The organism is Novosphingobium sp. NDB2Meth1 (assembly GCF_900117425.1).
GTDB lineage: Bacteria > Pseudomonadota > Alphaproteobacteria > Sphingomonadales > Sphingomonadaceae > Novosphingobium.
In genome coordinates this window covers 114646-345331 of the sequence record NZ_FPEH01000012.1, presented here as the reverse complement: position 1 = coordinate 345331, position 230686 = coordinate 114646, and the positions used below count along the sequence as shown (strand labels likewise).

Annotated in this window: 182 protein-coding genes, 3 tRNA genes and 1 pseudogene (2 of these 186 running past the window's edge); 111 read left to right on the top strand and 75 right to left on the bottom strand. The window is 66.2% G+C overall.

The window, feature by feature from the left end; genetic code table 11:
• The 4 genes from NDB2M1_RS06265 to NDB2M1_RS06250 all read right to left on the bottom strand — a co-directional run.
• A protein-coding gene (locus tag NDB2M1_RS06265; RefSeq protein ID WP_072380568.1) for an ROK family transcriptional regulator crosses the window boundary here: on the bottom strand, positions 1 to 834 show its 5' portion. 333 nt of this gene lie to the left of the window's left edge; only the first 834 of its 1167 coding nucleotides appear in the window; the start codon lies at positions 832 to 834; its stop codon lies beyond the left edge, outside the window.
• Complete coding sequence (locus NDB2M1_RS06260) at positions 831 to 1703, bottom strand: ROK family protein (RefSeq protein WP_072380829.1); 873 nt, start codon at positions 1701 to 1703, stop codon at positions 831 to 833. The genes NDB2M1_RS06265 and NDB2M1_RS06260 overlap by 4 nt, the downstream gene beginning before the upstream one ends.
• Complete coding sequence (locus tag NDB2M1_RS06255) at positions 1700 to 3247, bottom strand: tryptophan halogenase family protein (protein ID WP_143146649.1); 1548 nt, start codon at positions 3245 to 3247, stop codon at positions 1700 to 1702. The genes NDB2M1_RS06260 and NDB2M1_RS06255 overlap by 4 nt, the downstream gene beginning before the upstream one ends.
• A gap of 113 nt (positions 3248 to 3360) precedes the next feature.
• Positions 3361 to 6318: a TonB-dependent receptor gene (locus NDB2M1_RS06250; protein WP_072380566.1), complete on the bottom strand. Its 2958-nt coding sequence runs from the start codon at positions 6316 to 6318 to the stop codon at positions 3361 to 3363.
• 469 nt (positions 6319 to 6787) lie between these two features.
• Here NDB2M1_RS06250 and NDB2M1_RS06245 point away from each other — a divergent pair, with 469 nt between their 5' ends.
• Positions 6788 to 9151: a glycoside hydrolase family 3 protein gene (locus tag NDB2M1_RS06245; RefSeq protein ID WP_253185787.1), complete on the top strand. Its 2364-nt coding sequence runs from the start codon at positions 6788 to 6790 to the stop codon at positions 9149 to 9151.
• 102 nt (positions 9152 to 9253) lie between these two features.
• Positions 9254 to 12655, top strand: coding sequence for a glycosyl hydrolase 2 galactose-binding domain-containing protein (locus tag NDB2M1_RS06240; RefSeq protein ID WP_072380562.1), 3402 nt, complete (start codon positions 9254 to 9256; stop codon positions 12653 to 12655).
• Positions 12656 to 12762: 107 nt separating this feature from the next.
• On the opposite strand, the gene NDB2M1_RS06235 is transcribed toward NDB2M1_RS06240, so the two are convergent.
• Positions 12763 to 14952 carry a xanthine dehydrogenase family protein molybdopterin-binding subunit gene (locus tag NDB2M1_RS06235; RefSeq protein WP_253185786.1) on the bottom strand — a complete coding sequence of 730 codons (2190 nt, stop codon included), beginning with the start codon at positions 14950 to 14952 and terminating at the stop codon, positions 12763 to 12765.
• A 17-nt stretch (positions 14953 to 14969) separates the two neighbouring features.
• Positions 14970 to 15452, bottom strand: coding sequence for a (2Fe-2S)-binding protein (locus NDB2M1_RS06230; RefSeq protein ID WP_305778329.1), 483 nt, complete (start codon positions 15450 to 15452; stop codon positions 14970 to 14972).
• Between the two features lie 180 nt (positions 15453 to 15632).
• Here NDB2M1_RS06230 and NDB2M1_RS06225 point away from each other — a divergent pair, with 180 nt between their 5' ends.
• From NDB2M1_RS06225 to NDB2M1_RS06215, 3 genes are read left to right on the top strand one after another with little or no spacing between them, the layout of a single operon-like run.
• The gene (locus NDB2M1_RS06225; protein WP_072380558.1) at positions 15633 to 16820 is read left to right on the top strand and encodes an efflux RND transporter periplasmic adaptor subunit; all 1188 of its coding nucleotides are present in this window, start codon (positions 15633 to 15635) and stop codon (positions 16818 to 16820) included.
• Entirely contained in the window at positions 16820 to 20002 is a 3183-nt protein-coding gene (locus NDB2M1_RS06220) for an efflux RND transporter permease subunit (protein ID WP_072380556.1), read from the top strand. Before NDB2M1_RS06225 ends, NDB2M1_RS06220 begins: the two co-directional genes overlap by 1 nt.
• On the top strand, positions 19999 to 21420 hold the full coding sequence (locus NDB2M1_RS06215) for an efflux transporter outer membrane subunit (protein ID WP_072380554.1): 1422 nt from the start codon (positions 19999 to 20001) through the stop codon (positions 21418 to 21420). Before NDB2M1_RS06220 ends, NDB2M1_RS06215 begins: the two co-directional genes overlap by 4 nt.
• On the opposite strand, the gene NDB2M1_RS06210 is transcribed toward NDB2M1_RS06215, so the two are convergent.
• The gene (locus NDB2M1_RS06210; protein WP_072380552.1) at positions 21417 to 22328 is read right to left on the bottom strand and encodes a LysR family transcriptional regulator; all 912 of its coding nucleotides are present in this window, start codon (positions 22326 to 22328) and stop codon (positions 21417 to 21419) included. The genes NDB2M1_RS06215 and NDB2M1_RS06210 overlap by 4 nt on opposite strands.
• A 117-nt stretch (positions 22329 to 22445) precedes the next feature.
• Here NDB2M1_RS06210 and NDB2M1_RS06205 point away from each other — a divergent pair, with 117 nt between their 5' ends.
• The 3 genes from NDB2M1_RS06205 to NDB2M1_RS06195 are packed head-to-tail and all read left to right on the top strand — an operon-like array spanning position 22446 to position 26636.
• A complete protein-coding gene (locus NDB2M1_RS06205; RefSeq protein ID WP_072380550.1) occupies positions 22446 to 24143 on the top strand; it encodes an ATP-binding cassette domain-containing protein in 1698 nt (565 codons plus the stop codon).
• A complete protein-coding gene (locus NDB2M1_RS06200) occupies positions 24127 to 25236 on the top strand; it encodes an efflux RND transporter periplasmic adaptor subunit (protein WP_171955332.1) in 1110 nt (369 codons plus the stop codon). Before NDB2M1_RS06205 ends, NDB2M1_RS06200 begins: the two co-directional genes overlap by 17 nt.
• Entirely contained in the window at positions 25233 to 26636 is a 1404-nt protein-coding gene (locus tag NDB2M1_RS06195) for a TolC family protein (protein ID WP_054120160.1), read from the top strand. The genes NDB2M1_RS06200 and NDB2M1_RS06195 overlap by 4 nt, the downstream gene beginning before the upstream one ends.
• A 145-nt stretch (positions 26637 to 26781) precedes the next feature.
• Here NDB2M1_RS06195 and NDB2M1_RS06190 read toward each other — a convergent pair whose 3' ends face one another.
• On the bottom strand, positions 26782 to 27837 hold the full coding sequence (locus NDB2M1_RS06190; RefSeq protein WP_083554691.1) for a fatty acid desaturase: 1056 nt from the start codon (positions 27835 to 27837) through the stop codon (positions 26782 to 26784).
• A 186-nt stretch (positions 27838 to 28023) separates the two neighbouring features.
• Here NDB2M1_RS06190 and NDB2M1_RS06185 point away from each other — a divergent pair, with 186 nt between their 5' ends.
• Entirely contained in the window at positions 28024 to 29283 is a 1260-nt protein-coding gene (locus NDB2M1_RS06185) for a metal-dependent hydrolase family protein (protein WP_072380548.1), read from the top strand.
• A gap of 119 nt (positions 29284 to 29402) precedes the next feature.
• On the opposite strand, the gene NDB2M1_RS06180 is transcribed toward NDB2M1_RS06185, so the two are convergent.
• A complete protein-coding gene (locus tag NDB2M1_RS06180; protein WP_072380546.1) occupies positions 29403 to 30206 on the bottom strand; it encodes an acetoacetate decarboxylase family protein in 804 nt (267 codons plus the stop codon).
• Between the two features lie 129 nt (positions 30207 to 30335).
• Between NDB2M1_RS06180 and NDB2M1_RS06175 the strand changes: the two genes are divergently transcribed.
• Complete coding sequence (locus NDB2M1_RS06175) at positions 30336 to 31223, top strand: fumarylacetoacetate hydrolase family protein (protein ID WP_072380544.1); 888 nt, start codon at positions 30336 to 30338, stop codon at positions 31221 to 31223.
• A gap of 31 nt (positions 31224 to 31254) precedes the next feature.
• Positions 31255 to 32259, top strand: a complete 1005-nt coding sequence (locus tag NDB2M1_RS06170) for an AraC family transcriptional regulator (RefSeq protein WP_072380542.1) — start codon at positions 31255 to 31257, stop codon at positions 32257 to 32259.
• 168 nt (positions 32260 to 32427) lie between these two features.
• On the opposite strand, the gene gabT is transcribed toward NDB2M1_RS06170, so the two are convergent.
• The 3 genes from gabT to NDB2M1_RS06155 are packed head-to-tail and all read right to left on the bottom strand — an operon-like array spanning position 32428 to position 36341.
• Positions 32428 to 33735: a 4-aminobutyrate--2-oxoglutarate transaminase gene (gene gabT, locus NDB2M1_RS06165; RefSeq protein ID WP_253185785.1), complete on the bottom strand. Its 1308-nt coding sequence runs from the start codon at positions 33733 to 33735 to the stop codon at positions 32428 to 32430.
• Positions 33732 to 35141 (bottom strand): NAD-dependent succinate-semialdehyde dehydrogenase, encoded by a 1410-nt coding sequence (locus NDB2M1_RS06160; protein ID WP_072380540.1) that lies wholly within the window; start codon positions 35139 to 35141, stop codon positions 33732 to 33734. The genes gabT and NDB2M1_RS06160 overlap by 4 nt, the downstream gene beginning before the upstream one ends.
• Positions 35142 to 35165: 24 nt before the next feature.
• On the bottom strand, positions 35166 to 36341 hold the full coding sequence (locus tag NDB2M1_RS06155; protein WP_083554690.1) for an MFS transporter: 1176 nt from the start codon (positions 36339 to 36341) through the stop codon (positions 35166 to 35168).
• Between the two features lie 213 nt (positions 36342 to 36554).
• Between NDB2M1_RS06155 and NDB2M1_RS06150 the strand changes: the two genes are divergently transcribed.
• Positions 36555 to 37541, top strand: coding sequence for an AraC-like transcriptional regulator QhpR (locus NDB2M1_RS06150; protein ID WP_083554689.1), 987 nt, complete (start codon positions 36555 to 36557; stop codon positions 37539 to 37541).
• Between the two features lie 15 nt (positions 37542 to 37556).
• Positions 37557 to 38396 (top strand): type 1 glutamine amidotransferase, encoded by an 840-nt coding sequence (locus NDB2M1_RS06145; RefSeq protein ID WP_072380536.1) that lies wholly within the window; start codon positions 37557 to 37559, stop codon positions 38394 to 38396.
• A gap of 612 nt (positions 38397 to 39008) precedes the next feature.
• Here the strand turns inward: NDB2M1_RS06145 and NDB2M1_RS06140 are convergent.
• Complete coding sequence (locus NDB2M1_RS06140; RefSeq protein ID WP_072380534.1) at positions 39009 to 39863, bottom strand: 3,4-dihydroxyphenylacetate 2,3-dioxygenase; 855 nt, start codon at positions 39861 to 39863, stop codon at positions 39009 to 39011.
• A 151-nt stretch (positions 39864 to 40014) separates the two neighbouring features.
• Between NDB2M1_RS06140 and NDB2M1_RS06135 the strand changes: the two genes are divergently transcribed.
• The 3 genes from NDB2M1_RS06135 to NDB2M1_RS06125 are packed head-to-tail and all read left to right on the top strand — an operon-like array spanning position 40015 to position 44101.
• The gene (locus tag NDB2M1_RS06135) at positions 40015 to 41280 is read left to right on the top strand and encodes a cytochrome P450 (RefSeq protein WP_072380532.1); all 1266 of its coding nucleotides are present in this window, start codon (positions 40015 to 40017) and stop codon (positions 41278 to 41280) included.
• 11 nt (positions 41281 to 41291) lie between these two features.
• On the top strand, positions 41292 to 42632 hold the full coding sequence (locus tag NDB2M1_RS06130) for a type I glutamate--ammonia ligase (RefSeq protein WP_083554688.1): 1341 nt from the start codon (positions 41292 to 41294) through the stop codon (positions 42630 to 42632).
• An 8-nt stretch (positions 42633 to 42640) separates the two neighbouring features.
• On the top strand, positions 42641 to 44101 hold the full coding sequence (locus tag NDB2M1_RS06125; RefSeq protein ID WP_072380530.1) for an aldehyde dehydrogenase family protein: 1461 nt from the start codon (positions 42641 to 42643) through the stop codon (positions 44099 to 44101).
• Here the strand turns inward: NDB2M1_RS06125 and NDB2M1_RS06120 are convergent.
• Positions 44098 to 44727 (bottom strand): TetR/AcrR family transcriptional regulator, encoded by a 630-nt coding sequence (locus tag NDB2M1_RS06120; protein ID WP_253185784.1) that lies wholly within the window; start codon positions 44725 to 44727, stop codon positions 44098 to 44100. The two genes, NDB2M1_RS06125 and NDB2M1_RS06120, sit on opposite strands and share 4 nt — an antisense overlap.
• Before the next feature lie 176 nt (positions 44728 to 44903).
• On the opposite strand from NDB2M1_RS06120, the gene NDB2M1_RS06115 reads away from it, so the two are divergent.
• The 13 genes and pseudogenes from NDB2M1_RS06115 (at position 44904) to NDB2M1_RS06060 (ending at position 63716) form a co-directional block, all read left to right on the top strand.
• On the top strand, positions 44904 to 46082 hold the full coding sequence (locus NDB2M1_RS06115) for an amine dehydrogenase large subunit (protein ID WP_072380528.1): 1179 nt from the start codon (positions 44904 to 44906) through the stop codon (positions 46080 to 46082).
• On the top strand, positions 46082 to 46585 hold the full coding sequence (locus NDB2M1_RS06110) for a MauE/DoxX family redox-associated membrane protein (RefSeq protein WP_072380525.1): 504 nt from the start codon (positions 46082 to 46084) through the stop codon (positions 46583 to 46585). Before NDB2M1_RS06115 ends, NDB2M1_RS06110 begins: the two co-directional genes overlap by 1 nt.
• Positions 46582 to 47184, top strand: a complete 603-nt coding sequence (locus NDB2M1_RS06105; protein WP_072380523.1) for a thioredoxin domain-containing protein — start codon at positions 46582 to 46584, stop codon at positions 47182 to 47184. Before NDB2M1_RS06110 ends, NDB2M1_RS06105 begins: the two co-directional genes overlap by 4 nt.
• 3 nt (positions 47185 to 47187) lie before the next feature.
• Positions 47188 to 47766, top strand: a complete 579-nt coding sequence (locus NDB2M1_RS06100) for a methylamine dehydrogenase light chain (protein WP_054122805.1) — start codon at positions 47188 to 47190, stop codon at positions 47764 to 47766.
• Complete coding sequence (locus NDB2M1_RS06095; protein WP_072380521.1) at positions 47766 to 48233, top strand: c-type cytochrome; 468 nt, start codon at positions 47766 to 47768, stop codon at positions 48231 to 48233. The genes NDB2M1_RS06100 and NDB2M1_RS06095 overlap by 1 nt, the downstream gene beginning before the upstream one ends.
• Positions 48230 to 48691 (top strand): cytochrome c family protein, encoded by a 462-nt coding sequence (locus tag NDB2M1_RS06090; protein ID WP_072380519.1) that lies wholly within the window; start codon positions 48230 to 48232, stop codon positions 48689 to 48691. The genes NDB2M1_RS06095 and NDB2M1_RS06090 overlap by 4 nt, the downstream gene beginning before the upstream one ends.
• Before the next feature lie 40 nt (positions 48692 to 48731).
• A pseudogene (locus NDB2M1_RS23070) lies at positions 48732 to 49157 on the top strand (TonB-dependent receptor plug domain-containing protein); the annotation flags it as partial.
• Between the two features lie 295 nt (positions 49158 to 49452).
• Entirely contained in the window at positions 49453 to 50940 is a 1488-nt protein-coding gene (locus NDB2M1_RS23065; RefSeq protein ID WP_371328189.1) for a TonB-dependent receptor, read from the top strand.
• A 58-nt stretch (positions 50941 to 50998) separates the two neighbouring features.
• A complete protein-coding gene (locus tag NDB2M1_RS06080; RefSeq protein WP_072380517.1) occupies positions 50999 to 52636 on the top strand; it encodes an AMP-binding protein in 1638 nt (545 codons plus the stop codon).
• Positions 52637 to 53086: 450 nt separating this feature from the next.
• On the top strand, positions 53087 to 58579 hold the full coding sequence (locus NDB2M1_RS06075; protein WP_171955331.1) for an AMP-binding protein: 5493 nt from the start codon (positions 53087 to 53089) through the stop codon (positions 58577 to 58579).
• Between the two features lie 107 nt (positions 58580 to 58686).
• On the top strand, positions 58687 to 62385 hold the full coding sequence (locus tag NDB2M1_RS06070) for an SDR family oxidoreductase (protein WP_072380515.1): 3699 nt from the start codon (positions 58687 to 58689) through the stop codon (positions 62383 to 62385).
• A 9-nt stretch (positions 62386 to 62394) separates the two neighbouring features.
• The gene (locus NDB2M1_RS06065; protein WP_253185783.1) at positions 62395 to 63327 is read left to right on the top strand and encodes an acetyl-CoA carboxylase carboxyltransferase subunit alpha; all 933 of its coding nucleotides are present in this window, start codon (positions 62395 to 62397) and stop codon (positions 63325 to 63327) included.
• A 2-nt stretch (positions 63328 to 63329) separates the two neighbouring features.
• Positions 63330 to 63716: a cupin domain-containing protein gene (locus tag NDB2M1_RS06060; protein WP_072380512.1), complete on the top strand. Its 387-nt coding sequence runs from the start codon at positions 63330 to 63332 to the stop codon at positions 63714 to 63716.
• Here NDB2M1_RS06060 and NDB2M1_RS06055 read toward each other — a convergent pair.
• The gene (locus NDB2M1_RS06055; protein WP_072380510.1) at positions 63713 to 64339 is read right to left on the bottom strand and encodes a TetR/AcrR family transcriptional regulator; all 627 of its coding nucleotides are present in this window, start codon (positions 64337 to 64339) and stop codon (positions 63713 to 63715) included. The genes NDB2M1_RS06060 and NDB2M1_RS06055 overlap by 4 nt on opposite strands.
• A gap of 101 nt (positions 64340 to 64440) precedes the next feature.
• Here NDB2M1_RS06055 and NDB2M1_RS06050 point away from each other — a divergent pair, with 101 nt between their 5' ends.
• From NDB2M1_RS06050 to NDB2M1_RS06035, 4 genes are read left to right on the top strand one after another with little or no spacing between them, the layout of a single operon-like run.
• Positions 64441 to 65460, top strand: coding sequence for a VOC family protein (locus tag NDB2M1_RS06050; protein ID WP_072380508.1), 1020 nt, complete (start codon positions 64441 to 64443; stop codon positions 65458 to 65460).
• Positions 65457 to 66296, top strand: a complete 840-nt coding sequence (locus NDB2M1_RS06045) for a fumarylacetoacetate hydrolase family protein (RefSeq protein WP_072380506.1) — start codon at positions 65457 to 65459, stop codon at positions 66294 to 66296. Before NDB2M1_RS06050 ends, NDB2M1_RS06045 begins: the two co-directional genes overlap by 4 nt.
• Positions 66297 to 66302: 6 nt before the next feature.
• Complete coding sequence (locus NDB2M1_RS06040; protein WP_072380505.1) at positions 66303 to 67760, top strand: bifunctional 3-(3-hydroxy-phenyl)propionate/3-hydroxycinnamic acid hydroxylase MhpA; 1458 nt, start codon at positions 66303 to 66305, stop codon at positions 67758 to 67760.
• 41 nt (positions 67761 to 67801) lie between these two features.
• A complete protein-coding gene (locus tag NDB2M1_RS06035; RefSeq protein WP_083554687.1) occupies positions 67802 to 68869 on the top strand; it encodes a PLP-dependent cysteine synthase family protein in 1068 nt (355 codons plus the stop codon).
• 3 nt (positions 68870 to 68872) lie between these two features.
• Here NDB2M1_RS06035 and NDB2M1_RS06030 read toward each other — a convergent pair whose 3' ends face one another.
• Both NDB2M1_RS06030 and mdlC read right to left on the bottom strand, forming a co-directional pair.
• A complete protein-coding gene (locus tag NDB2M1_RS06030) occupies positions 68873 to 69397 on the bottom strand; it encodes a VOC family protein (RefSeq protein WP_072380502.1) in 525 nt (174 codons plus the stop codon).
• A 14-nt stretch (positions 69398 to 69411) separates the two neighbouring features.
• Complete coding sequence (gene mdlC / locus NDB2M1_RS06025; protein WP_072380500.1) at positions 69412 to 70968, bottom strand: benzoylformate decarboxylase; 1557 nt, start codon at positions 70966 to 70968, stop codon at positions 69412 to 69414.
• A gap of 164 nt (positions 70969 to 71132) precedes the next feature.
• Here mdlC and NDB2M1_RS06020 point away from each other — a divergent pair, with 164 nt between their 5' ends.
• The 9 genes from NDB2M1_RS06020 to NDB2M1_RS05980 all read left to right on the top strand — a co-directional run bounded on the left by NDB2M1_RS06020 (position 71133) and on the right by NDB2M1_RS05980 (position 81954).
• A complete protein-coding gene (locus NDB2M1_RS06020; RefSeq protein WP_072380498.1) occupies positions 71133 to 72077 on the top strand; it encodes an alpha/beta hydrolase in 945 nt (314 codons plus the stop codon).
• Between the two features lie 120 nt (positions 72078 to 72197).
• Positions 72198 to 73088: a beta-keto acid cleavage family enzyme gene (locus NDB2M1_RS06015; protein WP_072380496.1), complete on the top strand. Its 891-nt coding sequence runs from the start codon at positions 72198 to 72200 to the stop codon at positions 73086 to 73088.
• A 197-nt stretch (positions 73089 to 73285) separates the two neighbouring features.
• Complete coding sequence (locus NDB2M1_RS06010; protein WP_072380494.1) at positions 73286 to 74785, top strand: carnitine 3-dehydrogenase; 1500 nt, start codon at positions 73286 to 73288, stop codon at positions 74783 to 74785.
• Positions 74786 to 74967: 182 nt separating this feature from the next.
• Positions 74968 to 76374 (top strand): purine-cytosine permease family protein, encoded by a 1407-nt coding sequence (locus NDB2M1_RS06005; protein ID WP_072380492.1) that lies wholly within the window; start codon positions 74968 to 74970, stop codon positions 76372 to 76374.
• Positions 76371 to 77420: an alpha/beta fold hydrolase gene (locus NDB2M1_RS06000; RefSeq protein WP_143146648.1), complete on the top strand. Its 1050-nt coding sequence runs from the start codon at positions 76371 to 76373 to the stop codon at positions 77418 to 77420. Before NDB2M1_RS06005 ends, NDB2M1_RS06000 begins: the two co-directional genes overlap by 4 nt.
• Positions 77407 to 77964 (top strand): thioesterase family protein, encoded by a 558-nt coding sequence (locus tag NDB2M1_RS05995; protein ID WP_072380490.1) that lies wholly within the window; start codon positions 77407 to 77409, stop codon positions 77962 to 77964. The genes NDB2M1_RS06000 and NDB2M1_RS05995 overlap by 14 nt, the downstream gene beginning before the upstream one ends.
• Positions 77964 to 79112, top strand: coding sequence for an acyl-CoA dehydrogenase family protein (locus NDB2M1_RS05990; protein WP_072380488.1), 1149 nt, complete (start codon positions 77964 to 77966; stop codon positions 79110 to 79112). The genes NDB2M1_RS05995 and NDB2M1_RS05990 overlap by 1 nt, the downstream gene beginning before the upstream one ends.
• Positions 79109 to 81178, top strand: a complete 2070-nt coding sequence (locus tag NDB2M1_RS05985; RefSeq protein ID WP_072380486.1) for an acetate--CoA ligase family protein — start codon at positions 79109 to 79111, stop codon at positions 81176 to 81178. Before NDB2M1_RS05990 ends, NDB2M1_RS05985 begins: the two co-directional genes overlap by 4 nt.
• Positions 81175 to 81954, top strand: a complete 780-nt coding sequence (locus NDB2M1_RS05980) for an enoyl-CoA hydratase-related protein (protein ID WP_072380484.1) — start codon at positions 81175 to 81177, stop codon at positions 81952 to 81954. The genes NDB2M1_RS05985 and NDB2M1_RS05980 overlap by 4 nt, the downstream gene beginning before the upstream one ends.
• A gap of 257 nt (positions 81955 to 82211) precedes the next feature.
• Here NDB2M1_RS05980 and NDB2M1_RS05975 read toward each other — a convergent pair whose 3' ends face one another.
• The 8 genes from NDB2M1_RS05975 to NDB2M1_RS05940 form a co-directional block, all read right to left on the bottom strand.
• Positions 82212 to 83447, bottom strand: coding sequence for an MFS transporter (locus NDB2M1_RS05975; RefSeq protein ID WP_072380481.1), 1236 nt, complete (start codon positions 83445 to 83447; stop codon positions 82212 to 82214).
• Positions 83437 to 84177: an aldolase gene (locus NDB2M1_RS05970; RefSeq protein WP_072380479.1), complete on the bottom strand. Its 741-nt coding sequence runs from the start codon at positions 84175 to 84177 to the stop codon at positions 83437 to 83439. The genes NDB2M1_RS05975 and NDB2M1_RS05970 overlap by 11 nt, the downstream gene beginning before the upstream one ends.
• On the bottom strand, positions 84177 to 85541 hold the full coding sequence (locus NDB2M1_RS05965; RefSeq protein ID WP_072380478.1) for a peptide MFS transporter: 1365 nt from the start codon (positions 85539 to 85541) through the stop codon (positions 84177 to 84179). Before NDB2M1_RS05965 ends, NDB2M1_RS05970 begins: the two co-directional genes overlap by 1 nt.
• Before the next feature lie 104 nt (positions 85542 to 85645).
• Positions 85646 to 86629 carry an NADPH:quinone reductase gene (locus NDB2M1_RS05960; RefSeq protein ID WP_072380476.1) on the bottom strand — a complete coding sequence of 328 codons (984 nt, stop codon included), beginning with the start codon at positions 86627 to 86629 and terminating at the stop codon, positions 85646 to 85648.
• The gene (locus NDB2M1_RS05955) at positions 86629 to 87423 is read right to left on the bottom strand and encodes an SDR family oxidoreductase (protein ID WP_072380474.1); all 795 of its coding nucleotides are present in this window, start codon (positions 87421 to 87423) and stop codon (positions 86629 to 86631) included. The genes NDB2M1_RS05960 and NDB2M1_RS05955 overlap by 1 nt, the downstream gene beginning before the upstream one ends.
• A 3-nt stretch (positions 87424 to 87426) precedes the next feature.
• On the bottom strand, positions 87427 to 87543 hold the full coding sequence (gene cydX, locus NDB2M1_RS05950) for a cytochrome bd-I oxidase subunit CydX (RefSeq protein WP_072380472.1): 117 nt from the start codon (positions 87541 to 87543) through the stop codon (positions 87427 to 87429).
• A 15-nt stretch (positions 87544 to 87558) separates the two neighbouring features.
• On the bottom strand, positions 87559 to 88707 hold the full coding sequence (gene cydB / locus NDB2M1_RS05945) for a cytochrome d ubiquinol oxidase subunit II (RefSeq protein WP_072380470.1): 1149 nt from the start codon (positions 88705 to 88707) through the stop codon (positions 87559 to 87561).
• A gap of 12 nt (positions 88708 to 88719) precedes the next feature.
• The gene (locus tag NDB2M1_RS05940; RefSeq protein ID WP_072380468.1) at positions 88720 to 90309 is read right to left on the bottom strand and encodes a cytochrome ubiquinol oxidase subunit I; all 1590 of its coding nucleotides are present in this window, start codon (positions 90307 to 90309) and stop codon (positions 88720 to 88722) included.
• Positions 90310 to 90393: 84 nt separating this feature from the next.
• Between NDB2M1_RS05940 and NDB2M1_RS05935 the strand changes: the two genes are divergently transcribed.
• The 3 genes from NDB2M1_RS05935 to NDB2M1_RS05925 all read left to right on the top strand — a co-directional run bounded on the left by NDB2M1_RS05935 (position 90394) and on the right by NDB2M1_RS05925 (position 93946).
• Positions 90394 to 91920, top strand: a complete 1527-nt coding sequence (locus tag NDB2M1_RS05935) for an ABC transporter ATP-binding protein/permease (protein ID WP_072380466.1) — start codon at positions 90394 to 90396, stop codon at positions 91918 to 91920.
• Entirely contained in the window at positions 91917 to 93509 is a 1593-nt protein-coding gene (locus NDB2M1_RS05930; RefSeq protein WP_072380464.1) for an ATP-binding cassette domain-containing protein, read from the top strand. Before NDB2M1_RS05935 ends, NDB2M1_RS05930 begins: the two co-directional genes overlap by 4 nt.
• Positions 93510 to 93574: 65 nt before the next feature.
• Entirely contained in the window at positions 93575 to 93946 is a 372-nt protein-coding gene (locus tag NDB2M1_RS05925; protein WP_072380462.1) for an EthD domain-containing protein, read from the top strand.
• On the opposite strand, the gene NDB2M1_RS05920 is transcribed toward NDB2M1_RS05925, so the two are convergent.
• Together NDB2M1_RS05920 and NDB2M1_RS05915 are read right to left on the bottom strand one after the other, a co-directional pair.
• Positions 93922 to 94629, bottom strand: a complete 708-nt coding sequence (locus NDB2M1_RS05920) for a TetR/AcrR family transcriptional regulator (RefSeq protein WP_072380460.1) — start codon at positions 94627 to 94629, stop codon at positions 93922 to 93924. The two genes, NDB2M1_RS05925 and NDB2M1_RS05920, sit on opposite strands and share 25 nt — an antisense overlap.
• Positions 94630 to 94675: 46 nt before the next feature.
• A complete protein-coding gene (locus NDB2M1_RS05915) occupies positions 94676 to 95521 on the bottom strand; it encodes a helix-turn-helix transcriptional regulator (protein ID WP_072380458.1) in 846 nt (281 codons plus the stop codon).
• Between the two features lie 110 nt (positions 95522 to 95631).
• Between NDB2M1_RS05915 and NDB2M1_RS05910 the strand changes: the two genes are divergently transcribed.
• Genes NDB2M1_RS05910 through NDB2M1_RS05900 form a run of 3 tightly spaced genes read left to right on the top strand, consistent with a single transcriptional unit; the run spans position 95632 to position 100123 of the window.
• Positions 95632 to 96423, top strand: a complete 792-nt coding sequence (locus tag NDB2M1_RS05910) for a phytanoyl-CoA dioxygenase family protein (protein ID WP_072380455.1) — start codon at positions 95632 to 95634, stop codon at positions 96421 to 96423.
• The gene (locus NDB2M1_RS05905) at positions 96420 to 97952 is read left to right on the top strand and encodes an alpha-amylase family glycosyl hydrolase (RefSeq protein WP_143146647.1); all 1533 of its coding nucleotides are present in this window, start codon (positions 96420 to 96422) and stop codon (positions 97950 to 97952) included. The genes NDB2M1_RS05910 and NDB2M1_RS05905 overlap by 4 nt, the downstream gene beginning before the upstream one ends.
• The gene (locus NDB2M1_RS05900) at positions 97949 to 100123 is read left to right on the top strand and encodes a GH92 family glycosyl hydrolase (protein ID WP_072380452.1); all 2175 of its coding nucleotides are present in this window, start codon (positions 97949 to 97951) and stop codon (positions 100121 to 100123) included. Before NDB2M1_RS05905 ends, NDB2M1_RS05900 begins: the two co-directional genes overlap by 4 nt.
• On the opposite strand, the gene NDB2M1_RS05895 is transcribed toward NDB2M1_RS05900, so the two are convergent.
• Positions 100120 to 100980, bottom strand: a complete 861-nt coding sequence (locus NDB2M1_RS05895) for an enoyl-CoA hydratase (protein WP_083554686.1) — start codon at positions 100978 to 100980, stop codon at positions 100120 to 100122. The genes NDB2M1_RS05900 and NDB2M1_RS05895 overlap by 4 nt on opposite strands.
• 202 nt (positions 100981 to 101182) lie before the next feature.
• Between NDB2M1_RS05895 and NDB2M1_RS05890 the strand changes: the two genes are divergently transcribed.
• Both NDB2M1_RS05890 and NDB2M1_RS05885 read left to right on the top strand, forming a co-directional pair.
• Entirely contained in the window at positions 101183 to 102103 is a 921-nt protein-coding gene (locus NDB2M1_RS05890) for an NAD-dependent epimerase/dehydratase family protein (protein ID WP_072380806.1), read from the top strand.
• A gap of 80 nt (positions 102104 to 102183) precedes the next feature.
• Positions 102184 to 102972: an SDR family oxidoreductase gene (locus NDB2M1_RS05885; RefSeq protein WP_072380450.1), complete on the top strand. Its 789-nt coding sequence runs from the start codon at positions 102184 to 102186 to the stop codon at positions 102970 to 102972.
• On the opposite strand, the gene NDB2M1_RS05880 is transcribed toward NDB2M1_RS05885, so the two are convergent.
• The 3 genes from NDB2M1_RS05880 to NDB2M1_RS05870 all read right to left on the bottom strand — a co-directional run bounded on the left by NDB2M1_RS05880 (position 102969) and on the right by NDB2M1_RS05870 (position 106749).
• A complete protein-coding gene (locus tag NDB2M1_RS05880) occupies positions 102969 to 104690 on the bottom strand; it encodes an N-acyl-D-amino-acid deacylase family protein (RefSeq protein WP_072380448.1) in 1722 nt (573 codons plus the stop codon). The genes NDB2M1_RS05885 and NDB2M1_RS05880 overlap by 4 nt on opposite strands.
• A 4-nt stretch (positions 104691 to 104694) precedes the next feature.
• Positions 104695 to 105099, bottom strand: coding sequence for an MAPEG family protein (locus NDB2M1_RS05875; RefSeq protein ID WP_054122845.1), 405 nt, complete (start codon positions 105097 to 105099; stop codon positions 104695 to 104697).
• A 90-nt stretch (positions 105100 to 105189) separates the two neighbouring features.
• Positions 105190 to 106749: an acyl-CoA synthetase gene (locus NDB2M1_RS05870; protein ID WP_072380446.1), complete on the bottom strand. Its 1560-nt coding sequence runs from the start codon at positions 106747 to 106749 to the stop codon at positions 105190 to 105192.
• Between the two features lie 145 nt (positions 106750 to 106894).
• Between NDB2M1_RS05870 and NDB2M1_RS05865 the strand changes: the two genes are divergently transcribed.
• From NDB2M1_RS05865 to NDB2M1_RS05840, 6 genes are all read left to right on the top strand, one after another.
• A complete protein-coding gene (locus tag NDB2M1_RS05865; protein WP_072380444.1) occupies positions 106895 to 108343 on the top strand; it encodes a helicase HerA domain-containing protein in 1449 nt (482 codons plus the stop codon).
• A 63-nt stretch (positions 108344 to 108406) separates the two neighbouring features.
• Complete coding sequence (locus NDB2M1_RS05860) at positions 108407 to 109081, top strand: response regulator (protein WP_072380442.1); 675 nt, start codon at positions 108407 to 108409, stop codon at positions 109079 to 109081.
• Positions 109078 to 110103 (top strand): sensor histidine kinase, encoded by a 1026-nt coding sequence (locus tag NDB2M1_RS05855; RefSeq protein WP_072380440.1) that lies wholly within the window; start codon positions 109078 to 109080, stop codon positions 110101 to 110103. The genes NDB2M1_RS05860 and NDB2M1_RS05855 overlap by 4 nt, the downstream gene beginning before the upstream one ends.
• 29 nt (positions 110104 to 110132) lie before the next feature.
• Entirely contained in the window at positions 110133 to 111245 is a 1113-nt protein-coding gene (locus tag NDB2M1_RS05850) for an efflux RND transporter periplasmic adaptor subunit (RefSeq protein WP_072380438.1), read from the top strand.
• Positions 111246 to 111258: 13 nt separating this feature from the next.
• Entirely contained in the window at positions 111259 to 114333 is a 3075-nt protein-coding gene (locus NDB2M1_RS05845; RefSeq protein WP_072380436.1) for an efflux RND transporter permease subunit, read from the top strand.
• Positions 114326 to 115612, top strand: coding sequence for a TolC family protein (locus NDB2M1_RS05840; RefSeq protein ID WP_083554685.1), 1287 nt, complete (start codon positions 114326 to 114328; stop codon positions 115610 to 115612). Before NDB2M1_RS05845 ends, NDB2M1_RS05840 begins: the two co-directional genes overlap by 8 nt.
• Before the next feature lie 28 nt (positions 115613 to 115640).
• Here NDB2M1_RS05840 and NDB2M1_RS05835 read toward each other — a convergent pair whose 3' ends face one another.
• Positions 115641 to 117164: an acyl-CoA carboxylase subunit beta gene (locus NDB2M1_RS05835; protein WP_072380434.1), complete on the bottom strand. Its 1524-nt coding sequence runs from the start codon at positions 117162 to 117164 to the stop codon at positions 115641 to 115643.
• 107 nt (positions 117165 to 117271) lie between these two features.
• Between NDB2M1_RS05835 and NDB2M1_RS05830 the strand changes: the two genes are divergently transcribed.
• From NDB2M1_RS05830 to NDB2M1_RS22855, 7 genes are all read left to right on the top strand, one after another.
• Positions 117272 to 118357, top strand: a complete 1086-nt coding sequence (locus NDB2M1_RS05830; RefSeq protein ID WP_072380802.1) for an NAD(P)H-dependent flavin oxidoreductase — start codon at positions 117272 to 117274, stop codon at positions 118355 to 118357.
• 369 nt (positions 118358 to 118726) lie between these two features.
• Positions 118727 to 119479, top strand: coding sequence for a hypothetical protein (locus NDB2M1_RS05825; protein WP_072380432.1), 753 nt, complete (start codon positions 118727 to 118729; stop codon positions 119477 to 119479).
• 30 nt (positions 119480 to 119509) lie between these two features.
• Entirely contained in the window at positions 119510 to 120655 is a 1146-nt protein-coding gene (locus NDB2M1_RS05820) for a trypsin-like peptidase domain-containing protein (protein WP_083554684.1), read from the top strand.
• Between the two features lie 4 nt (positions 120656 to 120659).
• The gene (locus tag NDB2M1_RS05815) at positions 120660 to 122024 is read left to right on the top strand and encodes a hypothetical protein (RefSeq protein ID WP_072380428.1); all 1365 of its coding nucleotides are present in this window, start codon (positions 120660 to 120662) and stop codon (positions 122022 to 122024) included.
• On the top strand, positions 122021 to 123778 hold the full coding sequence (locus NDB2M1_RS05810; RefSeq protein ID WP_072380426.1) for an nSTAND1 domain-containing NTPase: 1758 nt from the start codon (positions 122021 to 122023) through the stop codon (positions 123776 to 123778). Before NDB2M1_RS05815 ends, NDB2M1_RS05810 begins: the two co-directional genes overlap by 4 nt.
• Before the next feature lie 55 nt (positions 123779 to 123833).
• Positions 123834 to 125171 carry a hypothetical protein gene (locus NDB2M1_RS05805; protein ID WP_216233958.1) on the top strand — a complete coding sequence of 446 codons (1338 nt, stop codon included), beginning with the start codon at positions 123834 to 123836 and terminating at the stop codon, positions 125169 to 125171.
• 41 nt (positions 125172 to 125212) lie between these two features.
• Positions 125213 to 127207, top strand: coding sequence for a DNA/RNA non-specific endonuclease (locus tag NDB2M1_RS22855; RefSeq protein ID WP_216233957.1), 1995 nt, complete (start codon positions 125213 to 125215; stop codon positions 127205 to 127207).
• A gap of 27 nt (positions 127208 to 127234) precedes the next feature.
• Here the strand turns inward: NDB2M1_RS22855 and NDB2M1_RS05795 are convergent, their stop codons facing one another.
• The 5 genes from NDB2M1_RS05795 to NDB2M1_RS05775 form a co-directional block, all read right to left on the bottom strand.
• Positions 127235 to 128083, bottom strand: a complete 849-nt coding sequence (locus NDB2M1_RS05795; protein ID WP_072380424.1) for an enoyl-CoA hydratase/isomerase family protein — start codon at positions 128081 to 128083, stop codon at positions 127235 to 127237.
• 19 nt (positions 128084 to 128102) lie between these two features.
• Positions 128103 to 128882 carry an SDR family NAD(P)-dependent oxidoreductase gene (locus tag NDB2M1_RS05790; protein WP_072380422.1) on the bottom strand — a complete coding sequence of 260 codons (780 nt, stop codon included), beginning with the start codon at positions 128880 to 128882 and terminating at the stop codon, positions 128103 to 128105.
• A 311-nt stretch (positions 128883 to 129193) separates the two neighbouring features.
• Complete coding sequence (locus NDB2M1_RS05785; protein ID WP_143146646.1) at positions 129194 to 129418, bottom strand: TetR family transcriptional regulator C-terminal domain-containing protein; 225 nt, start codon at positions 129416 to 129418, stop codon at positions 129194 to 129196.
• Positions 129419 to 129447: 29 nt separating this feature from the next.
• The gene (locus tag NDB2M1_RS05780; RefSeq protein ID WP_256374884.1) at positions 129448 to 130233 is read right to left on the bottom strand and encodes an IS6 family transposase; all 786 of its coding nucleotides are present in this window, start codon (positions 130231 to 130233) and stop codon (positions 129448 to 129450) included.
• 106 nt (positions 130234 to 130339) lie between these two features.
• Positions 130340 to 130430 (bottom strand) — tRNA-Ser (locus tag NDB2M1_RS05775).
• Between the two features lie 79 nt (positions 130431 to 130509).
• On the opposite strand from NDB2M1_RS05775, the gene NDB2M1_RS05770 reads away from it, so the two are divergent.
• Complete coding sequence (locus NDB2M1_RS05770; RefSeq protein ID WP_083554682.1) at positions 130510 to 131613, top strand: peptidylprolyl isomerase; 1104 nt, start codon at positions 130510 to 130512, stop codon at positions 131611 to 131613.
• 123 nt (positions 131614 to 131736) lie between these two features.
• Here NDB2M1_RS05770 and NDB2M1_RS05765 read toward each other — a convergent pair whose 3' ends face one another.
• The 3 genes from NDB2M1_RS05765 to eno form a co-directional block, all read right to left on the bottom strand.
• Positions 131737 to 132801, bottom strand: a complete 1065-nt coding sequence (locus tag NDB2M1_RS05765) for an Rv3169 family protein (protein WP_072380418.1) — start codon at positions 132799 to 132801, stop codon at positions 131737 to 131739.
• Entirely contained in the window at positions 132795 to 133889 is a 1095-nt protein-coding gene (locus NDB2M1_RS05760) for a phosphotransferase family protein (protein WP_072380416.1), read from the bottom strand. Before NDB2M1_RS05760 ends, NDB2M1_RS05765 begins: the two co-directional genes overlap by 7 nt.
• A gap of 197 nt (positions 133890 to 134086) precedes the next feature.
• Positions 134087 to 135370 (bottom strand): phosphopyruvate hydratase, encoded by a 1284-nt coding sequence (eno, locus tag NDB2M1_RS05755; protein WP_054122862.1) that lies wholly within the window; start codon positions 135368 to 135370, stop codon positions 134087 to 134089.
• 202 nt (positions 135371 to 135572) lie between these two features.
• On the opposite strand from eno, the gene NDB2M1_RS05750 reads away from it, so the two are divergent.
• From NDB2M1_RS05750 to NDB2M1_RS05730, 5 genes are all read left to right on the top strand, one after another.
• Entirely contained in the window at positions 135573 to 136238 is a 666-nt protein-coding gene (locus tag NDB2M1_RS05750) for a hypothetical protein (protein ID WP_054122863.1), read from the top strand.
• A 9-nt stretch (positions 136239 to 136247) separates the two neighbouring features.
• On the top strand, positions 136248 to 136628 hold the full coding sequence (locus tag NDB2M1_RS05745) for a phage holin family protein (RefSeq protein WP_072380414.1): 381 nt from the start codon (positions 136248 to 136250) through the stop codon (positions 136626 to 136628).
• Positions 136625 to 136927, top strand: coding sequence for a hypothetical protein (locus NDB2M1_RS05740; RefSeq protein ID WP_072380412.1), 303 nt, complete (start codon positions 136625 to 136627; stop codon positions 136925 to 136927). The genes NDB2M1_RS05745 and NDB2M1_RS05740 overlap by 4 nt, the downstream gene beginning before the upstream one ends.
• Complete coding sequence (locus tag NDB2M1_RS05735) at positions 136924 to 137361, top strand: hypothetical protein (protein WP_072380410.1); 438 nt, start codon at positions 136924 to 136926, stop codon at positions 137359 to 137361. The genes NDB2M1_RS05740 and NDB2M1_RS05735 overlap by 4 nt, the downstream gene beginning before the upstream one ends.
• A gap of 88 nt (positions 137362 to 137449) precedes the next feature.
• Positions 137450 to 137674, top strand: coding sequence for a DUF4170 domain-containing protein (locus tag NDB2M1_RS05730; protein ID WP_072380408.1), 225 nt, complete (start codon positions 137450 to 137452; stop codon positions 137672 to 137674).
• Between the two features lie 104 nt (positions 137675 to 137778).
• On the opposite strand, the gene greA is transcribed toward NDB2M1_RS05730, so the two are convergent.
• The 4 genes from greA to carA all read right to left on the bottom strand — a co-directional run bounded on the left by greA (position 137779) and on the right by carA (position 143126).
• A complete protein-coding gene (gene greA, locus NDB2M1_RS05725; protein ID WP_072380406.1) occupies positions 137779 to 138255 on the bottom strand; it encodes a transcription elongation factor GreA in 477 nt (158 codons plus the stop codon).
• A gap of 111 nt (positions 138256 to 138366) precedes the next feature.
• Positions 138367 to 141726 carry a carbamoyl-phosphate synthase large subunit gene (gene carB / locus NDB2M1_RS05720; protein ID WP_072380404.1) on the bottom strand — a complete coding sequence of 1120 codons (3360 nt, stop codon included), beginning with the start codon at positions 141724 to 141726 and terminating at the stop codon, positions 138367 to 138369.
• Positions 141726 to 141950 carry a hypothetical protein gene (locus tag NDB2M1_RS05715; RefSeq protein ID WP_072380402.1) on the bottom strand — a complete coding sequence of 75 codons (225 nt, stop codon included), beginning with the start codon at positions 141948 to 141950 and terminating at the stop codon, positions 141726 to 141728. Before NDB2M1_RS05715 ends, carB begins: the two co-directional genes overlap by 1 nt.
• A gap of 3 nt (positions 141951 to 141953) precedes the next feature.
• Positions 141954 to 143126: a glutamine-hydrolyzing carbamoyl-phosphate synthase small subunit gene (carA, locus tag NDB2M1_RS05710; protein ID WP_072380400.1), complete on the bottom strand. Its 1173-nt coding sequence runs from the start codon at positions 143124 to 143126 to the stop codon at positions 141954 to 141956.
• A 160-nt stretch (positions 143127 to 143286) separates the two neighbouring features.
• Between carA and NDB2M1_RS05705 the strand changes: the two genes are divergently transcribed.
• The 4 genes from NDB2M1_RS05705 to NDB2M1_RS05690 all read left to right on the top strand — a co-directional run bounded on the left by NDB2M1_RS05705 (position 143287) and on the right by NDB2M1_RS05690 (position 148606).
• A complete protein-coding gene (locus NDB2M1_RS05705) occupies positions 143287 to 143739 on the top strand; it encodes a GatB/YqeY domain-containing protein (protein ID WP_072380398.1) in 453 nt (150 codons plus the stop codon).
• A gap of 136 nt (positions 143740 to 143875) precedes the next feature.
• Entirely contained in the window at positions 143876 to 145741 is a 1866-nt protein-coding gene (dnaG, locus tag NDB2M1_RS05700; protein ID WP_072380396.1) for a DNA primase, read from the top strand.
• A gap of 46 nt (positions 145742 to 145787) precedes the next feature.
• Positions 145788 to 147794 (top strand): RNA polymerase sigma factor RpoD, encoded by a 2007-nt coding sequence (gene rpoD / locus NDB2M1_RS05695; protein ID WP_072380394.1) that lies wholly within the window; start codon positions 145788 to 145790, stop codon positions 147792 to 147794.
• A gap of 167 nt (positions 147795 to 147961) precedes the next feature.
• Positions 147962 to 148606 carry a transposase gene (locus NDB2M1_RS05690; protein WP_072380392.1) on the top strand — a complete coding sequence of 215 codons (645 nt, stop codon included), beginning with the start codon at positions 147962 to 147964 and terminating at the stop codon, positions 148604 to 148606.
• Between the two features lie 24 nt (positions 148607 to 148630).
• Here the strand turns inward: NDB2M1_RS05690 and NDB2M1_RS05685 are convergent, their stop codons facing one another.
• Entirely contained in the window at positions 148631 to 149086 is a 456-nt protein-coding gene (locus NDB2M1_RS05685) for a DUF3237 domain-containing protein (RefSeq protein WP_072380390.1), read from the bottom strand.
• Entirely contained in the window at positions 149083 to 150363 is a 1281-nt protein-coding gene (locus NDB2M1_RS05680; RefSeq protein ID WP_072380388.1) for a flavin-dependent oxidoreductase, read from the bottom strand. Before NDB2M1_RS05680 ends, NDB2M1_RS05685 begins: the two co-directional genes overlap by 4 nt.
• A 266-nt stretch (positions 150364 to 150629) precedes the next feature.
• Here NDB2M1_RS05680 and rpiB point away from each other — a divergent pair, with 266 nt between their 5' ends.
• The 6 genes from rpiB (at position 150630) to rpsD (ending at position 155187) form a co-directional block, all read left to right on the top strand.
• Positions 150630 to 151070 carry a ribose 5-phosphate isomerase B gene (gene rpiB, locus NDB2M1_RS05675; protein WP_072380386.1) on the top strand — a complete coding sequence of 147 codons (441 nt, stop codon included), beginning with the start codon at positions 150630 to 150632 and terminating at the stop codon, positions 151068 to 151070.
• A gap of 12 nt (positions 151071 to 151082) precedes the next feature.
• On the top strand, positions 151083 to 152405 hold the full coding sequence (gene glyA, locus NDB2M1_RS05670; protein WP_072380384.1) for a serine hydroxymethyltransferase: 1323 nt from the start codon (positions 151083 to 151085) through the stop codon (positions 152403 to 152405).
• A 3-nt stretch (positions 152406 to 152408) separates the two neighbouring features.
• On the top strand, positions 152409 to 152612 hold the full coding sequence (locus tag NDB2M1_RS05665) for a hypothetical protein (protein ID WP_054123675.1): 204 nt from the start codon (positions 152409 to 152411) through the stop codon (positions 152610 to 152612).
• 9 nt (positions 152613 to 152621) lie between these two features.
• Positions 152622 to 153092, top strand: coding sequence for a transcriptional regulator NrdR (gene nrdR, locus NDB2M1_RS05660; protein WP_072380382.1), 471 nt, complete (start codon positions 152622 to 152624; stop codon positions 153090 to 153092).
• Between the two features lie 82 nt (positions 153093 to 153174).
• Positions 153175 to 154329 (top strand): TrmH family RNA methyltransferase, encoded by a 1155-nt coding sequence (locus NDB2M1_RS05655; protein WP_072380380.1) that lies wholly within the window; start codon positions 153175 to 153177, stop codon positions 154327 to 154329.
• A gap of 246 nt (positions 154330 to 154575) precedes the next feature.
• Complete coding sequence (gene rpsD / locus NDB2M1_RS05650; protein WP_072380378.1) at positions 154576 to 155187, top strand: 30S ribosomal protein S4; 612 nt, start codon at positions 154576 to 154578, stop codon at positions 155185 to 155187.
• 57 nt (positions 155188 to 155244) lie between these two features.
• On the opposite strand, the gene NDB2M1_RS05645 is transcribed toward rpsD, so the two are convergent.
• The gene (locus NDB2M1_RS05645; RefSeq protein ID WP_072380376.1) at positions 155245 to 155688 is read right to left on the bottom strand and encodes an Lrp/AsnC family transcriptional regulator; all 444 of its coding nucleotides are present in this window, start codon (positions 155686 to 155688) and stop codon (positions 155245 to 155247) included.
• 103 nt (positions 155689 to 155791) lie between these two features.
• On the opposite strand from NDB2M1_RS05645, the gene NDB2M1_RS05640 reads away from it, so the two are divergent.
• The gene (locus NDB2M1_RS05640) at positions 155792 to 156967 is read left to right on the top strand and encodes a PrnB family protein (protein ID WP_072380374.1); all 1176 of its coding nucleotides are present in this window, start codon (positions 155792 to 155794) and stop codon (positions 156965 to 156967) included.
• A 12-nt stretch (positions 156968 to 156979) separates the two neighbouring features.
• Here NDB2M1_RS05640 and NDB2M1_RS05635 read toward each other — a convergent pair whose 3' ends face one another.
• The 3 genes from NDB2M1_RS05635 to NDB2M1_RS05625 form a co-directional block, all read right to left on the bottom strand.
• Positions 156980 to 158959: an alpha/beta hydrolase family protein gene (locus tag NDB2M1_RS05635; RefSeq protein ID WP_143146645.1), complete on the bottom strand. Its 1980-nt coding sequence runs from the start codon at positions 158957 to 158959 to the stop codon at positions 156980 to 156982.
• An 88-nt stretch (positions 158960 to 159047) separates the two neighbouring features.
• A complete protein-coding gene (gene tgt / locus NDB2M1_RS05630) occupies positions 159048 to 160175 on the bottom strand; it encodes a tRNA guanosine(34) transglycosylase Tgt (RefSeq protein WP_072380372.1) in 1128 nt (375 codons plus the stop codon).
• A 133-nt stretch (positions 160176 to 160308) separates the two neighbouring features.
• A complete protein-coding gene (locus NDB2M1_RS05625) occupies positions 160309 to 161130 on the bottom strand; it encodes an FkbM family methyltransferase (RefSeq protein ID WP_171955330.1) in 822 nt (273 codons plus the stop codon).
• A gap of 182 nt (positions 161131 to 161312) precedes the next feature.
• On the opposite strand from NDB2M1_RS05625, the gene NDB2M1_RS05620 reads away from it, so the two are divergent.
• The gene (locus NDB2M1_RS05620) at positions 161313 to 161549 is read left to right on the top strand and encodes a YdcH family protein (protein ID WP_072380368.1); all 237 of its coding nucleotides are present in this window, start codon (positions 161313 to 161315) and stop codon (positions 161547 to 161549) included.
• Here the strand turns inward: NDB2M1_RS05620 and queA are convergent.
• From queA to NDB2M1_RS05595, 5 genes are all read right to left on the bottom strand, one after another.
• Entirely contained in the window at positions 161546 to 162574 is a 1029-nt protein-coding gene (gene queA / locus NDB2M1_RS05615; protein ID WP_072380366.1) for a tRNA preQ1(34) S-adenosylmethionine ribosyltransferase-isomerase QueA, read from the bottom strand. The genes NDB2M1_RS05620 and queA overlap by 4 nt on opposite strands.
• A 61-nt stretch (positions 162575 to 162635) precedes the next feature.
• Entirely contained in the window at positions 162636 to 163355 is a 720-nt protein-coding gene (locus NDB2M1_RS05610; RefSeq protein WP_072380364.1) for a peptidylprolyl isomerase, read from the bottom strand.
• 102 nt (positions 163356 to 163457) lie between these two features.
• Positions 163458 to 163979 carry a pantetheine-phosphate adenylyltransferase gene (gene coaD / locus NDB2M1_RS05605; RefSeq protein ID WP_054121253.1) on the bottom strand — a complete coding sequence of 174 codons (522 nt, stop codon included), beginning with the start codon at positions 163977 to 163979 and terminating at the stop codon, positions 163458 to 163460.
• A gap of 3 nt (positions 163980 to 163982) precedes the next feature.
• Positions 163983 to 164891 (bottom strand): polyprenyl synthetase family protein, encoded by a 909-nt coding sequence (locus NDB2M1_RS05600; protein WP_371328188.1) that lies wholly within the window; start codon positions 164889 to 164891, stop codon positions 163983 to 163985.
• A 5-nt stretch (positions 164892 to 164896) separates the two neighbouring features.
• Positions 164897 to 165166 (bottom strand): exodeoxyribonuclease VII small subunit, encoded by a 270-nt coding sequence (locus NDB2M1_RS05595; protein ID WP_054121255.1) that lies wholly within the window; start codon positions 165164 to 165166, stop codon positions 164897 to 164899.
• A 67-nt stretch (positions 165167 to 165233) separates the two neighbouring features.
• Between NDB2M1_RS05595 and NDB2M1_RS05590 the strand changes: the two genes are divergently transcribed.
• Genes NDB2M1_RS05590 through purL form a run of 3 tightly spaced genes read left to right on the top strand, consistent with a single transcriptional unit; the run spans position 165234 to position 168542 of the window.
• Positions 165234 to 165626: a DUF2177 family protein gene (locus NDB2M1_RS05590; RefSeq protein WP_371328187.1), complete on the top strand. Its 393-nt coding sequence runs from the start codon at positions 165234 to 165236 to the stop codon at positions 165624 to 165626.
• A gap of 3 nt (positions 165627 to 165629) precedes the next feature.
• The gene (locus NDB2M1_RS05585) at positions 165630 to 166304 is read left to right on the top strand and encodes a hypothetical protein (protein WP_072380358.1); all 675 of its coding nucleotides are present in this window, start codon (positions 165630 to 165632) and stop codon (positions 166302 to 166304) included.
• Positions 166305 to 166343: 39 nt separating this feature from the next.
• Entirely contained in the window at positions 166344 to 168542 is a 2199-nt protein-coding gene (gene purL / locus NDB2M1_RS05580) for a phosphoribosylformylglycinamidine synthase subunit PurL (RefSeq protein WP_072380356.1), read from the top strand.
• A gap of 93 nt (positions 168543 to 168635) precedes the next feature.
• Here purL and NDB2M1_RS05575 read toward each other — a convergent pair whose 3' ends face one another.
• Together NDB2M1_RS05575 and serB are read right to left on the bottom strand one after the other, a co-directional pair.
• Entirely contained in the window at positions 168636 to 169463 is an 828-nt protein-coding gene (locus NDB2M1_RS05575) for a Coq4 family protein (protein ID WP_253185781.1), read from the bottom strand.
• A 59-nt stretch (positions 169464 to 169522) separates the two neighbouring features.
• Entirely contained in the window at positions 169523 to 170431 is a 909-nt protein-coding gene (gene serB / locus NDB2M1_RS05570; RefSeq protein WP_072380353.1) for a phosphoserine phosphatase SerB, read from the bottom strand.
• On the opposite strand from serB, the gene miaA reads away from it, so the two are divergent.
• The 6 genes from miaA (at position 170424) to NDB2M1_RS05540 (ending at position 176386) form a co-directional block, all read left to right on the top strand.
• Entirely contained in the window at positions 170424 to 171371 is a 948-nt protein-coding gene (gene miaA / locus NDB2M1_RS05565) for a tRNA (adenosine(37)-N6)-dimethylallyltransferase MiaA (RefSeq protein WP_072380351.1), read from the top strand. The two genes, serB and miaA, sit on opposite strands and share 8 nt — an antisense overlap.
• Before the next feature lie 255 nt (positions 171372 to 171626).
• Positions 171627 to 173375, top strand: coding sequence for an acetolactate synthase 3 large subunit (locus NDB2M1_RS05560; RefSeq protein WP_072380349.1), 1749 nt, complete (start codon positions 171627 to 171629; stop codon positions 173373 to 173375).
• Positions 173376 to 173493: 118 nt separating this feature from the next.
• Positions 173494 to 174015 (top strand): acetolactate synthase small subunit, encoded by a 522-nt coding sequence (gene ilvN, locus NDB2M1_RS05555; RefSeq protein WP_072380347.1) that lies wholly within the window; start codon positions 173494 to 173496, stop codon positions 174013 to 174015.
• A 198-nt stretch (positions 174016 to 174213) separates the two neighbouring features.
• The gene (gene ilvC / locus NDB2M1_RS05550) at positions 174214 to 175233 is read left to right on the top strand and encodes a ketol-acid reductoisomerase (RefSeq protein ID WP_072380345.1); all 1020 of its coding nucleotides are present in this window, start codon (positions 174214 to 174216) and stop codon (positions 175231 to 175233) included.
• Positions 175234 to 175362: 129 nt separating this feature from the next.
• A complete protein-coding gene (locus NDB2M1_RS05545; RefSeq protein WP_054120564.1) occupies positions 175363 to 175662 on the top strand; it encodes an I78 family peptidase inhibitor in 300 nt (99 codons plus the stop codon).
• Between the two features lie 70 nt (positions 175663 to 175732).
• Positions 175733 to 176386 (top strand): YceI family protein, encoded by a 654-nt coding sequence (locus tag NDB2M1_RS05540; RefSeq protein ID WP_072380343.1) that lies wholly within the window; start codon positions 175733 to 175735, stop codon positions 176384 to 176386.
• Positions 176387 to 176459: 73 nt separating this feature from the next.
• On the opposite strand, the gene NDB2M1_RS05535 is transcribed toward NDB2M1_RS05540, so the two are convergent.
• A complete protein-coding gene (locus NDB2M1_RS05535; RefSeq protein WP_072380341.1) occupies positions 176460 to 177599 on the bottom strand; it encodes an epoxide hydrolase family protein in 1140 nt (379 codons plus the stop codon).
• A 195-nt stretch (positions 177600 to 177794) separates the two neighbouring features.
• Between NDB2M1_RS05535 and leuA the strand changes: the two genes are divergently transcribed.
• The 5 genes from leuA to NDB2M1_RS05510 all read left to right on the top strand — a co-directional run bounded on the left by leuA (position 177795) and on the right by NDB2M1_RS05510 (position 184321).
• Positions 177795 to 179465 carry a 2-isopropylmalate synthase gene (gene leuA / locus NDB2M1_RS05530; RefSeq protein ID WP_072380339.1) on the top strand — a complete coding sequence of 557 codons (1671 nt, stop codon included), beginning with the start codon at positions 177795 to 177797 and terminating at the stop codon, positions 179463 to 179465.
• A gap of 349 nt (positions 179466 to 179814) precedes the next feature.
• Positions 179815 to 181404 (top strand): SulP family inorganic anion transporter, encoded by a 1590-nt coding sequence (locus NDB2M1_RS05525; protein WP_072380337.1) that lies wholly within the window; start codon positions 179815 to 179817, stop codon positions 181402 to 181404.
• Between the two features lie 27 nt (positions 181405 to 181431).
• The gene (locus tag NDB2M1_RS05520) at positions 181432 to 182070 is read left to right on the top strand and encodes a carbonic anhydrase (RefSeq protein ID WP_072380336.1); all 639 of its coding nucleotides are present in this window, start codon (positions 181432 to 181434) and stop codon (positions 182068 to 182070) included.
• Positions 182071 to 182207: 137 nt separating this feature from the next.
• A complete protein-coding gene (locus NDB2M1_RS05515; protein ID WP_072380334.1) occupies positions 182208 to 183254 on the top strand; it encodes an amidohydrolase family protein in 1047 nt (348 codons plus the stop codon).
• A gap of 89 nt (positions 183255 to 183343) precedes the next feature.
• Positions 183344 to 184321, top strand: a complete 978-nt coding sequence (locus NDB2M1_RS05510; protein ID WP_072380332.1) for an NAD(P)H-dependent flavin oxidoreductase — start codon at positions 183344 to 183346, stop codon at positions 184319 to 184321.
• 17 nt (positions 184322 to 184338) lie between these two features.
• Here NDB2M1_RS05510 and NDB2M1_RS05505 read toward each other — a convergent pair whose 3' ends face one another.
• The 4 genes from NDB2M1_RS05505 to NDB2M1_RS05490 form a co-directional block, all read right to left on the bottom strand.
• Positions 184339 to 184815 (bottom strand): AHH domain-containing protein, encoded by a 477-nt coding sequence (locus NDB2M1_RS05505; protein WP_253185780.1) that lies wholly within the window; start codon positions 184813 to 184815, stop codon positions 184339 to 184341.
• A gap of 124 nt (positions 184816 to 184939) precedes the next feature.
• Positions 184940 to 185677 carry a hypothetical protein gene (locus tag NDB2M1_RS05500; RefSeq protein WP_143146644.1) on the bottom strand — a complete coding sequence of 246 codons (738 nt, stop codon included), beginning with the start codon at positions 185675 to 185677 and terminating at the stop codon, positions 184940 to 184942.
• 110 nt (positions 185678 to 185787) lie between these two features.
• Positions 185788 to 186267, bottom strand: a complete 480-nt coding sequence (locus NDB2M1_RS05495; RefSeq protein ID WP_054123039.1) for a flavodoxin family protein — start codon at positions 186265 to 186267, stop codon at positions 185788 to 185790.
• Between the two features lie 7 nt (positions 186268 to 186274).
• On the bottom strand, positions 186275 to 187573 hold the full coding sequence (locus NDB2M1_RS05490; RefSeq protein ID WP_253185779.1) for a hypothetical protein: 1299 nt from the start codon (positions 187571 to 187573) through the stop codon (positions 186275 to 186277).
• Between the two features lie 237 nt (positions 187574 to 187810).
• Here NDB2M1_RS05490 and recJ point away from each other — a divergent pair, with 237 nt between their 5' ends.
• From recJ to NDB2M1_RS05475, 3 genes are all read left to right on the top strand, one after another.
• Positions 187811 to 189586, top strand: coding sequence for a single-stranded-DNA-specific exonuclease RecJ (gene recJ, locus NDB2M1_RS05485; RefSeq protein WP_072380326.1), 1776 nt, complete (start codon positions 187811 to 187813; stop codon positions 189584 to 189586).
• Between the two features lie 103 nt (positions 189587 to 189689).
• A tRNA-Glu gene (locus NDB2M1_RS05480) sits at positions 189690 to 189764 on the top strand.
• Positions 189765 to 189837: 73 nt separating this feature from the next.
• Positions 189838 to 189912 (top strand) — tRNA-Glu (locus NDB2M1_RS05475).
• 116 nt (positions 189913 to 190028) lie between these two features.
• On the opposite strand, the gene NDB2M1_RS05470 is transcribed toward NDB2M1_RS05475, so the two are convergent.
• From NDB2M1_RS05470 to NDB2M1_RS05435, 8 genes are all read right to left on the bottom strand, one after another.
• Positions 190029 to 203318, bottom strand: a complete 13290-nt coding sequence (locus NDB2M1_RS05470; RefSeq protein WP_072380324.1) for a filamentous haemagglutinin family protein — start codon at positions 203316 to 203318, stop codon at positions 190029 to 190031.
• Positions 203319 to 203320: 2 nt separating this feature from the next.
• Positions 203321 to 203797 carry a hypothetical protein gene (locus NDB2M1_RS05465; RefSeq protein WP_072380322.1) on the bottom strand — a complete coding sequence of 159 codons (477 nt, stop codon included), beginning with the start codon at positions 203795 to 203797 and terminating at the stop codon, positions 203321 to 203323.
• Complete coding sequence (locus NDB2M1_RS05460; RefSeq protein WP_171955329.1) at positions 203797 to 205602, bottom strand: putative porin; 1806 nt, start codon at positions 205600 to 205602, stop codon at positions 203797 to 203799. Before NDB2M1_RS05460 ends, NDB2M1_RS05465 begins: the two co-directional genes overlap by 1 nt.
• 76 nt (positions 205603 to 205678) lie before the next feature.
• Positions 205679 to 206377 carry a TonB C-terminal domain-containing protein gene (locus NDB2M1_RS21950; RefSeq protein ID WP_072380318.1) on the bottom strand — a complete coding sequence of 233 codons (699 nt, stop codon included), beginning with the start codon at positions 206375 to 206377 and terminating at the stop codon, positions 205679 to 205681.
• Positions 206378 to 206408: 31 nt separating this feature from the next.
• A complete protein-coding gene (locus NDB2M1_RS05450; protein WP_054120827.1) occupies positions 206409 to 206816 on the bottom strand; it encodes an ExbD/TolR family protein in 408 nt (135 codons plus the stop codon).
• A gap of 12 nt (positions 206817 to 206828) precedes the next feature.
• Positions 206829 to 208628: a DUF2341 domain-containing protein gene (locus tag NDB2M1_RS05445; protein WP_054120828.1), complete on the bottom strand. Its 1800-nt coding sequence runs from the start codon at positions 208626 to 208628 to the stop codon at positions 206829 to 206831.
• A complete protein-coding gene (locus NDB2M1_RS05440; RefSeq protein WP_054120829.1) occupies positions 208629 to 210284 on the bottom strand; it encodes a ShlB/FhaC/HecB family hemolysin secretion/activation protein in 1656 nt (551 codons plus the stop codon). It abuts the gene before it with no gap.
• A gap of 212 nt (positions 210285 to 210496) precedes the next feature.
• Positions 210497 to 212617 (bottom strand): substrate-binding domain-containing protein, encoded by a 2121-nt coding sequence (locus NDB2M1_RS05435; protein WP_072380314.1) that lies wholly within the window; start codon positions 212615 to 212617, stop codon positions 210497 to 210499.
• Positions 212618 to 213221: 604 nt separating this feature from the next.
• On the opposite strand from NDB2M1_RS05435, the gene NDB2M1_RS05430 reads away from it, so the two are divergent.
• Genes NDB2M1_RS05430 through NDB2M1_RS05380 form a run of 11 tightly spaced genes read left to right on the top strand, consistent with a single transcriptional unit; the run spans position 213222 to position 223220 of the window.
• Complete coding sequence (locus NDB2M1_RS05430; RefSeq protein ID WP_253185778.1) at positions 213222 to 215018, top strand: GspE/PulE family protein; 1797 nt, start codon at positions 213222 to 213224, stop codon at positions 215016 to 215018.
• Between the two features lie 29 nt (positions 215019 to 215047).
• Positions 215048 to 216238 carry a type II secretion system F family protein gene (locus tag NDB2M1_RS05425; RefSeq protein WP_253185777.1) on the top strand — a complete coding sequence of 397 codons (1191 nt, stop codon included), beginning with the start codon at positions 215048 to 215050 and terminating at the stop codon, positions 216236 to 216238.
• Positions 216238 to 216660: a type II secretion system major pseudopilin GspG gene (gene gspG / locus NDB2M1_RS05420; RefSeq protein WP_054120832.1), complete on the top strand. Its 423-nt coding sequence runs from the start codon at positions 216238 to 216240 to the stop codon at positions 216658 to 216660. The genes NDB2M1_RS05425 and gspG overlap by 1 nt, the downstream gene beginning before the upstream one ends.
• A complete protein-coding gene (locus NDB2M1_RS05415) occupies positions 216644 to 217084 on the top strand; it encodes a prepilin-type N-terminal cleavage/methylation domain-containing protein (RefSeq protein ID WP_171955328.1) in 441 nt (146 codons plus the stop codon). Before gspG ends, NDB2M1_RS05415 begins: the two co-directional genes overlap by 17 nt.
• Positions 217081 to 217467 (top strand): type II secretion system protein, encoded by a 387-nt coding sequence (locus NDB2M1_RS05410; protein ID WP_054120834.1) that lies wholly within the window; start codon positions 217081 to 217083, stop codon positions 217465 to 217467. Before NDB2M1_RS05415 ends, NDB2M1_RS05410 begins: the two co-directional genes overlap by 4 nt.
• Positions 217464 to 218147: a prepilin-type N-terminal cleavage/methylation domain-containing protein gene (locus NDB2M1_RS05405; protein ID WP_054120835.1), complete on the top strand. Its 684-nt coding sequence runs from the start codon at positions 217464 to 217466 to the stop codon at positions 218145 to 218147. Before NDB2M1_RS05410 ends, NDB2M1_RS05405 begins: the two co-directional genes overlap by 4 nt.
• Positions 218144 to 219190, top strand: coding sequence for a hypothetical protein (locus NDB2M1_RS05400; protein WP_072380308.1), 1047 nt, complete (start codon positions 218144 to 218146; stop codon positions 219188 to 219190). The genes NDB2M1_RS05405 and NDB2M1_RS05400 overlap by 4 nt, the downstream gene beginning before the upstream one ends.
• A complete protein-coding gene (gene gspM, locus NDB2M1_RS05395) occupies positions 219187 to 219747 on the top strand; it encodes a type II secretion system protein GspM (protein WP_072380306.1) in 561 nt (186 codons plus the stop codon). Before NDB2M1_RS05400 ends, gspM begins: the two co-directional genes overlap by 4 nt.
• Positions 219707 to 220225 carry a hypothetical protein gene (locus tag NDB2M1_RS05390; RefSeq protein ID WP_143146643.1) on the top strand — a complete coding sequence of 173 codons (519 nt, stop codon included), beginning with the start codon at positions 219707 to 219709 and terminating at the stop codon, positions 220223 to 220225. Before gspM ends, NDB2M1_RS05390 begins: the two co-directional genes overlap by 41 nt.
• Entirely contained in the window at positions 220222 to 222369 is a 2148-nt protein-coding gene (gene gspD, locus NDB2M1_RS05385; protein WP_083554678.1) for a type II secretion system secretin GspD, read from the top strand. The genes NDB2M1_RS05390 and gspD overlap by 4 nt, the downstream gene beginning before the upstream one ends.
• Entirely contained in the window at positions 222366 to 223220 is an 855-nt protein-coding gene (locus NDB2M1_RS05380; RefSeq protein WP_072380299.1) for a type II secretion system minor pseudopilin, read from the top strand. Before gspD ends, NDB2M1_RS05380 begins: the two co-directional genes overlap by 4 nt.
• Positions 223221 to 223255: 35 nt before the next feature.
• On the opposite strand, the gene NDB2M1_RS05375 is transcribed toward NDB2M1_RS05380, so the two are convergent.
• The gene (locus tag NDB2M1_RS05375) at positions 223256 to 224089 is read right to left on the bottom strand and encodes a cell wall hydrolase (protein WP_054120841.1); all 834 of its coding nucleotides are present in this window, start codon (positions 224087 to 224089) and stop codon (positions 223256 to 223258) included.
• A gap of 159 nt (positions 224090 to 224248) precedes the next feature.
• On the opposite strand from NDB2M1_RS05375, the gene NDB2M1_RS05370 reads away from it, so the two are divergent.
• Both NDB2M1_RS05370 and NDB2M1_RS05365 read left to right on the top strand, forming a co-directional pair.
• Complete coding sequence (locus NDB2M1_RS05370) at positions 224249 to 224848, top strand: hypothetical protein (protein ID WP_054120842.1); 600 nt, start codon at positions 224249 to 224251, stop codon at positions 224846 to 224848.
• 46 nt (positions 224849 to 224894) lie between these two features.
• A complete protein-coding gene (locus tag NDB2M1_RS05365; protein WP_072380297.1) occupies positions 224895 to 225944 on the top strand; it encodes a hypothetical protein in 1050 nt (349 codons plus the stop codon).
• A gap of 12 nt (positions 225945 to 225956) precedes the next feature.
• On the opposite strand, the gene NDB2M1_RS05360 is transcribed toward NDB2M1_RS05365, so the two are convergent.
• The 4 genes from NDB2M1_RS05360 to NDB2M1_RS05345 all read right to left on the bottom strand — a co-directional run.
• Positions 225957 to 227549: a GSCFA domain-containing protein gene (locus NDB2M1_RS05360; protein ID WP_054120844.1), complete on the bottom strand. Its 1593-nt coding sequence runs from the start codon at positions 227547 to 227549 to the stop codon at positions 225957 to 225959.
• 71 nt (positions 227550 to 227620) lie between these two features.
• A complete protein-coding gene (locus tag NDB2M1_RS05355; RefSeq protein WP_143146642.1) occupies positions 227621 to 228649 on the bottom strand; it encodes a class I SAM-dependent methyltransferase in 1029 nt (342 codons plus the stop codon).
• A gap of 215 nt (positions 228650 to 228864) precedes the next feature.
• Complete coding sequence (locus NDB2M1_RS05350) at positions 228865 to 230049, bottom strand: polysaccharide biosynthesis/export family protein (RefSeq protein ID WP_171955327.1); 1185 nt, start codon at positions 230047 to 230049, stop codon at positions 228865 to 228867.
• Positions 230050 to 230135: 86 nt separating this feature from the next.
• Positions 230136 to 230686 carry the 3' portion of a P-loop NTPase family protein gene (locus NDB2M1_RS05345; RefSeq protein ID WP_072380295.1) on the bottom strand. The gene runs 202 nt beyond the window's last position, so 551 of the gene's 753 nt are visible here — the last part of the coding sequence; the start codon falls outside the window, past its right edge — the gene reads right to left on this strand; it ends in the stop codon at positions 230136 to 230138.

Sequence of the window (230686 nt, the reverse complement as noted above, 5' to 3'; positions counted from 1 at the left end):
CTGCGCCAGTCGCCGGTTCAGCCCCGCAATCGAGACGATCGACTGCAGCGGCACCGGCGCGCCGCCTTCACCCATCACAGGCATGAAGCCGATCTCGCCGCTGCGCCCGTCCGCGCCGCGATCATAATGCCCGCCGACGACCAGCCCGCCGCCGAGGCCATAGCTGATCAGCACATAGAAAAAGCTCTGCTCGCGCTGCCCCCGCCCGAACTGCATTTCCCCGATCGCCGCCGCCGCCGCGTCGTTCTCGATGAAGATCGGCTTCCCAAGTGGCTCGGCAAACAGCGCCTCGAGGTTGGTCGCCGACCACTGCGCATAGTCCCCCGGCATGCCCGGCAAATCGACCTCGCCAAGCCCATCGGGCAGCGCGAGGCCAATCCCGGTGATCGCCTCCGCTTCGACCCCGGCTATCGCCAGCAGCTTGTCGAGATTGCGGCGGTAGAAGCTGCGCACCTGCTCGGGCAGCGCGAACGCCACCTCGCTATCGAGCCGGGCCTTCACCGTGCCGGCAAAGTCCGCCAGCACCATCGTGATATGATCGCGGTCGACATTGAGGCCGATGGCATGCGCGCCTTCCGCATTGATCACCAGCCGCGTCGCCGGCTGCCCGCGCCCGCCGCGCTGCATGCCGGCAGTGCGCAGCAACCCGCGCTCCATCAGGCGCCGCGTGATGTTGGTCACGGTGGGATGAGCAAGGCCCGTCTGGCGCGCGAGTTCCGCCTTGGTCAGCGTGCCCTGCGCCCGGATCGCCCGCAGCACCATGCGCGTATTGTGCGCCCCCGCATCCTCGATTGTCGCGCCGCGATAGCCGCTGCGCGTCAGCCCCAGGTTCACGCTTCCGCACCCTCCAGCACATCGAGTGCGATTGCCAGCGCGCCCATCGGCCCGGCCTGATCGCCCAGCACCGGTGCACCGACCGTAAACGAAGCTTGCGCATAGCCGCCCAGACTTTCGCGCGCCGCCGCCTCGACCCGCGCCACCAGCCCGGGCCGGTTCGCCAGCACGCCGCCACCCAGCGCGACCCGTTCGGATGCTCCGGTCAACACGATGGTATGGACGAGCCGTGCAAGCACATGGACAAACGGATTCCATACTGGATGCATTTCGTCCAGAGCCTCACCGCTCCGACCCGTTCGGGCAGCCAGCGCGGGTCCGGCTATGAGTCCTTCCACACAGCCCCCGTGAAACGGGCAAATCCCCGGCGCATCGTCACCCGGCGCCCGGTCCACGAATATGTGGCCCATTTCACTGTGTGCACGCCCCGCCATAGTCCGCCCGCCGACCACGAGGCCGACGCCTACTCCGGTGCCGACGGTGATATAGGCATGGTTCGCCATCCCCTGCGCCCCGCCCCAGCGCCCTTCCGCCAGCGCCGCGCCGTTCACATCGCTGTCGAGCCCGACCGGGAGGTCATAGCGCTCCTGGAGATGCGCCGCGAGCCCGAACCCCTGCCACCCCGGCTTGGGCGTCGCGAGGAACGTGCCGAAATCCGCCGCACTGCGGTCGGTCTGGATCGGCCCGAAGGCGGCGACCCCGATGGCTTCGATGGGATAAGCCGCACACCAGATATCGAGGATCGCCGTCAGATCACTTACCGTCGCAGGCGCATCGCGCGTCGGCACCCGGCGCTGGTCGATCACCTCGCGCCCCTCGGCGAGCGTTGCGACGCATTTGGTCCCGCCAAGCTCTAGTCCGGCGATCATGCGCCGCCCCACGTCTGTTTGAAGTTGGGCCGCCCCTTCAGCGCCGGATCGAGCAGCCGCGCCAGCATCGCCAGATGCGTCGGCGCCGCCGCACGGTAGCGGCCCATCACCTCGCGGATCTGCCCGATCACCCGCCGCACTTCGCCGAAATCCGCCGCATCGGCCAGCGGATCAAGCGCCTCGGGCACGATTCCCATGCCAGCCGCGACAAAAAACCAGCTGATATCGGCAAACAGCTCCCGCCGCCGCGACACAATCCGTCCCGTCCGCCGGAACAACTCCAGCTTGGCCGCCAGACTGTCCGGCAGAGGGTTCGCCCTGATCTCGTCCCAGAACGGCTCGCCATGCCGCCGGTTGGGCACATAGTGGAGCAGCAGGAAATCGCGGATATGCGCATATTCGTCCGCCGCCTCGCGGTTGTAGGCCGCCGCCAACGCCGGATCGCAGTGCCGGTCCGGGAAGTAGTCCAGCAGCCGGTTCAGCGCGGTGTGGATGAGGTGAATGCTCGTCGATTCCAGCGGTTCCAGAAATCCGCTCGAAAGCCCGACCGCGAGGCAGTTCTTCACCCACATCGCCTTGCGGTGCCCGGCGGTGAAGCGCAGGAAGCGCGGCTCTGCCAGCGGCTCTCCTGCCGCCGCCTCGCGCAATGTCTCCGCCGCCTGCTCGTCGCTCACATGGCGGCTCGAATAGACATAGCCATTGCCCACCCGCGACTGCAGCGGAATCCGCCAGCGCCACCCCGCCTCGTGCGCGGCGGAAATCGTGTAAGGCGCGGGCGGCCCCACTGTTGCCGTCGGCATCGCCACCGCCCGGTCGCACGGCAGCCACGAGGTCCAATCCTCATATCCCGCGTGCAGCGCTTCCTCGATCAGCAGCCCGCGAAAGCCCGAGCAGTCGATAAAGAAATCCGCCTCGATCCGCCGCCCATCGGTCAGCCGGACCGCTGCAATCGCGCCATCATCCGCCAGTTCGGCCCCGACAATCCGCGCATCCACATGCGTCACGCCGCGCGCCGTCGCATGCTTCCTCAGGTATTCCGCCACCAGCCCCGCATCGAAATGCAGCGCATAGTTGAGCGCCCCGCCCGGATAGCTGCCATCCGGCGGCGGAAACGCGAACTTGCCGTCCTGCGCCAGCGCAATCGCCGGGCACAGATCGGCAAATGTCTCGTCATGCCCCGCCGCCTTGTTCTTCCACCAATAATGGTGAAACGGCCGCTGGTTGATCGTGACGCCCAGATTGCCGAACGGGTGCCAATAGGAATGGCCGCGTTCCAGCCAGTCGTCAAAGCGGATCGCCAGTTTGAAGGTCGCCTGACAATGGCGAATGAAATCAATCTCATCGACGCCGCAGTTGCTGAGGAACTCGAACACCGGCGGGATCGTCGCCTCGCCCACGCCGACGGTGGGCACATCGCTCGATTCAATCAGCGTGATCTTGCAACCGCTCGGCGCCAGCACAGCCGAAAGCAGCGCCGCCGCCGACCAACCGGCCGTGCCGCCACCCACAATCAGGATCGAGCGCAAGGGATCAGGTGTCATCATCGGTCCGGTTCGATGCTGGCCGTCATCCGGCTACAAGACAAGGCCTCACAAGAAAGGGGGGAAGGCCTAAGCCCTCCCCCCAGAAGAGGCTCCGAGGGAGGTGGAGCAAGCGTTCAGAAGTTGAACTTCACACCGGCGAAGATCCGGCGCGAACCCGATTCAAACCGGAACGGCAGTTCGGGGAATTGCAGGTAGGTCTTGGTGTTTTCCTTGTTGAGGTTGATGCCCTCGACGAACACGTTGAAATTCGGCGTCAGCTGGTAGGAAATCTGCCCGTCGAGCTGGCCATAAGGCTTCTGGTAGATACCCAGCGTGCGCGTCACCCCGCCATCGCCGAAGCCGAAGTTCCCGAGGTAGCTCTTCGAACGCCACGAGTAGGACGCGCGCGCCGCGAACCCGCTTTTCTCGAAGTAGATCTGTCCGTTGAACGAGTGCTTCGACACACCCGGCAGCGGCAGGCCCGTCTCGAAATCGTTCCTGAACTCGGTGCTCGTGTCGGAGAACGTGTAGTTCGCGGTGAAGCCGAGCCCGAACGGGAAGGCATATTGCGCCGCCAGTTCGAAGCCCTTGACCCGGCCGCCATTGCCGTTGACCGGCTGCGAGACCGGACCGATCCGTCCGCCCGCCTGGTCGTTGACGAAGACCGGCACCGTCTGCGTCACGACGAAGCTGTCGACTTCCTTCCAGAACACGCCCGCCGAAAGCAGGCCCTGCCGTCCGAAGTAGTACTCGACGCCAAGGTCGAACTGATAGGCGCGGAACGGATCGAGGCTGGCATTGCCCCGGTTGCCGCTGGTGAACAGGAACCGGTCCGTCGCCGCATCGCGGGTGAAATCGGTGGCGAAACCGCGGCCCAGATCGAACAGCGGCTGGCGCGACGTCACGCGGGCGGCCGAGGCACGCACCTTGATCTCCTGCGTGGCATCGACGACCACGTTCACGCTCGGCAGGAAATCGGTGTAGGACCGCTGGACGCTGGTGGTGTCGAAGTCCTTGACCACGCCGTTCCAGCTGTCGGTGCCGTAGTAGGTCGGGTTCGCCGTGCCCTGGTTCTGGTCCACCTTCAGCTGGGTATTGACGATGCGCAGGCCCACGTTGACGTGGAAGCTGTCATCCTTGCCGCCGATATCGGCCATCACATAGCCGGTCTTGGTCTCTTCCTTGACGAAGAAGGTCTGCAGCGGATCCTCGTAGAAGCCGAAGGGCGTCGAGGGATAGAGGTTCTGGATCCATTTCAGCGCATTGACCATCTGCGCGCGGTTCTGGATCAGCAGCTTGCCGCCCGGAACGTTGGGATTGACCAGCGTCTCGACCCGGCCCGCATTGCTGGTGAACGTGTCGTAAGGCGTGATCAGCGCGGGCGAATTGCCGAAGCGGCTGCAGCCTTTGAACGCCGCCGGCTTGTTGGCCTCGGGCAAGTCGCAGATCTTGTAGCCGATCGCGCCGTCCTGGAAGTAGCCGAGCGGTGTGTAGTTGTAGTTGAAGCCAGGCACGCGCTCTGCCGCCGGGATCTTGGTCGCGTCGATTTCGCCCTTGCCCGAATAGTCGGCCAGATAGCGGCCCGAGGTGAAGTCCACCGTGCGCTGGCCATAGCGGAAGCCGGCGCTCACCGTGATCTTGCCCTTCTCGGACGGATCGACATCCCACGCCACGTCGGTGCGGATCGAGTGCCCCTTGATCTTCGAACGGTCCCCGAAGGCCCAGTGCGACTTGAAGAAGCCGTAGGCCGGATTGCTGAACAAGTCCTGCGGGCTGTTCTGCGCGATGCCGAACCTGGGCAGATCGCCGTTGCTGTAGGTGAAGTCGAACGTCGCCGGGGCCGCGCTGTTGAGCGCCACGCCGTTCTGCAGCGGCCCGCCGACAGCGCCCTGCCGTACCGTGTACTTGGTGAAGCGCACGTCGTTGTTGGCGACATCGCGGAACAGGCTGCCGTTCGAGTAGGTCGCCTCGACGTTGGCGCGGAAGTTGGAGCCATTGTCGTACTTGGCGCCGAACTGCACGTTGTCCGAACGGATGCTCGATTCATCCACCACCGAGATCGCCTCGGCCGATTGTGCGCGGACCGTGCCGCTCGTCAGCACGCCGTTGCTGTTGATCTGATAGCCGGGCAGCAGGCCCAGGGATTCGCCCTGGCCGAACGGGAACTTCACCGACCCTTCGCGCGTGTCCACCTTGAGGTCGGAGTGGAAGTACTGCAGGTCGAGGCTCAGCGTATCCGTCGGACGGAACGCGAGGCCTGCCGAAACGCCCCAGCGCGTGCGGTACTGGTCGCGGTCGGTGAGGTAGCGGTATTCGGGCGCGTAGTAGTTGGTCGGCACCGTCGCCGTGTCGCGGCGGCCCGCGCCGAAGGCCCAGTTGCCGCGGTTCTCGCCGCCCAGAATGTCGAAGTGGGCGTTGGTCTTGCTGTAGCTGCCCGAAACGATGATGCCGATCTTGTCGTTGAAGTTGTAGCTCGCGACCACCGCGCCTGTCGGCTTCCACCCGCCGATGCCGTTGGCCTTGTTGAGCCGCGCGTTGCCCGCCACGGTCAGGCCGTTCTTGAGATCGAGCGGATTGCGCGTCTTGAGGTTGACGATACCGCCGAGGCCGCCTTCGAGCAGCGAGGCGTTGGGCGACTTGTAGACTTCGACGCCGCCGATCAGTTCGGACGGCACGCTTTCAAGGCTGTCGGTGCGGGTGAAGTTGCCCTCGCCCACCTTGAACACTTCCTGGCCGGTCACGAACAGCTCGTTGTTCAGCACGGTGAGGTTCTGCTCGAGACCGCGGATGCGCACCTTGGTGCCCTGGCCGTTCTCGCGGTCGATCTGGATGCCGGGCAGGCGCTGCAGCGATTCCGTGATGTTCTGGTCGGGGAACTTGCCGATATCCTCGGCGCTGACCGATTCGAGGATCAGGTTCGAATTGCGCTTGGCATCGAGCGCGGCGGCCAGCGACTGGCGGAAGCCGGTGACGACGATCGGCGCATTGCCCTCATCGCCCGCGGCGGCATCGGCCTGTGCAGCCTGCTGCGGTGCGCCCTGCGCGGCGGCATTGCCCGCCACCAGCAGCGCCATGATCGACGCGGCGCCCATCAGCCCGTTTCTCGAAAGCCCGGTTTTCAAATACACGGCCCTGGGACGTGCGGTGCGATCAGACATGGTCTCTCCCCTTGCAAGTTGAGCGACACCCTCCGTTTTATTCGGGGTGATGCCGCCTTTCTGGTTGTCCGGCGCCCCTTGGAAGGGAGTTGACCGGACTGTGTGGCACGGTTGCAATACGATGATCTTGTCCGTATTGTCAACGTTGTCATTCAATTTATATCATCATCATGCATTAAAAGGGGAACCCGGTACGCTTAGCCAGCCGGGAACCGGAGAGGAAAACCAAGGAATGAAGCGGATTTCTCGCCAGACCGGGTCACTCAGAACAATGGCCTTCGCGATGGTCCTCGCAGGCACTTTTACAACTGCGATGGCCCAGGCCACACCGCCCGCCGCTAAGGCCGAGTCGGCTGCGAACGTTCACCCTGAGCAATGGCCGCGAATCGCCTGGCCGAAAGTTGTGACGGACGCCGACGAGGCCAAAATCGCCCAGCTTCTCAAGCAGATGGACCCCGCCTGCAAAGTCGGACAGGTCATCCAGGGCGATATCGCCAGCCTCACGCCCGAGGATGTCGCGAAGTACAATCTCGGCTCCGTCCTCAACGGCGGCAATTCCGGTCCCGGCGGCAACGACCTTGCCCCTGCCAGGGAATGGCTGCGCTACGCCGACCTGTTCTACGCCGCTTCGATGCGCGGCCGCCCCGGCTGCCCGGGCATTCCGATGATCTGGGGCACCGACGCTGTCCACGGCCACAGCAACATCATCGGTGCCACCCTGTTCCCGCACAACGTCGGCCTCGGCGCCATGCGCGATCCCGATCTCATCGAGAAGATCGGCGCCGCCACCGCCGTGGAGATCCGCGTCACCGGGCAGGAATGGACCTTTGCCCCCACCGTCACTGTCCCGCAGGACTACCGCTGGGGCCGCGCCTATGAAGGCTATTCCTCCGATCCCGCGCTGGTCGCCAGCTATGTCGGGCGCATGGTGCGCGGTTTGCAGGGTCCACCCTCCACCGACCGCGTCCTCGCCGGCCCGCACGTCATCGCCAGCACCAAGCACTTTCTCGCCGACGGCGGCACCACCGACGGCCACGACCAAGGCAACGCACAGATCGACGAGACCACGCTGCGCCTCGTCCACGGCGCGCCCTATCTCCCCGCGATCGAGAACGGCGTCGCCACCGTCATGACCAGCTTCTCCAGCTGGAACGGCGTCAAGATCGCCGGCAACAAGGGCCTCGTCACCGACATCCTGAAAGACCGCCTCGGCTTCGGCGGCCTCGTCGTCACCGACTGGAACGCCCACGGCCAGATCGCCGGCTGCACCAATGCCAGCTGTCCGCAGGCCCTCCTCGCCGGGATCGACATGGTCATGGCGCCCGACAGCTGGAAACCGCTCTACACCAGCCTGCTGGGGCAAGTGCAGGACGGCACTGTCCCGATGTCCCGCCTCGACGATGCCGTCACCCGCATCTTGCGCGTCAAGGCCCGCCTCGGCCTGTTCGAAATGGGCGCGCCCTCCACGCGTCCACTGTCAGGCCAGTGGAACCTCCTCGGCAGCCCCGAGCACCGCGCCGTCGCCCGCGAAGCCGTGCGCAAGTCGCTGGTCCTGCTCAAGAACACCGGCGTCCTGCCGCTGAAACAGGGCGCCCGCCTGCTCGTCGCGGGTGACGGCGCGGATGACGTTGCCCGCCAGTCCGGCGGCTGGACGATCACTTGGCAAGGCACCGGCCTCACCCGCGACCAGTTCCCCGGCGCCACCACGCTGTGGGAGGGCCTCAAGTCCGCCGCCGAAGCCTCCGGCGGCAGCGCCGAATATGCACCCGACGGCCAGTTCCAGCAAAAGCCCGATGCCGCCGTGGTCGTCTTCGGCGAAACCCCCTATGCCGAGTTTCAGGGCGACATCCGCTCGCTCCAGCTGCGCAACGATCTCACCGGCCCGCTCGCCACGATGAAGGCACTCAAGGCCAAGGGCATCCCCGTCGTGGCCGTCATGCTCACCGGCCGCCCCTTGTTCGTGAACCCCGAACTCAACGCCGCCGACGCCTTCGTGGTCGCGTGGCTGCCCGGCTCCGAAGGCGCAGGCGTCGCCGACGTGCTCTACGCCAAGGACGGCGCGGACTTCACCGGGCGCCTCCCCACCGCATGGCCGCGCACCGCCCGCCACGGCGATGATCCGCTCTACGCCTATGGCTACGGCCTCTCGATGAAGCAGGGCGCGGCGCCGTGGACCGCCCTCCCCGAAGACCCCGGCGTCGCCGCCGAAGCGGTCCCCGGCGTCTACCTCCAGCGCGGACAGGCGCAGACCGGCTGGTCGCTCGTCCTTACCGATCCCTACGCCGCGCCCCATGTCGTCGGCCCCGTCCCCGCCGCCACGCCCGGCGGCCGCATCGCCATCACCGCCATCGACAAGGACGTGCAGGAAGGCGCGCGCCGCATCGTCGTCGGCAAGGGACCCGAACCCGCCACCATCGCACTCGAAGCCGCCAGCCCCCGCGACCTGTCGCGCGAGACCAACGGCGATGTGCTGCTGCTGCTGAATCTCAAGCTCGATGCCAAACCCGGCGCCCCCGTCACCATCTCGGCCCGCTGCGGCAGCGGCGCTTGCGGCGCACCTGTCGCGCTGCCCGAGCTTGCCGCCCTGGCCCTCGGCGAATGGAAAACCCTTGCGGTTCCGCTCAAGTGCCTGCTGCCCGCCGGCTCCACCAGCAACGCCGTCTCCAGCCCGCTCGTCCTCGCCACGCGCGGCCCGCTCTCGTTCGGCCTTGCCAGCGTGACGCTCGGCACGAAGGGCGATATCCTCGCAGGGTGTTCGAACAAATAATGCATTTATTTTATATTTTTATTTGACTATGGTAACGCCACTTGATTGCGTTGTCAGCCGATCCGGGCCTAACACACCGGGAGGCGAGGGGAGAGACCGGAAATGCCTACAATTGCGCGCCATCTGGCGCCGCTCCTCCCTGTCGCCGGTGCTATTGCCGCCAGCGCGCTCAACGCCGCGCCGGTCCATGCCGAAGTGCCCGACGGCGGCGGCCCCTACAACGTCCGCATCCTCGAAGGCGGCATCGGGATCGAGCGCGAAATCCCGGCTGCCGCGGCCAACGCGCCCTTCACGCTCTCGACATGGATCAATCCTGACCGCATCCAGCCCGGCGAAGTCACCCTGATCCAGCAAGGCCGCGCGCTCGTCCTCATGGACGGCCGCCCCGCCCTGCGCCTGGGGCAGACGCTGATCACCGCCGCCACCCCACTCACCGCCGGACGCTGGACCCACCTCGCCGCCACATTCGACGGCAAAACGGCCCACCTGTTCATCGATGGCAAGCTCGCCGCGCAGCAGCCCGCAACCGGCCCGGCAAGCGAACCCCGCATCGCCATCGCCCCGCCGCTCCCCGGCAAGCCCCACTTCGCCGGTTCCCTCGCCGAAGCCACGCTCGACAACACCGTCCGCGACCCCGCCACCCTCTTCGCCCAGCGCCCCGATTTCACCGTCGTCCAGTTCCGCGATGTCGGCGTCGGCTGGCCCTTCCAGCGCAAGGCAAACATAGGCCTCACCGAACAGCAGGACGCCTGGCTCCTCCCGCACGCCAACACCCCGCCCAGCGCCCCCCGTGCCATCCCGGTCAAGGCCCAGCCCGCGCCCCCCCCCGCCACTCCGGGCGAGTGGCAAATGAATGGCTGGAGGCTGATCCCCGCCCCCGATCTCGGCCCCGCTGATGGCGCCGCCCTCTCCCGCCCCGGCGTCGACACCGCCAGGTGGCTCGCCGCGCGCGTCCCCGGCACGGTCCTCGCCACCATGGTCGACCGCGGCATCTACCCGGATCCGTACTACGGCCTCAACAACCTCGCGATTCCCGAAAGCCTCGCCCGGCAGGACTACTGGTACCGCACCAGCTTCACCCTCCCCGCCGAAGCCGCCGGAAAATCCCTCGCCCTGCGCTTCGACGGGATCAACTACGCCGCCGAAGTCTGGATCAACGGCATCCGCGCCGGCACCATGAAAGGCGCCTTCGCCCGCGGCCGCTTCGCCTTCGCGCCCTTGGCCGGCGAAAACGTGGTCGCCGTCAAAGTCAGTCCTCCTCCGCACCCCGGCATCCCGCACGAGCAATCGATCAAGGGCGGCGTCGGCGAAAACGGCGGCCAGCTTGCCATCGACGGGCCCACCTTCGTCGCCACCGAGGGCTGGGACTGGATCCCCGGCATCCGCGATCGCAACACCGGCCTCTGGCAAGGCGTCGCGCTCGAAGCGACCGGCCCCGTCCGCCTTGGCGATCCGCACGTCGTCACCGACCTGCCGCTCCCGAAAACCGACAGCGCCGATATCACCATCACGGTCCCGCTCACCAACCCCGCCGCGCAGCCAATCCCCGTCACCGTAACCGCAAAGATCGGCGACATCACCCTTACCCGCACCGTCACCGCCGCCCCCGGCGAAACCACCGTCGCCTTCTCACCGACGACCGACCCCGCGCTCCACATCGCCAACCCCCGCCTCTGGTGGCCCAACGGTTACGGCGACCCGGCCCTCTACACCCTCACCCTCTCCGCCGCCGCCAATGGCCAGCCCTCCGACACCCGATCCTTGCGCTTCGGCATTCGCGAAGTCAGCTACGAGCTCGCGCTGTTCGACCACGCAGGCCGTTTGAACCGCGTCGAAGTCGATCCCACCGACGCCAGACCCGGCGAACTACCCCTGATCGACGTCCGCCACAGCGCCATCAAGCAGACCCCGCTCGGCTGGGCACAAAGCCTGACCCCCGCAGGCGAAAAATCCCCCGCCGTGCGCCCCGTCCCGCCGTCGACCCAGCTCCCCCACCTCACCTTGCGCGTCAACGGCGTGCGCATCGCCGCGCGCGGCGGCAGCTGGGGCATGGACGATGCGATGAAGCGCTTCGGCCGCGCCGAGCTCGAACCCTATTTCCGGCTCGAGCGCGAAGCCCACATGAACGTCATCCGCAACTGGATGGGCAACAACACGCAAGCCGCGTTCTACGACCTTGCCGACGAGAATGGCATGATGATCCTCAACGATTTCTGGCAGTCCACGCAGGATTTCCAGATCGAGCCCGAGGACCCGCAGCTCTTCCTCGCCAATGCGGCAGACACCATCGCGCGCTACCGCAATCACCCCTCGATCGTGGTCTGGTTCGGCCGCAACGAAGGCGTCCCCTATCCCGCGCTCAACGAAGGCCTCGATGCGCTCGTGCAGCGGCTCGATGGCACCCGCTGGTACACTGGCTCCTCCAACGTCGTGAACCTGCAAGGGAGCGGCCCCTACAATTACCGCCCGCCAGAAGGCTATTTCACCGATCTTGCCAGCGGCTTCTCGGTCGAAACCGGCACCCCCAGCCTCGCCACCCGCGAAGCCATCGAAGCCAGCGTGCCTGCCGCCGACCGCTGGCCGCTCGGCGATACCATGGCCTACCATGACTGGCACTTCAGCGGGAACGGCGACACGCGCACCTTCATGGACACGCTGGCCGCCATGTTCGGCCCCGCGACCAGCCTCGCGGACTTCGAGCGCAAGGCACAGATGATGAACCTCGAGACGCACAAGGCGATGATGGAAGGCTTCCTCGGCCACTTGTGGACGAAAAACTCCGGCCGCCTGTTCTGGATGACCCACCCCTCGTGGCCTTCCAACGCCTGGCAGCTCTACAGCTCGGACATGGACACCCACGCCGCCTACTACGGCGCCCGCGCCGGAGCGGAACCAGTGCACATCCAGCTCAACCTGCCGGACAACCAGCTCATGGTGATCAACACCACGCGCGGGGATATCCCGGCGCTGACGGCCAAGGTGCGCGTGACGGATCTGGCGGGACGTACACTCCTCCAGCAGGAAATGCCGCTGAACGCTCCGGCCAACACGGCAACGCCGGCAGGAACAGTCGATCTCGCCCCGCTCATGACGAATGGCGCGATGGTCCTCGTCGCGCTCGATCTCGTCGATACCAAGGGCGCGCTGCTCAGCCGCAATTTCTACTGGCGCGGCCGCGACACCGCCGCCTACCGCGACCTGAACACGATGCCCGCCGCCGCGATCAGCCTCACAGCCAAGGCCGGGGCGCCGCAGGGCAGCGACCGCCCGCTCATCCTCAGCCTCGCCAACACCGGCAAAACCCCCGCACTCGCGATCAAGCTCACCGTCCTCGACAAGGCAGGCGCCCGCGTCCTCCCCGTCTTCTACGAAGACAACTACATCTCACTGATGCCGGGCGAGGCGCGCACCCTCACCGTGCGTGTCCCCCCCAGCGCCAAGCCCGCCAGCATCGCGATCCGCGGCTGGAATGTGCCGGAAAGCGCGACAGGTCTGGCTCCGTAACCGATCATTCCCCACCCTCGTCATTCCCGCGAAGGCGGGAATGACGAAAGGAGAAGGCAGCAGTCCGAAACCCCGGACTCGATCCGGAGTCCCGCAACCCCTCGAAATCAAGCCTTCGCCTGATCCTTGATCGGCAGCGAGCGCACCCGCTTGCCCGTCAGCGCGAACAGCGCGTTTGCCAAGGCTGGCGTCGCCGGTGGCAGGCCCGGTTCGCCGATCCCGCCCATTTCCGCCCCGCTGTTGATGAAGTGCACGTCGACCGTCGGCGCGTTCGCCAGCTTGAGCACTTCATAGTCGCTGAAATTGCTCTGCTGCACCGCGCCCTTGTCGAGCGTGATCGCCTCGCCGATGCCCGACGAAAGCCCCATCACCAGCCCGCCGAGGATCTGCCCCTCGGCCGCCGTCGGGTTCACCACCGTGCCGCAATCGACCACCGCCCAGGCCTTGTGCACCTTGGGCATGCCGGCCTCGTCGAGCGAAGCCTCGATCACCTGCCCGACGATCGTGTTGAAGCATTCGACCACGGCCACGCCGCGCGCATGGCCCGGCTCCATCGGCGAGCCCCACCCGCTGCGCTTCGCCACCTCCTCCAGCACCGTGCGGTGCCGCCCGGGCTTCAGGTGCTTGAGGCGGAACTCGACCGGATCGACGCCCGCCGTATGCGCGAGCTCGTCCATGAAGCTCTCGGTCGTGAACCCATGCTGCGTCGCATTGACCGAACGCCACGCGCCGACCGTCTGGTTCGAGACCTGCTTGAAATGCCGCCGCGCCACGGCGGGCACATCGTAGAAGAACGGCACTTCGCGCAGGCCATCCTCCGGCTGCGCGAAATCGTTGCGCCACGCGGTGATCTTGCCGTCCGCCGAGAGCGCCGCCGTCAGCTTGGCCGAGCTCTGCGGACGGTACGCGCCTTGCGAGACTTCCTCCTCGCGCGACCAGATCAGCTTGACCGGATAAGGCACCTGCATCGCCACCCGCGCGACCTGGTCGACGATCTCCATGTACATCGGCAGGCGGCGACCGAAGCTGCCGCCGATCAGCATCGGGTGGAACGTCACCTTGTCCGCGCCAAGGCCCGCCGCGCTCGCCGCCGCGGCCTTGGCGCCGAGCGGGTCCTGCATGCCGCCCCACACGTCGAGGTGCCCGTCCTTGTAATGCGCGGTGAGCGCAAACGGCTCCATCATCGCGTGGTGGAGGAACGGCATGCGGTAGTCCGCCTCGATCACCTTGACGCCATTGGCCTTGAGCGCGGCATCGACATCGCCCTCGCCCATGGTCTTGGTCGGCTTGCCTTCGCTCCGCAGCTTGTCCTGCTCGGCGAAGTTCGTCGCGGTCGACAGCAGGCTGTGCCCACCATCGGTGAACTTCGGCGCCAACGCCCGCGCGCCCTTGAGCGCCTGCCAATAGCCCTTGGCGATCACCACCACCGCGGCATCGAGGCTGATCACCTTCTCGACGCCCGCCACGGCCAGCGCGGGCTTGGGATCCACCGATTCCAGCTTGCCCCCGCGCACCGGCGCCGCGATCACCGTCGCCACCCGCATGCCGGGTTTCATCACGTCCATGCCGTATTGCGCGGTGCCGTTGACCTTGGCCGGAATGTCGAAGCGGGGAACGGATTTCCCCATGTGCTTGAAGTCCTTGGGCTCCTTCAGGGCCACCTTGGTCGAAAGACTGCGCGTCGCCGCTTCCGCCGCGAGTTCGCCGTAGCGCAGCGACTTGCCCGACTTGGCATGGACAACCTTGCCGTCCGCTGTCGCCAGTTCGCCCGCCGGAACGCCCATGCGCCCCGCCGCCGTCTCGATCAGCGCCTGACGCGTGCCTGCGCCCAGCACCCGCAGCCCGTGCTGCCCGGTGAAGCGAAGTGCCGAAGAACCGCCGGTGATCTGCAGGTTGAGCTGCCGCGCGATCGTTCCCAGCAGCGACATCGGCATCGCCCCGATGATGCCCGGATAGCCGCTCATTTCCGAAAGGAAGCCCTTGCCCAGCACCACGTTGGCAAACGCGGACTCAGCGGGCGCCGAAACGACCGAAAGCTTGCTCCAGTCGGCGTCCAGCTCTTCGGCCAGCATCTGCGCGAGGCCGGTGTTCGAACCCTGCCCGATATCGGTGTGCGGCGAATAGAGCGTGACGGTGTCGTCCTCGCCGATGCGCAGCCAGGTGCCGAAATTGTGTCCGTCCTTGCCGTCGGTCAGCTTGGCCGCCTGCGACCTGGCCGAGCTGTCGCCATACTGGACCGCGAAAATGCCGCCGCCGACCAGTGCCGCGCCGCCGATGAGGAAGGTTCTGCGGATCATGCCCATCTGCGTTCTCCTCAGGCCGGGTTGGTGGCGGGAGTGGCGGCAGTGCCGGCCACATCATGGATCGCGGCGCGGATGCGCGGATAAGTCCCGCAGCGGCAGATATTGGTCATCGCCGCGTCGATATCGGCGTCGGTCGGCTTGGGCGTCTTCGCCAGCAAGGCCGCCGCGGCCATGATCTGGCCCGACTGGCAATAGCCGCACTGCGGCACCTGATGCGCGATCCATGCTTGTTGCAACGCGGTCAACGTTCCATCAGCGGCGGCGAGGCCTTCGATCGTGGTGATCGACTTGCCGGCCACGTCGCTGATCGGCACGCTGCACGAGCGCGTGATCTCGCCGTCGATATGCACGCTGCAGGCCCCGCAGGCCGCGATCCCGCAGCCGAACTTGGTGCCGGTCATCCCCAGCTCTTCGCGGATCGCCCAGAGCAGCGGGGTATCCGGTTCCCCTGCGAAGCTCACCGGCTTGCCATTCACCTTTGCCTCGATTGCCACGCGTTTTACTCCCCACCGGCATCCATTTGCGTTGCTTGTAGCAACTGATCACGCCCTGCGCCACTGCCAAGACGGGAGTGCGCGGTGAAGGTCCGGGGGGATGATCTTCACCCTGTCGGGTCACCTCGCTGCACCGCAGCAGGCGTTGCACTTTGAAACTAGGACACTTACGAGAGTTAAGTGCGTCGAATCATTTCTCTCCCCCTCCTCGCCGCAGCGGCCCTCGCCGCTTGCTCCCCGTCAGCACCCCCGCCACCCCCCAAGCCGCATGTCTCCGCCGCCGTTCCGCTGAAGCGGCAGGTGGTCGATTGGGACGACTACGTCGGCCGGTTCGAAGCCGTGCAGGACGTCGAGATTCGCCCGCGCATCTCCGGCACGGTCGAAAGCGTGAACTTCCGCGAAGGCGTCGAAGTGGCGAAGGGCCAGGTCCTCTTCACCATCGATCCGCGCCCCTATCGCGCCGCCGCCGAACAGGCCCGCGCCGATCTCGCCAAGGCCCAGGCGGCCCTGACCAATGCCCGTACCGAGCTGGCCCGCGCGCAGAAGCTTGTCGATGCGCAGGCCGTCAGCCGCGAGGAGTTCGAGACCAAGGAAGCCAACTTGCGCAGCGCCGTCGCAGCCGCCGACGCAGCCAGGGCAAACCTCGAAGCCAAGTCGCTCGATCTTTCCTTCACTACGGTCCGCTCCCCGATCAGCGGGCGCGTCTCGGACAAGCGCGTCTCGATCGGCACTTATGTAGCCGCCGGGCAGACGGTGCTCACCCGCATCGTCACCGTCAATCCGATCCGCTTCGCCTTCGAAGGCGCGGAAACCTTCTACCTCAAATATGTCCGCCAGGCGCAGGCGGGCGAGCGCGAATCCTCGCGCTATGCCCCCAATCCGGTCGACATCAAGCTGGCGGACGAGACAAGCTACCGCTGGCACGGCCTGATGAAGTTCGTCGACAACGCGATCGACCGCAATTCCGGCACGATCCGCGCTTTCGCTGAAGTCAGCAACCCGAATGGCTTCCTCGTCCCCGGCATGTTCGGCCGCGCCCGCCTGCTCGGCTCGGGCACCTACAGCGCACTGCTTGTCCCCGATGAAGCCATTGTCACCGACCAGACCCGCCGCTTCGTCTACGTCGTCGACAAGGACGGCAAGAGCCTCCAGCGCAATGTCGAGACCGGCCCGCTCGTCGAAGGCCTGCGCGTGATCAAGACCGGCCTCACGCCGACCGAAAAGGTCATTCTCGATGGCCTCGCGCGGCTCCAGCCCGGCATGCCGGTCGATGCCAAGCTCATCACGATGAAGCCCCGCGCGGCAGCGGATTCCCCTGCCTCGAACGCCATCGCGGCGCCCGCAGCGGCAGAAGCCACGGCCAAGTAATGCGCCTGCCGCATTTCTTCATCGACCGTCCGATCTTCGCGGCGGTGCTGTCGATCCTGATCGTCATCATCGGGGCGATTGCCTACCCGTCGCTGCCCGTCGGCCAGTATCCGGAAATCGCCCCGCCCACGGTGGTCGTCTCGGCGAACTACCCCGGCGCGACCGCTGAAACGCTGGCTGAAACCATTGCCGCCCCGCTCGAGGAATCGATCAACGGCGTCGAGAACATGATCTACATGCAGTCGTCCTCCACCGGCGACGGCAACGTGGCGATCACCGTCACCTTCAAGGCGGGCACCAATGTCGATCAGGCGCAGGTGCTCGTGCAGAACCGCGTCGCCACGGCGGAACCGCGCCTGCCCGAGGAAGTGCGCCAGATCGGCGTGACGGTGCGCAAGAACTCGCCCGACCTGCTGATGGTCGCCAATCTCTATTCGCCCGACAAGTCGCTCAGCCAGCAGTACATATCCAACTATGCAACGCTGCAGGTGATCGACCGGCTGAGCCGCATTCCCGGCGTGGGCGGCGTGCGCATCATCGGCGGGCGCGACTACAACATGCGCGTCTGGATCGATCCGGATGCCGCCGCAAGCCGCAACCTCACGGTGGACGAGATCATCGCCGCGATCCGCGCCCAGAACGCGCAAGTCGCCGCCGGCTCGGTCGGGCAGCCGCCGTTCAACCAGGGCGGCACCGCCTTCCAGCTCGGCATCCAGACCGCGGGGCGCCTCACCTCGACCGACGAGTTTGGCGATATCATCATCAAGCGCGACGAGGAGGGCCGCCTCACCCGCCTGCGCGATATCGCCCGCCTCGAGCTGGGCGCGCAGGACTATGGCACCAACGCCTATCGCGACGGCTACCCCTCCTTCGGTCTGGCCGTTACCCAGCTTCCAGGCTCCAACGCGCTGAAAACCGCCGCGGCGGTCGATGCCGAGCTGGAGGCCCTGTCGAAATCGTTCCCGCCGGGCCTCGTCTATTCGGTCCCGTTCCACCCGACCGAATACATCAGCGCCTCGATCGAAGCCGTCCAGCACACCCTGCTTGAGGCGATCGTGCTTGTCGCGCTCGTCGTGCTGGTGTTCCTGCAGAGCTGGCGCGCCTCGATCATCCCGATCCTCGCGATCCCGGTCTCGCTGATCGGCAGCTTCGCCGCGATGGCCGCCTTCGGCTTCAGCCTCAACAACCTCTCGCTGTTCGGCCTCGTGCTCGCCATCGGCATCGTCGTCGACGACGCCATCGTCGTGGTCGAGAACATCGAGCGCCTGATGGAAGAGGAAGGCCTCACCCCGCGCGAGGCTGCGCACAAGACGATGGACGAAGTCTCCGGCGCGCTCATCGCCATCGCGCTGGTGCTGTGCGGCGTGTTCATCCCGACCGCGTTCATCCCCGGCATCTCGGGCGCGTTCTACAAGCAGTTCGCGCTCACCATCGTCAGCGCCACCGCGATCTCGGCCTTCGTCTCGCTGACCCTTTCGCCCGCGCTCGCCGCGCTGATCCTGAAGCCGCGCGACCACGAGGAGACGCCCTGCCCCACTGGCTGGCGCGGCCTCCCAGTACGCTTCGCGCGCGGCTTCAACCAGCGCTTCGAAACCCTGTCGCAGCGCTATGGCCGCCTCACCGCGCGGCTGGTGCGCTCACTAGGCATGATCGGCGTCGCGTATGTCCTGCTCCTCGTCATCGCCGGCTGGCGCTTCTATGAAACGCCGACCGGTTTCATCCCCGCGCAGGACCAGAGCTACCTGATCGGCGTCGTCCAGCTTCCGCCGGGCAGCTCGCTCCAGCGCACCGACGAGATCGTGCAGGCCGCCGCCAAGATCGCGCGCGAAAATCCTGCCGTGAAGGCCACCATCGCCTTCGCCGGGTTCGACGGCGCGACCTTCACCACTGCCCCCAATGCAGGCGCGATTTTCATCACGCTCAAGGACTTCGCCCACCGCAAGGCCTCGGCGGATCAGGTCGCCAACGAACTGCGCAAGTCCTATGGCAGCATCACCGCCGGCAACGTCCTCGTCGTGCCGCCGCCGCCCGTGCGCGGCATCGGCACCGGCGGCGGCTTCAAGATGATGATCGAGGACCGCACCGGCGCCGGTTACGCGGCGCTCGAAGGCGCCGCGTTCAAGATGATGATGGCGGCCAACCAGCAGCCGGGACTCACCTCGGTCTTCACCACGTTCAACACCAAGACCCCGCGCCTCAAGGCCGATATCGACCGCGAGCGCGCCGAGCAGATCGGCGTGCCGGTCGAGCGCGTATTCGCCACGCTCGGCACCTATCTCGGCAGCACGTACGTCAACGATTTCAACTTCCTCGGCCGCACCTTCCGCGTGACCGCGCAGGCCGACGCGCCCTACCGCGACGATATCGGCGATATCCTCCGGCTCAAGACGCGCTCGGCTTCGGGCGCGATGGTCCCGCTCGCCGCGGTGATGACGCTCAAGAACGACAGCGGCCCCTACCGCGTCGTGCGCTTCAATCTCTATCCCGCCGCCGAACTGCAGGGCGATACCAAGCGCGGGTTCTCCTCGGGCCAGTCGCTGACCACGATGGACCAGCTCGCCAAGGCCAACCTCCCCGCCGGCTTCACCTACGAATGGACCGAGCTTGCCTACCAGCAGCAGCAGGCGGGCAACACCGGCATCCTCGTGTTCGGCCTCGCGGTGGTCTTCGTGTTCCTGCTCCTCGCGGCGCAATACGAAAGCCTCGTCCTCCCGCTCGCGGTGATCCTGATCGTCCCGATGTGTCTCCTCGCCGCCATCGTCGGCGTCGACATCATGGGCCGCGACAACAATATCCTTACCCAGATCGGTCTCGTCGTGCTGATCGGCCTCGCCGCCAAGAACGCGATCCTCATCGTCGAGTTCGCGCGGCAGGGCGAGGACGAGGGTCTGGAACCCCGCGCCGCCGCCGAACGCGCCGCGCACCAGCGCCTGCGCCCGATCGTGATGACCTCGATCGCCTTCATCCTCGGCACCCTGCCGCTCGTCATCGCCACCGGCCCCGGCGCGGAAATGCGCTCGGCGCTCGGCATCGCGGTGTTCTTCGGGATGATCGGCGTGACCGGCTTCGGCCTGCTCTTTACGCCCTCGTTCTACATCATCAGCCGCAATTTCGGCGAACGCGTCGGCCAATGGCTGCGCCGCAAGCCAAAGGCCCTCCCGGCGGCGGAGGGCGAAGCATGAACCGGGGCATCAAGCGTCTCGCCGCCCTCCTCCCCGCGCTGCTCCTGTCGGCCTGCGCCGTCGGCCCGGACTACAAGCGCCCCGCCGCGCTCCCGCCCGAGCAGGTCCGCCTCACCGAAGCGCTGGAAAACGGCGCCGTCACCCCTTCGCCGCTCCCGGCGCAGTGGTGGCAGCTGTTCAAGGACCCCGAGCTCGACCGGCTCGTCACGCAGGCCCTGACAAAGAACTCCGACCTGCGCGTCGCCGCCGCCAATCTCCAGCGCGCCCGCGCCGTGCTCTCCGAAGCCGGCGCCGCGCGCCTGCCGACCTCCGGTGCGACCGCGCAGTTCACCAACAGCCAGCAGGTGGTCCCCGCGCTCAGCCGCACCGTCTCGTTCGATTTCTTCTCTGTGGGCTATGATGCCTCCTACGAGGTCGATCTCTTCGGCGGGGTCAGCCGCTCGCTCGAAGCTGCCCGCGCCGATGCCGCCTCGGCACAAGCCGCCGTCGATGCCGCGCGCGTTGCGGTCGCCGCCGAGACCGCGCGCGCCTACGCCTCGGCCTGCGGCTTCGGGCAGCAGGCCGACGTCGCGCGCGAGACCGAGGAACTGCAGGCCCGCACGCTCGATCTCACACAGCGCCGCCTCGCCGCCGGGCGCGGCACGCAAAGCGAAGTCGATCAGGCCACCGTCCTTATCGAGCAGGCCCGCGCGCAGGTTCCGGTGTTCGAAGCCCAGCGCCGCTCCGCGCTCTACGCGCTCGCCGTCCTGATCGGCGATGCACCCGCCACGATCCTCGACAGCGCCGCCGCCAAGTGCCGCGCCGTGCCGATGGCCACCGAACCGCTCCCGGTCGGCGACGGCGAAGCGCTCCTCGCGCGCCGCCCCGATGTCCGCCAGGCCGAACGCGCGCTTGCCGCCGATACCGCGCGCATCGGCATCGCCACCGCCGCGCTCTATCCAAAGATCTCGCTCCTCGGCAGCACCTCGCTCGGCGCGACCCAGTTCAGCAATCTCGGCAGTGCCAATTCGTTCGGCTACTCGGTCGGCCCGCAGATCAAGTGGAACTTCCCCTTCAACGGCGCCGCCCGCGCGCGCGTCCGCGAAAGCAAGGCCGTCGCCGAAGGCTCGCTGGCAAAGTTCGACGCCGCCATCCTCAATGCGCTCAAGGAAGCCGAACAGTCACTCGCCCGCGCCGGCGGCGCCACCCAGCGCGAAGCCTCGCTGCGCCGCGCGATGACCGCCAGCAACGACGCCGCCCGCCTCTCGCGCATCCGCTTCGACTACGGCGCCGACAGCTTCCTGCAATTGCTTGACGCCGAACGCCAGCGCGCCCAGACCCGCGCCGCCCTCGCCCAGGCCGAAGCCGACCGCGCCGACGCCCAGATCAGCGTCTTCAAGGCCCTCGGCGGCGGCTGGGAAGCTCCGACAAAGCCCTAAGCCAACCCCTTCTCCAGCATCCGCCGCGCCGAGCGCTGCACGTGCTCGGCGATCGTGCGGAACGCCGCTTCCATGCTCGTCCCCCGCCGCCACGCCAGCGCCACCGAACGATGCGCCTTCCATCCCGCCACGTTGACCACGGCAATACCCGAAAGCCCGCCGACATCGCTTTGCAGATAGAGCCGCGGCAGCACCGTCAGCCCCAGACCTGATGCCGCCATCATGTGCAGGCTGTCGAGGCTGGTACCCTCATAGTCCGGGCTCAGCGCCATGTTATGCGCCTCGGCTATAAGCTGCGTTTCTCGGTGCAGGTGATGCCGCGTGTCGAGCGAGAGCAGCACCTGCCCCGCCAATGCCCCCGGATCGACCCGCCCTTCCGCCAGCGGGCTGTCCACCGCCACCACCAGATCGAGCGGCTCGCGGAACAAGGGCTCGATTTCCAGATCATCCCCCCGGATCGGCAGCGGCCCGAGCATCACGTCGAGCTCCCCGCGCGAGACCTGCAGCGCCTGCTCGTCCGGAATGCCCTCGCGCACATAGAGCCTCAGCCCCGGTGCCGCGCGGTGCAGATCGGCAATGATCGGCGAAAGCAGATAGGGCCCCAAAGTCGGCGTCGTCCCCATCCGCAGCGTCCCGGTCAGCCCCGTCGCCGCAGACTGCGCCAGCTCCTCGATGGCGCGTACTTCACCCAGAATGCCGCGCGCCTTGGATACGATGCTCCGCCCGATCGGCGTCAGGATCGCCCCCGTCGTCGAGCGCTCCAGCAGCCGCACCCCGAGCCGCTCCTCCAGCGCCTTGACCTGCTGGCTCAGCGCCGGCTGCGAGACATGGCTGATCCGCGCCGCTTCCGCGAACGAACCGGTATCGGCCAGCGCGACAAGGTAGTGGAGTTGGCGGATCGTGGTCATTCTTTGGTTATAACCATAGCCTATAGGGGCCAGACAAGAGATGTAATTGGCGCTGCGCTGCACAATGTCCTAAATGCACCGCACCGATACCGGAAATCAGAGCTCTCAGGGAACTTCATGGCTGCACCAACGCGGGTCGAACTGCGCGATGCAATACGCTGGATGGCCGAAATCATCGGGCCGGACGCGGGATATCTGCGCCTGGCGGCGGTCTATGGCATTGCCATAGGCCTGCTGTCGCTGGCCACACCCATTTCAGTCCAACTCCTCATCAACAGTGTGGCCTACACCGCGCTGCCCGCCCAGCTATGGACGCTGGCGGCGCTCCTTTTCACGCTGCTGTTCGTCGTGGCGATGCTCTCGGCGCTGCGCGTCTATGTGATGACGCTGTTCGAGCGGCGCCTGTTCGCCCGCATCGTCGCCGAAATCACCATCCGCGCCGTCCACGCGCGCGATCCGTTCTTCGGCGATGCGCGCCGGGCGGATCTTTTCAACCGCTTCTTCGACCTGACCGTCGTGCAAAAGGCGGTGCCCAGCCTCCTCATCGGCGGCTTCACCATCGTGCTGCAATCGGCGGTCGGCCTGATCGTCACCAGCTTCTATCACCCCTTCTTCCTCGCCTTCAACGTCACGCTGCTGCTCGCGCTGCTGGTCATCTGGCTGCTGTGGTCGCGGGGTTCGATGACCAATGCGGTCGCCCTCAGCCACGCCAAGCACGATACCGCGCGCTGGCTCGAAAGCGTCGGCAGCTCCAACGGCTTCTACAAGTCGAGCCGCCATGTCGGCTTCGCGATGGACCGGTCCGAGGCGATGACCGCGAACTACATCGCCAAGCACAAGGGCTATTTCCGCTACAGCTTCGCCCAGACGCTGGCGTTCTTCACGCTCTACGCCACCGCTTCGGCGGCGCTGCTGGCGCTGGGCGGCAATCTCATCCTCGCGGGCGAGCTCACCATCGGCCAGCTCGTCGGCGCCGAGCTTATCCTCTCCGGCGTGTTCTACGGCGTCAGCCAGCTCGGCTGGTACCTCGATTCGTTCTACGATCTCGTCGCCAGTTGCGAAGAACTCTCGCTCCTCTACGGCATCGCGCAGGAAAAGCTTCCCATCCCCAGCACGCAGGGCCCCCGCGACGGCGCGATTTCGCTGCGCGACGTCAAGCTCGGCGAGACGCATCTCAACTTCTCGCTTGCCGCGGGCGAACGCCTCGTCACTGTCCCCGAACCGGGCGTCGAGCGCACGCTCTCGATGCTGCTCAAGCGCCATGTCGCGCCCGACCACGGCCTCGTCACCGTTGGCGGCTCCGATCTTGGCGGGCTCAACATGTACCTGCTGCGCTCCGAGATCATCGTGCTCGACCGGCCAACGATCGTCGAAGTCACCATCCGCGAATACCTCAATCTCGCCATCTCTGACGCGACCTCGGAAAGCATCCTCGACGCCATCAATGCCGTGGGCCTCAGCGAACGCATCGCCAGCCTGCCCGAAGGACTGGATACGCCGCTCGCCTCCTCGGGCTGGCCGCTCACCGTGGGCGAAGTCATGGAACTCAAGCTCGCCAACGCGCTGCTGGCTTGCCCCAAGGTCCTCGTCCTCGCGCCGGTGTTCGATGTGATGCCGCCCGCGCAGCTGTTCGGCGTGCTCGAACGCCTCAAGGCCGCCGGCACCACCGTGCTCCTGTGCACTTCGCGCCCCGGCTCCTTCGCGCTCGATGGCTGGCTCTGGCTCGGCCGTCAGGAGCAGATCCGTTTCGCCTCCGCCGCCGAACTCGCGGCCCACGTAGCAGACAGGGAGGCAGCCCGTGACCTATCGTCTTGAGCATATCGATCACTTCCCCACGCTCGCGAAGATGAAGGCCCCGCGCGTGGTGGTCATCACCGCGTGGCTGGTCGCGCTCGGCATCACCGCCGCCGCGCTGGTCATGGCCTTCGTGCCCTGGGTCCAGACCGCGAACGGGGATGGCCTCGTCGTCGCGCTCAATCCCGATGACCGCGCCGCCGATGTCTCCAGCCTCGTCTCCGGGCGCATCAGCGAATGGTACGTCAAGGACGGCGAGCAGGTGAAGGCCGGCCAGCCCATCGCCCGCGTGATCGACCTCGACCCTGACTACCTCACCCGCCTCGCTGCCGAACGCGCGCAGATCGAGGCGGAAATCGCCGCGGTCACCCAGTCCCGCGCCACCGCGATGCTCGATGTCAACCGCGCCTCCGCGCTGCTGCGCGATGGCCTGATCGCCCGCCGCGACTACGAACTCGCGCAGATCAAGGTCGCCGAAGGCGGCGCCAAGCTCGCCGAATCGCGCGCCAAGCTCCAGCGCATCGACGTCCAGCTGGCGCGCCAGTCGAGCCAGGTCGTCCGCGCCCCCCGCGATGGCCGCATCCAGACCGTGAACGCCGCGCTCTCCGGCGGCGTCGTCTCCCCCGGCTCGGTCCTCGCCACCGTCGCGCCCGAAACTGCCGAACGCGCCGTCGCGCTCTACATCGATGGCCGCGACATCGCGCTCGTCCGCCCCGGCCAGCAGGTCCGCCTCGAATTCGAAGGCTGGCCCGCGATCCAGTTCTCCGGCTGGCCCTCGGTCGCGCAAGGCATCTTCGATGGTCGCGTCCGCGCGGTCGACCCCACTTCGAACGCGGGCGGCCTGTTCCGCGTCCTTGTCGAACCCGCCCCCGGCAAGCGCCCCTGGCCCGACCTGCGCTTCACCAAGCTCGGTGCCAAGGTCCGCGGCTGGATCCAGATGGAAACCGTCCGCGTCGGCTACGAACTCTGGCGCCAGCTCAACGACTTCCCGCTTGAATTCAGCAAGGACATCAAGGATTCGATCAACGCCAAGGCCGGCAAGAGCGCCGGCGACGACTACGGCGTTGCGAAGGACGACGACGCCACCGTGCGGAAAGCGGGCAAGCCGAAATGATCCGCCGCCTTCTGCTGGCTCTCGCGCTGCTGTGGCCCGTCGCCGCGGCAGCGCAGACCCCGCCCCTCACTTTGGCTGACGTGCTCGACAGCTCGGCCCGGCAGGCGCCGCAGATCGTCGAGGCGATGGCCCGCGTCCGCCAGGCCGAAGGCCGCGCCCTCTCGGCGGAAGGTGCGTTCGATACCGTGTTCGATGTCGATGTCGGCAGCCGCGTGCTCGGCTACTATTCGGGCAGCTATCTCGAAAGCAAGGCAACCCGCCCGCTCACCAATAACGGCGGCTCGATCTACGGCGGCTACCGCGTCAGCAGCGGCACCTTCCCCATCTACGAGGACAAGGCCTATACCGACCGCCTCGGCGAGTTGAAGATCGGCGGCCTGTTCGCCCTGCTTCGCGACAAGGCCATCGACGAGCGCCGCGGCCGCATCGCCATCGCCGCGCGCGATATCGATGCCGCCCGCCTCGAGCGCGAGATGGTCGCCATCGGCGTCCAGGCGCGCGCTGCCGCCACCTATCAGAACTGGGTCGCCGCCGGCCTGCGCCTCAAGGCCTATCAGGCGCTCCTCGACCTCGCCGAGCAGCGCCGCGCCGGCATCGCCCGGCAGGTCCAATTGGGCGCCCGCCCCGCGATCCTCCTCACCGAGGCGGACACCAACATCGTCCGCCGCCGCGCGCTCGTCGTCCGCTCCGAGCAGGAATTCGGCGCCGCCGCCAACGCGCTCTCGTTCTTCTACCGCGACGAGAACGGCGAACGCCTCGTGCCCACGCCCGATCGCCTGCCCGCCTCGCTCCCCGGCTTCCTGCCCTCGCGCCCCGGCCAAGCGGCGGACCGGCCCGACGTGCAGACTCTCAGCGCCCGCCTCGCCCAGTCCGAATTGAAGCTCGCGCTTGCCGAAAACGAACTCAAGCCCCGCCTCGATGTGCGCGGCGAGCTTTCCTACGACATCGGCAAGACCGGGCCCGGCGGCAAATCGCGCGACGGCGAGGAAGCCATTGTCGGCATCCGCCTCACCGTCCCGCTCCAGCGCCGCAGCGCCAAGGGCAAGATCGCCGAGGCCCGCGCCGAGATCGACGGCCTGCGCACTCGCCAACAGCTCGTGCGCGAACAGATCGCCGTCGAAGTCAAGGGCATCGCCATCGCCGTCGACGGCGCCGCCAAGACCGCCCGCCTCGCCGCCGACGAAGCCGCCCTCGCCGACGACCTCGCCTCCGCCGAACGCCGCCGCTTCGATCTCGGCGCCAGCGACTTCTTTCTGCTCAACATGCGCGAGGAAGCCGCCACCGACGCCCGCGTCCGCCTCCTCGATGCGCAAGCCCGCGCAGCCCTCGCCGGCATCGACCTCGCCGGCGCCACCGCAGACCGCGCCGCACTCGGCCTGCCGGACGGGCCGCTTCCCTAGAAATCAAAAGCCCCTCCCCGTTCGGGGAGGGGTTGGGGAGGGGTATCCCAAGCCCGCAGATCAACGATTGACCCCTGCTTCATAAGCCCCTCCCGCTCATCCTGAGCCCGTCGAAGGAGGGAGGGGTTTGGGGTGGGCCAGCGGCTCAAGCCAACCTTGCCGCCTCACGGAACGTCACCATCCCGCGCCGCTGCTCATCCCACAGCGCGAGGCGCAGCGTCCCGCAGGCCTGCACCACATTGAACCGGTTCAGTTCGCGCAAGACCGGATGCTGCTCCAGCACTTCGGGCAGCCGGTAGAACGGGATCTGGCTCGAAAGGTGATGGACATGGTGGATCCCGATATGCCCGGTAAACCACGCGAGAATGCGCGGCAGCTCAAGATACGAGCTCCCTTCGAGCGCGGCTTCGAAGAACGACCAGTCCCCGCGCTGCTCCCAGTAGGCATCCCGGAACTGGTGCTGCACATAGAACAGCCACACGCCCAGCGATGCCGCGCTCAGCACGACCGGCAGGAACACCAGCGCTGTCACGCCGAAACCGAAGACGTTGAGCGGCAGCGCGAACAGCAGCGCCGTCACCAGATTGGTGCCCAGCGCGCTCACCCAGTAAACCCAACCCGCCGTCATCAGCCCGATCGGCAACCGGTGGCGCAGCAGGAACAGATAGGCCGGCCCCAGCCCCAGCAGCACCGCCGGGTGGCGATAGAGCCGGTAACCAAGCCGTCTCAGCCAGGACAGTTCGCGATATTCGCGCACCGTCAGCATATCGACATCGCCATATCCGCGCGCCTCGAGATTGCCGGTGCCCGCATGATGCTGCGCGTGGGAATAGCGCCAGCAATCGTAAGGCGTCAGCGTGAACGCCCCCAGCAAGCGCCCGATCCAGTCATTCCCCGCGCGGCTGCGCAGAAATGCGCCGTGCCCGCAGTCATGCTGGATGATGAACAGCCGCAGCAGAAACAGCCCCGCCAGCGGCGTCGCCGCCAGCGCCAGCCAGTAGCCTGCCTTCACCGCCACCGCGATAGCCGCGAACAAGGCCACAAACGGCACCAGCGTGATCGCCAGTTCCCATGCACTCCGCACCGGCGAGGGATCACGAAACGCCTGCAAATCTCGCGCCAGCAACCGCGGATCGATCCGCGTGGCCAGGGCTGGTTCGGGTTCGGAAAGGGCGGGCGCTTTGCGTGCTGTAACGGTCACAAGTGGCTCGCTACAAACCTGCGCCGAATTTGTCACGCCGGTTCGCAAACGCTCCACAACTGGCAGAGGCAGATGTCTCCCGCCAACCGGAATACCACCCCGGTTTCCGTCGCCCCGTGCTTGACACGGGGCTTGGCTTTTCTTCCTGTACAGGCCTGACCTGCATTCAACCGGGGAGCGCGGCGCTTGAAGGCCCTTTTCATCATCGCACTAGCCATAGCCCTCTCGCTCCCGGCAACCGCGAACGCCCAGCCGCAGCGCACCCTGCTCCGCCCCGCAGCAGTCTTCGACGGCACCGACCCCGCCCCCCATCCCGGCTGGCAAGTGCTGGTCGAGGGCGACCGCATCGCCGCCGTCGGCCCGAACCTCTCCGTCCCCGCTGGCACGCAGACCATCGATCTGCCCGGCCAGACGCTCATGCCCGGCATGATCGAGGGCCACGGCCACTTGTTTCTCCACCCCTACAACGAAACGCCGTGGGACGATCAGGTCCTCCACGAACCGCTCGCTGTCCGCACCATCCGCGCCGCCAAGGCCGCCGAGATCACGCTGAAGGCCGGTTTCACCACGACACGCGACCTCGGCACCGAAGGCGCTGGTTATGCCGACGTCGGCCTGAAAAAAGCCATCGACAGCGGCCTGACCCCCGGCCCGCGCCTCCTCGTCGCCACCCGCGCCATCGTCGCGCAAGGCGCCTATGGCCCCAAGGGCTTCGAGCCCGGCGTCATCGTGCCCCAGGGCGCCGAGGAAGCGAGCGGCGTAGAGGGCATTGTCCGCGCGGTCCGGGGTCAGATCGCGGCGGGCGCCGATGTCGTGAAGCTCTACGCCGATTACCACTACCGCCCGGGCGAACCGAGCCTGCCCACATTCAGCCAGGCCGAACTGGACGCCGCCACCGCCGCCGCCCACGATGCCGGGCGCACCGTCGCGGTCCACGCGGTCACCGCCGAAGGCATGCGCCGCGCCATCGCCGCCGGGGTCGATACCATCGAGCACGGCGACGAAGGAACCCCCGCCGTCTTCAAGGCCATGGCCGCCAGGCACATCGCCTTCTGCCCCACGCTCGCCGCCTCCGAGGCGATCTCCCGCTATCGCGGCTGGACCGATCCCGAACACCCGCCCGCCGCCGTCGCCGAAAGCCGCACCGCCTTCAAGGCTGCCATGGCCGCCGGCGTGCCGATCTGCATGGGCGGCGATGTCGGTGTCTTCGCCCACGGCGACAACGCGAGCGAAATGCGCGCGATGGCCGCCGCCGGCATGGCCCCCGCGCAAGTCCTCATCGCCGCGACCTCGGGCAATGCTGCGGCGTTCCATCTGACCGATCGCGGCGCAGTCCGAACCGGCCTCCTCGCCGATCTCATCGCCATCGAAGGCGACCCGACCCGCGACCTGACCGCCCTCACCCGCATCAGACTGGTGATGAAAGGCGGCGCGGTAGTTCGTTGATAAAGTAAGCCTCGTCATTCCCGCGCAGGCGGGAATCCAGAGCCGCAACCGCAACGCCAGCCGCTCTGGCCCCCCGCCTGCGCGGGGGTGACGAAGTAGGGAGTAATGCGCCGACCCCGTTATGCCAGATTGTTCCGCGCCAGCGTGGTCCCCGCGCGCCACGAGACGCCGACTTCGTGCCAATAGCCCGCGATCTTCTCCTGCGGCGCAATATCCAGCAGTTCCTCGACCGGCGAATCGAAGTACGTGAGGTCGAAATCGCCCTTGAAGCAGCGCCCGAAATCGACGTCGTAGCTCGACATCGTCACCACTTCGTCGAGGCTCTGCGTCCCGTCGGTCTCGATCGCCGGCATCCAGCGGTTGTGCACCATCGGCAGGCCATTGACGAAGCCCGGCTTCTCCGCCGTCCCGGTAATCGTGAAGCGCCCCTCCGCCAGCCGCCGGTCGAACGCCGCGAGCGTCACGCCGAATGTCCCGCCCGGCTGCAGCCGCGGCCCCGCCTTGCCGACATAGACCGGGCGGCTCATCTGGATCGAGCCAAGCTTCTTGGGATAGCCCTGATGCTGGCCCCGCAGCATCGCGAATTCCTTGTCCACCCAGATATAGACGCAGCGCGACCAGGTCTTCCCTTGGAACTTGCAGCGCACGACGATGAACATCTCCTTGTACTGCACGCGCACCGGATCAAGGATCTGCGCCGGATCGTCCGAAGTCGATTGCCAGTCCGCCCAGATCGCCGCGACCGCGCCCGGATCCTCGTCCGCCAGCGAAAAGCCCTCCGGCAGCAGCGCCGCGATCTTGGCCGGGTCGGTGCGGTACTCCAACGTGATGAGTTCGCCCGAATAGTGCCATGGCACCGGCGGCACGATGCTCGCCTTGCCGCTCGGCGTGCGCGGATAGAACAGGCCCTTCAGGTCGCTCATGGATACCTCGTCAGAATGTCTCGCACCCGTATCTAGCGCTCCTGCCCCGCCAAGCTTGGCCGCAGCGGCCAATGCCTGTGGCGTCCGGCGCGGCTAAGGGATACCACAAATGGAAACGAGGGCCTCCTGATGACCACCGAATATCGCCGCATCCTGCTCGATGGCTACCCCATCCTCACCACCCGTCACGGCGACGAGCTCGTCACCAAGGATGGGCGCAGCATCGGTATCGACGAGGCGGTGCACCTCGCGCCGTGCAATCCCAGCAAGATCATCTGCGTCCATTTGAACTACGAAAGCCGCGTCAAGGAGTTCATCACCAAGCTCCCGCCCGCGCCGACCTACTTCCACAAGCCGATCACCGCGCTCAACACCCATAAGGGCGCCGTCGTCCGTCCTGAACGCTGCAAGTACCTCAACTACGAAGGCGAAATCGCCATCGTCATCGGCCGCTCCTGCCGCAACATTTCGCCGGAGGAAGCCGCCGACTACATCCTCGGCTACTCGGTCGCCAACGACTATGGCCTCCACGATTTCCGCGACACCGACGCGGGCTCGATGCTGCGCGTCAAGGGGTCTGACACGCTCTGCCCCATCGGCCCCGGCCTCGTCACCGGCTGGGATTTCCGGGGCAAGCAGATCCGCACGATCGTCAACGGCGAGGTCAAGCAGGACGGCAACACAGCCGAGATGGAGTGGGACATGCACTACCTCGTCGCCGATATCGCCCGCACGATCACGCTCGAACCCGGCGACGTGCTCCTCTCCGGCACCCCTGCGAACAGCCGCCCGGTCCAGCCCGGCGATGTCGTGGAGGTCGAAGTCGAAGGCCTCGGCAAGCTCACCAACACCATCGTCCACGGCCCCACCCCGATCCGCGACGATTGCGGCGCACAGCCCACTGAATCCGAGGAAGTGATCTCCACCGCGATGGGCGGCGACTGGGAATTCCGAGGGCTGCGCGCCGCCGGCGGCCAGGGCGCTGCGTTCTATGAGTCCGCGCTCGAGACGAAGTGACGGCAAGCGCGGCGACTGATAGGTTCGCCCCATGGCCGAACCTCAGATCGCCGCGCAATTCCTGCGCCACGTGGCCAATTGCGTCGAACTCACCGGCCATTCCGCCGCCAGCCTGCTCGCGCGCATCGGCGTCACCCGCGCCATGCTGGAAGACCCTGACGGCCTGATCCCGCTCGCAAACTTCATCGCCTTTTTCGAGGACGCGGCACAGCTCGTGCGCAATCCCCATTTCGGCCTCCACGTCGGCCGCCTGTCCGGCTCGGACAGTCTCGGCCCGCTGAGTTTCCTGTTCCTCAGCGCACCCGATCTCAGGACCGCCTTCACCAGCTTCACCCGCCACCTTGCCACCATGCAGCAGGCGAGCCGCCACCAGTTCGACGATGAAGGCCGCTGGGCCACGTTCTCCTACGGCGTGCTCGATCAATCGCTCACCCGGCGCCGGCAGGACGCGGAATATTCCATCGGCGCGATGTTCAGCCTCGCCCGGCAATTCACCGGCGGCGATATCGAATTCCGCGAAGTCCGCTTCGAGCACGAACGGGTCGGCGAATATGCCCGCTACCGCGATTTCTTCGGCTGCGACGTGTTCTTCGAGCAGGACTGCAACGCGATCACGATGGACGGACGCTACCTCGAAACCCGCGGCCGCGTGCTGAGCCCCAGCCTTCATCCGATCATCGAGGAACACCTCCAGCGCCTCGCCGGCCGCGGCTCCGACGCCTCGCTCACCGGCCAGGTCCGCGCCCTGATCGAAGCCGCCCCCCTCGATGCGCCGCCCAGCCTCGCCGAAGTGGCGTCACGGCTGGGCCTCTCGGTCCCCACCCTCAACCGCCGCCTCGCCGCCGAAGGCACCGGCTGGCGCGCACTCGTCAATGCCCAGCGCATGGAAGCCGCCGCCCGCCTGCTGCGCACAAGCCGCCGCAACGTGAGCGCCATCGCGCTCGACGTCGGCTTCGCCGAAAGCGCCAGCTTCACCCGTGCCTTCGCCCGCCACTTCGGCGTATCGCCAGGCCGCTACCGCAAGACCGAAAAATAGGGACAGTCCCCTTTTTCGCCACTTCAGGGCCTGTGGGGATTTGGCTCAGGGTGGAGCGAGAATGGCTGGCTTCCGCGACCCGGAGCGCAGCGTACTTCATGTACGTGAGCACCGGAAGCGCGGAAGGCGGCCGTTCGCAGCCCTCCCTGGGGCAAATACCCGCAGGCCCTAGCCCGCTCCCCGCCGCATCACGCCGGTGAGCCGGTCCATCGCTTCTCCCAGCAGCTCGTCCGGCATCGTCAGCGCCGGCAGGAAACGCACCACATTCCCGCGCATCCCGCACGACAGCAGCAGCAGCCCGTCCTTCGCGCCTTCGGTCACCACCGCCTTGGTCAGCTCCGGATTGGGCCGGTCCGGATCGCCATCGTGCACCAGTTCCATCGCCACCATCGCGCCGGGACCACGCACATCGCCGATCACGCGCATGCCGCCCTGCTGGAGCGCGCGCAGCGTGCCCTTGATCGTATTGCCGATATGGACCGCGCGCTCGCACAGCCCGTCGGATTCGATGATCTTGAGCACTTCAAGCCCCGCCACGCAGCCCAGCGGCGAGCCGCCATACGTGCCGCCCAGCCCGCCCGTCTCCGGCGCGTCCATCAGGTCCGCCCGGCCCATCACGCCCGAGATCGGGAAGCCGCCCGCCATGGCCTTGGCAATGGTCATGATGTCCGGCGTCACCCCGGTCGCCTCGCGCACCCAGTCCATCGCGAAGAGCTTGCCCGTCCGCGCAAAGCCCGATTGCACTTCGTCGGCGATCAGCAGGATGCCGTGCTTGTCGCAGATCTCGCGCAGCGCGCGGAAGAAGGCATAGCTCGCGGTGTAGAACCCGCCCTCGCCCAGCACCGGCTCGAGCACGATGGCGGCGACGGCACTCGGCTCGATGGTCGAGGCAAACAGCGCCTGCAGCGCCTCGACGGCCTGCTTCTCGTCAAACCCGTGATACGGGATCGGAAACCGCGTGTGGTGCACATCCCCCGGCAGCGGACCGAACCCGGCCTTGTACGGCAGCACCTTCCCCGTCATCGCCAGGGTCAGCAGCGTGCGCCCGTGATAGCCGCCCTGGAACGTCACGATCCCGCGCCGTCCGGTCGCCGAGCGCGCGATCTTCACTGCATTCTCCAGCGCCTCCGCCCCCGTCGTCAGGAACACTGTCTTGACCGGCCCCGCGATGGGCGCCGCCGCATTCAGCTGCTCGGCGAGCGCGATGTAACTCTCATACGGCGTCACCTGAAACGAACAGTGCGAAAACGCATCGAGCTGCCGCTTCACCGCCTCGACAATCCGCGGGTCCGAATGCCCGGTGTTGCACACCGCAATCCCGGTCGCGAAATCGATGTAGCGATTGCCTTCCGCGTCGAAGGCTTCCGCATTCACCCCGCGCTCGAAAAACCGCGTGTGGATCGATCCGACCCCGCGCGGCACGGCGGCTTCGCGGCGGGCCCAAAGCTCGGCATTGTTGGTCATCGGGCTGGTCATGCGCCTATTCCCCCCATCAGGCAGTATTTGAGTTCGAGATATTCATCGAGGCCGTGGCGCGATCCTTCGCGGCCAAGGCCGGATTGCTTGATGCCGCCAAACGGCGCGACTTCGGTCGAAAGGATGCCGTCGTTCACGCCGACCATCCCGTATTCAAGGCCCTCCATCACCCGCCACACGCGCCCCAGATCGCGCGCGTAGAAATAGGCGGCAAGGCCGTAGGGCGTGTCGTTGGCCAGCCGCACCGCCTCGGCTTCGTCGCTGAACCGGATCAGCGGCACCACCGGCCCGAATATCTCCGAAGTCGCGATTCCCATATCGCCGCGCACATCGGTCAGCACGGTCGGCTCGAAGAACCCCGGACCTGCGTTGGAACGACTGCCCCCCATCAGCGCGCTCGCACCGCCCGCCAGCGCATCGCGCACCAGGCTGTCGACCTTCTCCACCGCCGCTGCATTGATCAGCGGGCCGATGGTGGTCCCCGGCGCGGCGCCATCGCCGACCACCAGCGCCGCCACCTTCGCCCGCACCCGCTCGACAAACGCGTCATAGACCCCGTCCTGCACCAGCACGCGGTTCGCACAGACGCAGGTCTGCCCGGCATTGCGGAACTTGCTCGCCATCAGCCCATCCGCCGCCGCGTCGAGATCGGCATCGTCAAACACGATGAACGGCGCATTCCCGCCCAGCTCGAGGCTCAGCCGCGTCACGTTCTCAGCCGCCTGCGCCATCAGGATCTTGCCGACGCGGGTCGATCCGGTGAAGCTCAGCTTGCGCACTTTGGGATGGCGGCAGAACAAGCTGCCGACTCCCGCCGGATCGTTAGACGGCATAACGCGGAATACATCTTCCGGCACCCCCGCCTCGCGCGCCAAAGTCTCCAGCGCCAGCGCGGACAGCGGCGTCGCCTCGGCAGGCTTGACCACGATGGAACACCCCGCAGCAAGCGCCGGCCCCACCTTGCGGGTGATCATCGCTATCGGGAAATTCCACGGCGTGATCGCCGCGCACGTACCCACCGGCTGCTTGATCGTCAGCACGCGCTTGCCGTTCGCAAAGGTCGGCACCGTCTCGCCATAGGCGCGCTTGGCTTCCTCGGCGAACCATTCGATGAACGAGGCGCCATAAGCCACTTCGCCCCGCGCCTCGGCCAGCGGCTTGCCGCATTCGGCGGTGATCAGCGCGGCAAGCTCCTCCTGCCGCTCCATGATCAGCCCATACCAGCGCCGCAGCACGCCCGCACGCTCCTTGGCGGTCCGCGCCGCCCAGGCGGGCCGCGCCGCATCCGCCGAATCGATGATCGCGCTGATCTCGGCAGGCGCATAGTCGCGCACCGTCGCGATCAGCGCGCCGGTCGCAGGGTTATGGACAGCGAGGCCGGTTCCTTCCGGCACGGTTTCAAACACGCACGAACTCCTCTCGAAACAAGGTCAGGCAGGCAGCGCGGATAGCGCCTGATGCTTGCGGATGGGAACCAGCAGCAACGCATAGCTCACGATAAACAGCCCCACGCACAGCAGCTCCGCCGAAAGATAGCCGCTGCCATCGAGCAGCTGTCCCGCAATCAGCGGCCCGCCGCCGAGCCCGATCATCTGCATCATGATCGCGAACGACATCATCCGCCCGCTCTCGTCGAAATCGCACACGCGGCCCAGAATGAACGGCAGCACGAAGTTCCACAGCACGTTGAACCCGCAGACCCCCACCACGAACAGCGTCAGGCTAGGCTTCCCGATCAGCAGCGCAATGCTCGCCGCCCCCGCCAGAATGCCGAACGCAATCGCGCCGTTGCGGTTCACATGCCCCGCGAGGAAAACAGAGGCGAGCGCGCCGCCCACGGCCAGAATCTGCGAGAGGAACAGCGCATCCGCCACCGCCTGCTCGCCGAGCCCCGCGCCCACGCCGACTAGAAACAGCACCGCCCAGGCAATCCCCTGCGCCAGACTGTAGGCCAGCACCCCCGCCAGCGCGACCACCAGCAGCGGCGTCCCCAGCTGCCGCGCCTCCGGGTTGACCATTTCCTCCGCCGAATAGGCATGCGGCAGAAACGGCAGCGTCAGCAGCGACGCCAGCGAGAGCACCGCGAAGCCGATGAACATCGCATCCAGCCCATGGCTCCCCAGAAACCCCGGCAGATACCACAGCCCGAACGCGCCATAGGTCAGCAACAGCGTGAGATAGAGCGCCAGATTGCGCTCGGCGCGCACCGTCACGCCCACGAAGGTGAAGCTGATCGAAGTGATCGTTCCCTCGCCCAGCCCCGCGACAAACCGCGCGATCTCGAACCGCCCGCCCAGCGGCGCGCCAAGCGAGGCGAGGTCCCCCGCCGCGGCGATCAGCAGCCCGCCCGCGACGACCCAGCGCCAGTTGATCTGCGTCCCCCGCACCGCCATGAAAATCGTCGCCAGCGCCACGCCCAGCATCTCGACACCGGTGAGGTTCACCGCCGTCGCCTCATCCACCTTCAGCTGCGTGACATAGCCCTGCACCACGCCCGGCTGGATGATGAACGACAGCACGCCGATCGTGCCAAGGATCACCGCGCAGAGGATCGCCGGCCAGCCGTTCACATCGATATCGCGCCTTACCGGCCCAGCTGTCGCCATCTGCAAGGTATCTCCCGACTGTCATCGCCGCCCTTGCATGGCAGGGGCCGCCCCGCTTGGCAGGATCGGACATTCCGGACGCGGCGTCCATGCCCTCGCCAGTGAAATTTTCGATCATCTTTTGATGATTTAGATCAATATTCGTAGCCAGCGAATCGCTTAGCCTCGCATCATAAGAACACATCACAAGATTACAGGCCTCGGGGAGACAGCATGGCACCTGCGACCGTACGCGCCGCCGCAATGAACGGCTGGGAGAGCTTTCTGGAAGACACCGCCGCCGCGCCCATGCTGGGTGACGGCCCGCCGCCGGACTCGATGCCGCTGGCCGAATTCGTCCGCTTTTCCGAGAATGTCGTCACCCGCACCCGCGATGTCGCGATTCCCTGGCTCGCCGGCGGCACCTACGATCTCGCCGCGCTCGGCCCGCTCGGCGATGCCATCAACTCCGCCGGCCGCGTCGGTTCCGCGCTGCGCCGCCTCGTCGATTACTTCTCGCTCCTGCAGGACTGCACCGATATCCGCCTTGGCCTCGAGGACGACATGGCCTCGGTCAGCTACCGCATTCTCGATCCCGATATCTGGCCGCGCCATCATGATGCGATGTTCACCCTCGGCATCGTCAGCCAGATCCTCAAGCGCGGCACGCGTGGGCATTGGGACAAGATCGAGTTCGCGTTCGAAGCCGAGAGCCACGAAATGCGCGGCGATATCGGCAAGGTCGTCTGCGCGCCCTGCACGTTCGGCGCCGATACCAACCAGATCCGCTTCCCCGCCGTGCTGCTCGATCTCGCGCTGCCGACGGCCCAACCCGGTGCGGTCGACGTGCGCCAGCTCACCCGCTCGATCGTCACCAAGCGCCGCGAAACCCCGCTGGTCGATCGCCTCAGCCAGATGGTCCTGCGCGATCTCAATACTCAAGCGATCGAGCAGGAGCGTTTCGCCCGCGAAATGGGCATGTCGAGCCGCACCCTGCGCCGCAAGCTCACCGAGCAGGGCTCCTCGTTCCAGCAAGTGCTTGATGAATGCCGCATGCGGCAGGCGGTGTTCGAATTTCGCGTCCGCCCCGATTTGTCGATCGCGCAGATCGCGCTAAGGCTGGGCTATGCCGAACACAGCAATTTCACGCGCGCCTTCCACCGCTGGAGCGGCCAATCCCCGCAGGCCTACCGCGCACAGCTCGCCGGCACCGCACACTGATCTTCAGGACCACTCATGACCAGACTGCTGCTGCTCGAAGGCAACACCGCCCCCAAGCGCGCCCGCGCCCACGAACTCGGCGTGCGCACCTCGAGCGAAATCTACATCGAAGCCATCGCCGCGCACTATCCGGACATCGCGCTCGACGTCCTCAACGGCGCCGACGAGGGCGAGACGATCCCCGGCGGCCGCACCTGGTCCGACTACGCGGGCTTCGTCGTCACCGGCTCGGCGCTCCACGCCTACGACGCCGAATTCGCCGTCACCAACCAGATCGACCTGCTCAAGCAAGCCGCCGAAGCGGGCCTCCCCATCTTCGGCTCATGCTGGGGCCTCCAGATCGCCGCCGTCGCGGCAGGCGGCGAAGTCGCCTACAACCCCAAGGGCCGCGAAGTCGGCTTCGCCCGCAAGATCCTGCTCAATGACGCGGGCCGCGCGCATCCGATGTTCAAGGGCAAGGCCCCCGTATTCGACGCGCCCTGCATCCACTACGACGAAGTGATCCGCCTCCCCGAAAGCGCCACCCTGCTCGCCTCCAACGCGCACAGCGAGATTCAGGCGGCGGTGATCCCGCTGGCGAACAGCGAAGTCTGGGCCGTGCAGTACCACCCCGAATTCGACCTCGCCCAGCTCGTCCAGCTCTACACGCTCTATGCCGAGGACATGGTCACCCAGGGCTTCTTCGCCGACATGGCCGAACTCGCCCGCTACCGCGAAAAGCTCGAAGCCCTCGCCGCCGATCCCGCCAACGCGGGCCTCGCATGGCAGCTGGGCGTGGACGAAGACGTCCTCGACAACCGCACTCGCCGCGCCGAAATCCTCGCGTGGATCGAAGCCAAGGTGCTCTCGCGCTGAGGCAACCTGCCCCTCCCCCGGTCGGGGGAGGCCGGGTGGGGGCGCGCCGCGCTCACAGAGACACGTCACCCTTGACAAAACGAACCATATAGGTTATACGCCCCGCCCAGATCGGGAGCAGGCTAGGCCGGCCTCGCCCTCGCTCCTTTGGCGGTAACTCGCCAACGCGACCGGTGCGGGCTGCGGGTTCAAGGTGGGGCGGTCTCCCCCAAGTCCTTGGCCAGGCAATCTACCGCGCCAGCACGCAGATCATGGCTCCCATCGGCTTCGTCCCGGTGCGAGCAAAGACCGGCACGCATGCGAGCCGCTATCCCGGTCCCGGGCCATGATCTTCAGCAAAGGCTGCGCCGGATGTCTTCCGCAATCCGGCCACTCGCACCTGCGCGGAACACGACGCCCTCCCCGCAGCGCCAGTGCAGGCGCCGCACCGGTCGCGCGATCACTCCCCAATGCCCGAACACCGCAGCGCCGCGCCGCCAAATCCAACAGCTTCGGATATCAACCAAGTTCGTCATTCCCGCGAAGGCGGGAACCCAGAGCGGCAGGCGCGGCGTTTGCGGCTCTGGGTTCCCGCCTTCGCGGGAATGACGAAGGGATCGAGGTGGCGGTGCCTCACATATCAAACCAAACATGCACCTGGCTGGTCCCGGTCGCGTTCTCGTAGTCCGAAAACTGCCGCCCCTTCGCCGTCCACTCGCGCCCCCCGCAGGCCGCCGCCATCATCAGGTAATGCCCGAAGCGCGCCTCCGGCGCATGGCGCAGATAGTCCGGCATCGTGTCGATCACCGCCGCATGGTTGCCTTCCGCGAACCAGCGCAGCCGCTCCAGATCGGCCTCGCGCGCTTCGGGGCTGGAGATGTGGATCGGGTCCGAAGCCTCATGCTGCGCGATCTGGTCGAACGGCCAGAACCGGTGGCTCATCGAACCGCTGGCGATCAGCACCACGCGCTTGTCCGATTCGCGGATCGCCTGCCCGATCCCTGCGCCAACGCCGAGGAAGTTGTGCGGCTCGGCCGAATAGGCGTGGCTCACCGAAATCCACTGCTCTTCGCCCTGCAGGAAGGTCGAAAGGTTCACGGTGGGGTAGTGCATCGGCAGGTGCGGATCATCGATCGCATTGGTGCGCACGCCGTGCTCGGTCGCGCGCTGCGCCATCGCGAAGGCCAGTTCCGGACAGCCCGGAATGTCATAGGGGATCTGCTTCATCCCGCGCGGCAGCTCGTCCGAGGTATAAAGCCCCGTCCGCCGCGCCTGTGCTGCAATGCAGAACTCCACGATGGTGAACCAGTGCGTATCGAACAGCACGATCACATCGGGCTTCAGCACATCGAGCACTTCGCGCTTCAGCCGGTGCAGCCCCGGCACAAGGCTGATCTCCTTGCCCTCGTTGAGCGCATAGCGATCTTCCTCGGACATCATGATGGTCGGCGCATGCGCGACCAGTCCGGCTCCGATGATCTCACCCATATTGCGGCTCCTGCTTGCGGTAGGCCGCCTCAATAGGCCTCCCGGGCGCGCACAAGAAGGGGTACAAGGCGCCCCGGCCTCACTCTGTCCGCTTATGCCAAGTCCCCCCGCCCGCGCGCGCCTAACCCGATTAGCGAACAGGAGAGGTTCCATGTCCTTTGCATTCTCGCGCCAGACCGACCCCCATGTCGATCTGTCCTCGCTCGATGCCTTCAACGAAGGCGCGCCGTTCGAAACCTTTGCCCGCATGCGCCGCGAGGAGCCGATGGCCTGGTCGGAAATGACCAGCGGCGAGAAGGGCTTCTGGTCAGTCACCCGTCACGCCGACCTCCTTGAGCTCAACCGGCAGGCCGACCTCCTGTCCTCCGCGCGCGGTATCCGCATGGAAGACCAGAGCCCCGAGGAAGTCGAAGCGCGAAAGACCTTCCAGGAAACCGACGCGCCGCACCACCGCGGCTTCCGCGCGCTCGTTTCCAAGGCCTTCGCCAAGGGCACCGTGGCCCAGTTCGAGGACCAGATCCGCCAGATCGTCACCGAACTGCTCGACGTTGCGCTGGAGGAAGGCGAGTTCGACGCAGTCGACCGCATCGCCCGGCGCCTGCCCATGCAGATGCTCGCGCAGATCATGGGCGTGCCGCAGGAAGACGGCCCTTGGCTCGTGGAGAAGGGCGATGCGCTGATCTCCAACGCGGACCCGGACTACACCGATTTCGTTGTCGACCAGCTCGATAGCGATGCCTACCGCATGCTCCCGTTCCGTTCCCCCGCCGCGATCGAGTTGTTCGACTATGCGAACAAGCTGCTCGACCGCATGGAAGCCGGCGAGCAGATCGGCGTGCTCAACCTCGTGCGCGAAAAGACCAACAGCGGGACCCAGATGTCGCGCGACGAATTCCGCAACTTCTTCTGCCTGCTCGTCGCCGCCGGCAACGACACCACGCGCTATTCGATCTCGGCTACGATCCACGCGCTCGCCAACGATCCGTCGCTGCTCAAGCGCCTGCAGTCCGGCGATTTCCACAGCTGGGAAGGCGCAGCGGATGAAATGATCCGCTATGCCTCCCCCACCACCCACTTCCGCCGCACCGCCACGCGCGATTTCACTTTCCACGGCAAGCAGGTGCGCGAGGGCGACAAGGTCCTCCTGTGGTTCATCTCGGGCAACCGCGACGAGACCGCGATACCCGATCCCTACCGCATCGACTTGGGGCGCGAGCGCAATCCGTTCCTCTCGTTCGGCCAGGGCGGCCCGCATATCTGCCTCGGCATGTGGCTCGCCAAGCTCGAAGTCGCCATCGTCATGCAGGAACTGGCGAAGCGCCTCACCGGCATCGAGCAAGTCAGCGACCACGCCTTTTTGCGCAGCAACTTCATTCACGGCATAAAGCATCTGCCGGTACGCGTGAGCGCGCGTTGAAGGGGAGAGAAATGAACCGCATGTCCAAGATCGAGCCCGGTCAGGTGCGCGCCGAAGGCTTCGAACCCAAAGGTTTCGAAAGGTGCCGCATCCTCTTCGCCGACCAATTGAACCTCGCGCGCGGCAAATACGTGCCGATGAGCGAGGCGCACAAGGGCCACGCCCGCATGTGTGTCGGCACCTTCGCCGTCACTTACGACAAGCAGCTTGTCGCGGCCCCCGGGGGGGGCCTGCTCACCGGCCTGCCGGACATGGAAGTCACCTTCGACCCCGCCGACCTGCGCCCCTCATGGGAAGCAAACACGCAGATCGCGCTCGGTTCGCTGCGCTTCAAGAACGAGCCCTTCGCGCTGTGCGGTCGCTCCGCCCTTGCCCGTGCAATCGAAGCATGGCGCGCCAAAGGCCTCGATCCGATGGTCGGCATCGAGATGGAAGCCTATGTCTTCCAGCGCGGCGCAAATGGCGAATGGGTCCCCTATGACACCCCCGGCGGCTTCGTCTACGGCACCGGGCCCTTCGCCGATCCCGCCGGCCTGATCGAGGAAGTCTGGGCCACGGCAGCAGCTTGCGGCATTCCCATCGAATCGATCAACGCCGAGTTCGATGCCCCGCAGTTCGAACTCACCTTGCGCTTTGCCGATGCGATGAAGGCGGCGGACGATGCCTTCCTGTTCCGCCAGATGGCGCGCGAGGTGCTCTACAAGCGCGGCTACCTGCTTTCCTTCCTGCCCAAGCCTTTCGCCGACAAGAGCGGCAGCGGCCTCCATTTCAACCTCAGCTTCACCCAGTCCGACGGCAGCAATGTCTTCGCGAACGACGTCGCCAGCGGCCAGCTCTCCCCCACCATGCAGGGCGCCATCGCCGGCATGCTGCACCACCACGAAGCGCTGTCCGCGATCATGGCGCCGCTCACCCAGAGCTACGCCCGCCTCCAGCCCGCCAGCCTCTCGGGCTACTGGGCCAACTGGGGCATCGACCACCGCAGCGTCACGGTCCGCGTCTCCGCCGAAACCGGCTCCGCCGCGCGCATCGAACACCGCATGGCCGATTGCGCCGCCAGCCCCTACTTCGCGATGGCCGCCATGCTGCAGGCCGGCCTGCTCGGCCTCGAGAACGGCTACGAACTTCCGCCCGAAGAGCTGAACGACGGTCTCGAAACCATCAGCACCGATCGCCACACCCCGCACGATCTGGGCGCGGCACTCGATGCTTTGGAAGCCGACACGGTGCTCTCCGCCGCCATCGGGCAGGACCTCGTCGACAACTTCATCGCGATCAAGCGCGAGGAAGTGCGCATTCTCGACGGCAAGTCGGCGGAAGAGCAGACCGCCTACTACCTCCACTACATCTGAGAGCCACCATGCCGACCCGCATCGATATCGACGGCGTCTCCGTCTCGCCCGACCATTTCATCGGCGGCGAGCGGGTTTCTTCGCCCGAAACCTTCGAGACCCGCTGCCCCTTCGATTGGGACCGCAAGCTCGCCGATATCGCGCGCGGCAATGCCGAGACCGCCGCCCATGCTGCAGCCGCAGCCACCGCAGCATTTCCGGCATGGGCCGCCCTCACCGCAGCCAAACGCGGCGCCTATCTGCACCGGCTGGCGGACCTTATCGAGTCCAATGTCGAAAAGCTGGCCACGGTCGAATGCCTCGACATGGGCATGCTGCTCGAAAGCCTGCGCCTGCGCGTGATCCTGCGCGGCGCGGCCAATTTCCGCAACTATGCCGACCTTGCGACCCAGCACGAGGAACGCGTCTGGTCCTCGCGCGGCACCCTGAACCGCGTCATCCGCATGCCCGCCGGCCCTGCGCTGATCATCACGCCGTGGAACGCGCCCTTCATGCTCTCGACATGGAAATGCGCCCCCGCCCTCGCCGCCGGCAACACCGTGATCCTCAAGCCCGCCGACTGGTCCCCGCTCTCCGCCTCGGTCCTCGCCGATCTGATCGCCGAAGCCGGCTTCCCCACAGGCGTCTTCAATATCGTGCAGGGCCTCGGCGCCGAACTCGGCAACGCGCTCACCTCCGATCCGCGCATCAAGCGCATCAGCTTCACCGGCTCGGTCCCGACCGCCCGCATCATCGGCAAGGCGGCGGCGGAAAACATCGTGCCTTTCACCGCCGAGCTTGGCGGCAAGTCTCCCCTCCTCGTCTTTGCCGATGCCGATATCGATGCCGCCGCGAAGAAGGCCGCCGGCCAGTTCGACGACAGCGGCCAGGTCTGCATGGCCGGCACGCGCATCATCGTCGAGGAGAGCGTGAAGGACACCTTCCTCGCCAAGTTCCACGCCTATACCGACGCGCATGTCATGGGCGACAGCCGCGATCCCGCGACCACGATGTCCGCCCTGATCCACCCGGTCCACGCGGAGCGCGTCCTCGGTTTCATCGACCGGGCCCGTGCGGCAGGTGACACCATCGTGCGCGGCGGCAAGCGCTTCAAGGAAGGCGCCAACTGGGTCGAGCCGACGCTCATCATCCCGAAAGACAACCAGAGCGAAGTCGTCCAGAATGAGGTCTTCGGCCCGGTTCTCACGTTCCAGACGTTCAAGGATGAAGCCGAAGGCGTCGCCCTCGCCAACTCCACCGCCTATGGCCTCTCCGGCATCGTCTACACCGGCAGCGAAAGCCGCGCCAATCGTGTCGGACGGGCGGTGCGCGGCGGCACGGTCTGGGTTAACACCTTCCTCGTGCGCGATCTCACCGCACCGTTCGGCGGTATCGGCATATCGGGCATCGGGCGCGAGGGCGGCGACTATGCTCTCGATTTCCACTCGGATCTCAAGACGCTGCAGATCCTCGATGGAAGTGTCGCCTAAGCGGGCTGGAAGCTGCGCACGATATCGATGAACGAGCGGATCGCGATGTGCTCGACCGCCGGCAGCCGCTGCGCAAACGGCATCTCGTACCCGGCGAAGACCGTCAGCCCCTCCATCGAGGCCGAGATGAACAGCGCCACATCGAGCCGGTCCTGCTCCGGCAGATCGGGCCGCATTTCCGCGATGATCTCCACCAGCGGCGCCCGCGCCCGGTCATAAAGCTCATGCACCCGCTCGTAGACAAACGCGTCATGGTTCGCGAGCGCCCACAGTTCCGGAAACAGCCGCGTCGTCTTCTTGCTGCCGATGTCCTCGATGATCAGACTGCACAGCCGCGTCAGGCGTTCCTCCGGCTCGAGCCCCGGCGCCTGCACGATCGCGCCGAATTCGACTTCGTAGCTGCTGATCACCGCATTGAGCAGCTCGCGCACCAGATCCTCGCGCGTCGGATAGTGATAGGTAAGATTGCCGAGGCGCATCCCGCAGGCCGCAGCAATTCGCCGCATCGACATCGCCCGGTAGCCTTCCTCGATCAGGATATGCAGCGCGGTGCGCAAAATCAGTTCGCGCGTTTCATAGCCCTTGGCATAGCCGCCCTCACGCCCCGGCATGAGCAGGTCGGTCACCAGTTTCGGGATCGCATCCACACATTTCTCCCGCATTTCCGCGCGCAGCAAACCGCTGCCTACCGCAGAGCCAAATTATGTCCAACGTCCAAAATAGGACAGTTGACAATTTTATTAGGATTGGGCCACTTTGGCCACGGGAAAGCGGGGTCCATCCGCTTTGAAAGGGAAAGATAATGCGATCCATCGCACCCGTTCTTGCGTCGGCGCTCTATGCATTTGCCGCAATGACTTCGCCGGCCATCGCGGCTGACAAGTTCCCGCAGCCGCTTGCGGAAGAAAGCCTCCCGAGCGTCGCCAAGCTCCCCGCCACCTGGCCGCAGAGCTGGGTGACGATCCACGATTTTCACTTCGGCGCGATCCTCGATGGCCGCGTCGCCGTGGTCGACACCGCCGATCCGGTGCAGCCGCTCAAGGGCCTCGTCCGTGCGGCGCAGTTCGCCAACTTCCTCATCGCGAAGGACAGGGGCGAACTCTATACCACCGAGACTTTCTACAGCCGCCTCACCCGCGGCGAACGCACCGACGCGATCACCATCTGGGACTCCGCCACGCTCCAGCCCAAGGGTGAGATCGTGCTGCCCGGCGGCAAGCGCCAGCAGTCGGTGACCTACCCGCACTTGTTCCAGCTGACCAACGGCGGCAAGTGGGCGCTCGTCGCCAACTTCACCCCCGCACAGTCCGTCACGGTGGTCGATCTTGCCGCGCGCAAGGTGCTGAACGAGATCGACCTCCCCGGCTGCGCACAGATCTACCCCACCGGGACCAGCGGCTTCACCAGCCTCTGCGCCGATGGTTCGCTGTTCAGCGTCACGCTCGATGCGAACGGCGCGGCGGCCTCGTCGAAGTCGGTGCCCAAGGTGCAGGATATCGACAACCAGCCCCTGTTCAGCACACCAGCGATGGTGGGCACGACTGCATGGTTCGTCAGCTTCCACGGCATGGTGCAGGGCTTCGATCTTTCTGGCCCTGTCGCCAAGCCTCTCCCCGGCAGCTTCAGCGTCGGCACGGCAGACGGCGGCTCGCCCGAATGGCGTCCGGGCGGCTGGCAGGTGATCAACAGCGATGCCGCCGGCAAGCTCTATGTGCTGATGAGCCCCTACGGCAAGGAAGGCACCCACAAGGACGGCGGCACCGAAGTCTGGGTCGTCGACCCCATCAAGAAGGCCCGCACCTTGCGCATTGCGCTCAAGGGCCAGACGCTCGCCATCGCCGTCACCAAGGAAAGCACCCCGCACCTCGTGGCGGCGCAGGCCAGCGGCGCAATCGATATCTATGACGCGGCGACCGGCGCTTTCGTCCGCTCGCTCGGCGCGACGGTCGCGGCCAATCCGATCCTGATCCAGGTGCCGTGATGGCCGCTCTGGCCCTTTTCTGCGCGGCATTGCTGGCGGCCTCGGCGCTGCACAAAGTGCTGGCGCGGGCGCGCATGATCGAGGCGACCGCGCGGCTCACCGGCGTCAGTCCGGTTCCGGCGCAGCTGCTGCTGATCCACGCGGGCACGCTGGAACTCGTAGCCGCAGGCTGCCTGCTCGTCCCGCCGCTGCGCACCGCGGGCGCCGTCGTCGCCGCGCTGGTCTGGGCTGCCTATGCGCTTGCCCTCCTGCGCCGCCGGGGTGAGACGCTCGACTGCGGCTGCGACCTTGCCGCGCGCAGCAAGCCGGTCACCACCGCGCTCGTGCTGCGCGCAGCCGGCCTTGCGGTGCTCGCAGCATTGGTCGCGGTCCTGCCCGATGCCCCCTTCACGCTCGACGCGCCCTTTGCCGCCGCCGGGCTCCTCGCACTCTACCTCGGCGCGAGCGAACTGCTCGCCATCCCCGCCCCGCATTGGAAACCCTCATTGGGGAAGGCCGCATGATGCTGACAAGCCAGATCCTCCTCTGGACCGCCGTGATCGTCCAGGCCCTGCTGATTGCTGCACTCGCGCGGCAGGTCGGCATCCTGCACGAGCGGATCGCTCCCGCCGGCGCGCTGACCCTGCACCAGAAGGTCGCGCTCGGCGAAAAGGCGACGCCGATGACGCTCGCCGACATGAACGGCGTCGGCATTGCCATCGGCGGACAGCGCAAGGGCCGCAGCCAGCTGCTGTTCTTCGCCTCGCCCGATTGCCCGATGTGCAAGTCGCTGCTCCCGATCGTGCGCAGCGCCGCCCGTGCCGAAGCGGGCTGGCTCGACATCGTCGTCGCGGGTGACGGCGGCAAGCCGGGCTACCTCGGCATGGTGCGCGATCACGGCCTCGAAAGCCTGCCGGTGGTGCTCTCCGAAGCGCTCGGCCGCGCCTTCGGCGTCTCCAAGCTGCCTTATGCGGTGCTGCTCGACGAGGAAGGCCGCGTCGCGTCGCTCGGCCTCGTCAACAGCCGTGAACATCTCGAAAGCCTCTTCGAGGCAAAGGAGCGGGGCGTCGCCTCGATCCAGGACTATCTGGCTCGCCGCCAGCACAACCATCAGGAGGCCTGACCCATGGCGCGTTTCGACAAGATCACCGAAAACCTCGCGCGCGGGATCGCCCGGGGCACGTCGCGCCGCTCGCTGCTGGCGTGGCTCGGCGCCGGGATGACGGGCGCCGCCTCGATCCCGCTCCTCCCGGTCGCCCGCGCAGCCACCCCGCCCGCGCCTGAAGCCCCCCACGGCCCCCATGGCGCCGGTGCCGCCCGCCCGGCCATCATCTCCGGCCTCGAACAGGATCCCGGCGACCGTGCCTCGTGCGACTACTGGCGCTACTGCGCGATCGATGGCTTCCTCTGCTCGTGCTGCGGCGGTTCGGTCAACACCTGCCCGCCCGGCACCGAGATGTCGCCCATCACCTGGATCGGCACCTGCACCAACCCGGCCGACGGCCGCGCCTATGTGATCAGCTACAACGATTGCTGCGGCGTCTCGTCCTGCGGCCAGTGCCTGTGCAACCGCAACGAAGGCGACCGCCCGCAGGTCCGCCCGCAGTCGAACAACGACTACAACTGGTGCCTCGGCTCGGAGAGCTCGGTCTACAATTGCTCGGTGGCGGCAGTCATCGGCGTCGCGCTTCCGGCGGCCAAGTGATGCGCGCGGCTGCCCTCGCGCTCGGGGTTGGCGCAGCGGCGCTCACCGCCCTGACGCTGCCGGTCCATGCCGCGCCGGATGGTGCGGCAATCTATGGCCGCTGTGCCGCATGCCACACCAAGACCGGCGCAGGCGTCCCCGGCGTTTTCCCACCGCTCGGCGAAGACTTTCGCGTCATGGGTTCGAGCGAAGCGGGTCGCCGCTACCTGACGCTGGTCGTCACGCGCGGGGTCAGCGGCCCGATCAAGGTCGGCGGCAAGCCCTATGCCGGGGTGATGCCCGCGCAGGCGACGCTCGACGATGCCTCGGTCGCGGCAGTGCTCAATCATGTTGGAACAGAAATCGCCAAGACCGGCCCCGCGTTCAAGCCCTTCGCCGAAGCCGAGGTGGCAGGCATCCGCGCGGGCGGCGCCGCGCTTTCCGCGCAGGATGTCGGCAAGCTCCACGCGGCGGCGGGCGGCCAATGAAGCCCGGCCGCCTTGCCCTGCTGATCGCGCTGCCGCTCGTTGCGGGCGTGGCCGTGAAGGCAGATGAGGCGGCCATCCCGGGCGTGCACGATGCCTACCAGGCGCGCACTGACTATCAGCTCAAGTGCCAGGGCTGCCACCGGCCCGATGGCAGCGGCGACGATCATTCCAACCCGCCGATGAAGGGCATTGTCGCCCGCTTCCTCGGCGTTCCGGGCGGCCGCGAGTTCATCGGCCGCGTGCCGGGTGTCGCAACTGTGGACCTTCCTGATGACCGTTTGGCCAATCTGGTAAACTGGACCATCTACCGGTTCGATCCGGCCCATGTGCCGCAAGACTTCAGGCCCTACACGGCCGAAGAAATCGGACGTCTGCGCCAGAATCCGCTCCGCCTCGAACGCGCCGCCACAAGAGCGCGTCTGGTGGCCGGTTTTGCCAAGACGCATTCCGAACAATGAGAATACTCGGGGAAATTTGAACAGAAGCGAGGGAACAACCATGAGGACCGTCTATCTTTCCAGCGCCGCGCTGGCCGCGCTGATTGCGGCGCAGCCCGCGCTTGCCCAGCAGGCTCCGCAGGCCGCGCAGGCCGAAACCACCACCGATGCGGGCGAAAGCGGCGAGATCGTCGTGACCGCCGCCAAGCGTTCGGAAAACCTCCAGTCGGTGCCGATTTCGGTGTCGGCGATCGGCGGCGAAGCGCTGGCCAAGTCGCGCATCACCAGCGTCGACAGCCTCGTCAACAAGGTCGCCAACCTCCAGCTCACCTCGACCGTGGGCGACAACACACCGATCTTCGCGCTGCGCGGCGTCTCGATGTCGGACTTCAGCCTCAACCAGTCGAGTCCGGTCGCGACCTATTACGACGAAGTCTACAAGGGCAACTTCGCGTTCCTTGGCATCGCGCTCTACGATATCGAGCGCGTCGAAGTGCTCCGCGGCCCGCAGGGTACGCTCTATGGCAAGAACACCTCGGGCGGTGCGGTCAACCTGATCAGCCGCGATGCCAAGCTTGGCGAGACGAGCGGCTATTTCAACGCCGGCTACGGCAACTATAACCGCGTCGATCTCAATGGCGCGGTCAACGTGCCGCTGGGCGAGAAGGCCGCGCTGCGTGTCGCCGGCACCTTCGCCAAGGCCGATGGCTGGTTCAAGAACGTCAACCCGGGCTTCCCCGATCTCGCCAGCACCGATGAATGGGGCATCCGCGGCACGCTGAATCGAGCCCAGCGACCGCCTCAAGATCACGCTGCGTGCCTCGCACAGCTTCCAGAACCCGCAGAACTACGGCATCTACGCGCAGCCCGAAGCGGTCAACCGCCCGGGCCTCAGCCAGTTCCAGATCGACTCCAACGTGCCGACCAAGCGCCGCGCCGTGACGACCTCGGTCGCGCTCACGGTGAACTACGATGTCTCCGATACGCTCGCGATCACCAGCATCACCAGCTATGACAAGGGCACGCTGTTCTTCAAGGAAGACACCGACGGCATCCGCGCGCAGAATCTCGAGGTGCCCTACTTCGATCGCGCCAGCCAGTTCGCGCAGGACTTGCGCCTGACCAGCGACACCGGCGGTCCGTTCGACTTCATCGTCGGCGCCTATTTCAACCGCGAGAAGGTGTTCAACGAGACCACGCTCGAAGTCTTCAACGGCACCGACGCCAACAGTGACGGCGTGATCAACGCACAGGATTGCGCCGACGCCCTGCCGGTCGCCTGCAAGATCCGCAACCAGTTCGATCAGGTGAAGAAGAGCTTCGCGCTCTACACCGACCTCAAGTACAAGCTGACCGACGCGCTGACGCTGCGCGGCGGCCTGCGCTATACCCACGACACCGGCGCGCAGACCGGCTTCAAGTCCGACGCGCTCGGCGTCGACGACAGCTTCGTCGCCAACCTGATCCCGCTCTCGGACCTGCGCTTCACGCAGAACAACGTCTCGGGCAAGATCGGCATCGACTACAAGCTGGCGAGCGGCGACCTGCTCTACGCCAGCGTGAGCCGCGGCTACCGCGCGCCGAGCTTCAATGCGCAGGCGTTCTTCGCGCCGGTCGAGCTCGGCGTCGCCAAGGCCGAACAGGTCACCGCCTTCGAAGCCGGCGCCAAGACCCAGTTCTGGGATCGCCGCATCACGCTCAACATGGCGGCGTTCTACTACAACTACAAAAACCAGCAGTTCATCAACGTGAACCCGGCAGATGCTTCGCAACAGCTGCTCAACATCCCCAAGTCGCGGCTCTACGGCGGTGAAGTCGAGCTGACCGTCCGACCGAGCGACACCTTCACCTTCCACGGCGGGCTGGGCCTGCTTTCGACACGGATCAAGGAAGGCATTGTCAGCGGCGTCAATGTCGCGGGCAACCGGCTCTCGAACGCGCCGACGCTCACCTTCAACGCCAGCTTCGACTGGACGATGGTGCAGGGCAAGTTCGGCGCGATCTCGTTCCACCCCGAAGTGGCCTACCAGTCGAGCCAGTTCTTCGAGAACATCAACATCCCGCGCCTGCGCCAGACCTCGTACGCCCTCTTCGGCGGGCACCTTGACTGGAACAGCAGCGACGGGCGCTACAGCGTTTCGGCCTGGGCGCGCAATCTCGGCAACAAGTTCTACTTCACCTCGCGCATCGACCTGACCGGGTTCGGTCTGGACTACAACCACATCGGCAATCCGCGGATGTACGGTGTGACAGCGGGCGTGAAGTTCTGATCTGCTGCAGTGGCGGGAGGGGCCGGGAGACACGGTCCCCCCGCTGAAAGAGAGGACCATGAGCACCCTGTCCTATGCCCGGGGGCGGACTGATCTGCCCCTGCTCGACGTGACCATCGGGGAGGCCCTGCGCGAGGCCGCCGCGCGCTGGCCGCAAGGTCTGGCACTGGCCTCGCGCCATCAGGACTTGCGCTATTCGTGGGCCGAGCTCGATGTTGCAGTCGATCAGGTGGCAACCGGTCTGCTGCAACTGGGCGTCAGCAAGGGCGACCGCGTCGGCATCTGGGCGCCCAACTGTGCGGAATGGACGCTGATCCAGTTCGCCACCGCGCGGATCGGCGCGATCCTTGTCACGATCAATCCGGCCTACCGGGTGAACGAAGTCGAGTATGCGCTGAACAAGGTCGGCTGCAGCGTGCTCGTCACCGCCACCCGGTTCAAGACGAGCGACTACCTCGCCATGCTGCGCGAGATCGGCCGCGACCGCCTGCCGCAGCTGCGCAGCATCGTCACCATCGGCGCGGAAACGCACCCCGGTTTCCTGCCGTGGCAAGCGCTTCTTGCGCCCGCTGATCCGGATGCACTGGAATGCGCCGCCGCCGCGCTCGGGCCAGATGATGCGATCAACATCCAGTTCACCAGCGGCACCACCGGCTTCCCCAAGGGCGCGACGCTCACCCACCGCAATATCCTGAACAACGGCTACTTCACCGCGCAGACCATCGCGCTGACCGAAGCAGACCGCATCTGCATTCCCGTGCCGCTCTACCACTGCTTCGGCATGGTGCTGGGCAACATGGCCGCGCTCACCAGCGGCGCGGCGATGGTCTATCCGGGCGAGGCGTTCGATCCCGCCACCGTGCTGCAGGCGGTCGAGGCCGAAGGCTGCACCGCGCTCTACGGCGTGCCGACCATGTTCATCGCCGTGCTCGGCCGCCCGGAACTGGAGACGACCAACGTCTCGAGCTTGCGCACCGGGATCATGGCGGGCTCCCCCTGCCCGGTCACCGTCATGCGGCAGGTCATCGACAAGCTCGGCATGCGCGAGGTGACCATCGGCTACGGCATGACGGAGACGAGCCCGCTCACCACCCAGACCGCCGTCGACGATCCGCTGGAAGAGCGCGTCGGCACCGTCGGGCGCGTCCACCCCCATGCCGAAGCCAAGATCGTCGGGCCGGACGGGCAGACGCTGCCCATCGGCGAGCAGGGCGAATATTGCTCGCGCGGCTATGCCGTCATGCTCGGCTACTGGGACGATCCGGCCAAGACCGCCGAGGCCATCGACGCCGAGGGCTGGATGCATTCGGGCGATCTCGCGACGATGGACGCCAAGGGCTACGTGCGCATCACCGGCCGCATCAAGGACATGATCATCCGCGGCGGCGAGAACATCTACCCGCGCGAAATCGAGGAGTTCCTCCTCACCCACCCGCACATCGCCGATGCGCAAGTCTTCGGCGTCAGCGACGCAAAGTACGGCGAGGAAGTCTGCGCCTGGGTGATCGCCCGCGCCGGGGCCATGCTGGAGGCCGAGCACGTGCTCGAACACTGCCGCGGCCGCATCGCGCACTACAAGGTGCCGCGCCATGTCCGCGTCGTCGAAAGCTTCGCGATGACAGTCACCGGCAAGGCGCAGAAGTTCGAGATGCGGCGGATGATGGAAGCGGAACTCGGGGTTGCGGCAGACCGATAGAACCGGAATGTGCGTCCATGCTGCAACAGGCAGCGTTATTCGTTCGGTTCGTCGCACATGCCCCAAGGGGCAGTGAAAAGCGCCTTTGCTAACCGCCCGTAGCTGTTTCGGTGCTTTCACCGTTGCTGCAGTTCCGCACCGAACCGCTTCACGCAGCATTACATTCTGGAAAAAATTTCGTCACTTATCCTGTGGATAACCGCACCAAAACGACTTGCCACGGCATTTGCGATACGAACCTATATGGTTCTATTTCATGCGCAGCGGCGAACCAGACTGCTCAATAGCGCCGTTTCGGTCATACTGCGGGAAACAAACGATATTTCCTGTTCCACGCGATTTTTCGCAGTTTCTTGCGGGTTTCAGCCCTTTTGGGTGATGATATTGCCAAGCCTCGCGCAATGAGGCTCCCTACCTTTTGTAACACAAGAAGGGAGAGGCGATTCGGTCATGACCGAGGCCCAGATCATCGAGAGGGCCCCGCAGGCCGAGATCAATCCGGTGCGCACAGCTGCGGATTGGGAAGCCATGCGCGCTGCCGCGCTCGCCGATCCCGGCGCCTTCCATGGCGACATCGCCGCCCGGCGCATCCACTGGTTCGTCGCCAATTGCGGCCCCGATGGCGCCTGGCTCACCCGCAATGATGCAGGCGCCTGGACCGGCTGGGACGCCGCCACCGGCGCCCCCGTCACGCCTGAACTCCCGGCCAGCTTCGTCCCCTGGACCAAGGCCTTCGACGACAGCACCCCGCCGCACTGGCGCTGGTTCACTGGCGCCCGCACCAACGCCGCTTTCAACGAGATCGACCGCCATGTCCTTTCGGGACACGGCGCCGAACCCGCGCTGATTTTCGAAGGAGACCGCTGGGACATGGCGGCGGACGGCGGGCGCGGCGCGCCGGTCGATACCTTCACCGTCAGCCGCAAGCGCCTGCTGCTCGAAGTCGCCAAGTGCGCCGTCGCGCTTGAAGGCCTCGGCCTCAAGGCGGGTGACCGCATCGCGCTCAACATGCCGTCGATCGTGCCGCAGATCTTCTGGACCGAAGCGGCCAAGCGGCTCGGCATTGTCTACACCGCCGTGTTCGGCGGCTTCAGCGACAAGACCTTGTCCGACCGCATCGCCGATGCCGGCGCGCGCGTCATCGTCACCTCGGACGGCAGCTACCGCAACGCGCAGGTCGCCGCGTTCAAGACGGCCTATACCGACCCGGCGCTCGACAACTATGTGCCGGTCACCACCGCGCTGTCGGTCCTCGCCGCGACCGACTTCGGCCTGCCCGCCGAGGATGCTGCCGTCATCACCGATACCGTCGCCGAAACGCTGGCGGGCGAAGTCACCGTCGAACGCTCGGACGTCATGCGCGGCGTCGGCCGTGCCCTTATCAAGCTGGGCGAAACCGGCCGCATCGGTTCCAGCGATGCCGCCCGCGTGCGCCTCGCCATTGCTTCCAGCCTCGTCACCCTGCCCCCGCGCGTCGATACCGTGATCGTGGTGCGCCACACCGCGCAGCCCGATATCGTCTGGCGCGAAGAGCGTGACCGCTGGAGCCACGAGCTGACTGATGCGGCGCTGGCAACAATCCTCCACAAGGCCGGTGTTGCCAGCGAGGAGGCTCTGCTCGCTCTACCAGACGCAGACTTCGTCCGCGCTATCTGGACCAGCTCGAAGCCGCTCGCCGTCGATTCCGAATACCCGCTGTTCTTCATCTACACCTCGGGCTCCACCGGCAAGCCCAAGGGCATCGTCCATGTCCACGGCGGCTATACCGCCGGAATTGCGGAATCGATGCGGGTCGCCTTCGATGCGCGCCCCGGCGACACGATCTTCGTCGTCGCCGATCCAGGCTGGATCACCGGGCAGAGCTATCAGATTTCGGCCTCGCTATTGAGCCGCGTCACTACCGTCGTATCCGAAGGCTCGCCCGTCTTCCCGCACGCGGGCCGCTTTGCCTCGATGATCGAGCGCCACAAGGTGACGATCTTCAAGGCGGGCGTCACCTTCTTGAAGTCGATCATGTCGGACCCGTCGAACCTCGCCGACGTCCAGCGCTATGACATGAGCCACCTTCGCGTCGCGACCTTCTGCGCCGAGCCGACCAGCCCCAGCGTGCAGGCTTTCGGCATGGAGCACGTGACCCGCCAGTACATCAACAGCTACTGGGCGACCGAACACGGCGGCATCGCCTGGACGCATTTCTACGGCAACGCGGACTATCCGCTGAAGGCCGATGCGCACGCCTTCCCGCTGCCGTGGATCGTCGGCGACGTCTGGGTCGAGGACGAGAACGCTGTCCCCGGCAAGACCCCCTTCTCTCGCTCCGGCAGCGAGGGCGTCAACTGGCGCCGCGCCGAACCGGGCGAAAAGGGCGAGATCGTCATTGCCGCCCCCTATCCCTACCTCGCCCGCACGATCTGGGGCGATGTCGAGCACTTCCATGTCAAGGACGGCAGCGTTCAGGGCGACTGGAAGGGCGATGCGGGGCGCTGGGCCGGTGGTTACTGGAACCGCTGGCAGGGCGCCTGGGCCTATACCCAGGGCGACTTCGCGATTGCGCATCCCGACGGCTCGTTCTCGTTCCATGGCCGCTCGGACGACGTCATCAACGTCTCGGGCCACCGCATGGGCACCGAGGAAATCGAAGGCGCGGTCCTGCGCGACAAGGCGCTTGATCCCAATTCGCCGGTTGGCAATGTCCTCGTCGTCGGCGCGCCCCACCGCGAGAAGGGCCTCACCCCGCTCGCCTTCGTCGTCCCCGTCGCGGGCCGCAAGCTCACCGAGGAAGACCGCCAGCGCCTGTTCAACCTTGTCCGCACCGAAAAGGGCGCGGTCGCGGTTCCGGCCGATTTCATCGAAGTCAGCCAGTTCCCGGAAACGCGCTCCGGCAAGTACATGCGCCGCATGGTCCGCGCGCTCGTCGAGGGCGGCGATCTGGGTGACGTCACGACGCTGCGCAATCCTGAGAGCCTTGTCGAACTCAAGACCGCCATCGACGCCTGGCAGCGCCAGCAGCGCCTGTCCGAAGAGCAATCGCTGTTCGAGCGCTACCGCTACTTCCTGATCCAGTACAACGCGGTCGCCCCCGGCAAGCGCGTCGCCACCGTCACCGTCACCAACCCGCCGGTCAACGCGCTCAATGAACGCGCGATCGACGAACTGGTCATCGTCGTCGATCACCTCAGCCGCAAGGACGATGTCGTCGCGGTGGTGTTCACTGGCGAGGGCACCAGCTCGTTCGTTGCGGGCGCGGATATCCGGCAGATGCTGGAGGAGATCCACAGCCACGACGAAGCGATGGTGCTGCCCAACAACGCGCAGCTTGCTTTCCGCAAGATCGAGCTGATGGGCAAGCCATGCATCGCGGCGGTGCAAGGTGTTGCGCTCGGCGGCGGGATGGAATTCGCGCTGGCCTGCCATGTCCGCGTGGCGGAAACGACGGCTCGCTTTGGCCAGCCCGAAATCCGCCTGCGCCTGCTTCCGGGCTATGGCGGCACGCAGCGCCTCCCCCGCCTGCTGGCCGACCGGCACGGCGCGACGGGCGTGCGCGATGCGCTCGATCTGATCCTCGGCGGCCGCAGCATCGATGCGGCGCAGGCTGAGGCCATCGGCCTTGTCGATGCGCTCGCCGATGGCCCCCGCGATGCCCTTGCCGAAGCCCACGCGATGGTCCGCGATTGGGTGAAGCGCGGCGCAGACAGCCCGCTCGGCAAGGCCTTCGCCGCGCGCGAGGAAGCGACGATGGGGTGGGAGAAGCCCTCCACAGTCGATCTCGACGCCGTGCTCACTGACGATTTCCTCCAGCGCATCCTGCGTCAGCTCGATTGGGCCGGTCGCGGCATGGCCGGCGCCCGCGCGCTTGATGCCGTCCGCACCGGCCTCACCTCGGGCATGTCCGCCGGCCTCGCCCGCGAAGCCGCCTTGTTTGCCGAAGCCATTGTCGACCCCGAAGGCGGCAAGACCGGCATCCGCCAGTTCATGGACAAGGTTGCCCCACCGCTCCCCGTCCGCCGCGACGGGGTGTGGATCGACAGCGAGCACGAAACGCGCGCTGCCGAGCTTGAAGCGAACGGAGACCTGCTCCCCGTCGGCGCGGCGTTCTATCCCGGCGTCACCGCGATCCCGCCGTACCAATACGCGTTCGGCATTGCCCGCAATCCCGATACCGGCGCGCCGCGCTTCGGCCCGCCCGCGACGCACGAGCGCGAGCTGATCGTCAAGGTGCCCGAGCCTGCGCCCAACGAAGCGCTGCTCTACATGCTGACCAGCGAGGTCAACTTCAACGATATCTGGGCGCTCACCGGCATTCCCGTCTCGCCTTTCGATGCGCACGAGGAAGACGTCCAGATCACCGGCTCGGGCGGCATCGCGCTCGTCGCCGCCTTGGGCAGCGAGACGCGCGCCGAGGGCCGCATCAAGGTCGGCGATCTCGTCACCGTCTATTCGGGCACCAACGATCTGCTCTCGCCCGCGGTCGGCAACGATCCGATGTTTGCGGACTTCTCGATCCAGGGCTACGAGACCGAGACCGGCAGCCACGCGCAGTTCCTGACCGTGCAGGCCCCGCAGATGCACAAGGTGCCGCCGAACCTGACACTGGAGCAGGCCGGGAGCTATGTGCTCAACCTCGGCACGATCTCGCGCTGCCTGTTCACCACGCTGCAGATCGCGCCGGGCCGCACGCTGTTTGTCGAGGGCGCCGCCACCGGCACCGGCCTCGATGCGCTGCGCTCCTCGGTGCGCACCGGCCTGCAGGTGACAGGCCTCGTCTCCAGCCCGGACCGCGCCGCCTTCATCACCGGCCAGCAGGGCGCGGTCGGTGCGATCAACCGCAAGGACCCGCGCTTTGCGGCGCTCTACACCACGGTGCCGGAAGACAAGGCCGAAGCGCAGCGCTGGGAAACGGCAGGGCAGCCGCTGATCGAGGAATACAAGGCGCTCAACGGCGGCAAGCTGGCGGACTACGTCGTGAGCCACGCCGGCGAAACGGCGTTCCCGCGCAGCTTCCAGCTCCTGGCGGAAAACGGCACGCTGGCGTTCTACGGCGCCTCCTCGGGCTATCACTTCAGCTTTATGGGCAAGCCCGGCACGGCGAGCCCAGAGGAAATGCTGCGCCGCTCCGCCCTGCGCGGCGGCGAGGCGGTGCTGATCTACTACGGCCCCGGCTCGGACGCGCTGCTCGATGACATGGGTCTCGAGATCATCGAGGCCGCCCGCCGCTTCAACGCCCGCAGCGTGGTCGCGACGACCACCGACGGCCAGCGCGAGTTCCTCGGCTCGCTCGGTCTCGAGGATGCCATCGAAGGCATAGTCAGCCTCGAATCCATCCGCCGCCGCGAGGGCGACAACTTCCTCTGGCCCGACACGATGCCCCGCCTGCCCGACGCCAAGGTCGATATCGAAGTCTTCAAGGCGGCGGTGCGCGACTATCAGGACCGGGTGATGAAGCCGTTCGGCTCGGCCATCGGCAAGATCCTGCGCTCGGCGGACAATCCGCGCGGCGCGCCCGATCTGGTGTTCGAGCGCCCGGGTCAGGACACGCTCGGCGTCTCGACCTCGCTGGTGAAGCCCTTCACCGGCCGCGTCGTCTTTGCGGAAGACTGCGCGGGGCACCGCTTCACCTTCTACGCGCCGCAGGTCTGGACCCGCCAGCGCAAGATCCTGATGCCCACCGCCTCGATCCTCGGCACGCACCTGTGCAACGCCTTCGAAGTCGCGCGCATGAACGACATGATCGCGGCGGGCCTGCTCGAAGTGACCGAGCCCGAAGTCGTCTCGTGGGACGGCCTTCCCGAAGCGCACCAGTCGATGTGGGACAACCGCCATTCGGGCGCGACCTATGTCGTCAACCACGCCCTCCCCGCCATGGGCCTGCGCAGCCGCGATGCGCTGCTCGAGGCTTGGGCCGTCCTTGGGGCCGTGACCGAAGCGGAGGGCGCCGATGCATAGACCAAAGAGTCCGCATTAGCGGCACCCCCACCTCCCGCTGCCCTCCCCAGGCCAGATTCCACCTCAATCCCGCGCCGCAATCGCCGCGCAATCTTCAGGAGAGTGACATGGCCAAGGCAAAGACCATCGATCCCGCACCGCAGACCACCCCTGCCACCACCGGCCGCCTCGCCGGCAAGGTCGCCCTCGTCACCGGCGCCGCCGGCAATCTCGGCGGCTATATCGTGCGCCACTACCTCGCCGAGGGTGCTACGGTCGTCATGACCGGGCGCACCGAGGCCCGCCTCGAAGCCGCGGCGCAGGCCATGCGTGAGGCGAGCGGTGTCGATGCCACGCGGCTTGCGACCGTCATCCTTGATGGCGGCAATGCCCAGTCTGTCCGCGATGCCGTGGCCGATGTCGTCCGCCGCTTCGGGCAGATCGATATCCTCGTCAACAATGCAGGCTCGGCAGGCCCGAAGCAGACGATCGAGCAGCTGCCCTTCGACGAGGAAGAGCTCGCCGCCCTGCAGAAGCGCGGCGCCAACGACACCGAGACTGTCCCCGCCGCGATGCGCAACATCTTCGGCGTCGCGTGGAATCTCGCCCGCACCGTCGCCGCGGCGATGCCGGAGGGCGGCTCGATCATCAACGTATCGACGATCTTCTCGCGCACGCCCTACTATGCGCGCGCGGCCTATGTCGTCCCCAAGGCGGCGATGAACGCGTGGTCGCGCGAGCTGTCGCTCGAACTCGGGCCGCGCGGTATTCGCGTCAATCTCGTCTTCCCCGGCCCCATCGAAAGCGAGCGCATCCGCACCGTGTTCGCCGCGATGGACAAGGCGCGCGGCGACGAGGACGGCACGACCGCAAATACCTTCTTCGACATGATGTCGCTCGAACGCAGCACCGGCGGCGCGCCCAAGGCCAAGACCTTCCCGGTGCCCGACGATATCGCGACCACCTGCGTCTTCCTCGGCAGCGACGAATCCGCCGCATACAACGGCCACGATTTCGAAGTGACCCACGGCATGACCGTCCGCAAGGAAGAGCGCGCGACCTACCTCGCCCGCCCGACCATGCGCTCGATGGACGGCGCCGGGCTCGCGATCCTGATTGTCGCGGGCGAGAACTGGGAAGAAGCGCTCGAGATCGCCAGGATCCAGATCGCCTGCGGCACCAGCGTGCTGCTCGGCGTACCGCGCCAGGCCGACGTCGCCATCGCGCAGGCCCGCGCCAAGGCGGAAGGCATCGGTGAGGCGCTCACCATCGTGCGCTTCAACCGCACCGAACCGGCGAGCATCGAAGCCGCGCTCGCCGACTACACCGAAAGCAAGACGCCGATCACCGGCGCCATCTTCCTGCCGGTATTCGGCCCGGGCGAATTCGGCGGCCGTCTGGTCGATGCCGAAGACGACATGATCGACACTTTCATGGATGTCGAACTCGTCGGCGCGATGGCGCTCGCCCGCACGCTCAGCCGCTACTGGAAGCGCCACGGTTCGCTGCTGCAGGCCCCGCGCTTCATCTTCATGTCGAACGCCAGCGACGGCAAGGACAATGTCTATGCCAACGTGCTGCGCGCCGCGATCGAGCAGCTGATCCGCATCTGGCGCGACGAGAGCGAGATCGACGTCGCCCATGGCCGCCGCCGCCAGGGCGAGTGGGGCAACCAGATCGTGCGCTTCACCAATGCGGAAAGCGAGAACACGCGCTTTGCCGCCGGGCACGCCGCGCGCGTCCTCATCAAGGAAAGCAAGATCGCGGAAGTCACGCTCTACGTGCCCAAGAGCATCGGCGAGGCGACCGGTGCGCGCAAGGCGATGGCGGGCTTCAGCGAGAACATCACCGGCCTCCACCTCGGCAAGGTCGCGCTGATCACCGGCGGGTCGGCGGGCATCGGCGGGCAGGTCGCGCGCCTCCTCGCGCTGGCTGGCGGCAAGGTCATGATGGTCGCGCGGCGCGAAAGCGAACTCGCCGTCGCCCGCGCACGCATCGTCAGCGAGCTCGAAGACATCGGTTTCGCAGGCGTGGAGCGCCGCGTCCAGACCATGGCCGGGATGGACGTCAGCAATCTCGAGAGCCTCAAGGCCGCGGTCGACGCCACGATCAAGGCCTTCGGGCGGATCGACTACCTGATCAACAACGCCGGCGTCGCGGGCGCGGAAGAGATGGTCGTCGACATGAGCGTCGACGCGTGGAACTACACACTCGACGCCAATCTCATCTCGAACTTCGTGCTGATGCACCACGTCGTGCCGCTGATGAAGGCGCAAGGCTCGGGCTACGTGCTCAACGTCTCGTCCTACTTCGGCGGCGAGAAGTACCTCGCGGTCGCCTATCCCAACCGCGCCGACTACGCCGTTTCCAAGTCCGGCCAGCGCGCGATGGTGGAATCGATGGCGCGCCACCTCGGGCCCGAAGTGCAGTTCAATGCGATTGCCCCCGGCCCGGTCGACGGCGACCGCCTCTCCGGCACCGGCGGCAAGCCCGGCCTGTTCGAGCGGCGCGGCAAGCTGATCCTTGCCAACAAGCGGCTCAATGCGATCCACGCGGCGGCGGTCAAGTCGCTGCGCCGGGGCGTGCGCGTCGAGGCGCTGCTCAGCCGCCTTTCGCGCAACGACACCGTCCGCATGTCGCACGATACCAACAACCCGCGCGAAATCCGCGAGCTGGCGCTGGCCTGCGCGCGCGAAGGTGACGGCGTGTGCACCTGGGACCGTTACCTGATGACGCCGGACATCGCGGCCAAGCTCGTCAGCCGTCTGCGCGGCGCGGGCTACTTCCTCGACAGCCCGGAATGGGGCGCGCGGCCCGCCACGCCCGAAGCCGACCGCGACTGGCTGCTCAAGACTCCGCCCGAGGACCAGCCCTTCCTGCCCGCCGACAAGATCGCGGTGGAGGCCAAGAAGGTCGGCACCGGCGTGCTTTCGCAGCTCTTCCTCGGCAAGATGCCGACCGAGACCGATGTGGCGCAGGCAACCGTATTCTTCCTCGCCGACCGCGCCGTCTCGGGCGAGACCTTCATGCCCTCGGGCGGCCTCAGCGTCGAACGCTCGACGACCGAACGCGAGCTGTTCGGCAGCCCCAAGCAGGAGCGGCTCGACCAGATGCGCGGCCGCACCGTGTGGATGATCGGCGAGCACCTCACCGACTACCTCGCCGAAACCGCGCGCCAGTTCATCGCCGATTGCCACGTCGCGCGCGTGGTGATGATGACGGGGAGCGAGGCGGGCTACTCGGCGGTCAAGGACCAGCTCGACGATATCGAGAACCCGCCGGTGGAGTACGTCGCACTCGATGGCGGCGTCGAAGCCGCGATGGACGAGGCGATCCGCCGCTGGGGGCATCCTACCACGATCGTCTCGACCCCGATGCAGGCGCTCCCCACCCGCCTCTTCGCGACCGATGCGCTGCTGACGCCCGAGGAGTTCCGCGGTCTCGTCAAGGACAACCTGACCAATCACTTCCGCGTCGCCCGCAAGGCTTCGCTCTACGATGATTGCCAGCTCGTTCTCGTCTCGCCCGACGTGCCGATGGGCGACAAGAGCCCGGCCTTCGCGCTCGCCAACTTCATCAAGACGACGCTCCACTCGTTCACTGCCACGCTGGCGGTGGAGAACGAGCGGCTTGTCCACGGCGCGCCGGTCAACCAGATCAACCTCACCCGCCGCGTCCGTTCGGAAGAGCCGCGGGATCTTGATGAGCATCTGGAAGAAGTGAAGCGCTTTGCCCGCGCCGTACTGCTTGTCGGCACCCCTCTCCCGGATGCCGAGGATTCGCGCTATCGTGCGCGCATCTATCGCGGGATGTCGATGACCGTATAGCGGGACGGCTTGATGGAATACCTTGCGTTCGAAAAGCCGATCGAAGCTCTCGCGAAGCGCGCCGCCGCGCTTCGCGAGAGCGGAGGCGGCGAGGCCGAAGCTCTGATGCTCGACGAGCGGGCGCATCGCCAGCTCGCCGATCTTTATGCGCGCCTCACGCCCTGGCAGCGCACGCAAGTTGCACGCCATCCCTCCCGGCCACACTTTGTCCACTATATTCAGGGCCTTTTCGAGGAGTTCCAGCCGCTGGGCGGGGACCGGCTCTATGGCAATGATCAGGCGATCATCGGCGGCTTTGCGCGGCTTGGCGGGCGTGCGGTGATGGTCATTGGCCATGCCAAAGGCGAGGACACGACAACGCGCCTCAAGCACAATTTCGGCATGGCGCGGCCCGAAGGCTATCGCAAGGCAATCCGCCTGATGGACATTGCCGACCGCTTCGGCCTCCCGGTCATCACGCTGGTCGACACACCGGGCGCGTTCCCCGGTGTCGATGCCGAAGCACGCGGGCAGGCCGAAGCCATCGCCCGCAGCACCGAGAAGTGCCTGGAAATCGGCGTGCCGCTCGTCGCGGTGATCGTCGGTGAAGGCGGCTCGGGCGGTGCGGTCGCGCTCGCTTCGGCCAACCGCGTGCTGATGCTGGAACACTCGGTCTACTCCGTCATCTCGCCCGAAGGCTGCGCCTCGATCCTGTGGCGCGGCAATGATCGCGCGCCCGATGCAGCCGAAGCGATGAAGATGACCGCGCCCGATCTCATGCAACTGGGCGTGATCCACCGCGTGATCTACGAACCTGTCGGCGGCGCACATCGAAATCATGCCGAGACGATCAAGCGGCTCGGCACCGCGCTGCGCGCGGAACTGGCGGACCTGGCGCCGCTCACCGCCGATGAATTGCGCGCCGAACGCTGGTCGTTCTTCATGAAGCTCGGTTCGATGTAGGCATGCCGGCAGGTCCAATCGAGAATGACCGTGAAGGCCGCGAAGTGCTGGAGAATATGCGCGGCGGGCCCGGCAGCGTTTCCGTCCGTCACTTCCGCTTCGATGGCAAAGGCGCGCCGGCCCGGTTCCTGATCCTCGAAATCCCCCCCGGTGCCGCCGAGGGCAGCCACGTCCACTATGCGGATGATCGCAATGGGACCGGGGCCTACGAGGAGTTCTACTACGTCATTTCCGGGCGCGGCATCGCGACACTGGGCGATGAGACCTGCGCGGTCGGCGCCGGTGACTACTGGCATGCTCCGCTCGACATGGCGCGCGGGCTGGCCAATGCGGACCCGGTGCAGCCGCTCAAGGTCCACCTCACCGTGGTTCTGCGCGGCCCCGCCTAAAGCGCCTTGCAGGCGGCCTTCGCTATCGCGCTTGCCCGCTCCTCGCTTGCACCGAGCCCCGTCAGCCCAAGCAGCAGCATGGCACCAAGCCTGTCACGCGCCGCTTCGGGTGCCGGGCGCTCCTCGACGAGGTTCGCCAGCAGAACCTGACACAGGCCGAGCCAGTAGAGCACCCCGTTGCTCCGCGCTTCCTGTCGCACGAGTCCGGCGGTCACGGCAGCGTCCATGTCCTCCACCAGCCCTCGATTGAGCGGATGGGACGCCAGCGTTGAACTGGCATTGCTGCGCAGGAGCACAATCGTCCGCTTGGGCTCGGCCAGCGCGAAAGCCGCGCTGACACACATGCCGCCCGCGATCCGGGCAAGCGGGTCTTCGACCGCCGCGTTGGCTGCCGTGATGCGGTCTTCCAGCTCAAGCCGAACCTCGTCCGCAATCGCGGACGCGAAGGCCGACTTGTCGGCAAAGTGATTGAAGAAGCTGCCTTTAGCCACTCCGGCACGGGCAACCACTTCGTCGATCGGGATGGCATCGATGGGCTTTTCGGCCAGCAATTCAAAGCCGGCAGAGATCAGCGCGCTGCGGGTGCGGGCGGCGCGGGGCGAAAGGGCGGGGAGCGATGCCATGCGCCTCCACTACTTGACTATATGGTCAAAAGCAAGATATTTGACCATATAGTCAACTGCGATTCGCCACCCTTGCAGCAAGCCAGTCGGGAGAGAGCCCCATGCCGGTCATCAAGGTCGAAGACATCGCGCATGTCCGCTTTGCCGCGCCCGACTTTGCCGAGATGCGCAGCTTCCTCACCGACTTCGGTTTCGAAACCTTCGAAGAAGGCGGACGGCTTTATGGCCGGGGCCGCGACGGACGGCCCTTCGTCCACGTCACAGAGCCCGGAGAGGCGCGCTTCCTCGCTGTCGGCCTGCGCGCCGCTTCGATGGAAGACTTGGCAAAACTTGCGGCAGCCGAGAGCGTGCCGGTCGAGCCGCTGCACGAGCCCGGCGGCGGCCATGTGGTTCGGCTGGTCGATCCGAACGGTTATCAGGTGGAAGTCGTGGCCGGTCAGGAAACGCATTGCGCGGCCCTTCCCCCCACCGATCCACCGCGCAACACCGCTGCCGACAAACCCCGCAAGCGCGCGCCGGTCCGGCTGCAGAGCGCCCCTGCGCATATCCAGCGCATCGGCCATGCGGTGCTGCGCGTGAAGGACTTCCGCGCCTCCGAAGCCTGGTACAAGGCCCGCTTCGGCTTTCTGACGTCGGACGAGGTCGAGGCGGCGAAGGACGTCCCGCTCGGCGCGTTCCTCCGCTGCGACCGGGGCGACATACCCAGCGATCACCACACTCTGTTCCTCGCGCAGCTGCCCGGCCCGCCGGGCCTGCTCCACGCCGCGTTCGAAGTCGCCAATCTCGATGACCTGATGCTTGGCCACCAGCATCTGAAAGCTGCGGGGCGCAAACCGGCGTGGGGCGTGGGCCGCCACATCATGGGCAGCCAGATCTTCGACTACTGGCTCGACCCGTTCGGCAACGAACTGGAACACTGGACCGACGGCGATCTGTTCACGGCTGATGATCCGCCCAACAAGCAGACGATGCAGGCGCTGCTCGCCGTCCAGTGGGGCGCCCCGCATCCGATGTTTGCTGGCAGGGTCGCCCCGCCCGCCGGCCTCGTCGCCTTCCTCATGGCGCTGCGCCTGCGCGTGCTGCGCTTCTTCCGCCGCAAACCCGAAGGAACCCCCGCATGAAGCTCGCCACCTACACCGCCGATGGCACGACCCGCACCGGCATCGTCGTCGAAGAACGCGTGATCGACACCGGCATCGAGGGCACGATGATCGACCTGATCCGGCAGTGGGACGAGGTGAAGGACGAACTGGCCGCCAAGGCGGCGGCGGGCGGTGGTCGTCCGCTGGCCGATGTCACACTCGAAGCCCCGGTCCAGCGCCCCGGCAAGATTTTCGCCATCGGCCTCAATTATGCCGATCATATCGCTGAATCGAATATGAAAACGCCCGAGCGGCAGGTCTGGTTCACCAAGGCCCAGACTTCGGTCAACGCGCCCTACGCTGGTATCGAGATCGCCAAGGGCCAGATGACCACCGACTACGAAGTCGAACTCGTCGCGGTGATCGGCAAGGGCGGCAAGCATATCGCAGCAGGCGACGCGGCAGGTGCCATCTTCGGCTACTGCGTCGGCAACGACGTGACCGAACGCCTATGGCAGCACGCCTCGCCGCAATGGTCGCTGGGCAAGAGCTTCGACACCCACGCACCGATGGGGCCATGGATCGTCACTGCCGATGAAGTGGGCGATCCGCACGCGCTCGGGCTGCGCTGCTTCGTCAACGACGAAAAGCGTCAGGATTCCAACACCTCACACCTCGTTTTCAACGTGTGGCAGCAGATCGAGCACCTCTCCGTCGGGATGACGCTGGAGCCGGGCGACTGCCTGTTCACCGGCACCCCCGGCGGCGTCGGCGCGGCGATGGACCCGCGCCAGTTCCTCAAGGCCGGCGATGTGGTGCGCTGCGAGATCGACGGACTGGGTCACATCGAGGCCACCATGGTCGCCGAGGGCTGACGGGCGGTGTCCTTCGACTGCGACGTCCTGATCGCGGGCGGCGGGCCGACCGGCGTCACGCTGGCGGTGCTGCTGGCAAAGCGCGGGGTGAAGGTAATCGTCGCCGAGAAGGAAGGCGCAATCTATCCCCTCCCCCGCGCCGCGCATATCGATCACGAGGGCATGCGCATCCTGCAGGAAGCGGGCGCCGCCGATGCCGTCATGGCCACCTGCCGCCGCGCCTCGCGCTATGAGTTCCGCAATGCGAGGGGCGAGGTGCTGCTCTGTTTCGAGGGGTCGGACCGGATCGGTCCCGGCGGCTGGCCGGGCGCCAACATGATCCACCAGCCCTCGGTGGAACAGGCGCTTCGCGACAGCCTCACAGCCCTTTCGGACGCCGCGCTGCACAGCAATTGGGAACTCGGCGCGTTCTCCGAGGATGTCGATGGTGTAACGGCAGAAATCGCCACGCCCGAAGGCCCGCGCACGATCCGCACGCGCTGGCTGATCGGAGCGGACGGCGCACGCTCGCCGGTGCGCAAGGCGCTCGGGATCGTATTCGACGATCTCGATTTCGAGGAACCGTGGCTGGTCGTCGATGTGCTAGTCGACGATCCCTCGCGCCTGCCCACCGCAAACTTGCAAATCTGCGATCCCAAGCGGCCGACGACGTGCGTGCTGATGGGCGAAGGGCGGCATCGCTGGGAATTCATGATCCTGCGGGGCGAAACTGCGGAGCAGGTCAGCGACGATGCCTTTATCGCGAGGCTGATGAAGCCCTGGAATGTCGAGGGCGCGGTGCGGCTGGAGCGCAAGGCGGTCTATACCTTCCGCGCCCGCATTGCGCGCGAATGGCGCAAGGGCCGCGTTTGCCTCGCCGGTGATGCCGCGCACCAGACTCCGCCGTTTGCCGGGCAAGGCATGTGCTCGGGCCTGCGCGACGCGGCGAACCTTGCGTGGAAACTGGCGGCAGTGATCAACGAAGGCGCGCCGGAGAGCTTGCTGGATACGTACCAGCCGGAGCGCGAACCGAACCTGCGGGCCACCATCGCGATGGCGATCATGATGGGCAAGATGGTTTGCACCACCAGCCGCTGGGGGGCTTTCGTGCGCGATACCAAGATGCGGATCGGGCGCGCGCTGGGCAAGCTGCCGTCCGGGCCGCCCGGCTACCCGCCCATTTCTGCCGGGGCGATCCTTGCTGGAAGCGCGGGGGCAGGCAGCTATTTCCCGCAAGCGATTGCCGAGACTGGCGTCAAGTTCGACGATGTGGTCGGAGACAAGGCTCTGCTCATCACCCGCGATGCGCTGGCGCGAAGCCTGGCTCCCTTTGCCCGCAAACTCGGCGGCTGGCTGGATCAGCATGGGGTCGAAGCCGTACTTGTCCGGCCGGACCGCTTCGTCTTCGGCACCGGCAATCCCGAAGTGCTGTGCAGCGCGTGGTTGGCCGCAACGGGCATTGAGCCGCCGTCTCCCCTCGCCTAAGCCCGGTCCTCTCGCGAGAGGCACACGGGAGCAGGATGGGAATGCAGGATCAGGCATGGGTCCACTGGGCAATCGGGCGGATCGAGGCGGACTATGCGCGCTCGGCCGATACGCACTTGCTGCCGGTGCCGCTCCCTGCGCTGCCCGGCATCGCGATCTACCTCAAGGACGAAAGCAGCCACCCGACCGGCAGCCTCAAGCACCGGCTCGCGCGCTCGCTGTTCCTCCATGCCCTGTGCAGCGGCTGGATCGGGCCGGAGACGACGGTGGTCGAGGCATCGTCCGGGTCGACTGCCGTATCCGAGGCCTACTTCGCGCGGATGCTCGGCCTGCCGTTCGTCGCGGTGATCCCCGAGCGCACGGCGCGCGAGAAGATTGCGGCGATCGAAGCGCTGGGCGGCACCTGCCATGCGGTCGCCGATCCGGGCACGGTTCACGCGGTCGCCTCGCGCATCGCGGCGGAGTGCGGCGGGCACCACATGGACCAGTTCACCTTCGCCGAACGCGCAACCGACTGGCGCGGCAACAACAACATCGCCGAAAGCATCTTCGCGCAGATGCGCCGCGAACCGCATCCGGTGCCGACATGGATCGTCTGCGGCGCAGGCACCGGCGGCACGTCCGCCACGATTGGTCGTTTCGTGCGCTACTATCGGCACCCGACGCGCATTTGCCTTGCCGATCCTGCTTCGTCTGCCTTTCATCGGCATTGGCACGACCGCACGCAATCCACCGGCACTGGCGAGCCGTGCCACATCGAAGGCATCGGCCGTCCGCGCGTCGAAGCCTCGTTCGTTCCCAGCGTGATCGACCGCGCGGAAGTGGTGGAAGACCGCGCCTCGATCGGCGCCGCGCGCGCGTTGTCGTCTCATCTCGGTCGGCGCGTCGGCGGCTCGACCGGCACCAACCTCGTCGCTTGCGCCCGCATCGCTGCCGAGATGGCCGCGCGCGGAGAAGACGGTGCCATTGTTTCCATCCTCTGCGACTCCGGCGAGCGCTATGCCTCGACGCTTTACAGCGACGAATGGCTGGCAGCACAGGGGCTCGATGTCAGCGCCGACGAAGCCCGGATGGCGCGGTTTCTCAGGCATGGCTGCTGGCAGGCGTGATCCTCACCAGGGGATGATCAGCTGCTTGCCGTCCCAGTTCTCGGACTCATGGCGCGCCCGCGCATACATGCCCCGGATGATCTCGCTTTCGGGGTAGAGCTCGATCATGTGGCCCATCGTGGCACGCGCATCGATGTAGCAGATCTGCGCGCCGAAGCTGACGGTGAACTCGCTCGCGACGGGCATGCATGCTGCGACATAGCGGACGCGCGTACCCTCGTAATCCTCGCAGAACATCGCCATGTGGTGGATGCCCTGCCCGCCGTCCGGGTACATGTCGTGGAAGGCGCTGGGGCCAGTGGAGACCAGTTCGACAAGCTCGATATTGAGATCGCCGCTTTGCACGAAGACGCCGCGGATGCGGATCGGTTCGGCGGGCTGGCCGCGGTAGACGTGGTTGTCGAGCACCCCGTTGCCGCCGCCGATGAACGGCCCCATGCCGAACAACGCGTTGTAGCGCGCGCAGGCCGCCTCGAGATTGTCCACCACGTGGCAGACCTGAATGAACGCGCCGCTCGGTATGGCCATGGCTTTGCTCTCCCTTAGTCGACAACGGCCTCCACGAGGCTGGGGACATCTGCCGCGAACGACCACTTCAACGCTTCGTCGAGCGCGGCGGCAGTATCTGCCCGCCGCGCGGCAACGCCCTGCGCCTCGGCCAGCGCGCAGAAATCGAGATGCGGCAGCTGCGTTCCGGGCAGCGACTGCATCCCGAACTTGCGGCCGAAGCTGTGCAGCGCTTCGTAGCGGCCATTCTTGATGATCACGAAGCTGACGGGCGTGCCGAGCTGCGCGGCGGCGTGCAGGCCCTGGATCGCGTACATGCTCGCACCGTCGCCTATGACGGCGATGACCTTGTCGCCCTTGCGTGCCAGCGCCGTGCCGATGGCGGCGGGGAGGCCGTAACCCAAGCCGCCGCTCGCGGTGGTGTAGAACGTGTCGCGCTCGGTGATCGGCAGGCGCTCGTGCATCGCGCCCCGGCTGGAGGCGGCTTCCTCCACGATGATCGAGCCCTTGGGGCGCAGCGCGGCGATCTGCTGGAGGAGGTAGGCATCTGTCATCACGCTGCCGTCCAGCCTCGGCAGGGGTGCCAGCGGTGGCGGCGGATCACGGCGCAGGGGGGCAGGCCCGGCGAGCAGCGTCTCCAGCGCAAGACGGCAGTTCGCGACCATGGCATTGCCTTCGGGGAGCCACGCGGCGTGGACCGGATTGTCGCCGATGAACCATAGCCGCGCGCCGTCCGGCACGTGCGGGCCGAACCCTTCGACATGGTAGAGCGACATCGGCCCGCCGAGGACGAGGATCAGGTCATGCCCGGCAAGGCTTTCGACAATCGCCTCGCGCCCGGCGGTCAGGAAACCGCGGAACAGCGCGTGGTTCTCCGGGAAGCCGCACTGCGAGGAGAGCGGCGCGACCCAGACACCGGCCTGATGCCGCTCGGCCAGCGCGATGACCTGATCCCACGCACCATCGCGGCCGACACCCGCGCCGACCACGACGACCGGCCGCTCCGCCTTGGCCAGCGCCGCCGCGACTTCCGCCAGCGCTGCCGGATCACCCGGATTGCGCGCGAACATGCGCCGCGCCGGGATAGGATCACACTCCCGGTCCCAATCGTCGATCGGCACCGAGACGAACGTCGGCCCCCACGGCGGCTCCATCGCCACGTGGTAGGCGCGGGCAATGGCGGCTGGCACATCTTCCGCACGCGCGGGCTCGCAGGCCCATTTCACGAAGGGCTGCGGAAACTCGGTCGCCGCTTCCGCGAACAGGAACGGCTCATAAGGCAAAATCGAACGCGCCTGCTGGCCTGCTGTCACCACCAGCGGCGTCTGGTTCTTGTAGGCGGTGAACAGGTTGCCGAGCGCGTGGCCCGTTCCCGCCGAGCTGTGCAGATTGACCAGCGCGGCATTGCGGGTGCCTTGCGCATAACCATCCGCCATGGCCAGCACGACCGATTCCTGCAGCCCCAGCACGTAGCGGAAATGGTCGGGAAAATCGCGGAACATCGGCAGTTCGGTCGAGCCCGGGTTGCCGAACACCGTCGTCATTCCATACGCTTCGAGCAGGGCGAACGTCGCCTCGCGGACGGTGGTCATGGTCTCTCCCGTGGCTTGTCTCTGCGGTTCTGCGCCGAGGACGCGGCAAAGACAACCGCAGCCACGCGTCGCGCTCGCCCAGCGAAACGCTTGGGCAAAAGGCCCTTGCCCAGCGGCACCCCGGACCGCATTGAAAGGACCAAGAGCAAAAGAGGATGCCACCGATGACCACCCGCCATCTCGTCGATCCCGATTTCCTGCCGCTGATCGATCTGCTGCCGGACAACGCCTTCACCCGCGAGGCCTTGCCCGCGATCCGCGCGGAATCGGAAGGCCGCTTCGCCTTCGTCGGCGCGCCGCCGATCGCGCCGGAGATCAAGGTGATCGAGGGCGAAGGCGGACCGCTCGAAGTCTACTGGTACGATCCCGCGCCCGGCGAGACGGGCCGCGCCGCGCTGCTTCATATCCATGGCGGCGGCATGGTGATCGGCTCGGCGCGCTCGATGCAGCAGGCGCCCTCCGGCATGGCGGCTGCCTTGGGCATTCCGGTGGCCTCGGTCGAGTACCGCCTCGCGCCCGATCACCCCTTCCCCGCCCCGCAGAACGATTGCTACGCCGCGCTCCAATGGCTGGCGGGCAATGCCGAAGCGCTCGGCGTCGATGCTGCGCGCATCGGCATCACCGGCGAAAGCGCGGGCGGCGGCCTCGCTGCGGCGACCGCGCTGATGGCCCGCGATTGCGGCGGTCCCGCGCTCGCCGCGCAGTTCCTCACCTATCCGATGCTCGACCACCGCACCGGCAGCGCGGACTGCCCCTACGGCAATCCGATCACCGGCGAATTCGTGTGGACGCGGCTCCACAACCAGTTCGGCTGGGAATGCCTGCAGGGAGACTACGCCGCCGACGACGCGCGCAAGGGCTGGTTCTCCCCCGCGCTTGCCGAGGACCTTTCCGGCCTGCCGCAAACCTGGATCGGCACCGGCAGCCTCGACCTCTTCCTCGACGAGGACCTCGACTACGCATTGCGCCTCGTGAAAGCAGGCGTGCCGGTCGAGCTGCACTCCTATCCCGGCGCGATCCACGCCTTCAACGCGATTGCCGAAGCCATCACCGCCAAGGCCTTCACCCGCGACTTGCTGGGCGCGATGGCGCGGATGCTGCGTATCTGATCACGCCGCGACATAACAAAAACTCAGGACCTCCTCCATTTTCCGGCATCGAGGCAATTCGCCATTCCATTCCGGCGCAGCGGAATTAAGCTCGGTGAACAGGGTCGGGAGGGAGCCTTCATGAATTTCGAGACGTTCATCACCTGCGCCGTCACCGGCTCGGGCAATACCGCCGACAAGCACCCCGGCCTCCCCGTCACGCCCGCGCAGATCGCCGATGCCGCGATCGAGGCGGCCAAGGCCGGTGCCGCCATCGCCCATATCCACGTGCGCGATCCCGAAACCGGCAAGGGCAGCCGCGATGTCGCGCTCTACCGCGAAGTCGTGGAGCGCATCCGCGCCTCGGACACCGACGTCGTGATCAACCTCACTGCCGGCATGGGCGGCGATATCGTGTTCGGCCCTGGTGAGACCCCCTTCCCGCTCGATCCCGCTGGCACCGACATGGTCGGCCCGATGGAACGTCTGCTCCACGTGCAGGAACTGCTGCCCGAGATCTGCACGCTCGATTGCGGCACGATGAACTTCGCCGAAGCCGACTATGTGATGACCAATACGCCAGGCATGCTCCGCACGATGGCCGCCGAGGTGCAGCGCCTCGGCGTGCGGCCCGAGCTCGAGGTGTTCGATACCGGCCACCTCGTCTTCGTGAAGGAGATGATCCGCGACGGGCTGCTCGATGATCCGGTGATGATCCAGCTGTGCATGGGCATCCCCTATGGCGCGCCGGACGATCCGCTGACCACCATGGCAATGGTCCACCAGCTGCCGCCGGGCGCGGTGTTCAGCGGCTTTTCCATCGGGCGCAACCAGCTGCCCTTCGTGGCGATGGCGGCTTTGGCTGGCGGCAACGTCCGCGTGGGGCTGGAAGACAACCTTTATCTTGGCCGCGGCCAGCTTGCCACCAATGGCCAGCTGACCGAACGCGCGGTGCAGATCCTCACTGGCATGGGCGCGCGCATCCTTACGCCGGCCGAAGTGCGCACCAAGCTCAAGCTGCAGAAGCGCTGAGGCAAATGGCCAATGCAGCCGCCCCAACCCCGCTCACCCTGAGCCTGTCGAAGCATGTCCTGAGCGGCTGCTGCAAGCAGCCAGCCGAAGGGGGTGTTGGCGCGACCGTCGGGTGTGATGCTTCGACAAGCTCAGCATGAGCGGACTTTGGGTAATTTGACTGGGATTTCTTGCGAAGTCGCGGTGGAGGTTGGGAAATGACATCCGAGGCTGGTTCAAACATCCGCAAGGTCGGCATTGTCGGCGGCGGCGTGATCGGCGCCGGTTGGGCCGCGCGTTTCGTGCTCAATGGCATCAACGTGGCGATCTACGACCCCGATCCCGAGATCGAGCGCAAGACCGCCGCCGTCATCGCCAATGCCCGCAGGGCGCTGACCCGCCTGTTCGGAAATGCCCTGCCGCCAGAAGGCAGCGTCACCTTCGCAAGCAGCCTGCAGGATGCAGTCCGAGACGCTGATTTCATTCAGGAAAGCCTGCCCGAGCGCGAGGACCTCAAGATCCGCCTGCTCGCCGAAATGGATGCGGCCATGCCCGCCCACGCGGTGATCGGCTCGTCCACCTCGGGCCTCCTGCCGACGAAGCTGCAGTCCGGCATGGCGCGGCCCGACCGGCTGGTGGTCGGCCACCCGTTCAACCCGGTCTACCTTCTCCCGCTCGTCGAGATTTGCGGCGGCGACCAGACGAGCCAACAGACCAAGGACATCGCCGCCGCTGTCTACACTCGCATCGGCATGAAGGTCCTCCATGTCCGCAAGGAGATCGACGGCTTCATCGCAGACCGCCTGCTCGAAGCCGTCTGGCGCGAGGCCCTTTGGCTGATCAACGACGGGATCGCCACGGCCTCCGAGATCGACGACGCGGTGCGCTTCGGCGCGGGGATGCGCTGGTCGTTCATGGGCACGTTCCTCGTCTACCGGCTGGCGGGCGGCGAGGACGGCATGCGCCACTTCCTCCACCAGTTCGGCCCCTCGATGGAATGGCCTTGGACCAAGCTGATCGGCCCCAAGCTGACCGACGAGCTGATCGAGACCATCGCCCGCCAGTCCGACGAGCAGGCGGGCGGGATCGACCTGCGCACCTATGAAAGGCTGCGCGACGATTGCCTTGTCGACCTGACCCACGCGCTCGAACGCAACGATTTCGCCTCGGGCCAGATCGCCCGCGCGCATCGGGCACGGCTGGTCGCGGCAGGCAAGGACAGCGGCCCAGGCATCGGCTCCATCCTCGACGACGGGCGCATGCTCACCATCGCGACCCCGGTGCAGCCCGAATGGATCGACTACAACGAGCACCTCACCGAATACTGCTACCTCAAGCTCTTCGGCGATGCGACGGACGTGGTGCTCGGCGCCATCGGCGCGGGCGCGGACTACGTGGCGGCGGGCCATTCGTGGTACACGGTCGAGACGCATATCCGCCACCTCGGTCAGGCGCGGCTGGGCGACAGCGTCTCGGTGCGCACCCGCGTGCTCGGCTGCGATGGCAAGCGGCTCCACCTCTTCCACGAAATGGTGCGCGGGCCGGAAGCCGTGGTGATTGCCACCGCGGAACATATGCTTGTCCACGTCAACGCCGCTGCCGAGAAGTCGGTTCCGGCGCCGGAAACGATGCGGCAGGCCGCGCAAGCACTGATGGCCGGACAAGCCGACCTGCCGCCGCCGGAGGGAATGGGCCGCCAGATCCGGATGCCGGGCTAAGTCCCTGCTTACCCCCCGTCTGTCCTGAGCTTGTCTAAGGACCGTCTTGCACTTGAGGCCTTGCGCCGCACGAAAGAAGAAAGAACAGTGCTTCGACAAGCTCAGCATGGACGGGGGTCGGGGACGTGTTCCGATCTCGCCGCCGCAAGCCGGATCAGCTGAGAGAGGGGATCGCATACCGCATGGCCTTGGTTGAGACGCGCTCGATCGACTACGTCCCCCTCGCCGAACGGCGCGGCAAGGTGCACCATCTCTGGCCGGTGTGGTTCATGGGCGATGCGCACCTTGCCACCTTGGCAACGGGCGCGATCAGCGTACTGGGCGGATTGGACTTGTTCTGGTCGAGCCTCGCGGTGATCGGCGGCTGCGCTTTCGGCACGGTGTTGATGGCGCTCCACTGCACGCAGGGGCCGCACCTCGGCCTGCCGCAGATGATACAGTCGCGCCCGCAGTTCGGCTACATCGGCGCGCTGCTGGTGTGGATCGTGGCGCTGTTCACCTACATCGGCTTCAACGCGCTCAACCAGTCGCTGGCGGCGAGCACGCTGCACGAACTGGTGGGCCTGCCCGAAGCCCCCGCGATCATCCTGTTCGGCCTCGTTGCTGCGCTGGTGGCAGGTATCGGCTATGATGTCATCCATGCCACCCAGCGCGTTCTGGCCTATATCATGCTGGCCGCGCTGGCGGTCTACACGCTGGGCTTCTTCACCGCCTTCGATCTGGGCGCACTGCTGAGGCCGGGCGAGTTCAAGCTGACGCTGTTTCTAGTCCAGTTCTTCGCGGCTGCGGGCTACCAGCTCAGCTGGTCGATCTACGTTTCGGACTATTCGCGCTACCTTCCGCGCGAAGTGGGCATCCGGTCCGCCTTCCTGTGGACCTTCTGCGGCGCCTTCATCGGCGGCACCTGGATGATGCTCGTGGGCGCCTTTGCCGGCGCGACCTACACCGATCCCGATATCGTCGTCGCCTTGCGCCGAAGCGCGGATGCCATGTTCGGCGGGTTCGGCTGGCTGATGCTGATCAGCAGCTTCTTCGGCCTTATCACGATCACCTCGCTCAATCTCTACGGCTCCTCGCTCACCTTGCTCAGCGTGATTGACAGCCTGCGCCCGGTCCAGCTCGGCGCGCGCGCGCGGCTCGCCTCGCTCATCGTCTGCCTGATCGCCTCGCTGTCGCTCTCGCTCGGCTCGTCCGGCAATGTCATGCACCAGTTCGAGGCGTTCCTCGGCGTGCTCGTATACCTCTTTACCCCATGGACCGCGATCAACCTCGCGGACTTCTTCTTCGTGCGCAAAGGGCACTATTCGATCCGCGCGATGTTCATGGCGGACGGGATCTATGGCCGCTGGAACTGGCGCGGCCTCACCGCCTATTTCGTCGGCTTCGCGGCGATGATCCCCTTCTTCAAGACCGAGCTCTATGTCGGCCCGGTCGCGCAGAGCCTTGGCCGGGCGGATGTCTCGATGCTGGTGGGCCTGCCGGTCTCCGCGGCGGTCTATCTGCTGCTGTGCCGCAACCTCGATCTCGCCAGGGAACTGGCACAGATCCCCGCGCTCGACCGCAATCTGGAAACGGAGCCCGTCCGATGAACCTGCGCCTTGCGGCGCTGGCGCTGTCCCTGATGGCCGCGCCCGCCATGGCAAAGCCGATCGTCTTCCCGGACAGGTTCGATCCCATCGGCACGCCGGTCTCCAGCCTCAAGACAAGCGAAGGGCGCATGGTCCACTACACCGATACCGGCGAGGCCGGCTGGCGGCCCACGCTTTTCGTCGGCGGCGCGGGAACCAGCGGCCGGGCAGCGGAACTGGTCGCCTTCCTCGAGACGCTGCGCAGGCAGCTCAAGGTCCGCATCATCACCGTCGAACGCAATGGCCTTGGCGATACGGCCTACGACCCGAGCTGGACCTTCGCGGACTACACCAGCGAAGTGCGGCAGGTGCTCGGCCACCTCGGGATCGGCACGTTCGCGCTGGTCGCCATTTCCGGCGGCGGCGCCTATGCCGGACACATCGCGGCTGCCATGCCGGAGCGGATCACCTCGTGGCATATGCTTGCGGCCATCGCGCAGGCCCCGGCCGACAGCGCGATATGCTCGGCGCCGCTCTCGGCACTGGAGGCAAGCCTCACCGAACAGACCGGCGCCCCTCGCGTCTTTCAGGCCAAACCGCCCGAAGGCATGGCCTCCAAGGTGCGCGGCTTCGTTGACCGCGCCGCCGATGAAGGCGCGCATGCCTATTTCATCGCCGGACAGCACGGCGATACGCGCGGCGTCGTGCGCGAATACCGCCGCTTCTGCGACGCGCCTGCACCGGTCAAGGCGTTCCCGGCCCCGGCCTATTTCACCTATGGCGAAGCGGACAGCATTGTCCCCCCGGCCCAAGGCGAGTTCTGGGCGAGCAAGGTTGCGGGCAAAGTCACCTTCCGCCGCTATCCCGGCGAGGGCCACGACGTGCAGTACCGGCACTGGGATCAGGTCCTGCTCGATGTGGCGGGGTATGGCGATCAGACGCTCGTCTGCGAGAAAGGCCGTGCAAGGCTGCTGCCGGGCGTGGTGCAGATCGCCGATCTCCCCAGGGGCACGACCGCTGGTGTCTGCGCCTGGACAGCCAAGGAGGCCAGTCATGCCGCCAAATGAACCCCACGGCCTCACCACCCCGCTCGAGGGCGTCGCCGCAGACCCGTTCCAGCCCGGCGAGGTCATCCCAGCCCCATTGCGCCTGATCCGGCCCACCGTCCCGCGCGAATGGGTCGATTACAACGGGCATATGAGCGAGAGCTGCTATCTCCTCGTCTTCGGCGACCAGTCCGACGCGTTCTTCCGCAAGATCGGCATCGACGAGGCTTATCGCGCGGGCGGCCATTCGCTGTTCACCGTGCAGACGATGATCTTCAACCTTGCCGAAGCGCACCTCGGCGATCCGCTCGACCTTGCGCTCCAGCTCATCGATGCCGACGACAAGCGCCTCCACATCTTCCACACCATGCACCATGGCAAGACGGGCGACCTGCTGGCAACCGGCGAGCAGATGCTGGTGCATGTCGACATGAACGCGGGCAAATCTGCACCCATGCCGCCGGAACTTCACGCAACGGTCCATGCGGTGCTCGCCGCCCACGCAGGGCTTGAACGCCCGGCGCAGGTCGGCCGCTCCATCGGAATCAGACGGGACAAGAAGTGATGCATTTCGAACTATCCTCCGAACAGCAGATGCTGGTCGAAACGGTCCGCCGCTTTGTCGAGACCGAACTCTATCCGCACGAAACGCTCGTCGAGGACACGGACAACGTCCCCGCCGACCTCGCCGACGAGATCCGCCGCAAATCGAAGGAACTCGGCCTCTATGCCGTAAACATGCCGGCAGAACTCGGCGGCGGCGGCCTCGGCACCTTCGACACCACGCTGATGGAGCGCGAACTGGGCCGCGCCAGCTACGGCCTGCAGATGATGATCGCGCGCCCCAGCAATATCCTGCGCGGCTGCACCGGCAGCCAGATCGACGAATACCTCCTCCCCACCATACGCGGCGAACGCCACGACTGCCTCGCCATGACCGAACCCGATGCCGGTTCCGACGTCCGCTCGATGCGCACCTTTGCCCGGAGGGATGGCAACGATTTCGTCATCAACGGCTCCAAGCACTTCATCAGCCACGCCGACGTCGCCGATTTCGTGATCCTCTGCGCCGCGACCGGCGAAGCAGGCGGCAAGAAGACGATCAGCTGCTTCCTCGTCGATTTCGACACCCCGGGCCTCACCCGCCGCCGCGGCCCCAAGTGCGTCTCGCACCGCGGCTATCACCAGTGCGAGCTGATCTTCGAGGATTGCCGCGTCCCCGCCTCCGCGCTCCTCGGAGAGCTCGACAAGGGCTTCGAGCTGATGGGCCAGTGGCTCGGCTCGACCCGCCTCCAGGTGGCCACCACTTCGGTCGGGCGCGGCCAGCGCGTGCTGGAAATGGCAACGCAATGGGCCGCCACGCGCAAGCAGTTCGGGCAGGCCATCGGCAAGTTCCAGGGCACCGGCTTCAAGCTCGCGGACATGAAGACCGAGCTCGAAGCCGCAGAACTCCTCACCTTCCGCGCCGCGTGGAAGGACGATCAGGGCACGATGACCGACACCGACGCAGCAATGGCCAAGCTCTTCGCCTCCGAAGCCCTCGCCCGCGTGACCGACAACGCGCTCCAAATCTTCGGCGGCATGGGGCTGATGGACGAACTCCCCATCGAACGCTTCTGGCGCGATGCCCGCGTCGAGCGCATCTGGGATGGCACCAGCGAGATCCAGCGCCACATCATCAGCCGCGCGCTGCTGCGTCCGCTGGAGGCATGAGCGCGCATCGCCTGAACCGCCTGCTGCGCCCCCGCAGTCTGGCGCTGGTCGGCGGCAAGGCGGCCGAGGAAGCGGTGCGCCAGTGCCGCGCGCTGGGCTTTGCCGGGCCGATCTGGCCGGTGAACCCGAAGCGCGCCGAGATGGCCGGTCTGCCCTGCTTCGCGGATATGGCCTCGCTGCCCTCCGCGCCGGATGCCGTGTTCATCGCCGCCCCCGCGCCCGCAACCATCGCGCTGGCGTCGGACCTTGGCGGCACCGGCGGCGCGATCTGCTACGCGGCGGATTTCGCCGAAAGCGGAGAGGAAGGCCGGCAGCGGCAGGCCGCGCTCCTTGAAGCTGCCCAAGGCGTGCCCCTCATCGGCCCCAATTGCTACGGCATGCTCAACCTGTTCGACCGCGTAGCATTGTGGCCAGATCAACACGGCTGCCTTCCCATCGACAGCGGAAAAGGCGTCGCCATCGTCAGCCAGAGCGGCAACCTTGCGCTCAACCTCACCATGCAGGCGCGCGGCCTGCCCATCGGCTATGTCATTTCGGTCGGCAATTGCGCCGATGTGACGCCCGCCGATCTGATCGAGGCGCTGATCGCCGACGACCGGGTCAGCGCCATCGGCCTCCACCTCGAAAGCCTCGGCTCGGTCTCCCGCTTTTCCGAAGCCTGCCTTGCCGCCCGCGCGGCCGGTGTCCCGCTTGTCGCGCTCAAGACCGGCGCTTCGGCCAAGGGCGCCGCGCTCACGATGTCGCACACCAGTTCGCTCACCGGGGCCGACGCACTCACCGATGCGCTGTTCGCCCGTTACGGCGTCGCCCGCGCGCACGATCCCGCGACGTTCCTCGAGACGCTCAAGCTGCTGCATGTCGCCGGGCCCTTGCGCGGGCGCCGGATCACCAGCGCCAGCTGCTCGGGCGGCGAGGCCTCGCTCACCGCCGATCTGGCCGAAGCGGCGGGCCTTGAGACGCCCGACTTCCCGCCTGCCACGCAAGCCGCGCTGGAGGAAGTGCTCGGTCCCCGCGTCCACGTCGCCAATCCGCTCGACTACCACACTTACATCTGGGGCGATCTCGCAGCGCAGACGGCCTGCTTCGGCGCGATGCTGGGCGCGGATTTCGAGGCCTCGCTGCTGATCCTCGATTTCCCCCGTGCCGACCGCTGCACCGCCGCCGATTGGGATGTGACGCTGGAGGCCTTCCGCGCTGCCGTGCAGGCGCATCCCGCCCCGCCGGGCACGGTGCGGATCGTCGCCAGCAGCCTTGCCGAAACGATGCCCGAAACCGTCGCCGCAGCATTGATCGCGGATGGCATCCTGCCTGCTGCCGGGCTTGCCGAAGTCCTGCGCGCCATCGCCGCCGCCGCCACCATCGGCGAGGCCTGGGCACGCCCCGCCCCCTCAGCGCTACCAGAGCAGCCTCGGCCCTGCTCCGGAGAAGCGCACGTCTGGGACGAGGTCCGCAGCAAGGCCGCGCTTGCCGGCGTCGGCGTGCCAGTTCCGCGCAGCCTCGTGGCCAGCCGTCCCGAGCTGGCAGACGCCGCATTGCCAGCCCCCTTTCCCTTGGTTCTCAAGGCCGTAGGCGCCGATCTTGCCCACAAGACCGAACTCGGCGGCGTGGCCCTGAACCTCGCGAGCCGCGAGGCCCTGCTAGCCGCCGCCGAGGGCATGACAGCGCTGTCAGACCGGTTCCTGATCGAGGAAATGGCTCTCGGTGCAGTGGCGGAGCTGATCGTCGGCGTAGGGCGCGATCCGCAGTTCGGTCTGTTCCTCACGCTCGGTGCGGGCGGCATCTTCGTCGAACTGCTGCGCCAGACCGAACAGGTTCTTCCCCCCGCCACACCGGCAGACATCGAAGCCGCGCTCGCCCGTCTGCCGTTCCACAAGATCCTCGCCGGCTATCGCGGCAAGCCGGGCTGCGACATGCCCGCGCTGTTCGATGCCATCGCCCGCATCGCCGATTGGGCCATGGCGCATGCCGACCGGCTCGAGGAAATGGACGTCAATCCACTGCTCGCGCTGCCCAACGGCGCGATGGCAGTCGACGCCCTCATCAGCATCAGGGAGCCCCAGCCATGAGCGCCGTAGAGCTTGAAAGCCGCGACGACATCCTGATCATCACGCTTGACCGGCCCAAGGCCAATGCGATCGATGTCGCGACCAGCCTCGAACTCTACGCCGCGTTCAAAGCGCTGAACGACGATCCCGCCCTGCGCGTCGGCGTGATCACCGGCACCGGGCGCTTCTTCTCCGCCGGATGGGATCTCGGCGCCGCCAACGATGGCGAGGCGGTCGATGCCGACCACGGCCCGGGCGGGTTTGCCGGCCTCACCGAATACTTCAGCCTGACCAAGCCGGTCATCGCTGCCGTCAACGGCCTTGCCGTCGGCGGCGGTTTCGAGCTGGCGCTGGCGGCCGACCTCATCGTTGCCAGCGATACCGCGAAGTTCTGGCTCCCCGAAGCCCAGCTCGGCATGCTCCCCGATTCCGGCGGTCTGCTGCGACTCCCCAAGGCCATCCCCGCCCGGCTCGCCCGCGAAATGATCCTGACCGGGCGGCGCATGGATGCGGCGGAAGCACTGGCACTCCATCTCGTCAACCGGGTGGTCGCGCCCGATGCCTTGCTGGACGCCGCGCTGGAACTGGCCGCCAGCATCGCCAAGTCCGCCCCCCTCGCCATTACCGCGGCGCGCGATATTCTGCACGAGACCGAAGCGCTGGCGATCGAAGCGGGCTACCGGCACATGCGCAGCGGTGCGGTTCCCTCCTATCAAGCCATGCTGCAATCAGATGATGCGCTTGAAGGCCCCCGCGCCTTTGCCGAAGGCCGCGCGCCGGAATGGAAGGGGCGCTAGCGACGGCTTCCAGCATGCTGGCGGATTTTCCTACATCGACGATTTCTGCCAAGGCCATGCGGGAAGGCCGTCTTTCGCCTCCGCGCTCTTTCCCATCGTCGATGCCCACGCGGAAAAAGTCGCACCAAAAAACCGTGCTACTGTCGCTTTTTTCGTTTTTTCCTTTTTTAGTCATAGACTTGGACGGGAAATGAAAAGCGACACGGTGTCGCTATTGTCGCTTTTGACCGGTCCTGATCAGCAATCCGGCACCGCCGCTAGGCCCTCTCCCACGCGACCGGCGCCACGCGCGGCAGGATCGCCAGCCAGCCGATCAGCCCCAGCACATTGACCAGGCCAGCAAGCAGGAACGCCGTCCCGTAGGAGCCGCCCCCGGCGTCGATCAGCACGCCCGCAAAGAACACGCCGATCACGCCGGGCATATTGCCCATCATGTTCTGCATGCCCACCCAGCGCGCGGCGGCCGCAGGTCCGCCCATGATCTGCGGGATCATGAAATAGGCCGGTGAGGAGAAGCCCAGGAACACCTCGTAAACGAACAGCAGCGCGATGCAGGCGCCGATCGGCATGAACGGCATCGCCAGCATGCAGCCCAGCCCCGCCAGATGCGCCAAGGCGAGCGGAGCCTTGAGCGTGACAGATGGCGACCACCCGCGCTGGATCAGCTTGTCGAACGCCCAGCCTGCGGCAAGCGCGGCCAGCGCGTTCACGAGATAGGCGCTGGAGACGACCTCGGCCATCTGCTCCTTGGAAAAGCCGCGCTGCATTTCGAGGTACATCGGCAGGTAGCCGAGGATGAAGTACCAGTTCCAGTTGCCCGCGAAATGCCCCAGCGATGCGCCCCACAAGGCGCGGCGGGACAGGATCTGGCGCAGGGTCACCACCGGCGCCGCGTCACCAGTGGCGGGCTTGGCTTCGTGGATCCGCACCCGGCTCCACGGCAGCAGCCACAGCAGCGAAAGCGCACCGAACAGCACGAAGGTCGGCCGCCAGCCCCAGCGCGCCATCAGCATGCCGCCGATCAGCGTCCCCGCCGCCGGGCCAACCAGATAGCCGAAGCCGATCACGCCGTTCGCAAGGCCCATCTGCGCCTTGGGCACATTGCTGGCGATGATCTTCGAGGTCGTGGTGAACGCCACGCTCTCGCCCATGCCGAGCATCAGCCGCAGCACGAACAGCCCGGCAAAGCCCTGCACGAACCCCGTCAGGAGTGTGGAGACCGACCACAGCAGGGCGCCGAGGGCCAGCACCACCTTGCCGCCGATCCGGTCCGAAAGCGCGCCCGCCGGCAGCTGGCAGAACGCATAAGCAAAGTAGAACCCCGCCGCGAGCGCGCCGTAGGCCGTGGCGCTGAGGTTCAAATCAGCGCGGATCTGGGTCGCGCCGGTCGCAAGGTTGCCGCGGTCGATGTAGTTGATGAACAGGCTGGTCGCCATGAGGCCGACGAGGACCAGCGGCGCGGTGGTGCGGGGCTTGGCAGCCTCAGGTCGCATAATCGGAACCCTGCCGGTCGAGCATGCGTTTGAGCGCGGCAAAGTGCAGTTCGATGCGGTCCAGCCCTTCGACCAGCGCGGACTTGGTGTACTGCTCGACCGTCCGCCCGAGTGCCGGTTCACCAACGAGCCGCAGCTTCTGCCCGGTCGATTGGGCGAGGATCTGCGTCCTTGCGGCCTGTTCGAAGAAATAGAGCGTGTTGAACGCCTCGGCGACGCTGGCGCCGGTGGTCACCACACCGTGGTTGCGCAGCAGCAGGACGGACTTGTCGCCCAGCGCCGCCGCCATCCGCCGCCCCTCGCCGCTGTCGAGCGCCAGACCCTCGTAATCGCACAGCGCAACGAGACCGGCAAAACCGATGGCGTTCTGGCCCGCCATCAGCAGTTCCGGCTCCTCCAGCATGGAGAGCGCGGTGGCGTAGGGCATGTGGGTGTGCATCACGCAAGTCACGTCGGGCCGGGCGGCATGGAGCGGGGCGTGGATGTGGAAAGCGGTGTCCTCGACCGGACCCCCGCCCGCCAGCTTGTTCCCCGAGAAATCGACCACGAGAAAATCGGAGGCGCGGATTTCCGACCAGTGCAGACCAAACGGCGCGAGGAGGAACCGGTCGGCATGGCCCGGCACGAGCAAGGTGAAGTGGTTGTCGATCCCCTCGTGATAACCGAAATGAACCGCCAGCCGGTGCGCGGCGGCAAGATCGATCCGCGCCTGCCACTCGGCCGCGTCCATCAGCGTGCAGGCTCCGGCGCACCGTCGAGCTCACGGATCAGCGGTTTGCGCAGCAGCAGGATCACCGCCGCGCCGACCACGCCGATGGACGCGTCGAGGATCCAGAAAGCGGTGGGGGTCATCGCATCGAAGTTGCTGCCGACCCAGCCCGCGGTGACATGCGCGGCAAACGGCGAGAGGAACGCGACGCCCATCAGCGTGGAGGCGACGCGCGGCGGTGCGGCTTTGCTCACGATCGCCATGGTGGTGGGCCAGTAGTACATCCAGCCCAGCCCCATGATCAGCCAGCCCGCGATGGCCCAGAACGCGCCGACGCTGTGCTCCTGCGTCACGCCGTAATTGCTGAACGCGAAGAGCAGCGCGGCGAACGAGACGACCGCGGTGCCGATGCCCTGCTTGGTGACGTTGGCCGGTTCCTGCCCACGCTTTGCCTGCCAGCTCCACAGCGCCACCAGGATCGGCGCGGCGAGGATCGAGCCGAACGAGTCCATGCCGGCGAACCAGCTCGAGGGCACGGTGCCGAGCGGCGTCGCGAGATTGACCCACTGGTCGACCCACAGGATGCCGATGCTCCAGACCATCGGGTAGGTGATTTCGGCGGGGAATGTCAGCGCGATGACGAAGATGAGCACCGCGACGCGGCGGCGCTCCGCAGCAGTCAGCGGCGGCGCCTTCTCCCGCGCCGTGGCCGCGGGTTTGAAATCGGGCAGATGGCGCTGGCCCATGATGTAGCCGACCATGGCCACCAGCATCAGCACCGCCGCCACCGCGAACCCGGCGTGGAAGCCCCAGATCGCGGCGACAAGGCCAGTCGTCACCGGTCCGCTGGCCGCACCGATGTTGATGCCGGTCGCGAAGATCGTGTAGCCGCGCGAACGGCGCGATTCATCCTCACGCGGGTAGAGCGTGCCGACTTGCGCGGAAATGTTTCCCTTGAGGAAGCCCGAGCCCATGATCAGCAGCGCCAGCGCGATCACGAAGCTGTCGTAGAACGACATCGCCGCGTGTCCGGCCGCCATCAGCAGCACGCCGATCAGCACGGTGCGCTTGGGGCCGAGCACCCGGTCCGCCACCCAGCCGCCGATGATCGGGGTGAAGTAGACGAGGCCCGCATACCAGCCATAGATGATCGAGGCGAAGGCGACATCGCTCATCGCACCGTTGAAGCTGAGGCCATGGCGGAGCGCGGCCAGACCCAGAACTTTCTCCGCATGGAGCGGCAGCAGCTCCTTCACCATGTAGAGCGTGAGCAGCGCCGACATCCCGTAGAACGAGAAGCGCTCCCACATCTCGGTGAAGGCGAGGTAGTAGACCCCCTTGGGATGGCCGGCGAATTGTTCGAACTGCTGCGCCTGCGCCGCCATTATGCTGTCTCACCCCCGCTCGCGCGCATCGGTTCAGGCGCGCGGTCATGCATGGGATGGGCGATTGTCAGCCCATCCGTCAATTGCCAAAGTCATATGCCTGTTCAGGAAATCGTGATCACCGCATTCCCGATCAACTTGCCGGATTCGACCGCCTCATGCGCCTTGGCGCTGTCCGCCAGATCGAACGTGGCAGCAATCGCATGGCTGAGCGCGCCTTCCTCCAGCGCGGCGTCAAGCCTTGCAAGCATGCGCGCGCGTTCCGGCGAGGAAAGCAGGTAGACGATCAGCATCCGCAGCGTGACGTTGCGGAACATCAGCGGGTAGAATGGAAGCTTCGGCTCCGCATCCGCCATCGAACCGTAAGCGGCGATCACCCCGCCTTCACCGATCACGGCGGAGGTCACCGGCAGGTTTCCGCCGAATTCCACCTCGACGACGCGGTCGACCGGCTTGCCATGGTTGGCTGCAAGAATGGCCGCCGCGACATCGCCCTCGCGGTAGTTCACCACCGCATGCGCGCCAGCAGCCTCAGCCGCTTTCGCCTTTTCGGGGCCACTCACAGTCGCGATGACCTTGGCGCCGCCCCAGCGGGCGAGCTGGATGGCGTAGTGGCCCACGGCGCCGGCACCACCCGTTACCAGAACAGTCTGTCCGGCTACGTCACCATCCGCGAAGACGGCATGGCAGGCCGTCGAGGCGGGAATGCCGAGGCAGGCGCCTGCCTCGAAGCTGGTCCCCTTGGGCATTGACACCGCCTGAGCCTCGGGCAGGCACACATATTCGGCGCAGGTGCCAAAGGCCCGCCGATAGGCCGCGTTCCACACCCAGACCCGCTCTCCGATCCGCGCAGGCGATACTCCTTCCCCGACTGCGTCGATCTCGCCGGCCCCGTCGGAATGGGGGATGACGCGCGGGAAAGCGATGGGTCCGCGCAGGCCGTCGCGGGACTTCACGTCTGACGGGTTCACGCCCGATGCGGAAAGCCGCACGCGCACTTCGCCAGGACCGGGCTGCGGGGTTTCCATCTCCCCCAGCCGCAGCACTTGCGCCGCGGGCCCCGTCGTTTCGTACCAGACCGCGCGCATCAAGCCTCCATATCCAGCGACAGGCTCTCGGTATGGCCGTCGATCGCAAGTGCCTGCCCGGATATGCGGGCTCCGGCGGGTGACATCAGGTATTGCACCATGGCCGCCACGTCCTCCCTGGTCGCGAATGTGCGCAGCGAGGTCTGGCGCTTGTATTCGCGCTCGACGTCTTCGGTGGTCAGGCCGCGCTCCACCGCATCCGCCGCGATCACGCGGTCGATGCGCGGGCCCTCCACGCTGCCGGGGCAGATGGCGTTGACCCGGATGCCTTCGGGACCAAGTTCCATCGCCAAAGTCTTGGTCAGCCCGATCAACGCCCACTTGCTGGCGACGTAGGGTCCCCTGAGCGGACAACCGAACAGGCCAGCGGTCGAGCTCATGCAGATGATCGCGCTTCCCGGCGCGCGGCGGCGCAGCAATGGGATCGCGCTGCGGGTCATCAGGAACGTGCCATTGAGATTGACGTCGATGGTGGCGTTCCATGCGTCGATGGGCTGGTCCTCCAGCCGCGCGGTCGGGCCGGAAACTCCGGCGTTGTTGACGAGGAGATCGATCCCCTCCGTCCCGCGCGCCGCAAGATCGGCTTCCAGCCAGGCGAAGAACTGCGCGACAGAAGCCGGATCGCTGACATCGCACACCGTGGCGGCGAGGTCTTCCCGTCCGCTCAATGCTGCAATCGCCGCTGCATCCTGATCGCCGGCGTAGACCCGCCAGCCATCAGCGCAGAGCGTTTCGGCAATGGCCAGCCCGATGCCACTTGCCGCCGCCGAGATGACCGCAATGCGCCCCTGCATGCGTCAGTCCTGCACGGTCTTGTCACCGGCGGGGTCCGAATGAAACTCGTGCCAGATGCCGTTGAGGATGGCGACGCTAACCGCAAGGCCAAGGCCGAGGATCCATGAAAAATACCACATGGCGCTTGCTTTCTCTCAGTACATGTCAGGATTGAGGCGGACTTCCTCGGCGCCGACGCGGCCGAACATCACCCGGTACGCCCAGGTGGTGTAGGCGAGCACGATCGGCAGGAAGATCAGCACCACCACCAGCATGATGAACAGCGTGAGGTGGCTGGAGGACGCGTTCCAAACCGTCAGACTGGACGCGGGGTCGATGGCGCTGGGCAGGATGAAGGGGAACATCGAAAGGCCGACCGTCGCGATGATGCCCGCAGCCGCCATCGACGAACCGGCAAAGGCCAGTGCATCCCTCCGCCGACGCAGGCCCGCGAACGCCACCAGCGGGCCTAGCAGGCCAAGCAGCGGCGCAGCGATCATCCACGGATGCGCGCTGTAGTTGTCGAGCCATGCGCCCGGCGCTGCCATCGCACGGGCAAGGTGCGGGTTGGACGGGCCAGCCGTATCGACCATATCGGCGACGCGGAAGCCAAGGCCGCCCCATGCGACATAGGCCCCGCCTGCGGCGAACAGCGCCAGTACCAGCACCGCCGCACCCGCACCGTATTGCCGCGCACGGTGCTGGACCGGCCCCGGCTCCAGCTTCATCGCCAGCCAGCCCGCACCGTGGAGCACCAGCATCGCCACCGAGAGCAGGCCGGCGAGCAGGCTAAACGGGGTGAACAGGCCGAGCAGTGAGCCTTCGTAGGTCGCCCGCAGATCGTCATCGAGGCGGAACGGCGCACCGAGCAGCACGTTGCCCACCGCCACGCCGAACACCAGCGCCGGGACCAGCCCGCCTGCAAACAGCGCCCGGTCCCATCGCGCGCGCCAGGCCGGGTCAGGCCGTTTGGAGCGATACTTGAACCCCACCGGCCGCAGGATCAGCGCCGCCAGCACGAGGAACATCGCGAGATAGAAGCCCGAGAAGCTCACCGCATAGACATAAGGCCAGGCCGCGAAGATCGCGCCGCCGCCGAGGATGAACCACACCTGGTTGCCTTCCCACGTCGCGCTCACGGTGTTGATGACCATGCGGCGTTCAAGGTCGTTCCTTGCGACGAACGGCAGCAGCGCCATCGCGCCGAGGTCGAACCCGTCAGTGAGCGCAAAACCGATCAGCAGCACGCCGATCAAGGCCCACCAGATCAGCCGCAGCGTCTCGTAATCAAGCGGCAGCGCCATCGCGGCTCTCCTTCATTCGGCGGGAACGCTGTGGAACGGATTGGGCGTGGCGGGCGGCGGTACCGGATCGCGGCGCGGCTGCCACGGTGTATAGCCCTCCGGCCCATGCCGGATCGTAGACAGCATCAGCCGCACCTCGATCACCGCGAGCGCGCTGTAGAGCAGGGTGAAGCCCGCGATCGTCGTCCAGATTTGCGCAGGTGTCAGGCTCGATGCGCCGAGGAATGTCGGGAGCACCCCGTCGACCGCCCACGGCTGCCGTCCGATCTCGGCCACCAGCCAGCCCAGTTCTGCTGCAATCCACGGGAGCGGAATGATCAGCACGGCGCCGCGCAAGAACCACTTGGCGTTGAAGCGCCGCGTATTGGCCAGCACCAGCGCCGTCGCAAAGAATGCGATGAACAGGAAACCCAGCGCTGCCATGCCGCGGAACAGCCAGAACAGCGCGGGCACGCTGGGCACGGTCGACCATGCCGCCTTGTCGAGCGCCGCGCTGTCCGCCTTGCGCGGATCGGCGACATAGCGCTTCACCAGCATAGCATAGCCGAGATCATCCTTGGCGCTCTCGAACTGCGCGCGAGCGGCGAGATCCGTCGGGTTGGCCTTGAGCTTTTCCACCGCATCATAGGCGACAAGGCCGTGCTCGATGCGGGTGCGCGCGTGCGCGACCAGCGGGTAGATGCCCTCGACTTGCCCCGTCAGGCTGCGCGTACCGATGATGCCGAGGACATAGGGGATCTTCACTTCATAAAGCGTCTCGCGTCCCGCGTTCGACGGCAGGCCGAACACCGCGATCCCGGCCGGTGCCGGTTCGGTGTGCCATTCCGCCTCGATCGCAGCGAGCTTCATCTTCTGGTTGTCGGTCAGCGTGTAGCCGCTCTCGTCGCCCAGCACGACGACCGACAGCGCCGAAGCAAGCCCGAACGCCGCCGCCACCGCGAAGCTGCGCTTGGCAAGCTCGAGGTGCCGACCCTTTAGCAGGTACCACGAGGAGACGCCGAGCACGAACACGCTGGCGGTGACGTAGCCGGCGCTCACGGTATGGACGAACTTGGCCTGCGCGACGGGATTGAAGACGACGTCGTAGAAGCTGGTCACTTCCATGCGCATGGTGACGGGGTTGAACGCCGCGCCGACAGGATGCTGCATCCAGCCATTCGCGATCAGGATCCACAGCGCCGAGAAGTTCGAGCCGACTGCCACCATGAAGGTCGTGAACAAGTGCTGGCGGGCGCTTAGTTTGTCCCAGCCGAAGAACATGAGGCCCACGAAGGTCGCCTCGAGGAAGAAGGCCATCAGCCCCTCGATCGCCAGCGGCGCGCCGAAAATGTCGCCCACGTAGTGCGAGTAGTACGACCAGTTGGTGCCGAACTCGAACTCCATGGTAAGGCCGGTCGCGACCCCCAGCACGAAGTTGATGCCGAAGAGCTTGCCCCAGAAACGGGTGATATCCCGCCAGATCGGGCGGTCGGTCATCACATAGACGCTTTCCATGATGACCAGAATGAACGACAAACCAAGCGTGAGCGGGACGAACAGGAAATGGTACAGCGCGGTCAAGGCGAACTGCAGCCGGGAAAGTTCCACCACTGCCATATCCATCGCTTGTGCCCTTTCGTGGCCTGCGCGTAGAGGCAGAGCCGAGTCTGCCACTGCCGTCCCCTGCCCATTAACCGAATCCAGATCATGAAGACAGCCAAAGCGGCAGGCCTTGCCTGGACATCCGATAGTGTGGGCGCTGCGCTTTTTGCATGGGGTGCCGCGGGCGCCCTGGAAGCGCGGTTGCAAGGGACAGCGGGCATCGCCGCCGGCGCCGCGCTGATGCTGCTGGGCGGCCTGCTGCGGCTCGCCAGCCAGTATGGGGCGCAGATCATCGGCTTCGACGAAGGGCGCACGCTGGCCCGGTTGCGGCGCGCGGCGCTGTTTCCGCAGCTGCTCTCGCTGGCCGGACCCGGTGCGCCGGCACTAGGGGCGACTGCTACGCTGGGCATCGATCACGTGGCGGCCGAACAGGCCCGCGCGGCGCGGTTTGATCCGGTGCGGCAATCGGCAATGCTGGCTCCCATACTCGTTGTGCTGATCGTCGCGCTGCAGAGCCGGGCAGCCGCGCTGATCCTGTTCCTCACGCTCATCCCGTTCGTGCTCGGCATGATCCTGGCGGGCGGCGCGGCGCGGCAAGCGGCGGACCGGCAGATGGCGGCGATCACCGCGCTTTCGGCGCTCTATGTCGATCGGATCCGCCACTTGCCGATCATCCGCCACTTCGGCGCGCAGGACCGCGTCGCGCGGGCTGCGGGCGGCGCGGCGCAGGATGTTGCCGAGCGCACGATCGCAGTGCTGCGCGCGGCGTTCCTTTCAAGCGCCGTGCTCGAATTCTTTGCGGCGCTGAGCGTTGCCTTGGTGGCGGTCTATTGCGGGTTCGCGCTGCTGGGTCTGCTGCCGTTCACCCCGCCGGAGCAGCTCGATTACCGCGCGGCGTTCTTCGTGCTGGTGATGGCGCCGGAATTCTACCTCCCGATGCGCCGCCTTGCGGCCGCATACCACGAAAAGCAGCTGGGCGAGGCAGCGGAAAAGGTGCTGGCCGAGGTGCCCGAGCCTGTGAATGCGGCAGCCATGGCGGACAAGGTCTCGCTTCGGGATGTTGTGATCGCGTGGCCGGGTCACCGCATCGGGCCGGTCAGTTTCGAGCTTGGCGCGTCCGGCCTTGTCTGCGTGACCGGACCGACCGGGAGCGGCAAGACCAGCCTGCTCGCCGCGATTGCCGGGCAAGTGATGCCGAGCGAAGGCACGCTGGAAACCCGCCCCGCAGAAGCCATCGCGTGGGCCGGACAGGTGCCGCTGCTGCTGCCGACGACGCTTGATGACAACCTTCGGCTGGGCCGCCCCGAGGCTACGGATGTGGAAGTGGCCGAGGCGGTGCGCCGGGTCGGCCTCGATGCCCTGCTTGCGCGCCGCAATGCCGGACTTGCCACGCCCATCGATCACCACGGCGCATGGCTTTCGGGCGGGGAGCGGCGGCGGCTGGGCCTTGCCCGCGCATTGATCGCGGATCGCCCGCTGCTTCTGGCGGATGAGCCGACGGCCGATCTCGATGCCTTCAGCGCCGAACAGATTATCGCGATTCTTGTCGCAGATGCCAAGCAGCGTGCAGTGATCGTCGCCACGCATGACGAGCGGCTTGTCGCCCTCGCCGATCAGGTGATCGCGCTGTGATCGCGGCGCGCTTTCCGCTGCCGCTGCCGCCGCGCGTCAAGGGCCGCATCGCGCTGGGCTTTGCTGCCGCTCTCGCTGCAGGGGTGGGCGGACTGGTCCTGCTTGCCCTCTCCGGCTGGTTCCTCACCGCGGCGGCATTGGCAGGTGCCAGCGGCGCTGGTGCCATTGCCGCCTTCAACTACCTGATCCCTGCCGCCGCGATCCGGGGCCTCGCCGTCGTGCGTACGGCGGCCCGTTATGGCGAACGGCTGTGGAGCCATGAGGCTGCGCTCCATGCCCTTGCCGGCTTGCGCGGCATACTGTTTGCCCGGCTTGCCCATGCCGACGCGCGCAGCGCGCCGGACCTGTCCGGCGGCGATGCCAGCGCGCGGCTGATCGGCGATATTGCCGCGCTCGAAGACCTTGTGGTGCGGCGGCCCGGTATCCCGGCGGCCTTCGGGACAATGCTGGTCGGGCTCGCTGCCGTCGCGCTGGCGGGATGGCTGGCTGCGCTGCTGCATGTGGCCGCACTCGCGCTGCTCCTCGCGGCGCTGGCGCGCTTGCCGGTGCGCCTCAGCGCCGCGCCGGCTGCCGAAGCGGCTGCGGCAACCGCTGGACTGCGGCGCATGCTGGTCGATTATGCCGCAGCCCGCAGCGAGATCATCACGTATGGCTTGGCGGACCGCGTGACCGCCCAGCTGGTGGCGCAGGCGGACCGGCTGGATGAGGCGCAGCGCCAGCTGGCACGGATCGAAGCGGCGAGCAGCGGCCTGCTGATCCTCGGCAGCGCAGTGGCCGCCGGGGCGACTCTGCTGGTCAGCACGGCCTCCGCGCCGATCACCGCACTGGCCATGCTGGCGGCCACGGCGAGCATCGAGGCCGTTGCCGCCATAGCCCGCTCCAGCGCGCGCGAGGCAGCTGTCACCGAGGGCACCGAACGGCTGCGCGTGCTGCTGGCGCTGCCGGTGCCTCAGGGCAAGGACACGCCGGCAGCAGCGGCCGCCTTGCCGATCGGGCTCGGCCAGGCCCTGTTCGCGCCAGCAAGCCGCATCGCGCTGACCGGCCCATCAGGTTCGGGCAAGACACGCGTGATCGAAGCGCTCGCCGGTCTGCGCGCGCCTGCACATGGGCTTTCGCTTGGCGACCAGGGACTTGCGGCGCTTTCCGAGACAGCCATCCGCGCCCAGATCGCGCTCGCGCCGCAGGAGCCGATGCTGATCGCCGGGTCGGTGGCGGACAACTTGCGCCTCGCCCGGCCCGGCATCGACGCACCCGCGATGGAGCTGGCCCTGCGCACGGCACAGCTCTGGGACCGGATCATGCGCATGCCGCAGGGTCTGGATAGCGTGCTCGGCGAGGACGGCGGCATTCTCTCGGGCGGCGAACGCAAGCGGCTTGCTCTGGCCCGGGCGCTGCTGGCCGAGCGCCCCTGGCTGCTCCTCGACGAGCCGACCGAGGGCCTCGATGCTGCGACCGAGGCTGCACTTGTCACCGCGCTCGGTACGTGGCTCGATGCGACGGGCACCGGGCTGCTGATCGCCTCGCACCGCCCGGCGCCGCTGGCATTGGCGGGACTGCAGGTTCCGGTCGAGGCGATCCCGGCCACCTAACCTATTCGTCAGCCGCCGGGCCTGCAGGAATGGGATAGAACTGCCTTGCGAAAGGGGAGACCCGCATGACCGTGACTGTCCTCACGCTGCTCAAGCGCCGCGCCGATATGAGCAAGGCCGACTTCATCGCCTATTACGAGACGCATCACCGCCTGATCGGCGAGAAGGTGCTCGGCCCCTGGGCGATCCGCTATGAGCGCAAGCATCTCCATCCGCTGGACGGTACCGATGTCGACCATGATTTCGATGTCGCCATGGAGATCGAGTTTGCCGACGAGGCCGCCATGGCCGCCTGCTTCGCCGCGCTCGCCGAGCCGGATACGCGGCGCGAGATCACCGAGGACGAGGAGCGCCTGTTCGAGAGGCCGCGCATGCGCGTCTACCGCGTGGAGCAGCACCGCTCCGACATGCCTCAGACCACCAGCTTGCCGGTATAGACCTGCCGCAGCACTTCGTCCGAAAGGCGCTGGGTGCGGCGGGTGCGCGCATCGCCGAACACCGGTTGCTGGAGCAGCAGGCCCATGTGGACCACGTTCACGAAGTCGCTCGCAAGCTTCATCTGCTCCCACTGGTCGCGCCAGTGCGGAAAGGCCTCGATCATCTCGGCAATCCACACTTCGTCAAAACGGCGCGCGACGGGGCCGAAAAACTGATCCAATTCGCGGTCGGTGCGTGCTGCCACCGCCAGTTCCAGATAGGCTGCATATTCGCGTGTCTGCACGCTGCGCCAGTGCGCAGCGGTCGCGATCTCGAGCCGCTCGGATTCTGCGGCGTCCTTCATTCTCTCAAGGTAGTCCTCGAGAAACAGGCGCATGCGTTCAAAGAACACGTGCTCGACGACCGCGCCGACAAGCGCGATCAGGGTTGGAAAATGGTGGTGCATCGCGCCTCTCGAAACGCCGGTGCGTTCGACCACTGCCTGCGTGGTCAGGCCCGCAAAACCGTTCTCGACGAGGCAATCGATCGCCGCTTCGATGATGCGCAGCCGGGTGCGCGCGCTCTTCCGCTGCTGCCAGCGCGCAGGCGTTGCATCGGGGCCCGGCGGCTGCAGCGCATCAAGGACGCGCATCTTGGTCTTCGATCCGGTCACCGCCCCATCCTTGGCCCATCCTTGGCCCATCCTTGGCCCATCCTTGGCCCATCCTTGCCCCGTCAATGCCGCGATCCTACCCGCTTGCCCCCTTGCCAACCAGCAACATCTTGCGATGCTCGCTGGGACTGACGCCAAAGGCCGCGCGGTAACACTGCGAGAAATAGGCGTGCGAGGCAAAGCCGGTCCGATAGCCGATCTGCGAGACCGCAAGGTCGCCTGTCGCCAGCATGCGCGCGGCCTGCTGGAGGCGAAGGCGAGTCTGGTAGGCGACAAAGCCGCTGCCGAAAGTCTTCGCAAACAGCCGGGAGAAATAAGAGGGCGAAAGGGCGCAGCGCGAGGCGGCTTCGGCGAGCGTGAGCGGCTTGTCGGGAAACCGCTCCCAGTGCTGAAGCAGCGGCCGGAAATGCGCGAGCCCGGAGACTGTTGCCTGGGCGTCTCCACTCTGTTGGCCGAAAGCGCCAAGGAGGGCGAGAAGCAAGGTTTCGAGCAGCAAGCACACCTGCGGTTCGGGCGCCTGGTCCGCAAGGCTCGCGGCCAGCCAGTCCAGCAGCAGCGTGATGCGCAGTGCGGCCACCGGTTCCGGCGCTGCTGCGCAGGCTGCGAGTGGGAGTGCGGCGAGCGCAGGGTCGATGGCCCGCGGATCGAACTGCACCAGGGTCCAGCTCCGGTCGCCGGGCGCGAAGGCGAAATCGTGGATGGCCATGCCGGGCGCATAGAGCACCGCACCCGGCGCAAAGGGCCATTCGCCCGCTTCGGTGATGAAACATCCGGTGCCTTGCTTCATGAACACGAGTTCGGCGGGTCCGTGGAAATGGAGGAAGCGTTCCGGCAGGGGATCCGCGGCGCGCTGCACCACCCGGTCGATGCGTACCGAGCGTCCGGGCAGAAGCGCGACAGGTTCGGACAGAGCAGGCAGCATGACAAGATATTGATAGCTTATCGCGGGAATGCCCACAATCTCGCCGCATGATATCCGCTTATCTGACAGGTATAAACAGCTCCGCTCGCAATCGGACTGAAAACGCTGCCATGCTGGATATGCCCTTCACCATCGCCGAAGATGTGATTGCCCACTACCGGAACGACGGCTTCGTGCGCTTGCCTGGCCTGCTCGATGCGGAGGAACTGGCACACTACGGTGCCGAAATCACCCGGCTGACGCTGGCACTCAACACGCAGGTCAAGCCGCTGGAAGAGCGCGAGACCTACGACCGCGCCTTCCTGCAGGTGATGAACCTGTGGCGCTCCTCCGAGGAAGCGCGCCGTTTCGTCTTTGGCAAGCGGCTGGCCGGCGTCGCGGCGCAGCTTCTGGGTGTGAAGGCAGTGCGGCTCTATCACGACCAGTCGCTCTACAAGGAACCCTCTGGCGGAATCACGCCGGCGCATGCCGACCAGTACTACTGGCCACTTGCGACCGACCGCGCGATCACGGCCTGGATTCCGCTCCAGCCGGTGCCGCTGGAGATGGGGCCGCTGGAGTTCTATGCCGGGAGCCATCGCAGCGAAATCGGCCGTGATCTGCCGATCTCGGACGAAAGCGAGGCGCGGATCACGGCTGACATGGAAGCGCAGGGCTTCCCGATCGACCGCGCGGCCTATGCGCTGGGCGATGTCAGCTTCCATGGCGGATGGACCTTCCACCGCGCGGGACCGAACCGCAGCCGGAAGCCGCGTTCGGTGATGACGATGATCTATATCGACGCGGATATGACCGTGGCCGAGCCAGTGAACCGGATGCAGCAATCCGATCTGGCGCAGTGGCTGCCGGGTCTCCAGCCGGGCGATCTTGCTGCCTCGCCGCTCAATCCGTTGCTGCTGTGATCCGGTGGATGATCGCGCTGGCGGCCCTGCTTGGGTCGGTCGGGTCGGCGCAGGCGCGGCCGGAGATGGTCTACCACATCTTCGTGCGCAGTTTTGCCGACAGCAATGGCGACCGGCAAGGCGATCTCGACGGCATCCGTCAGCGGCTCGGCTATCTTGAGCGGCTCGGCGTGACCACGGTCATGCTTACCCCGCTCTACCCCTCGCAGTTCTATCACAACTATTTCGCCGACGACTTTGACGGGATCGATCCCGAATTCGGTACCATGGCTGATTTTTCGGTGCTGGTGCGCGATGTGCACCGGCGGGGGATGAAGATCATTCTCGACGAGGAAATCCAGTACGTCTCCGACAAGCACGCGTGGCGCATGGAATCTGCAGGGCATCCAGAAAGCCCTCATGGCAAGTTTCTGCTCTACCGCGATGCGACCAACCGCGCGCCGGTGCCGACCTTGCTCGGGACCAACGACTTCAGCGCATGGCCTGGCCAGAAGCGGCAGATCTTCACGGTCAATCTGGCTGAACCGGCGGTCAAGTCCTGGTTCGCGCGCTACCTCTCACGGTGGGCCGATCCCGACGGCGATGGCGATACTGCGGACGGGGTGGACGGTTTCCGGATCGACCACATGATGGACGATCTCGACAATGCGGGCGTGCTGAAGTCGCTCCTGGCCGATTTCTGGGCGCCTGTCATCGCGCAGCTCCATGCGCTGAATCCCCGGCTTACCGTCACCGCCGAGCAGGCCGATTGGGGCGATGGCGCAGCGTTCTTCGCCAAAGGCGGCGTGGACCGGGTGTTTGCCTTCCCGATCTGGAGCGCGGCGGGAAAGCTTGACCCTGCCGCCTTTGCCCGCGCCATCACCTGGTCGAACGTCGTGGTGCCCGCAGGCCGCAGCCAGCTCGTTTTCATCGAGAACCACGATACGCCGCGCTTTGCCGATGGCGCCGCACGGCGGGGAGAGATCCTCCGGCTCGGTGCGGCCATCACCATGCTGACCGGATGGGTGCCAAGTATCTACTACGGACAGGAAATCGGCATGTCCGGCAGACAGACCGACGCCTATCCGGGCAGTGCCGATGCGCGCGACATTCCGCTGCGGCAGGCTATGCGTTGGGTGCCTGATCCGTTGGCTGCGGGGAACGCGGCATGGTATCGGCAGTTTCGGGATGCGTACAATACGCCCGACAGCAATGGGCCCGGCGACGGCGTTTCGGTGGCTGAGCAGGACAAGGCGCGCAGCTCCCTGCTGAACACCTATCGGTCCCTCGCAGCCTTGCGCGCCCGCTGGCCGGCCTTGGGCGAAGGTACGACGCGGGTGGTGAGGCAAGAAGGCAGTCTGGTGCTGATCGAGCGCCGCACGGCAGGGAACGAGGCGCTGGTACTGTTCAACTTTGCCGATTTGGCAGCCAGTGCAAGACTCCCGATAGCACGCGGTGCCGTTCGCCAATACGGTTCGGCGCGCCGTGGCAACAGCGGGCTGACAACGGCTCCCGCCTTCTCCGCCACTGTCTGGACCATGAAGCCATGATCGACCGCCGGACCTTGCTCGCCATGGCTGCCGCTGCCTGTGCATCGCCCCTGTTCGGCCGAGCGGAGGAGGACCGCGCGGGCCTGGTCGATCCCTTCATCGGCACCGACGGCACCGGGCACACGTTCCCGGGGCCGAGCCGCCCGTTCGGCATGATCCAGCCGGGGCCGGACAATGCAGCTTCCGGGTGGGATTTCACCTCCGGCTACCAGTATCGCGCGCCGCGCATTCTGGGCTTCTCGCAAAACCGGGCGAGCGGCACGGGCATACCCGAACTCGGCGATGTGCTGCTGCAACCGGGCATCGAGCGGCGCGAGGACTTGTCCAGCACATATGCCAAGGCCAGCGAAATTGCGCGGCCGGGGTACTATGCCGTCACGCTGGCGGACAATGGCGTTCGGGTGGAACTGACCTCGACCTTGCGCAGCGCCTTCCATCGCTACCGCTTCGCGCGCGGCGGGCGGGTGTGGCTGCTGGTCGACCTGCAGCACGGCCTTACCTTCCGGACCGACCGGCAGCCGGTGCAATCGGTCGGCAACAGCTTCAGCGCGAACGCCTTCGAGGGTGAGGCCGTGCGGCAGAACTGGACGAGCCGGCACGTCGCATGGTCGGTGCAGTTTGACCAGGCGATTGCAGCGGTTGAAACGCTGCCGCCGCGCGCCGGAGATGCCGCGCCGCGCTATCTGTTGGGCTTCGATCTGGGAGCAGATGCCGTGCTTAAGGCGCGCATCGGGCTTTCGACAACCGACCGCGACGGCGCCCGGCGCAACCGGGACGAGCGGGGCGGCTGGGATTTCGATGCGGTCACCGCGGAGAGCCGCAGCGAGTGGAACACGCTGCTGGGCCGGGTGCGGATCGAGGCACCGCAGGAGCAGCAACACATCTTTGCGACCGCGCTCTATCACCTGTTCCTGCACCCGTCCGTGGTGAGCGATGTCGATGGCCGGTGGCGTGGACCGGACGGCAGCGTGCGGCAAGCGGCAAAGGGGCTGCGCTACTCGACATTGTCGCTGTGGGACAGCTTTCGGGCGGCCAATCCGCTCTACACGCTGCTGGTGCCGGAACGCGTCGACGACTTCGTCAACACGCTGCTCGATCACTGCGATGTGGCGGGCAGGCTGCCGAAATGGCCGATCTGGGGCGGTGAGACCGGCACGATGATCGGCGAGCCCGCGCTGCCGGTGATCGCCGATGCCTGGGCGAAGGGTTTTCGCGGGTTCGACGGCCGCCGCGCGCTGGGGGCGATGGTCGCGACCTCGACGCGCGATGCGGGGCCGCTCTATCCCGGGGACGATTCCTTATCGGTCTGGTCGCTCTATGACCGCTACGGCTATTATCCCGTCGATCTCGTCAGAGGCGAGGCCGTATCGCGCTCGCTCGAGGCCGGGATCGGCGATGCGGCGACCGCGCGGATGGCAGCGATGCTGGGCAAGCCCGCCATGGCCCGCCGCTTTGCGACCCGCGCCGGGGGCTGGCGCATGCTGATCGATCCGGAAACCCGCCTCGCCCGTGGGCGTGACAGCAAGGGCCAGTGGCGCGCGCCGTTCGATCCGCTGGTGCCGACATCGCCGCTCAACAACCCCGGCGACTATACCGAAGCCAATGCGTGGCAATACACGTGGACGCCCGCGCTGCATGATGTTTATGGGCTGATCGCGGCATGGGGCGGCAAGGCGGGCCTCAAGGCCATGCTCGATCGCTTCTTCTTCGGCCTCCCCGCCACCAAGGGCGCCGAGTTTCTCGGGCAGGAAGCGATGATCGGGCAGTATGCGCACGGCAACGAGCCGAGCCACCACATCGCCTGGCTCTATGCCTTCACCGACACCCCCGAGGTCGGCCACCGCCTGATCGCGCGGATCGCGCACGATTTCTACCGCGCCAGTCCCGCCGGGATCCTGGGCAACGAGGACGCCGGGCAAATGAGCGCATGGTATGTCTTTGCCGCGCTCGGGTTCTACCCGGTCGATCCGTCGAGCGGGACTTATGTCGCCGCCGTTCCGCTTGTGGACCGCGCAACCATCGCGGTCCCCGGCCATCACGCGCTGGTGATCGAACGCCGGGGTGCAGGCGACCGGCTCAAGGCCCTGCGACTTCGGGGCCATGCCGTGTCGCCCACCCGCATGCCCCACGGCGCGCTGGCGGCGGGCGGACGGCTGGTGTTCGAAACCTAGTCCTTACGGCTCGCCCGCGCCTCACGCCTGATGATGTCCATGCCATCGGGATCGACCAATTGGCCATGCAGCGCGAAGTTGTTGGCGTGGCCGAACTGGTGGAGGTTGAAGGCGGACTGCACCGCGTTCCACAGGCCCATCGCGTCCATCGACTGGTTGACGCTCATCTTCGCGGTCTTGAGCCCGATCGCGGGGCGCGAGGCGATCTTCTCCGCAATCGCCAGCGTGCGGCTTTCGAGCTCGGCGCGCGGGACGACTTCGCTGACCATGCCAAGCGTCCTGGCTTCTTCGGCGCCGATGGGCTCGCCGGTGAACAGCATCTGCTTGGCGCGGCGGTGGCCGATCTCGAAGGCGTGGACGAAGAACTCGTGGCCGTTCATGCCGAAAGCAACCACGGGATCGGAGAACTCGGCATCATCGGAGGCGATGATCAGGTCGAACGGCCAGATCAGCATCAGCCCGCCGGCGATTGCCTTGCCCTGCACCGCCACGATGATCGGCTTGGGCAGATTGCGCCAGCGCCAGCAGAACCCGAGGTAGACCTCCTGCTCGCGCGACATGTGGCCCTGCGGCCCCTTGTGGCGATACCCCCCGAAGCCGAGCACCGGCGGACGCAGCTCGCCGATCTTCACGCGGTCGCTGAGATCGTGGCCGGAGGAGAAGTTCTTGCCCTCCGACGCGACGATGACGACGTTCACCTCGTCGTCATCCATCGCGATGTCGAGCGCCTCGTTGATCTCGTAGAGCATGCGCAGGCCTTGCGCGTTGTGCTTCTCTGGCCTCGCGAGGGTAATGCGAGCCACACGCGATGCGGGCCTGTCGTAACGGATATCCTCGAAAGCCGGCACTTCGCTCATTCTGGCATTCCCTCTGCTGCGCGCGAACAGAGCAAGGCATGCAACGCGGCCTGAGATTAGAAAATGCCCGTTTATGACAGGCCTTCGCCGCTGACCCGGCAATGCGGCCGATCCGCCGGACAAATGCTGCACCATCCATACTTTGGAGGCGATCTGCCGCCGCGGCTTGCGTATCGTGGCGCATGAAGGGAGACAGATGCAGATGAGAATTGGCGTAACCGGTGCCGGCGGGTTCGTCGGACAGGCCCTCGTCGCGGCACTCGCGGGATCCGGCCGCAGCGTCGTCGCGACCGACAGGAGGCTTGATGGACTGCCGGCGGACGTCGAACCGGTCGAAGGTGACCTCGGCGATCCGGCGATCCGCGCCGCCCTGACAGCCGGCGGCCTTGACGTGCTGATCCATCTCGCGACCGTCCCCGGCGGTGCAGCAGAGGCCGATCCAGCGGCAAGCCGCCGGATCAATGTCGATGCGATGTACGACCTGCTGCTGGAAGCCGCTGCCGCTTCGCCCGGCCTGCGCGTGGTGTTCGCCAGTTCGATTGCCGTCTTCGGCGATCCCCTGCCGCCGCTCGTCGACGATCACACGCCGCTGGCGCCGAAGCTGATCTACGGCGGACACAAGGCGATGATGGAGGCCGCTGTTGCCCTGTTTTCGCAGCGCGGCATGATCGACGGCGTATCGGTGCGCTTGCCGGGTCTGCTGGCCCGGCCACAGGGGCCTTCGGGGCTCAAGTCCGCTTTCCTCTCCGATCTGTTCCATGCGCTGCGAGCCGAGAACGCCTTTACCTGTCCGATAGCGGCGCAAGGCACGATCTGGGCCCAGTCCGTCAGCTGCGCCGCCGCCAATCTGCTGCATGCTGCCAAGCTCGATACCGCACAGCTGCCGCCGACCCGGGCGGTAACGCTGCCTGCGCTTCGCGTGACGGTCGGGGATCTCGTCGCCGAGATTGCGCGCCAGTGCGACACGTCGCCAGATCTGGTTCGCTATGCACCCGATGCCGCCCTGCAAGCCACCTTTGCCGCGCAGCCTCCGCTTTTGACACCCGCTGCCGACCGCGCGGGTTTTGTTCATGACGGGGACCTTGCGGCGCTCGTCGCGTCGGCGCTGTCAACGTTGCGCTGACCTATACGTCCCCACTATCGCCAGTTTACCGGGACAGAGATAGGCTGATGATCGCAGCCAGGCACGGGTGAGGATGCATTATGGACTTGGGAATCAAGGGCCGCAAAGCGCTGGTCAACGGCGGAAGCGCAGGCATGGGGCGAGGTTCGGCGCTTGCGCTGGCGCGGGAAGGCGCGGAGGTATTCATTTCGGCGCGCGGTGTGGAGCGACTTGAGGCAGCCTGCGCCGCGATTGCTGCCGAGACGGGTGCCAAGGTGCATCCCATTGCAGCCGATCACGCCAGCGATGAAGGCCGCGCTGCAATCCTGGCCGCATGCCCCGATCCCGACATCTTCGTCGCAACCTGCGCACCGCCGCCGTTCACCGGGGATTTCCGGGAGGTCTCGCGCGAGGAGTTCGAAAAGTCGGTAGCCACCGCGCTGCTCAGCCCGATCGACTACATCAAGGCTGTCTCCGGCCCGATGATGGAGCGAAGCTGGGGCCGCATCGTCAATATCAGCACCGGCGCCGCCAAGTACCCTGCGGCCATGCGCGTGCTGTCCGGTCCGCCCCGCGCCGCGCTGGCCAACTACTGCCACGCGATCTCGAAGGAACTCGCGCGCTACAACGTGACGGTCAATTCGGTGCTGCCTGGAATGCACCACACCCCGGGCATCGAGGAGATGATGAACCCGCGCGCGGCGAAGAACGGCCGAACTTATGACGAGGAAGTCGCATCGTTCGTGAAAGCCGTGCGCATCCCCGCCGGACGCTTCGGCGATGCGGAGGACCTTGGCGCGATGGTCGCGATGCTCTGCAGCGCGCAGGCGAGTTTCGTCACCGGGCAATCTCTGGTTGTCGATGGCGGGATGGGAACCTCGATCTTCTAGTTCAGGCGGTATCCCGCGCCCCGGATCAGCTTGCCCGGCCGCGCACCGGTCGACCGATCGAACCGGCGGATCACTTCGCCCGCGACGATGGTCGCTTCATAACCGGTTGCGCGCTGGTGGAGGCGGCGGCCGCCGGCGGGCAAATCGCGCACCACTTCGGGGAGGTGCAGCGAGAGGCCATCGAGGTCGATCACGTTGAGATCGGCCCGTTCGCCCGCCTTCAGCAATCCGCGATCATCGAGGCCGACGGCCCGGGCGGCTTTGCGGCTGAGCATGTGGACGGCTTCGGCCAGCTCGAGCTTGAGCGGTCCGTCACCCTTCACGAACTGGGTAAGCAGATAGGTCGAATAGCTCGCATCGCAGATCGCGCCGTAATGCGCGCCGCCATCGCCGAGGCCGGGGACGCAATAAGGGTGCTTCAGCATCTCATGGGCGCTGTCGAGCGTCGCGTTTTCGTAGTTGCCGAGCGCGGCGAGGAACAGGCCGTACCCGTTGGTCTCCAGAATGCGGTCGTAGGCCACTTCCTGCGGGGTGCAGCCGCGCGCCGCTGCCTGACCCGCCATGCTCATATGCGCTGGCGGGGCGTAGTCGGGCGGATTGTCGAGCGGGAACAGCCAGCGCCAGTTGCGCGCCAGCGCGTTGAAGGGGTGGCCGGGGGCAAAGTCCTCGCCGAGCAACGCCTCGCGCAAGGCAGGATCGCGCATGGCGACGACTTGCTCGGGGATCGAAAGATGCGCGATCTTCGACCAGCTGGGGCAGAGGACAAATGGATGCACCGTCAGTTCGAGCCCGGCGATAAGGCCGATGGGGCGCGGCATGACCTGCGCGTGGGCGATGCCGCCTGCCGCATTGGTGGCCTCCAGCTTTTCGAGCACGCGGCGCCAGCGCGGCGGGGCATCGTTGCCCGAAGCGAGCGTGAAGGTCGCGGGCCGCCCGCTAGCCTCGATCACCCGCTCGATCACGCGGTATTCCTTGTCCCAGCCGACGAAGGCATCGAGCACGACCTGAAACGTCCCCGCGCCGACATCGCCCATGCCGCGCGTGATCGCCTCAAGTTCGGCAATATCGGCATCGAAGGTGGGGATCGCGCCGCCATCGGCGGTCTTGTGGATCGAGAGGCGCGAGGTGGCAAAGCCGATGGCCCCGGCACGCATGGCCTCTGCCGTCAGGTGGCGCATCAGGGCAAGGTCCGCCTCGGTCGCCGGTTCGCGGGCCGCGCCGCGTTCACCCATCGCGTAGACGCGCAAGGGCGAGTGCGGGAGGTAGGCGGCGATATCGATGTCGCGCTTTCCGGCGGCAACGGTGTCGAGATACTCGGGGAAGGTCTCCCAATCCCATGACAGGCCCTCGGTCATCACCACGCCCGGAATGTCCTCGACGCCTTCCATCACGTTGATCAGCATCTCATGATCGGCCTTGCGGCACGGTGCGAAGCCGACGCCGCAATTGCCCATGACCGCCGCCGTCACGCCATGCGCGGACGAGGGCGATAGCTCTTCGGCCCAGATGCATTGGCCGTCGTAGTGGGTGTGGACGTCGATGAAGCCGGGCGTGACGACCCGGCCCTTGGCGTCGATTTCCTCCGTGCCGCGACCGCTGATGGCACCGATCGCGGCAATGCGTCCGCCCGCGATGGCAAGATCGCCGTCGATCAGATCGCCACCGCTGCCATCGGCGATGGTGCCGCCGCGGATCACCAGATCATAGTCAGCCACCATTGCGTCAGGCTCCCTGAACCACGCGCACGATCCCGCCGATCAGCGAGCCGAGCACGAAAGTGTAGATAGGCGGCATAGAGATATAGAGCGGGATCAGCCGCTTTTCCGCCGCCTTGTGATAGCCGCGCGCATAAAGGACGCGCATCGGGGGCCAGATCACGCCGATGCCGGCGGCCCAGTAGGGGCTCACCACATAGGCAAACAGCCATAGGCCGGGCAGGAACAGCACCAGATGCTCCAGCGTGTTCTGGTGCGCGCGGACATAGCGCTCGTACTCTTCGGGGCCGCTGTGCGAGGGCACCGGGATCTTGAACCGCCCGCGCGCGAGGCCGGCCATCAGCAGGGTGAAGTAATAGGCCAGGAGCGCGAGTGCGCTGACGATCACGACGTAGACGTAAGGGTCGATCATTGTTCTGGCGCGCCTCTTCCCATCCCTTGGGAGAGAGGCTGACGCCGGGCAGGCGGCGGGGCAACTCGCAATTTTGAGGCAATCGCATCGTCAACCGCCGCGCGTGCGCAATTCCTCCTTGAGCGCGGCCTTGGAGATCTTGTTGGCACCGCTCAGCGGCATCGGCTGGTCGCGGATCTCCAGCGTGCGCGGGCATTTGTAGTGCGCCAGCAGCGCGCGGCAGTGGTCGATGAGTTCGCGCTCGCCGGCTTCCATGCCGGGCTTGAGCGTCACGACAGCATGGACCGCCTCGCCCCAATGCCCGTGCGGCCGCCCGAAGACCGCGCACTGGGAAACGGCGGGATGGGCCGCGAGCGCGTTCTCGACTTCGAGCGAGTAGACGTTCTCGCCGCCCGAGATGATCATGTCCTTCAGGCGGTCGATGACGAAGAGGTAGCCGTCCGCGTCAATGTAGCCGATATCGCCGGTGTGCATCCAGCCGCCGCGAAGCGCCTCGGCGGTAAGGTCGGGTCGGTTCCAGTATCCCAGCATCACATTCGGCCCGCGCGCGACGATCTCGCCCGGCTCGCCCGGAGGAAGCAGGCGGTCCTGCGCATCCACCACGCCGATTTCGGCAAAGAGCACGCACCGCCCTGCTGAACGCAGGCGGCCGCTGGGCCAGTTTTCGGGCAGGTGATCGTCGCAATTGAGGATCGTCACCACCGGCGAGAGCTCGGTCATGCCGTAGGATTGCAGGAAGCCGACATGGGGCAGCGCGGCCATGATTTCCCGCAGCAACGGTTCCGGCATCGGCGCCGAGCCGTAGGAGAGGACGCGCAGCGAGGAGAGGTCCGCCTCGATCAGCGCCGGATCATCGAGCATCGCGCGCAGCATTGTCGGCACGAAGGTCGCGTGGGTGACGCCGGTCCATTCAATGGCCGCGATGACCTCGCTGGCGACAAACCTCGGCAGAAGAACGTGGGTGCCAGCAGCGTGCGTCACCGAAAACACCCGCGCGGCAGCAGCCACATGAAACAGCGGTCCGTGATGGAGGTGGACGATATCCGGCCCGAAGCCGAGTTCGCCGTAGGTGTTGGCCGTATTGGCGACAAAATTGGCGTGGCTGATCATCACGCCCTTGGCCGCGCTCGTGGTGCCGCTGGTGTACATCAGGACGGCCAGATCATCGCCGCAGCGGCCTTGATCGGGGAGCGGGGACGCTTCTTCGATCAGCGCCTCGTAGGCGTGCATGCCATCCGGTGCCATGCCATCACCCGCATGGACCAGCGCCGCCTTGCCGCCCGCCGCTGCCAGCAGTTCGCCGCGCATCTCGCAGAAGTCATCGCCCAGCACGATCACGTCCGGCGCGCAGTCCGCCACCTGATCGCGCAGTTCGATCCGGGAGAGGCGGTGGTTCAGCGGCGTGATCGCGCCGCCCGCGTGCATCGCGGCGAAGAAGCATTCGAGCGAACGGTGGCTGTTGAGCGAAAGCAGCACAACGCGGCCATTCGTGCTCAGCCCTAGCGCCTTGAATGCGCCCGCCAGACGCGCGACGCGATCGGCAAAAGCGTTCCATGTGAACGTTTTGTCGCCGTCGATCACGGCCACGCCATCACCGCGCAGATGGACCGCCCGCCGCAAGGCCTGACCCAGACTGACCGACTTGTTCACGCGGCGACTCTCCCTGTTTTGGCCCCGGTCTACGCGCTTGGCTGCAACAGCAGGAGCTGTTCAATATGGCAGCGCGGGGTTTTCACCGCATAAGGCTGTGTGCGGGTCTTGCCCAGAACCGCGCAAACGGGCCATGCGCCGAGCGATGACGCTCAAGGTTGATATGGGATTCGATGGTGCCGGGGGTGCGGCGCTGGTCGATCTGGAGGAGTTGCTGGCAACCCGGCTGCTCGTCCAGGGCAATTCCGGCTCGGGCAAATCGCATCTGCTGCGGCGGTTGCTCGAGAAAAGCGCCGGGCAAGTCCAGCAGGTGATCATCGATCCCGAGGGCGATTTCGTGACCCTATCGGGGCCTTATGGCCACGTTTCGATCGAGGCGGTCGACTACTCCGTCAGCGAGATTACGCACTTTGCCCGCCGTTGCCGCGAGCATCGCACCTCCGTGGTCCTCAGCCTCGAAGGGCTGGAGATGGAAGGCCAGATGCGCTGCGCCGCCGCCTTCCTGATGGGCCTGTTCGATGCCCCGCGCGAGCACTGGTTCCCGGCGCTGGTGGTGGTGGACGAGGCGCAGATCTTTGCCCCCGCTGCAGGGGCCGAGGTCAGCGAGGAAGTGCGCCGCGCGTCGCTTGGCGCTATGACCAATCTGATGTCGCGCGGGCGCAAACGCGGTCTCGCCGGGATCATCGCGACGCAGCGCCTTGCCAAGCTCTCGAAGAACGTCGCGGCCGAGGCGAGCAACTTCCTGATGGGCCGCACCTTCCTCGATATCGACATGGCGCGCGCGGCGGATCTGCTCGGCATGGAACGGCGGCAGGCCGAATCCATCCGCGATCTGGCGCGCGGGACATTCCTCGGGCTTGGCCCCGCCATCGCCCGCCGGCCGGTGATGCTCAAGATCGGCACGGTCGAGACTTCGGCACGCAGCAGCAGCCCGGTGCTGGTGCCGCTTCCCAATGCGCCCGCCGGAGACATGCGCGAATTCCTGCTGGCCGGGCTTGAGGATGCCACGCCCCTCCCCGCCCCGGTTCCCACGCCGCGCCCGCAGCCGGCGACGCTGGTGTTGGAGGAACTCGCCCGCCTGCCGATCGAACCGGTTGCGGAAGAGCTTCCCGAACCGGTCGATCCCGAGCCGGTCATGGTCGCCGCCCTGCGCGCCATTGTCGGTGACGAGGAAGCGACCGGCAAGACGACGGCGGTGCTGTTTCAGGATTTCCAGGTCCGCTGCCGCATGCACGGGCTGCGGCAGACGCCACTCGATCTGGCAGGCTTCACCCGCCGGTTGGCGGCGGCGCGCGCGGGAATCTTCGAGGGCCTGGAAGACGAATGGGCGCCGGCACTCGAAGCGGGCCGCCGCGTGCCGGACGATATGCTCGGTGCGTTCCTGCTGATCGCGCGGGCGGCGAGCGAGAACCAGCCCTGCCCCAGCGATCAGGAACTCGCGCTGGTCTACGGAACGAGTTCGCTCGGCCGGGCGCGCCGGGTGCTGAGCTACATGGAAGAGCGCGATATCATCGTCGCGCGCACCGATCTTTCCGGACGCCGCTCGATAACGATCCCTGCTTTGGGATGGACAACGCAGCCGACCGAGCCGTGACCCCCGTCAGCCTCCCGTCAGGCTTGCTTGCTATTGCCCGCCCGTTGGCCATAGCGGGGTCGAATGGCGCGGGTTCTGATCATCGAGGACAATGAGCGACTGGCCGGGCTGATCGCCGATGGCCTCGCCGCGCAAGGCCATGTCTGCGATGCGGTGCATACGCTGGCGTCGGCGGAGGATGCGCTGGCCGCCACCTCGTTCGACGGGATCGTGCTCGATCTGGGCCTGCCCGATGGCGACGGGGTCGACTGGATGCGCGCGCAGCATGGACCGCGCCCGCCGATCCTCGTCCTGACCGCGCGCGATGCGCTGGAGGACCGCATCAAGGGGCTGGATGCGGGTGCCGACGACTATCTCCCCAAGCCCTTCGCGATGAGCGAGCTTGCCGCGCGGCTGCGGGCTTTGCTGCGGCGGCCCGGCGGAAGGCAGGATGCCATTCTGAGCCTCGGCAATGTGGCGTTCGATCCGGCGAGCCAGCAGGTGACGGTCGATGCCCATCCGCTGGACCTCACCCGCCGTGAGGCGGCGCTGATCGAACTCCTGCTGCGCCGCGCCGGACAAGTCGTGCGCCGCGCGGTGATCGAAAGCAGCCTCTATACCTTCGACGAGGCGGTCACGCCCAATGCCGTCGAGGCGAACATCTCGCGCCTGCGCCGCAAGCTGGAAGAGGCAGGCGCCGCGCTGGAACTGCACACGATCCGCGGGGTCGGATACATGGCAAGGGCGCGCGGGGCATGAGCAGGCCGCCGTCGATCATTCGCCGTCTGACCGCCAGCCTTGCATGGGTCGGCGGGCTGGGGGCGCTGTTGCTGCTGATCGTGATCGGCATTGAGTACCGCATATCGTTCAGCAATCTCGGCGATCACGATGCCTTCGTCCGCGCGATCCACGAACTCAGCGAACACGTTTTGCTGCCGATGGCCGTTCTCATCCTGCCGATGGCGCTGGCGGGCCGCTGGGCGATCAAGAGCGGCGTGCGCCCCTTGATCGAGGCTGCAGCACAGATCGATGCGCGGGCCGGAGAGACGCGGGGTGTCCGTGTCGATACCACCGACTTTCCCATCGAGGCGCGCCCGTTTGCCGATGCGATCAACCGCGTGCTGGGGCGTGTCGATGGTGCCGCAGCGCTGCATGAGGCCTTTGCGGCCGATATCGCGCATGAACTGCGCACGCCCTTGACGCTCCTGTCGCTCGAGCTGGACCGGCTCGACCATCCCGATGCCGAACGCATGCGCGGCGATGTCGCGCGGATGGGGCGGCTGATCGACCAATTGATGTTGCTCGCGCAGATCGACGCCGATCATGCCGCGCAGATCGCTCCGATGCCGGTCAACCTCAGTGATGTGGCGGGCGATGTCCTTGCCCAGCTTGCCCCCATAGCGCTCGACCGGGGACTGCGGCTGGCGCTGGAGGCGGACGCGCCGGTTGTCGTGACCGGGCGGCGCGAAGCGATTGGCGCGGCGCTGCGCAACCTGATCGAGAATGCGCTGCGGGCGAGCCCGGCGGGCGGCTGCGTGACCGTCCGAACCGAGGCGGGCGGCTTGCTGGCGGTACGCGATGAAGGCCCCGGGCTTTCGGCGGACCAATTGGCCACTCTGACGCAGCGCCACCGCCGCGCCGATCACGCGAGCAAGCATGGTGCGGGGCTTGGCCTTGCCATCGTCGAGCGGATCATGCGGGCGCATGGCGGGACGCTGGAAACGAGTGCGGAGGCGCGGGAACTGCGGCTGCGGTTTCCCTCGGTCAGCGCGTCAGACTGACGTCAGCTTCACCAACTAGGGCGGGCAGCATGAAGCAGAATTCGTTGATCCTGGGCGGCGTGGCCGCCGTACTGCTCGCGGGCGGTGGCTGGTGGTGGATGACCTCGCAAGGGGCAAGCACCGCTGCGCCCGTCACTGCTGCCGCGCCCGGTACCGCGAAGGACGGCATGATTGCCCTATCCACTGAACAGATGCACGCGCTTGGGCTGACGCTGGCGGTCGCATCGGCGGCGCAGACGGTGCCGGTAGCCGAACTCCCCGCGCAGATCATGCCCCAGCCCAACGCGCGGGTTGCGGTTGCTGCGCAGTTTCCCGGCGTCATCACCCGTATCTTCGTGGTGAATGGACAGGATGTGAGCGCGGGCCAGCCGCTCGCCACGGTTGCGAGCCGCGACATGGTCAGCCTTACCGCCGAACTCGCCCGCGCCCGTGCCCGGCAGAGCGTCGCACGCGCGCAGGCTGCGCGGCTAGGCCAACTGGCGCGCGAGGGCATCATCGCCCCTGCCCGCGCCGACGAAGCCGCCTCGCTCGCGCGTCAGGCGGATATCGACGTGGGCGAACAGGGGCGGCTCATCGGCCTTGTCCCCGGCGGACGCGCGGGCGGCGCAGGCTATACGCTGAGTGCCCCGATCAGCGGCCGCATCAGTGCGATGAGCGCCGAGACTGGCAAAGCGGTCGACCCGGCCATGGCGCCCTTCGTGATCGACGGTGGCGGCCCGCTGCAAGTCACCGCGCAGCTTCCGGAGCGGCTGCTGGCGACCGTGAAGCCCGGCATGTCCGTACGCATCGGCACCGTCTCCGGCACGGTTACGGCGGTTGGCCAGTCGCTTGATCCTGCGACCCGTTCGGCCACGGTCACCGCGACCATACCGGCAGGCAGCGCGGCGGCAGGCAGCGCGACCTCGATCGGTATCGAAGGCCCCGCGCCGGCAGGCGCCGTGCGGATACCGCTTGCAGCACTCGGCGACATGAACGGCGGCAAAGTTGTGTTCGTCGCAGTGCGCGGCGGGGTCCGTGCGCGACCGGTGACCGTGGCTGGAGTGTCCGGCGACAGCGCCGTCATCACACAGGGCCTCACCGCAGGCGAACGCGTCGCGGCGAGCGGGGTGAGCGAACTCTCGACGCTCGCCGGCGCCAACTGATTGCACTGCTGCCATGCTCCGCGAACTTCTCGCTAAGGCGTTGTCGTTCCGCCTCCTCGTGCTGGCTGCCGCGCTGGTCGTGGCGGGCATTGGCGGCTGGACCTTCGCCAACCTCCCCATCGATGCCTATCCGGATATCGCGCCGACGCAGGTGAAGATCATCCTCAAGGCGCCGGGGATGACGCCCGACGAGGTCGAGACGCGCATCCTTGCGCCCATCGAGCAGGAAATGCTGGGCCTGCCCAAGCAGGCTGTGCTGCGCGCGACCGCCAAGTATGCGATTGCCGACGTCACCATCGACTTCACCGACGGCACCGACATCTACTGGGCGCGCCAGCAGGTCAGCGAGCGGCTCGCAGGCGTGATGGGCGATCTGCCTGCAGGCGTGAACGGCGGCCTCGCGCCGATTTCAACGCCGCTCTCCGAACTCTTCATGTTCACCATCGACGGACCGCAAAGTCTGGAAGAACGCCGGACCGCGCTCGACTGGACGATCCGCCCGGCCCTACGCACCGTGCCCGGCGTCGCGGACGTCAATGCGCTGGGCGGCTATGTGCGCACCTTCGAAGTGCGGCCCGATCCGCTGGCGCTGGGCGCGGCGGGGCTGACGATGGCGGATGTGAAGGCCGCGGTCGAAAGCGGCAACCGCAATGATGGTGCGGGCCGGCTTGCCAATGGCGAGAACGCGCTGATCGTGCGCGCGGTGGGGGCGATCAGGACGCTCGATGACCTGCGCGCGCTGGTGCTCCACGCGCCGGGCGGACGCGTGCTGCGGCTGGGTGATGTCGCGACCATCAGCAATGGCAGCCTGACCCGCTACGGCGCGGTCAGCGCGGACGGGCATGGCGAGACCGTCGAAGGCCTCGTCATTGCGCTGCGCGGGGCAGATGCGCGCAAGGTGGTGACCGGCGTGAAGGCACGGCTTGCCGAACTGCAGCACAGCCTGCCGCCCGGCATGAAAATCAACGTCTTCTATGACCGGTCGGACCTGATCGCCCGCGCGGTGGGCACCGTGGAGGAAGCGCTGCTCGAGGCGACGATCCTCGTCGTCGTGCTGCTGGTGGTGTTCCTCGGCGATTGGCGCGCCGCAGCGATTGTCGCCGCCACGCTGCCGATGGCGGCCCTCATCTGCTTCATCCTGATGCGCGGCTGGGGCCTTACCGCCAATCTGATGAGCCTCGGCGGCCTGGCCATCGCCATCGGCATGCTGGTGGACGGGGCGGTCGTGGTGGTCGAGAACGTGGTCGAACGGCTGGCGCAGACGCACGACGACATATCGCCGCGGCTCCACCACGTGTTCCGCGCCACCAGCGACGTGATCGTGCCGGTCTCCGCAGGGCTGCTGATCATCGCGCTGGTGTTCCTGCCGCTGGTTTCGCTCGAGGGCCTTGAAGGCAAGCTCTTCGCGCCCGTCGCGCTCACGATCATCTTCGCGCTGGTGGCGGCGCTGTTGCTGGCGCTCACACTGGTTCCAGCGCTGGCCTCGCTCGGCCTCAAGTCAGGCGCACATGGTGAGCCGTGGCTGATGCGCCAGCTCGCGCCGCGCTACAGCGCGCTGCTCGGTGCGGCGTTCGCGCGGCAGAAGCTGGTCTATGGCCTTGCGGGCCTGGGCCTTGCCGCCGCCGTCGTTGCCTATGGCGCGGTGGGCAAGACCTTCATGCCGCAGATGGACGAGGGCAGCGTGATCGTCCAGCTGGTCAAAAGCCCCTCCATCGGCCTGCCGCATTCGGTCGCCGGGGACATGGCGGCGCAGCGCATCCTCAAGGCCAAGGTGCCCGAAGTCGACCGTGTGATCTCGCGCGTCGGTGCGGACGAACTGGGGCTCGATCCGATGGGCCTCAACGAGACGGACACGTTCGTGACGCTCAAGCCCCAGAGCGAATGGCGCGGCAGCAAGGAAGCGATCATCGAGGACATGCGCCACGCGATGACGCTGCTGCCGGGCATTGGTTCCAGCTTCACCCAGCCGATCGAAATGCGCGTCTCCGAAATGCTGACCGGATCGCGCGGGGACCTTGCGGTCAAGATCTTCGGGCCGGACGGCGCGACGCTGGGCAAGCTGGCGGGTCAGGTCGAGGCGATCCTCAAGGGCACGCGCGGCGCGACCGAGGTGATGACCGTTGCCAACGACCGGGTCGACTATCTCCAGATCGATATCGACCGCCTTGCGGCCGGGCGCGCGGGGCTCTCGGTCGACATGATCGAGGACACCTTGCGCGGCCAGCTGGAAGGCGTGCGCGCGGGCGTGGTGGCGGAAGGCAACCGGCGCATTCCCATCGTGATGCGCGCTCGCGGGGGGGTGGAGGCCAATCCCGCCGCGTTTGCCGATACGCTGCTGCGGGGCGCCGGCGGGCAGACGGTCAGGTTGAGCGATGTCGCGCATGTGCGCCCGGTGGCCGGCCCGGTGAAGATCGATCATGAGAACGGCTCGCGTTATGCACTGGTGCAGGCCTTCGTTTCGGGCCGCGATCTCGTCGGCTATGTCGAGGAGGCCAAGGCGGCGGTGCAGGCCCGCGTGCCGATGCCAGCGGGCTACCGCGTGGTGTGGGGCGGCCAGTTCGAGAACCAGCAGCGGGCCGCCGCGCGGCTTTCGCTGGTGGTTCCGGCGGCGCTGCTGCTGATCTTTTTCGTGCTGCTCGCCACGCTGCGCTCGCTGCGTGCGGCGCTGCTGATCCTCGTCAACATTCCCTTCGCTATGGTCGGCGGGATCGTCGCGCTCTGGGCGGCGGGGCAATACCTCTCGGTGCCCGCGTCGGTCGGCTTCATTGCTCTGCTCGGCATCGCTGTGCTCAACGGCCTCGTCCTCGTCTCGTACTTCCGCCAGCTGCGCGCGGAGGGGGTGCCGATGGCCGAAGCGGTGCGCCTCGGTGCCGAGCGCCGTCTGCGCCCGGTACTGATGACCGCGAGCATCACCGCCTTCGGGCTCGTGCCGCTGCTTTTTGCCACTGGCCCCGGCTCCGAAATCCAACAGCCGCTCGCCATCGTCGTGATCGGCGGACTGGTCAGCTCGACCCTGCTGACGCTGGTGCTGCTGCCGATCCTGTTCGAACGCCTTGGCGAAAGCCCTGAGGAACGTGCCGATGGCTGATGTGCTGCACTCGTTGCGCGGGCTGCGTGCTGCAGCATGGCTCGCGGTGGCCCTCCCCGCCGTCGCTGCCGCACAGCCCGGCCCTGCGCTTGATCAGCGCGCGGATCTGCCGCCCGCGCCCCTCGTCAGCGAAGCGCTCGACAGCTACCCGGGCGTGCTTTCAGCTGCTGCCCGCATCGATGCGGCGCGGGCACAAGCGGGAGCCCTGGCGCGCGGGCCGCAGGAAATCTCGATCCAGGCGACTGCGCTGCGCCGAGCAGTCGATCGGGAAGGCAACTTCGCCGAGTTCGACGCCACCCTCTCGCGGCCCTTCCGCCTCCCCGGCAAGGCTTCGCTCGATCGCAAGACGGGCGCTGCGGGAATCAGGTTCGCGCAGAACGAAATGGCCGATGCCCGCCACCAAGCCGCGCTAGCGCTATCCCAGCAGTGGTTCGACTGGGTCGAGGCTGGCGCATTGGCCGCCAGCGATGCCGCCAATATCGCCTACCTTGAACGCGCGCTCGGTGCGGTCGAGCGGCGGGCCGCGCTGCGCGATGCGGCGGCGCTGGATGTCGATCAGGCACGCGCGGCGCTGTCCCGCGCCAAGGGCCAGCGGGCTGATGCACTGGCCCGCGCCGCAGAGGCCCGCGCGCGGTTGGCAGCAACATTTCCGGGTATTCCCCTGCCCCCGGCTCCCCCTGCCCCGACCGCGCCGGCCGAACCGGTGATCGGCTTTGATATGCTGGCCAAACTGGTCATCGAACGCAGCCACGAGATCGGCGCAGCGCAGGCGATGGCCGACCGCGAAGGCTTTGCCGCCGACCGCGCCCGCGCCGAACGCCGCGCCGATCCCTCGTTCGGCGTGCGCGCCTTCAGCGAGCGCGGCGGGATGGAGAAGGGTCTCGGCGTCGTCGCAACGATGCCGCTGGGCGGTGGATACCGGCGCTATCAGGCCGAGGAAGCCGCCGCCAATGCCCGTGCGGCTGCGCAGGATCTGGCCGGGGTGCAGCGCTCCGTGGCTGCCATGGCGGCGGCAGACAAGGCGCTGGCCGAGACCCGCCTTGCGGGCTGGCAGGCGCTGGCACAGTCAGCCGATGCAGCCAATGCCGTCGCCGAGCGCACCATTGCGGGCGGCAAACTGGGCGCCATCGATCTGGCCGACGTGCTGCTCGCCCAGCGACAGGCAGGCGACGCGCGGCGCGAGGAGATCGCCGCGCGCATGGCGGCGCTGCGCGCGATCCTCAAGCTCGAGATCGACTCCCACGTCGTGTGGATCGATGCCGACGATCACGGTGAGTAGGCACGGCGAGCCCGGCGCGCCCTGACCTTCAGGCCGCGCCCAGCTTCCGCCACGCGAGCTCGGCGAACTCGCACAGCAGCGGCCGGGTATCGCGGGGGTCGATGATGTCCTCCACGGCATAGCGCTCGGCCGTGCGGAAGGGCGAGCGGACCCGGTTGAGGCGGTCGCGGATCATTTCGAGATGCGCTGCCGGGTCCTCGGCCTGCTCCAGTTCGCTTTTGTAGGCCACCTCGATCCCGCCTTCGATGGGCAGGCTGCCCCAATCGCCCGAAGGCCAGGCGAAGCGGTACTGGAAGTCGTCAGCGTTGCTCATCGCGCTGCCGGCGATGCCATAGGCGCGGCGCACGATCACCGAGGCAAGCGGCACGGTGGCGCGGTAGATCGCGTTCATTGCCTGCACCCCGTAGCGGATCGTGCCGCTGGTCTCTGCGGCGAGGCCGATCATGAAGCCCGGGTTGTCGACAAGGTGAACGATCGGCAGGCGGAACTGGTCCGCGAGCTTGACGAAGCGCTCGACCTTTTCCGAGGTGCGCGCTTCCCACGATCCGCCGAGGAATGACGGATCGCTGGCGAGCAGCGCCACCGGCCAGCCATCGAAGCGGGCAAATGCGGTGATCGCGGCGCGGCCCCACTGGCGGCCCATTTCGAACACGCTGCCCTTGTCGGCCACGGCCTCGGCGACACGGCGCATCGAATAGACCTGCTTGGGATCGCGCGGCACGGCGGCGAGCAGGAATTCCTCGCGGCGGTCAACCGGGTCGCGCGGCCTGGTGCGCGGCGCGGGCTGGCCGACGCGGCACGGCAGGTAGGAGAGGAACCGGCGCGCGCGCTGGAAGGCTTCGGCTTCGCTGGCGACTTCGTCATCCACCACGCCGTTGCGGGTGTGGATCGCGCTGCCGCCGAGGCTTTCCTTGTCGCTCGCCTCGCCCAGTGCCTCGACCACGGCTGGCCCGGCGGCGAAGAGTTGCGAGAGGCCCTTCACCATCAAGGAATAATGGCTCGCCACCACCCTTGCGGCGCCCAGGCCCGCCGTCGGCCCCAGCGCCAGCGCGACGACCGGCACGGTATCGAGATTGCGGATCACGTCCGACCAGCCGGGAACGGCCGGCACATACGTCGCGCCGATGTCCTCCAGCGTACGCACCGAGCCGCCGCCGCCGGTGCCGTCGATCATGCGGATCATGGGGATGCCCAGAGTGTGCGCCATCTTCTCGCACTGGACGAACTTGCGGTGGATCGCCGCATCGGCCGCACCGCCCCGCACGGTGAAGTCGTCGGCGGAGGCCACGACCGGTCGGCCCTCGATATCGGCGCGGCCGAAGATCAGGTTCGAGGCGCTGAGGTCCGTGAGATCGCCCGCAGCGTCATAGTGCCCCTTGCCCGCGATCTTGCCGATCTCGCGGAACGAACCAGCATCGACCAGTCCGGCAATCCGCGCCCGCGCATCGAGTTTGCCACGCGCATGCTGACGCGCGACTTTGTCCGGCCCGCCCATCTTCTCGGCGAGCGCCTCACGGCGGCGCAGTTCATCGATCTCGGATTGCCATGTCATTGTTTACGCTCTCCCGCCAAGCGATGTGCCATGTCCGGCAGCGCGGTGAAAGGGGCTGTCTGCCGGTCATTGCTGTCTGGCCCGGCGGCGCCTACGAGTATGCGGCAATGCCCGCGAACCACCTTCTTTCGCTGCTCGGCATCAGCGTGCCGTTGATCCAGGCCCCGATGGCAGGCGTCTCCTCGCCTGACATGGCCGCTGCCGTATCCGATGCAGGCGCACTCGGCTCCATCGCGGTCGGCGCTGGCAACGCAGAGGCTGCTCGGGACATGATCCGGGCGGTGCGGGCCCGGACGGAGCGACCATTCAACGTCAATCTGTTCTGCCATGCCCCCGCACAGGCCGATCCGGCGAAGGAAGCGGCGTGGATCAGGCGATTTGCGCCGCTGTTCACTCACTATGGCGTTACCCCCCCGGCAGAGCTGCGCGAGATCTACCGCAGCTTTCAAGGGGATGATGCAATGCTGTGCGTTCTTCTGGAAGAGCGCCCGGCGGTGGTGAGCTTTCATTTCGGCCTGCCCCCGGCCGCGACCGTTGCGGCGCTCAAGGAGGCCGGTATCGTACTGCTGGCAAGCGCAACCAACCTTACTGAAGCCCGCGCGATTGCAGCCGCGGGTATCGATGCAGTTGTCGCGCAGGGGTGGGAAGCGGGTGGTCATCGCGGCAGTTTCGATCCCGATGTACCAGATGAAATGCTCGGCACGTTCGCACTTGTCCGCCTTGTATCCGCCGCGCTCGATATCCCGGTGATCGCGGCGGGTGGCATCATGGACGGGCGCGGGATTGCCGCCGCGCTCGCGCTGGGGGCCTCGGCCGCACAATTGGGCACGGCGTTCATCGCCTGCGACGAAAGCCTGGCCGACGCTGGATATCGTGCCGCGCTGGTCCAAGGCGGCGGAGCAGGCACCGTGATGACACGCATGGTCTCCGGTCGCCCGGCGCGAATCCTGCCCAACCGCTTCGCGGCGATGAACGGCAGCTGCGAAGAGGCAATGGTCCCCGCCTATCCGATCGCCTACGATCTCGGCAAAGCACTCCATGTCGCCGCCAAGGCACGCGGCGAACAGGGCTATGGCGCCCACTGGGCCGGACAAGGCGCGCCTCTGCTGCGCAGCATGACTGCGGCGGAACTGGTCAGAACCCTGGTCGCGGAGCTGGCGCAAGCTATCGCAACGGAGAACCTGCCCGGCTGACACGGCTTCCGGCAAGATCCTGTCCGCTCCTTACTGCCTTGTTTACGATGGCATCTCGCAATTTTGAGTCCTTGACACGAATTATGCTTGAGGCATGATTTGTCTGCGGCGTCAGAATCAATGCATTTTGAGATTCGAAACGCCCTCAAGGCCACGCTTAATGGCCCGGCGCTCGCGCAACTGCATGTCACCTTCGGCCTTTGGGCTTGCTCGGGACAGCGGTGCGACCAGCAACTTCTCGCAATTGGCGACCAACTTTGCAGCACAGCCCGGCTTCGGCCGATCATGGTGCTGTGCGCGCAAGAACAACTTCCGCTTCGCGGCTCATCGGCTGCCGTACGGGGACCTGTGTGGAGAGGAGCAGTCACAATGGCCATCAATCCGCTTGAATCCATCGAGATGACCGATGTCGGCATCGATGCCACGCTCGAGGGGGTCGAGCTCCAGAGCAGCCAGCTCGATCTCACCAAGCTGCCGGACCTCGTCGTGTCGGGCACTGCCCTGATCGACTTCAAGAACACTCCGGACGTGGTCCTGCGCTCGTCGATCTCGCTCGCACTGCTTTTTGCGAGCCGGGTGGCGACCAAGGCCGTTACGCCCGGGGAAGGTGACGAGGACGATTGGCTGGCGCAGTATACGCAGGCGCTGACCGGGATCGGCTTCCGCATCTCGGGCATGAATATCGTGCACTCGGAGATCAAGAAGAAGAACGTCTCGGTGCACAAGGCGATCCTGCCCCTGCTGACCCTCGCATTCGGCGGGGCGGCGGTCGGACCGGTCATTCTGCAGGCGCTGAAATCGCTCGACGAGATGGACGAGCAATCGCCCTGGATCACCCTGTTCGACCGGCAGACCCGCCGCTTCGATGTCAGCGAGATGCACTTCGCCGCCGTCAACGCCTCTGCGGTCGATACCACGATCCAGTATGCCATTGCCCGGCTGCATGTCGAAACCGGCGAGACCACGATCCTCTTCTTCAAGCTGTCCGAGACCGGCGCGCGTTTCGACAGCACATCGACCACGCTCACCGCCGACAATGGGCTGCTGGCGTCGATCGAGCCAAAGCTCAGGACAAAGCTGCTGAGCATTATCGACGACACGATCGCGGGCGCGGAGATCTGATCAGGGAGCCGGGTATCGCGGGGGCGGGGCATGGCGGACACGACACAATTGCTGGACGAGCTCTATCCGCGCGAGGCGGAGGTCGCCGATGCGCAAGTGCCCGAACTCGTCGACGCGCTGCTCTCGGCCTATCCGGACAAGGACTTTCTCTACATCCGCCTTGCCGACAAATGGGCCGTGCGGGTGGCGGACGATATCGTCGGCACCGATGGTCCGGGCCGGCTCATCGTCCGCCGCATCGTGGAGTATGCCCGCTCTGAAGGACGGCTGCTCGATCTGCTCGGGCTCGCGTGGAGCGACAAGCCGGGCAACCTGAAGCTGAAGGCGATGGCCGATGCCTGGCTGACCGACCAGCCCGGCGTGATCGCGCGCTATGCGCCGCCTGCGCCGCCGCCGCAGATCTTCAAGGGAGCAGGGATCGCTCCTGCTGCTGGAACCGAAGCCCCGGGCCTGTCCAGATCGGCCTTGCAGCGGCTGGTCAACGCCAGTTCCAAGCCGGTCAATCTCGGCGATTTCTTCAGAGGCATCGGCCGCGTTCGGCACGCCTTGTGCCGGATCTGCACGCCTGCGGTTGCCGGTACCGGCTTCCTGATCGGGCGGAGGACCGTGCTCACGAACTTCCACGTGGTGGAGAAAGCTGTCGAGGAGCAGCGTGCCGGCGCCGACATTGTCTGCGAGTTCGACTTTTTCGAGCGCAACAGCGTGCCCGTCCGCCGGTTCGGCCTTGGCGGAACGGGCTGGCTCGGACCACACAAGCACTATTCGCAGAGCGACCTGACGGGGGTCGGCGTGCCCGGCCCCGACGAGCTCGATTTCGCGATCATTCACCTTGACCAGCCGGTCGAGCCGGACCGCGTCGCGCTGGAGTTGCCATTCACCCCGCCGATCATCGGCATCCACGACTTTGTCTATATCGCCCAGCACCCCGATGGCGAAGAAGCCCAGCTCGCGGTGGGTCAGGTGGTCGACATCCCGGGCTCAGGGCTGCGCTATCGCTACGACGTCACCACCGAGCCCGGCAGCTCCGGCTCGCCGGTCCTCGACTTTGCGCTCCGTCTCGTCGGCCTGCATCACGCGGCGGACCCGGGCACAAACCCCCGGTACAACCAGGGCATTCCGATCAGCCGCATCCGCCGCGCGCTGATCGATGCCGCATTCGACTTCGGGGCGATGTAGCGCGATGGCCAGTGCGCCGCCCGATCCAGCCATCGCCGCATGGGATGATGGCGGCAACAATGGCCTTGATGCCATTCTCGCGCGCGCGTTCGGCATTCTCGGCGGATATCTTGAGCTGAACACGATTTTCGAGGCGATCCGGCTCAATCTCTTTGAGGAGATCGGCGCCTACGATCTGCCGATGCGGACTGTCATCTACAAAGTCCGCGAGACGATCACGAGCGAGGGCATGCAGCGCCAGACGCTTGAGGCGCTGTTCGTCAAGCTGCCGGGCAACAGCGAACTGCGCACATGGACAGGGCAGCATGTGCCGGATCTGCTGCCACTGGTGCCCCAAGCGACATTCGAAACCGTGCGGCCGGCTTATGAAGCCGATCGGATGCAGCGGCGAGTCCAGTCGATCGAGCGCAACTTCGAGAAGTTCGGGACGGCGCTCACGCTCGACGCCGCAGACAAGCAGGTGGCGCGCGATATCATCCAGCGCCTGCAGGAACTCGACGGATTCAAGGGCGCGCACGACGCGCTGCATCAGTTGCAGATGACGGCGCTTGCCGAACTCCAGCGTGTGGCTGCCGGGACAACGCCTCCCGCAATGCGCGCGATGAGCATCCTGCTGCAGCTCGAAAACCTGCGCACGGCAGGCGATGCGATCCGGGCCAGGATGAGCTTTGCGGGTATCAGTCCGGCGGCGGCGCAGGCGCGGAATGTCCTGATCGATCAGATCGAGAAGATCATCAGCCTGATCGGGAGGCTCGACCGCGAGAACCCAAAAAGCGCAGAGACTGCCGCGAGCGTTCTGCGCAGCCTGCTGCGCCAGCAGATGGCGCAGTTCGACAGCCTGCTGGTGACCACATCCGAACAGATTCCATTCGGTGCGTTTGCGTCCGCCATCGCCCGGCTTCCGCAGCCGGCGACAATCCTGGTGAACAAGGATCTGAAGGAAGACCCGGTCCTGATCGCGAACATCCAAAGCGGGTTTCAGGACGTCGCCAACCGCCTCGTCATGCGCCAGTCGGTGCACCGCTACTGGCAGCAGATCGACGCCACGATCTTCAATGTCGAGGAACTGCTGGCGGGCTCCGGCCGCGAGATCGAGATCGAGTTTCACTGGCAAAACATCCAGTCGCTAATCGGTGATATCGCGCGGTTTCCCGTTGAACCGGATGTGACAAGCGTCCTTTCGCAATCGGGCATCGATGTGGCGGCCCAGATCGATCCCGCCCAAGTGCGCGACGAGAGTTTCCGCCTCGCGTTCAGCATGTTCACGAGCTTTGCCCGCGTCCGCTTCCAGCGCGCCGATACCGCCCTGCTCGAGGACTGCGGCTTGCTGCGCCAATTGAACGACCCACTGAAGGCCTTGCTGTCATGACACAGGATATGCCTGCGCCGCCGCTTCTTGCGCCGCGTGAACCCCGCTCCGGGCCGGTGACGATCGGCATGATCCGCGACGAGCACCTCGCGCTCATGCAGCAGTGGCGGTCACTGCCCGACGACGCGGTGCGCGAGGCCCGCGCGGGTGCTTTTCGCGAAGCTGTCGCCGCCTGCGGCACAGACCTCGAAAGCCCGGGCGAGCGCGACGAGGCGCAGGGGATCATCGACTACTGGGCGTCGGCCATTTCGGGCCTCAAGGGCGCCGTCTATCCCAAGCTTCTGGTCGTGGCGGATTACAGCGGCCTCCGGGCTGCCGCCGCGGCGCAGTCGATCCGCCAGGTCTACGAAGCGCTCGACCCGCCGGAGATGAAGCCGATCGCCCGCAAGGTGATGGAAAACCTTCTGGTTCTTAAAGACAGCACCGTCGAACGCAGACGCGCGCAGGACCGGGAAGCCCTGCGCCGAAGCGCCGGCGTGGGCGAGCAAGCCGAAGACAAGGCCGCATTCGATGCGCTGCTCGCCAAGCTCGTCGCAACCGGTTCGATCGTACGCCGGGCGGGCGAGACGCCCGACGACGACCGCTTCGAAGTAGCCGACGTTCATGTGGCCGATCAGAAGAACTGGCCCGATCTGGCCAGGTGGCTGAAGGATGCTGCGGCCTACAACACCGAGCGCGATCGGCTGGTGCAGTTCGCCATTGGCTGGTGGCAATCCGGACGAGAACCGGCCCTGCTGCTGTCGACCCCACAGGCTGCGCACGATGCGCTCAGGTTCATGGGCGAGGACGAGACGCTGGATGCCTATATCAAGGAAAGCGAGCGGACATTCTGGCAGAAGCGCCGCAATATCCTGACAATCGCCTTAGCTGTAGTCGTCGTCCAGGCCGCCGCGCTGGTTGGCCTCTGGTTCATGTACGACAAGGCCAACGACCGTCTGGAAGTGGCAAAAACAGAAATCGCGCGCGCTGCGAGGCAGTCGGCAAAGGCAGCAATCGACGAGCATCGCGCAGCGGAAACCACTCAGACTGCTGAATATCTTAACACGGTCTTGCTCGGCAACAGCGAAGCCGAGCTGAAGCAGATCGCCACCGCGACCGCAGACGCACCGAAGCCGGAAGATGATCTGCTGGGCAAGCTTGCCATCGTGAACGGGGCTGTCCTGCTCGGGACTGACAAGGGCATGCTCGTCAGCGACCTCAAGGGCAGCCCGATCCCCGGGCTTGGCGGCCTTGCCGAGGGCTCACGCTTGCGAATGCGCGGCGCAAGCGCGCTGTTCACCGAAATGCCCGCGGGCAAGAACAAGTACAATCCGCCTGACGCAAAGGCGACCATACCGACCGGCGGCCAGATCGTGCTGCAAGCCGTCCCGCGCATCGTCACGCTTGCGGGCAGCCGCTTCTTCTGGGCACCCGTGCGCGTGATTCCGCAGGTCTATGTGCAGTACCACAGCCTGCCCAAGGCGCAGGTCGATGCGATCCGCCGCTCGCTTGCCGAAGCCGGGTTCGAAACGCCCGCCGCGCAGTTGATCACCGGTTTCAGCGGCCTTTCCGAAGTGCGCTACCAGCGCCCGGAGGACCGCGAAGTCGCCGTTATGCTGCAAGACAAGCTCGGGCAGCTCGCCGACATCCACGCGGCTGGTGCGATCACGTGCCAGAAAATCGCCCCTGCCACGACCGCGCCAGTCAACTTCAAGCTCGAGTTCTGGTTCGATCCGCCGCTGCGCAGCGAAAGGCGCGATCCGACCTGCCGCTAGGTGATCAAGGACAGCCGACGACCCCGCAATTCAGACCATCGAGAGGAGAGCCAGCATGACCGAGGAAGCAGCGCAAGCACCCACCACCCGCCGTGACGCCGAAGAGCAGGAGTGGCAGACCTCGCTCGACCCGCTCGACGGACACAACGATGAAAGCGATGCAGGCTCCGCCGAAGCCGCCGCGTTCGCGGATGCCGGAGAGGAAGCGGTACGCCCGTGGCGTGTGGCCAAGTCGCTCAAGCGTCTGCTGGCGCAGGTGAATGCAGCCTATCCGAACCGGGCCAAGGGCTGGGACGGCACGATCGGCGATGCGGCGCACCAGTCGCGCGCCTCGGACCACAACCCCTGGGTGGTGGACGGGGCGACCGGCGTGGTCACCGCCATGGACATCACCCACGATCCCGCACACGGCTGCGACGGCAACCAGCTCTCGGCAGCCCTGCGCGCCAGCGCCGATGCCCGCATCAAGTACATCATCTGGAACAAGCGCATCTGCAACGCCTCGGCGATCGGCAGCGTACCGGCGTGGACATGGCGGACTTACACCGGCAAGAACCCGCACGACCACCATGTGCATCTCTCGGTAAAATCCGACAAGGCGCGGTACGACAGCGAAGCCGACTGGTCGTTCCGCTCGGCCGAGGAAGCCGTGGCCGAGATGCCCGATGACGAGGCAGATGCCCGTGCCGCACTTGCGGCGCTGGGCATTGCACCATCAGACACCACACCCTTGCTTGAGCAGATCGTCGATCTGCAAGACGCGCTCGGCCAGATATCTGCTTACGCGCTGCGTCAGCCCCTCGCCGAATCCACCGAGGAAGCGGCCTTCACCTACGATCAGCTCAAGGCCAACTACGAAGCGCTGTTCGCCTCCGCCAAGGTGGCGTCCGCACGCAAGGGCGAAGTGGCGTGGTACCTCAAACGGCTCCGCACCGGCCGCCCGCGCTATGAGGAAGTGGCCGCCAAGACCAAGGTTCCATGGTGGTTCGTTGGCATCGTCCACGCCATGGAAGCCGGTTTCAGCTTCAGCGGCCATCTCCACAATGGCGACCCGCTCACGGCGCGCACGGTGCAGATCCCCAAGGACCGGCCGCTGAAGTGGAACCCGCCAAGCGACTGGCTCTCCAGCGCCTATGACGCGCTCGAGATGAAAGGCTACGTCGGCAAGACCGATTGGGAAGTGCCACGTGCGCTGTACCGTTTCGAAAGCTACAACGGTTACGGCTATTATTCGAAGAACATCAACTCGCCCTACCTGTGGAGCTTCTCCAACCATTACACCAAGGGCAAGTATGTCCGCGACGGTGTGTTCGATCCCAATGCGGTATCCAAGCAATGCGGTGCGGCGGTGATGCTGCGCGCGCTGCTGGATAGCGGCGACATCACGATCTGAGCCTGATCCTTTCCTGAAATCCCTCTTCGGGAGTGCCTGTCATGTCCGAAACTGAACTGCCGCCCGCTTCACCGCGCACCACGTTTGAAGAAGCCGCGCTCGGCCGCGTCCACCAGATGCCAGGAGGAATGCGTGCCGTCGCCCAGCGGGCTGTCGATGCAGGGCTGATCGATCCCGGCTTCTTCGGGGTCAATCCCGCCGGCATCACCGAGCAAAGGCCAAACCTCGAGATGGTCGGCAGCGCGGTCGGTCTCGAAGCGATCATACTGCGCACCGGAAGGCCGCCGCTGCTGGTGCGCAACGATGCCATCGTGATCGACCCGATTGCCGAGATCGCCTTGGCGCCGGACACGGATCTCAAAGCCCTCGATGCGGCCGCGATCGCACGGATGAACCGGTTCCTGCCCTCGATCGGGCGGGTCGAGTTCCTCAACCACCAGATGCAATGGGGCGGCACCGGCTGGGTGATCGAGGAAAAAGGGGATCGCCGCTGGGTCGTGACCAACCGCCATGTCGCGAAGCTCGTCGCCCGCCGCAAGTGGGATGGCAGCGGCGTGTTCCTGCGCTCGGTTGCCGGACCGCTCTACGGCATGAAGCTGGACACGCGCGAGGAAGTGGGTGCGCCGCAGAATGGGGAGCGCGAGTGCCCGGTCGAGCGGATCGTCTATCTTGCCGATGATTCAGAGGCCGACTGCGCGCTGCTGGAGATCAGCGTCACCGCCACGTGCCAGCCTGCACCGCTGCCGCTGGCAGAGCACCGAGCCAAAGTTGGCGAAACCATCGGTGTCGTCGGCTATCCCGCCTATGATGATCGCAACGAGCAATCGGCGATGCGGCACTATTTCGGCGATCTCTTCAATGTGAAGCGCTTCTCGCCCGGGCTCGTCACGCAATCGGGTTCAGGGCTGCTGCTGATGCATGATTGCACGACGCTTGGCGGCAATTCCGGTTCCTGCCTGCTCAGCGTCGATCAGGACGCCGTCGTCGGCCTGCATTTCTCAGGCAGCTTCGGGGTCGCGAACAGCGCGGTCAGCGTCGAGACGCTGCGCCAGCTCCAGACGGGGCGGCTGTTTGTTGTCAATGCGCCCAGTGAAGCGCATGTGGCGCCGGAATCCGAGGCCGCCGATGGATCGCACCCGGCCGATCACTTTGCCGGCCGTGCCGGCTATGAACCCGCGTTCCTCGACAATGCGCCGCCCGTGCCGATCCCGGACCTTGATGCCGTGATCGGCGACCTCGCGACGCCGGCGGACGAGCAAGCCGACAAGCCGCGCGAGCTGCGCTACACGCATTTCGGGGTCTATTACTCCCGCTCGCGGCGGACCCCGTTGTTCACTGCAGTCAACATCGATGGCGAACGGGCGAAGCGGATCAAGCGCGTCTCGCCGGACATCTGGTTCTTCGACGAGCGCATCGATCGCAGCCTTCAGCTCGGCAAGCACTACTACGTCGGCGATCTCGACCGCGGGCACATGGTCCGGCGCGAGGACCCGAACTGGGGCGAGAATGCCCAGCTCGCGAATGACGATACGTTCCACTACACCAACGCAGCACTACAGCACGCCCTGCTGAACCGGGCGAAGACCCAGTGGCAGGGGCTGGAAAACTACATTCTCGACAGCTCCCGCACGATGGGCTTCCGCGCCTGTGTCTTCACCGGCCCTGTCCTGACGGACAACGATCCCGCGCTCGGGATCGAGAATGTGCAGATACCGATGGAGTTCTGGAAGGTCGTGGTCATGCCGCGCACCGACGGCGGGCTCCATGCCACCGGCTATCTGCTCAGCCAGGGCGACATGATCCGCAGTCTGCTGGAACAGCGCAAAACGGAAAGCTCAGCGAACGAATCCGCCAACGAGGGCTTCCAGCTTGGCGAGTTCCGCACGTTCCAGGTGGCCATCAAGCATATCGAGCAGGCAACCGGGCTGCGCTGGCCCGCGCTTGACGGCGCTGATCCGCTCGCTGCGCATGGCAACGAGGCGGTCTCGGCTGTGACCTATATGCCGCTGGATTCGCTGGACGATATCGTGACCTGACGTCCGGCCGATGCGCGGCGCGCGGTGCTAGGTGTCCTTGCCCGAGGTGCGATAATCGCCAAACGCCCCGTCCCGCGCATCGAGCGCCCCGCGCACGTCGCCCGCGCGGAAACCGGCGAAAGTCTGCCGCGATGCGTCCGTCGTCATGGCAAGCGCCTGCATTTCCGTGCCGGCGCGAATGGCAGAGCGCAGCCCCATCGCTTCCATCGCCCGGTGCACCGAACGCTTGTTGATCTGCTGCACTTCTGGCGGGACCTTGGCGACGCGCTCGGCAATGGCGAGGACTTCGCTTTCGAGTGCGCCCGCCGGGAACGTCCGGTTGGCAAAGCCCACGCGGACGGCCTCGTCCGCCGTCAGCGCATCGCCGGTCAGCATCTGCTCCATCGCCGAGCGGAAGCCGCACAGCCACGGATGGAACTGGGTATCGGGCGGGCTCATCCCGCGCACCGGCGGATAGCCGATCCGGGCATCGTCGGCGAGGTAGACAAGATCGCAGGCGGTCGCGAGTTCGGTCGCCCCGGCCAGGCACCAGCCGTGGACTTGCGCAATGACGGGCTTGGCCAGGTCCCAGATCCGGAACACCCCCTCGACGACATGGCGCGGCCAGAAGCCCGGGCCATCCGCGGTGTAATAGGGGGGCGGCTGCGTCCCGGCCTCGGGCGAGAGGTCATAGCCCGCAGAAAAGCAGGGCCCGGCCCCGCGCAGGATGATAACCCGCACGTCCGGGTCCCGGTCTGCCGCCTCGAGCGCTGCAAACAGCTGCCGCCTGAGATCGTTCGAGAGCGCGTTGCGCTTCTCCGGCCGGTTCAGCGTCAACCGGCGGATGCCTGCCAGCGGGGTGTCGCTCAGCACGAGTGACGGGGACGCCTGTTCCATGACCGCAGCTCCAGCAGGCTCAGAAGATCGTGTAACCGCCATCGAGGACGATGCTGTCGCCGGTGTGGAACCGCGCAGCATCGGAGGCGAGGTAGACCGCGATCCCGCCGAAGTCCTTGGGCTCCAGCCACTGCCGGAACGGCACGCGCGAGATCACCTGCCGGTTGAACTTCTCGTTCTCCTGCGCGCTTTGCGTCATTTCGCTGACCGTCCAGCCCGGCAGCACCGCATTGCAGCGTACGCCATAGCGGGCGAACTCGACGGCGGTTGCCCGGACCAGCGAGCACAGCGCGCCCTTGGCGGCGCCATAGGCCTGGTTGCGGGCCGCGCCGTGGATCGCCGATGTCGACGAGATCGCGACCAGCGAACCACCCGGATCGCCCGCTTCGGCCCGCGCCTTCATGTGCTTGCAAGCCTCGCGCAGCGTGAAGAACACGCCGTCGAGATTGACCGCCATGACCTTGCGCCACTGCTCGGTCGGAAACTCCGCAAAGGGCGCACCGCCGCCGACTCCGGCATTGGCGATCACCGTATCGATGCGGCCAAACTCGGCGACCGCCTTGTCCATCGCCGCGATCACGGCGCCTTCGTCCGCAACGTCGACGATCTCGCTGGCGATGCGCTGCCCGGTTGCTTCCAGCTGCGCTTTCGCCGCTGCATTCTTGGCGGGGTTCATCCCCCAGATGATCACCGAGGCGCCCGCCTGCGCCAGCGCTTCCGCCATGCCGAGGCCGATGCCGCCGTTGCCCCCGGTCACGAGCGCGACTTTTCCGCCAAGATCGAAAGGCTGGTAAGGCATGGCACGGGTTCCTCAAGCGGCGCTCGGCGGGCGCCTTGCCCGCCAAGGTCCCCCAGATGCCCGAACCAGTCCACTTGTGCAAAATGCTAGGGCAAAGGGAGATGCCATCCGGTTGCGCCCCCGTCGCTGCAACCTGTTCGCTGTCCTCGAGTGCGAAATCGGCATCGCCGCTGCCTGACGAGGCGAGCGTCTGGGCCTGGCTTCCCTCATCGTGCTGCGAGCGGTTGACCGGTCGGCCCCGGCAGGCCCGGTGGAGCCTATGGGTTCCCTTGCGCCGCGTAGAGCGCGATGGCCGCGTTGACGGCTTTGGTCTACAGCACGAAACCGCCCATGCGTTCGCGCTGTTCGGCGGCGAACCCCGGATCGGCGATGGCAAGGCCCCAGAACGAGAACCACACCCGCCAGTCGCGCTCCACCCGGCGGTCGATCGGCAGCAGGGCGTGAAAGAGTGCGGCAAGATCGCCGCGATCCTCGGGCTGGGAGGCATTGGTGCGCGCCAGCGACGTCAGGGCTGCTTGGCGATAGGTGAGCAGCATCAGGGCGCGCTTGTCGGGAAAGTAATGCGTCACCGGGAGCTGTCAGTCGGATGCGAAACGGTCTCTGCCGGAAAGCGGTTCCCCTTACCCGCCAAACTTCCGCTCGCAAGCGACTGCCACTCGGCCGATGTGGCCGCGCGGCGAAGCTTGTAAGTCTCATGGTCGACGAGATGGCGTTCCTGCGAGAAATGATTGTGGATCGAGGCGTGGACTGAGGCAAACTTCTGTAGCGACTTCATCTGCCTGAACCGCAGCATCGCCCGCTCTCTTCGTCGGAATGGCAGATGAGAGTTTTCCGCCCGGTTGTTGAGATGCCGACCGGCTTCGCGGCGCCCCTCATTGCCAAGCACGCGCATCGCTGCGGGATAGGATCTGAGACCATCGGTAACGATCGCTTCCACCCGGCCATGCCGCTTCAGGGCCTTCCTCATGAACCGCAGAGCAGCTGACTTGTCGCGGGTCTTGGTAACATAGGATTCCAGGATCTCGCCTTCCTGATCTACCGCCCGCCAGAGGTAGTGCGTCTTCCCGTCGATCTTCACATAGACCTCATCGAGGTGCCACTTCCAATGCCTGAAGCCTCGCATGCGGCTCACCCGTTGCCGGCGGATGTCGGCCGCAAACACCGGGCCGAACCGGTTCCACCACAGCCGCACCGTCTCATGGCAAATGTCGATGCCGCGTTCGAAGAGCTGGTCCTCGACATTGCGCAGGCTCAGCGGAAAGCGGACATACATCATCACCACCAGTCGGATCACTTCCGGCGAGGAGTGGAAATACCGGAACGGACTAGCTGGCTTTCGAGGGCGTGGCATGCCCCTGCCCTACCCTAGGCCTGACCCCAGCACCAACCGGTGCAATCCCTTTGACAGTGCCGTTTTGGGGAATAGCGCCGACGCGCGGAATTCAGGCCGGACTGCGTGGCGGAGCGGGAGGGATTCGAACCCTCGATACGCTTTTGGCGTATACTCACTTTCCAGGCGAGCGCCTTCGACCACTCGGCCACCGCTCCGCATGCACTGGAAGGCGTTGCCCCTAACGGCAAGCAACCACTTCCGCAAGGCTGCGAAGGCTGGCACAAGTCGTTTGTGATGAAACATCCCTTTCTGCTCTCCGTCGCCCTGCTCGCCAGCTGCAACGCCGCGCCCGCCCCTGCTCCCACGAAGGAGTCTGCACCCGCCGCTTCTCCCGCAAAGACGTCAGCGCTGGCGCCGACCGAAATCGTTGCGGCGGCCCCGGCGGCGGACTGGGCGGCGATTGCGCCGTCCGATCTGCTGGTGATGGAGCTTGCGCCCGATGCCAAGGGCGCGGCGCGGCGGGTGGTGATCCAGCTGCTGCCCGCGCCGTTCTCGCAAGGGTGGGTCGGCAATATCCGCGCACTCGCCGCCGCAAAGTGGTGGGACGGCACGAGCGTCAACCGCGTGCAGGACGGCTATGTCGTGCAATGGGGCGATCCGGACGGCGAGGACAAGGCCAAGGCCAAGCCGCTGCCTGCGGGGCTGAAGGTGGTGCCGGCAGGGGAGTATGAAGCCTCTTTCCTAAATCTGACCGGAAAGGGATTCCAGGAGTTCAACCCTTGGCCCCAGCCGCAGCAGCCCCCCAGCAAGGCCGGCAATAACGATCCGAAGACTGTCGATGAAGCGGCTGGTATGATGGATCAGGCCATGGGATCGCTACTTGAAGGCATCATGAGCGCCAGACTTGGCGATGGTTACGCCCCCATCGTCGGCTTTTCTGATGGTTTTCCGGTGGGCGCGGATATGCGGAACAAGGAAACGCCAAGAGCCTGGCCCATCCACTGCTACGGCACAGTCGGCGTCGGCCGCGATTATCCGCCCGATACCGGATCGGGTGCAGAGCTCTATGGCGTCATCGGGCAGGCCCCGCGCCAGCTTGATCGCAACATCGCGGTGGTCGGCCGGGTGATCGAGGGGATGGAGCACCTCTCCAGCCTGCCGCGCGGCACCGGCGATATCGGGTTCTACAAGACGCCTGAGGAGCGCACCCTGATCCTCTCGATCCGCATCGGCAGCGATGTGCCGGGGCTGCCGGCTTACGAATACCTCTCGACCGAGAGCAAGAGCTTTGCCGCCTATGCCGATGCCCGCGCGAACCGGCGCGATGCGTTCTATGTCCGGCCTGCGGGCGGGGTGGATATCTGCAACGTTCCGGTGCCGGTGCGGCGGGTGAAGTAGAGGCCGCACCACCTTACCCCGTTCGTCCCGAGCAAAGTCGAGGGATAAAGGCCGAGCGCAGCCGAGGCCGTTGCGTACGCCTCGTACTCGGCTTCGCTCGGGACGAACGGCGTTGGGGAAGAGTTATCCCAGCCCCAGCGGTTTGTAGGCGCCGAAAATCAGCTGTTCGAACACGCCGGTGCCGACCTCGCCCGCGCTCGTCGTCACACGGCTGACGATCTGGACGTGAAAGTTGTCCATCCGCTTGGGGTCGATGTCGGCCAGCACGATATCCTCGCGCTCCACTTCCAGCACGCCATGGTAGAGGCCGTGTCCCCATGTGGGCGAGGTATACCCCAGCCCGCGCATCTGGAAGCGCTGCAGCGGCTCAAACGTCAGCGTTAGCGGATCACCCCCGCCGATCACCAGCTCGCCGCCTGCTGGCCACAGCGTTCCCGGCTGTAGCGGCGCATCGAGCTTGGCAGACGGTGTCTCGAAAAACCCGTCATGCCCCGCCCCATCTGGCGCGATCACCGCGCGGGTGTTCCATGGGCTCCCGTTGGCATCGGCGTTGATGTGGAAAAACACGCTGCGGCTGGGCAGGTTGATCGGCGTCCATTGCCAGAAGAACTGCGGAACCACGCCGTGCCCATGCGGCTGCGTGTCGCTGGTGCCGACAGGCCGCACGCCCCAGCTGCGATCGCGCGTACCGGCGGTTCCGGGCTTCAGCACCGTGCGCACTCCGTCGATTTCGACCCAGCCGGTATAGTGCCCGTTCTGCGTCAGCCGCGTGTAGTCCATGAAGGTGCGCGGCCCGATGCGGTGGATGAAGCGCGGCTCCTCGATGGGAAAGGCGCGGCCCGTGAACACGATCTCGGCGCGGATCCCCTCCCCTTCGACACTGATCGACAGCTGCTTCAGCGGTTCCTCGACGCGGATCGCGATGGGCCCGCAGGTCAGGTCCAGCCGCTCCATCCTGAGCTCGCGCGAGGCATGGAGCGAATGCTGCACCCCGTCCTTGATGAAGCAGAAATGCGCGTCCGCCACGTTGAGGTGCGGATAGATGCCAAAGGCCGCCGCGAAAAAGTCGCTGCCGTCCGGCGCGTAGCCGTTGAAGAAATAGCGGTCGTAGAAGTTCCGGTCGGTGCCGGAATAGGCAATCGGCTCGGGCGTCTGGTGCAGCGGAAAATCGTCGCCCTTGGTCAGCATTGTGCGTTCTCCATCATGGCGTCCAATGCGCCGATGCTGTCATGATCGAGCGCGAGTTCGGCTGCACCCCGCGCCATCGAAAGGAAGTTGGCGTCGCCCCGTTCCGTGCGCACCACGAAGGCTGCGCTGAACACCGCGGTGAACAGCCCGTGCAGCGCCCCGATCCGGTAGCGCCGCATCATCACGTCGTGCGCAATCGGAGACCCATGCCGCGCCATTTCCTCGGCGTAGAGCGCCAGCAGCGCCGCCTCGTTGGGCCGCCGCAACTCGCTGCCGATCCCGCAGCCCATGAAATAGCCGACGTCGGTCATCGCGCAGCCGATCGCGCAGGTCTGCCAGTCGACAATCGCGATGGGCTCCGCCCCGCACCCGACCCCGAACAGCATGTTGTCGAGCCGGAAATCGCCGTGGATCAGGCAGGGCTCCTCAGGCTGTCGTGCCAGCCAATGCTCCACCCGCTTGTCGAGCTCATCGCACAGCGCCAGGGCATCCGCCGCCAGTTGCCCGTCATAGCGTTCGCGGAAGATCGCGTGGGCCTGATGGTAAAGCTGCCCGATCTGCTCCAACAGTCCCTCGCGCCCATGCAGCCAGTCCGCGCCCAAGACCTTGGGATGCCCGATGGTCGCGGAATGCAGCGCCGCTGCCTGCCGGATTGCCGCTTCGGCATCGGCCAGCCCGCAGCCTTCGAGCTGGTTGCCGCCGCGCTCGGGCGCCAGATCCTCGAACAGCAGCACAAAGTCCGTGCCCTCGGCATTGATTTCAGCGGCGTAGACCTTGGGCGTGCGCACCGCGAGCATCCCCGCCAGTTCGCGGTAGAAACCCACTTCCTTTACGTAGAGCATCATCGCCGCCGCCGTGCCGCGGCTGGTCGGATCGGCGGAAGCAAACTTGCCTGCCAGCGTCGCAGGGGCGGCAGTGGGCCGGTCATAGGTGATCGTGAAGCGGGCAGTATCACCCACCTGCCCGGTGCCGATGGCCTTCCATTCGAGGCCGGTTATCCGCGCATCGACCAGCAGGCCCGCGCGCGCCAGTTGCGCTTCGATCCAGCCCGGCGTTACCGCCGCAGCCGTGCTTGGAAATTCACCCATGCATCACTCTCCGCCAGCAAGACTGGCAGAGAGCGGCTGCATTGGAAAGAGACTTTAAGCGGCCGCTTAAATCCTGCCGCCTCCCACCCACCCGTTCGTGTCGAGCGCAGTCGAGACACCTGGCGTGGCGCTGGTTCTCAGCTACGCTCGAACAAGTCCCTCGACTTCGCTCGGGACGAACGGCGGTTGAACAGGCCTTACGCGAGCCGCCCGAACGCCGCCGCACCCGCATAGCGCGCCGACTGGCCCAGCTCTTCCTCGATCCGGATGAGCTGGTTGTACTTGGCAAGCCGGTCGGACCGGGCAAGCGAACCCGTCTTGATCTGGCCGCAGTTGGTGGCAACCGCGAGGTCGGCGATGGTCGCATCCTCGGTCTCGCCCGAACGGTGCGACATGACCGCCGTGTAGCCATTGCGCTGCGCGATGCTCACCGCTTCCAGCGTCTCGGTCAGCGTGCCGATCTGGTTGACCTTCACCAGCAGCGAATTGGCGAGGCCCTTGGCAATGCCCATCGTCAGGCGCTTGGGGTTGGTGACGAAGAGGTCGTCGCCCACCAGCTGCACCTTCTTGCCGATCTTGGCGGTCAGCGCGGCCCAGCCTTCGAAATCGTCCTCGCTCATGCCGTCCTCGATCGAGCGGATCGGATAAGCATCGGTGAGCGCGGCGAGATAATCCGCCATCGCGTCCGGCGAAAGCGAGAGCCCCTCGCCGCTGATCTCGTACTTGCCGTCCTTGAAGAACTCGGTCGCCGCGCAATCGAGCGCGAGCACGATATCGGTGCCCGGCTTGAACCCGGCCTGCTCGATCGAGGCCATCACGAAATCAAGCGCATCGCGCGTGCTGGCGATGTTGGGGGCAAAGCCGCCCTCGTCGCCCACGCCGGTGGCGAGGCCCTTCTGGTGCAGCGCCTTCTTCAGCGTGTGAAACACTTCCGCGCCCCAGCGCACGGCTTCGGCCAGCGTCGGCGCGCCGACCGGCATGATCATGAATTCCTGGAAGTCGATCGGGTTGTCGGCATGCTCGCCGCCGTTGATGATGTTCATCATCGGCACCGGCAGGAGGTGCGCCGAGACGCCGCCGACATAGCTGTAAAGCGGCAGGCCGCGCGCATCCGCCGCCGCCTTCGCCACCGCCATGCTGGTGCCGAGGATCGCGTTGGCACCAAGACGGCCCTTGTTCTCGGTCCCGTCGAGCGCGATCATCGCCATGTCGATGTCGCGCTGGTCTTCGGCATCCATGTCGACAAGCGCACCGGCGATCTCGCCGTTCACCGCGCCGACCGCCTGCAGCACGCCCTTGCCGAGGAACCGCCCCTTGTCGCCATCGCGCAGCTCGACCGCTTCATGCGCACCGGTCGAAGCGCCCGAAGGCACGGCAGCACGGCCGAACGAGCCGTCCTCCAGCAGGACATCGACTTCGACGGTCGGGTTGCCCCGGCTGTCGAGGATCTCGCGGGCGTGAATGTCGATGATCGCGGTCATGAGCGCTTCCTCGTTTGGTGACGTATCCTGACGCGCGCCCTATCGGCGGTTGGCCAGAGTGACAAGTGCGCCTAGCTATGCGTGGAACCGCCAGGCCGTCCCAAGCATAAGGCAAATGCGGCCCCGCCACGCTTTCGCACTTGCGGCATTTGGGCTAGGACCGGAAATCAATTCAGAATCGCCCCGAAAAAGGACCCGCACCATGGCCGATACCCCTGACAACGCGGCTCCCGAAGCCGATACCAAACCCAAGAGCCGCAAGAAGGCCGCGCTCAAGGCTGTCGAAACCGCCGTCGAGGCCGTGGCCGAAGCCGTACCTGCCGAGATCGCGCAGATCGAAGAGACGGTCAGCGACACAGCCACTGCCGTCACCACCCGCTTCGGCAAGGCGATCGAGGACGCCAAGGCCAGTGCCGCCAACCTCACCGGCGAAGCCCGCGAGCGTACCGCCGCGCTCACGGAAACGGTGACCTCGACCGCCAGCGAATATACCGAAAAGGCGAGCGAATACGCCGAGCAAGCCAAGGTCGTCGCGCTCGATCTCGCCCGCCAGGGCAAGGGCAAGGCAACTGCCGCGCTGTCCACCCTAGGCGAGACAATCGAGAGCAACGCCGGCGTAATCGACGAGAAGCTTGGCGTGCAATATGGCGATTATGCCCGCGGTGCCGCGCATACTTTGCAGTCCACCGCCGCCAGCCTCGAGGCCAAGGACATTCCCGAGATCGGCGAGGATATCGTCACCTTCGTCAAGAAGAGCCCGGTCAAGGCGCTCGGCATCGCGGCGGTCACCGGCTTCGTCCTCTCGCGCATGCTGCGCCGCAAGCCCGCACCGGCTGCTGCGGAGAGCGCCGAAACCACGGAAGCCTGATCCCGGCACGTGACAGAGACGAAGACAGAAGCGGGGCAGGACACGGGGGCTGATGAGTCCCTGCTCGGCGGTGCGCGCGCGCTGCTCGAGGATGGCCAGTCGCTGATCGCGGCCGAGCTCGAATTCCAGAAGGCCCGCGCCGGCTTCGTGCTAGGCCGCGCCAAAGGGATACTCGCCCTCGCCGCACTGGCGCTCGCGCTGCTGTTCTTCGCGCTGATGGCGCTGGTCGTCGGCCTGCTGCTCGCCCTCGCCCCGCTGATCGGGCCGTGGGGCGCGCTCGCAGTCGTGTTCCTCGGCCTGCTCGCGCTGACGGGCCTGAGCGTCTTCGGCATCCTGCGCCGCGTGAAAGGCACCCTGCGCGCGCTCAAGGGACAGGACCGCGCGGCATGAGCGACGAGAGCTTGCAGGAAGCCCGCGCCCGCCGCGATGCCGCCTGGGCCCGCTTCAACGGCCAGAAGAAGGCGCTGCAGACCGGCCTTGCCGAAAAGTCGATCCCCACGCGGATCAAGGAAGCGGCGATGGACCGCGTGATGGATACGGTCGACGAGGCCAAGGCGGTCGCCAAGGACAATATCCCGGTGATCGGCGGCACGCTGGCGCTGCTCACGGCATGGTTCTTCCGCCGCCCGCTGATCAATCTCATCAGGAACCGCTTCGCACCGTCCGAAGCGGACGAGGACGTGACATGACCGACGAAACGCCCCCACCGGAAACCGAAGCGCCAACAGCCGAAAAGCCCGCCGATCCGCTCGGCAAGGTGAAGGGCTTCGTCGAGGAGCATCCGGTAGCGATGGTCGCGGGCGGGATCGTTCTGGGGGCGCTGGTCGCCGGAGCGCTGTCCCGCGCCGGCAGCGGCGTTACCGGCGACAAGGCGACGCGCAAGGGCACCCTGTCCCGCATGTCCCTCCCCCGCCGCGCGGCGGACCTTGCAGCCGTGGGCCTGGAAATTGCGGCCGCTTATGTCGCGGGCGCTGCCGGTGAGAAGGCCGCTGCCGCCGCGAGCGAGGAGGCAGATGCGCCCGCCAAGCCGGAGAAGGCACGCCTTCCTTCTCTCGCCGACAAGGCGCTGCGGACCCTCGCGCCGGTCATCACCCGCCATCTGCCGGGCAGGAAGGCGGAATAACGGGCTTTTCCGTAAGGTCAGGGGCTTGCGCGCCCCTCTTCATTTTGCCAGTGGCTGGGCTTCCTCCCCAAGGAATGGATACCCAGTCATGCAGAAGCTGCACCTCGTCATGGGCGGGCGGGTCAAGGATCCGCAGCACCTCGAATTTACCGATCTGACGAAGATCGACCTCGTCGGCGTCTATCCCGATTACGCCAGCGCCGAAGAAGCCTGGCGCAGCTGCGCCCAGCGCACGGTGGATGACGCGGAAATGCGCTACGTGGTGGTCCACCTCCACCGCCTGCTCGAGCCCGAGCTGCACAAGCCAGAGTGAATGCAAAAAGGGCTGCGGGAATAGACCCGCAGCCTTTTTTGCATTTTCTCAAAGAACGCTCACCCTGAGCTTGTCGAAGGGTCCCGCGGTACTACGCAGCCGTCTCAGATGAACTCGATCTTCTCGACCACATAGAACCGGTCGCCCGAAGGCACCGTCACTTCGATCTCGTCTTCAACGCGCCGGCCGATCAGCGCGCGGCCCAGCGGCGAATTGTAGCTGATCCGGCCACGCTTGGCATCCGCTTCGGCCTGCCCGACGATCTGGTAGCGCACCGGCTTGTCGTCATCGTCAAGCAGCGTCACGGTCGCGCCAAACACGATGCGGTCGCCCGAAAGCGTCGTCGGGTCGATGATCTGCGCGCGACTGATCTTGTCTTCCAGATCACTGATCGACGCTTCGACCTGGCCCTGACGCTCCTTGGCGGCATGATATTCGGCATTTTCGGAAAGATCGCCGTGCGCGCGGGCTTCCTCGATCGCGTCGACGATCAGCGGACGTTCCTCACGCAGCGCCTTCAGCTCCGCCGTCAGCTTCTCGTAGCCCTCGGCCAGCATCGGCAGCTTCTCAACACTTGCCATCCTTAGTCCTTCTTACCTTTCAATCCCTTGACCAAACATCGCCAAGAGAAAACCGTTCCGTCCCGGCCAGCAATGCGCCAAACCGGGCCCCAGTCGCCGCGATGATGGGGATCACGTGGAAGGTTGATAATAATCCTGCAGTGACCTTACCGCAAGGTCGGTGCTGCGCAGCGCCTCGATAGCCTCCACAGCTGCGACCGAGGCTGCCGCTGTGGTGAAGTAGGGCACCTTGCCATAGAGCGCCGACGCGCGGATGGACTGCGAGTCCTTGTGGCTCTGCCAGCCCTCGGTGGTGTTGAAGATCAGCGCGATCTCGCCGTCGATGATCCGGTCGACGATATGCGGCCGCCCTTCCGCCACCTTGTTGACCCGCTCGACCTTGACCCCCGCTGCGGTCAGGAACGTCGCCGTCCCTCCTGTCGCCACGATACGGAAGCCCATGGCATCGAGCTTCTGGACCGCCGGCAGGATCACCGGCTTGTCGCTGTCCTTGACCGAAACGAACACCGTGCCGCCCACCGGCAGCACCATGCCCGCCCCCAGCTGCGCCTTGGCAAACGCGACCGGGAAACCGCTGTCGATCCCCATGACCTCGCCGGTCGACTTCATCTCGGGCGACAGCACCGGATCGACGCCGGGGAAGCGCGCAAACGGGAATACCGCTTCCTTCACCGCCATATAGGGAACGTCGCGCCTGATCGGCGGCAAGTCCTTGAGCTTCTCGCCCGCCATGATCCGCGCCGCATACTTGGCGATCGGCTGGCCGATGGCCTTGGCCACGAACGGCACCGTGCGGCTCGCGCGCGGGTTAACCTCGATCAGGTAGACGAGGCCATCCTTGACCGCGAACTGGATGTTCATCAGGCCCTTGACGCCCAGCGCCTTGGCCAGCGCCACCGCTTGCCGCTCCATCTCGGCGATGATTTCGGCGGGCAGGCTGTAGGGCGGCAGCGTGCAGGCGCTGTCGCCCGAATGGATGCCGGCTTCCTCGATATGCTGCATGACACCGGCCACGACGACATCGTCGCCATCGGCCAGCGCATCGACATCGCACTCGATCGCATCGCGCAGGTATTGGTCGATCAGCACCGGGCTCTCGCCCGAAACCTTCACCGCCGTCGCGATGTAGTCATCGAGCTGCGCCTGGCTGTCGACGATCTCCATCGCCCGCCCACCCAGCACATAGGACGGCCGGATCAGCACCGGATAGCCGATGCGCGCCGCCACTGCGACCGCCTCGTCGCGGCTGCGCGCGGTGCCGCCCGCCGGCTGGCGCAGGCCCAGCTTCTCGACGAGGCGATTGAAACGCTCGCGATCCTCCGCCAGATCGATCGCATCGGGTGAAGTGCCGAGGATCGGGATGCCCGCATCCTCCAGCGCCTGCGCGAGCTTCAAGGGCGTTTGCCCTCCAAACTGCACGATCACGCCCACCAGCGTGCCGTTCGCCTTCTCGGCCTCCAGCACTTCGAGCACGTCCTCGGCGGTCAGCGGCTCGAAGTAGAGCCGGTCCGAGGTGTCGTAGTCGGTCGAGACCGTCTCGGGGTTGCAGTTGATCATGATCGTCTCGAAACCCGCTCCGGCCTCGCCGTTTGCCGGGTCCGTGTCCCCCAGTGCAAAGCAGGCGTGGCAGCAGCAATAGTCGAACTCGATGCCCTGCCCGATCCGGTTCGGCCCGCCGCCGAGGATCACGACCTTCTTCCGGTCCGTCGGCGCAGCCTCGCTTTCGGGCTCGCCGAACAGGCCGCTTTCGTAGGTCGAGTACATGTAGGGCGTCACCGCCTCGAACTCGGCCGCGCAGCTGTCGATCCGCTTGAACACCGGGCGCACACCCAGCTTGTGGCGCAGCGCGCGCACTTCTTCCTCGCTGGTCGCCCCCGCCATGGCATTGAGCACATCGTGCAGCAGCCCGGACCGACGCGCCGTCGTCTCGGCCATGCCGCCCGCCACGCCCACCGAGCGCACCGCCAGTGTTGCCAGCCGCTTGTCCGAAAAGCCCATGGCCTTGAGCCGGCGCAGGCCCGCCGCATCGATCGGCAGCCCTTCCACGTTGATGCGCTTTTCCTCGGCAATGATGGCCTCGATCTGGCGCAAGAACCACGGCTCGTACTTGGTGACGGCGTGGATCTCGTCGACGGTGAGCCCTTCGCGGAAGGCCTGACCGATCACCAGCAGCCGCTCCGGCGTCGCCCGGCTCAGCGCCGCCACGATCTGGTCGCGCGTCGCACCCTCAAGCTCGACTACGCGGTTGAAGCCGTCGAGCCCGGTTTCCAGCCCGCGCAGCGCCTTCTGCATCGATTCCTGGAAATTGCGGCCAATCGCCATGACCTCGCCGACGGACTTCATCGCCGTTCCCAAGAGCGGTTCGGCGCCCTTGAACTTCTCGAAGGCAAAGCGCGGGATCTTGGTGACGACGTAGTCCAGCGTCGGCTCGAACGCCGCCGGGGTCGCCCCGGTGATGTCATTCATGATCTCGTCGAGCGTGTAGCCCACGGCGAGCTTGGCCGCGACCTTGGCGATCGGGAAGCCGGTGGCCTTCGATGCCAGCGCCGAGGAGCGCGAAACACGCGGGTTCATCTCGATCACGATCAGCCGCCCGTCCTTCGGGTTGACTGCGAACTGCACGTTGGAACCACCTGTTTCGACGCCGATTTCTCGCAGGACCGCGATCGATGCATTGCGCATGATCTGGTATTCCTTGTCGGTCAGCGTCAGCGCCGGGGCGACGGTGATGGAGTCGCCCGTATGGACGCCCATCGGATCGACGTTCTCGATCGAGCAGATGATGATGGCATTGTCGTTCCGGTCGCGGACGACTTCCATCTCGTACTCTTTCCAGCCGAGCAGCGATTCCTCGATCAGCACTTCGGTGGTCGGAGAGGCCTCGAGGCCCCCGCGCACGATGCTGACGAATTCCTCGCGGTTATAGGCGATGCCGCCGCCGGTGCCGCCCATCGTGAAGCTCGGCCGGATGATCGAGGGCAGCCCGGTGCGTTCCAGCACCGCCAGCGCTTCCTCGACCGTATGCGCGATGCCGGAGCGGGCGGATTCGAGCCCGATCTTGTCCATCGCATCGCGGAACTTCATGCGGTCCTCGGCCTTGTCGATGGCCTCGGCATCCGCGCCGATCATCACGCAGCCAAACTTCTCCAGCGTGCCGTCGCGCGCGAGCGCCAGCGCGGTATTTAGCGCGGTCTGCCCGCCCATCGTCGGCAGCACCGCATCGGGGCGCTCCTTCTCGATGATCTTGGCGACGACCGCGGGCGTGATCGGCTCGACATAGGTCGCATGCGCCATGTCCGGATCGGTCATGATCGTCGCGGGGTTCGAGTTGACCAGGATGATCCGGTACCCCTCTTCCTTGAGCGCCTTCACCGCCTGCGTGCCCGAATAATCGAACTCGCAAGCCTGGCCGATGATGATCGGCCCGGCGCCGATGATCAGGATCGAGGAGATGTCAGTGCGTTTGGGCATTAGAGGTGCTTCTTTGCGAGTTCAGCCAGTTGCTCAATTGCTTCCTTGGTAAGGCGAAGTGTCTGAGACACCTTACCAGGGATCATGCGATCGGTTGAGCCAACTGTGTTGATTTGAATGAACTTTTCGCCATCCTGCCCTTGGATAGAATATCCGCCGATGGTCTCAGTGTGTCGGGCGTTGGCTTTGAGATCGAGCTCTTCGAATTTGCGGATAATCGCCATTTTTCAAGCTCCCAGCATCCCCACAAACTTCTCGAACAGGTAGAAGCTGTCCTGCGGTCCTGGGCTCGCCTCAGGGTGATACTGGACCCCAAACGCCTTCTTGCCCGCGATCTCGATCCCGCAGTTCGAACCATCGAACAGCGAGACATGCGTCTCCACCACGCCCTCGGGCAGCGCGGCGTTGTCCACCGCGAAGCCGTGGTTCATCGAGGTGATCTCGACCACGCCATCGGCATGGCGCTTCACCGGGTGGTTCGCGCCGCGGTGGCCCTGGTGCATCTTCACTGTCTTCGCTCCCGCCGCGAGGCCGAGCATCTGGTGGCCGAGACAAATCCCGAACACCGGAATGTCGCGCTCCAGCAGGCCCTGGATCAGCGGCACGGCATAGACACCCGTCGCCGCCGGATCGCCCGGCCCATTGGAAAGAAACACGCCCGCCGGCTCCAGCGACAGCACCGTCTCCAGCGAAGTCTCTGCCGGAACCACCGTCACCCGCGCGCCCGCACGCACCAGATTGCGGAAGATATTGTCCTTGGCGCCGTAATCGACCGCAACGACATGCGGCCGCTCATCGCGTGGCGAGCGGGCATAGCCCTGCCCCAAGCGCCAGATCCCGCCTTCCCAGTCGGACTGCGCTTCGCGGCTCACCACTCGGGCGAGGTCCATGCCTTCCAGCCCCGGCCACGCCTTGGCCTCGGCAATCAGCGCCGGGATGTCGAACTGGCCATCGGGATCATGCGCGATCACCGCATTGGGCGCGCCGAGCAGCCGTATGCGCCGCGTCAGCGCGCGGGTGTCGATGCCGGAGAGGCCGATCTTGCCCCGCTCCGCCAGCCACGCCTGCAGCGGCTCCACCGCGCGGAAATTTGCCGGCGCCGTCACATCCTCGCGCACCACGCAGCCCACGGCGCCGGGCACGTCATGGCTTTCCATATCCTCAGGGTTTGTGCCGACATTGCCGATATGCGGGAAGGTGAAGGTCACCACCTGCCCGGCGTAGGACGGGTCGGTCATCACTTCCTGATAGCCCGTCATCGCGGTATTGAAGCATACCTCGCCCACCGCCTTTCCCTCGGCGCCGAACCCGCGTCCCCACGCCACACTGCCGTCTGCAAGCACAAGAACGCCGGTCGCGCCGGCCGGCTTGGGCGCATGAGTGGTGGCGGGGTCGGCCATGATGTGGGGCGCTCCGTTGGCAGGGGTCTGGCGATGTCGCTAAGGCTCGGTCGCTAGGCCCCTCGCCCCTTCCCGTCAACCTAGCGAAGGCAGAAACTTTCGCCTAAGTCACAGCCTTTCGCCCCAGCGCGGGGCCCACATCCACAGGAATACGAATCCCATGATCCGCGATACGATCAAAGCCGCCCAGATCAGCGCCATGAAATCGGGCGACAAGGCCCGCCTCGCCGCGTTGCGCCTCATTCTCGCCAAGCTCAAGGACAAGGACATCGAGCTGCGCACCGCCGCGAGCGTGCCCGACGATGACGTCATCGTGGTCGACGTCCTTCAGAAGATGGCCAAGCAGCGCCGCGAATCGATTGCGCTCTACGTGGAAGGCGGCCGTCAGGAACTCGCCGATATCGAACAGGCCGAACTCGCCGTGATCGAGGAATTCTTGCCTCAGCAGATGGGCGAGGACGACACCAGGGCTGCGATCGAGGCGATCAAGGCCGAGCTCGGCGCGACCGGCATGAAGGACATGGGGCGCGTCGTCGCCACGCTCAAGGCCCGCCATGGCAGCCAGCTCGACATGGGCAAGGCGTCCGGGCTCGTGAAGGCGGCGCTGGCGTGACGTCTACCCTCCCGCTTGCGGGAGGACTTTCCCCATCTTCCCCCCTCCCGCCTGCGGGAGGGGTCGGGGGTGGGCCTGTCAGGTTGCCCCTCGCTCGGCCCACCCCCAGCCCCTCCCGCAAGCGGGAGGGGAGCCGGTGAGCCTCACCCCCCAATGGCTCGATGAACTGCGCGCACGGACCTCGCTCTCCGCGCTGATCGGGCGCAGCGTGCGGGTGCAGAAGGCGGGGCGCGAGTTCAAGGCGTGTTGCCCGTTCCACAACGAGAAGACACCCAGCTTCACGATCAACGACGAGAAGGGCTTCTACCACTGCTTCGGCTGCGGCGCGCATGGCGACGCGATCCGCTGGATGACCGACCATCAGGGCCTGCCGTTCCTCGATGCGGTGAAGGAACTTGCCGCCAGCGCAGGGATGGAAGTCCCCGCGCCCGATCCCCGCGCGGCAAAGCGGGCGGAAGAACAGAAGTCGCTCCACGATGTGATGGCAGCGGCGCAGGCGTTTTTCGTGAAGAGCCTTGCCGCGGATCAGGGCGCACAGGCCCGCGCCTATCTCGCCTCGCGCGGGTTTCCGGCAAACATCGTCAAGGAATTCGGCTTCGGCTACGCACCTGACAGCCGCACGGCGCTGAAGGAGGCGCTCTCCCAGTTCCCCGAAGGCATGCTGATCGAGGCAGGCCTCAGGATCGTCGTCGAAGGCCGCGATCCCTATGACCGATTCCGTGGCCGCCTGATGCTCCCGATCTGCGATCCGCGCGGCCGCGTGATCGCGTTCGGCGGGCGCATCCTCGACAAAACGAAGACGGACGCGCCCAAATACCTGAATTCCCCTGATACGCCGCTCTTCGACAAGGGCCGCACGGTCTACAACCTGCACCGCGCCTCCCCTGCCTCGCGCCAGTCGGGCCGCGTCGTGGTGGTTGAAGGCTATATGGACGTCGTCGCGCTGGCGGCGGCGGGTATTGGCGAGGCGGTTGCCCCTTTGGGCACGGCGCTCACCGAAGACCAGATCGAGCGGCTCTGGCGCCTCACCGAATGCCCCGTGCTCTGCTTCGACGGCGACGCCGCCGGCCAGCGCGCCGCCGCCCGCGCCATCGTCCGCGCGCTGCCGCTGCTGCGCCCCGGCCATTCGCTCAAGATCGCCGTCCTGCCGGACAAGCTCGATCCCGATGACCTCATCAAGCAGCGCGGTGTGGCTGCGATGGAGGATGTCCTCGCCGCCGCCCGCCCGATGGTCGAAGTCCTATGGGATATCGAACGCGCTGCCGGCCCGGTGACGACACCGGAGGACAAGGCCGGCCTCAAGGCGCGCCTCATGGCGCATGTCGAGAGCATCGGCGACAATGATATCAAGGGCCTCTACCGCCGCGACCTGCTCGACCGTTTCGGCGAGCTCGCCTACCCGCAGCGCGAGCGGCCTCCCTTCCAGCCGAGTTTCCAGTCCTCAGGGCGCCGCCCCGGCCCCGGCGGCAAATGGCAGCCCGGCCCACCGCCCCTCCCCGCCGCCGTCACCGCGCGCATGCAGGCCGTCGGCGAGCGCCGCCCGCTCCTTGCCGCCGTGCTCACCGGCCTGATCGCGCAGCCCGGCGAGATTGCCCGCCACGCCGAGTCGCTTGCCCGCATCGAGGTGCCCGATCCCGCCCTCGCCGCGCTGCTCGATGCCCTCATCGATCTCGTCCACAGCGCGGCCCAGCCGCTTGAAAGCACGCACGTTCTTCCCATATTGGCGAAACGGGGTCTTCGGGCTCCTTCGGCGGACGATTACGCCGGAATGCGATTCGGTTTTCTGGACGGCAAGGCACCCGGTGCGGCGGACGAACTCGCCGAAGCGGTGGATCTGCTGGTCGGACTTCCGGCCGTCGAAGCGGCGCTGGCAGAGGCCACGCGCCGGCACGAGGCGGAGTTTTCCGACGAAACCTTCGCCGAACAGCAACGTTTGCTGCAACGAAGGCTGGCGCTGCTGGCCCGGTTGGGGCAAATGGGCCGCACCCGCGCCGGGATGTGAAGGGGGATTCACATCGCGCGCGCAGCACAGATGGTACCGGGAATAGATGGCTTCCACCGACACGACTGACACCGGCGATGCTCCGCTGATCGATCTCAACGATGCTTCCATCCGGAAGCTGATCGCCCGCGCGAAGCGCCGCGGGATCATCACGTGGGACGAGCTCAACGAAGCTCTGCCCAACGACATGAGCTCGGACCAGATCGAGGACATCACGTCCGCGCTCAATGAAATGGGCGTCAATATCGTCGAGAGCGACGAGGACGCGGTCGATCCTGAGGACAAGAGTAGCGACGAAGAAGTTGAGGATGCCGATCCGGTCGACGAGCGACCGGACCTTGTCACCAAGCGCAAGGAAACCGTCGAGCGCACCGATGATCCGGTGCGCATGTACCTGCGCGAAATGGGCGCGGTCGAGCTGCTCAGCCGCGAGGGCGAAATCGCCATCGCCAAGCGCATCGAGGCGGGCCGCGACACGATGATCCTGGGCCTGTGCGAAAGCCCGATCACCTTCCACGCGATCATCCAGTGGTCAGAAGCGCTCAACGCGGGCGAAATGCAGCTGCGCGAGATCCTCGATCTTGACGCCATGCTCTCCAAGGAGCCCCAGCCTGAAAACCTCTCCGAAGACGGCGAGGAAGGCGACGGCGAGATCAGCGAAGCCACCGCCGGTCCTTCCTTCAAGGAAGAAGAAGACGTCGAGGAGGAGGAATCCGCCGAAGACGAGGACGACGAGCTCACCGAGCGCCGCGCCAAGCGCCCTGCCGAGGAAGAGGAAGAGGACAACACCCTCAGCCTCGCCCAGATGGAAGCGCAGCTGAAGCCCGAAGCGCTCGAGAAGTTCGCCCAGATCACCGACCTCTTCCGCACTTTCGAGAAAGTGCAGGCCGAACGCCTCAACGCGCTCGGCGCCGGCAATGATTTCCCGGCCGCGAAGGAACAGCAGTACCAGCAGCTGCGCGAGGATCTCACCGCGCAGGTCGAAAGCGTGCAGTTCCACGCGACCAAGATCGAATATCTGGTCGACAATCTCTACGCCTTCAACCGCCGCTTAACCACGCTCGGCGGCCAGATGCTGCGCCTTGCCGAGCGCCACAAGGTGCCGCGCAAGGACTTCCTCGATCACTACGTCGGTCGCGAGCTCGATGAGGGCTGGCTGCAGACCTTGGCGAGCCGCGACAAGAAGTGGGCCGCCTTTGCCGCCAACGAAGCCGAACCGGTCGAGCGCATCCGCGCCGAGATCGCCGATATCGCCGCCGCCACCGGCATGTCGCTCGGCGAGTTCCGCCGCATCGTCAACATGGTCCAGAAGGGCGAGCGCGAGGCGCGCATTGCCAAGAAGGAAATGGTCGAGGCGAACCTGCGGCTCGTGATCTCGATCGCCAAGAAGTACACGAACCGCGGCCTGCAGTTCCTCGACCTGATCCAGGAAGGCAACATCGGCCTGATGAAGGCGGTCGACAAGTTCGAGTACCGCCGCGGCTACAAGTTCAGCACCTACGCCACGTGGTGGATCCGTCAGGCGATCACGCGCTCGATCGCCGATCAGGCGCGCACGATCCGCATCCCGGTCCACATGATCGAGACGATCAACAAGCTGGTGCGCACCAGCCGCCAGTTCCTCCACGAGCAGGGCCGCGAGCCCACGCCGGAAGAAATGGCCGAGCGGCTTTCGATGCCGCTCGAAAAGGTGCGCAAGGTGATGAAGATCGCCAAGGAGCCGATCTCCCTCGAAACGCCGATCGGCGACGAGGAAGACAGCCATCTCGGCGATTTCATCGAGGACAAGAACGCGGTGATCCCGGTGGACGCGGCGATTCAGGCCAACCTCAAGGAAACCGTCACCCGCGTCCTCGCCAGCCTCACCCCGCGCGAGGAACGCGTGCTGCGCATGCGCTTCGGCATCGGCATGAACACCGACCACACGCTCGAGGAAGTCGGCCAGCAGTTCTCGGTCACCCGCGAACGCATCCGCCAGATCGAAGCCAAGGCGCTGCGCAAGCTGAAGCACCCGAGCCGGTCACGGAAGATGCGGTCGTTCCTGGATCAATAAATAGGGACAGTCCCCATTTATCGAGAGGGCTCCGCTGCGGCGGGGCCCTTTTCGTTTGCCCCGGTTGCGCCGCTCACGGCGTCAAAAATGGGGACAGTCCCCATTTATGTTGCGTGTGCCGATGGACCAGAATAAATGGGGACTGTCCCCATTTTTGAGGTTGCGCCATGCCGCGTGCCGCGAGACTCGTCGTCCCCGATTGTCCCCACCACGTCATTCAACGCGGCAATCGACAACAACATGTCTTCTTCTCCGACAACGACAGGCGGCGCTATCTGACGCTATTGGCGAAGAACTGCACCGACCATTCGGTGCGCTGCCTCGCATGGTGCCTCATGAGCAACCACGTTCACCTCGTGCTCGTCCCACCCTCCGCCGATGACCTGCGCGCGGTGCTGTCCCGCACGCACACCAGCTATGCCCAGCGCATAAACTTGCGCGAGGGCGTTTCTGGCCACCTCTTTCAGGGACGCTATGCGAGCTACCCAATGGATGCCGCACACCTCGCCATTGCCGTCCGCTACATCGAGAACAATCCGGTCAAGGCCGGGCTCGTCGGTGATGCGGAGCAATGGCCATGGTCCAGCGCCAGAGCCCACATCAGCGGCGCGCCCGATGGATTGACCGATCTGGAGCACGAATTCCCGGTCACCAACTGGCGCGCCTATCTGGCCGATGGCGTCGAGGCCAGCGAGCGTGATGACGAACTCGAAGCTGCGATGCGATCAGGCCGTCCGCTTGGCGGAGTCGAGATAGCGGGTAGTCCTGCGCCGGAGCAAAAACCGCGAGGCCGCCCGCGCCGCATGAAATAGGGACTGTCCCCTATTTTTCGTCGATCACCCCACCCGATGAACCGCGAGCCGCACTGTATTCCCCACCTTGCCGCCATCCGCGACATAGATAGAACGCGCCACCCACGCGTAGTCCGGATGCCCGCTGTCCAGCCGGATCGCAGTGCGCATGTAGTATTCAGAAGGGGGCACCACCTCCCCCGCCACGATCCGCGCGGCAACTTCGGCGGAGGCATGCCGGATGCCCTGGCTCACCACCTCGATCACCGCGCCGTCGTCGGTCTCGATTCCATAGCGCGCATCCAATTGCGCCACGCCGCCCGCCTGCACGGTCTGCCAGTCCGCGCCCACGTTCAGGATGCGCCCGTTGATCCGCGGCCCCCGCGCCGTGCCGCCGACGATCGGAATGATCCGCCGCGTGCCCGAAAGCGCCGCGCCCATTTCATGCGGAGGCGAAAGTTCGACCACCAGATCGCAGACGTGTTCCAAAGCTATCGTCATGCCAAAACCCTCGCTCCCGCCGGAATCGTCGGCGGCGCGGCATTGAGCTGCTCCTTCGCAAAGCCCGCCGCCTTCTGATAGGCCAGCATGAAGGCCGCGCGTTCTTCCGCCGGGATCACCGCGTCGATATCATCGAACTGCCCGCCGCAGCGCTCGTCGACCATGTTGAGCAGGCCGAACGGTCCCGCCCCCCGGTTGCGCATCGCCACTGCACCGATGGGGCCGCACAGCTCGGCATCGAACGCCGCCAGCGCCTCCGCATTCACGCCCCGCTCCGTCATGATCCGCCCCAGCACGCGCGCGTCGATGATCGCCTGCGAAGCGCCGTTGGAGCCCGTCGGATACATCGGATGCGCCGCATCGCCGAGCAGCGCTACGGATCCGTCCACCCATGTCGGCAGCGGATCGCGGTCGATCATCGGGTTTTCGTAGACCGCGTCCGATCCAGCCAGCAGCGCCGGCAGATCGAGCCAGTCGTAGACGAACCCCTCGAACTCGTGCGCAAACTCGGAGAGCCCGACCGGCCGGAACCAGCCCGATTTCGACCAGTCGTGGTCTGCGTCAAAGGTCTGTTCGGCAATCCAGTTGATGTCCGCCATGCCGTCCGCATCGGGGTGCGAGATCGGATAGAGCACCACCCGGTGCCGGCTCGTCCCCAGCCCCACGAACGAGGAACCGCTGCGGATCGGCACCCCGCGCGCGGTGCCGCGCCACATGATCGTCCCGCCCCAGTGGATCGGCGGCTGATCGGGGTGCATCTGCGCGCGGATCGCCGAATGGATGCCGTCCGCGCCGATCAGCAGCTTGGCCGAAAGCTCCTCGCGCCCGCCATCCGCCCGCTCGACCAGTGCCGTCACGCCGTCCGTGTCCTTGCGATACCCGCTTACCCGGCACCCCAGCCGAACCGCATCCGGCCCAAGCCGCTCCAGCACCGTGCGATAGAGCAGCATATGGAAGTGCCCCCGGTGCACCGCATACTGGTGCCAGCGATACCCGGCGAGCTTCCCGCGCGGCTCGGCATAGATGTCCTTGCCATTGAGCCCCACCAGCGCCCACTCGCGCGCCGGAATGCCCACCGCGTCGAGCTCCGCCTCGCCAATGCCAAGGTCTTCCAGTTCGCGCACCGCATTGGGCTGCAGGTTGATTCCCACGCCGAGCGGCTTCAGCTCGCGCACGCTTTCCAGCACCGCGCAGGGCACGCCGATCTGGTGCAGCGTCAGCGCGAGTACCAGCCCGCCGATCCCGCCGCCTGCAACCAGCACTTCGTTCTGGGCCATCTCGCATCCCGAATGTTATGTTCGATAGCGCCGCTACAGGCACGGCCCCGGCGTTGCAATGGCCCAGGTCCTCCCCATTTTCCCCTGAGCTTGTCGAAGGGGCAAAGGAGGAGGTGGCAGCCCGCAAGGGCTGACGGAGGCATCTTCATTCATATAATTTTTCCTAATGTTGAACTTAAGGCAATCGCGCGCACTGGCAATGCCGGGCCAACCCTCCTAAAGCGCTGTTTCCAACGAATCTCCCGGCTCAGGACCACCCGCCGCCCATGCGCATCGCCATCGCCTCGGACCACGCCGCATTCGATCTCAAGGCCGAACTCGCCGCCCACATCGCCGCGCTCGGCCACGAAGTGCTCGATCTCGGGCCGGACAGCACCGCAAGCGTCGACTACCCCGATTATGGCTACAAGCTCGCCGAAGCCGTCGCCTCGGGCGCTGCCGAACGCGGCGTCGCGCTGTGCGGCTCGGGCATCGGCATCTCGATCGCGGTGAACCGCCACCCGGCGCTGCGCTGCGCCCTCGTCAGCGAACCGCTTTCGGCCACACTCTGCCGCTCGCACAACAACGCCAATGCCATCGCCATGGGCGCCCGCCTCGTCGGCCCCGAAATGGCCAAAGCCTGCCTTGAGGCCTTCCTCGCCGGCGAATTTCTCGGTGGCCGCCACCAGGCCCGTGTCGCCAAGCTTTCCTCCCCCGCCCTCGCATAAGGAGCCCCGCCGATGAACATTGCAGCACCAGAAAACCTTGGCGCGCAGGAAATCCGCAAAGCCGGCTTCTTCACCGAGCACCTCGAAGCCGCCGATCCCGAAGTCTATGCCGCGATCCGCGGTGAGCTGCACCGCCAGCAGACCAAGATCGAGCTGATCGCCTCGGAAAACATCACCAGCCTCGCCTGCCTCGAAGCGGCCGGCTCGGTGTTCACCAACAAGTACGCCGAAGGCTACCCCGGCAAGCGCTACTATGGCGGCTGCGAATATGCCGACGTCGTGGAAACGCTGGCCATCGAGCGCGCCAAGAAGCTGTTCGGCTGCGAATTCGCCAACGTGCAGCCCAATTCGGGCAGCCAGATGAACCAGGCCGTGTTCCTCGCGCTGCTCCAGCCGGGCGACACCTTCATGGGCCTCGACCTCAACTCGGGCGGCCACCTCACCCACGGTTCGCCGGTCAACATGAGCGGCAAGTGGTTCAAGCCGGTCGCCTACGGCGTGCGCCGCGAGGATCACCAGATCGACATGGACGCAGTGCGCGCCACTGCCCACGAGCACAAGCCCAAGCTGATCATCGCTGGCGGCACCGCCTATTCGCGCGTGTGGGACTGGGAAGCCTTCCGCACGATTGCTGACGAGATCGGCGCCTACCTCCTCGTGGACATGTCGCACATCTCGGGCCTCGTCGCGGGCGGCGCGCACCCCTCGCCGATCCCGCACGCCCATGTCGTCACCACCACCACGCACAAGTCGCTGCGCGGCCCCCGCTCGGGCGTGATCCTCACCAACGACGAAGCGCTCGCCAAGAAGATCAACACGGCGGTGTTCCCCGGCATGCAGGGCGGCCCGCTCGTCCACATCATCGCCGCCAAGGCCGTCGCCTTCGCCGAGGCGCTCAAGCCCGAGTTCGCGGCCTATGCGCATCAGGTCGTCGCCAACGCACGCGCCCTTGCCGCCAGCCTCCAGGACGCCGGCCTCGGCATTGTCTCGGGCGGGACGGACAACCACTCGATGCTCGTCGATCTCACGCCCAAGGATGTGACCGGCAAGGCCGCTGAAAAGGGCCTCGACCGCGCCTGGCTCACCTGCAACAAGAACGGCATCCCCTTCGACACGCGCTCGCCCTTTGTCACCTCGGGCATCCGTCTCGGCACCCCGGCGGGCACGACGCGCGGCTTCCGCGAAGACGAATTCCGGCAGATCGGCGCGCTGATCGCCGAAGTCGTCGATGGTCTCTCGCGCAATGGCGATGAAGGCGATGGCCAGGTGGAACAACGCGTCCGCGAACGGGTTGAAGCGCTTTGTGCGAAGTTCCCGATCTATCCGGAGTTGTAAGACATGGCAGACAGCAACGATCTTCTCGGCCGCGCCACCGAAGAAATCAGCGGCATGGCCAAGCAGGGCATGGACCACCCCTCGACCAAGCCGGTCCTCGTCGGCGCGGGCATCGGAGCAGTGGCGGGCGCCCTGCTCCCGTTCGTCTCGCTGCCGCTGGGCCTTGTCGCGGGCGCGGGGTTTGCGCTCTATCAGCGGATCAAGTAACGGCGCCGGATGCGTTGCCCGTTCTGTGCCCATGAGGAAAGCCAGGTAAAGGACAGCCGGCCGAGCGAGGACAACACCTCGATCCGCCGGCGCCGCCAGTGTGAAGCGTGCGGCGCGCGCTTCACCACCTTCGAGCGCGTCCAGCTGCGCGAAGTCATGGTGCTCAAGAGCGGCAGCGGCGAGCCCCGCCGTGAACCGTTCGACCGGGCCAAGATCGAACAGTCCGTCTCGCTCGCCTGCCGCAAGCGCCCGGTTTCGCCGGAACGCATCGAACGCCTTGTCAGCGGCATCCAGCGCCAGCTCGAAACCTTGGGCGATGCCGAAGTCGAAAGCCGCCAGATCGGCGAGATGGTCATGGAAGGCCTGCGCCAGCTCGACAGCGTCGCCTATATCCGCTTCGCATCCGTCTACCGCGATTTCACCGAAGCGCGCGATTTCGAGGAATTTGCAAGCTCGGTGCGGGAAGTGGGGGGTAAATAGCCCTAACTCACACCCCGTTCGTCCCGAGCGAAGTCGAGGGACCAATTGCCGAGCGAAGCCGAGGCAGGCTAAAGCACCGGACATGCCCTTCTGGACCTATATCCTCCGCTGCGCCGACAGCAGCTACTACACAGGCCAAACTGACGATCTCGAAACCCGGATCGCCCATCATCACAATGGTACCTGCAAGGGGTACACACATGATCGGCGTCCGGTGGAACTGGTGTGGGCAGAGGAGTTCGCGACGCGCGAAGAGGCCTTGGCCAACGAACTCAAGATCAAGCCGTGGTCGCGCGCGAAGAAGGAAGCCCTCATCGCGCGCGACTGGGACAAGCTGTCCTACTTCGCCATGCCGCCGGCTGAGCGCGAAGCAAGGGCCTCGGCTTCGCTCGGCCACTTCCCTCGACTTCGCTCGGGACGAACGGCAAAGGGGGATATGGAATCAGACAATCCGACCAACTTAATCGAAGTCGAGGGCAAATCCCCCACCCCGTTCGCCCCGAGCGAAGTCGAGCGGCCAGGCAGCAGCCCCATCATCGTCCTCGTCCGCCCCCAGCTGGGCGAAAACATCGGCAAGGCCGCGCGCGCCATGCTCAACTTCGGCCTCACCCGCATGCGGCTCGTCGCCCCGCGCGACGGCTGGCCCAACCCCAGCGCAGGCCCCGCCGCCGCGGGCGCCGATATCGTGCTGGCGCAGGCCGAAGTCTACGATACTCTCGCTGAAGCCGTTGCCGATTGTGCCCACGTCTACGCCACCACAGTGCGCAAGCGCGGCGTCACAAAGCCTGTCCTCACGCCCGAGCAGGCCGCCAAGGAAACTGTCGTCGCGCAAGGCGGCACCGCCTTCGTCTTCGGTCCCGAACGCTCCGGCCTCGAAACCGACGACGTCGCGCTCGCCCGCAGCATCATCACCGTGCCCATCAACCCGGAATTCGGCTCGCTCAATCTCGCGCAGGCGGTGATCCTGTGCGCCTACGAATGGTCGAAGCACGCTGCCTCCGGTCTCGCCCAGCCCCCCGCCGAAGACCTTCTCCCCCCTGCCCCGCAGGAAGAGCTCGAAGGCCTGATCGCCCAGATCACCGAACACCTCGAACCCCGTGACTACTTCAAGCCGGAGGGCCGCGCGCATGCCACGCGCCTCACCTTGCGCAACATGCTGACCAAGCCCGCATGGAACCATCTCGAAGTGCGCACCATGCGCGGCGTCATCACCGCCCTGATGCGCACCCCGCGTTAAATGGGGACAGTCCCCATTTCCATTTTGGTTCGTGCACGCCGCACACACACACTCCCGCCTTGACATTCCCCCAAATGCCGTGTCTAGGCGCGCCTTCGCAATTGGCCCTGCACGCCCGGTGAAGCAGTGGCCGCATTCCCCGCATGGGGCAATGGTGCGGTTCCGGGTCTACGAAACGCCGGCCTCAAGGCCGGTTCCCATAGGCCGGCTCACGCTGGCCGCCATAGCAAATTGAAAGGACTTGCCATGTCGAAGCGCAAGGCATCGAAGCACAAGATTGACCGCCGTCTTGGCGAAAACATCTGGGGCCGCCCGAAGAGCTCGGTCAACCGCCGCAGCTATGGCCCCGGCCAGCACGGCCAGCGCCGCAAGAGCAAGGTGTCGGACTTCGGTCTGCAGCTGCGCGCCAAGCAGAAGCTCAAGGGCTACTACGGCGACGTCACCGAAAAGCAGTTCAAGGCGACCTACCAGGAAGCCTCGCGGATGAAGGGCGATACCGGCCAGAACCTGATCGGCCTGCTCGAGCAGCGCCTCGACATGATCGTCTACCGCGCCAAGTTCGCGCCGACGATCTTCTCGGCCCGCCAGATCGTCAGCCACGGCCACATCCGCGTCAACGGCGTGAAGTGCAACATCGCCAGCCGCCGCGTCCGCCCGGGCGACGTGCTGACCCTCGGCCCCAAGGCCAAGGAAATGGCGCTGATCGCCGAAGCCCAGTCGCTGGCCGAGCGTGACATTCCCGATTACGTCGCCGCCGAGGCCGACAAGGCCACTTTCGTGCGCATCCCGACGCTCGACGAAGTGCCCTACCCGGTGAAGATGGAACCGAACCTGGTCGTCGAGTTCTACTCGCGCTGATCCAGCGGTTCAGACCGAACACGAAGAAGGCGGGGCGCAAGTCCCGCCTTTTTCGTTTCAACCACGCAGGTCCTTCGATGTGCCGAGCGAGACGTGGCTGGTGATGCTGCGCACCTGCGGCAGTGTGCCCAGCGTGTCCGAATGGAACCGCTTGTAGGCCTCCAGATCCGCCACTTCCACGCGCAGCAGATATTCGACCGAGCCGGTCACGTTGTGGCACTCGCGCACTTCCGGCGCCGCCGCCATCGCCGCCTCGAACGAGAGCGAATCCGCCTTGAGCTGGCCGCCAAGGCCCACCATCACGAAGATCGTCACCCCCGCGCCCAACCGCGTCCGGTCCAGCACCGCACGATAGCCCTTGATCACGCCGCTCGCTTCCAGCGCCTGCACCCGGCGCAGGCACGCAGACGGTGACAGGCCCACCCGCTCCGCCAGTTGTAGATTGCTGATTCGCCCTTCGGCCTCCAGCTCGCGCAATATCTTGCTGTCGATCGCATCCATGTCGTCAGGAATTGTGCATCAGCATATCCAGACGCGTCAATACGCAACCTCTTTTCGCGTTGAACCGCATATCCTTGCGCAAACCTCAACAACGGAGAGCGCCATGCCCATCGCCCCCCTCGCAAGCTACGACATCACCCCCGAGCGGGGCTTCCTCTGCGGCTACGATGCCAGTGCCGTGACCCTCGAGGGCGCTTTTGCCGAGGCCCGCGCCGTCGCCATGCGACTCCCCGAAATCCTCCCCACCGGCAAGGTCCGCGAAGTCCTCGAAGAGCAGCTTCCCGACATCACCCCCACCATGGTCGCCGCGCTCGATGAACCCGCCGCGCGCATGGCGATGGTCCACTATTCGTTCCTCGTGCAATCCTACATCTGGGGCGCGGCCGAGGCCGTCACCACGCTTCCCGCCGTGCTCGCCGTCCCGATGGTCGCGCTGGCGGACAAGCTCGATCAGCAGCCGCTCCTGCAATACAGCGGCTATGTGCTCGACAACTGGGGCCTGATCGATCCTGCCGCCCCGGTCGATCTCGACAACATCTACATGATCCAGAAGTTCGCCGCCGGCACCGACGAGGCGTGGTTCGTGCTCATCCACGTCGCCATCGAAGCCCAGGCCGGCAAGGCGCTCGCCCTTTTCGCCCCGATCATCGCCGCCGCCGAAGCCGGCGATGTCGATACTGCGCGCACGCTGCTCGAGCAGATGGTCGGCATCTGGGCCGGCATCAACGCGATCTTCGACCGCATGCCCGAACAGTGCGATCCCTATATCTACTTCCGCCGCGTCCGCCCCTACATCCACGGCTGGAAGGACAACCCCGCGCTCGGCGCCGGCGTCGTCTACCAGGGTGTCGAGCGGCTCGACGGCCAGCCCCAGGCCTATCGCGGCCAGACCGGCTCGCAGTCCTCGATCGTCCCCTCGATGGACGCGCTGCTCGGTGTCGGCCACGCCGCCGATCCGCTCAAGGCCTATCTCGACGAGCTCCACATCTATCGCCCCACCGGCCACCGCCGCTTCATCGAGGACGTGCGCGCCGCCTCCAAGCTCCGCTCCTTCGTCAGCGGGGCCGGCAACAAGGGTCTGACCGATGCCTACAACGGCGCGATCCAGGCCGTCGCCGCCTTCCGCAGCCGCCACCTCGAATATGCCGCGAGCTACATCAACAAGCAGGGCAGCAAGACGGCCGGCAACGATCCCGATGTCGGCACCGGCGGCACGCCCTTCATGAAATACCTCAAGAAGCACCGCGACGAGACCGCGGCGATGCTGCTTCCGGTGTAATCCCGGCGCGGGTTACATCCCCAGCGCCCTGCGCAGGAAGGCATCGCTATCGGCCAGCAGCCGCGTCCGCGCGGCTGCTGCGGCCAGCTGGTGGTCGAGCCCCGGGAAGGTCACGAGGGTCACGTCCTTGCCGGCATGCTTCAGGCGATCTGCCATAAGGCGCGATTCCGCCACGTTCACGTTCTGGTCGACCTCGCCGTGAAACAGCAGCACCGGCGCGACAATCGCGCCCGCGTGGCGCGCGGGCGAACCATCGGCAATGTGATCGCCATGACCGATAAAGGCATCGACCTGACGGAAATTGACGAAATCGCGGGATTCCTCGCGCAAATTGTCGAGATCGGTGACCGGCGCCACCGCGACGATCGCCTTGAACAGCCCGGGATCGGTCACGCCCGATTGCAGCGCCGCATAGCCGCCATAGGACCAGCCGACGATTGCAAGCTTCGCGGGATCGGCGATCCCTTGCGCGGTGAGCCAGCGGCCAGCCGCCGAAATGTCGCCGATCGCCAGCCGCCACGATTTGAATCCGTTCTTCTGGTACCACGCCGAGCCATAGCCAGTGGAGCCGCGGTAATTGGGCTGGAGCACCGCAAAACCGCGCACCGCATAATACTGGACGAGCCAGTCGAAGCCCCATTCGTCCCGCGCGCCGGGCCCGCCGTGGGGCATGACGATGGCGGGAAGACGCTTGGCCGCTGCCATCCCCGCCACGCCGGGCGGCAGCGTGAGATAGGCGGGAACCATGCTGCCGTCGCCCGCCGGATAAGTGATTGCGGTCATCTTGCCGAGCGCCATCTGGACCAGCGGCTCGCGCATCGGCAGCACCTGTTCCAGCCGGTGCGTCGCCTTGTCGTAGCGATAGAACATCCCCGGATCCGAATCGCTGCTCGCCAGCAGCAGCAGCAGCCCCTCGTCCTCGCTCGAATCGACGAATTCGACCAGCGGCTGGCCCGGGAGGGCCTTCCCCAGCGCCGCCCCCAGCTTCTTGAGCTCAGGATCGAAGAACGCGTTGACCCGCTTTTCTGTCGCATAGGTCGCGCCCACCACGCGGCCATTGCGCCCGATGCTGATCACATTGTCGATATCGACTCCCTGCTGCTCCATCATGACCTGCCGCGTGCCGGTGCCATCGAGCGCGACACCGTACAGCACGTCCACGCCGTTTTTGCCGCCCAGAACATAGGCGATGTTGCGGTCCGGATCGACCGCCAGCGGCGTGTCGCTGTCCTCGTCCCTGGCGGTGGTGAACGGCAGCCACTTGTCGTCGTCCTTGGCGCGGTAGAACCAGCGCATCTCGTCCTTGGCATAGCCGTCGTCGTTCTGGCCGCGCGTGGCCATCAAACGCACATGGCCGCGCCCGTCAGTCATGTAGCGCACCGCGCCCTTCCGGGGCGGCTCGACGAGGCTGCGTTTGCCGCTTTCCAGATCGACGTCCTCGACGCCAAGTCCCTCGCGCCGCCGCTCGATATTGCTGCCGATCTCGCCCTCCGGCACGAACTGCCGCGTCATCAGCACATGGCCGGGTTTGCCCGCGATGTCCCAGTCGAGCACATCGCCGACGAATTGCAGCCCGCCGATCGACTTGCTCCCGAGCCCACTCGATAGGTAGCCCTGTCCGGTGCCGTCATTGCGCACGATCACATAGCGGGTGGCGCTCATCAGCAGATCGCCCCGGTTGACGGCGACATAGAGCTTGCACATCAGCCGCGTCTCGCTCGCCCAGCGACACCAGCGCAGGTTCTCGCCGGGATTTGCCGCATTCAGCACGGCGCGCGATTGGCCAGTGGAGAAATCGGCGACAATCACCATCACCCCTGGGCCCGCGTTGGGCTTGAGATAGGCGACCTGATTGCCCGAGGGCGAGAGGCTGATCTGGCGCACATCCTCGAGCGCGCCGAACTTCGCCGCAATCGCGGTGCCATCCTCCCCCCGCGCGGCCACGGCGCCCAGCGCCAGAACCATGCCCATGACCGCGATGCTTGCCCGCATGGAACTTCCCCCCAAACTCCAATGCGATACTCTTGGCAACAGCGGAGCCTTGCAAGCGACTTCGCATCCGATCTGGCAGGGCGGATCCCTAGCGCTTCGCCAGATACCTTGCCCGGAAACCGGCTGCGAAAGCCGCAAACCGCCCTTCGGCGATCGCGCTGCGCATCGCCGCCATCAGTTGCTGGTAGAACGCAAGGTTGTGCTCGGTCAGCAGCATGGCCCCCAGCATCTCGCCCGCCTTGTGCAGGTGATGCAGATAAGCGCGGCTGTACTTCGCGCAAGTCCCGCAGGTGCACTCGGCATCCAGCGGCCCCATATCCTCGGCATGGCGCGCATTGCGCATGTTGATCGGCCCGTCCCAGGTAAAACCCTGCCCGTTGCGTCCTGATCGCGTCGGCAGCACGCAGTCGAACATGTCGACCCCGCGCTCCACCGCCCCCACCAGATCGTCGGGCTTGCCCACCCCCATCAGATAGCGCGGGCGGTCTGCCGGCAGCTGTCCCGGCGCGAAGTCGAGCGTGGCGAACATCGCCTCCTGCCCCTCGCCCACCGCCAGCCCGCCGATGGCATAGCCGTCAAAGCCGATGTCCTGCAGCTTGCCCGCGCTCTCCGCGCGCAGCTGCTCGTCAAGCCCGCCCTGCTGGATGCCGAACAGCGCGGCATCCTCGGCATGCTGCCCACCCGCATCGAACCCGTCGCGGCTGCGCCACGCCCAGCGCATCGACATCTCCATGCTGCGCGCGATCACGTCGCGCGGCTGGTCGATCTTCGGGCACTCGTCGAAGGCCATCACGATGTCGCTGCCCAGAAGCCGCTGGATCTCCATGCTGCGCTCGGGCGTCAGGTTGTGGCGCGAACCGTCGATGTGGCTCGCGAACGTCACGCCTTCCTCGGTGATCTTGCGCAGCTCGCTCAGGCTCATCACCTGATAGCCGCCGCTGTCCGTCAGGATCGGTTTGTCCCAGCGCATGAAGGCGTGCAGCCCGCCCAGCCGCGCCATGCGCTCCGCGCCCGGCCGCAGCATCAGGTGATAGGTATTGCCCAGAATGATGTCCGCCCCCGTCGCCGCGACATCCTCCACCTTCATCGCCTTGACCGTGCCCGCGGTGCCGACCGGCATGAACGCGGGCGTGCGGATCGCGCCGCGCTTCATCTGGATCGTGCCGGTGCGGGCGCGGCCATCGGTGGCGTGGACGGTGAAGGCAAAGCGGGTCATCGGGGATCTCGGGTGCGGGAACGGCCCAGCGCCTTACGCACAATCGCCATGGGGCGCAAACGCGCGGGAGTGTCCCGAACACGCTTCCTGTCCCCGCAGGCAAGCTGGCTCGTCGGCCAACTGCGTAGGGCAATCACCGCCGCGGCAGCTTGCGCAGCACCAGATCGACTTGCCGGTCACCCGCCGCGATGCGCGCACAAGCGGCATCGTCGAGCCGGCGAAGCCAGAGCCGTTCGAGGGCGTGGAGCGAGAAGCCGAATGCGCGCAGTTCGTGCAGGAAGGCGAGCGGGTCCCGTCCGGCATTGCGATAGCTGAAGGGTGAGAACTCGATCACGATGGTCAGCCGCTCCCGCATGCGAGTCCACTCGCGCATGCCTTCCCAAACATCCATTTCGAAGCCCTCGACGTCGATCTTGATCACGTCGGGTATGACCGGGCGTCCGAGCGCCTTAGCCGCAGCTTCGAGCGCAACCGGCAACGGCACCACGGGAACGTGCTCCCGGTCGGGAACATCCTCACCAAAGCAGAACGATGCAGATCCCTTGAGATGAGCCATCTTGCCGAGGCTGCCAGTCTCCTCACGTGCGCCAATGGCAAGGCGCATCACTTTCATGCCGGGCAGGAAGTCATTCGCCTCGATGCTGCGCTGGATCAACGTACAAAGCGCGGACTGCGGCTCGAATGCGATCACCGTGCCGCTCCGCTTGCCCACCCGGCGCATCGCTGCCAGTGCGTGGTAGCCGCAGTTCGCACCGATATCGATCATCGTTCCGCCGCGCTTGAGGCTCAGCATGATGATCAGCATGATCCGCCGTTCCCACGCCCCGCGCCGCAGGATCGAAGGCGTCAGGCTGGTATCCGCTGCATCGAGGTAGATGTAGTTACGCGGCCAGACGCGGGCCAGCACGATCCCGTTGCCGATGTATTGCGCCCGGCGGCCAGTATGGAATGGCAAAAGGCGGTCCCCCGAAAGCCTTGCCCGCAGCATAGGCCGATCCGCCCCAGCGCAGCAACACCGACCCGGTCCGCTCTGGTGGGAGAAACCATGCGCGAATTGGGCGTGATTTTGACGGGCCGCAAATCGCATTCATGGCAGCGCTGCTAGGCTCCCCCCATACCACAAGAGGAGAGCACACCATGAGCCATGCCGCCCACGATCTCGCCGCCGCCTTCCCGCAAGCCGCCGCCAAGCTTCACGCGCTCAAGCTCAGCGATGCCCATTTCCGCAAGCTGAGCGACGCCTACTACGAGCTCGACAAGGCGATCCACCGCGCCGAAACCGGCATCGAGCCGACCTCGGACCAGCACCTCGAAGACCTCAAGAAACAGCGCCTCACCGTGCTCGATGCCGTGGCGGACATGGTCGCAGCCTAGGGGATCAGCAGGCTCGAATCGCCATAGCTGTAGAAGCGGTACTCGTGTCCGATGGCGTAGGCGTAGGCTTCCTGCATCCGCTCCAGTCCCATCAGCGCACTGACCAGCATCATCAGCGTCGATTTGGGCAGGTGGAAGTTCGTCATCAGCCCGTCGATCGCGCGGAAGCGGTAGCCGGGCGTGATGAAGATGCTGGTGTCGCCCGCAAACGGATGGATCACGCGGTGCTCGTCCGCCGCGCTTTCCAGCAGGCGCAAGCTGGTGGTGCCCACCGCGATGATCCGCCCGCCGGCTGCCCGCACCGCATTGAGCCGTGCCGCGGTCTCGGGCTCGATCCGGCCCCATTCGGCGTGCATCGCGTGGTCGTCGGTATCATCCGCCTTGACCGGCAGGAACGTCCCCGCGCCGACGTGGAGCGTCAGCGTCTCGTGCCCGATGCCTGCCTCCGCCAGTGCCGCCATCAGTTCGGGCGTGAAGTGCAGCGCCGCAGTCGGCGCGGCCACTGCGCCGTCTTCGGCTGCAAACATCGTCTGGTAATCCTCGCGGTCACGCTCGTCGACCGCGCGCTTGCCCGCGATATAGGGCGGCAGCGGCATCGTCCCCGCGCGCTCGAGGAGCACTTCGACCGGCTCCTCGCCGCCGAACGCCAAGGTCCAGCTGCCATCGGCAAAGCGCTCTTCGGCAGTCGCCGTCACGCCCCCGCCGAAGGTCACCACCACGCCCGGCTTGAGCCGCCGCCCGTTGCGTACGAAAGCCTGCCAGCGCCTCAGATCGATGCGTTTGTGCAAGGTCGCGCCGATCCGCGCGTTGCCGACTTCGCCTTCCAGCTGCGCCGGGATCACCCGCGTATCGTTGAACACCAGCACATCGCCCGCGCGCAGCAACTGCGGCAGATCGCGCACCACGGCATCGACAAACGGCCCCTCGGCTCGCACCCCTAGCAGCTTGGCCGAATCGCGCGGCGAAGCAGGACGCAGCGCAATGCGCTCGGGCGGAAGATCGAAGTCGAAAAGGTCTACACGCATGGCACGCGCCGCTAGCGCGGTGTGCCGGGTTCGACAAGCACGCCTGCCCTAAGCGGCAGGATCAGTTCGACTTCGAATTGCTCAACATGTCCGCCGTGAACGCAGCCGGCGCGGCAGGCGCGGGCGGTGGCGGCGGCGCCTTGTTCTCCGAAGCGAGGCTCGCCTGCACGATCTTGGTCGGGTTCTTGGGCGGCTCACCGCGCACGATCGAATCGACAACGTCCATCCCCGCGATCACCCGCCCGAAGTTCGTGTACTTGTGGTCGAGCGCAAAGCGCGGATAGAACACGATGAAGAACTGGCTGTTGGCCGAATTGGGCTCATCCGTGCGCGCCATCGAGACCGTGCCGCGAAGGTGCGGGATATCGTTGAACTCGGCATTGAGGTCGGGCAGCTTCGAACCGCCCTGCCCGGTCCCCGTCGGGTCGCCCGTCTGCGCCATGAAACCTTCGATCACGCGGTGGAAGATCACCCCGTTGTAGAAGCCTTCCTTGGTCAGCGTCTTGATCCGTTCGACGTGATGCGGCGCCCATTCCGGCATCAGCCGGATGGCGACGCGCCCGCCGTTCGAAAGATCGAGCAGCAGCACATTGTCGGGATCGTGCGAAATGTCCGGATCGACCGCATAGGTCATGCCCTGCGCATGCTGGATCGGATCGATCTTGATCGGCTTTGCCGCTTCCTTCTCGGGCGGCCGCTGTGCCAGCGCCGGCGAGATCGGAGCCACCATCGCTCCGAGCGCGAGGCCGAGCATGATCCTGTTGAACAAACGCGATGCCATCAAACCGAAATCCTGCCTAACCCTGGGCCGACACCGTCAGCCGTACAGGCGGCGGATAGGCCCCCGGCGATGACGCCGCAATGAACAAATGCCCTGATCTTGTCAGTAATCGCCGAGCTGGCCCTGCCGCCGCACCCGCTCCACCACGTCCTCGCGCACCTGCGGCGTCACGAACCTGGCGATGTCACCGCCGAACATGGCGATTTCCTTGACCAGCTTGGAAGCGATCGGCTGCAGGCTGACGTCGGCCATCAGGAACACGGTCTCGATCCCGTCGTTGAGCTGCTGGTTCATGCCGGCCATCTGGTATTCGTATTCGAAGTCCGCCACCGCGCGCAGGCCGCGCACGATCACGCTCGCGCCCTGCTTTTCGGCAAACTTCATCAGCAGCGCATGGAAACCCATCACCGAAACGTTCTCGATCCCCTGCGCGGCCACTTCGCGCGTGACCATGGCCATGCGCTCCTCCGGCGTGAACATCGGGTTCTTCGAAGGGTTGGTCGTCACGCCGATGATCAGCTTGTCGACCAGCTTCGCCCCCCGGCGGATGATGTCGAGATGCCCCAGCGTGATCGGGTCGAATGTGCCGGGGTATACCCCGATCCTTTTGCCCGCCTCTCCCATGTCCTACCGATCCCTTTCGACAATGAACCACGCCAGCGCGCGCAGCAGGTCCGCTTCCTCACCATATGACGAGAGGAACTGCACCGCCTGTTCGACGAGGATCTGCGCCTGCTCGCGCGCCCGCTCTGGCCCGAGCAGCGAGAGGAACGTCTCCTTGCCCGCCGTCTCGTCCTTGCGCAGCGCCTTGCCGGCGGCCGCTTCGTCGCCCTCGGCATCGAGCAGGTCGTCGGCAATCTGGAAGGCGAGGCCGATATCCCGCGCATAACCGCGCAGGTGCGAGCGCCCTTCGGACGGAAGGCGTCCGATGATGGCGCCCATCTCCACCGCCGCGCTCAGCAGCGCGCCGGTCTTCAGTTGCTGCAGCCGGGTCACCGTCGGCAGGTCGAACGAGGCGGTCTCGGCCGCCATGTCCATCATCTGCCCGCCGGCCATGCCGTTCATGCCGCTCGCCAGCGCCAGCGTGCGCACCAGTTCGATGCGCACGAAAGGATCTCCGGTCAGATTGGGATCGGACAGGACCTCGAACGCGAAATCATGCAAGGCGTCACCCGCCAATACCGCCGTCGCCTCGTCATACGCGACATGCACTGTCGCCTTGCCGTGGCGCAGCGCGTCGTTGTCCATGCACGGCAGATCGTCGTGGATCAGCGAATAGACGTGGATCGCCTCGAGCGCAGTGCCGACGCGGATCGCCAGCTGCCGGTCTGCCCCGAACAGCGCGGCGGTTGCCGAAACCAGCAGCGGGCGCAGCCGCTTGCCGCCGCCCATCGCCGCATAGCGCATCGCCTCGATCAGCCGATCGCGCGGGTCATTCGCCATCGGCAGCAGCGCATCGAAGCTGGCATCCACATCTGCAGCGATCCGCTTCATGGCCGGGAGCAGCAGCTCCCGCCAGGGACCGGTACGTTCCATTGCCGTCATCCCCTCTCGGCTCCGTCATCAAAGGGCCGGGTTCCGGTGGCACGTCCAACACCGCCCGAAGCACCATCCGAAACGATCGCCTCTATCCGCGCCTGCGCGGCATCGAGCCGCTTCTGGCAATGCGCGCGCAGCGCATCACCCCGCGCGTAGAGATCAATCGATTCGTCGAGGGGAGCCTCGCCGCTTTCCAGCCGGCGGACAATATCCTCCAGCGCTTTCAAGGCTTCCTCGAAACTCAGAGAGCCGATGTCGGTATCGTGTGCCATCGCCGAGCAGCATTGACGGGGGAGCCGCAGCCGGTCAAGCTTCGAGGCGGGGAGGATATGTATGCAAATGGTAATCGCATACGTTGTGGCGGCAATTGTCTTCGGCGGGCTCGATGCGCTGTGGCTCGGCTGGGCCGGGCCAAACCTCTATCGCCCCGCCTTGGGAGACCTGCTCGCCCCCACCTTCCGGCTCGCCCCGGCGGGTATCTTCTACCTTGCCTACCTTGGCGGCATGGTCTGGTTCGCGATCCGTCCGGGTATTGCTTCCGGCCTCCCCGCCGCCGCGCTCAACGGCGCACTGCTCGGCGCGCTTTGCTACGCAACCTATGATTTCACCAACCAGGCCACGCTCGCCCGCTGGCCCAGCTATGTAACCGCCATCGACGTCTGCTGGGGCGCGTTCGCTACGATGACCGCCGCAGTCGCCGCCACATACGCCGCGCGCGCGTTTGCCGCATAAACCATGTTCATCGGCCACTACGCCCCCGCTTTCGCCGCCGCCGCCTCGCGCAAGGCCCCGCCGCTGGTGGTGCTCGTCATCGCGGTGCAACTGCTCGACTTCGCGTTCTTCTCCTTCGCGCTCCTCGGCATCGAGCACTACCGCATGGTGCCGAATTTCACTGCGAGCAACTGGCTCGATCTCTACGACATGCGCTACAGCCACAGCCTGCTCGGCGCGGCGGTGCTGGGCGCGCTGCTGGGCGGCCTTGTCCTTGCCGCGACGCGCAGCCGCACCGCCGCCGCCATCGCCTTTGCCTGCGCTCTCTCGCACTGGCTGGCGGACTATCTCGTCCACGCGCCGGACCTCACGCTGGCAGGCTCTCCGCCCAAGCTCGGCCTTGGCCTGTGGAACCATCCGATGATCGAACACGCGCTCGAAGTGGTGCTCGCCTTCGGGACGCTCGCTTACTACGCACGCAGCACCCGCGCCGCCGGGCCGCGTTCAGGCCTGTTCCTCTGGCTTCTCGCGCTCGTGCTGGCACTGTTCCAGATCATCGACTGGTTCGGCCCGCGCACGACCGACGTCAGCCCCGCGCAACCGGCGCTCGCGCTGTTCGCCTTCACCGTGATCGCGCTGCTGGTCCTGCCGGTCGAACTGTCGCGCTCCAGGCTTTCCGGGGCAAAGCGCATTTCTTGAGACTCGCCATGCCCGCGCGGCTTGGCTAAGGGCGCTGGCATGGCCGAGATCACCGCAGAAACCGTCGCCGCCCACGGGCTTTCCCCCGAAGAATACGAGCGCGTCCTCCACGCGCTCGGGCGCGAGCCGAACCTGGTCGAGCTCGGCATCTTTTCTGTCATGTGGTCGGAGCACTGCTCCTACAAGTCGAGCCGCATCCACCTGAAGAAGCTGCCGACGCAGGCGCCTTGGGTCATCTGCGGCCCCGGCGAGAACGCGGGCGTCATCGATATCGGCGATGGTCCGGACGGCACGAAGCTCGCCGCCATCTTCAAGATGGAGAGCCACAACCACCCCTCCTACATCGAGCCTTACCAGGGCGCGGCCACCGGCGTGGGCGGCATCCTGCGCGACGTCTTCACCATGGGCGCGCGCCCCGTCGCCAACATGAACGCGCTGCGCTTCGGCCGCCCCGATCACCCCAAGATGAAGCACCTTGTCCAAGGCGTCGTCGCGGGCATCGGCGGCTATGGCAATTGCGTCGGCGTGCCGACCGTCGGCGGCGAGACCAATTTCCACAAGGCCTATGACGGCAACATCCTCGTCAACGCGATGACCGTGGGCGTCGCCGATCAGGACAAGATCTTCTATTCGGCGGCGACCGGCATCGGCAATCCGATCGTCTACGTCGGCTCCAAGACCGGGCGCGATGGCATCCACGGCGCGACCATGGCGAGCGCGGACTTCGACGAGAAGAGCGAGGAAAAGCGCCCCACCGTGCAGGTCGGCGATCCCTTCACCGAAAAACTGCTCATCGAAGCCTGCCTCGAACTCATGGCGACCGACGCCATCGTCGCGATCCAAGACATGGGCGCGGCGGGCCTCACCTCCTCGTCGGTCGAAATGGCGACCAACGGCAAGGCTGGCATCGTGCTCGACATGGACAAGGTGCCCTGCCGCGAACTCGGCATGACGCCCTATGAAATGATGCTCTCGGAAAGCCAGGAGCGCATGCTCATGGTCCTGAAGCCCGGCAAGGAAGCCATGGCCGAGGCGATCTTCAAGAAGTGGGAGCTCGATTTCGCGGTCATCGGCGAAGTCACCGATACCGGCAACATGGTACTCACCTTCCAGGGCGAGACGGTCTGCAACATCCCGCTCGGCCCCCTTGCCGAAGATGCTCCGCTCTATGACCGCCCGGCGATGAGCCTCGATGAATACAAGGCCTGGGCCGGTGTGAAGCCGCTCGGCGATGTCCCCGCCAGCACCGATATCGGCGCCGATCTTCTCAAGCTCATGGCCTGCCCCGATCTCGCCAGCCGCCGCTGGATCTGGGAGCAGTATGATTCGCAGGTCGGCGCGGACACGCTCCAGAAGTCGGGCGGCGATGCCGCAGTCGTCCGCATCCACGGCACGCAAAAGGCGCTCGCGATCAGCACAGATTGCACCCCGCGCTACTGCTATGCGGACCCCTATGAAGGCGGCAAGCAGGCGGTAGCGGAGACCTATCGCAACATCTCGGCAGTCGGCGCCAAGCCCCTCGCCATCACCAACTGCCTCAATTTCGCCAACCCGCAGCGCCCGGAAATCATGGCCCAGATCGTCGAAGCCCTGCGCGGCATGGGCGACGCCTGCCGCGCGCTCGACTATCCCATCGTGAGCGGCAACGTCTCGCTCTACAACGAAAGCAAGGCGACCGGCGGCGGCTCGGCCATTCTCCCCACCCCCGCCATCGGCGGCGTCGGCCTCATGGAAAACCATGAAACGATGGCTAAAATCGGCTTCAAGGCCGAAGGCGAGGCGATCTTCGTCATCGGTCACAGCAACGGCCACCTCGGCCAGTCGCTCTGGCTGCGCGAAGTGCATGGCCGCGAAGAAGGCGCACCGCCGCCAGTCGATCTCACCGCCGAACGCGCGCACGGCGAATTCATCCGCAAGCTCATCGCAGAAGGCAAGGTCAGCGCCGTGCACGACGTCTCGGACGGCGGCCTCCTCGTGGCCCTCGCCGAAATGGCGATGGCGAGCGGCATCGGCTGTCAGCTCGAAGAGATCGGCGACCACTTCACTGCATTCGGCGAAGATCAGGGCCGCTATGTCGTGACAAGCGCGGTGGCGGACACGATCCAGGCCGCCGGCATCCCGATGACGCGGATCGGCACCACTGGTGGCACTGCCGTCAGCGGTCCGGGTTTTGCGGTTGAAATCGCGGCCCTGCGCAAGGCCAACGAAGCCTTCTTCAAGGACTGGATGGAGGGCTAACCTCCAAACTCGGAGCGTCTCCCTCTGGCCCTCCCCATTTTTGCGCAGCACAAATGGGGAGGTGGCTCGCGAAGCGAGACGGAGGGGTAAAGACTAAGCCGCCTTCTGCTTCCCCAGCAGATCATAGGGATCGACATCCATCGACCGCCACACCGCATGCGCCGCGCGGTAATGCATCGCAGGCGTGATGTTCAGGCGGCGGCGCACTTCCTGCAGCGGCAGCGGCAGGAGTTCGGTGATCGACTGCTCGACCAGCCGCGGGCAGGCCTTGCCCAGCCCCTGCGCTTCGCGGATCGCGCGCAGCACCGGGGCGCTGCTCTTGACCTGCTTGCCGATATTGAGCCCGGCCATGTAGCCGATGAACAGGTGCGCCGGCGAAGGCTGCTGGCTGTAGGTGAACGCCAGCACGCAGGCCTCGCCCAGCGCGTCGCGGCCATAGCCGGTGAGAACATGAAGCATATCATGCACATCGCGCATGCGGTTCATGTACCACTGGAACTGGTCGTTGTACTTCGGCTTGTCCTTGGCGAAGCGCTGGAACTCCTCGACGAGCCCCGCCGCCGTCAGCCCCTCGCTCTCCATGAAGTCGCAGTACGCATGCGCCAGCGACCCTTCCGGCATGCGGCGCAGCGCGGCATGATCATCGAGGATCGTCGGCAGATCGGGTTCCTTGACCCGCACATCCATGCCGCGCTCCGACGTCAGGAACCGCTCGCCCGCCTTGCGCAGATCGCGCCACGGCAAAGCTTCGAAGATGCGGAACACTTCTTCGGTGTTTTCCTTGTCCTTCAGCAGCTCGCGGAAGTGATGCATCGCCTTGGCCGGACGCAGCTTCAGCTGCGGGCGCCGTTCGTCGTAGAGCGGCAGACCGAGAAAATCGCGCGAGGTATCGGCTTCAAACGTGGCGCTAAGGGCGTTCACACGGCATCTCCGGCAGAATCAGATCCTGCCCTCGTACTAACACCAGTGTTAATATCGCGTCAAGCGGCCACCCAGTGCTCCCGCGCGATGCCATAGAGCGACAGGATCGCGGTCAGGTCGCCCCGCTCGATCCACCCGTCCGCCGCCGCGCGCGCCTTGGGCTTGGCGCGATAGGCGATGCCGTGGGTCGCGGCTTCCAGCATCGGAATATCATTCGCGCCGTCGCCGGTCGCCAGCGAACCTGCCCCCTCGCCCAGCCGCGCCGCTTCCTCGATCAGCACCTTGCGCTTCACCGAACTGTCGACGATCCCGCCGACGACATCGCCTGTCAGCACACCGCCGTGCACGCCAAGCCGGTTCGCCACCACATGCTCGAAGCCCAATTGCTCCGCCACCGGATCGGCAAAGGCGTGGAAACCGCCCGTCACCAGCACCGTCTTCGCACCACGCGCCTTCAAGGTCGCCACCAATGTCCGCGCGCCATCCATCGGCCGGATGCGCTCGTCCAGACACTGCTTGATCGCACTTTCCGAAAGCCCCTTCAGCAGCCCCACGCGTTCGCGCAGCGCAGCCTCGAAATCGAGCTCGCCGCGCATCGCGCGCTCGGTGATCGCCGCGATCCGCTCCTTCAGCCCCGCAAAATCGGCCAGCTCGTCGATGCATTCCTGCCCGATCATCGTCGAATCCATGTCCGACACAAACAGGCGCGGCACCTCGATCGGCACGCGTGACAGCAGCATGTCGCTCGCCGGAAAGCCCTCGTCCAGAATGCGCCGCACCGCGCCCACGTCAGGCGCTTTCGCTTCCTCGATCAGCTCCATTTCGAGCACATCATCGACTTCGGACAGCATCCCCGCGCCGGCCACTTCCCATCCCGCGTCCTCGATCTGCTCCATGGCGAGCGCAAGCCGATCACCTAATGTGTCACCAAGCGTCTCGGGCTCTGCTATCAGCCGTGCGATGAGCACCGATCATTCCCCTAGTCAGGCGGGCCAATTGCCGCCGCTCGCGCTCATTGCAGGCCCCACCGCCAGCGGCAAGAGCGATCTCGCCGTCCGTACCGCGCTCGCGGCCGGCAAGGCGGTGGTGATCAACGCCGACAGCGCGCAAGTCTACGCCGACCTCGCCGTCCTCAGCGCCCGCCCCACCGAGGCGGACATGCAGGGCGTCCCCCACCGCCTGTTCGGCACATGGGACGGCGCCGAGGCCTGCTCCGCCGCCGACTGGGCCGCCGCCGCCCGCGCCGAAATCGCCGCCGCGCATGAGCAAGGCGCGCTTCCCGTTCTCGTCGGCGGCACAGGCCTCTATATCCGTACGTTGCTCGAGGGCATCGCCCCTGTGCCCCCCATCGATCCCGCCATCCGCGCCGAAGTCCGCGCGCTCCCCGTCGCCGAGGCCTACGCCGCCCTCACCCGCGAAGACCCCGCCCGCGCCGCCGCGCTCGGCCCAAACGACACCACCCGCGTCGCCCGCGCGCTCGAAGTGATCCGCTCCACCGGCCGCCCGCTCGCGGCATGGCAAGAGGAGCGCACCGGCGGCATCGGCCACACTGTCAGCTTGCACCCCCTCGTCCTCATGCCCGAGCGCGCATGGCTCTACGAGCGCTGCGACCGCCGCTTCGCGCAGATGTGGCACGGCGGCGCGGTCGCCGAAGTCGAGGCGCTCCTCGCTCGCCGGCTCGACCCCGATCTCCCCGTCATGCGCGCCATCGGCGTGGCCGAAGTCACTGATTTCCTTGCCGGCACCTGCACCGAACCCGAAGCCATCACCGCCGGAAGCCAGGCCACCCGCCGCTACGCCAAGCGCCAATACACGTGGCTGCGCCACCAGCCGCCCGCCGATTGGCCGCGCATTATGATGGAAAATTCCCCTTCGGACAGTCTGATTGAAGCATTATTACGCGATTAGCGGTTGACACGGCATTTTATGTCGCCTACCGCAACGTCACCGCAGGGTACGGATTCCAGTCCCACCCGCGGCGTCTATGGCCCGGTGCAGTCTGGATCTGCCCCGGGCCGCATTTTTTGTAAGGCTGGGCGGGAATCGCCCATTCTTCGGCGGTTTTTGGTTTGAAGGTTCGCGGCGGCGCGGCTAACGCGCCCCATCGCAGCGGCATCGGGACAAGGTCCAGAAGGATACACCGGGCCGGAAAGGGAACGACACGTGAAGAACGAGCGCAGCGGCGCGGAAATCCTGGTCGAAAGCCTGGTCGCACAGGGAGTCGAATGCGTGTTCGGCTATCCCGGCGGCGCGGTGCTGCCGATTTACGATGCCCTGTTCGGCGATGAACGCATCCGCCACATCCTCGTGCGCCACGAAGCCGGCGCGGCCCACGCCGCCGAAGGCTATGCCCGCGCCACCGGCAAGCCCGGCGTCGTGCTCGTCACCTCGGGCCCCGGCGCGACCAATGCCGTCACCGGCATTGCCGATGCCTTCATGGATTCGATCCCGCTCGTCGTCCTCACCGGGCAGGTGCCCACCGCGCTGATCGGCTCGGACGCGTTCCAGGAATGCGACACGGTCGGCATCACGCGCCACTGCACCAAGCACAACTACCTCGTGAAGGACCCGGCGCAGCTGGGCGAAGTCGTCGAGGAAGCCTTCCGCATCGCCACCGAGGGCCGCCCCGGCCCGGTCGTGATCGACATTCCCAAGGACGTCCAGATCGGCCTCGCGCCGTGGACCGGCAAGCCCGCCCGCACCCGCACGCGCTACAATCCGCAGATCGAAGGTTCGCGTGAGGATATCGCGCAGGCCGTGCAGATGATCGCCGCCGCGCAGGCGCCGATCTTCTACACCGGCGGCGGCGTGATCAACTCCGGCCCCGAGGCGACCGCGCTGCTGCGCGAGCTTCAGGCCCTCACCGGCGCGCCCGTCACCTCCACGCTGATGGGCCTCGGCGCCTTCCCGGCGGACCATCCGGCGTGGCTTGGCATGCTCGGCATGCACGGCACCTATGAAGCCAACATGGCGATGAACCGCGCCGACCTGATCGTCGCCATCGGCGCCCGCTTCGATGACCGCGTCACCGGCCGCCTCGATGCTTTCTCGCCGCATTCCAAGCGCATCCACATCGATATCGACCGCGCCTCGATCAACAAGACCGTGCGCGCCGATCTGCCCATCGTCGGCGATTGCGCCCACGTCCTGCGCCAGCTGATCGCCGCATGGCACGAAGCGAAGCACGAAGCAGCCGAGCTCGGCGAATGGTTTGCCCGCATCGATGGCTGGCGCGCCCGCCAGTCCCTCGCCTACCCGCACCGCAAGGAAGCCATCATGCCGCAATATGCGGTGGAGCGGCTTTACGAGCTGACCCGCAAGCACGATCCGATCATCACCACCGAAGTCGGCCAGCACCAGATGTGGGCGGCGCAGTACTTCCACTTTGCCGGCCCCAACAAGTGGCTCACCTCCGGCGGCCTCGGCACGATGGGCTATGGCCTGCCCGCCGCGATCGGCGCGCAGGTCGGCTTCCCCGACGCGCTCGTCATCGACATCGCGGGCGATGCCTCGATCCAGATGAACATCCAGGAACTCGGCACCGCGACGCAGTACCGCCTGCCGGTCAAGATCTTCGTTTTGAACAACGAATGGATGGGCATGGTCCGCCAGTGGCAGGAACTGACTTACGAGAGCCGCTATTCGAACTCCTACTCGGACAGCCTGCCCGATTTCGTGAAGCTCGCCGAGGCTTACGGCTGGAAGGGCATCCGCATCACCGACGAGAGCGAGCTCGACGCCGGCATCCAGGCGATGATCGACCATCCGGGCCCGGTCTTCGTCGATTGCCTCGTCGCCAAGGAAGTGAACTGCTTCCCGATGATCCCGTCAGGCGCCGCGCATACCGACATGATCCTCTACGGCGACAGCGTTGCCGGCACGATGGACGACGCCGCCAAGGCGCTGGTGTGATCCCTTCCGATGCTTACCCTTTCCCCCCTCCCGTTCGTGTCGAGCGAAGTCGAGACACCAAACGCCGCGCCCGGTGTCTCGACTTCGCTCGACACGAACGGGACTTGGATTGTTTCCCATGACTGCTGAAACCCTCATCGCCGCCGCCGAGCGCCACGTCCTCACCATCACCGTCGACAACGAGGCGGGCATTCTCGCCAAGATCGCCGGCCTGTTCACCGCGCGCGGCTACAATATCGACAGCCTGACCGTGGCCGACATCACCGATGGCCACGATGTCAGCCGCATCACCATCGTCACCCACGGCCCGCCCGAGGTGATCGACCAGATCCGCGCGCAGCTCGAACGCCTCGTGCCCGTCCACAAGGTCGTCGATCTCACCGAAGTCGGCCCTTACGTCGAGCGCGAGCTGGCGCTCATCAAGGTCGCCGGCAAGGGCGAGAACCGCGTCGAGGCGCTGCGCCTTGCCGACGTGTTCCGCGCCAAGGTCGTCGATACGACAACCGCCAGCTTCGTCTTCGAACTGACCGGCGCGCCCGAAAAGATCGACAGCTTCGTCAGCCTGATGAAGGAACTCGGGCTCGTCGAGGTTGGCCGCACCGGCATCGTCGGCATGATCCGCGGTGCGGAAGCTGCCTAGGGCGGGAGTGTAAACCGGGAGCATGCCTTTCTGATCCATCCCAATCACCCCGCTCATGCTGAGCTTGTCGAAGCATCACAGCGCAGCGCGTGCGGCAACACCCTTCGACAAGCTCAGGGTGAGCGAAGGTGGATCACAATTCAAATGCGACGACTTCAAAAATACTTCCTTTCAACGACATAGAGAACGGAACTGAGAATGAAGGTCTATTACGACGCCGATTGCGATCTGAACCTCATCAAGGACAAGAAGATCGCCGTCCTCGGCTATGGCTCGCAGGGCCACGCCCATGCGCAGAACCTGCGTGACTCTGGCGTCAAGGAAGTCGCCATTGCCCTCCGCGCCGGTTCGGCCACCGCCAAGAAGGCCGAAGCCGCCGGCTTCAAGGTGCTTGCCAACGCCGAAGCCGCCGCCTGGGCCGACATCCTCATGATCCTCGCGCCCGACGAGCACCAGGCCGCGATCTATGCCGAGGACATCCACGCCAACCTCAAGCCCGGCGCCGCGCTTGCCTTCGCCCACGGCCTCAACGTCCACTTCGGCCTGATCGAGCCGCGCGCCGATATCGACGTGATCATGGTCGCGCCCAAGGGCCCGGGCCACACCGTCCGCAGCGAATACGTGCGCGGCGGCGGCGTGCCCTGCCTCATCGCCGTCCATCAGGACGCGACCGGCAACGCGCATGACGTCGGCCTCGCTTATGCGAGCGGCGTCGGCGGCGGCCGTTCGGGCATCATCGAGACGAACTTCAAGGAAGAGTGCGAGACCGACCTGTTCGGCGAGCAGGCCGTGCTCTGCGGCGGTATCACCCACCTGATCCAGGCCGGGTTCGAAACGCTGGTCGAAGCGGGCTACGCGCCGGAAATGGCCTATTTCGAGTGCCTCCACGAGACCAAGCTGATCGTCGACCTGCTCTATGAAGGCGGCATCGCCAACATGCGCTACTCGATCTCGAACACCGCCGAATACGGCGACATCAAGACCGGCCCGCGCATCATCACCGACGAGACGAAGGCCGAAATGAAGCGCGTCCTCGCCGACATCCAGTCGGGCCGCTTCGTCAAGGACTTCGTGCTCGACAACCGCGCCGGTCAGCCCGAACTCAAGGCAAGCCGCAAGGCCGCGGCCGCGCACCCGATCGAGAAGACCGGTGCCCAGCTGCGCGCGATGATGCCGTGGATCGGCGCCAACAAGCTGGTCGACAAGTCGAAGAACTGATCCTTCGCGCGAAGGGCGGGTGCAAGCCGCGCCCGCCCTTCGACGAACGACCGACGGCAACCGCCGACCGGCATTGTGGATTTACCGGAGTCCCGATACCTCCAGTTTCGAAGTATCGGGGTAATTACAATGACATCGTTCCGGCCCTGCGCAGCAGCGCTGGCGTCCCTGATGCTGGGCGCCCTGCCCTCGGGGCCGCTGCAGGCCCAGGCCGCCGCCCCTGCCGATACTTGCAGCCTCACCCTCACCGCGCGCTTCGTCGGCGCCCGCGCCGTGCCCCAGGTGCGCGGCACGGTCCATCAGGTCGCCCGCCCCCATCCGGTGCGCTGGATCGCCCCCGGGCAGGCCATCACGCTCGATCAGAACCCAGAGCGGCTCAACGTCATCGTCGACGAGACCGGGCGGATAGCGGTTATGCGTTGCGGCTGATCGAGACGCGCTTGCCATGCGCCCGCCGCCTGTGGCAGCCCTTGGCTCTCTTCCCCACGGAGACCGTTCGATGATCCGCTTCCCCCGTGCCGCCAAGATCGCCCTGCCGCTCGCGCTTGTCGCGCTCGCCGCGCCGTCGCTGTCGCAAATGCCCAGCACGCCCCCCGGCGCGCCCGACAAGTCGCGCGTCACCGCCGGCAACTACACCGTCGATGGCACTCATTCGATGATCGCCTGGCGGGTCAACCACTTGGGATTCAACGATTACTTCGGCCTGTTTGGTGAACTCGGCGGCTCGATGACGTTCGACCCCGCCAATGTCGCCGCCACCAAGCTCATCGCGACAATCCCCGTCTCGAAGGTCGTCACCGTCAATCAGGCCCTCACCGGACACCTGCTCAAGCCCGGTGCAGACGGCGCCAAGCCCGACTTCTTCGGCCCCAACGCCGCCGATGCCGTGTTCACCTCGACCAAGGTGATCCCCGGCGCCGACGGCATGAGCGCCACGGTCGAAGGCAACCTCACCCTCAACGGCGTGACCAAGCCCGCCACTTTCACCGCCCAGTTCGTCGGCGCGGGCGTCAATTTCTTCAACAAGGCGCAGACCATCGGCTTCCACGGCCAGTCCACCATCAAGCGCAGCGAATTCGGCCTCGGCTTCTTCGCCCCGCTGGTCGCCGATGAAGTGAAGCTCGACATCACCATCGACTTCGAAAAGAAGTAACCTCTGCGCGCACACGACAGGCCCCTCCCCCCCTGAGCTTGTCGAAGGGGCGGGGGAAGCTGGGTGGGGGCAGCTACCGCATCAGCCCAAACGCCGTCCGCAGCTCTCCCACGAAAGCTGCGGGCTGCTCCCACGCCGCGAAGTGCCCGCCCTTCTCCATTTCGCCCCAGTGGACGATGTTCGCGCAGTGCCGCTCCATCCATGATCGCGGCGTGGGCAGGATTTCCTTGGGAAAGGCGCTCACCGCCACGGGAAGCGTGATCTTCTCGATTCCGCCATCGCCAAAGCTCTCCCAATAGAGCCTTGCCGAAGAGGCCCCCGCCGCCGGCAGCCAGTACAGCATGATGTTGTCGAGCATTGCGTCCCGGCTCAGCGCGCTTTCGGGCATGCCTTCGTTGTCGGTCCACGCCCACATCTTCTCGTAGATCCACCCCGCCAGCCCCACGGGCGAATCGACAAGCGAATAGCCGATCGTCTGCGGCCGGGTGGATTGCTCCTTGGAATAGCCCGAATCCCAATCCTGGTAATGCTTGAGCGCCCCCAGCGCCTTGAGTTCGTCGGCCGAAGGATTGGCGAGGTCTTCGGGGCGTGGGCGAGCCATCGGCATGTTGAGGTGGATGCCGGCGCAGCCCTGCGGCATCTGCATGCCGATATGCGTCGTCACGATGGAGCCCCAGTCGCCCCCTTGCGCAAACCACCTCTCATAGCCCAGCCGCGCCATCAGCACGCCCCACGCCTGCGCGATCTTTTCAACGCCCCAGCCATTGCGCTCCGGCTTGCCCGAAAGGCCGAACCCCGGCAGGCACGGGATCACCAGATGGAAGGCATCCGCCGCGCTGCCCCCATGCGCTTCCGGATCGGTCAGCGCCTCGATCACGCCGCGAAACTCGAGCACCGATCCCGGCCACCCATGCGTCATGATCAGCGGCGCCGCGCCCTCATGCTTCGAGCGTAGATGCAGGAACCGGATCGCCACCCCGTCGATCGTCGTGGTCCACAGGCCCAGCCCATTCAGCCAGTCCTCGCACTTCCTCCAGTCGTACTCATGCCGCCAATAGCGCACGAAGTCCTGCAAGGCCGCCAGCGGCACACCCTGCGTCCAATCGTCCACCGCTTCCTTCTCGGGCCAGCGCGCCAGATCGATCCTTGCGTTCAGATCATCCAGCGCTGCCTGCGGCACGCGGTATTCAAACGGCTCGACGGCTTCAGACATACAGCTCTCCCTTGCTTTCATTCTGGACAAGCGCGGTCGCTTTCACCATAGGCTAAAGTCATGATCGCCGCTCTGGACCTTACCCTGCGACTTATCCGCCCTTGGGCGTGACGGGAGGCGGCCGCGCGGCGCGCCCCTAGCGCCCAAGGGTCACACTGCCATCAAGTCGCAATTTCCAGATCCGAAAGCCATCCCATGTCCATGTTCAAGAATCCCTCGGTCAAGTACCGCCCCTTCCCGCAGGTCCCGCTGGAAAACCGCCAGTGGCCCGGCCGCACGATCACCCACGCGCCGCGCTGGCTCTCCACCGACATGCGCGATGGCAACCAGTCGCTGATCGATCCGATGGACGCCGAAAAGAAGGCCCGCTTCTTCGATCTGCTCGTCCGCCTCGGCCTCAAGGAAATCGAAGTCGGCTTCCCCAGCGCCGGCGCCACCGAATATGATTTCATCCGCGGCCTCGTCGATCAGGGCAAGATCCCGGACGACGTCTTCGTGCAGGTCCTCACCCAATCGCGCGAGGATCTGATCAAGACCTCGTTCGAAAGCCTCGCCGGCGCGAAGCAGGCGATTGTCCATGTCTACAACGCGGTCTCGCCGCTGTGGCGCAAGGTCGTGTTCGGCATGGAACCCGCCGAAATCAAGGACATCGCCCGTGCCGGCGCCACGTTCCTGCGCGATCAGGCCGCCCGCTTCCCGCAGACGGACTGGCATTTCGAATATAGCCCGGAGACCTTCTCCACCGCCGAACTCGATTTCAGCATCGAATGCTGCGAGGCGGTGATGGAAATCCTCCAGCCGACCACCGACAAGCCGATCATCCTCAACCTCCCCGCCACGGTCGAGGCGGCAACGCCCAACATCTACGCCGACCAGATCGAATACTTCTGCCGCAACCTGCCGAACCGCGACCGCGCGGTGATCTCGCTGCACACCCACAACGACCGCGGCACCGGCGTCGCCGCCGCCGAGCTCGGCCTGATGGCGGGTGCCGACCGCATCGAGGGCTGCCTGTTCGGCAATGGCGAGCGCACCGGCAATTGCTGCCTCGTCACCGTCGCGCTCAACATGTACACGCAGGGCGTCGATCCGGGCCTCGATTTCTCGGACATCGACGAAGTCATCCAGACGGTCGAATACTGCAACCAGCTCCCCGTCCACCCCCGTCACCCCTATGGCGGCGAACTCGTGTTCACCGCCTTTTCCGGCAGCCACCAGGACGCGATCAAGAAGGGTTTTGCCGCGCGGGAAACGCAGAACGACGAGCTCTGGGCCGTCCCCTACCTCCCCATCGACCCCGCCGATCTCGGCCGCAGCTACGAAGCGGTCATCCGCGTCAATTCGCAGTCCGGCAAGGGCGGCTTCGCCTGGGTGCTGGAACAGGATCAGGGCCTCAAGCTGCCCAAGAAGATGCAGGCGCACTTCTCGCGCCACGTGCAGGAACTCGCCGATGACCTCGGCCGCGAACTCCACGCCGGGGATATCTGGGCCGTGTTCCAGAAGACCTACCACCTCGGCGAAGAGCAGCGCTTCACGCTCGTCGACTACGAGGAAGCCCGCGCGCCCGACGGCACCCGTGTCTTCGCCGGCAAGATCGCCGTCGATGGCGAAGTCCGCTCGGTCTCCGGCCGCGGCAACGGCCTGATCTCCTCGGTCGTCGCCACCTTGAAGGACGGCTTCGGCATCAGCATCGACGTGCGCGACTACGCCGAACACGCCCTTGGGGCCGGCAGCGACGCCCGCGCCGCCGCCTACGTCGAATGCACCGGCCCCGATGGCAAAGTCATCTGGGGCGTCGGCATCGACGAAGACGTCGCCACCGCAAGCGTGCGCGCGATCCTGAGCGCGGCGAACGCAGCGGGCTGAGGCGGGCAAGGGCCACCACCCCTCCCATCCGCACGAACAGATCGCAACCATCCCTCGGGGCGCTGAACCAGTGCTGCTGCGCCAAGCGCCGGGGGGTTGGCGCGTGTGCCACTGGCATAGCCAACATTCGGTAACCGGCTCGCAAGATCCGGAAACAATTTGTCGTTTGATTGCTGTGGGATGGACTTGTAACCATCGCGTCATCGGGTCGATCCCAAAAGAAAACTATCCAATGACAAGGTGTTTGGGCCGAGAGTGACACCGACATTGCAAGAACAGGCTCTTGCTGCCGAGTGTTGCGGCTCGCGGTGATTTAGGTGTTCATTTCGGTCAAGGTGATGGATCTGCTATGACGGAAACACCGAAGGGCGGCGCATTCCTTGCCAGCTGGCGCGCGGATTTGCCCGCTTCGATCGTGGTCTCGCTCGTTGCGTTGCCGCTGTGCCTTGGCGTTGCACTCGCGTCGGGAGCGCCATTGTTTGCCGGTCTCGTCGCCGGAATTGTCGGCGGTATCGTTGTTGGTCTGCTCAGCCGTTCGCCACTCTCGGTGAGCGGCCCCGCTGCAGGTCTGACGGCAATCGTGCTCGCTGCCATCGAAGGCCTTTCCAGCTATGAGGCGTTCCTCCTTGCGGTTTGCATCGCCGGGATCATCCAGATCGGCTTTTCCTTTCTGCGCGCTGGCGTTCTCGCGGAGTTCGTGCCTTCGTCGGTCATCACCGGCATGCTCGCCGCGATTGGCCTGATCCTTATCCTCAAGCAATTGCCGCACGCCATCGGCTACGATGGCGATCCGATCGGTGACTTCGCCTTCGGGCAGCGCGACGGTGGCAACACGATTTCCGCAGTCGTCGCGATGTTGCGAGACGACATCCAGTGGGGCGCCGTTATCGTGGCAGGGGTCAGCCTGGCGTTCCTGTTCTGGTGGGACAAGGCGCGACCAAAGGAAGGGCCTTTGCGCTTCGTACCTGGCCCGCTCGTCGTGGTGGCGTTCGGCGTGACAGCCAATCTGCTGTTCCAGAATTTCGCGCCCGCGCTTGCCATTGCGAAGACCCACCTTGTCGCAGTCCCTGTGCCGGCGACAGCTGCTGCCTATGCAGAGCTCCTGCGCCTGCCGGACTTCACCGCTATCGTGAACGGTAAAGTGTGGATTGCGGCAGCAACCATAGCGATCGTCGCCAGCCTGGAATCGCTGCTGAGTGTCAAGGCCGTCGATGAACTCGATCCCCAGCGCCGGGTGACGGACAAGAACCGCGAATTGCTGGCGCAAGGCTGTGGCAATTTCGTGTCGGGCTTCCTTGGAGGCATTCCGGTCACGTCGGTCATCGTGCGCAGCTCCGCCAATGTGGATGCCGGCGCAAAGTCGCAGCTTTCGACCATTCTGCATGCCGTCTGGCTGCTCGCCAGCGTGCTGCTGATCCCATCGGTGCTGAACCTCATTCCGCTTTCGGCCCTGGCGGCGGTCCTGATCGCCACCGGCTGGAAACTCGCCAAGCCAAGCCTGTTCATTGAACGGTACGGACAAGGACTTACCCAGTTCATTCCCTTTGTCGCCACGGTGGTTGCGATCCTTTTCACCGATCTGCTGATCGGCATAGCAATCGGCATCGCAATCGGACTGGGCTTCGTGATCTGGCGCAACATCCAGAACGCCGTGACCGTCATCCACCATGGGGACGATGTGATGGTCCGTGCGCGGCGGAACCTCTACTTCGTTCACAAGGCGCAATTGCAGGAAGCACTTGCCGCGATCCCGGACGGCAAGACCGTTCTCATCGACCTGTCTGCGACCAATTATGTCGATCTCGACAATGTCGATATCATCAACGCTTTCGCCAAAGCTGCACCCTATCGTTCGCTGCGGGTCATCATCAAGGGTGACCCGCGTGGAGAAACCGCCCACCGCATCAAGGCCCCGCTGACACGCGCCCGCGCCACCTGAGCCGGGCAGACATCAGGAATTCGACCCATGCAGGAAATACCGCAGCTCTTGCTTCACAATCGAGCCTGGGCAGCCGAACAGCTTGAGGAGGATCCCGAGTTCTTCAAGCGTCGTCTGGATGGCCAGAAACCGGCGTTTCTGTGGATCGGCTGTTCCGACAGCCGTGTCCAGCCTGATCACTTCACGCAGGCAGCACCGGGCGGGCTGTTTGTCCATCGCAACATTGCCAATCTTGTGCGCCACGATGACGCGAACCTTATGGCTGTGCTCGATTTCGCGGTAATGACGCTTGGCGTGAACGAAATCGTGATCTGCGGTCATTACGCATGCGGCGGTATTGCAGCTTCGCTCGGCAAGCTCCCCGACAGCCCGGTCGGCCACTGGCTTGAGCATGTCGTCGATGTCCTCGATGCGCACCGCGCGGCGGTCGAATGCATCCACGACCCCGATGAGCGGGTCAATCGACTTGTAGAGATCAACGTTCGCGACCAGCTTCTGCACCTCGCGAAGACAGCCACGGTGCAGGCGGCGTTCGCATCAGGTAGACCACTCAAGCTGCATGGATGGGTCTATGACCTGCGCGACGGGCTGATCAAGCCGCTCCTCGATATCGACAGCTCGACGAAGCTGGACGAGGTTGGAGCACCGGAGCGCGTGCTGGTCTAGCCTGCGCAAACTGCGCAGCGGCGGCGGGCTTCGCACTCGGCCGCTTCCGGAGAGCCTTCGCCCCCTTTCCCTTTCCCCCCACCATCTCCATACTCCCATTTGCGAGCCCGCAACGAGGCCGTTTTTGAGAGAGAGCCATGTCTGAAGAGATCATCGATCCCGATCTGCCGATCATCGATCCCCACCACCACTTGTGGGACCTGCGCCCGCTCGTCGCCTCGTTCCCCCAGCCGCTGCATCCCTTCATCGAGACGCTGGTTCCGGCCGCCTACTACAATTTCGACACGCTCCACGCCGATACACACAGCGGCCATAACGTGATCGGCACCGTGTTCATGGAATGCGGCGCCTTCTACCGGAATGGCGCCGAGCAGGCACTGAAACCGGTCGGCGAAGTCGAGTTCGTCAATGGCGTCGCGGCGCAGGGCGCGAGCGGGCTCTACGGCAATTACCGCCCCTGCGCCGGGATCATCGGCCATGCCGACATGACCTTGGGCGACGGCGCGGTGCCCGTCCTCGAAGCTCTCATCGCTGCCGGAAACGGCCGCTTCAAGGGCATCCGCCACCAGGCCGCATGGGATGCCGATCCCGAAGTGCTCGGCCCCCCGTTCCACGCGCCGTCCGGGCTCTACACCAGCGACGCCTTCCGCGCCGGCTTCAAGCATCTCGGCAAGATGGGCCTCACCTTCGATGCCTGGCTGCTCGAGCCGCAGCTGCCCGATGTCATCAGCCTCGCCCGCGCCTTCCCCGATCAACCGATCGTGCTCGATCACTGCGGCACCCCGCTCGGCGTCGCCAGCTACAAGGGCAAGCTCCACGAACGCTTCGACATCTGGCGGGACAATATCCGCGAACTCGCCAGGTGCCCCAATGTCTCGGTCAAATTGGGCGGCCTCGCCATGGCCTTCTGCGCCATGCCCGAGCAGGGGCCCGCCGCCGGTGTCGGCTCCGAAACGCTCGCGGCGATGTGGCGCCCCTATATCGAGACCTGCATCGACGCCTTCGGGCCGCAGCGCGGCATGTTCGAAAGCAACTACCCGGTCGACCGCTGGGGCGCGACCTATCCGGTCCTGTGGAACGCCTTCAAGCGCCTCGCCCACGGCGCCTCGGCGGACGAAAAGCACGCGCTCTTCGCGGGCAACGCCGCGCGCTTCTACGGCATCGAGCACGTGCTCGCGGCCTAGTCATTAAGGGAGCGGCGCTGACCTTTGACAGCGCCGCGTCTCCTGCTAAAGCTCCGGTTTAACCGCCCGCTTAAACCGGAGCTTTCAGGATGCCGCTTCCCCCGCTGTTCAAGAACCTGCGCCTCCCCGTCATCGGCTCGCCGCTGTTCATCATCTCCGGCCCCGAACTCGTCATCGCGCAGTGCAAGGCGGGCATCGTCGGCAGTTTTCCCAGCCTCAATGCGCGGCCGATCAGCCAGCTAGACGAATGGCTCCACGAGATCACCGAAACGCTCGCCGCGCACAATCGCGATCATCCGGACAGCCCCGCGGCACCCTTCGCGGTGAACCAGATCGTCCACAAGACCAACAACCGCCTCGATGAGGACATGGCGCTCTGCGAGAAGTGGCAGGTGCCGATGCTGATCACCTCGCTCGGCGCGCGCGAGGATATCAACGAGGCCGCGCATCGCTGGGGCGGCATCGTGCTGCACGACGTGATCAACGACCGCTTCGCCCGCAAGGCCATCGAAAAGGGCGCGGACGGCCTCATTCCCGTCGCCGCGGGTGCGGGCGGCCATGCCGGCGCGCTCTCGCCCTTCGCCTTGATGCAGGAAATCCGCCAGTGGTTCGACGGGCTCGTCGCGCTCTCCGGCGCCATCGCGCATGGCCGCTCCATCCTCGCCGCGCAGGCCCTCGGCGCCGATTTCGCCTATATCGGCTCGGCCTGGATCGCGACCGCCGAAGCCCGCGCGGCAGAAGGCTACAAGCAGGAAATCGTCGACAGCCGCGCGCAGGACATCGTCTATTCGAACCTCTTCACCGGCGTGCACGGCAACTACCTCAAGGGCTCGATCGTCAAGGCCGGGCTCGATCCGGACAACCTCCCGGTCAGCGATCCCTCCAAGATGAACTTCGGCTCGGGCGGCAACACCGAAGCCAAGGCGTGGAAGGACATCTGGGGTTCGGGCCAGGGCATCGGCGCGATCGACAAGGTCGAGACCGTGGCCGAACGCGTCGCCACACTCACCGCGCAGTACCGTGAAGCCGCCGCCGGTCTATCCACCGACAGCGCGCCCTTCCTCTAGAGCGGTTTTCACCCGCTCTAAAGCCGGCTCTCCGTCGCTTCCCACAGCATCTCGGCCATGCGGTCGAGATGGCTGTAGTCGGTCGCCGGATCATGCCGGTTGAGCACGATCTCCTCGCCTTTGGGCGGGCTGAGCAGCCGTCTGCGCAGCGCGCGTTGCAGCAGGTCCAGCCGCATCAGCGCCTCCATGCTGGCCAGTTCAGGATCGTAACAGCGCGTGCGGCTCCACCCCAGTTCGATCTGGCCGACCCGTTCGGTAACCATTTCCGAATAGGTTCCATGCGGTCCGCGATGTAACGGCAAGCCGATCCTGAGCGCGCCGCTCTCGGTCGCAGGGAGCAGCAGGCCGTTCGCGCGGAAGTCGTGAAAGCCGATCCGGTCGGGCGTCAGCGCGGTGATCAACCGGCTGAACGCGCGCCGGTAAAGCAAGGCGCGCGGCAGCAAATGGTGCCGCTGCAAGCCCGGCGTATAGCCCGGCTTTCCCGGTACATTCACCGAGCGGAAGGGGATGCGTCCCCGGGCTATGTGTCCAGCAGGAACCATGCCGCCATGTTCGCGCGGCGGGCTTAACGCTGCACTTGCAAGCGTCGTTTATCGGAACCTTGCAAGCGTGCTTTACCTAGCGCGGCAGGACGTTAAGCCTGTTTTGCCCCTCCGGCTCGATCCAGACGGCACCGACTCCGCTGAGCACCACTTCGCGCGGGCTGTCCACCGGGCCATGTGCGACCAGCCAGTCGGTCAGGCGCACGGCGATGCGGCTGTGCTCCCGGCTTGGCCCACCCGCGCCGGCGTGGAGGATGAACTCCTGCCCGGTCAGGAAGGCCAGTCCTTCGCTTTCAATGCCGTTCTGGCTGCGCGCCAGGGCTGTCAGGGCCAGCGCCGGGAATGGACCGCCGGCAAGCCAGACGCCGACCGCTTCGGCGAACCATGCCGGCGACATCGCGATCCGCGCCGGACGCCACACCACGGCCTGCAGACCCGTCAGACAGGTCAGATGGCGCAGGATTGCCGCCGCCACGCGCAGCACCGGCAACAGGCTTTCCGCCCCGGCCAGATGCGGGCCAACCATGAACCACGCCGCATCCAGAGCGTCGCAGCTGAAATCGCTCGGCAATGCCACGCGGTGGATCACCGGCGGGACCGGACAGTTCGGCCCGGGTGCCAGTCCGGTCAGATCGAATGTCAGTCCGTCACGCAAGAGTTCCGCATTGCCATGCACGGCCTGCGCGGGATTGAGCAGTTCGAACCCCTCAGGGCCGACAGCAAGGCCGGCCACGGCATCGACAGCCGGACGCCCCTCCTCGCCGAACAACAGCGCGGCAAGGGGCTCACGCCCTGCAGCACGCTCGATCACCACCAGTTATGCTCCCTCACTGTGGCTCTATCAGTGACACCAATGCTGGACGGTCGTCGAGTCCCGTGCGGTCAAACTGGCACGGAATCCGTCGGTTCCAACGCCGCGGCACCCTAGAACAGGCCCATCGCCAGCCCGGCGCCAAACGACTGTCCCAAATTGCGGCACTTTTGCAGGTCTGCCGATGACACTGTCTTGGGTGCCAGAATCGCTTGCGGTGTCTGGGCATTCAGGCTCACGACAAGCCCTTCGGCGATTCGGCGCAGCCGCCAGCCGGTGACGATCCGCTCGATCTGGCGCTCGGCCCCCGATCCATCCGATCCCGCAGCGATTGCTGTGGCAAAGGGGCGACCTTCGATCCGTTCGAGCAGCGGATAGTAGCAGCGATCGAAGAACTCCTTCATCGCCCCGCTCATCGTGCCAAGGTTTTCCGGGCACGCGAAGAGATATCCGCCGGCCGCAAGCAGCCGCTCGGGGGTCGCATCGTCCGCCGCGAGCATCGCAGCATCCCCCTCCTCGGCCGCCCCCTCCAGGGCGGCCTCGGCCATCGCGCGGGCCGCGCCGGTGCGGCTGTGCCAGACGATCAGCAGCATAGGCGGCTCAGCCCCCGCCCCCGCCGTTGCCGCCGGCGCTGCCGACCGCACCGCCCAGCGCGCCGCCGATGAGGCCGCCCAGCCCGCCCAGTCCACGCTTCTTGGGCTTCTGCGGGCACTGCTGCTGTTGCGCTTGCTGGCCCTGGTTGCGGCCACCTGCTGCCGCTTCCTCATCCATCCCCGGCATCCCCAGCAGGAAGCCGGTCATCGAGCGGTGGCGGATATCGGCGGTCCATTCGGGCTTCCACGGCGTCTTGGGATTGGCCGGGCGCGGCGGATAGACGAAGCTTTCCTCCGGGCCATAGGCATAGAGCGTGACCATCTGGAACTGCGGCGCGGCGGCCTTCACTTCGGCGGGCACCATGCATGTCGTCGTTGCGGGCGCGAGCACCGTCTTCGCCGCCACCAGCTTCGCCACGGTCGCGGGTGAAAGCCAGTCCGAAAGCCCGCCACCGAACTCGCGCGTTATGCTGGAGGACCACCAGACCATGTCGCCCATCTCGCCGCCCTTTTCCATTTTCCCGCCCATCAGCGAGGCATGATAGCCGGTCGCATCGGGCACCGGGCTCCAGCGCAGCAAGGTCGCCCCGCTCGGCTGCGCGAACGTGGACGTGCGCAGCGCGCCCATGAAGTCCTTGGTGAGCGTGAAGTTCATTTCCGGCGCGTAGTTGCCCGCCACTTTGTGCGCGCCGATCAGCGAGCTGTCGGTGCGGACCGCGGCCTTGCTTTCATCGTTCGGCCACGTCCCGTAGGTCTTGCTGCTGGCATAGGAAACGCGGCGCTCCATCGGCACATTGCTGGTCCACAGACCCGGCGGCATCTGCCCGGCGGCGATCTTGGCGAAATCGATGATGACCGGCTGTCCGGCAGGCGCGTGCTCGCCGCAGCCCCAGAAGATCAGGATCCGCCCCTTGGGCCGCTTGAAATCGCGCTTCTCCGCAGGTTCCTCCGGACCCGAGGGCACCTTCACCGGCGTCTTCAGCGGCACCGAGAGGCCGAGCTTGGCACCGGCGGGCATGAAGTGGTCGGCCTTGGGCGCCCCGCCCGCAGGCGCGCGGCTCGAACCGAGGTCGAGCCACAACTCATGCTGCGGCGCGTTACGGTTGCCGCCCCCGAAGGCCATGCTCATCGCGGCACCCATGCCGCCGCCCTTCATGCCGGCCATGCCGCCCATGAGGCCCGATGTCGTCCCGGCGCGCATTTCGTAGCGGGCGATCGGCGCCGCCGTCTGCGCCACACCAAACCCGACGAGAGCCAAGCTCGCTGCACCGGCGGCCATCATCAGACGCATGCTGTTCCTGGTCATCAGCTCAAACCCCTCTCTCAGCAGTTTGTATGGCGCGACCGGATTTCTGTTTTGCAGATGCGACCATATCCACTGCCCTTGTGTCAATCACGCTGCGGTGGTGCGATGATCTGGCGCACAGCGGTAGAAGGGATTGTGGGCAGCAATCGCCCTGCCCTTTCGCCTCCTCGGCGCTTGGTATACTTGCCATGACCCCGGACTTGATCCGGGGTCCCGCTTCTTCGAAGACTGCGCCCGATGATCCCCGTCACCGCCATCACCCGTTCGCTGTCCGGCCTCGCCTGGCGCTGGCGCGGCGGCAACATGGACCTGACATCGGGGAGCTTCGGCCAGCTCGACAGCCTCGTCGACCAGCTGCTCATGGCGCGCGGCGTGGAACGCCACGATCTGGAGCGTCACCGCCGCCCCACCTTGCGCGATTTCCTGCCCGATCCATCGATCTTCAACGACATGGATGCAGCGGCGCAGCGGTTTGCCGATGCGATCACCAAGGGCGAGGCCATCGCGGTCTACGGCGACTACGATGTCGACGGCGCCACCAGCGCAGCGCTCCTCATCCGCTTCCTCGCGAGCCTTGGCGTGCAGGCCCGGCCCTATATCCCGGACCGCCTGCTCGAAGGCTATGGGCCCTCCGCCGAAGGTCTCGTCAAGCTGGCGCGCGAGGGGGCGCAGCTGATCGTCACCGTCGATTGCGGCGCGATGGCCTACGACGCGCTGTCCGCCGCGCGCGCGGAAGGCGTCGACGTGATCGTGGTCGACCACCACAAGTGCAATCCGGAGCTTCCTGCCGCCACCGCGCTGGTCAATCCCAACCGGCTCGATGAAAGCGACGAAGCGGCAAGCCACGGCCATATGGCGGCCGTCGGCGTCGCTTTCCTCCTCGCCGTCGCGACGCTCCGGGAACTGCGTGCGCGGGGCTTTGTCGGCGCCTCCGCTGCGCCGGACCTCATGGGTCTGCTCGACCTTGTCGCGCTCGGCACCGTCGCCGATGTCGCGCAGATCAAGGGCGTGAACCGTGCGTTCGTGGCGCAGGGCCTCAAGATCATGGCTCGCCGCGCCAATGTCGGCCTCGCCGCGCTGATCGATGCCAGCCGCCTCAGCCGCGCCCCCACCTGCAGCGACCTTGGCTTCGCGCTCGGCCCGCGCATCAACGCGGCGGGGCGCATCGGCGATTCGAGCCTCGGCGTGCGGCTGCTGACCACCTCCGATGCCGAAGAGGCCCGCTCCATCGCCGCGCGCCTCTCCGAACTCAACGACGAGCGCCGCGCGATCGAGCAGGCGGTGCAGGAAGCGGCCGAGGCGCAAGTCCAGGCGCAGCACAACCGCAGCGTCGTGGTGGTGCATGGACCCGGCTGGCATCCCGGCGTCATCGGCATCGTCGCTGGCCGCATCAAGGAAAAGACCGGACGGCCCACGCTGGTGATTGCCGAAGACGGCGATTCGGAAGGCAACGGCAAGGGTTCGGGCCGCTCGATCCCGGGGGTCGATCTCGGTGCTGCGATCATTGCGGCGAAGGCGGCGGGCCTGCTCATCGCCGGCGGCGGCCACGCCATGGCCTGCGGCCTCACCGTGGCTCCGGGCGGCGCGGAGCGTCTGGCTGACTGGCTTGACGAGCGCCTTGCCCGCGATGTCGCAGCCGCACGGCTCAGCCAGTCGCTGCTGCTCGATCTCAGTCTTGCCCCCGGCGGCCTTACGCCCGATCTTGTCGAGCGGCTCGAAGCGGCTGGTCCCTTCGGCATGGGCTGGCCCGGTCCGCGCGTCGCCGTCGGCCCGGTGCGGCTGATCAAGTGCGACGTGGTCGGCGCCGATCACGTGCGGATGATCGCGGGCGGCAACGACGGCCGCTCGTTCAAGGCCATGGCCTTCCGCGCGGCGGAGACCGAGCTGGGGCAAGCCTTGCTGCACGGCGCGCGCGGCCGCCAGTTCTGGCTCGCCGGGCGCGCGAAGATCGATGACTGGGGCAGCCGCCCGGCCGCCGAACTCCATGTCGAAGATGCCGCATTTGCGGACTGATCCGTGCCCCTTGGGACAAGCTTTGCTTTCGCGCAGCGAGGGGGTTGACCTGACCCGCATCTGGCCCTAGTTGCGCGGTCCTGCCACGCGGCAACACGCCAGTGGCCCCTTCGTCTAGCGGTCAGGACGCGGCCCTTTCACGGCTGAAACACGGGTTCGATTCCCGTAGGGGTCACCAACTCTGCACCTCGCCATCGCGCCGGGCAGAGCTCAGACGGCCGGGGCGAAACCGCCGACCCGGTTCATGGCACGGCCCCTTCGTCTAGCGGTCAGGACGCGGCCCTCTCACGGCTGAAACACGGGTTCGATTCCCGTAGGGGTCACCAGCCGGCGCAGGCCATTCCCGCCCTTTTCGCGCGCTCTCCCACTCCCTCTTCGGGACGCCTGTGCGTGCCCCGGCCGGTTCGGGGCGGCTTGGTGCCCGAACCGGCCGGAAGAAGCTTCAGGGCTTGCAATTGGGATCGGTCGAGCCGGGCTCGCACGGTGCGGCATTGCCGGCAAAGCCGATCACGTCGACCGTGATGATCGAGCGGCGATTCGACGTGTCGGGGCCGCTGCTCGAGCTGTTGCTTTGCGATGTCACCGCCGAAGCCGCCGAAGTGGGAACCACCGCTGCCGGCGTTGCCGCCAGGCTGGGAACACCCGAGATCGACCCGCCGGCGCTGAAGCCTTCGGAGTTGGCGACGCGCGCTGCCGCCACCAGCACGTTGCCGGTTGCCCGCACGCCGGCATCGCCCGCGTCCACCTCGCCCACCGGGGCGAGCAGGATGATCGACGAGGCCGGATCGGTCGGACGGCGCTGGAACGCACCGATACCCGCGCCCGAGACGCTCCCCGCGCTGTCGACCTCGCTGTAGCCGTCGAGATTGAAGCGCACGGTCACCGGAGGGAAGTTCGAGGCACTGCGCGGACCCTGGCCCGCGTTGAGGTCGCCGTTCGACGACCACATCGTGATGTCGCCCCCGGCCTGCGAGAACACGCGGCTCTGGTTGACGAGGAAGTTGCCGTCGGTGAACGAGCTGATCGAACCGCCGTTCAGCGTGAGCACGCCTTCGAAGCCGATCGGGATCGCGCTGATCCGGTTCGCGTTCTGGCTGCTCAGCTGCCCATAGGCTAGGCTGGCACCGTCATCGACGCCGAACCGTGTGACGCGCGAAGCCGCTTGCTCCGAGGTTCGCACGACCGAGCCGGCGATGAAATTGCCGCCCGGACCAAGGATCGCCAGATCGCCGCCGTTCAGCGTCTGCAGCGTGGCAAGGCGCAAGTCGGCATTGCCGGTGAACTTCTGGTCGGCCTTCTGGGGCTGGCCGTCCACAAGGTTGCGTGTCGGAACCCCCTGCGGACTGTCGGCCGAGACCGTCGCCGGATCGGTCGTATAGATGGCAAGGTTGTCGGTGTAGCCCTTGCTGACCGGGAACAGCGTCTGGATCGCGCGGTAACCCCGGTAATACTGCAGATAGGAAGGACTGTCCGGAATGGCCGGTTGCTGCAGCTCGTTGAACAGGACTTCCGAGCGCAGGAACTGGTTCTGCAGCAGCGGATCGAGCTGCGTGAACGCATCGTAGAGCTTGGCTGCCTGCGGATAGGCCGCGTTGGCCAGGGCTTGGCGGCCCGCCGTCGTATCCGGAAACTCGGTCGTCCCGAAGATGGCCGTGAAGCTGGCCGGGTCGTTGGTCCGGAGCCACTGCGCGAGGATCGGCGCATAGATCGGCTTCGTCCGGTCCGGGCGGCGGATGCCCAGATTGTCCGTATTCAGCACGAAGAGTGCCCGATCGAGATTGGCGGCGTTTGCCGGATTGAGATAGGTCTCGCGCAACCCGGTATAGTCGATGCCGCCGGCCACGCCGAACAGCACGGCCAGATTGGCGCCGCCATCCGTGAGCCAGGGATTGAAGAAATTGCCGACGGTCTGGATGCCGCCTGCATAGCTCACGTTGTTGACGACCGCCGAGTTGATGAACGGGCCGATGTCACGCCCGGCCTGGACAACCAGATTGCCCCTCCCGCCCAGCACGAAGTTGTTGCCTTCGATGTAGGGCAGGTTGTCGATCGACGAAGTGCCGGTGGTGGAAGTGATATCGCGGCCGGCGCTGATCAGCGTGGTATCCTGCACATTGGCATTCTGGCCGGTGAAGATGAGATTGACGATATCCCGGCCGGCGGTGATCTGCGCCGCCTTCGGCAGGTTGATCAGCGACCGGCTGATATCCCGGCCGGCAAAGATCCGCACCGGATCGGTATCGCCGGCGTGGGTCAGATTCTCGTTGTGATAGAGCCGCAGCAGGTATTCGCTGGTGGTTTGCTGGATACCGGGGATGCCGAAGCCGAGCCCGACAGGCGCCGCGACGATACCGCCGCCGGTTGCGTTGATCGAGTTCAGGCTGATTCTCGCGGCAGAGAACGCGCCGGGCAGAAGCGACCGGTCGCTGTCGCTCATCGCGATGACGAGCGAGGAAATGTCGCCCGCGCTGAACAGCTGCAGGTTCCCGGTCTTCGAAGGATAGAGCAGCAAGGGCACGCTCGGCGCCGCCAGGGTGTTGGTGAGCGCACCGAGTGTCAGAGAGGGGGGCAGCACCGACCCGCCGAAGATGCCGGCCCCGCCAGCACCGACCTGGAACGGAACCGTCTGTTCGAAGCGGTTGTTGACATAGCGCAGCGAGCCCGTCGCGATCGCGCTGAACGAGGCGGAAGGCGCGAAGAAGCCGGCCTCGTTGTAGCGATCCAGGCTCTCGCCGCTGCGTGCCGCGCCCAATGCGGAAACGCCCGCCATGGCGATCGAGCCTTGAGCGGAGAGCGCCACATTGGCGGCGGCGAGCCGCACGCGCAGGTACTGCGTGGTATCCCCGGTCGACGAGCGGGGTTCGCGGCCGAAGCCCACCACGCTCCCGGCCACATTGATCCGGCCCTGGCCTGCGGCAATATCGATCTGCCCGCCGCCGATGTTGCCGCCAATCGTCGCGTTGAGGTCGCCATGGCCAAGCGTCAGCATGACATCGCCGATCCCGCCGGTATTCTTGGTCGTCGTCACCGCAGCGTCGAGCGCGATGGTGAGGTCGTTGACCGATCCGCCGACGGCAAGGTTCACGTCACCGCCCGCGAGCGCGCCGAGGCCGGTGGTGAAGTATTTGGGCGCAATCGCGATCTCGGTGTCCTGCCCGACCTGGCCCGGGCGCCAGCGCTGCGCCGCATCACCGATAGCCGTCCTGCTGAAGCTGGTGACGATGTTGCCCGGTGCATTCGCTCCGGTGCCCAGGAACTGCTCCGACCATTCATCCCGCCGGCCGAGCACCGAACCGCCCGCAAACACCGAGAGCGATCCGCCCTGATCGGCCAGCACGGCTGCCTGATCGTCGAGGCCCTTGGGCGAAGGCAGGAACGTGACATCCTGATCCGGTGTCTTGATGTAGATGCTGTCCGGGGTGATCGACGCGATCGCCCCCGTATCGACCACCCTTGCCGAAACCGCGGTGGGAGCAACCCGCACACCGGCGGTGTAGATGGCCGTGCCGCCCACCTGCGCGCCCACGCTGGACGAGACGGACCTGCCGTTCTCGTTGCGATAGGTCGCGGTCTCGCCGTTGCGCAGATCGATGTTGCCCGATGCTGCCACCGCGATGGCACCGTCGCCCGTGCGGACGACCGTGCGCGCATAGGCCCCGCGGTCGCCAAAGTTGATCGGCCTCGGCGCGGTCGGCCGGCCGACCGGATATCCGATCGCCGTGCCGCTGCGCTGCTTGGCAAGGAAGTCCGGCGTGATCGAATCGAGGAACGCCAGCATGTCGCGAAGCGGTGCTGAAACCCCTGTGACGAGGCCCCGCGCGTTGGTCTGGAACCGGACCCGGCCGGGCTGGAAGAACGCCTGCGACGCCACGCGGAAGTCCTGCGCCTGACCGATCTCCAGCGTACCCCACGTGATCGAGGTGTAGGAATCCTCGTCGAGCGCATTGACATTGGCGCTGGTATCGGTGGTCCGCAGCAGATCGGCGAACGAGTAGGCCGGCAGCGCTTCACTGGTGACCCCGGCCACCGACAGCTTGAGGTCGATCGAATCGCCGAGGAAGGCGAACCCTTGCGTTGCCGTCAGCAGATAGCTGGTCTCGCCCTCGACCGTCAGGTTTCGGACATTCGCGCGATCGACCTGCAGCGGATTGACCGAGGGGGCAGCACCCGCGACGAGCCGCAAGTCGCTCGAACGGATGACGTTGCCGTCGGTCAGTCTTGGGAAGAGCTGGGCAAAGCCCAGCGTATCCCCGCCGATGTCGCCGGTCACCGCATCGGTGTTGTTGCCCAGCGCAATCGCCGAATTCGCGTCCGGATTGTACGGTGCCAGAACGTTCTTCGCGCCGACCTGGTTGCCGGTCAGGAAACGCGAGATATTGATCGTCAGCGTGTTGGCCGCGCTCGCCGTCACCGCGCCGCTGTCGACCGCCGAGTAGCTCGCCACATCGCGGCAATCGAACGCGGTGCCGCAACTGGTGAACAGCCCGAGATTGAACGTCCGGTCGCCGCCGCCGAGCTGATAGCTGACATAGTTGCTGTCGGACTTGTCGCCGAAATTGAAGAAGCCGTCGCTGATCGAGCGGGTGATGGTGAGATTGCCGGCGGCGTTGAAATTGACCACGGCCGCCTCGCCGCTGGCCTTTGCGCCGACGCGGTAGAGGAACGAGACATAGTCGGACAGAATGCGGCTTTCCGATCCCGGCTTCAGCGCAAAGTAGGGCTGCGCATCGGTCACGCGCCGACCCAGTTCGGGCAGATCGACGATCAGCCCGGCCGCGCGGGCGCCCGCTTCGTCCAGCGTTCCAGCCGCAAGGTTCCATGCCGAAAGCGTGGTGATCGAACGGCTCGAGACCAGATCGACTCCCGGACGCAGCCGGATCCCGGCCAGATTGCTGCCATCGGCGGCGCGGACGGCAAAGTTCTGCACGAAGTAGGGGACCGATTGGACGCCGGTCAGATCATCGACAAACACGTCGCTGAAAATGTTCGATCCGGTCGGGGTGAAATCGAGGAAATGGATCGCGCCATTGCCCGACAGCGAAACCCCGTCGTAGAGGCCGTCCAGCTGGTCGAGATCGTAGCGGCGGTAGGCTTCGATCTGCTGCGCGCCTGCACCGACGACCGTGCCCTTCAGCCGCACGTCGATCTCGTCCATGCCGCTGCCGATGATCGGCGCGCGCAGCGAGAGCGTGCCGCCCTTGTCTGCGGCCACGAACTCGAACACGTCCTTGTTGACCAGCGTGAGCGGGTCCTTGACGGTCGTCCTCACCAGCCGGTTGGCGGTCGTGTTCGCGGCCAGCGCGGCCTGGGTGCGGCGCGCGCCGAGATCGATGGTCGCGCCGGCTTCGATGGCAATCGCCCCGCCGGTATTGCCGATGCCGATGCGGACATCCCCGGCGCTGGCCTGACGCAGATCGGTATCGGCATAGCCGGTGGTATGCGTGTCGATCAGCGAGCCGGTCTGCAAGGTGACGCCGTCGCGGCCCCATAGCGATACGTCGCCGCCACTGATCCGCGCCGCCGCAAGCTGGCTGGGCGTCAGGCCCGTTGCCGAAACGCCCGAAGTATCGATCTTGCCGCCGATGATGATCGAGCCGCCATCGGCCGTAAGGCTGGCGCTGGCCGCGCGGAGCGTCCGGCCAGAGCCGAGCACCAGATTGCCCGCGCCCGAACGGACCGCAAGATCGCCCTGGAACTTCTGGCCATAGACGCTGACAAAGCGGTCAAGATCGAAGGCCGACGTTCCCGCATCAAGCGCCAGCGATGCTGTCCGCGCGCCGCTCGCCAGCGGATTCAGCACGGCGTCGAAGACAATCGATCCGCGCCCTGCCAGCAGGTTGAGCCGCCCGGCATTGCCGATGCCGTTGTCGACAGAGAGCGTGCTCGTCGACGGCAGGACGATATTGCCGGCGAGCGAGACCACGTTGATCGTCCCGGCCCCGGCCGAGATCGTCGTCGTGCTCTGCGTATCTCCGAAGCTGCGCGAGAAGCCGGGCGTCGCCAGCGAGGCAGCGCCGGCCAGCGTCACCGACCCGGTGGCCTGGATATCGATCACCCCGGCGGTGGCGGTCAGCGCGGTTCCGTCGATGGTCACTGCGGCGACAGGTGCGGCACTCGATCCGAAGCTGATCCGTGCGCCGGGCGCCCGCAGCCCGGTCGGCGTGCTGCTCACCGTTCCCGCTGCGGTCACGGTCACCGTTCCGGTGGTCGCGAACCGGTAATCGGGCGTGACCGGGATGGTGTAGTTGCCCTTCGGCGTGATCTGGTCGCTGGCCGCGCCGGTATTGCTGTTGAGATCGATCACGGATGCACGGTCGATCACGAACGGCGTCTGCAGCGTCAGCGCCGCGCCATTGGCCCTGAGGCCGCCGCTGCCGGTGATGTAAGTGCCCTTGCTGGCGGCAAGATTGACCCCGCCGTCGAAGCTGAACGTGTTGAAGTTTCCGGAGCCCAGCGTCAGCGATGCCGCGTTGAGGTTGAGCACATTGCCGGTCGTCCCGCAGGCCAGCAGCCCGGTCAGCGCGCAGCTGTTGCTGGCGAGGCCGAGCCGGCTGTTGGAAATCCGCGTATCGGCGGCATTGATCGTCAGCGTGTCGGTTCCAGCTGTCCGGTTGGAGAGCGCGATCCCGGCCGCATCGATCGTCAGGCCCTTGAAGGTGTGGGCTGTGTTGGCACCGAAGACGATCGCCCCGCTCGAGCTCAGGATAAGTTCGGAAGCCTGCGCCAGCTGGCTTTCGAGCGCGGCGCTGATGGTCCCGCCCGGGCCAAATGCGATGTTGGACGCACTGATCCCGATGAGCGGCGCCGTCAGCTGCGCCGCATCGTCGACCGTGAAGCGGAAATTGGTGTCGAGCAGCAGACTGTTCCCGACAAGCGCGGCCTTGCCCACGTTCAGCTGCGAACTGCGCCCGGCATTGCCCGCCGCGACCGCCCCCAGCCGGGCAACCGTGCGCTGCGCTCCATTGGAAACGCGCAGCACGGAACCGATTCCGGACTGATCGAACGGCTCGCCCGGCACGGCGGCCGAACTCGAGGTGATCTGGTAATTGCCCGTGCGGTCGTCCGCGAGGGTTCCGGTGGCCGTGATCGACGCACCGTCCCTGATGTTGAGGGCCGAGCCCGAACCGGCGACCGCGAGGATCAGTTCCGGCACCTTGATCTCGGCCCCGGAAGTCACCAGAATTCGGCTGGCGGTGATGCCGAGCCGGGTCGTGCCATCGGTGTTCTCGATCCGCTCGCCGCCGATCATCAGGCTGTTGGCGTTGAGATTGGCGATCGTGCTGTTGGTCAGGAACAGCCGGTCCGAAGGCGCTCCCTCCGGGCTGCCGATCACGATCGAACTGCCGAGGATATCGACTGTTGACCCCCGGCCGCCCTTGGCCGGCGCAAGGTCGAACGCACCCGCCACATTCAGCGCCTTGAGCGGATCCAGCACGACCCGCGCGGCATCGAGCGGCAGACGCGGAACAATGCGTCCGCTGCTGACCGCGGCGTCGCGGATGGTGGTGGTCCCGCCCGTCGTCCGGATCGACGAATAGCGCAGGAAGCTCGCCTGCGACTGCACCGTGAACGACCGCCGCTGCGATGAGACGAAGCCCGTGCCCGCCGTCGAATAGACACCGCCGAGCACGATGCTGCCGTCAAGCAGGGTCTGCGCGCTGCCGCTGGCCGGCGCGACCGCGCCGACGTTCTCGACAACCCGGTACGCGCCCGGGAGCAGCGCGTAATGCGCGGGCATCAGCACATACTGGCCCGCCGCAATGCCGCCGCCGCCATCCAGCGTCACCGCAAGGCCGGCGCTGGTGCCGTAGAGTTCGCTCGGGCTGCCGATGCCGTAGTCCGCCGCATAGACCGGATCGTACAATGCGATCTTGGCCGCGACTTCACTCGGCACCAGCGCATAGACCTGCCGCCGGTCGGCGTACTGGTAGCCCTGTCCGGTTGCGGGATCGTACCCGTTGCTGCTGAAGACATCGGTGTTGAACCGGCTCAGCACATCGCGCGAGCCGCCCGTGCCTGACACGAATTCGTAGGCGAACACGTCGCCGCCGCCGCTGCCGAGAACTTTGGCGCCTTCCGCGAAATCGATCTCGTCGGCATTCACCCGCAGGTTCCCGCTGGGCAGCTGCGTCAGCGGCGAAGCCGAGCCCGGCGTGAAGAAGTACTGCGAGAGGTCCGTGGTCGTGCCATAGGGCACGTTGAGGCCGGCGCCCGAGACCTGCGTCACGCTGCCCGCGCCGAAAGTGATCGTTTCGACCGGACTGTCGGCCGTGCCGAACGCGATGCGGCCAATCGGCGCGGCAAGATAGCCGTTCTGCACCACCTTCTTGGCGTTGATCTGCAGGAAGGAACCCGCCGACAACGGCGTGCGGGTGTCGATATGGCTGCCGAGGAACGTGATCGTCGAATTGCCGAGCGCGGAGATCTGGAACGGCAATGGCGTCCGCGTGTTCGATGCACCTGCAGCAATCTCGAGGATGCGCTGCAGGTTGCCGGTGCCGGTCGTCGCATAGACCCGCGCCGCGTCGAACGTCAGATTGCCGGCGGCGGTCAGGCTTCCGTTTAGCGCAGGCGCGGCGGTCAGGTCCGTCCGGTCGTCCACCCCGATCAGCCGCACATCCGCGCGGCTGAACAGGTTGGTCTGGCCGATCGAGCGGTCGAACAGGGTGGTACCGAAGAAGTCCATCCCCAGCGCGCCGGCCGAGAAGGTGACAGTGGCGTTGCCGGTCGCAGCGGCAGAATTGCGCAAGGCGCCGGAACGGCTGGCAAAGGCGATATACGGCGCGCTGATGGTCGCGTTCGTCCCTTGCGTCGCGGAAATCGTGACGTCTGCATTGGGACCGACCGGAGTCCCGTCCAGCGAAACGGCGGAACGGACCAGCAGGCCCTTGTCCAGCGTCAGGTTGAACACCCCGTCGAGCGTCAGTCCGCCATAGGCGATCAGGCTGTCGAAGCCGGCCTTGGTGATGCCATCCGCAAAGGCCACGTTGTCCGCGCCGGAGCCGTCGTCCGCCGCGCGCAGCGTGGGGAGCAGCCATTCCAGCGTGCCGCCGGTCGCCGATGGGGCACCCCCACTTGCCTTGATCGTCGCGCCGGACAGCGTGCCCCCAGCGCGCAGCGCCACGGTTCCGGCATCGCTCCACTGCAGGCTTGGCGCATAGACACCGTCCTGCACCGGGATATCGAACGTCGCGCTGGCCCCGCTGATGTCGAGCAGCGAACCGGCCTTCGCCACGAACCGCCGCCCCGCGGTCTGGGCCAGCAGCGGCGGCGGTGTCGGCGAGATGCTGGTCGGATCGGGATAGCTGACGAAGCCGTAGGACGGATTGGGAAACAGCGCCTGGGATGCATCGCTCTGCGGCCGATAGGCAGCTGCGGTGGTGATGCTCCCGCCGCCGATCATCCGCCCGAAGCGATAGCGCGTGCCATCGGCGCGCAGCGGCGCTGCCGGATTGAACAGCGCGGTGCCGGCAAGATTGGTGGTGCTGCCTTCCGCCAGCACGATTCCGTCATCGGCAGCCACCCGGCCGAGGAAATAGAAGAACCGCTCGCTCCCCGGCTGGGTGAACAGCTGGTTGTTGGTCTTGACCGAGCCATCGGCGTTGGTGAACCCGCCGGAGTTGAGGCCGTTTTCGGCATAGCGGCCCGAAGCGTCCGGCGTACCGAACACGACCGCGAAGTCGCGGGCATCGCCGGTGATGTCGAACAGGCCCGTACCGAACTGATCAAGCGCCTGCGGCAAGGTCGCGATCTGCCGGATGCTGCCGCCCGGCAGATCGATCACCCCCGCATTGTAGAGCTTGGGCGCAACGATCGACGCTTCGGGCGTGCCGATGATCCGGCCGCCCGCCTCGACATCGAGCTCGGCCAGACCGCGCAGCACCAGGCTGGCTGGTTTGCGATACCATACATCACCGGGCACCGTCGGCGTCAGCACGGTGCCGATATCACCGCCGCTGGCAAGGCCGAGCAGGCGCGACTGCGTGGCCGCATCGATGATGGCAGGCAATGTGACCTGCGTAAGGTCGAGCGTCTGACCCGCGCCGATGGTAAACCGCGTGGTTTCGAAGAAGCTCGACAGCCGGTTGCTGCCGTTGTCGAACAGATCGCGCACCGTGCGGGCGCGGTAGCTTGTCATGTCCAGCGTGCCAAAGCCGGTCCGCTGCAGGAAATCGAGCGGCACGACCGTGGCCGGACTCTCGCCCGCGGTGGTGCTCGCTCCGGCAAAGGCAATATTGGGCGAGACCAGCTTGAAAGTGCCGCCGCCGGAGAAACCGAAGCCCCGGATGTTCTCGGCCGCAAAGCTCACTTCGGCATTCTGCTGCGTCGGCACAAGCGAAGGGAGCACCCCGATCGTCGTGGGCAGCGGGGGCTTGGGCGTGAATGCAACGGTCTGGCCGCGCACCAGGTTGCCGATCAGATCGGCGTTGTCCTGAACGGCTGCGACCGCGGCGTAGGTCGTCTCGTTGATCAGGCTGACATTGCCGCCGCGCGCCGAAAGATTGAACGCGCGCGCGCTCGACACGAAGGCACCGGCAGAAACATCGAGCAGCGCGCCGGACTTGATCCGCACGCTGCCACTGAGATCGGCCGCCACCGATGCGGTGAAGATGTCCCCGTCCACCGGCACGAACACCTTGGGCGCGACCGTCAGACTGATCGAGCCGCCGTTGATCCAGCCCGCGCCCTGCTGATTGGCGACGCCGCGGTAATCGTTCACCCACTTGCCCGCGACCGAAAGCGTGCCGTTCACCGTCACGTCGAACCGGCCAAGCGGCAGGGCATCGCCGCTGGCATAGCTCAGCGCGATATCATCATCCTCGCGGAACGGATTACCGACCGTCGAAAGGCCGGGCGCATTGATGTCGGTGAGCTGGTACGTCCGCGCCGCAATGGTCCCGCCGGCAATGCGGACATTGCCGCCAAACCGGATTGCCCGCCCGGCGTCGACTTCGAGCACGCCGCCATCGGCCAGAGTGAGCGCCGAATTGCCCGTGAGCGTCAGCGCCGAGCTGTCCGTCAGCAGCTGGTCCGAAGCCGAAGCGAACGTCACCGCACCGCTGGTCTGCAGCATCAGGCCCGAAAGGCCCGCCTGCGAGAGCATGCGGTCGTCGAGCAGCAGCTCGGCCTGGTTTGCCGGCCCCGTCTTCGTGCCGCGGAAGACGACGATATCCTGGCCGAACCCGGTCCCCGACGAACCGCTGAACGAGCCGATCCGCAGCAGGCCGCCCGAAGGCAGCTGGTTCTTGGAATACTGCAGCTTGCGCGGATCACCCGCGATCGAAGACTTGGCGGTCGGCTCGATCGCCCCGGCCAGCTGCCGTGATCCGGCGAAAGCATCGCCATGCACCGTGCCATCGAACGAGATCAGGCTCCCGCCGATCTGCAAGGCGCCGGCATCGCGCCCTTCGTCGTAGGCATCCTCGTAGCGCTGTGCCCGCACCGCGCCGGTCCGGAAGGTTTCCGAAATGCCCAGCCTGGTCTGGCTCGCGGTGAACCCGTCGACGAAGTCGACAAACACGTCGTTCGGATCGGCCTGATCGATGCTGACGACCCGGCCATCGTTGGTCAGCAGCTGGGTGGTCTGCACATAGCCGGCAGAATAGGTGGTCCAGCCGCCCGAAACATCGAACAGCGCTCCCTTGGCGATCTTGACCTTCGCCAAGGCATCGATCTGCGCGGCCGTCAGATTGGTCGCGCTGATGGCCGTGCCGACATCGATGCTGATGCTGCCGCCCTTGGTCATCAGTTCGGCGGCGGTGACGGCAATCTGGCTGACGGCGCTGCCCGCTTCGAGCAGCGGCGAGCCGATCCAGGCCACTCCGTCCGATCGCACCCCGGATGCGCGCGCATCGACATAGAGCGTCGCGCCATTCAGCGTGAAGCCGCCATCGGTCCGCACCGAACGGTATGTCGGCGTGTCGCGCAGTTCGTTCTGCTTGGCGGGGCTGATCTTGACGGTATTGTCCGAAACCTTGCGCGCCACGCCCTTCATGCCGCTGACGTCGATGATCGCGCCATCGGCGATCGTCACCGATGCGGCGATGCCCGGGTTCGGCTGGAACACGCCTTGCGACAGGTCGTGACCGATCACGACTTTCGCGTTGGGCGCGAGAACGAACGCGTTCTGCTGCATCTCGAACATCGTCGGGAGCAGCGCGGTATCGCCGCTGCCGTCTGCACTGAGATAGGAATTGATCGTGTTGCCGATGACGAGCTGCGAGCTCTTGAACGCTGGCGGACTGTTCGGGCTGCCCTGCGGAATGGTTTCGCCGTTGTCGTCGGGCAGAATCGAAATGCCGCTGGCCTTGGCCGCATCTGCATTGCCCGCCAGCACGACGGAACCGCCGGTCAGCGCGATCTTGCCATTGCGCGAGACGCTGGTCGTGGCGCTCAGCAAGCCGTCGTTGGTGACCTGGCCATAGATCGAGGTGCCCAGCGAGATGTAGCCGCGGCGGGACACGATCAGGCCGGAATTGGTCACCACGCCCTGATCGGGCGTCGGCGTCTGCGGCAGCACCGGCGTGTTGGGGATCTGGCTCGAAAGGATCAGGCCGCGCACGTTCTCGTCGGCACTGCCGCTGGCGCCGGTCGATGTGGTCGCGCCGATGAAGCGCCCGCCCTGCAGGCTGACCTGGCCTTCGCTGGCCGTAAGCGTGCCGGCATTCTGCACCGTCGGCGCGGCCAGAATGATGAAGCCGCCGCTGTCGGACGTGATCGAGGCGCCCTGATAGACAAGGACATCGCCTTCGAGACCCCCGTCCACGGGCAGCGGCTGGTTGACGTCGTAGCGGCTGCCGGCCGGCAGCAGCGAGGAGAGCAGCTGGCCCTTGAGGCCGGGCGCACCCTGGACCAGCAGGCCGTTCTGGAGATAGGCGGTGACGCGGTCCTTGACCGTCGAGGCATTGAAGAAGGACGTCGCGCCGACCGTCGTTACGGACGAGGCGAAGTTGCCGAGTTCGAGGCTGCTGGCCACCAGCGAGTGCAGATTGACCTGCGCGGTCGGGCCGAACAGCACGCCCGAGCGGTTGAGCACCAGCACGGTGCCATCGGCCTTGATCGCCCCGAGGATCGTGCTTGGCGCAACCGGATTGGCGACCCGGTTGACGACGGTCCAGGTCTTCTGGGCAACCCCGCCCTGCTTCTGGTTGAATACCAGTTCGGTGTTCGCGCCGACATCGAAGTTCTGCCAGGTCAGCAGCGCGCGCTGCTGCGTCTGGTCGATCCGGACAGTCAGCTTGCCATTGCTACCCGTGCTTTGAACCGGCGCCAGCGCGCCTTCCCAGGTATTCTGGCCGGTCAGATCGTTCACTGCCGCAACCGAAAGCGGCGCGCTGTTGCCCTTGACGGTGGAGGCATCGACGCCCGCGGCGACATAGATCGTCGCGTTGCGCACCGCCTGGATCGGATTGAGCCCGGCATCGGCAATACCGTCGACCGGCTTGGCCCTGATCGCGGCGAGCGCGGCGGACTTGGCCGAAGTGACATAAGTAGCAAGCGCCTGCGCGCGCGATTGCAGCCGCACCTGCCGCGCCAGCGCATCCTGCATCGTCTGCGACCGCTGCGGCGTACCCTGCCCGGCCGGCACCGCGACCGGCGGAACCACCGTCCCGGCCGCCGCACGCATCGCGGCAAGCTGCGCCTGCGCCGGACTTGCCGAAAGCCCCAGCATGATCGCGGCAAGGCTGGTCCCGCCCAGCAGTCCGCGCGCGCCCGATCGCCGAAACGCCATGGTCAGTTAGCCTTTTCCGCAGGTTCGCCGGTAATCGCCGTGCCGCCCGGCAGGGTGCGCAGCGGAACATCGACCTTGTTGTCGTAGACAGCGTCGGACAGCGCCTGCAGCTCGAACTCGAACTTGCGCCGACTGAACTGGAACGGATCGCGGCGCTTGATCTGGCCAAAGCGGCGCGCATAGGCATCGATGAGCTGCCGCGTGATCGAAACAAGCCGGCCGTTGCGCAGCCGCGCCTGCTCCAGCGCGCCGTTCTTGCTTTGCGCTTCTGCCAATTCGCGCTGCAACGTCGCGACAACTTGCTGCGAGGCGAGCAGACGCTGCTGCAGCGCATCGATATCGGCCGCAGTCGGCGCGGCCTGCCCGGCCGGCGCGGCTTGCGCAGTCGGCGGAGGAGGCGGTGGCGGCGGCACCGCCGGCTGCGCCATAGCCATCGGAGCCGCCAGAAATGCCGCGAACAGGACAGGCAGGGCGCGCATCAGAACTCCACGTTCAGATCGATTTGCAGGACATCGATGGCGAGCGGCTCGCCGGTGATCTCGTTGGCGCTCAGCCAGCGCCCGCCGATGGTGACATTCTTGTAGAGGCCGACCGTGCCACCGATGACGTAACCCTTCATGTTGGTGCCGCCGAGGCGCCAGTAGTCGTTGGTGAAGGCATCGACCACGGCGTCGGTTTCAAGATAGCGATAACCCACGTAGGCCCGCCACTGGCCCGGACGGTTGGGATGCGCCCAGCCTGCGCCGATCTGCAGGTCGAAACCCTGGTTGCCGCCCACATAAGGCGTGCGGTTGGCCTCGACCGGATCGCAGATATTGCCGTTGCCGCCCGATCCGCCGTTGTTGACCGGCTGACCGGCCAGCCCGTAGCGGCACGCATTGCTGCGGCTGAAGCCGAGGTTGCGCATGTATTCGCCGCTAAAGGTGACGTCGGTGTTCTCGCCCATCGGCACCTTCACCGAGATCATCCCATCGAGGATGTGGTAGGGCTGGACGAGACCGAGCAGCTGCGGCTGCGGCTGCACCGCGGTTGCCGGCAAGGTGGGATCGAAAACGATGCGCCGGATGAACGAGAGCGTATTGCCCTTCTGCACGAAGCCCGCCGCCGTGCCGTCGGTCGAGCATTCGGTGACGCCGAGGTAGAGCGCGCAAGGCGCCGAAGGCCGACCCTGCATGTTGATATAGTGATGGTAGCTGACGGCGGAGCGGACGAAGACATCCCCGCCGAGATGGAAGTCGGTCTCGGCCTGGGCGGAGAACAGCCAGCGCTGCGGCACACCGGTCTTGACGTTCGACGTGTTGGGGAAGTTCAGCGCGCCGAAGTTCAGCGGGAACGCACCCAGCACAAGCTTGCCGTCAAGCAGACCATTCGGGCTCGACCAGCGGAAGTCACCCGCAAATCCGTCAAAGCTCAGATCGTTGTCGAACAGCGCCTCGCTCGACCAGAACGGATTGCCGATACGCCCGGCCGTGATCGTGGCCCAGTCGGTCGGCCGGGCCTGGATGAAGGCCTTGTGGATCATGAAATTGCGGTCGGTGAAATTGCCCGCGAGGTTCACGTTCGAGCCGACCGGCGAGACATCGTTGCCGCCGCCCAGCATGAAGCCGACCTTGACCCTGTCACCGATATTGAAATCGACGCCGACGCGCAGGCGATAGCGCAGCAGGTTGTACTGGTTCTGCCGCGTGTTGAGCAGCGGGATCGGATCGTTGATCAGATCGAGCGGGACCGGATCCTGCCCGTTTACGCCCGACACGATCTGCTGGAAGTTCGGCACGAAGTCCGAATTGTCCTTGCTGTAGAAGTGCGACTGGGAACGCAGGCGCATGTCGCCGTAGATGTTGAGATTGTGCACCCAGTCCGGCGCAGCCTTGCCCGGCGAGGACCAGCCCTGCGCCTTGGCCTGCTTGAGCACCTCGTCGCGCAGCTCGTCGCGGATCTGATCGCGCACGACTTGCGGAATATAGGGGACGCGGATGGTGCCCTGCGGCGGCGGGGGGAGATTGCCGACCGCATACTGCCCGCCGGCGACCGCAGCCGGGTTCCCCGCCGCAGCCGGTGCTGCTGCAGGCGCTGCGGCCGCCAGACGCGCCTCAGCCGCCTCGCGCTCCGCTTCCTGGATCAGCTTCTCGCCGTTCTCGCGCGTGATCGTACCCTGCGCGACAAGCAGCCGGACGAGGTTGACCATCGCATTGCTCGACGGGGCGGGTTTTGCAGCAGGCGCCGATCCGGCCTGCTCGTCGGCATATGCGGGCGTCGCCGCAAGAGCCGCGCAGAGCGACACTGCCAGCAGCGGCGCCGATGCTAAAGAAGACCTCAACCGTCTCATCAAACTTCCCCTGGAATGCGTTCAGGCGTGCTCACAGCGAACGCCTGCCTCGAACCGTGATCCGCTGCGGAAACCGGACCCCGCTGGGCGGCGGATCGAGATTGGAAATGGCAAGCAGAATGGCCTTGAGCGCAGCATCGCGGTCGTCACGCCCGCTGGTCTTGAGCAGGCTGACCGAACTGATGCGGCCCGAAGGCGAAATGGTGATCGCAAAGTCGGCGCTGAACACCAGCCGGTTGACCCGGTCGTCGCGCTGCACCTTTTCCTGCAGGACCGCGCTCAGATAGCGGCGATAGAACACCTCGCTCATGCCCGTGCCGCCGCAAGCGGGGCCGGTGCAGGCGCCGGTGGAGCCGCCGCCGCCGAGGCCGCCGCCATTGCCCGATTGCAGACCGAAGGCATCGCTGCCGGCCTGCGCCGGGCCATTGATCGAAACCGCAGCCGGCGCGGGCGCGGCCTTGGGCGGCTCGACGCTGGGCACGGGCGCGGCCTTTTCCTGCGGTTCGGGCGGCTTGGGCTGCGGCGGCGGAGGAGGCGGTGGCGGGGGCGGCGGGGGCAGCATCGAAACCACCGCGGGCGGCGGCGCTTCGACCTTCACGCCCTTGGTCGCGGTCAGCGCCGAATAGGCAAACCACAGCACGGCGATCACCACCACCGCGCCGACTGCGATCAGCAGCCCGCGGCGCGACCCCTGCTCTTCGGGATCCGGAAAGGATGGTTGTCTGGCCACGGCGCGGTCTGCTCTGGGTCCGGTCCGGTTATCAGGCAGCGGTCGGCTTGCCGGTGACGAGACCGACCTTGTTCAGGTCAAGCTGGCGGCACAAGTCGAGCACTTCGGTGATCTTGCCGTATTGCGCGGTCTGGTCGCCCTTCAGCACGATCGGGACGTCGGGGTTCGAGGCCTTGGCATTGCGCAGGCGCGTCTCAAGGTCGGCCAGCGTGACCGGGAACGCGTCCATGAAGATCTGCCCCTGGTTGTTCACCGTTATCGCGATGGTCTTGGGCTGGACGAGGCTCTTGGCCGAGCTCGCCTTGGGCAGATCGACCTTGATGCCCTGCACCGATGCCGTCGCCATCAGGATGAAGATGACCAGCAGCACGTAGGCCAGGTCCAGCATCGGGGTGATGTTGATGTCGTCATAGGCCTTGCGGCCGCCACCTACCTGCATCGGTCGGTTTCCTTACTGCTGATCGTTGAAAGCTTGCGCGGCATTGGCCTGCACTTCGGCCATGCGGGTGATGAGCTGCTCGATGAACACGCGCATCTGATCCGCCAGCCCGCTGATGCGGCCGTTCAGATAGTTGTACCCGAACAGCGACGGGATGGCGCAGGCAAGGCCCGCGATCGTCGCCAGCAGCGCCGCCGCGATACCCGGCGCGATCGCGTTCACGTTGACGTCGCCCGCCATCGCCACGCCGCCGAACACGGTCATGACGCCCACCACGGTGCCGAGCAGGCCGATGAACGGACCACCCGAAATCGCGATGGTGAGAATCACCACCAGGTGGTCGAGCTTCTGGTTTTCCTTGACGAACTGCGAGTCCACCGCGGCGCGCATCGAGTTGACCGCCTGGCTCGAGAGCGGCCGGTTGCCGGCAGCGACCACGCGCTCATAGAGCTCCTCGAAGCCCACTTCATAGAGCCGCGCCAGCGGCGAAGCGCGGTTCATCATGGCCGCTTCCTGCGGGGTCACACCTTCGGCCTGATCCAGCGGACGGAAATCGTCGCGCATGGCCTCGAAATAGCGCAGGAAACGCTTGTTCGCCTTGTCCGCCGCGTTGAGGTAGCGGACCTTGACGGTCATCAGCGCGATCGCCGCCGCCAGCAGCAGCATGCACAGCCCGATGATGACTGTGTCGATCGGCTCCAGCTTGCTGATGATGAACCCGAGCACGCCGCTGCCCGAGCTCTGCTTCTCGGCGGTCTCCGAGACCGAGACAAGCTTGCCGCCCGGACCTTCGGCCTGTGCCATAGCCAGCAGCATCGCCGCAGGCCGTGCGGTCTTCGAAAGGCGCACTTCGTCGAGCGCGCCGGTGTAGGGCTGGCTGGTCTCGCCGCCGATGCTGATCGGGCCATCCAGAGCCGGCATCGCGCCTGCCGCCGTGCCCTGCTCGGTGCCGTTGATGTAGATGAAGAAGGCCTTGCCGTCGGAAACGAAAGCGATGTGGCTCCATTCGCCCTGCTTCACAGCGGTCTTGCCGGAAACCGAGACACCGGGACCCGAGGCGAAGGGGACGCCCGCGTTCAGCCCGATCACCAGCCCGCCGCGCGCGAAGATGGCCTGCTGACCGTTCAGCTGCTGCGGCTTGACCCAGGCCGTGAAGGTGAAGGGAGCACCGGCGGTCATCGCGAGCGAGCCGCTGCCATCGATCGCCAGCGCGCCCTGCCCGGGGAACTGGGCTGCGCGGCCGACAATCCCGCTCTCGTCGACCCCCGGGGGCGCCACTTTGGACGAGTTCGCATTGGCGGTGGAATCAGTGGCCGGCTGGCCAGGCTTCTCGCTGAAGTGGTAGACGGCGGTGTAGTCGGGATCGAAGGTCCCCGGCACGTCCGCGCCGACCGGCGCCGACTTGTTGCCGAAATAGAGCCAGATCTTCTTCTTTTCTCCGCCGGTCAGGTTCGGCACCGAAACCCACACCGTGGCGATGCCCGTGGCCGCATCGTACTGCTCGATATGGTAAGGCAGCGGCGTCTTGTCGTCGGAATCGACGAAGCGGACATCCGCACCGTTGTCCATCGCATCGGTGAAAGTGAAATTGCCGCTGTGCAGGCGCACCAGCACCACCGTACGGCCGATCGCACCACTGACGTTGACGCCGGTCGGCGAAGTATCGACCGTCACCGCCTTGCGATAGCTCCACTCCTTGTTCCACCAGCCGGCAGACTCACCCTCTGCGGCGGCCGGAGAGGCCAGCCCCAGCGACAGGACGAGCGCCAGCAACAGGCGCAGGATCGCTGTTTTCACGGTTGCCTGAAACACTCAGAATTCCCCCTTCACATCGAAGCTCACGCGGGGCGCACCCCGCTTGGTCACCGGGCCGCCGGTCATCGCGACCGCCCCCAGGACTTCACCGGAAATCCGGTCAAAAATTCGGACCCTCAGACCGCCGCCGATGCCGACGAGCGCGAAGCTCGAAGTCTGTTCGGGCAAGGGGTTCAGCACGCGCAGGAAAGAAGCATCGCCAAACGCGAAGAACCGCGCTTCGGTCAGCCACTTGCCGAAGCTGCCAGCCAGCGATGGCGAGCGCACCTCAAGGCTCGGCCCGATCCCGTTGTCGCCCACCGCTTCGGACGAGTAGTATCCGCGCACGCTGCGCAGGCCGCCGGCGGAAAACTGCTCGTTGGTGATGAGATGCGAATCCGCCAGCTGCGCGTTCAACCGGAACGCGGCGACGATATCGTTCTTGAAGGCGTAGGACAGATCGACCGAAAGATCGCCGCGAACGAAGTTCTCGTTGCTGAACTGCTCGCGGTTGCGGAACGCATCGACCAGCACGCAAGGCCCGGTCAGGCTCGCGCAGACCTTCGGCCTGATCGCCCGGAGGCCGATTGTTGTCGCCAGCGAGACCGAGTAGTTGACCCGTTCACTGCCACCGGAAAGCATGTATTCCAGTTCAATCGGCAGATAGCGGATCGGCGCGGTGCTGGTTTGAACGCCAGCGACCTGGATATTCTGCTTGAAGTTCTTGTAATCGAACCCAAAGCTGAACTGCTGCTGGGTGCGGGACGTGGCAAGGTGATAGATCGCACGCGCGCCGACCTGATAACCGTTGCCCAGCACGTTGGTGCCGCCCAATGCCGAGATGTTGCTGTTGGAGTAGTACCCGGAAATCGCGATGCTCCACGGCGTGCGCAGCAGCGGAAACGAGTAGGAGCCGGAAAAGACTTCCGTCTCTTCGCGCTTGAGCGGCGAGACGATGTACGTGAACGTCGCGGCCTGCCCGGTCTGGAACAGATTGGTATAGCGGACCGTGCTGATGAGGCGCAGCTGCGTCGTTGCCGGGCTGGCGTCGTTGTTGATATTGACGCTGGCATGCAGCGGCCGCTGGTCGTCGACATTGAGATCGACGTCGATCGTGCCGGGAGCCCTGCCCGGCTTGAAGATCGGATTGAGCGTGCGGTCGGGAAACCGGTTGGCCATGGTCATGTCCGCCTGCAAGGCGGGAATGTTGAGCGGCTTGCCCTCGACCAGCGACGGCACCTGACGGCGCGCCACCCACAAGGAATGATAGCGGCTGTCGGTGACCCGCACTTGCCCGACCGGTACTTCGTTGACCGCGATCCGGATCACGCCTTGGGCAAACGTCTCGCGCTCCTGCACGGGCACTTCCACCACCGCCGCGCCATAGCCGCGTGCGGCATAGGCGTCCTGCAAGGCCTTGCGCGCAGCCTCGACATCGGCATCGGTCCGATCGGGACCGGAATGGGCATAGACCAGACGCTCGATTTCGCTCGCCGGCAGCACGGTCGCGCCGGAAATGTCGTAGGCCTGGATAAAGAACTTGTCGGGCGCACGCTCCGCGCCGGCTGGCGTCGCCGCACCCGTTGGTGCCGCCTGCCCCGCGGGCGCCGCTGGCTCGGCCGCTTGCGCAGCCCAGGCTGACGATGCGGGCACCAGCAGCGATGCCAGTGGCAAGCTCGCACGTAAAACATGTGCACTAAGCCCGCCCATCGCAATCTGATTCCCCGAACCCCTGTGTAAGGGGTCTGTGGAGGGACAGTGTTTAATCTGTGTGACAGTCTGGTGATGCGTTGGCAGGCCCTTTCCCGGGCTGGAAAAAGGTAAACAAAAAGGGCCCCGGATTGCTCCGGAGCCCTTCTCGTTCAGCGTGTGCCGTGATCGGAAGATCAGGCGCCCGTGCGGCCCGCGCAGGTCGGGTTCGCAGTGGTCGGGATGCGGATGTTCGGCTTGGCAGCCCGGTACAGGGTGCCGGCCGGACGGCTCGCGGTCGGAGCCGGAGCGCCCGGGTCGCCGTAGAAGATGGCAGCGGTTGCCGTCTGGTAGGCCGGGATCGTGCGGTTCTGGATCCACAGGTTCTGCGCACCCAGAGCCGTCTCGGCCGTCGGGTTCGAAAGGAACGTGTTCACGATGGCACGCGTCCAGTTCGAAGGAACAACGGCGATGTTGTTCTGGAAGAGCACGCCCGGAGTGGCGGCAACCACGCCGTTCAGCAGGCCGTTGGGCGCCGGAGTACCATCACCCTTGGTACGGTACTGACCAAGGGTCCAGCCGAGGAAGGAGACCATGGCTTCGCGGTTCGCACCGTTGTAGCAGGTGTACAGCAGGATCTGGGTGGTACCCGTCATCGGATAACCCAGGTTCGGCCGTGCCAGCGACTGGTTGGTGTCCGCATAGAGAACATCAGCCCAGGCGACCGGGTTCGCACGCGTCGCCGGTTCCGGAGTAGAGCCGGTCAGCGGGCGGACAAGACGGCTGTCAGCCGTGGCCGAAACGAACAGGCCAGCCGTATCCGACTGCGGCGGCAGGATCGTGCCAAGCGCGGTACGGGCGGCTGCGGCGGTCGGGTTGGCATAAAGCGTCGTCGACACGCCGACCTGCAGCGTGGCGGCCGAGAGACCCGCAAGCGCGTCAACCGAAGGATTGACGAAGTCGGCCGAGATGTAGCCGACCTTGCCGTTGAGCAGAACGCCGTTCAGCGGATAGTCCGGAGCGAACGTGATCGCCGCGGCAACGCGCGAGCTGCCGTCTGCCAGCAGGAAGTAGCCGCTGCCCACGCTGCCGGTCGGCATCGAGGTCGGGCCGGCCGCGCTCGTCGGCGAGGTCGCCGTACCGATGTTTGCGATCGCGGTACCGGTGAAGTAATCGCCCGAGATCGAGTTGACGGTGCCGGCGAAAGCCGTCGAGCTGGTGTTGTTCACACGATAGCCGGTGTCCGAACGCACGCTGCGGAAGTCGATCCCGGTTGCCGTGTTGTAGGGCAGCGATTCGGCGGCCTGCAAAAAGCGGTTCGTGCCGGTGAAGGCAGGAACTGCAGGAGAGAGCAGACGGCCGTTCGGCAAGGTCGCCGTGGGGGCCGAACGACGCTCGGGGATGCCCGGGGCGCTGGTGGGGTTGCAGACCGCCGCGAGGTGGCGCGTGAAGATGTCGGTCGTGCCCGAACGGTCCATACGGCCGACGAGACGGATCGGCGCACCATCGGCGGCCCAACGCGAAGCGTTGTCGTTGACCGTGTCGAACAGCGGGGTGTTGCCGTTGAGCACGGTGAACGTGACATCGTTCCAGTTGGTCAGCGTGCCGTTGAAGATGCCGCAATAGGCAGCCTTCGAAAGCTTGATCGCCGCAGCGGCGGTGCCGCCGGCAGGCGCAATGCCGCGGCCACGGGCGTTGAACACCATCGGCTGGCCCGCGGCATTGGTGCCGTAGGTCGAGCTGTAGGCGATCGCGACGGGGAGCAGGTAGAGCGGGAACGAGATCGCCGCACCGGCGCTCGGCGCCGCACGCGTGTTGTAGGTGGTGATGTCCGCAGGCGAAACGCCGGCGTCAGAGAAGCCGAACTGCACGTTGCTCCACACGTCGGGCGCGGTCACGAACGGGTTGAACACGCTGCTCGACACGGTCGGACCAGTACCACCGCGGAAGTCGTTGGCGAAATCAGCCCAGACGGTGCGGCCGAAGCCCGAACCGGTCGCGATGTACTTGCCCTGGACGTTGGTCTGCACCGCGTCCGCCGGGAGCGCGCAGTTGATGGGGATGGTGCCGTTGAACTGACCCTGCGTCAGGGTGGTCAGCGAGGTTGCGCTCGTCGACGTACCACGCTGGTTGTCGACAGCGCTGAGGCAGTTGAAGCTGCGGGCCACAACGTTCTGGACCGACGAAGCACCGGCGCCGTGCAGCGCGCCATCAGCAGTCGCAGGGGCAGGCAGCGGGATCTGCTGCGCGAAGGCGGGCGATGCAACCGTACCGGCGACAGCAGTCGCGGCCAGAAGCAGAGACTTCACATTAACCATTTGATAATTCCTCCTGAAGGATATCGTAACCAATACTGACGTTGAATCAGAATGAGTTGGCCGTTCAAAATCCGAAAGATGTGCAGAATATATACTGAATCCAGTTCAATACTTCGAATTAACTCTCCGATTCGCGATATGGAACTGGTCCAAACTGGGCTCGTCACGAGCAAGCCCGATCAAGTTCTTGATCGATACGCTCTGCAGCTTCCCGGAATTTGTTCTTAGCGCCCCCGATTCCCAACCCAATCTGCGGTTGGCGAAGCGGTCATTAGACTCGGCAAATGACAGCAACGTGATTCTTTTGTTGCAGTCTCTGAATATCAGCCGCGCCCGCCGGCGTCCGGACGCACAGCCCAGGCTTGACCCTGTCGATCCTTGAAAAAAGGCGAAAAATCGCCATTCCGCGGCACTGTCGCCAACCCGGCGCGCGCATTCCGGACCGCTTTGGCGCTGCCCAGGCGCGGGTCGGCGTTCGTAACACAAATGACGCATTGGCCCCATAAGGCGGCGCGACGGGGAGTGGTTGATCCGGCAATGGCAATTGGTTTGGGCCATCACGAGCGAAGGCCATGCCGCTTCCGGTCTGACCGCGAGGGTTAATGTGCTCGGTAAAGCAAAGATCCTGGCAGTCGCTGGCGCTTCGCCCGGACAATCGCTCCGCCCCGGCGCCGGAACCGATTCCGAACAAGATCAAGCCCATACCCTGTCGGCCACGTCCGACGCCGGGACCACGCAGCACAGCGAAAACTCGATTGCCGCCGTTTTGGAAGCGCGCGCGCTCCTTTCGCGCGAGGCGCTCTCCCGTGCGCGATTGGTGCAGCAGGAAAGCGGCGAGCGCATCGACTCGGTGGTCACGCGCCTTGGCCTGATGTCGGAGCAGTCGCTGTGCGAGCAGCTCTCCGACGCCAGCGGGATGCCGATGGCACCGGCCGACCGGCTGCGTGGTCAGGTCGCACTGGAGCAGCCGATCGAAGCCGAATTTCTGCGCGATATCCGCGCTGTTCCGATTGCGATCGACGATGCGCGGGTCTGCGTCGCAGTGGTCGATCCCTACGACCCGTTTGTCGAGAGCGCGTTCCACTTCCTGTTCAAGCGCCGTGTCGATCGCATGATTGCGCGCGCCAGCGATATCGAAGCGGCGATCGAACGTCTGTGCCAGGACGGCACGGATAGGGCAGCGATCGAGGATACGGTCGAAACCGGCGACATCGACCGGATGCGCGACCTCACCAGCGACGCCCCGGCCATCCGCGCGGTCAACCGCCTGATTGCCGAAGCGGTCGATGCAAACGCCTCGGACATTCACCTTGAGCCGACCGATGACAGCCTGGTCGTGCGCTTCCGCATCGACGGCATGCTGCGGCTTGTCACCCGGCTGCCGCAGGCGATGCGCGCATCGGTGGTGGCGCGCATCAAGGTCATGGCCGGGCTCGATATCGCCGAGCGCCGCATTCCGCAGGATGGCCGTCTCCGGCTGGCGGTGCGCGGGCACGAGATCGATCTGCGCGTCGCCACCGCGCCCTCGATCCACGGCGAAAGCGCGGTCCTGCGCATTCTCGACAGGTCCAATCTGAAGCTCGAGTTCGCCGCACTCGGCCTCGACAACCGGCTGGTCGAGCAGTTCCGCGAGGCGATCCACCGGCCTTACGGGATCGTGCTGGTGACCGGGCCGACCGGCAGCGGCAAGACCACCACGCTCTATGCCGCGCTGGCCGAACTCAACCAGGTCGAGCGCAAGCTGCTGACGGTGGAAGATCCCATCGAGTACCGCCTGCCGGGCATTGTCCAGACCCAGGTGCAACCGGGCATCGGCTTCTCGTTCGCCACGGCGCTCCGCTCGTTCCTGCGGCAGGATCCCGATGCGATCATGGTCGGCGAAATCCGCGATACCGAGACGGCGCAGATCGCCGTGCAGGCCGCGCTCACCGGCCATATGATCCTCTCGACGCTCCACACCAATACGGCGGCGGGCGCGATCACGCGCCTGATCGATATGGACGTGGAGCCGTTCCTCCTGAGCTCGGTGCTGGCGGGCGTGCTGGCGCAGCGACTGGTCCGCCGCCTGTGCCTCCAGTGCCGCGTTCCGTTCGTGCCGGACGAGGCACTGCTGGCCACGCTAGGCCTCGACACTGCGGCCGCGCTGGCCGGCCACTTCCACCGCGCGGCCGGCTGCACCGCCTGCCACGGCACCGGCTACAGCGGACGGATCGCGGTGTTCGATTTCCTGCCGGTCGACGATGCGATCGCGCGCCTGATCCTGAAACGCGCCGATGCGCGCCAGATCGAGGAATGCGCCAGTGCGGCGGGACATCGCTCGCTGCTGCAGGAAGGCTTCGCCAAGGCCGCGCAAGGGCTGACGACGATCGAGGAAGTGCTGCGGGTCGCGAGCGGCGAATGAACGCGGCGCCCGCCTTTCGCTACCGAGCTATGCGCGCAGACGGCCGGATTGTGGCCGGGCAGCTTGATGCGGCCAATGAAAGCGAGGCGCTGGCCCAGATCCGGCGCAGCGGCAACACGCCGGTCGAGCTGCGCCTGATCCCGGCAGGTTCGGCAGCAACCCCGTCCGGCGAGCCGATATCCCGGCGCAACAGCGCGATCAGCCGCGCCGTGATCGCCGAACTGGCCGTGCTGCTCAAGGCGGGCCTGCCGCTGGACCGGGCGCTCGCGCTGGCGGTCGGCAATATCGACGATCCCGCAGCGGCCGAAGCTATGGGCATGCTGCTCAGCGCGGTGCGCGAAGGCGCGCCGATCTCGCGCGCCATGCTCGACAATCCGGCGCTGTTCAGCCCCGGCGAGGCCGCGATGGCGGAAGCGGGCGAGGCCAACGGCAAGCTGGGCGAGGCGATGGAGCGCCTTTCGCAGATGCTGGAACAGGCTGCCGAACTGCGGCGGCTGGTGATCACCTCGATGATCTATCCCATCGCGCTGTCGGTGATCGCGGTCGGGGTGATACTGATGATGTTGCTGTTCGTCGTGCCGCAGTTCGAACGGCTGCTTGATACCAACAAGGTCGAGCTGCCGTTCGCTTCGATGGCGGTCATCGCGGCCAGCCAGTTCCTGCGCGCCTACGGGCTCTGGCTCCTCGCGGGACTGGTCGCGCTGGGCCTCGCGCTGCGCAACCTGCTGGCCCGGCCCGCCAGCCGCATCCGCTTCGACCAGCTCATGCTGGGCCTCCCGCTGGTCGGAGACCTGGTGAAGCGCATCGAGATCGCGCGGTTCTCGCACACGCTCGGCGCCTTGCTCGAGGGCGGAGTTCCACTGCCCAATGCGCTGGCGCTGTCGCAGCGCACTATCGGCAACACCGCGATTTCCACCGCGATCGCCACGATTGCCGAGGGGGTGCGCGAAGGCGGCGGTCTTTCGGCGCCGCTTGCCGCGACCGGCATGTTGCCGCACCTTGCCATCGGCTTCATCCGCACCGGCGAGGAAACATCGCAGCTGGCCCTCATGCTCTCGCGGCTGGCAGTGGTGCTCGACCGCGATGTGCGCACCCGGCTGGAGCGGCTTGTCGCCATTCTGACGCCGGCCATCACCATCGTGCTGGGCACGGCTGTTGCAGCGATCATCGCCGCGGTCATGTCCGCAATTCTCGGCTTCAATGAACTGGCAGTATCCTGATGAACAAGAACAACCGGAACGAGCGGGGCTTCACGCTGATCGAACTGCTGGTGGTGCTCGCCATCCTCGGCCTGCTGGCAGCTATCGTCGGGCCGCAAGTGATCAAGTATCTTGGCAGCTCGCGCACGCAGACCGCCCAGATCCAGACCAAGAACATCGCCGCCGCGCTTGAACTCTACAAGCTCGACGCCGGACGCTACCCCACCAGCGCGGAAGGCCTCGGCGCGCTGGTGAAGGCGCCGCCCAGCGATACAAACTGGAACGGGCCCTATATCGCCGATGCGGCCGCGCTCAACGATCCCTGGGGCAAGCCCTACCTGTTCAAGTCGCCGGGCGATCACGGCGAAGTCGATGTCTACAGCTACGGCTCGGATGGTGCCGCCGGCGGCAGCGGTGAGGCGAAAGATGTCGGCAACTGGTGAGCGTCGGCGCGGCTGCCCCCGCGACGACGGATTTACCTTGATCGAACTGCTGGTGGCGCTGGCCATCGCGGCCTTGCTGGCCGGGATCGCGTTTCCGGCCTTGCAGCACCGCCTCGGGCAAAGTGCCGCAGCCGAGGCGCGGATGACGACGGCGCTCGTGCTCACGCAGGCGCGCGCCGATGCCATTGCCGGCGCAGCGCCGGTGCGCGTGTCATGGTCGGCGCCGCGCCGGATGCTGCTGTCATCCTCAGGTCGCCCCGCCCGCAGCCTGCCGGAGTCCGTCCAGCTCGAATGGCCCACGCAGGGATTTGCTTTCTTTCCCGATGGCACCGCAAATGGCGGCGATGGTGCCATTGCTGCTGCAGGCCGCGGCAGCCGTTTCCGCGTCGACCCCGCCACCTCGCGCCTCGTGTTCCTGCCGTGAGTTCCGCCGCTTCCACCCCGCGAGAGGCCCGGGAACTGGGTTTCACACTGATCGAACTGCTGATCGCGCTCGCCATCGTGGCCGCGATGACTGCCGCTTTGGTGGGCACCGTGGGTCAGGATGCCCGCACGCGCCTCGCCGTGCAGCAGCGCCGCGAAGGCCTGATGATCGCGCAATCGGTGCTCGATCAGACGGCGGACCCTACTGCGCCGCTTCAGGGCCAGTGGGGCGCCTACGGCTGGCGTGTCGTGCGTCAACCCTACCAGCAGCTGGCCGATCCGCTTGATCGCCATCCGCTTGAACAGATCTCGGTCGCGGTCGGCGTAGCCGGAGCGAGGCGCGGCGAGATCGTGCGGCTCACCACGGTGCGGATCAAGCCATGACGCGCCCACATGCCGCCGCCGGCTTTACCCTCGTGGAAATGCTCGTCTGCCTCGCGATCCTCGCTTCGGTGTCGGTCGTGCTTGTCACCGGGATCGGCCGGATGGACCTGCGCCAGCGGTTTATCGGCCAGAAGGATGCGCAGATCGACGAGATCGCGCAGGCGCAGTTCACCTTGCGCCATCTTCTGGGCGACATTCACCCCTCGGTAAACCCGCAGAACAACAGCGCCGTGGATTTCTTCGGCAACCAGTTCGGCCTCGAGTTCGATGGCCAGCCGCCGGACAATGCCGCGCCCGACGCCTTTCAGCGCTACCGGGTCCGGCTCGAACGCAACGGGGATCTGATGCTCTACCGCATCAGCACGCTCGACGAGACGGTCGACCGCCGTCAGCGCGAAGTGACCGGGTGGACCGCGCAGCGCCTGCTGACGGGCGTGTCCAGCATGTCCGTCCGCTATCTAGGTCCCGGAACCGGTCCCCTCGCCGGCACGGGTACGCTGCCGGCATGGCAGCTGCAGTGGTCGAACCGGGCCACGCTCCCTTCGCTCGTCGGCGTGCGGATCGAGTTCCCTGCGGGCGACAGGCGGTCCTGGCCCGATCTGGTAGTGCGGCTGCGCGCCGCCAATGGCGACACTTGCGCACGCGATCTGCGCACAGGCACGTGCGGGGGCACCGAATGAGCGGACGCAGCATCCTCCAGGCAGACATGCACACCGTCGGGCAATGGATTGCAGACGGCATGCGCTGGTGGCTGGACCAGCTCGCCGCCATGGTACCCGGGCGTCTGCGTGAATGGCAGGAGTCCCGCAGGATCTTTGCGGACTATGAGCCGGACACCGGTGCCTTGCTCGCCCGGCCCGATCCCTCCGGTGCTGCTCCCCGCCGCTCCGGCCCGGTCACGATTATCCTGCCCCCCGCGTACTGCCTGAGCCGCACGATCGAGCGGCCGACCATGAGCTCGCGCGACATGGAAAGCATGATCCAGCTCGATGCGGCGAGGATCATGCCGCTGGGCACCGAAGGCATGATCCTTGCCGCCCGGATCGCGGCGCGCGCCGAAGGCCACGCCCGGATGCAGATCGAAGTTGCCGCGATGCCGCGTGCTTCGGCCGAGGCGCTCGGCGTGGCGATAGCGCGGCTCGAACAGCCCTGCCACGCCATCCTGATCGCAGCGCCGGAGCCGCAGTCCGGCCATGCAATCGACTTTCTCCCCGCATTCCGCAAGGCCGGGCTGGTGCGCGACGCCGATCGTGGCGCCCTGCCGCTGTGGATTGCGGTCGGCGTACTGTTTGCGCTCAACCTCGGCTTGCTCGTCTGGCGTGACACGGCCGCCACCGCCATGTTCGAAGCGCGCATCGCCGAGCAGCAGCCGGCGGTGAACGCGGTGCGCCGGATCAATGCGCGGATCGCGAAGGCGGATCAGTTTGCCGCCGCCACTGTGAAGGCGCGTAGCGAAGGCGAGCCACTGGCAATGCTTTCGCGCGTCGCCGCAGCCTTGCCGCCGGGCGCCTGGGTGCAGCGCTACACGTGGGTCGCCAATGGGCAGGCCGACGGGCAGGCGAATGACCTGCGCATCACCGGCTACCGACCGCAGCAGGCCGACGTGGCTGGCGGACTGCGCCGTGCCGGGCTCAGCGTGCAGCGCTACAGCGATGCGTCGACCGCCGCGCAAAACCCGCTGGGCCAACCCTTCGAAGTCACCTTGCGGATGACAAAGCCATGAGCACGCGCAGCCTCTCCCCCCGGCAAGCGCAAGCGGTCGCGCTGCTCATCCTGCTAGCGGTGCTGGCGTTTCTGGTCTTCGTGATCATCGCGCCGCTGATCGCGGGATTCCAGGAACGCGCAGCCCAGCGCGAGCAATATGCCCTCCAGTACAGCGCCAACGCGCGCAACATTGCCGCCATCCCGCGGCTGCGCCGGATGGCAGAAGCCCATGAGCAGCTGCTCGGCGATTTCCTGCTCGATGCGCCCGATGCAGCCACGGCCGGCGAAGCGCTGCGCCAGCGGTTGCAAACCGCCATCATCGCGCTTGGCGGCGAGTTTCGCGGCGGCGAGGACATCGCCTCGGCAGATGCTGGCAAGGCCGCCGTGCGTGTCACCGCGCGGCTCTCGGAGGGCCAGCTCAAGCAGCTTCTCGCAAACGCGCAGAATGCCAAACCCTATCTCACCCTGACGACCCTGGTCATCGGCGCCGATGAAGCACTGGTGACCGGACAGGCTTCCGCATTGGATGTTCAGATTGAAGCTTCGATCCCCTATCGCCCTGCCGCCAAGCGGTAGCAGCGCGCGCCTGCCCGCGCTGCTCCTGCCGGTGCTGGCGGCTGCCGCGCTGCTGCAGCTGCTGCTGCCTTATGGCGAGGAGCTGCCGACTGCCGGCGTGCCTGCGCGCGGCAAGCAGGTCGCACCGCCGCCCGCAGTGCCGCGCGTGCTGGTTCCGGCCGCGCTTGCCGATCGCAGCGTGTTCTCACCCGTCGCCGCGGCGGCTGGCGGTGCCCCCGCACCCACCGATGTCCTTGGCGGCGCGGTGATTGCCGGGACGATCAAGCACGGACGCCTGCTCTACGCCGTGGTGCAGGAGCGCGGCGGCCGGATCCGCCAGGTCGCGCCCGGCGGCACTGTGGCCGGATGGCGCATCTCCGCGCTGACCCCCACCGGCGTCCGCCTGTCGCGCGGCTCGGAACAGTTCAACGTAGCCTATGGCGCCATCCCCACGGGGCCCGCCGCACCCGCCCCTGAAGATTCGGAAGACGGCCAATGACCTCTCGCCCCATGCGCCTCAAGCCCAGCCTTGTCATCGCCCTGACCAGCACCACGGCCTTTGCCGCGGCGCCGCCGCAGCTGCCGATCCCGGCAACCCCGGAACTGGCGCAGATCGACGATCCGGGTGCCGTCCAGAGCGGCCCCGCCCCGGCGCAGTCGGCCCCGCCTGCCAACACCGATTACAAGGTCCGCACGACCGTCGTTCCGGGCACCGAGCCGCAGCCGGTCATTCCGAAGACGGCCGATGTGAAGACGAAACCGGGCGACATTGCGGTCAATTTCCCGGATGCCGATATCGCCGTGGTGGCACAGGCCGTGCTGCGCGACATCCTCGGCAAGAACTACACGATCGCGCGCGGCGTGACCGGCCGGGTCAACCTCGTCACGCCGGGTCCGGTTTCCAAGTCGTCGCTGCTCGATCTGTTCGAGAAGGCCCTGCGCCAGAGCAATCTTGCGATGGTGCCGGTGGCCGGCGGCTTCGAAATCCAGAACTCCGCCGCCGCACGCGCCGTCATTGCCGCGAACGCGACCGGCTTCGGCAGCGAGATCTACACGCTGCGCTTCATCAATGCCGATGAGGTGCGCAAGGTGCTCGACTCCGTCCTGCCCGGCGTGGTGACCGCGACCGACCCGCAGACGGGCGCCATCACGATTGCCGGCACCACCGGCCAGCGCGCCAGCGCGCGCGATCTGCTCAAGCAGTTCGATGTCGATTGGCTGCGCAACACCAGCTTCGCGCTGTTCGTGCCCGATCGCACCGATGCGCGGCTGATCGTCCCGTCGATCGACAAGCTCATCAATGCGCCGGATTCGCCCACCCGCGGGCTGGTGCGCCTGATCAGCATGGAGGAGCTCAACGGCATCCTCGCGATCAGCATGCAGCCGCAATATCTTGCCGATGTGAAGCGCTGGATCGAGATCCTCGACCGCGAAGGCGACAGCAACGAGCGCCGGCTGTTCGTCTATCAGGTCCAGAACGGGCGCACCCGCGATCTGGTGCGTACGCTCAACCTGGCCTTCGGGACGGCCAACAACGATAGCGGCGGGCAAGGCAACTCCGGCAACAATGCCTTCGCCGATCAAGGCGATCCGAACCAGACCGGCGGCGCGCGCGGCAACGGGCTCGGCGCAGTCCAGAACGGGACGACAGTGGGCGCGAACCTCCCCCGCCCCGCCTTCGGGCAAGCGCCGGCTGCTGACGGCACGGCACAGGGCAACGGCAACGGCGGCGCCGCAACGACAATCCGGATCACCGCCGACGAGACCAACAGCGCGATCATCGTGTTCGGCACCCAGCGCGAATATGCCTCGATCGAGGCCGCCTTGCGCAAGATCGATGTCGCTCCGCGCCAGGTGCTGATCGAAGCGGCGATCACCGAAGTCAGCCTCAACGACGATCTGCGCTACGGCGTGCAGTGGAACTACCTCAGCGGCTCGAACCAGGTCGGCTATTCCGAAGGCACGACATCTGTGCCGACACAAATCTATCCCGGCTTCTCCTACTTCTATGGCGGCAACAGCATCACCGCCACGCTGAACGCACTGCAGGAACGCACCAACGTCAAGGTCGTCTCCGCACCCAAGCTGCTCGTGCTCAACAACCAGAGCGCGGCGCTGCAGGTGGGCGATCAGGTGCCGATCTCGACCGGTTCGGCCACCAATCTGGTCGGCAATACCAATGCGGTGATCAACACGATCGAGTACAAGGATACCGGCGTTATCCTGAAGATCACCCCGCGCATCAATGCCAGCGGGCTGGTCCAGCTCGATGTTTCGCAGGAAGTCAGCCAGATCAGCACGTCCGCGTCCGGCACCTCTGCGACGCAGCGCCAATCCCCGACAATCTCGACCCGCCGCATCGCTTCGACCGTATCCGTGCGCGACGGCGAAGTTATCGCGCTCGGCGGCCTGTTCAGCGACACCAGAAGCTTCGGCAAGAACGGCATCCCGCTGGTCTCGCAGATCCCGATTGTGGGCGGCCTGTTCGGCACCCAGCGCAACACCGAACGGCGCACCGAACTGATCGTGCTGCTCAAGCTCAAGATCATCGCCAACGCCGACGATGCGCGGGCTGCAACCGAGTCCCTGAAGCAGAAGATTCGCCAGCTCGAACCCTTCCAGGGCTCCGCCAAGCAGCCATGACCGTCATGCCGCAAAACCCGCGGGAACGCGGTTTTGCCCTCGTCGCCGCTGTGGCCAGTCTGGCCGTGTTCGCCGCAATCGCGCTTGTCGTGATCACCGCGACCCGCATCGATTTCGCCAAGGGGCAAGGCGAACTGACGAGCGCGCAGACGCGGCTGGCGGCAGAGGCCGGGCTGGCGATCGCCCTGCACGGGCTGATCGAGCGCGACGCCGCCACAATCGCGCTGCTCGATGGCCGCACGCAGGAACTCGACTTCGCCGGGACGCACCTCTCCATCGCCTTGATCGACGAGCGCGGCAAGGTGAACATCAACGCTTTCGAAGAACCAGTGATCGAGCGTCTGCTGAGCCAGGCCGGTCTCGAAGGCCATGCGATGATGGTCGCGCGCGATTCGCTGCTGGATTGGCAGGACGATGACGACGAGGCCCGCACCGACGGTGCCGAAGCGCCCTATTACGAAAGCCGCCGGATCACGCCGCGCAACGGCGGGGTGCAGAGCATCGACGAACTTGGCCTGATCCGGGGCTTCACGCCCGCGCTCGTCGACCGCCTCCGCCCTTACATCACCGTCGAGCGCAACGCCGTGCCGTTCAATCCGCGCTACGCCGGCCCTGAGGCGCTTGCCGCGGTTGGCGACAGCCGCGGCGCCATTGCCGGTATCGAACGCCAGCGCGAACTGAACGGCCAGCGCACGGCGATCGCCTTTTCCGATACGGTGTCATGGACCGGTCGGCCGATCACCATTTCCGTTCAAGCGACCGCGCCCGGTCGGGGGCGATACCGCCTGCAGGCAATTGTCGAACTAACCGGAAAGCCGGACCATCCCTACGTCATGCGGCGGATCGTCTAGCGGCAGACCGGGCCGCACCCGGATCTGGCAGCGGCCTAGTTTTGTCCGAGCAACATCGCGGTGGCATCACTTGCGGCTGCCATCGGCACACCCCACGGTGCAAACAGTTGCCGCGTCGCCCCCGGTGCCACCCGCTGGCGCGCGCGCGGCATGGTACGCGCCTGCACACGCGACGCTGCGAGCGCGGCAAGCCCCGGCTCCTCGCTGGTCGGTGTGGCGGCCGCAGACCCGTTCGCATCGCCCGGCATGCGGTAGAAGATATGCGCACCGATCTGCGCCACGCGGGTGCCGGTGTAGGCCCAATAAGGGTTCACGTAGTTGGCGTGATAGTGCGTCGCCCCGCTCACGCGGTCAGGCGCCTGGCCAGTGAGCACAGACAAAGCTGCCATCCGGGCGGTCGCCAGCGTGGTATCACGCAAGCGGCGACGGATCGAGCCGTCGCACGTGAACGTGAACTGGCAGCCGGTGGAACGCTGGGATCCTTCGAACACAACTCCGCAGACAGAGCTCGGAAACCGGGCGACGCGGGTGCGGTTGAGGATCACTTGCGCCACGGCCTGCTGGCCGGCAATCGGTTCCTGGCCGGCTTCGTAGGCGATGGCCATGGTCAGGCAATCGAGCGCGCGGTCATGCGACGTTGCCGCAGCGGAAAGACTGTCAACATCAGGTGAGACTGCGGGCGCATAAGCCGTGAGCGGATTGTAGGTGGGCGCGCTCTCCGGAACGGGAGCGCTGCGCACGAAGAGCGGCGTGCTCGCCGGTCCGATCCGTGCCGGAGCAGCAGCGCCGAGCACCATCAGCCCGGCCTGCCCCGTCGCGTCTTCGGCAAAAGCTGCTTGCGGTACCGCAACCGCCACGAGCAGCGCCATTGCCGCCGATCCGCGTAGCGCGGCGGACCCGGGGATAACCGAGGGGTTCAAACAAGCCATTATTAACTGCCCTGAACGGGTTTTGTTTCATTTGATTGACACAATTTCCATCGAAGGAGAGGCCGTCCCGTTTATGGCAGGAATCGTTGCAGCTCCATCATGACGCACGCACCATCACCGCTGATCAAGACAGTGATCCTCGCGGCCATACTCGGCTGCGCCACGGGGCTTTCGCCGGTGCAAGCCGCAAAGGCGAAGCGCGCTAGCGCGAACCAGCCCGCGGCGGCAGCGCGCCTGCCCGAGCGGCAGCTCACCTGTTCGATCCGCCACATCACCAACTTCGATCCGGAAAAGCTGCAGACCGCGGCCGAACTCAAGTACGATGCCGTCCACCCGCTGACGCTGGTGCTCCCCGGCATCCCGGTTCGGACGAGTCCGCCGCCCGAGCCGCAGGACGATCCAGAACCCGTCGATCCGCGCACCCGGATCATCGCAGACCCCGGCAACATTGCTCCCACGAAGAACGGGACCTTCGACCGGGTGATCGATTACTGGCCCGAGCGGACCGAGCTCTCGGCGGTGATTTCCGGCGATCTGCTCAACGTCATCGTGATCAACCAGTATGATCCGGTGAAGCAGACCGCCAACTTCTTCATGACCCGTGCGACCGAACTTTCCCGCTATCAGCAGAATCATGTCTACCAGGGCGAATGTCAGGTCCGGCTCAAGGCATCGACCAGCGGAAAGCCGATTGCGTAACCGCCGCACCGCCGGCTCTCGCCTGCGAGGGCCCCGCACGATCGGCTTGGCCGCGCTTGCCGGTGCCGGGCTGGTCTGCGCGATGGTGCCGCTAGCCGCTGCCACTGCACCCGGCGCCGATTGCTTCTCGGCCGCCGACAATGCCCGGTTGCGGTTCGAAGCCTTTCAGCAGGCACCGCCCCCGCGTGACGGCGCGCGGTATCCCCATTACCCGCTCTCTGCCGCGGTCTCCGGGCAACTGGGCCGCCTTGCCTCCGCGCCCAAAGGCATTCAGACGTGGTACTACCACTGGGCCAACCGCGCCGCGACACCGCTCGTCGGCGCCGGCGGGCGACAGATCGTCCGCAAGCTGAACCTCGAACCGTCGCGGACGGGCAACCGGCGGCACCGCTCGGCCTTCAGCTCGATCGACCGGGCCAACGCCTGCACAATGGCGCAGGCCGCCAGCCTGCTGGGACAGGATGCACGGGCACGACGCTATGCCCGAGACGCGGGGGTCACGCTCATCAACGAACGCGCGCTGCCCGATGAGGCCCCGCCCTCGCCCGCCGATACCTGTGTGCTGGCATCGGGCAAGCTGCCCCCGCGTGCGAGCGGGATCATGCTCGATTATGAAGTGCAGGACGGCCGCGACCCGCAGACGACTGAAACGTTCCTCACGGCCTATGCAAAGCTGGTTCATGCTGCGGGCAAACGGGTGATCTTGCTGGTCAATCCGCTCGATTCTCCGGGCCAGCAACGCTTTACCGGCGTCACTGCCGAGAATGCCCACCGGATCGTGGCGCGGTTCGACCGGACGACGCTGGTGCTTTGGAGCGGCAATGTGCAAAAGTCGCTTCCCGCAAGCTACGCCGCCCAGATGGCGATCGTCAAAGCCGGCGGGCCGGTGGACCCGAAGCGCCTGCTGATCGATTTCGAACTGGCCGGCACAACGCTCGACGACGCACGCTTCGTGCGTCAGGCGATCATCCGCGACGGACTGGCCGGTGTCTTGTTCTGGCGCAACTATGCCAGCCAGGGCGGCGCATGCGCAGCGCCGGTCAACCAGCGGATCGCGGCCATCGCGTTTGGCGAGGCAGCCGACGAGCAGCGCTGAGCGGCTGCAGCGTCAGGTCGTCGCGATCAGCGACAGGATATGGTCGCGCCGCCGCCGGAAATAGGGCTGGGTCGGCTCGATGCCCCGCACCAGATCCTGCGCCGCCGCCACGCGGCCGGTGCGGGCAAGATGATCGGCACATTCGATAACCACCGGCGCCTGATCGTCGCCGCGCAGCAAGGCCTGCTCGTAATAGCCTTCGGCCGCGGCAGGATCGCTATCGGCCAGCGCCCGCGCGAGCAGCAGGTAAGGCTGCGGCGTACTGCGATCGGCGGCGATCCAGTCGTTGGCAGCCGCCATCGCCGCGTCCATCTGGGAAAGCGCCAGAAACGCGCGGAGCTTAGTCCCGTAAAAATGCGACCGTGCGGTCGCACGCGGCGGGACGTCGCCCAGCAAAGCCAGCGCCGCTGCGGCATCGCCGCGCGCGAGGCAGATGCGCGCCGCCAACACCGGCTCGAGCAACCCGCCCTCCATCGCCTGCTCGGCATCATCCAGCCGCCCGACCAGCAGCGCCGCATCGGCATAGGCATTGGCGATTTCAGGATCGTCCAGCAGATCCTGCCGGCCTTCGAGCAGCGACAGGATCCCGGTGCGGTTGCCGCGCAGTTCGCGCAAGGCGTCGCGTATGCTGTCCCGATCGAGGCCTGCGGTCGCGGCCCCGGTATAGGCAGCAACCATCCGGCCGACGTTGGTCTCGACCGCGCGCGGCGTCACATGGACGTTGTCTTCGGTCCAGGCGTGTTCGCGCTCGGACAGCGTTATGCTCTCGTAGCTCGGGAAGTAGTCGACAAAATCGAACTCGGCTGCGGCCTGCTCGGCAGCGACGCGCAGCACCGACTTCGAATAGCAGTTGGCAACCATCACATCGACCGGACGGTAGGTCGCCGACAGCGGCACGGGTGATACCGTCAGCACGACCTTGATCCCCGGCGTTCCGCGTTCCCGGATCAGGAGCAACGCCCGGCGCAGATAGTCGTAGGACTCGTCCGGCGAGAGCACGTGCAGATCGAACCGGTCAGGGTTGTCGCGCAAGATGGAACGGCGCGGGGCCACATTGAGGTAGTGGCCATGCTGGTTGTCGAACCAGACCTCGGCCAGACCGAGCGTGATGATCACGGCACGGCAGTGGCTGATCGAACGGTATGCAGCCGCAATCGCGCGCCGACGTGTGCGCAGCACGTCAAGCGAAGTGGGGCGGATGCTGGCATGGAGATGCATGTCGACCCAGTTGTCCCGCACCGGCTCGAAGCACTTCATGGGGTCGAAACTGTCGTCGAACGCCCACGACAATTCATTCCAGATCGAGGGTGTGCCGTAATTGTTCAGCACATCCAGACCGACCGCGCCGAAGTCTTCATCGCTTTCAAACAGATGTCTGGTCGGCAAGGCAAACCCGCGAAACGCCAGCTCACGCTCGACGTGGCGGGCAAAACACGAACCGATCGTGAAGATGGTTTCGCCGGGCGCGAAGTGAAAGGTCGGTTTGAACTGCGGTTTGGCAATCGGCGACAGGCGCCCCGGTTCCCCCCGCCGAGGCCAGCGACCGACGGTGTTGTCCTTGATGTTGAGCAGCGCCTCTTCGGTGCTGACCGTAAACAGTGGCATCGGCCCCGCCCCCAAATCAGGTCCGCGTCGGCCACGCGGCTCGCGTCACGCGCCGCGCCTCACGTCCCCGATCAATCATCGCCATCGGCACAGACGCGCTCGATCGCGACCAGCGCATCCTTCAGGCGCGGCAAGTGCGATGCCACCTGTTCGGGGAACTCGTTCTTGACGAAGCGCAGATAGTCTTGCGCGCTTTCAGTTCCATAGAGCTGCTTGATGAGCCGGACCTTGGAAAGCGCCATCATATACCGCCGTGCAGGATCGCATGAACGCTGCATGGCGATGCTGGCCAGACGTTCCTGCTCGCGCGGGGGCAAGCCCTGCTCCAGTTGATCGATTGCCGATTCCGGGATCGCCTTGGTGCACAGGAACAGCGCCGTCGAGCACACTTCGCCGATGAAGGTGAAGTACTCGGAGAAGAATTCCTGATCGGTCTTGATGAAGGGCAGCCGCTCGTAGAAATAATCCTGCTGCACGACGATCGAGACACCGGGGATCAGCTTCGGAAAGAAATTCCGCATCACAAAGCGGCTGATCTCCGGAAGCTTCAGCACGTCGAGAAAGAGGATTTCGATCGGGCTGGTAATGCCTTGACCGGTCTCGAGGATATCGCCCAGCCGAAGATCGACCAGATCGGCCACCGGCTCGATATTGGCCTCGACCGCGGCGGCAAAGGACTCGCCCGGCTCGGCCATACCTTCGACGTTGTTGCGCTTGAAGAACGCCGGCATGCCGGGGTTGATGATGGCGCGTTCGAACGAGATGATCGGCTTGGCCCAGCGCTTCGTGGTCTTCTTGAAAACCTTGTTCTGCCGCAGGCCTTCGCCGAAGCACACCGTGGATGCGCCCAGGAAGATACCGGCGTCGATGATCAGGCCATTCCCCGAGTAGCGTTCACGCGCGAGCGTGAACAGCACTCGCTTTTCAAGCATCGACATCATTGAAGGAACCTTGACCGCCGACTGGCCGATGGTCCCGAGCAAACGCGAGAAGGCCGGATTGAACCGGACCATGCGCATCGGTTCCGGGTCGGGCAGCGGCACCGCCGTGGCCAGCCCCGGCACAGTCAGCGCCTTCGCCGCCGGACCTTGCTTGACCATCACCGAATTCCTTTTCACGATATCATGCATTTTTCTTGCCATATCCTACCAGCAGCGAATGACGGGACCAATCGACCGCCACAAGCGCCCAATGTGCACTCGGTGCACTTGCACCGGGTGCTTCTCTCTACCTTAGGCGTCAAATTCATCCTGACACCGGCCCGGTTGGACCTGCGACGCTCTTAACAATCGGCATGCTGCCATCGGGATAATGGTCAGTAAGTAAAGCGCTGCGTTGTCCGGCTCTTGCCGATGCTGGTGATCTCGTTCAAGAGCCGCGCGATCTTGCCAACCTGCACCGACTCCGACGTCGCGACATAGACAACGTCACGGTCCCGCATCGAGAAGTTCTGTGCAAGCAGCAGACCATCGGCAGACTTGAGGTTGACCTGGTAGACTACCGGCACCGTCGCGTTGGCCGCCAGATAGTCCGGCAGGGGTTCGGTCCGCAGCGACTTGGCAACATCCAGCGGTTCATACCGCAGGACATATACGCCGAACGGATCGGCCTGACTGTCGTTGAGCCCACCGCCATTGCCGAGCGCCTCGGCGAGATTCACCTTCGACTTGGCAAACGTCATTTCCTGATTCTTGTTGGTCGCGCCCAGCACGACCAGAGTCTGGGGCTCCTGCGACAAGGTCACCAGATCGCCCGGAACCAGATAGATGTTCTCGCTCGGGTTTGCCTGCAGATCGACAAGCCGCACCGAACGGACAACGCCGCCCCGCGTCAGCTGCACGAGCATGTCGCGCGCCTTGCCGGTCGTTCCCCCCGCTTGCGAGAGCGCGTCAAGCAGGCGCGTACCTGCACCCATGAGCGCAACGCGGCCGGGACGGTTGACATCGCCGCTGATCGTCACCGCATTGTCGGTCGTCTGCACCACCTGAACAAGCGCCTGCGTCTGGCTGGCCTTCCCGCGCAGCGCGGCGATGATCGCCTGCTGCACCTGGCGGGTGGTCAGGCCGGCTGCGCGGATCTCGCCGGCGAACGGCACCATGATGGTACCCGACTGATCGACCGTCTGGACCGGCACGGTTGCGCTCTGCGCGCCGACGAGCCCCGGCTGCGATGCGGTAGCCGCATTGACGGGGCCGAGCAGGCCCGAGCCGAACTCCCAGAGCGTGACCGAAACCGCATCACCGACATGGATCGTGACGACTGGCGGCGGCGCCGGAGTGGCAAGCGGACTGAACCCGTCGGGTGCGGCGCGTGACAGCGCCGTGAGCGTGATCCGGTCAACCGGAACCAGCAGGAATGGCGGCGCCTCGCTCGCACCCTCCGTCGAGATCTGCTTCGAAAGCGGGCCGGCAATCGGCTGCGTCGCGCAGGCGGCAAGCGAAAACATCAGAACGCCGGGCAGCACGCAGCGTGCAACACCTGCACGCGAGAGTCTGCTCATAACAGCGAAGGACGGCTTGAGTTCATGATCAGTCACGGCGTGCCCCTGCTTCATTGCCGGTGATGGAAAAGATGGAAGAAATCGAATCATTCGGCGACTTTGGCCATGGCTTGATTTCCGGCACCGCTTTCATCCAATACTGGCGATGCGACCGCCGGAGTATCCTGGCCGACGATGCTAGCTTGTCGTTCGGCAGCCGCATCCGCCTCGAACAAGGCGATCGCCTCTCGCAGATTCTCGAAAAAGACCGGGGCGGCATTGCGCCGCAGAACCAGCGCGCAATCGCAATAGGCCTCCGCCACGCGCGGTTGCCGCGTGGCCACCACCGCTCCTGCTGTCGCCGTCCGCGCTTCGTACAGCTGACGCCAGAGATCGCGCGTTGCAGGATCACCGGGGCCAATGATGTTGTCGAACAGATAGGTGTCGAACGGCAGCGCATAGGTCAGCGCGTAGGCAACGGAGAGGCGCATCCGGACCGGGAGATCGCGCATGGGGCGATCAATCCAGTCGTTCAGATCGATGATATCGCAGATGAAGGCGACCACTTCGGCGGGATCGGCATCATAGATACGGGCGGCAAAAACAATGTTCTGTCTGACCGAACTCGCGAACCGGAAGGCCCGGTTGTAGCCCGCCG

Coding starts and splice junctions, on each gene's coding strand:
- NDB2M1_RS06260 (WP_072380829.1), bottom strand. CDS start 1,703: ATGATCGCCGGACTAGAGCTTGGCGGGACCAAATGCGTCGCAACGCTC.
- NDB2M1_RS06255 (WP_143146649.1), bottom strand. CDS start 3,247: ATGATGACACCTGATCCCTTGCGCTCGATCCTGATTGTGGGTGGCGGC.
- NDB2M1_RS06250 (WP_072380566.1), bottom strand. CDS start 6,318: ATGGGCGCCGCGTCGATCATGGCGCTGCTGGTGGCGGGCAATGCCGCC.
- NDB2M1_RS06240 (WP_072380562.1), top strand. CDS start 9,254: ATGCCTACAATTGCGCGCCATCTGGCGCCGCTCCTCCCTGTCGCCGGT.
- NDB2M1_RS06235 (WP_253185786.1), bottom strand. CDS start 14,952: ATGATCCGCAGAACCTTCCTCATCGGCGGCGCGGCACTGGTCGGCGGC.
- NDB2M1_RS06220 (WP_072380556.1), top strand. CDS start 16,820: ATGCGCCTGCCGCATTTCTTCATCGACCGTCCGATCTTCGCGGCGGTG.
- NDB2M1_RS06215 (WP_072380554.1), top strand. CDS start 19,999: ATGAACCGGGGCATCAAGCGTCTCGCCGCCCTCCTCCCCGCGCTGCTC.
- NDB2M1_RS06210 (WP_072380552.1), bottom strand. CDS start 22,328: ATGACCACGATCCGCCAACTCCACTACCTTGTCGCGCTGGCCGATACC.
- NDB2M1_RS06205 (WP_072380550.1), top strand. CDS start 22,446: ATGGCTGCACCAACGCGGGTCGAACTGCGCGATGCAATACGCTGGATG.
- NDB2M1_RS06195 (WP_054120160.1), top strand. CDS start 25,233: ATGATCCGCCGCCTTCTGCTGGCTCTCGCGCTGCTGTGGCCCGTCGCC.
- NDB2M1_RS06180 (WP_072380546.1), bottom strand. CDS start 30,206: ATGAGCGACCTGAAGGGCCTGTTCTATCCGCGCACGCCGAGCGGCAAG.
- NDB2M1_RS06175 (WP_072380544.1), top strand. CDS start 30,336: ATGACCACCGAATATCGCCGCATCCTGCTCGATGGCTACCCCATCCTC.
- NDB2M1_RS06170 (WP_072380542.1), top strand. CDS start 31,255: ATGGCCGAACCTCAGATCGCCGCGCAATTCCTGCGCCACGTGGCCAAT.
- gabT (WP_253185785.1), bottom strand. CDS start 33,735: ATGACCAGCCCGATGACCAACAATGCCGAGCTTTGGGCCCGCCGCGAA.
- NDB2M1_RS06155 (WP_083554690.1), bottom strand. CDS start 36,341: ATGGCGACAGCTGGGCCGGTAAGGCGCGATATCGATGTGAACGGCTGG.
- NDB2M1_RS06150 (WP_083554689.1), top strand. CDS start 36,555: ATGGCACCTGCGACCGTACGCGCCGCCGCAATGAACGGCTGGGAGAGC.
- NDB2M1_RS06145 (WP_072380536.1), top strand. CDS start 37,557: ATGACCAGACTGCTGCTGCTCGAAGGCAACACCGCCCCCAAGCGCGCC.
- NDB2M1_RS06140 (WP_072380534.1), bottom strand. CDS start 39,863: ATGGGTGAGATCATCGGAGCCGGACTGGTCGCGCATGCGCCGACCATC.
- NDB2M1_RS06135 (WP_072380532.1), top strand. CDS start 40,015: ATGTCCTTTGCATTCTCGCGCCAGACCGACCCCCATGTCGATCTGTCC.
- NDB2M1_RS06130 (WP_083554688.1), top strand. CDS start 41,292: ATGAACCGCATGTCCAAGATCGAGCCCGGTCAGGTGCGCGCCGAAGGC.
- NDB2M1_RS06125 (WP_072380530.1), top strand. CDS start 42,641: ATGCCGACCCGCATCGATATCGACGGCGTCTCCGTCTCGCCCGACCAT.
- NDB2M1_RS06115 (WP_072380528.1), top strand. CDS start 44,904: ATGCGATCCATCGCACCCGTTCTTGCGTCGGCGCTCTATGCATTTGCC.
- NDB2M1_RS06110 (WP_072380525.1), top strand. CDS start 46,082: ATGGCCGCTCTGGCCCTTTTCTGCGCGGCATTGCTGGCGGCCTCGGCG.
- NDB2M1_RS06105 (WP_072380523.1), top strand. CDS start 46,582: ATGATGCTGACAAGCCAGATCCTCCTCTGGACCGCCGTGATCGTCCAG.
- NDB2M1_RS06100 (WP_054122805.1), top strand. CDS start 47,188: ATGGCGCGTTTCGACAAGATCACCGAAAACCTCGCGCGCGGGATCGCC.
- NDB2M1_RS06095 (WP_072380521.1), top strand. CDS start 47,766: ATGCGCGCGGCTGCCCTCGCGCTCGGGGTTGGCGCAGCGGCGCTCACC.
- NDB2M1_RS06090 (WP_072380519.1), top strand. CDS start 48,230: ATGAAGCCCGGCCGCCTTGCCCTGCTGATCGCGCTGCCGCTCGTTGCG.
- NDB2M1_RS06080 (WP_072380517.1), top strand. CDS start 50,999: ATGAGCACCCTGTCCTATGCCCGGGGGCGGACTGATCTGCCCCTGCTC.
- NDB2M1_RS06075 (WP_171955331.1), top strand. CDS start 53,087: ATGACCGAGGCCCAGATCATCGAGAGGGCCCCGCAGGCCGAGATCAAT.
- NDB2M1_RS06070 (WP_072380515.1), top strand. CDS start 58,687: ATGGCCAAGGCAAAGACCATCGATCCCGCACCGCAGACCACCCCTGCC.
- NDB2M1_RS06060 (WP_072380512.1), top strand. CDS start 63,330: ATGCCGGCAGGTCCAATCGAGAATGACCGTGAAGGCCGCGAAGTGCTG.
- NDB2M1_RS06055 (WP_072380510.1), bottom strand. CDS start 64,339: ATGGCATCGCTCCCCGCCCTTTCGCCCCGCGCCGCCCGCACCCGCAGC.
- NDB2M1_RS06050 (WP_072380508.1), top strand. CDS start 64,441: ATGCCGGTCATCAAGGTCGAAGACATCGCGCATGTCCGCTTTGCCGCG.
- NDB2M1_RS06045 (WP_072380506.1), top strand. CDS start 65,457: ATGAAGCTCGCCACCTACACCGCCGATGGCACGACCCGCACCGGCATC.
- NDB2M1_RS06035 (WP_083554687.1), top strand. CDS start 67,802: ATGCAGGATCAGGCATGGGTCCACTGGGCAATCGGGCGGATCGAGGCG.
- NDB2M1_RS06030 (WP_072380502.1), bottom strand. CDS start 69,397: ATGGCCATACCGAGCGGCGCGTTCATTCAGGTCTGCCACGTGGTGGAC.
- mdlC (WP_072380500.1), bottom strand. CDS start 70,968: ATGACCACCGTCCGCGAGGCGACGTTCGCCCTGCTCGAAGCGTATGGA.
- NDB2M1_RS06020 (WP_072380498.1), top strand. CDS start 71,133: ATGACCACCCGCCATCTCGTCGATCCCGATTTCCTGCCGCTGATCGAT.
- NDB2M1_RS06015 (WP_072380496.1), top strand. CDS start 72,198: ATGAATTTCGAGACGTTCATCACCTGCGCCGTCACCGGCTCGGGCAAT.
- NDB2M1_RS06010 (WP_072380494.1), top strand. CDS start 73,286: ATGACATCCGAGGCTGGTTCAAACATCCGCAAGGTCGGCATTGTCGGC.
- NDB2M1_RS06005 (WP_072380492.1), top strand. CDS start 74,968: ATGGCCTTGGTTGAGACGCGCTCGATCGACTACGTCCCCCTCGCCGAA.
- NDB2M1_RS06000 (WP_143146648.1), top strand. CDS start 76,371: ATGAACCTGCGCCTTGCGGCGCTGGCGCTGTCCCTGATGGCCGCGCCC.
- NDB2M1_RS05995 (WP_072380490.1), top strand. CDS start 77,407: ATGCCGCCAAATGAACCCCACGGCCTCACCACCCCGCTCGAGGGCGTC.
- NDB2M1_RS05990 (WP_072380488.1), top strand. CDS start 77,964: ATGCATTTCGAACTATCCTCCGAACAGCAGATGCTGGTCGAAACGGTC.
- NDB2M1_RS05985 (WP_072380486.1), top strand. CDS start 79,109: ATGAGCGCGCATCGCCTGAACCGCCTGCTGCGCCCCCGCAGTCTGGCG.
- NDB2M1_RS05980 (WP_072380484.1), top strand. CDS start 81,175: ATGAGCGCCGTAGAGCTTGAAAGCCGCGACGACATCCTGATCATCACG.
- NDB2M1_RS05975 (WP_072380481.1), bottom strand. CDS start 83,447: ATGCGACCTGAGGCTGCCAAGCCCCGCACCACCGCGCCGCTGGTCCTC.
- NDB2M1_RS05970 (WP_072380479.1), bottom strand. CDS start 84,177: ATGGACGCGGCCGAGTGGCAGGCGCGGATCGATCTTGCCGCCGCGCAC.
- NDB2M1_RS05965 (WP_072380478.1), bottom strand. CDS start 85,541: ATGGCGGCGCAGGCGCAGCAGTTCGAACAATTCGCCGGCCATCCCAAG.
- NDB2M1_RS05960 (WP_072380476.1), bottom strand. CDS start 86,629: ATGCGCGCGGTCTGGTACGAAACGACGGGGCCCGCGGCGCAAGTGCTG.
- NDB2M1_RS05955 (WP_072380474.1), bottom strand. CDS start 87,423: ATGCAGGGGCGCATTGCGGTCATCTCGGCGGCGGCAAGTGGCATCGGG.
- cydX (WP_072380472.1), bottom strand. CDS start 87,543: ATGTGGTATTTTTCATGGATCCTCGGCCTTGGCCTTGCGGTTAGCGTC.
- cydB (WP_072380470.1), bottom strand. CDS start 88,707: ATGGCGCTGCCGCTTGATTACGAGACGCTGCGGCTGATCTGGTGGGCC.
- NDB2M1_RS05940 (WP_072380468.1), bottom strand. CDS start 90,309: ATGGATATGGCAGTGGTGGAACTTTCCCGGCTGCAGTTCGCCTTGACC.
- NDB2M1_RS05935 (WP_072380466.1), top strand. CDS start 90,394: ATGAAGACAGCCAAAGCGGCAGGCCTTGCCTGGACATCCGATAGTGTG.
- NDB2M1_RS05925 (WP_072380462.1), top strand. CDS start 93,575: ATGACCGTGACTGTCCTCACGCTGCTCAAGCGCCGCGCCGATATGAGC.
- NDB2M1_RS05920 (WP_072380460.1), bottom strand. CDS start 94,629: ATGGGCCAAGGATGGGCCAAGGATGGGGCGGTGACCGGATCGAAGACC.
- NDB2M1_RS05915 (WP_072380458.1), bottom strand. CDS start 95,521: ATGCTGCCTGCTCTGTCCGAACCTGTCGCGCTTCTGCCCGGACGCTCG.
- NDB2M1_RS05910 (WP_072380455.1), top strand. CDS start 95,632: ATGCTGGATATGCCCTTCACCATCGCCGAAGATGTGATTGCCCACTAC.
- NDB2M1_RS05900 (WP_072380452.1), top strand. CDS start 97,949: ATGATCGACCGCCGGACCTTGCTCGCCATGGCTGCCGCTGCCTGTGCA.
- NDB2M1_RS05895 (WP_083554686.1), bottom strand. CDS start 100,980: ATGAGCGAAGTGCCGGCTTTCGAGGATATCCGTTACGACAGGCCCGCA.
- NDB2M1_RS05890 (WP_072380806.1), top strand. CDS start 101,183: ATGAGAATTGGCGTAACCGGTGCCGGCGGGTTCGTCGGACAGGCCCTC.
- NDB2M1_RS05885 (WP_072380450.1), top strand. CDS start 102,184: ATGGACTTGGGAATCAAGGGCCGCAAAGCGCTGGTCAACGGCGGAAGC.
- NDB2M1_RS05880 (WP_072380448.1), bottom strand. CDS start 104,690: ATGGTGGCTGACTATGATCTGGTGATCCGCGGCGGCACCATCGCCGAT.
- NDB2M1_RS05875 (WP_054122845.1), bottom strand. CDS start 105,099: ATGATCGACCCTTACGTCTACGTCGTGATCGTCAGCGCACTCGCGCTC.
- NDB2M1_RS05865 (WP_072380444.1), top strand. CDS start 106,895: ATGACGCTCAAGGTTGATATGGGATTCGATGGTGCCGGGGGTGCGGCG.
- NDB2M1_RS05860 (WP_072380442.1), top strand. CDS start 108,407: ATGGCGCGGGTTCTGATCATCGAGGACAATGAGCGACTGGCCGGGCTG.
- NDB2M1_RS05855 (WP_072380440.1), top strand. CDS start 109,078: ATGAGCAGGCCGCCGTCGATCATTCGCCGTCTGACCGCCAGCCTTGCA.
- NDB2M1_RS05850 (WP_072380438.1), top strand. CDS start 110,133: ATGAAGCAGAATTCGTTGATCCTGGGCGGCGTGGCCGCCGTACTGCTC.
- NDB2M1_RS05845 (WP_072380436.1), top strand. CDS start 111,259: ATGCTCCGCGAACTTCTCGCTAAGGCGTTGTCGTTCCGCCTCCTCGTG.
- NDB2M1_RS05840 (WP_083554685.1), top strand. CDS start 114,326: ATGGCTGATGTGCTGCACTCGTTGCGCGGGCTGCGTGCTGCAGCATGG.
- NDB2M1_RS05835 (WP_072380434.1), bottom strand. CDS start 117,164: ATGACATGGCAATCCGAGATCGATGAACTGCGCCGCCGTGAGGCGCTC.
- NDB2M1_RS05830 (WP_072380802.1), top strand. CDS start 117,272: ATGCCCGCGAACCACCTTCTTTCGCTGCTCGGCATCAGCGTGCCGTTG.
- NDB2M1_RS05825 (WP_072380432.1), top strand. CDS start 118,727: ATGGCCATCAATCCGCTTGAATCCATCGAGATGACCGATGTCGGCATC.
- NDB2M1_RS05820 (WP_083554684.1), top strand. CDS start 119,510: ATGGCGGACACGACACAATTGCTGGACGAGCTCTATCCGCGCGAGGCG.
- NDB2M1_RS05815 (WP_072380428.1), top strand. CDS start 120,660: ATGGCCAGTGCGCCGCCCGATCCAGCCATCGCCGCATGGGATGATGGC.
- NDB2M1_RS05810 (WP_072380426.1), top strand. CDS start 122,021: ATGACACAGGATATGCCTGCGCCGCCGCTTCTTGCGCCGCGTGAACCC.
- NDB2M1_RS05805 (WP_216233958.1), top strand. CDS start 123,834: ATGACCGAGGAAGCAGCGCAAGCACCCACCACCCGCCGTGACGCCGAA.
- NDB2M1_RS22855 (WP_216233957.1), top strand. CDS start 125,213: ATGTCCGAAACTGAACTGCCGCCCGCTTCACCGCGCACCACGTTTGAA.
- NDB2M1_RS05795 (WP_072380424.1), bottom strand. CDS start 128,083: ATGGAACAGGCGTCCCCGTCACTCGTGCTGAGCGACACCCCGCTGGCA.
- NDB2M1_RS05790 (WP_072380422.1), bottom strand. CDS start 128,882: ATGCCTTACCAGCCTTTCGATCTTGGCGGAAAAGTCGCGCTCGTGACC.
- NDB2M1_RS05785 (WP_143146646.1), bottom strand. CDS start 129,418: ATGCTGCTCACCTATCGCCAAGCAGCCCTGACGTCGCTGGCGCGCACC.
- NDB2M1_RS05780 (WP_256374884.1), bottom strand. CDS start 130,233: ATGCCACGCCCTCGAAAGCCAGCTAGTCCGTTCCGGTATTTCCACTCC.
- NDB2M1_RS05770 (WP_083554682.1), top strand. CDS start 130,510: ATGAAACATCCCTTTCTGCTCTCCGTCGCCCTGCTCGCCAGCTGCAAC.
- NDB2M1_RS05765 (WP_072380418.1), bottom strand. CDS start 132,801: ATGCTGACCAAGGGCGACGATTTTCCGCTGCACCAGACGCCCGAGCCG.
- NDB2M1_RS05760 (WP_072380416.1), bottom strand. CDS start 133,889: ATGGGTGAATTTCCAAGCACGGCTGCGGCGGTAACGCCGGGCTGGATC.
- eno (WP_054122862.1), bottom strand. CDS start 135,370: ATGACCGCGATCATCGACATTCACGCCCGCGAGATCCTCGACAGCCGG.
- NDB2M1_RS05750 (WP_054122863.1), top strand. CDS start 135,573: ATGGCCGATACCCCTGACAACGCGGCTCCCGAAGCCGATACCAAACCC.
- NDB2M1_RS05740 (WP_072380412.1), top strand. CDS start 136,625: ATGAGCGACGAGAGCTTGCAGGAAGCCCGCGCCCGCCGCGATGCCGCC.
- NDB2M1_RS05735 (WP_072380410.1), top strand. CDS start 136,924: ATGACCGACGAAACGCCCCCACCGGAAACCGAAGCGCCAACAGCCGAA.
- NDB2M1_RS05730 (WP_072380408.1), top strand. CDS start 137,450: ATGCAGAAGCTGCACCTCGTCATGGGCGGGCGGGTCAAGGATCCGCAG.
- greA (WP_072380406.1), bottom strand. CDS start 138,255: ATGGCAAGTGTTGAGAAGCTGCCGATGCTGGCCGAGGGCTACGAGAAG.
- carB (WP_072380404.1), bottom strand. CDS start 141,726: ATGCCCAAACGCACTGACATCTCCTCGATCCTGATCATCGGCGCCGGG.
- NDB2M1_RS05715 (WP_072380402.1), bottom strand. CDS start 141,950: ATGGCGATTATCCGCAAATTCGAAGAGCTCGATCTCAAAGCCAACGCC.
- carA (WP_072380400.1), bottom strand. CDS start 143,126: ATGGCCGACCCCGCCACCACTCATGCGCCCAAGCCGGCCGGCGCGACC.
- NDB2M1_RS05705 (WP_072380398.1), top strand. CDS start 143,287: ATGATCCGCGATACGATCAAAGCCGCCCAGATCAGCGCCATGAAATCG.
- rpoD (WP_072380394.1), top strand. CDS start 145,788: ATGGCTTCCACCGACACGACTGACACCGGCGATGCTCCGCTGATCGAT.
- NDB2M1_RS05690 (WP_072380392.1), top strand. CDS start 147,962: ATGCCGCGTGCCGCGAGACTCGTCGTCCCCGATTGTCCCCACCACGTC.
- NDB2M1_RS05685 (WP_072380390.1), bottom strand. CDS start 149,086: ATGACGATAGCTTTGGAACACGTCTGCGATCTGGTGGTCGAACTTTCG.
- NDB2M1_RS05680 (WP_072380388.1), bottom strand. CDS start 150,363: ATGGCCCAGAACGAAGTGCTGGTTGCAGGCGGCGGGATCGGCGGGCTG.
- rpiB (WP_072380386.1), top strand. CDS start 150,630: ATGCGCATCGCCATCGCCTCGGACCACGCCGCATTCGATCTCAAGGCC.
- glyA (WP_072380384.1), top strand. CDS start 151,083: ATGAACATTGCAGCACCAGAAAACCTTGGCGCGCAGGAAATCCGCAAA.
- NDB2M1_RS05665 (WP_054123675.1), top strand. CDS start 152,409: ATGGCAGACAGCAACGATCTTCTCGGCCGCGCCACCGAAGAAATCAGC.
- nrdR (WP_072380382.1), top strand. CDS start 152,622: ATGCGTTGCCCGTTCTGTGCCCATGAGGAAAGCCAGGTAAAGGACAGC.
- NDB2M1_RS05655 (WP_072380380.1), top strand. CDS start 153,175: ATGCCCTTCTGGACCTATATCCTCCGCTGCGCCGACAGCAGCTACTAC.
- rpsD (WP_072380378.1), top strand. CDS start 154,576: ATGTCGAAGCGCAAGGCATCGAAGCACAAGATTGACCGCCGTCTTGGC.
- NDB2M1_RS05645 (WP_072380376.1), bottom strand. CDS start 155,688: ATGGATGCGATCGACAGCAAGATATTGCGCGAGCTGGAGGCCGAAGGG.
- NDB2M1_RS05640 (WP_072380374.1), top strand. CDS start 155,792: ATGCCCATCGCCCCCCTCGCAAGCTACGACATCACCCCCGAGCGGGGC.
- NDB2M1_RS05635 (WP_143146645.1), bottom strand. CDS start 158,959: ATGCGGGCAAGCATCGCGGTCATGGGCATGGTTCTGGCGCTGGGCGCC.
- tgt (WP_072380372.1), bottom strand. CDS start 160,175: ATGACCCGCTTTGCCTTCACCGTCCACGCCACCGATGGCCGCGCCCGC.
- NDB2M1_RS05620 (WP_072380368.1), top strand. CDS start 161,313: ATGAGCCATGCCGCCCACGATCTCGCCGCCGCCTTCCCGCAAGCCGCC.
- queA (WP_072380366.1), bottom strand. CDS start 162,574: ATGCGTGTAGACCTTTTCGACTTCGATCTTCCGCCCGAGCGCATTGCG.
- NDB2M1_RS05610 (WP_072380364.1), bottom strand. CDS start 163,355: ATGGCATCGCGTTTGTTCAACAGGATCATGCTCGGCCTCGCGCTCGGA.
- coaD (WP_054121253.1), bottom strand. CDS start 163,979: ATGGGAGAGGCGGGCAAAAGGATCGGGGTATACCCCGGCACATTCGAC.
- NDB2M1_RS05600 (WP_371328188.1), bottom strand. CDS start 164,891: ATGGAACGTACCGGTCCCTGGCGGGAGCTGCTGCTCCCGGCCATGAAG.
- NDB2M1_RS05595 (WP_054121255.1), bottom strand. CDS start 165,166: ATGGCACACGATACCGACATCGGCTCTCTGAGTTTCGAGGAAGCCTTG.
- NDB2M1_RS05590 (WP_371328187.1), top strand. CDS start 165,234: ATGGTAATCGCATACGTTGTGGCGGCAATTGTCTTCGGCGGGCTCGAT.
- NDB2M1_RS05585 (WP_072380358.1), top strand. CDS start 165,630: ATGTTCATCGGCCACTACGCCCCCGCTTTCGCCGCCGCCGCCTCGCGC.
- purL (WP_072380356.1), top strand. CDS start 166,344: ATGGCCGAGATCACCGCAGAAACCGTCGCCGCCCACGGGCTTTCCCCC.
- miaA (WP_072380351.1), top strand. CDS start 170,424: ATGAGCACCGATCATTCCCCTAGTCAGGCGGGCCAATTGCCGCCGCTC.
- ilvN (WP_072380347.1), top strand. CDS start 173,494: ATGACTGCTGAAACCCTCATCGCCGCCGCCGAGCGCCACGTCCTCACC.
- ilvC (WP_072380345.1), top strand. CDS start 174,214: ATGAAGGTCTATTACGACGCCGATTGCGATCTGAACCTCATCAAGGAC.
- NDB2M1_RS05545 (WP_054120564.1), top strand. CDS start 175,363: ATGACATCGTTCCGGCCCTGCGCAGCAGCGCTGGCGTCCCTGATGCTG.
- NDB2M1_RS05540 (WP_072380343.1), top strand. CDS start 175,733: ATGATCCGCTTCCCCCGTGCCGCCAAGATCGCCCTGCCGCTCGCGCTT.
- NDB2M1_RS05535 (WP_072380341.1), bottom strand. CDS start 177,599: ATGTCTGAAGCCGTCGAGCCGTTTGAATACCGCGTGCCGCAGGCAGCG.
- leuA (WP_072380339.1), top strand. CDS start 177,795: ATGTCCATGTTCAAGAATCCCTCGGTCAAGTACCGCCCCTTCCCGCAG.
- NDB2M1_RS05525 (WP_072380337.1), top strand. CDS start 179,815: ATGACGGAAACACCGAAGGGCGGCGCATTCCTTGCCAGCTGGCGCGCG.
- NDB2M1_RS05520 (WP_072380336.1), top strand. CDS start 181,432: ATGCAGGAAATACCGCAGCTCTTGCTTCACAATCGAGCCTGGGCAGCC.
- NDB2M1_RS05515 (WP_072380334.1), top strand. CDS start 182,208: ATGTCTGAAGAGATCATCGATCCCGATCTGCCGATCATCGATCCCCAC.
- NDB2M1_RS05510 (WP_072380332.1), top strand. CDS start 183,344: ATGCCGCTTCCCCCGCTGTTCAAGAACCTGCGCCTCCCCGTCATCGGC.
- NDB2M1_RS05495 (WP_054123039.1), bottom strand. CDS start 186,267: ATGCTGCTGATCGTCTGGCACAGCCGCACCGGCGCGGCCCGCGCGATG.
- NDB2M1_RS05490 (WP_253185779.1), bottom strand. CDS start 187,573: ATGACCAGGAACAGCATGCGTCTGATGATGGCCGCCGGTGCAGCGAGC.
- recJ (WP_072380326.1), top strand. CDS start 187,811: ATGATCCCCGTCACCGCCATCACCCGTTCGCTGTCCGGCCTCGCCTGG.
- NDB2M1_RS05470 (WP_072380324.1), bottom strand. CDS start 203,318: ATGGCGTTTCGGCGATCGGGCGCGCGCGGACTGCTGGGCGGGACCAGC.
- NDB2M1_RS05465 (WP_072380322.1), bottom strand. CDS start 203,797: ATGCGCGCCCTGCCTGTCCTGTTCGCGGCATTTCTGGCGGCTCCGATG.
- NDB2M1_RS05450 (WP_054120827.1), bottom strand. CDS start 206,816: ATGCAGGTAGGTGGCGGCCGCAAGGCCTATGACGACATCAACATCACC.
- NDB2M1_RS05435 (WP_072380314.1), bottom strand. CDS start 212,617: ATGGTTAATGTGAAGTCTCTGCTTCTGGCCGCGACTGCTGTCGCCGGT.
- NDB2M1_RS05425 (WP_253185777.1), top strand. CDS start 215,048: ATGCGCGCAGACGGCCGGATTGTGGCCGGGCAGCTTGATGCGGCCAAT.
- gspG (WP_054120832.1), top strand. CDS start 216,238: ATGAACAAGAACAACCGGAACGAGCGGGGCTTCACGCTGATCGAACTG.
- NDB2M1_RS05415 (WP_171955328.1), top strand. CDS start 216,644: ATGTCGGCAACTGGTGAGCGTCGGCGCGGCTGCCCCCGCGACGACGGA.
- NDB2M1_RS05405 (WP_054120835.1), top strand. CDS start 217,464: ATGACGCGCCCACATGCCGCCGCCGGCTTTACCCTCGTGGAAATGCTC.
- NDB2M1_RS05400 (WP_072380308.1), top strand. CDS start 218,144: ATGAGCGGACGCAGCATCCTCCAGGCAGACATGCACACCGTCGGGCAA.
- gspM (WP_072380306.1), top strand. CDS start 219,187: ATGAGCACGCGCAGCCTCTCCCCCCGGCAAGCGCAAGCGGTCGCGCTG.
- gspD (WP_083554678.1), top strand. CDS start 220,222: ATGACCTCTCGCCCCATGCGCCTCAAGCCCAGCCTTGTCATCGCCCTG.
- NDB2M1_RS05380 (WP_072380299.1), top strand. CDS start 222,366: ATGACCGTCATGCCGCAAAACCCGCGGGAACGCGGTTTTGCCCTCGTC.
- NDB2M1_RS05375 (WP_054120841.1), bottom strand. CDS start 224,089: ATGGCGCTGCTCGTGGCGGTTGCGGTACCGCAAGCAGCTTTTGCCGAA.
- NDB2M1_RS05370 (WP_054120842.1), top strand. CDS start 224,249: ATGACGCACGCACCATCACCGCTGATCAAGACAGTGATCCTCGCGGCC.
- NDB2M1_RS05360 (WP_054120844.1), bottom strand. CDS start 227,549: ATGCCACTGTTTACGGTCAGCACCGAAGAGGCGCTGCTCAACATCAAG.
- NDB2M1_RS05355 (WP_143146642.1), bottom strand. CDS start 228,649: ATGGTCAAGCAAGGTCCGGCGGCGAAGGCGCTGACTGTGCCGGGGCTG.
- NDB2M1_RS05350 (WP_171955327.1), bottom strand. CDS start 230,049: ATGAGCAGACTCTCGCGTGCAGGTGTTGCACGCTGCGTGCTGCCCGGC.